General features: G+C 48.2%; 167 protein-coding genes, 1 tRNA gene and 3 pseudogenes (1 of these 171 running past the window's edge). 113 read left to right on the top strand and 58 right to left on the bottom strand.

Features of this window, described 5'->3' with window-relative positions; all coding sequences use genetic code 11:
• Nucleotides 1–65: the 3' portion of a DUF1499 domain-containing protein gene (locus K331_RS0123525; protein ID WP_025681441.1), read on the top strand. Its footprint begins 328 nt before the window's first position; the window shows 65 of its 393 coding nt (coding positions 329–393); its start codon lies beyond the left edge, outside the window; it ends in the stop codon at nt 63–65.
• A gap of 199 nt (nt 66–264) precedes the next feature.
• Here the strand turns inward: K331_RS0123525 and tpx are convergent, their stop codons facing one another.
• Nucleotides 265–783, bottom strand: a complete 519-nt coding sequence (gene tpx / locus K331_RS0123530; RefSeq protein ID WP_028592162.1) for a thiol peroxidase — start codon at nt 781–783, stop codon at nt 265–267.
• A 376-nt stretch (nt 784–1,159) separates the two neighbouring features.
• Between tpx and K331_RS0123535 the strand changes: the two genes are divergently transcribed.
• Nucleotides 1,160–1,789 (top strand): rhomboid family intramembrane serine protease, encoded by a 630-nt coding sequence (locus K331_RS0123535; RefSeq protein WP_028592163.1) that lies wholly within the window; start codon nt 1,160–1,162, stop codon nt 1,787–1,789.
• A gap of 60 nt (nt 1,790–1,849) precedes the next feature.
• Nucleotides 1,850–2,770 (top strand): LysR family transcriptional regulator, encoded by a 921-nt coding sequence (locus tag K331_RS30345; RefSeq protein ID WP_018885908.1) that lies wholly within the window; start codon nt 1,850–1,852, stop codon nt 2,768–2,770.
• Between the two features lie 119 nt (nt 2,771–2,889).
• Here the strand turns inward: K331_RS30345 and K331_RS0123545 are convergent, their stop codons facing one another.
• Both K331_RS0123545 and K331_RS0123550 read right to left on the bottom strand, forming a co-directional pair.
• Entirely contained in the window at nt 2,890–3,570 is a 681-nt protein-coding gene (locus tag K331_RS0123545) for a zinc metallopeptidase (RefSeq protein WP_028592164.1), read from the bottom strand.
• A 40-nt stretch (nt 3,571–3,610) separates the two neighbouring features.
• Nucleotides 3,611–4,090: a MerR family transcriptional regulator gene (locus K331_RS0123550; protein WP_033413083.1), complete on the bottom strand. Its 480-nt coding sequence runs from the start codon at nt 4,088–4,090 to the stop codon at nt 3,611–3,613.
• 231 nt (nt 4,091–4,321) lie between these two features.
• Between K331_RS0123550 and K331_RS0123555 the strand changes: the two genes are divergently transcribed.
• Genes K331_RS0123555 through K331_RS0123565 form a run of 3 tightly spaced genes read left to right on the top strand, consistent with a single transcriptional unit; the run spans nt 4,322 to nt 7,553 of the window.
• Nucleotides 4,322–5,716: an ammonium transporter gene (locus K331_RS0123555; RefSeq protein ID WP_028592165.1), complete on the top strand. Its 1,395-nt coding sequence runs from the start codon at nt 4,322–4,324 to the stop codon at nt 5,714–5,716.
• Between the two features lie 29 nt (nt 5,717–5,745).
• On the top strand, nt 5,746–6,819 hold the full coding sequence (locus K331_RS0123560; RefSeq protein WP_036635679.1) for a DUF294 nucleotidyltransferase-like domain-containing protein: 1,074 nt from the start codon (nt 5,746–5,748) through the stop codon (nt 6,817–6,819).
• The gene (locus K331_RS0123565; RefSeq protein WP_018885903.1) at nt 6,816–7,553 is read left to right on the top strand and encodes an exonuclease domain-containing protein; all 738 of its coding nucleotides are present in this window, start codon (nt 6,816–6,818) and stop codon (nt 7,551–7,553) included. The genes K331_RS0123560 and K331_RS0123565 overlap by 4 nt, the downstream gene beginning before the upstream one ends.
• On the opposite strand, the gene K331_RS31160 is transcribed toward K331_RS0123565, so the two are convergent.
• On the bottom strand, nt 7,540–8,001 hold the full coding sequence (locus tag K331_RS31160) for a M67 family metallopeptidase (protein ID WP_051289992.1): 462 nt from the start codon (nt 7,999–8,001) through the stop codon (nt 7,540–7,542). The two genes, K331_RS0123565 and K331_RS31160, sit on opposite strands and share 14 nt — an antisense overlap.
• A 194-nt stretch (nt 8,002–8,195) precedes the next feature.
• Here K331_RS31160 and K331_RS31165 point away from each other — a divergent pair, with 194 nt between their 5' ends.
• The gene (locus tag K331_RS31165) at nt 8,196–9,017 is read left to right on the top strand and encodes a TlpA family protein disulfide reductase (RefSeq protein WP_051289993.1); all 822 of its coding nucleotides are present in this window, start codon (nt 8,196–8,198) and stop codon (nt 9,015–9,017) included.
• A 159-nt stretch (nt 9,018–9,176) separates the two neighbouring features.
• On the opposite strand, the gene cimA is transcribed toward K331_RS31165, so the two are convergent.
• Entirely contained in the window at nt 9,177–10,799 is a 1,623-nt protein-coding gene (cimA, locus tag K331_RS0123580; RefSeq protein ID WP_028592167.1) for a citramalate synthase, read from the bottom strand.
• A gap of 234 nt (nt 10,800–11,033) precedes the next feature.
• Between cimA and K331_RS0123585 the strand changes: the two genes are divergently transcribed.
• From K331_RS0123585 to K331_RS0123595, 3 genes are all read left to right on the top strand, one after another.
• Entirely contained in the window at nt 11,034–12,314 is a 1,281-nt protein-coding gene (locus tag K331_RS0123585) for a DNA polymerase IV (RefSeq protein WP_028592168.1), read from the top strand.
• A gap of 141 nt (nt 12,315–12,455) precedes the next feature.
• Nucleotides 12,456–12,692 carry a ferredoxin gene (locus tag K331_RS0123590; RefSeq protein WP_018885898.1) on the top strand — a complete coding sequence of 79 codons (237 nt, stop codon included), beginning with the start codon at nt 12,456–12,458 and terminating at the stop codon, nt 12,690–12,692.
• A 358-nt stretch (nt 12,693–13,050) separates the two neighbouring features.
• On the top strand, nt 13,051–14,490 hold the full coding sequence (locus K331_RS0123595; RefSeq protein ID WP_028592169.1) for a L,D-transpeptidase: 1,440 nt from the start codon (nt 13,051–13,053) through the stop codon (nt 14,488–14,490).
• Here K331_RS0123595 and K331_RS32335 read toward each other — a convergent pair.
• Nucleotides 14,484–14,630, bottom strand: coding sequence for a hypothetical protein (locus K331_RS32335; protein WP_018885896.1), 147 nt, complete (start codon nt 14,628–14,630; stop codon nt 14,484–14,486). The genes K331_RS0123595 and K331_RS32335 overlap by 7 nt on opposite strands.
• A gap of 190 nt (nt 14,631–14,820) precedes the next feature.
• Here K331_RS32335 and K331_RS0123605 point away from each other — a divergent pair, with 190 nt between their 5' ends.
• From K331_RS0123605 to K331_RS30360, 3 genes are read left to right on the top strand one after another with little or no spacing between them, the layout of a single operon-like run.
• Entirely contained in the window at nt 14,821–15,915 is a 1,095-nt protein-coding gene (locus K331_RS0123605) for a quinone-dependent dihydroorotate dehydrogenase (protein WP_028592170.1), read from the top strand.
• 32 nt (nt 15,916–15,947) lie between these two features.
• Entirely contained in the window at nt 15,948–16,760 is an 813-nt protein-coding gene (locus K331_RS0123610; RefSeq protein ID WP_028592171.1) for a GTP pyrophosphokinase, read from the top strand.
• 2 nt (nt 16,761–16,762) lie between these two features.
• Nucleotides 16,763–17,299: a DUF309 domain-containing protein gene (locus K331_RS30360; protein WP_036635682.1), complete on the top strand. Its 537-nt coding sequence runs from the start codon at nt 16,763–16,765 to the stop codon at nt 17,297–17,299.
• 186 nt (nt 17,300–17,485) lie between these two features.
• Here K331_RS30360 and K331_RS0123620 read toward each other — a convergent pair whose 3' ends face one another.
• Entirely contained in the window at nt 17,486–18,001 is a 516-nt protein-coding gene (locus tag K331_RS0123620) for a thioredoxin family protein (protein WP_018885892.1), read from the bottom strand.
• A gap of 222 nt (nt 18,002–18,223) precedes the next feature.
• Between K331_RS0123620 and K331_RS0123625 the strand changes: the two genes are divergently transcribed.
• Both K331_RS0123625 and K331_RS0123630 read left to right on the top strand, forming a co-directional pair.
• Entirely contained in the window at nt 18,224–19,942 is a 1,719-nt protein-coding gene (locus K331_RS0123625) for an RsmB/NOP family class I SAM-dependent RNA methyltransferase (RefSeq protein ID WP_028592172.1), read from the top strand.
• Nucleotides 19,939–20,757: a pseudouridine synthase gene (locus K331_RS0123630; protein WP_051289994.1), complete on the top strand. Its 819-nt coding sequence runs from the start codon at nt 19,939–19,941 to the stop codon at nt 20,755–20,757. Before K331_RS0123625 ends, K331_RS0123630 begins: the two co-directional genes overlap by 4 nt.
• A gap of 82 nt (nt 20,758–20,839) precedes the next feature.
• Here K331_RS0123630 and K331_RS0123635 read toward each other — a convergent pair whose 3' ends face one another.
• The gene (locus K331_RS0123635; protein ID WP_051289995.1) at nt 20,840–22,234 is read right to left on the bottom strand and encodes an RsmF rRNA methyltransferase first C-terminal domain-containing protein; all 1,395 of its coding nucleotides are present in this window, start codon (nt 22,232–22,234) and stop codon (nt 20,840–20,842) included.
• A 106-nt stretch (nt 22,235–22,340) separates the two neighbouring features.
• The gene (locus K331_RS0123640; RefSeq protein WP_156897704.1) at nt 22,341–23,474 is read right to left on the bottom strand and encodes a GGDEF domain-containing protein; all 1,134 of its coding nucleotides are present in this window, start codon (nt 23,472–23,474) and stop codon (nt 22,341–22,343) included.
• 291 nt (nt 23,475–23,765) lie between these two features.
• Here K331_RS0123640 and K331_RS0123650 point away from each other — a divergent pair, with 291 nt between their 5' ends.
• Nucleotides 23,766–24,890, top strand: coding sequence for a glycosyltransferase family 4 protein (locus K331_RS0123650; RefSeq protein WP_028592177.1), 1,125 nt, complete (start codon nt 23,766–23,768; stop codon nt 24,888–24,890).
• A gap of 29 nt (nt 24,891–24,919) precedes the next feature.
• Here K331_RS0123650 and K331_RS0123655 read toward each other — a convergent pair whose 3' ends face one another.
• Nucleotides 24,920–26,047, bottom strand: coding sequence for a YkvI family membrane protein (locus K331_RS0123655; protein ID WP_028592178.1), 1,128 nt, complete (start codon nt 26,045–26,047; stop codon nt 24,920–24,922).
• Nucleotides 26,048–26,197: 150 nt separating this feature from the next.
• On the opposite strand from K331_RS0123655, the gene K331_RS0123660 reads away from it, so the two are divergent.
• The 5 genes from K331_RS0123660 (at nt 26,198) to K331_RS0123680 (ending at nt 28,882) form a co-directional block, all read left to right on the top strand.
• A complete protein-coding gene (locus tag K331_RS0123660; RefSeq protein ID WP_025680382.1) occupies nt 26,198–26,818 on the top strand; it encodes a DedA family protein in 621 nt (206 codons plus the stop codon).
• 59 nt (nt 26,819–26,877) lie between these two features.
• Nucleotides 26,878–27,450: a xanthine phosphoribosyltransferase gene (locus K331_RS0123665; protein WP_018885883.1), complete on the top strand. Its 573-nt coding sequence runs from the start codon at nt 26,878–26,880 to the stop codon at nt 27,448–27,450.
• 106 nt (nt 27,451–27,556) lie between these two features.
• Nucleotides 27,557–27,898 carry a hypothetical protein gene (locus tag K331_RS0123670; protein ID WP_018885882.1) on the top strand — a complete coding sequence of 114 codons (342 nt, stop codon included), beginning with the start codon at nt 27,557–27,559 and terminating at the stop codon, nt 27,896–27,898.
• 186 nt (nt 27,899–28,084) lie between these two features.
• Nucleotides 28,085–28,318 (top strand): hypothetical protein, encoded by a 234-nt coding sequence (locus K331_RS0123675; RefSeq protein ID WP_028592179.1) that lies wholly within the window; start codon nt 28,085–28,087, stop codon nt 28,316–28,318.
• Between the two features lie 231 nt (nt 28,319–28,549).
• Nucleotides 28,550–28,882: a carboxymuconolactone decarboxylase family protein gene (locus K331_RS0123680; RefSeq protein ID WP_018885880.1), complete on the top strand. Its 333-nt coding sequence runs from the start codon at nt 28,550–28,552 to the stop codon at nt 28,880–28,882.
• A 180-nt stretch (nt 28,883–29,062) separates the two neighbouring features.
• On the opposite strand, the gene K331_RS0123685 is transcribed toward K331_RS0123680, so the two are convergent.
• On the bottom strand, nt 29,063–29,575 hold the full coding sequence (locus K331_RS0123685) for a hypothetical protein (RefSeq protein WP_028592180.1): 513 nt from the start codon (nt 29,573–29,575) through the stop codon (nt 29,063–29,065).
• A 245-nt stretch (nt 29,576–29,820) separates the two neighbouring features.
• Here K331_RS0123685 and K331_RS0123690 point away from each other — a divergent pair.
• Nucleotides 29,821–29,905 (top strand) — tRNA-Leu (locus K331_RS0123690).
• A gap of 99 nt (nt 29,906–30,004) precedes the next feature.
• On the opposite strand, the gene K331_RS0123695 is transcribed toward K331_RS0123690, so the two are convergent.
• From K331_RS0123695 to K331_RS0123705, 3 genes are all read right to left on the bottom strand, one after another.
• Complete coding sequence (locus tag K331_RS0123695) at nt 30,005–30,985, bottom strand: TIGR03943 family putative permease subunit (RefSeq protein ID WP_028592181.1); 981 nt, start codon at nt 30,983–30,985, stop codon at nt 30,005–30,007.
• A 50-nt stretch (nt 30,986–31,035) separates the two neighbouring features.
• On the bottom strand, nt 31,036–32,028 hold the full coding sequence (locus tag K331_RS0123700) for a permease (RefSeq protein ID WP_028592182.1): 993 nt from the start codon (nt 32,026–32,028) through the stop codon (nt 31,036–31,038).
• A 139-nt stretch (nt 32,029–32,167) separates the two neighbouring features.
• Nucleotides 32,168–33,262, bottom strand: coding sequence for a CobW family GTP-binding protein (locus K331_RS0123705; RefSeq protein WP_028592183.1), 1,095 nt, complete (start codon nt 33,260–33,262; stop codon nt 32,168–32,170).
• 560 nt (nt 33,263–33,822) lie between these two features.
• Between K331_RS0123705 and K331_RS0123710 the strand changes: the two genes are divergently transcribed.
• The 7 genes from K331_RS0123710 to K331_RS0123730 all read left to right on the top strand — a co-directional run bounded on the left by K331_RS0123710 (nt 33,823) and on the right by K331_RS0123730 (nt 37,741).
• On the top strand, nt 33,823–34,644 hold the full coding sequence (locus K331_RS0123710; protein WP_028592184.1) for a C40 family peptidase: 822 nt from the start codon (nt 33,823–33,825) through the stop codon (nt 34,642–34,644).
• 61 nt (nt 34,645–34,705) lie between these two features.
• Nucleotides 34,706–34,840, top strand: a complete 135-nt coding sequence (locus tag K331_RS33160; protein WP_133568313.1) for a hypothetical protein — start codon at nt 34,706–34,708, stop codon at nt 34,838–34,840.
• A 17-nt stretch (nt 34,841–34,857) separates the two neighbouring features.
• Complete coding sequence (locus K331_RS33165; protein WP_226383691.1) at nt 34,858–35,001, top strand: pentapeptide repeat-containing protein; 144 nt, start codon at nt 34,858–34,860, stop codon at nt 34,999–35,001.
• A gap of 169 nt (nt 35,002–35,170) precedes the next feature.
• Entirely contained in the window at nt 35,171–35,320 is a 150-nt protein-coding gene (rpmG, locus tag K331_RS0123715; RefSeq protein ID WP_018885873.1) for a 50S ribosomal protein L33, read from the top strand.
• A gap of 151 nt (nt 35,321–35,471) precedes the next feature.
• Complete coding sequence (locus K331_RS0123720; protein ID WP_028592185.1) at nt 35,472–36,314, top strand: AAA family ATPase; 843 nt, start codon at nt 35,472–35,474, stop codon at nt 36,312–36,314.
• A 94-nt stretch (nt 36,315–36,408) separates the two neighbouring features.
• Nucleotides 36,409–36,813 (top strand): methyl-accepting chemotaxis protein, encoded by a 405-nt coding sequence (locus K331_RS0123725; RefSeq protein ID WP_028592186.1) that lies wholly within the window; start codon nt 36,409–36,411, stop codon nt 36,811–36,813.
• 220 nt (nt 36,814–37,033) lie between these two features.
• On the top strand, nt 37,034–37,741 hold the full coding sequence (locus K331_RS0123730) for a GntR family transcriptional regulator (protein WP_028592187.1): 708 nt from the start codon (nt 37,034–37,036) through the stop codon (nt 37,739–37,741).
• Between the two features lie 26 nt (nt 37,742–37,767).
• On the opposite strand, the gene K331_RS0123735 is transcribed toward K331_RS0123730, so the two are convergent.
• Nucleotides 37,768–38,967, bottom strand: a complete 1,200-nt coding sequence (locus K331_RS0123735) for an enolase C-terminal domain-like protein (protein ID WP_028592188.1) — start codon at nt 38,965–38,967, stop codon at nt 37,768–37,770.
• Between the two features lie 258 nt (nt 38,968–39,225).
• Here K331_RS0123735 and K331_RS0123740 point away from each other — a divergent pair, with 258 nt between their 5' ends.
• Nucleotides 39,226–40,611 (top strand): PTS transporter subunit EIIC, encoded by a 1,386-nt coding sequence (locus K331_RS0123740; RefSeq protein WP_028592189.1) that lies wholly within the window; start codon nt 39,226–39,228, stop codon nt 40,609–40,611.
• 107 nt (nt 40,612–40,718) lie between these two features.
• Here the strand turns inward: K331_RS0123740 and K331_RS0123745 are convergent, their stop codons facing one another.
• Complete coding sequence (locus K331_RS0123745; protein WP_028592190.1) at nt 40,719–41,906, bottom strand: ROK family protein; 1,188 nt, start codon at nt 41,904–41,906, stop codon at nt 40,719–40,721.
• A gap of 234 nt (nt 41,907–42,140) precedes the next feature.
• On the opposite strand from K331_RS0123745, the gene K331_RS0123750 reads away from it, so the two are divergent.
• A complete protein-coding gene (locus K331_RS0123750) occupies nt 42,141–43,220 on the top strand; it encodes a divergent polysaccharide deacetylase family protein (protein ID WP_226383679.1) in 1,080 nt (359 codons plus the stop codon).
• Here the strand turns inward: K331_RS0123750 and K331_RS0123755 are convergent.
• Nucleotides 43,195–43,941, bottom strand: a complete 747-nt coding sequence (locus K331_RS0123755; protein ID WP_404821524.1) for an N-acetylmuramoyl-L-alanine amidase family protein — start codon at nt 43,939–43,941, stop codon at nt 43,195–43,197. The genes K331_RS0123750 and K331_RS0123755 overlap by 26 nt on opposite strands.
• 294 nt (nt 43,942–44,235) lie before the next feature.
• Between K331_RS0123755 and K331_RS0123760 the strand changes: the two genes are divergently transcribed.
• Together K331_RS0123760 and K331_RS30365 are read left to right on the top strand one after the other, a co-directional pair.
• Nucleotides 44,236–44,415, top strand: coding sequence for a YqzE family protein (locus K331_RS0123760; RefSeq protein ID WP_018885864.1), 180 nt, complete (start codon nt 44,236–44,238; stop codon nt 44,413–44,415).
• Between the two features lie 363 nt (nt 44,416–44,778).
• A complete protein-coding gene (locus tag K331_RS30365; RefSeq protein WP_318842597.1) occupies nt 44,779–46,440 on the top strand; it encodes a methyl-accepting chemotaxis protein in 1,662 nt (553 codons plus the stop codon).
• A gap of 329 nt (nt 46,441–46,769) precedes the next feature.
• On the opposite strand, the gene K331_RS0123770 is transcribed toward K331_RS30365, so the two are convergent.
• The 3 genes from K331_RS0123770 to K331_RS0123780 all read right to left on the bottom strand — a co-directional run bounded on the left by K331_RS0123770 (nt 46,770) and on the right by K331_RS0123780 (nt 50,834).
• Nucleotides 46,770–47,858, bottom strand: coding sequence for a hypothetical protein (locus K331_RS0123770; protein ID WP_028592193.1), 1,089 nt, complete (start codon nt 47,856–47,858; stop codon nt 46,770–46,772).
• Nucleotides 47,859–48,111: 253 nt separating this feature from the next.
• Entirely contained in the window at nt 48,112–49,095 is a 984-nt protein-coding gene (locus tag K331_RS0123775) for a YqhG family protein (protein WP_028592194.1), read from the bottom strand.
• The gene (locus tag K331_RS0123780) at nt 49,092–50,834 is read right to left on the bottom strand and encodes a DEAD/DEAH box helicase (RefSeq protein ID WP_018885860.1); all 1,743 of its coding nucleotides are present in this window, start codon (nt 50,832–50,834) and stop codon (nt 49,092–49,094) included. Before K331_RS0123780 ends, K331_RS0123775 begins: the two co-directional genes overlap by 4 nt.
• A gap of 787 nt (nt 50,835–51,621) precedes the next feature.
• Between K331_RS0123780 and K331_RS0123795 the strand changes: the two genes are divergently transcribed.
• The 3 genes from K331_RS0123795 (at nt 51,622) to K331_RS0123805 (ending at nt 56,432) form a co-directional block, all read left to right on the top strand.
• Nucleotides 51,622–54,429, top strand: coding sequence for an adenosylcobalamin-dependent ribonucleoside-diphosphate reductase (locus K331_RS0123795; protein ID WP_028592195.1), 2,808 nt, complete (start codon nt 51,622–51,624; stop codon nt 54,427–54,429).
• 447 nt (nt 54,430–54,876) lie between these two features.
• Complete coding sequence (locus K331_RS0123800; RefSeq protein ID WP_028592196.1) at nt 54,877–55,326, top strand: MarR family winged helix-turn-helix transcriptional regulator; 450 nt, start codon at nt 54,877–54,879, stop codon at nt 55,324–55,326.
• A gap of 74 nt (nt 55,327–55,400) precedes the next feature.
• On the top strand, nt 55,401–56,432 hold the full coding sequence (locus tag K331_RS0123805; protein WP_036635806.1) for an LLM class flavin-dependent oxidoreductase: 1,032 nt from the start codon (nt 55,401–55,403) through the stop codon (nt 56,430–56,432).
• A 535-nt stretch (nt 56,433–56,967) separates the two neighbouring features.
• Here K331_RS0123805 and K331_RS31705 read toward each other — a convergent pair.
• Nucleotides 56,968–57,267, bottom strand: a pseudogene (locus tag K331_RS31705) (cupin domain-containing protein); the annotation flags it as partial.
• 705 nt (nt 57,268–57,972) lie between these two features.
• Here K331_RS31705 and K331_RS0123815 point away from each other — a divergent pair.
• Complete coding sequence (locus tag K331_RS0123815; protein ID WP_028592198.1) at nt 57,973–61,785, top strand: RCC1 domain-containing protein; 3,813 nt, start codon at nt 57,973–57,975, stop codon at nt 61,783–61,785.
• Between the two features lie 398 nt (nt 61,786–62,183).
• The gene (locus K331_RS0123820; protein WP_028592199.1) at nt 62,184–64,229 is read left to right on the top strand and encodes a methyl-accepting chemotaxis protein; all 2,046 of its coding nucleotides are present in this window, start codon (nt 62,184–62,186) and stop codon (nt 64,227–64,229) included.
• Nucleotides 64,230–64,374: 145 nt separating this feature from the next.
• Here K331_RS0123820 and K331_RS0123825 read toward each other — a convergent pair whose 3' ends face one another.
• The 6 genes from K331_RS0123825 to zwf form a co-directional block, all read right to left on the bottom strand.
• Nucleotides 64,375–64,950, bottom strand: a complete 576-nt coding sequence (locus K331_RS0123825) for a class I SAM-dependent methyltransferase (protein ID WP_028592200.1) — start codon at nt 64,948–64,950, stop codon at nt 64,375–64,377.
• Nucleotides 64,951–65,110: 160 nt separating this feature from the next.
• Nucleotides 65,111–65,791 (bottom strand): response regulator transcription factor, encoded by a 681-nt coding sequence (locus K331_RS0123835; RefSeq protein WP_018885834.1) that lies wholly within the window; start codon nt 65,789–65,791, stop codon nt 65,111–65,113.
• Between the two features lie 47 nt (nt 65,792–65,838).
• The gene (locus K331_RS0123840; RefSeq protein ID WP_028592201.1) at nt 65,839–66,405 is read right to left on the bottom strand and encodes a class I SAM-dependent methyltransferase; all 567 of its coding nucleotides are present in this window, start codon (nt 66,403–66,405) and stop codon (nt 65,839–65,841) included.
• A 50-nt stretch (nt 66,406–66,455) separates the two neighbouring features.
• Entirely contained in the window at nt 66,456–66,971 is a 516-nt protein-coding gene (locus K331_RS0123845; protein WP_028592202.1) for a DedA family protein, read from the bottom strand.
• A gap of 438 nt (nt 66,972–67,409) precedes the next feature.
• The gene (gene gnd / locus K331_RS0123850; RefSeq protein ID WP_028592203.1) at nt 67,410–68,306 is read right to left on the bottom strand and encodes a phosphogluconate dehydrogenase (NAD(+)-dependent, decarboxylating); all 897 of its coding nucleotides are present in this window, start codon (nt 68,304–68,306) and stop codon (nt 67,410–67,412) included.
• A gap of 34 nt (nt 68,307–68,340) precedes the next feature.
• Nucleotides 68,341–69,792 carry a glucose-6-phosphate dehydrogenase gene (gene zwf, locus K331_RS0123855; protein ID WP_028592204.1) on the bottom strand — a complete coding sequence of 484 codons (1,452 nt, stop codon included), beginning with the start codon at nt 69,790–69,792 and terminating at the stop codon, nt 68,341–68,343.
• 394 nt (nt 69,793–70,186) lie between these two features.
• On the opposite strand from zwf, the gene K331_RS0123860 reads away from it, so the two are divergent.
• The 7 genes from K331_RS0123860 to K331_RS0123890 all read left to right on the top strand — a co-directional run bounded on the left by K331_RS0123860 (nt 70,187) and on the right by K331_RS0123890 (nt 78,503).
• Nucleotides 70,187–71,197: an ROK family protein gene (locus tag K331_RS0123860; RefSeq protein WP_028592205.1), complete on the top strand. Its 1,011-nt coding sequence runs from the start codon at nt 70,187–70,189 to the stop codon at nt 71,195–71,197.
• Between the two features lie 176 nt (nt 71,198–71,373).
• Nucleotides 71,374–72,603, top strand: a complete 1,230-nt coding sequence (locus K331_RS30375) for an MFS transporter (protein WP_036635688.1) — start codon at nt 71,374–71,376, stop codon at nt 72,601–72,603.
• 257 nt (nt 72,604–72,860) lie between these two features.
• On the top strand, nt 72,861–73,046 hold the full coding sequence (locus K331_RS0123870; RefSeq protein ID WP_028592206.1) for a hypothetical protein: 186 nt from the start codon (nt 72,861–72,863) through the stop codon (nt 73,044–73,046).
• 24 nt (nt 73,047–73,070) lie between these two features.
• Entirely contained in the window at nt 73,071–73,877 is an 807-nt protein-coding gene (locus K331_RS0123875) for a Cof-type HAD-IIB family hydrolase (RefSeq protein ID WP_028592207.1), read from the top strand.
• A 94-nt stretch (nt 73,878–73,971) separates the two neighbouring features.
• Nucleotides 73,972–74,574: a DUF1349 domain-containing protein gene (locus tag K331_RS0123880; RefSeq protein ID WP_028592208.1), complete on the top strand. Its 603-nt coding sequence runs from the start codon at nt 73,972–73,974 to the stop codon at nt 74,572–74,574.
• Between the two features lie 393 nt (nt 74,575–74,967).
• On the top strand, nt 74,968–76,383 hold the full coding sequence (locus K331_RS0123885) for a glycoside hydrolase family 43 protein (protein ID WP_051290039.1): 1,416 nt from the start codon (nt 74,968–74,970) through the stop codon (nt 76,381–76,383).
• 707 nt (nt 76,384–77,090) lie between these two features.
• Complete coding sequence (locus tag K331_RS0123890) at nt 77,091–78,503, top strand: glycoside hydrolase family 43 protein (protein ID WP_051290040.1); 1,413 nt, start codon at nt 77,091–77,093, stop codon at nt 78,501–78,503.
• Between the two features lie 447 nt (nt 78,504–78,950).
• Here K331_RS0123890 and K331_RS0123895 read toward each other — a convergent pair whose 3' ends face one another.
• The 6 genes and pseudogenes from K331_RS0123895 to K331_RS0123915 all read right to left on the bottom strand — a co-directional run bounded on the left by K331_RS0123895 (nt 78,951) and on the right by K331_RS0123915 (nt 85,416).
• Complete coding sequence (locus K331_RS0123895; RefSeq protein ID WP_028592211.1) at nt 78,951–79,448, bottom strand: PTS sugar transporter subunit IIA; 498 nt, start codon at nt 79,446–79,448, stop codon at nt 78,951–78,953.
• 121 nt (nt 79,449–79,569) lie between these two features.
• Nucleotides 79,570–80,832 (bottom strand): anaerobic sulfatase maturase, encoded by a 1,263-nt coding sequence (locus K331_RS0123900; protein ID WP_051289997.1) that lies wholly within the window; start codon nt 80,830–80,832, stop codon nt 79,570–79,572.
• Nucleotides 80,833–80,892: 60 nt separating this feature from the next.
• Nucleotides 80,893–82,662: a sulfatase gene (locus K331_RS0123905; RefSeq protein ID WP_028592213.1), complete on the bottom strand. Its 1,770-nt coding sequence runs from the start codon at nt 82,660–82,662 to the stop codon at nt 80,893–80,895.
• A gap of 44 nt (nt 82,663–82,706) precedes the next feature.
• The gene (locus tag K331_RS0123910; protein ID WP_028592214.1) at nt 82,707–84,083 is read right to left on the bottom strand and encodes a PTS transporter subunit EIIC; all 1,377 of its coding nucleotides are present in this window, start codon (nt 84,081–84,083) and stop codon (nt 82,707–82,709) included.
• A gap of 115 nt (nt 84,084–84,198) precedes the next feature.
• Nucleotides 84,199–84,461, bottom strand: a pseudogene (locus K331_RS32845) (integrase core domain-containing protein); the annotation flags it as partial.
• A gap of 199 nt (nt 84,462–84,660) precedes the next feature.
• Nucleotides 84,661–85,416: a MurR/RpiR family transcriptional regulator gene (locus K331_RS0123915; protein WP_028592215.1), complete on the bottom strand. Its 756-nt coding sequence runs from the start codon at nt 85,414–85,416 to the stop codon at nt 84,661–84,663.
• Nucleotides 85,417–86,216: 800 nt separating this feature from the next.
• On the opposite strand from K331_RS0123915, the gene K331_RS0123920 reads away from it, so the two are divergent.
• The gene (locus tag K331_RS0123920; protein WP_028592216.1) at nt 86,217–87,113 is read left to right on the top strand and encodes a glycine betaine ABC transporter substrate-binding protein; all 897 of its coding nucleotides are present in this window, start codon (nt 86,217–86,219) and stop codon (nt 87,111–87,113) included.
• Between the two features lie 165 nt (nt 87,114–87,278).
• On the opposite strand, the gene K331_RS0123925 is transcribed toward K331_RS0123920, so the two are convergent.
• The 3 genes from K331_RS0123925 to K331_RS0123935 all read right to left on the bottom strand — a co-directional run bounded on the left by K331_RS0123925 (nt 87,279) and on the right by K331_RS0123935 (nt 89,564).
• Nucleotides 87,279–88,124, bottom strand: a complete 846-nt coding sequence (locus tag K331_RS0123925; RefSeq protein WP_028592217.1) for an oxidoreductase — start codon at nt 88,122–88,124, stop codon at nt 87,279–87,281.
• Between the two features lie 70 nt (nt 88,125–88,194).
• Complete coding sequence (locus K331_RS0123930; protein ID WP_028592218.1) at nt 88,195–88,575, bottom strand: MerR family transcriptional regulator; 381 nt, start codon at nt 88,573–88,575, stop codon at nt 88,195–88,197.
• 95 nt (nt 88,576–88,670) lie between these two features.
• Nucleotides 88,671–89,564 carry an AraC family transcriptional regulator gene (locus K331_RS0123935; RefSeq protein WP_028592219.1) on the bottom strand — a complete coding sequence of 298 codons (894 nt, stop codon included), beginning with the start codon at nt 89,562–89,564 and terminating at the stop codon, nt 88,671–88,673.
• A 173-nt stretch (nt 89,565–89,737) separates the two neighbouring features.
• Here K331_RS0123935 and K331_RS0123940 point away from each other — a divergent pair, with 173 nt between their 5' ends.
• Both K331_RS0123940 and K331_RS0123945 read left to right on the top strand, forming a co-directional pair.
• Complete coding sequence (locus K331_RS0123940) at nt 89,738–93,127, top strand: DUF5107 domain-containing protein (protein WP_028592220.1); 3,390 nt, start codon at nt 89,738–89,740, stop codon at nt 93,125–93,127.
• Nucleotides 93,128–93,449: 322 nt separating this feature from the next.
• The gene (locus K331_RS0123945; protein ID WP_156897706.1) at nt 93,450–94,010 is read left to right on the top strand and encodes a sugar O-acetyltransferase; all 561 of its coding nucleotides are present in this window, start codon (nt 93,450–93,452) and stop codon (nt 94,008–94,010) included.
• A gap of 7 nt (nt 94,011–94,017) precedes the next feature.
• Here K331_RS0123945 and K331_RS0123950 read toward each other — a convergent pair whose 3' ends face one another.
• Together K331_RS0123950 and K331_RS0123955 are read right to left on the bottom strand one after the other, a co-directional pair.
• A complete protein-coding gene (locus K331_RS0123950; protein ID WP_028592222.1) occupies nt 94,018–94,872 on the bottom strand; it encodes an SDR family oxidoreductase in 855 nt (284 codons plus the stop codon).
• A gap of 504 nt (nt 94,873–95,376) precedes the next feature.
• Nucleotides 95,377–96,138: a glucose 1-dehydrogenase gene (locus K331_RS0123955; protein ID WP_028592223.1), complete on the bottom strand. Its 762-nt coding sequence runs from the start codon at nt 96,136–96,138 to the stop codon at nt 95,377–95,379.
• Nucleotides 96,139–96,331: 193 nt separating this feature from the next.
• Here K331_RS0123955 and K331_RS0123960 point away from each other — a divergent pair, with 193 nt between their 5' ends.
• A complete protein-coding gene (locus K331_RS0123960) occupies nt 96,332–96,904 on the top strand; it encodes a TetR/AcrR family transcriptional regulator (RefSeq protein ID WP_028592224.1) in 573 nt (190 codons plus the stop codon).
• A gap of 13 nt (nt 96,905–96,917) precedes the next feature.
• Here K331_RS0123960 and K331_RS0123965 read toward each other — a convergent pair whose 3' ends face one another.
• A complete protein-coding gene (locus tag K331_RS0123965; protein ID WP_028592225.1) occupies nt 96,918–97,745 on the bottom strand; it encodes a helix-turn-helix domain-containing protein in 828 nt (275 codons plus the stop codon).
• Nucleotides 97,746–98,039: 294 nt separating this feature from the next.
• Between K331_RS0123965 and K331_RS0123970 the strand changes: the two genes are divergently transcribed.
• From K331_RS0123970 to K331_RS0124020, 11 genes are all read left to right on the top strand, one after another.
• Complete coding sequence (locus tag K331_RS0123970; RefSeq protein ID WP_226383681.1) at nt 98,040–98,597, top strand: VOC family protein; 558 nt, start codon at nt 98,040–98,042, stop codon at nt 98,595–98,597.
• A gap of 206 nt (nt 98,598–98,803) precedes the next feature.
• Nucleotides 98,804–99,856: a DUF4303 domain-containing protein gene (locus K331_RS0123975; RefSeq protein ID WP_028592227.1), complete on the top strand. Its 1,053-nt coding sequence runs from the start codon at nt 98,804–98,806 to the stop codon at nt 99,854–99,856.
• Nucleotides 99,857–99,953: 97 nt separating this feature from the next.
• Entirely contained in the window at nt 99,954–100,844 is an 891-nt protein-coding gene (locus K331_RS0123980) for a protein phosphatase 2C domain-containing protein (RefSeq protein ID WP_028592228.1), read from the top strand.
• A 376-nt stretch (nt 100,845–101,220) separates the two neighbouring features.
• The gene (locus K331_RS0123985) at nt 101,221–102,222 is read left to right on the top strand and encodes a beta-ketoacyl-ACP synthase III (protein WP_028592229.1); all 1,002 of its coding nucleotides are present in this window, start codon (nt 101,221–101,223) and stop codon (nt 102,220–102,222) included.
• The gene (locus tag K331_RS0123990) at nt 102,212–103,465 is read left to right on the top strand and encodes an ATP-grasp domain-containing protein (RefSeq protein ID WP_028592230.1); all 1,254 of its coding nucleotides are present in this window, start codon (nt 102,212–102,214) and stop codon (nt 103,463–103,465) included. The genes K331_RS0123985 and K331_RS0123990 overlap by 11 nt, the downstream gene beginning before the upstream one ends.
• Nucleotides 103,465–104,457, top strand: coding sequence for an NAD-dependent epimerase/dehydratase family protein (locus K331_RS0123995; RefSeq protein ID WP_036635691.1), 993 nt, complete (start codon nt 103,465–103,467; stop codon nt 104,455–104,457). The genes K331_RS0123990 and K331_RS0123995 overlap by 1 nt, the downstream gene beginning before the upstream one ends.
• Nucleotides 104,454–105,320: an MBL fold metallo-hydrolase gene (locus K331_RS0124000; protein ID WP_036635692.1), complete on the top strand. Its 867-nt coding sequence runs from the start codon at nt 104,454–104,456 to the stop codon at nt 105,318–105,320. Before K331_RS0123995 ends, K331_RS0124000 begins: the two co-directional genes overlap by 4 nt.
• On the top strand, nt 105,317–106,951 hold the full coding sequence (locus K331_RS0124005) for a F390 synthetase-related protein (RefSeq protein WP_028592233.1): 1,635 nt from the start codon (nt 105,317–105,319) through the stop codon (nt 106,949–106,951). The genes K331_RS0124000 and K331_RS0124005 overlap by 4 nt, the downstream gene beginning before the upstream one ends.
• The gene (locus K331_RS0124010) at nt 106,948–108,120 is read left to right on the top strand and encodes a hypothetical protein (protein WP_028592234.1); all 1,173 of its coding nucleotides are present in this window, start codon (nt 106,948–106,950) and stop codon (nt 108,118–108,120) included. Before K331_RS0124005 ends, K331_RS0124010 begins: the two co-directional genes overlap by 4 nt.
• Before the next feature lie 86 nt (nt 108,121–108,206).
• Nucleotides 108,207–108,560, top strand: coding sequence for a hypothetical protein (locus tag K331_RS0124015; protein WP_028592235.1), 354 nt, complete (start codon nt 108,207–108,209; stop codon nt 108,558–108,560).
• Nucleotides 108,561–108,592: 32 nt separating this feature from the next.
• On the top strand, nt 108,593–109,459 hold the full coding sequence (locus tag K331_RS0124020; protein WP_028592236.1) for an SDR family oxidoreductase: 867 nt from the start codon (nt 108,593–108,595) through the stop codon (nt 109,457–109,459).
• A gap of 122 nt (nt 109,460–109,581) precedes the next feature.
• On the opposite strand, the gene K331_RS0124025 is transcribed toward K331_RS0124020, so the two are convergent.
• Nucleotides 109,582–109,962 (bottom strand): hypothetical protein, encoded by a 381-nt coding sequence (locus K331_RS0124025; protein ID WP_028592237.1) that lies wholly within the window; start codon nt 109,960–109,962, stop codon nt 109,582–109,584.
• Between the two features lie 242 nt (nt 109,963–110,204).
• On the opposite strand from K331_RS0124025, the gene K331_RS0124030 reads away from it, so the two are divergent.
• From K331_RS0124030 to K331_RS0124055, 6 genes are all read left to right on the top strand, one after another.
• Nucleotides 110,205–111,197 carry an iron-hydroxamate ABC transporter substrate-binding protein gene (locus K331_RS0124030; protein ID WP_084165555.1) on the top strand — a complete coding sequence of 331 codons (993 nt, stop codon included), beginning with the start codon at nt 110,205–110,207 and terminating at the stop codon, nt 111,195–111,197.
• Nucleotides 111,198–111,445: 248 nt separating this feature from the next.
• The gene (map, locus tag K331_RS0124035; protein WP_028592239.1) at nt 111,446–112,192 is read left to right on the top strand and encodes a type I methionyl aminopeptidase; all 747 of its coding nucleotides are present in this window, start codon (nt 111,446–111,448) and stop codon (nt 112,190–112,192) included.
• 184 nt (nt 112,193–112,376) lie between these two features.
• On the top strand, nt 112,377–113,063 hold the full coding sequence (locus K331_RS31170) for a hypothetical protein (RefSeq protein ID WP_051290000.1): 687 nt from the start codon (nt 112,377–112,379) through the stop codon (nt 113,061–113,063).
• A gap of 48 nt (nt 113,064–113,111) precedes the next feature.
• Nucleotides 113,112–113,996 carry a TIGR01777 family oxidoreductase gene (locus tag K331_RS0124045; protein WP_028592240.1) on the top strand — a complete coding sequence of 295 codons (885 nt, stop codon included), beginning with the start codon at nt 113,112–113,114 and terminating at the stop codon, nt 113,994–113,996.
• A gap of 260 nt (nt 113,997–114,256) precedes the next feature.
• A complete protein-coding gene (locus K331_RS0124050; RefSeq protein ID WP_028592241.1) occupies nt 114,257–114,718 on the top strand; it encodes a DUF523 domain-containing protein in 462 nt (153 codons plus the stop codon).
• Complete coding sequence (locus K331_RS0124055; protein ID WP_018885780.1) at nt 114,715–115,152, top strand: NUDIX hydrolase; 438 nt, start codon at nt 114,715–114,717, stop codon at nt 115,150–115,152. Before K331_RS0124050 ends, K331_RS0124055 begins: the two co-directional genes overlap by 4 nt.
• Before the next feature lie 386 nt (nt 115,153–115,538).
• On the opposite strand, the gene K331_RS0124060 is transcribed toward K331_RS0124055, so the two are convergent.
• Nucleotides 115,539–116,870, bottom strand: coding sequence for a phosphodiester glycosidase family protein (locus tag K331_RS0124060; protein WP_226383682.1), 1,332 nt, complete (start codon nt 116,868–116,870; stop codon nt 115,539–115,541).
• Nucleotides 116,871–116,961: 91 nt separating this feature from the next.
• Here K331_RS0124060 and K331_RS0124065 point away from each other — a divergent pair, with 91 nt between their 5' ends.
• From K331_RS0124065 to K331_RS0124105, 9 genes and pseudogenes are all read left to right on the top strand, one after another.
• The gene (locus K331_RS0124065) at nt 116,962–117,240 is read left to right on the top strand and encodes an SMI1/KNR4 family protein (RefSeq protein ID WP_028592243.1); all 279 of its coding nucleotides are present in this window, start codon (nt 116,962–116,964) and stop codon (nt 117,238–117,240) included.
• A gap of 161 nt (nt 117,241–117,401) precedes the next feature.
• Nucleotides 117,402–117,710, top strand: a complete 309-nt coding sequence (locus K331_RS0124070) for a hypothetical protein (RefSeq protein ID WP_018885777.1) — start codon at nt 117,402–117,404, stop codon at nt 117,708–117,710.
• A 331-nt stretch (nt 117,711–118,041) separates the two neighbouring features.
• The gene (locus K331_RS0124075; protein WP_028592244.1) at nt 118,042–119,208 is read left to right on the top strand and encodes a Gfo/Idh/MocA family protein; all 1,167 of its coding nucleotides are present in this window, start codon (nt 118,042–118,044) and stop codon (nt 119,206–119,208) included.
• 199 nt (nt 119,209–119,407) lie between these two features.
• On the top strand, nt 119,408–120,142 hold the full coding sequence (locus K331_RS0124080) for a ThuA domain-containing protein (protein WP_028592245.1): 735 nt from the start codon (nt 119,408–119,410) through the stop codon (nt 120,140–120,142).
• Between the two features lie 22 nt (nt 120,143–120,164).
• Entirely contained in the window at nt 120,165–121,307 is a 1,143-nt protein-coding gene (locus K331_RS0124085; protein ID WP_051290001.1) for a Gfo/Idh/MocA family protein, read from the top strand.
• Between the two features lie 185 nt (nt 121,308–121,492).
• Nucleotides 121,493–123,091, top strand: a complete 1,599-nt coding sequence (gene dcuS / locus K331_RS0124090) for a DcuS/MalK family sensor histidine kinase (protein WP_028592247.1) — start codon at nt 121,493–121,495, stop codon at nt 123,089–123,091.
• Complete coding sequence (locus K331_RS0124095) at nt 123,088–123,795, top strand: response regulator (protein WP_028592248.1); 708 nt, start codon at nt 123,088–123,090, stop codon at nt 123,793–123,795. Before dcuS ends, K331_RS0124095 begins: the two co-directional genes overlap by 4 nt.
• 304 nt (nt 123,796–124,099) lie before the next feature.
• Nucleotides 124,100–125,380 (top strand): annotated as a pseudogene (locus K331_RS0124100) (2-hydroxycarboxylate transporter family protein); the annotation flags it as partial.
• A 251-nt stretch (nt 125,381–125,631) separates the two neighbouring features.
• Complete coding sequence (locus tag K331_RS0124105; protein ID WP_028592250.1) at nt 125,632–127,059, top strand: NAD(P)-dependent malic enzyme; 1,428 nt, start codon at nt 125,632–125,634, stop codon at nt 127,057–127,059.
• A gap of 445 nt (nt 127,060–127,504) precedes the next feature.
• Here the strand turns inward: K331_RS0124105 and K331_RS0124110 are convergent, their stop codons facing one another.
• Both K331_RS0124110 and uxuA read right to left on the bottom strand, forming a co-directional pair.
• Complete coding sequence (locus K331_RS0124110; RefSeq protein WP_028592251.1) at nt 127,505–129,121, bottom strand: mannitol dehydrogenase family protein; 1,617 nt, start codon at nt 129,119–129,121, stop codon at nt 127,505–127,507.
• The gene (gene uxuA / locus K331_RS0124115) at nt 129,122–130,198 is read right to left on the bottom strand and encodes a mannonate dehydratase (protein ID WP_028592252.1); all 1,077 of its coding nucleotides are present in this window, start codon (nt 130,196–130,198) and stop codon (nt 129,122–129,124) included.
• A 170-nt stretch (nt 130,199–130,368) separates the two neighbouring features.
• Between uxuA and K331_RS0124120 the strand changes: the two genes are divergently transcribed.
• From K331_RS0124120 to K331_RS32850, 5 genes are all read left to right on the top strand, one after another.
• Complete coding sequence (locus K331_RS0124120; RefSeq protein ID WP_028592253.1) at nt 130,369–131,022, top strand: GntR family transcriptional regulator; 654 nt, start codon at nt 130,369–130,371, stop codon at nt 131,020–131,022.
• Nucleotides 131,023–131,439: 417 nt separating this feature from the next.
• The gene (locus tag K331_RS0124125; RefSeq protein WP_028592254.1) at nt 131,440–131,793 is read left to right on the top strand and encodes a hypothetical protein; all 354 of its coding nucleotides are present in this window, start codon (nt 131,440–131,442) and stop codon (nt 131,791–131,793) included.
• 49 nt (nt 131,794–131,842) lie between these two features.
• A complete protein-coding gene (locus K331_RS33170) occupies nt 131,843–132,043 on the top strand; it encodes a restriction endonuclease (RefSeq protein ID WP_028592255.1) in 201 nt (66 codons plus the stop codon).
• Nucleotides 132,044–132,048: 5 nt separating this feature from the next.
• Complete coding sequence (locus K331_RS33175; RefSeq protein ID WP_028592256.1) at nt 132,049–132,321, top strand: restriction endonuclease; 273 nt, start codon at nt 132,049–132,051, stop codon at nt 132,319–132,321.
• Nucleotides 132,315–132,398, top strand: a complete 84-nt coding sequence (locus tag K331_RS32850) for a topoisomerase DNA-binding C4 zinc finger domain-containing protein (RefSeq protein ID WP_169718396.1) — start codon at nt 132,315–132,317, stop codon at nt 132,396–132,398. The genes K331_RS33175 and K331_RS32850 overlap by 7 nt, the downstream gene beginning before the upstream one ends.
• Before the next feature lie 76 nt (nt 132,399–132,474).
• Here the strand turns inward: K331_RS32850 and K331_RS0124140 are convergent, their stop codons facing one another.
• A complete protein-coding gene (locus K331_RS0124140) occupies nt 132,475–132,822 on the bottom strand; it encodes a helix-turn-helix domain-containing protein (protein WP_028592257.1) in 348 nt (115 codons plus the stop codon).
• A gap of 883 nt (nt 132,823–133,705) precedes the next feature.
• Between K331_RS0124140 and K331_RS0124155 the strand changes: the two genes are divergently transcribed.
• From K331_RS0124155 to K331_RS0124175, 5 genes are all read left to right on the top strand, one after another.
• The gene (locus tag K331_RS0124155; protein ID WP_084165556.1) at nt 133,706–134,833 is read left to right on the top strand and encodes a WXG100 family type VII secretion target; all 1,128 of its coding nucleotides are present in this window, start codon (nt 133,706–133,708) and stop codon (nt 134,831–134,833) included.
• A gap of 8 nt (nt 134,834–134,841) precedes the next feature.
• On the top strand, nt 134,842–135,240 hold the full coding sequence (locus K331_RS0124160) for an Imm7 family immunity protein (RefSeq protein ID WP_028592260.1): 399 nt from the start codon (nt 134,842–134,844) through the stop codon (nt 135,238–135,240).
• Between the two features lie 570 nt (nt 135,241–135,810).
• A complete protein-coding gene (locus K331_RS0124165) occupies nt 135,811–136,242 on the top strand; it encodes a hypothetical protein (protein ID WP_028592261.1) in 432 nt (143 codons plus the stop codon).
• Between the two features lie 61 nt (nt 136,243–136,303).
• Nucleotides 136,304–136,663, top strand: a complete 360-nt coding sequence (locus tag K331_RS0124170) for a hypothetical protein (RefSeq protein ID WP_028592262.1) — start codon at nt 136,304–136,306, stop codon at nt 136,661–136,663.
• 43 nt (nt 136,664–136,706) lie between these two features.
• Nucleotides 136,707–137,120: a hypothetical protein gene (locus K331_RS0124175; RefSeq protein ID WP_028592263.1), complete on the top strand. Its 414-nt coding sequence runs from the start codon at nt 136,707–136,709 to the stop codon at nt 137,118–137,120.
• A gap of 236 nt (nt 137,121–137,356) precedes the next feature.
• Here the strand turns inward: K331_RS0124175 and K331_RS0124180 are convergent, their stop codons facing one another.
• Nucleotides 137,357–138,136 carry an ABC transporter ATP-binding protein gene (locus tag K331_RS0124180; RefSeq protein ID WP_036635699.1) on the bottom strand — a complete coding sequence of 260 codons (780 nt, stop codon included), beginning with the start codon at nt 138,134–138,136 and terminating at the stop codon, nt 137,357–137,359.
• A 618-nt stretch (nt 138,137–138,754) separates the two neighbouring features.
• A complete protein-coding gene (locus K331_RS0124185) occupies nt 138,755–141,208 on the bottom strand; it encodes a GH36-type glycosyl hydrolase domain-containing protein (protein ID WP_028592265.1) in 2,454 nt (817 codons plus the stop codon).
• Nucleotides 141,209–141,890: 682 nt separating this feature from the next.
• On the opposite strand from K331_RS0124185, the gene K331_RS30390 reads away from it, so the two are divergent.
• From K331_RS30390 to K331_RS0124220, 7 genes are all read left to right on the top strand, one after another.
• On the top strand, nt 141,891–143,588 hold the full coding sequence (locus tag K331_RS30390) for a sensor histidine kinase (RefSeq protein ID WP_051290002.1): 1,698 nt from the start codon (nt 141,891–141,893) through the stop codon (nt 143,586–143,588).
• A complete protein-coding gene (locus tag K331_RS32375) occupies nt 143,554–144,951 on the top strand; it encodes a response regulator (RefSeq protein WP_028592266.1) in 1,398 nt (465 codons plus the stop codon). Before K331_RS30390 ends, K331_RS32375 begins: the two co-directional genes overlap by 35 nt.
• 194 nt (nt 144,952–145,145) lie before the next feature.
• A complete protein-coding gene (locus K331_RS0124200) occupies nt 145,146–146,453 on the top strand; it encodes an ABC transporter substrate-binding protein (RefSeq protein WP_028592267.1) in 1,308 nt (435 codons plus the stop codon).
• Between the two features lie 36 nt (nt 146,454–146,489).
• Nucleotides 146,490–147,374, top strand: a complete 885-nt coding sequence (locus tag K331_RS0124205) for a carbohydrate ABC transporter permease (RefSeq protein ID WP_028592268.1) — start codon at nt 146,490–146,492, stop codon at nt 147,372–147,374.
• A gap of 21 nt (nt 147,375–147,395) precedes the next feature.
• Nucleotides 147,396–148,271 carry a carbohydrate ABC transporter permease gene (locus tag K331_RS0124210; protein ID WP_028592269.1) on the top strand — a complete coding sequence of 292 codons (876 nt, stop codon included), beginning with the start codon at nt 147,396–147,398 and terminating at the stop codon, nt 148,269–148,271.
• Between the two features lie 520 nt (nt 148,272–148,791).
• Entirely contained in the window at nt 148,792–151,290 is a 2,499-nt protein-coding gene (locus tag K331_RS30405; RefSeq protein WP_084165557.1) for a beta strand repeat-containing protein, read from the top strand.
• A gap of 115 nt (nt 151,291–151,405) precedes the next feature.
• A complete protein-coding gene (locus tag K331_RS0124220) occupies nt 151,406–151,690 on the top strand; it encodes a DUF4183 domain-containing protein (protein WP_028592270.1) in 285 nt (94 codons plus the stop codon).
• A gap of 304 nt (nt 151,691–151,994) precedes the next feature.
• Here K331_RS0124220 and K331_RS0124225 read toward each other — a convergent pair whose 3' ends face one another.
• Nucleotides 151,995–153,062, bottom strand: coding sequence for a glycosyltransferase (locus K331_RS0124225; protein ID WP_404821526.1), 1,068 nt, complete (start codon nt 153,060–153,062; stop codon nt 151,995–151,997).
• Nucleotides 153,063–153,452: 390 nt separating this feature from the next.
• On the opposite strand from K331_RS0124225, the gene K331_RS0124235 reads away from it, so the two are divergent.
• The 4 genes from K331_RS0124235 (at nt 153,453) to K331_RS0124250 (ending at nt 158,126) form a co-directional block, all read left to right on the top strand.
• On the top strand, nt 153,453–154,286 hold the full coding sequence (locus K331_RS0124235; protein WP_028592272.1) for a GNAT family N-acetyltransferase: 834 nt from the start codon (nt 153,453–153,455) through the stop codon (nt 154,284–154,286).
• 85 nt (nt 154,287–154,371) lie between these two features.
• Nucleotides 154,372–154,857, top strand: coding sequence for an NUDIX hydrolase (locus tag K331_RS0124240; RefSeq protein WP_028592273.1), 486 nt, complete (start codon nt 154,372–154,374; stop codon nt 154,855–154,857).
• An 18-nt stretch (nt 154,858–154,875) separates the two neighbouring features.
• A complete protein-coding gene (locus K331_RS0124245) occupies nt 154,876–157,182 on the top strand; it encodes a class I SAM-dependent methyltransferase (RefSeq protein WP_028592274.1) in 2,307 nt (768 codons plus the stop codon).
• A gap of 317 nt (nt 157,183–157,499) precedes the next feature.
• Nucleotides 157,500–158,126: a hypothetical protein gene (locus K331_RS0124250; RefSeq protein WP_028592275.1), complete on the top strand. Its 627-nt coding sequence runs from the start codon at nt 157,500–157,502 to the stop codon at nt 158,124–158,126.
• A gap of 726 nt (nt 158,127–158,852) precedes the next feature.
• On the opposite strand, the gene K331_RS0124260 is transcribed toward K331_RS0124250, so the two are convergent.
• Nucleotides 158,853–160,544, bottom strand: a complete 1,692-nt coding sequence (locus K331_RS0124260; protein ID WP_028592277.1) for an ABC transporter substrate-binding protein — start codon at nt 160,542–160,544, stop codon at nt 158,853–158,855.
• A gap of 189 nt (nt 160,545–160,733) precedes the next feature.
• On the opposite strand from K331_RS0124260, the gene K331_RS30410 reads away from it, so the two are divergent.
• Together K331_RS30410 and K331_RS30415 are read left to right on the top strand one after the other, a co-directional pair.
• Nucleotides 160,734–161,813 carry a LacI family DNA-binding transcriptional regulator gene (locus K331_RS30410; RefSeq protein ID WP_036635706.1) on the top strand — a complete coding sequence of 360 codons (1,080 nt, stop codon included), beginning with the start codon at nt 160,734–160,736 and terminating at the stop codon, nt 161,811–161,813.
• Between the two features lie 264 nt (nt 161,814–162,077).
• The gene (locus tag K331_RS30415) at nt 162,078–164,783 is read left to right on the top strand and encodes a beta-mannosidase (RefSeq protein ID WP_036635708.1); all 2,706 of its coding nucleotides are present in this window, start codon (nt 162,078–162,080) and stop codon (nt 164,781–164,783) included.
• A gap of 177 nt (nt 164,784–164,960) precedes the next feature.
• On the opposite strand, the gene K331_RS0124275 is transcribed toward K331_RS30415, so the two are convergent.
• On the bottom strand, nt 164,961–166,367 hold the full coding sequence (locus K331_RS0124275; protein WP_028592278.1) for an MFS transporter: 1,407 nt from the start codon (nt 166,365–166,367) through the stop codon (nt 164,961–164,963).
• 136 nt (nt 166,368–166,503) lie between these two features.
• Here K331_RS0124275 and K331_RS0124280 point away from each other — a divergent pair, with 136 nt between their 5' ends.
• Complete coding sequence (locus K331_RS0124280) at nt 166,504–166,827, top strand: ArsR/SmtB family transcription factor (RefSeq protein WP_028592279.1); 324 nt, start codon at nt 166,504–166,506, stop codon at nt 166,825–166,827.
• Between the two features lie 183 nt (nt 166,828–167,010).
• On the opposite strand, the gene K331_RS0124285 is transcribed toward K331_RS0124280, so the two are convergent.
• Nucleotides 167,011–167,856: an SDR family oxidoreductase gene (locus K331_RS0124285; RefSeq protein ID WP_028592280.1), complete on the bottom strand. Its 846-nt coding sequence runs from the start codon at nt 167,854–167,856 to the stop codon at nt 167,011–167,013.
• A gap of 183 nt (nt 167,857–168,039) precedes the next feature.
• Between K331_RS0124285 and K331_RS0124290 the strand changes: the two genes are divergently transcribed.
• The 4 genes from K331_RS0124290 (at nt 168,040) to K331_RS0124305 (ending at nt 170,995) form a co-directional block, all read left to right on the top strand.
• A complete protein-coding gene (locus K331_RS0124290; protein WP_028592281.1) occupies nt 168,040–168,417 on the top strand; it encodes a MerR family transcriptional regulator in 378 nt (125 codons plus the stop codon).
• Between the two features lie 147 nt (nt 168,418–168,564).
• A complete protein-coding gene (locus K331_RS0124295; RefSeq protein WP_028592282.1) occupies nt 168,565–169,758 on the top strand; it encodes an MFS transporter in 1,194 nt (397 codons plus the stop codon).
• A 218-nt stretch (nt 169,759–169,976) separates the two neighbouring features.
• Entirely contained in the window at nt 169,977–170,714 is a 738-nt protein-coding gene (locus K331_RS0124300; RefSeq protein ID WP_028592283.1) for a DUF1361 domain-containing protein, read from the top strand.
• 77 nt (nt 170,715–170,791) lie between these two features.
• Nucleotides 170,792–170,995 carry a YwbE family protein gene (locus K331_RS0124305; RefSeq protein WP_018883625.1) on the top strand — a complete coding sequence of 68 codons (204 nt, stop codon included), beginning with the start codon at nt 170,792–170,794 and terminating at the stop codon, nt 170,993–170,995.
• Here the strand turns inward: K331_RS0124305 and K331_RS0124310 are convergent.
• Nucleotides 170,943–172,286, bottom strand: a complete 1,344-nt coding sequence (locus K331_RS0124310; protein WP_028592284.1) for an MFS transporter — start codon at nt 172,284–172,286, stop codon at nt 170,943–170,945. The genes K331_RS0124305 and K331_RS0124310 overlap by 53 nt on opposite strands.
• A gap of 427 nt (nt 172,287–172,713) precedes the next feature.
• Here K331_RS0124310 and K331_RS0124315 point away from each other — a divergent pair, with 427 nt between their 5' ends.
• The 3 genes from K331_RS0124315 to helD all read left to right on the top strand — a co-directional run bounded on the left by K331_RS0124315 (nt 172,714) and on the right by helD (nt 177,412).
• Nucleotides 172,714–173,772 (top strand): FUSC family protein, encoded by a 1,059-nt coding sequence (locus tag K331_RS0124315; RefSeq protein ID WP_028592285.1) that lies wholly within the window; start codon nt 172,714–172,716, stop codon nt 173,770–173,772.
• 75 nt (nt 173,773–173,847) lie between these two features.
• On the top strand, nt 173,848–174,612 hold the full coding sequence (locus K331_RS0124320; protein WP_028592286.1) for an exodeoxyribonuclease III: 765 nt from the start codon (nt 173,848–173,850) through the stop codon (nt 174,610–174,612).
• Between the two features lie 421 nt (nt 174,613–175,033).
• Entirely contained in the window at nt 175,034–177,412 is a 2,379-nt protein-coding gene (helD, locus tag K331_RS0124325) for an RNA polymerase recycling motor HelD (RefSeq protein ID WP_028592287.1), read from the top strand.
• Between the two features lie 139 nt (nt 177,413–177,551).
• Here the strand turns inward: helD and K331_RS0124330 are convergent, their stop codons facing one another.
• Nucleotides 177,552–177,992 carry an Imm63 family immunity protein gene (locus K331_RS0124330; RefSeq protein WP_028592288.1) on the bottom strand — a complete coding sequence of 147 codons (441 nt, stop codon included), beginning with the start codon at nt 177,990–177,992 and terminating at the stop codon, nt 177,552–177,554.
• Between the two features lie 402 nt (nt 177,993–178,394).
• Here K331_RS0124330 and ade point away from each other — a divergent pair, with 402 nt between their 5' ends.
• The 5 genes from ade (at nt 178,395) to K331_RS31195 (ending at nt 183,074) form a co-directional block, all read left to right on the top strand.
• The gene (gene ade / locus K331_RS0124335; protein ID WP_028592289.1) at nt 178,395–180,224 is read left to right on the top strand and encodes an adenine deaminase; all 1,830 of its coding nucleotides are present in this window, start codon (nt 178,395–178,397) and stop codon (nt 180,222–180,224) included.
• 516 nt (nt 180,225–180,740) lie between these two features.
• On the top strand, nt 180,741–181,343 hold the full coding sequence (locus K331_RS0124340) for a hypothetical protein (RefSeq protein WP_036635711.1): 603 nt from the start codon (nt 180,741–180,743) through the stop codon (nt 181,341–181,343).
• A 68-nt stretch (nt 181,344–181,411) separates the two neighbouring features.
• On the top strand, nt 181,412–181,969 hold the full coding sequence (locus tag K331_RS0124345; protein WP_028592291.1) for a hypothetical protein: 558 nt from the start codon (nt 181,412–181,414) through the stop codon (nt 181,967–181,969).
• A gap of 66 nt (nt 181,970–182,035) precedes the next feature.
• Nucleotides 182,036–182,575 (top strand): hypothetical protein, encoded by a 540-nt coding sequence (locus tag K331_RS31190; RefSeq protein ID WP_028592292.1) that lies wholly within the window; start codon nt 182,036–182,038, stop codon nt 182,573–182,575.
• A gap of 28 nt (nt 182,576–182,603) precedes the next feature.
• The gene (locus K331_RS31195) at nt 182,604–183,074 is read left to right on the top strand and encodes a HEAT repeat domain-containing protein (RefSeq protein WP_051290004.1); all 471 of its coding nucleotides are present in this window, start codon (nt 182,604–182,606) and stop codon (nt 183,072–183,074) included.
• Nucleotides 183,075–183,171: 97 nt separating this feature from the next.
• Here K331_RS31195 and K331_RS0124360 read toward each other — a convergent pair whose 3' ends face one another.
• Together K331_RS0124360 and K331_RS0124365 are read right to left on the bottom strand one after the other, a co-directional pair.
• A complete protein-coding gene (locus K331_RS0124360) occupies nt 183,172–184,155 on the bottom strand; it encodes a DMT family transporter (RefSeq protein WP_028592293.1) in 984 nt (327 codons plus the stop codon).
• A gap of 7 nt (nt 184,156–184,162) precedes the next feature.
• A complete protein-coding gene (locus K331_RS0124365; protein ID WP_028592294.1) occupies nt 184,163–184,828 on the bottom strand; it encodes a GntR family transcriptional regulator in 666 nt (221 codons plus the stop codon).
• 324 nt (nt 184,829–185,152) lie between these two features.
• Between K331_RS0124365 and K331_RS0124370 the strand changes: the two genes are divergently transcribed.
• The gene (locus K331_RS0124370) at nt 185,153–188,272 is read left to right on the top strand and encodes a hypothetical protein (protein WP_028592295.1); all 3,120 of its coding nucleotides are present in this window, start codon (nt 185,153–185,155) and stop codon (nt 188,270–188,272) included.
• 160 nt (nt 188,273–188,432) lie between these two features.
• Here the strand turns inward: K331_RS0124370 and K331_RS0124375 are convergent, their stop codons facing one another.
• The 4 genes from K331_RS0124375 to K331_RS30430 form a co-directional block, all read right to left on the bottom strand.
• On the bottom strand, nt 188,433–188,972 hold the full coding sequence (locus K331_RS0124375) for a phage tail protein (protein ID WP_028592296.1): 540 nt from the start codon (nt 188,970–188,972) through the stop codon (nt 188,433–188,435).
• A 23-nt stretch (nt 188,973–188,995) separates the two neighbouring features.
• Entirely contained in the window at nt 188,996–189,514 is a 519-nt protein-coding gene (locus K331_RS0124380) for a phage tail protein (protein ID WP_028592297.1), read from the bottom strand.
• Between the two features lie 101 nt (nt 189,515–189,615).
• On the bottom strand, nt 189,616–190,125 hold the full coding sequence (locus K331_RS0124385) for a phage tail protein (protein ID WP_028592298.1): 510 nt from the start codon (nt 190,123–190,125) through the stop codon (nt 189,616–189,618).
• A 20-nt stretch (nt 190,126–190,145) separates the two neighbouring features.
• Complete coding sequence (locus K331_RS30430) at nt 190,146–190,637, bottom strand: GNAT family N-acetyltransferase (RefSeq protein ID WP_051290005.1); 492 nt, start codon at nt 190,635–190,637, stop codon at nt 190,146–190,148.
• A 320-nt stretch (nt 190,638–190,957) separates the two neighbouring features.
• Here K331_RS30430 and K331_RS30435 point away from each other — a divergent pair.
• On the top strand, nt 190,958–192,093 hold a 1,136-nt coding region (locus K331_RS30435; RefSeq protein WP_036635714.1), incomplete at its 3' end, for an Ig-like domain-containing protein.

Genomic DNA, 192,093 nt, shown 5'->3' on the forward strand with positions numbered 1-192,093 from the left:
GAATTATTCTGCATCTGTTCGGCGTTCTTGAGAAGAAGCTCGCTGCATACCGGATCGATCAGTAGTATTCGTCCGGATGTCGTGCTTGGATCAGGTTCAATAACAAGGACCTCAATGGCCCGCCACTGGTGGGTGATTGAGGTCCTTTTCCTAATTTTGAGGCAGCTTAATGTTAAGATAATCTACGAACAGTAGCCTAATAATTGGGTAGACCTATTAGATGGAGGCTGTGCCTGAATGTCAGCAAGCTGCTACAGCATTCAACTACAGCAAGGCTTTGACGGCTCCAATAGCCTTCTCATAATCAGGATGATCTGTCATTTCTGTCAGATATTCTACGTAAGCGATCTTGTCATCTGCGTCGATAACAAAGATAGAACGCATATCCAGATGGAATTCCTTAATCAAGACACCATACGCCTTACCGAAGGAATGCTCCTTGTAGTCAGACAACGTCACTACACGGTCAACTCCCGCAGAACCGCACCAGCGAGCTTGGGCAAAAGGAAGATCGACGCTGACTGTCAGCACGATAACCTCATCACCAAGGCCTCCAGCTTCTACGTTGAATCTGCGGGTCTGTGCATCACACACACCAGTATCGAGTGAAGGGACTACACTGATCAGCTTGATTTTGCCCTTGTAATCGGCGAGAGACACCTCTTCACCAAGGCTCTTATGTATCTTGAAATCAGGAGCAGCGTCCCCAACCTTTAACTCGGGTCCGATCAGAGTAATTGGATTGCCTTTAAAATGAGCTGCACCGCTACGTTCTTGTGTCATGTGTAACTCCTCCTTATTAATATTGGTTTGATTAAATTGTGTACAACCTATTATATCGAATTACAGTAAGGATGTCTAATCACGGGTAGGGATTGCATTGACCTAACACCATGGAATGATTGGTGATTCCTGCCCAAATCTATTATAATCCTATTATAAGGGCGTATTATGCTTCTATACGATTTTAAGCTGACGTACTTGCTTTTTGCCCACAATATATGGAAATATAGAAATGGAATGAATGTATGAATATGTAATATGTAATATGTATCTTTAATTGATTGAAATCGGGCACGTGGGAATGGAATTGAATCGGAATTGTAAAATGTTGCGTATACATGAATGTAGATTTTAATCTATGGAAAGAAGTGGTCACTTGATATTTCTACGCAATGAAAATTGGAGAAGTTATCTTCGCTACTATCCAGTCACCTGTCTGATCTTGCTGGCCAATGTGGTCATGCATCTGATTGTATTTTGGAACGGTGGCTCCCAGGACAATAGAGTCCTGCTGAGGTTCGGTGCGTTACTTAATATGCCACCCTACAGTGAGGAGCTGTGGCGTAACGTTACCTCGATGTTTCTGCATTCGGGGTTCGATCACTTGTTCTTCAACTGCTTTGCTATCCTGATCTTTGCACCGCCGCTTGAGCGCTGGCTGGGTCCTTCTCGATATCTCTTGCTATATTTACTGAGTGGGATTGTGGGCAATGTGTTATCCACGGCTTACTATAATTCCATCTCACAGCCTACCCTTTCGGTGGGGGCATCAGGGGCGATTTATGGTATTTACGGGGCCTTCTTGTATATTTCCTTACTGCAGCGGCAGATTATTGACGAGGCCTCTCGTAAGACGCTGTATGTACTGCTAGTAATGGGGGTTATCTTATCCTTCACCCGCACGGAAGTGAGCTGGATGGGGCATCTGGGTGGCTTGCTGGGCGGATTCTTTATCTATGGACTTATCATTCGGCTATTGAAGCTGCCGCGGCGAAATAAGTCATGACAGGCTATCATAGTATGATTCGTAGGAATTGCGCAATTACAGATTGGAGCGAATAATCCGGTGGAATTAAGACAACTTCAATACTTTGTCAAGGTAGCACAAAAAGAGCACGTCACCCAGGCTGCGGAGGAGCTTCATGTCGCCCAGTCAGCGGTCAGCCGTCAGATTCATCAGCTGGAGCAGGAGCTCGGCGTGAATTTGTTCATGCAAAAAGGGCGTAATCTCCAGCTTACCCCTGTAGGACAGCTATTCTGCAAACGTGTAGAGACAATCCTGAAGGATTTGGAGAGAGCGGTACTGGAGGCACATGAATTTTTGGACCCGGAGCAGGGGGAGATTCGAATCGGCTTTCCGCATAGCTTGGGAATTCACCTGATTCCTTCGGTCGTGGCTTCCTTTCGCAATCGTTATCCGAATGTGAAATTCAGATTCAAGCAAGGGATGTATCCTTCACTTATTCGTGACGTATTGTCAGGGGAAGTGGACCTGGCCTTCGTCTCGCCTTTCCCGGGTAGTCATGACCAACTGGCTGGTGATATATTGCTGACAGAGGAGCTGCACGCAATTCTGCCTCCGAATCATCCTCTGGCAAGCAAAGAAAGCATACAGCTGAGTGAGTTGAAGCATGAGAAATTCATCCTGTTCGGAAACGGTTACTCACTAAGGCCCATTGTCTGGGAGGCATGCCTGGAGGCAGGCTTTACTCCGGAGATTGCTTTTGAAGGGGAGGAGACGGATACCATCCGTGGTCTGGTAGCGGCAGGAATGGGCGTGAGCCTGCTGCCAGAGATGGCATTGTTCCAGACGAATCCGTTGCAGCCTGCCAAGGTGCGGATTACGGAACCCAAGGTAACTCGCAGCATAGGGCTTATTTATCGAACGACTGATAAGCTCCCGCTTGTGGCCCAATCCTTCAGAACTTTCTTGCTTAGCTATTTCGGAATCCTACATTGTGACAAAACGAAAACCCCGACCGATTAACCGGTCGGGGCTTTTTGTCATGATGTGTCACTAAGAATCATTGAATATCTAGTAATACTGAATGCCTTGGATGTTCTACATGTTCTAGACACTCAGAATACTCAATTGTGCACTTGTTACTATTCCCGATTGTTCAAGAAAATCATGACGTATCGGATCAGCTCCAGCAGGGAGATCAGTGCAGCGGCAACATACGTAAGAGCGGCTGCGTTCAGGACTTTGGCAACGCCACGTTCTTCATCGTTACGGATATATCCTTCGGATACCATAATCTCACGCGCACGATTGGATGCATTGAACTCGACAGGCAACGTGATCAGTTGAAACGCTACTGTAACACTAAAGAATAGGATTCCAAGACCGATGAGATTGAAGGCCTGGAAGATAAATCCACCCATTAGCAAGAATGGTGCAAGGCCGGATGCAAAGTTCACGATCGGGAAAATGCGGTGACGGAGCACCAGCATCGGATAGTGTACTTTATGCTGGATAGCGTGACCTACCTCGTGGCAGGCGACGGAAATGGCCGAGATGGAACGTTCGTAATATACCGGCTCGGATAGGCGAACCACTCGATTAATAGGATCGTAGTGATCCGTCAGCTTGCCGCGTACGGGCTCGATCGGAACATCATGAAGGCCGTTGCTGTCCAGCATATTACGTGCGACCTCGTAGCCGGTCAAGCCTGCCTGATTAGCGGTTGTAGCCCATTTGTTAAAGGTGCCTTTAACCCGAAACTGGGCCCATAAAGAGAATAGAAAAGCAATAATAATCAGGATAAACATCCCATCAAAATACATCTATACAGTCCTCCTTGATAAATGATGAGTGTAAATGCGCTCACATCATGGTACTTCGCTCCAGCAGATATTTCAGGGCCTCAATACAGGCTGCGCTCTGAGGCAGGAGTCCTGTAAGCACCTTGCGGGCCTGAACAGGCTTTAGCTCCTTCAACAAAGGCTGTAGCTCGTGTACCTCGCGTTCCAGCCGCTGCATGTGCATTTGCAGGCTCGTCAGCTTATCAGTGACCTCTTCTTCTCCACAGGCTTCGTTCCATTTATGGAGCGTCTGCTTAATCTCTTCAAGACTATATTTGTCTTGCTTCATCTGATTAATACGTTCCAGTCTGACGAGGGTTTCATCATTGTACAGTCTGTAATTCTTCAATGAACGCTCTTCGGGAGTAATTAGACCGAGCTTAGTATAGTAGTCAATGGTCCGTTCACTTACAGAGGCAATTTTGGCTAGTTCGCCAATTCGGTATAGCTTCTTATCCCCATGTGTCTCACCTCGCGGTTCTGATGAATCTAAAGGCCGAATAGCAGGCCTTCTGCTGCTATTAATGATACATGATCCACAACCATACAGTCAAACGTCATGGTATTTGCTCATGTCAGATATAGATGATTCCAAGTGCTTGGGACCAAGGTCCTGAAGTTATTTTTAAAACTTTTGAAAAATTCTCTTGTCAACTTTCTTATCTTCTGCTTATAATGACAATAAGAGTTTCATGAGATGTAAAGAAAGATAACATTTAGGGGAGTGTTTTGGATGAAGAAAAATTGGTTCATCACTTTACTCGCAGCACTGATGGTTATGGCATTTCCTGTCGCTGCATTCGCAGCTGAAGAGGGTCCTTCAACTGCTGAACTGCAAGCTGGCTTGAACTCTACTTTCGTATTCATAGCCTTCATGCTTGTATTCTTCATGCAAGCGGGCTTTGCACTATTGGAAGCTGGTTCGACTCGAATGAAGAATGCAGGACATGTCGCTGGTCGTACGGTATTGACACTGGGAGTATCGGCTATCTCATTCTGGGCACTGGGCTTCGGGCTTGGCTTCGGAAATGACAACGGCAATGGGTTCATGGGACTGACGGGCTTCTTCCTGAGCGGTACGGATGCAGCGCCATCCTTCGATTCCCTATCTGGACTTGATATTCCGATTACAATTATGTTCTTGTTCCACTTTGCCTTTGCAGCAATCTCACTGGCGATCGCATGTGGTGGTATGGCTGAAAGAGCCAAACTCAGCGTATACATTATCTTCGGGGTACTGTTCTCCATCATTATTTATCCAATCGTAGCGCACTGGGTATGGGGCGGCGGCTGGCTGACACAAATGGAAATGCAGGACTATGCTGGCTCCACGGTAGTTCACTTGACAGGTGCTACAGCAGCGCTGGTAGCTACCATTATGCTGAAGCCTCGCTTGGGCAAGTACAATAAAGATGGTAAACCTAACATTATCCCTGGTCACAATCAGGTCTACTCTATTCTTGGTGTAATTATTCTCTGGTTCGGCTGGTATGGCTTCAACCCAGGATCTGCAGTATCCGCTATGGGTGATGGATTCTTCGGTTATGTGGCATTGACGACGACCCTGGCGGCGGCGTCTGGTGCGATTGCGGCACTACTGACCTCCTGGGCAGTATTTGGCAAGGCTGATATTCCTAGCATGCTGAATGGTGTGCTGGCTGCTCTCGTAGCCATTACTGGCTCCTGTGCTTTCGTAGCTCCATGGGCGGCGGTTGTAATTGGTGCCGTGGCAGGTATTATTACGTTCTTCACAGCACAATGGGTTGAGAAAAAGCGTATTGATGATCCGATCTATGCATTCTCTGTGCACGGTGTTGCGGGGATGTGGGGAGCAGTGTCCACTGGATTGTTCGCAACTCCGACTCTGGTTGAGATTACAGGTGTAGGTAGACCTGGTCTGTTCTATGGCGGTGGCTTCACTCAGCTCGGCGTACAAGTGCTTGGTGTCGTTGGAACCTTCATCTTCGTAGTGGTTGTCACTGCAATTATCCTGGGTGCCATCAAGGCAGCTGTAGGAATCCGCGTAACTGAAGAAGAAGAAACGATGGGTCTGGATCTGAGTGAGCATGGGACTTATGGATATCCTGAGCACATGAAAATGATTAACGATTCGGAAAAACGCATGTAATCTGTAGTTAGTGGGAAGGAGGCGGACAGATGAATTCACAGGTACCTTACGACATCACTTTTCAAGCTGTGCTTGAGGCGAGTTCTGCTGCAGAACTTAGGCAGGTCCGAATTACGGAGCAGAACCGACTGAATGACATCCGTCCGTCGTTCTCCATGAAAGATTGGATGCATATCGTGAACACCTTGCATGACAAGATAGCCATAAGAGCTGTAGAACTATGTGAACAAGGGATGGTAGAGGAAGGTCTAGGCCTTCCTCCCGTCCCTTATGCCTTTATAGCCTTTGGAAGTGCTGGTCGGTGTGAATCCACTTTATGGAGCGATCAGGATAACGGGATGATTATTAGTGATGAGCCTAATCCCAATAAAGAAGAATATTTCGCGCTCTTTGGTAGCAAGATCTCCAATCTGCTGGAGGGACTGGGGTATGCCAAATGTGAGGGAAAGGTCATGTGCTCTGAGCCTCTGTGGCGCAGGACGATAACGGAGTGGAAAGGGCAGTTGTCTGAGTGGGCTGGTGATTTCAGCTGGGAACCGATCCGTTATCTCATTATTGCCTCGGATATGAGGCACATAACTGGCGATGGAAGTCTGTCTCAGGCGTGGAAGCAGCAGTTCAGCGAACTGTTCAAGCAGCAACCGCGACTGCCAGAGGCTATTCTACGCAACACTGTCAAGCATAAGGCTACACTTAACGTCCTTGGCCAGATCGTGACGGAGCGATTCGGGGAGCATGCAGGAGACTTCGATATTAAATATGGTTGTTACATTCCGCTGGTTAATGCAGTCAGGTACATGGCCTTGCAGGATGGTGTGGAGGAGACATCCACATTGGGACGATTGCAGAAGCTTCGACTGCTGGACCCGGCCAATCCGCTACTGGATTCCTGTGAACGCGCCTTTGTCATAGCTCTTCAGCTCAGGGCAAGCACACCTTACGAGAATAGAGAGGGGCTATTGTTCAGCAGTGGATATATTCCAGTCAAACAGCTAAAGCAGCGCACGCTGTGGTATGAACTTCGAGAGAGTCTGGGCATCGTCAAACGTCTGCACAGAGTGCTGCAACGCCAGCTTCGATTTATGGAAAGGAGAGCCACATGAAAGAGCAGGTAAGGGGCAACGGAGGTTTTTGGAGTGCTTTTAGACGCGGTGGGATGCCCTCTGCAATTGCTTCGGTTCTTGGAGCCCCTACTGCTCAGCAAATGGCGTTCATTCGTCAACTGACGAGAGAGCAGCGCCGTTCAGAATCGCTCAGGGTTCCTCTGAAGGAATTGGAGACGGTAGTATTTGATCTGGAGACAACAGGGTTCTCCGCACAGCATGGGGATGAGATTCTATCCTTTGGTGCAGTGCGAGTCGTTGGAGATACCATTGTTGAGAAAGAGCAATTCTATAGTCTTGTTAATCCGAATACGGACATTCCTCCCCATATCTCAGAGCTTACAGGCATAACCCAGGAAATGACGACAGATGCTCCAGCATTGATTGATGCCTTACATGATTTTATGTCCTTTGTAGGAGGCAGTGTACTGGTTGCGCATGCCAGCTCACATGATAAGGCTTTTCTAAATGCAGCGCTATGGAAGACCTCCAAGGTACAGCTGACACATAGAGTGATTGATACGATGATGCTGGCGCGTTGGCTGGAGCCACAGCCTGGCAATTATAATTTGGACGACCTGCTGTTATCGAATGGCATTCCAATTCAAGGAAGACATCACGCACTAGAGGATGCACTTATGACGGCACAGCTATGGGTGCTCTACATGCAGGAGCTCATGGAGCGTGATGTTATGAATTTGGCAGATCTATATAATCAACTTAGTCATGCTTAAGCTGGATTGGTTCGAGGCCAAGCTGCAGGTCGGACTTGGGGATGACACTGTAGCAATTGATATGTAAGTTGGGTTCAGCTTCATCAGAGAGGCCAATAATGAGATAGGCGTATATCAACTGACCGAAGAGCTGCAGATCCCTCAGATCACGAGGAGATGGTGTAGGTGCGGATGAAGGGTGAGAATGGAATATACCCAGCATTCGGTTCTGATGCTGCATCGCAAGTCTAACCCAGGTGTGTGGCTCTAGCTCAAAATGGTGCAGCGGGTCAGGCGCTACGTTGCGAACGGGGAGGACCTCCTCGATTTGCATGCCGCCCGCTGCATATTTTCCAAGCAACACACCGCAAATTTCTGTCGGTTGGTGCTGCTGTGCCAGGTGCTTCAGCTGTGTGAGCATAGCATGATTCATCTGCACATGCGCTAGGCGCCGTAAGTGATTTGCCATGTTGTACCCCTCTCTTTTTTTTCTTGAAGGCTCCATACTTCATTTAGTATGGAGTCATTTTTTTATTAAAGGAATGGGCAGGATGATGTCAACATTCTTTTTATAATAGCATGTCACGAATATTCTTGTATGCTCATAGAAACGGGAGAGGCTGGGCATACTAGCTGGCGATCAAAAGTATGAGGAGAATTGCCATGCTAACCAAGCGTCTGTCGATACACAATAAGGCTCCAGTTACTAAATGGTCCGTCTGTGTGCTACTCATTGGTATAAGTACTCTGGTATTCAGTAGACCTGTAGATGCTTATATAGCCCCGATAGTCTCAATAGCTGGGCAGTCATTCGGTGAAGTAATTAGTGATGATCATTCGCTTGGTCGAAGTGATTCAGAGGATGCCATCCCAGCTATTGAGCTCGGTAAGAGACGACATGCTAGTGCAAAAGAAGAGGGACACTCAGGGTCAAAGGATGAATTGCATCAAGCTCTGGGGAGTGCTGAACCAACTGCAGCTTTTGTGTGGGCAGGCCAACATGTTCCTGCTTTTGCGGCTCAAGGGAAGGAAGGCTTTATGCTGCAGCCCGGACAACAGGCTCCGTCCTTTCAGCTAGAAGGAATTAATGGGGACAGCTATTCTCTCTCAAATAAACCTGTTAAGCCTGTGCTGATTAATTTCTGGGCCTCCTGGTGTGATCCTTGTCGACTTGAGGCTCCGATTCTGAATCGCCTGTACGATCAATATCATTCCAGGCTGGAGATCTTTGGGGTGAATGCCACAAAGTATGACCGCCAAAAGGATGCAAAGCAATTTGTCGCGTCTCTGGGCCTAAAATATCCGATATTAATGGATCAAAAGGGTGAGGTTTTCAGCACGTACAAGGGGATGGCCTTCCCGATGAGTATTCTTGTCGGTACGGATGGCCGGGTTAAAGAGGTCATGCTGGGTATGTTCCATGAGGAGGAGCTGGAGGCTAGAATTCTAAAGGTGCTAGATGCTGAGAAACAGCTAGTACCTTGACCATGATCAAATGGGATGGAGAAAAAACAAGCCGAGAAAGCAAGGTACGTTCCTTGCCTCTCGGCTTGTTGCTTGTATGTCACACAACTGCTACGGTCACAATTACTCGGATAGTCCATAATTACAACGCTGACATTGACTTAATGTAGAGATGGGCTACTAGTGATTGACTATACCGCGCTTGTGGACGGACAGGTTCCCATCTTCGACTTCAGTAAGCTCTTCAGCCAGCAACGCATGACGGAAGCTGTCCACCAGCGCCTCCCAGCTCGCTTCGATGACGTTCCCTGATACACCGACTGTACTCCAAGCGTGCTCATAATTTTTGGATTCAATTAATACGCGTACCTTGGCTGCTGTGGCATCATTCTCATCCAGAACACGCACCTTATAGTCAGACAGGTGCATCTCGCGAAGAGAAGGGAAGTATTGAACCAATGCTTTACGCAGTGCGTTATCGAGTGCATTTACGGGTCCGTTACCTTCTGCGGCAGTGTAAACGCTGGTTCCTCCAACATTCAGCTTAACGAACGCTTCAGAGACTGTTGGCCGGCCAGCAGACTTTTCCACTAGCATCTTGAAGGATTCGAAGGCGAACAGCTCCTTGACCTCTCCACTAGCTTCACGAATTAGCAGCTCCAATGATGCATCTGCCCCTTCGAACTGGTAACCCTGATGCTCCAGATCCTTGATCCGGTCAATGACGCCCCGAGTATCCGGACTGGTCGGGTCCAGTTCAATGCCCATGTCCTTCGCTTTGGACAGAATATTGCTCTGACCAGCCAGCTCGGATACGAGGATTCGCTGCTTATTCCCGACTAATTCAGGTGCAATGTGCTCATAGGTACGGGAGTCGCGCATAATGGCGGATACATGAATACCTCCCTTGTGAGCAAACGAAGCATTACCAACGTAAGGCTGGTTCACAGGCATGTTCACATTTGCGACTTCGCTGATGTAACGAGCCGTGTTGGTGAGCTGCTTCAAACGCTCCTCCGGGATACAGTCATAGCCAAGCTTGAGTTGCAGATTCGGAATGACAGAGCACAGATTCGCATTTCCACAACGTTCACCCAGACCATTGATGGTCCCCTGTACCTGTCTGGCCCCTGCTTGCACGGCACTTAGCGTGTTGGCTACAGCAAGCTCACAGTCATTGTGGGTATGCACGCCGAGATGAGCAGTCGTGAGCTGTCCAGTCAGCTTGGTTACGATGTCATGCACCTCATGAGGCATGGTGCCTCCGTTGGTATCACACATAACGACCCAGTCAGCTCCAGCCTCCTCAGCCTTCTTCATAACTGCTGCCGCATACTCTGGATTGTGCTTGAAGCCATCAAAAAAATGCTCAGCATCGAAAATGACCTCCATGCCTCCTTGCTTCAGGAAGGCGATCGAATCATGAATCATGGCCAAATTCTCCTCCAGGGTGGTCTGAAGGGCGGTGTGCACGTGGAAATCCCAGGATTTGCCGACCAAGGTGGCGACTTGTGCCCCCGACTCCAGAATCCGTTGAAGATTGGCATCCTGTGCTGCTATGCTGTCCTTGCGACGTGTGCTTCCAAAGGCGACAATTTTGGCATCCAGTCGGAGTTCCTGAACTCGTTTGAAAAATTCAATGTCTTTACTGTTGCTTCCCGGAATTCCGCCCTCAATATAATGAACACCGAGTTCATTGAGCTTCTTGGCAATCTTCAGTTTGTCGTCAGCCGAGAGGCTGATGCCCTCCCCTTGTGTTCCGTCACGTAGGGTGGTGTCAAAAATAGAAATAACCCTTGACATCATGTTCCTCCTTGGAGATTGGCATGCAGCAGATCGCGTGGAAAATTCTGCTGTACAGCGTTTGTGTGTTAAAGAATTTTATAATTTTCGATTATACCAAGTAATTACGGAAAGTGTAACATAAATTCAGTAATTTAGGGGGACAATGCTCAGAAGATTGTGTACAATAGTGCTTATGGGAACAAAGTGCGAACAGATGCAAGTTCAGAAACTGACAATAAAGAAGGGATGCATGTGAGGAACGTCAGCGATTATTATCCCAAGGACGGACGGGTCATCCTGCATGTTGATATGAACGCTTTTTATTGCTCTGTGCACGCCGCAGAGGAGCCTGAGGTCTATAAAGGACGGCCTACGGCGGTTGCTGGCAGCAGCGAGCTGCGCAGGGGGATTATTGTTACCTGCTCATATGAGGCCCGCAAATACGGCGTTACTACAGGCATGGTCGTGCGAGAGGCGCTGCGACTCTGTCCTCAGCTCACGCTGATCAGGCCGAACTTCCAGCTCTACCGTCAGTATTCCAAGGCATTTATGAATATAGCCTACTCCTACACCCCGCTGCTGGAGGCTACGTCTATTGATGAATGCTATTTGGATATCAGCGGCTCAAGCCAGTTCGGCACGCCAGTCGAGATTGCTGAGGCGATGCAGCAGCGAATCCAGGATGAGCTGGGCCTTCCTTGCTCTATAGGCATTGCACCTAACAAGCTGCTGGCCAAGATGGGCTCAGATATGAAGAAGCCTAATGGGATTACCATCCTCAGGCTGCGGGATGTGCCTCGTGTGCTGTGGCCATTACCATGCTCACAGCTGTTCGGGATTGGACGCAAGACGGCTGACAAGCTACTGCGCATGAATATCCGTACGATCGGAGAGCTGGCGGTAGCTGAGGAGAAGCTGCTCATCGAGCAGTTCGGGGTGAATGGATCGTGGATGAAGCTTGCGTCTAATGGAATAAGCCATTCTCCCGTGAACCCGGTCCGCGAGCCGAATAAATCCATTGGACATGCGACGACACTTCCGCTGGATGTCAACAAACCTGAGGATATTCGGCGCATACTGCTGAACATTAGTGATCAGGTAGCTCGCCGCTTGCGAAGACAGGGACTGCTTGCAGGCGGAGTCCAACTCACGATGCGTACACCCGAGATGAAGACCTATACGCGATCGCATACGCTGGAGACGCACACCGAGGATGCGGAGCAGATTTATAAGGAGGCCTGCAGGCTGTACCAGCAGCATTGGAACAGCGACAAGCCCGTGCGTCTTCTCGGAATTACTCTCCAGCAGCTGATTCCCAAGGAGGAGGCAGCCGTACAGCTTGACCTATTTAGCTATGATAAGGCCCCTAAGAAGGAGAGTCTCATCAAGGTGATGGATACATTAAGGGACAAATTCGGAGAGAGCGCCGTGCTTACCGCTGGTATGCTGGGAGATGATCCATCCGTGCTGCTGCGTAATCCAAAGCTGCGAGGAACCTCGCTGCAGAAGGACAATCTGGAGACACCAGGATAAGGTTTGTACAGAAATCAATTGAATTTATAAGTCTATTGTATTAGAATGTTGTAGATAGAGTGTTCAAAAATAGTTAGATTGCCGGACCGGCATCGCACGGAGCAATGTAGATCTGGCTTTATTTATAGGAGGAAGAGAGCTATGGCTAAGTACACTTGGGTAGAGAAGGATACCTGTATTGCTTGCGGCGCTTGTGGCGCTACTGCACCAGACATTTATGACTATGATGATGAAGGTCTGGCAGAGGTAATTTTCAATGGCGATGAGAATAGAGGCGTAATCGCTATTGATGAAGACATGTATGATGATATGCAGGATGCATGTGATGGCTGCCCTACAGATTCCATCAAGATTGCTGACGAGCCTTTCAACAAATAAGAGCTTAACTGTTCATTACGATCAGTGTGTAAGGATAAGACATCTTTTGCCAAGCGGCGAGGGGTGTCTTTTTGCTTATGGAAATTCAGGCGCTTGTGACCGATATACTGATATAGAGGTATTTTTAGATAAAAGAATTTATAATTCTTTAGTGGGCTGAACCATTCGATTATCGCAAGAAAAACATCCATTAAACGCAGTCTGTCTTCTGAGAAAGCACCTCGATAGACGTTTTTCCTATGAACCGGGACTACAATCCATACGTCCTTCAGTAAGGATATACAGGACATGAATACGAATAGGAAAGTTATCAGCATACATAGCATATCTAAGCCTGAAGTGGTCGTGGAGGTCGATTATGAACAATCCGAATGAGTTGAAAGCGTATGTAAAAAAGCATCCTGACAATAAAATGGGATGGTATCTGCTGGGGAAGGAATATGAGCGCAGCGGGCAGGCCGGGAAGGCCAATTATTGCTTCAATCGGTCGGGGGAAGTATTCGAGGCCTTCGAGCGTAAGCAGGTTCCGGCTGACGTCCTGCTGGATTATCAGAACAAGCTGGAAGAGATGGCCAAGGAAAAGGCTCGAAAGCATACCCGTTATCGTAAAATGCTGGTGGCGTGTATCCTGCTGCTCCTCATGCTCGTTCCGTCATCTTATGCGCCTGGTCTTGCTCGATTCCTGAGCGAGACAGCCTTAACGGCGGAGAGCGGATCAACCCGTCCGAATGATACGGAAGTAGCAGTGCCTGCGGGAACAACATCAGGGGGGAAGGGAGGAGCCGGCGCTGGATTGGACATGCCTGCTGAGGCGTTCACAGCTATCAATTCGGCCAAAGGCAAGGATGGAGCTCGCATCATCAGCCTGCTGAAGAGGCAAGGCTCGCTGCCGGAGCAGACCATTGTCCTTGGTATGAGAGAAGACAGTGGCTGGCTCCTCTGGGATCGACAGCTGAAGCCTGCTGTCACATTAACCAAGGCAGGTGAGGGACGGACTGAGGTTCAGTCCTATGACCCGGAGCAATGCAGCTGTGAGCCGCCTTCCCCTTCCATATCTACTGCGAAGGTAGCTGCCTGGTCAGTTGGACAGGAGGAGCTTGCGGTGCTAAGTAGTGCGATGATGGCATACCGAACAAAGCACGGCAAGCTGCCCGAGAGTGCTGGTGAGATGATGGGCGATTTTCCAAATAATCTGTTATACGGAACTACACCTGCAATGGAGACGGCTTTCAAGCCGATCTATCGGCAGTTGGCTGCACGGGAGCAGAGCCCGGGGGTATCAGTCCAGCCTGATGGAGATGCGCTCCAGCATCCCACGCTCGCTGCGACGCTTGACGCACAACCTTTCTTTGATGAACCGCTACGTATCGTCGTGGATAAGTCCAAGCATCGGTTAGCTGTGGTTAGCGGGGACGTGCTGATCAGGAATTACAGGGTTGGTCTGGGAGGAGACAAGACACCAGAGGGAACATTCGTCATCTCCGATAAGGTTGTTAACCCAAACGGAAAATCGAACGGGGAGTTCGGCAGCAGAGGCATGCAGCTCTCGGATACGAATTATGCCATCCATGGTACGAATGAGCCGAATAGCATCGAGAAGGATGAATCACTCGGATGTATCCGCATGACCAAGGCGGATGTAGAGGAGCTATTTGCACTTGTACCAGCCGGTACGTCAGTTGAGATTTTGCAAGGGGCGGGGCTGCCCGATGAGGTGCGTGCCCCCGAAATCCGGTACACCAGCAAACCGATGGGTGACCAGACTAACCCCCGCAAGGTCTATCACTGGCTTCACTGAACCGCGCGATTGGCCAGCAGTATAACGATAACGATTAACAACACGAGCCCGACGAAGCTGGCCGCAGTCCACATGATGGCCTTGCGGTTCACTTCCTCCTTTTTCTTCTGCATGGTAGGTGGCTTGCGTTTCACAGACATCGGATACCCTTCTTTCTTGTGATAGGTCAATATAACATCATTGTAAACGCTTTGCAGACAGGCTTTCAACAACGAACCTGTGAATTACAGTGATTGAAATGACTTTCTTTTTCCATTAGAAAAAGCTAAACTGTTTCTTAGAAGTCTTGTTCCCGTGGGGAGCAAGACGGATTAGAACGGAGTGGATGAGTTGCTGTATCAAAATTTTGCGAAACCCTTCTTTTTTAAAATGGACCCCGAACGGGCCCATCATGTGGTGATGGATGGCATGAGGCAAGCTGCACGGCTGCCTGGCGGAGCATCCCTGCTGCGAGCAATGTACGGTGTCAAGGAAACGGACGATATGGCTCAGGAGCTGTGGGGACTACATTTCCCCAATCCCATTGGTCTTGCGGCAGGCTTGGACAAGAATGCCGAGGCCGTGGAGGGCTTCTCTTCGATTGGCTTCGGATTCATGGAGGTAGGTACAGTAACTCCGCTTGCACAGCCTGGCAATGAGCTACCTCGCCTGTTCCGTCTTCCACCAGATCGCGCGCTGATTAACCGTATGGGCTTCAATAATGAAGGGACCCAGCAGATGGCCAGCAGGCTGTCAGCGTTGTACGAACATAGAATTCCCGTCGCCGTGAATATCGGCAAAAATAAGATTACCCCCAATGATGAGGCATATAAGGATTATGAGAAATGTATTTCCTCATTATACCCGTATGCTGATTTTTTTGTGGTCAATATCAGTTCTCCGAATACACCGGATCTGCGCAAGCTACAGCATGGTGATGATTTGAGCATTTTGCTGCAAGCCGTGAAGAAGCAGATGAATGTAGAAGCTGAGCGCTATGGCAAGGCAAAAGCAGTATTGGTCAAAATTGCGCCGGATGTCACAGACGAAGAGCTTGAATATATGACTGCGGCTATCAAGGATAGTGGTGTAGACGGAATTATCGCTACGAACACGACAATCTCCAGAGATGGACTCACGCATCCCAATGCCAAGGAGACCGGCGGTCTGAGCGGCATTCCAGTGCGCGAGCGCTCAACAGAGGTCATTCGCAAGGTGTACCGCCAGACGGGAGGCAAGCTGCCCATTATTGGCGTCGGCGGTGTATTCGATAGTCAGGATGCATACGATAAAATAAGAGCAGGGGCAAGCCTGGTCGAGATCTACACAGCTCTGATCTATGAAGGTCCGGGAGTGAACCGTGCTATTATCAGTGGGCTGCGTGAGCTGCTGAGACGTGACGGTTATTCTCATATCCGTGAGGCGGTAGGAGCTGATCATAACTAGGCTGGAAGGATAGACAGGAGGCAAGGAGATTTATGGACGGAAGAGATTGGGGAACATTTTTGCTCCCGTACGAGCAGACCGTCGAAGAGCTGAAGGTGAAGTTCAAGACGATGCGTGCGGAATTGAAAAAGCGTGAGGAGTATGCACCGATTGAATTTGTAACTGGTCGTGTGAAGAAAATCTCCAGCATTCTAGACAAGGCTGATCGACTACAGGTGCCACTCGATCAGATCGAGCAGGGCATCGAGGATATAGCCGGTATCCGGATTATGTGTCAATTTGCGGAGGATATCCGCAGGGTGGCTGAATACATCCGACGGCGTAAGGACCTCACTGTCCTCTATGAGAAGGATTACATCACTAATTATAAAGAGAGCGGCTATCGCAGCTTCCATATGATTATTAAGTACCCAGTACAGACTGCGCTAGGACAGAAGATTGTGCTGGCTGAAATCCAAATTCGCACCCTCGCAATGAACTTCTGGGCTACCATCGAGCATTCACTTAGCTACAAATATAGAGAGAGCTTGCCTGAAGAGATGAGAAATCGTCTGAAGAAAGCGGCTGAGGCGGCCTTTATACTCGATAATGAAATGTCAGCCATTCGTCTGGAGATTCTAGATGCGCAGAAGGCGTTCGAGGATGATGCGAATATCGTCTCCAAAGTGCTTGCAGTCATGCACAGGCTGTATTTCCATCACAAGGTGAGTGAAGCGATTGAAGCACAGCAGCGCTTCAATGAGCTATGGGTGCAGCGTGATATGGACGGCATGAAGAAGCTGTTTGACGATATCCGGGAGATGCTGGATCAGGGGAAAAATGAAGAGGAACGGGACGAGGTATAGTTATGCCTGCTAAGTATGATCGACTGTATCTTGCTTATCTGATCTACTTCAATCGAGACCATGATTACTTCGAGTGTCATGAAGTGATGGAGGAGCTGTGGCTGAAGCAAGACCGAGACCCTGTCCTTAAGGGCTTGTTGCAGGTCGCCGTCGGGTTGTTTCATTTCCGGAACGGGAACATCCGCGGCGGGCTCATGATGCTGCAGAGCGCACGTGAGAAGCTCCAGAAGGCGTCACCAGAGATAACAGCCGGGCTGGGCATCGATCTGATCCGGCTCTTGTCTGACGTCCAGAGTTATATAGCACAGTTGGAACGCCTTGGCTCACGACTGGAGGCACAGGCTGTCTATGAGGATATGACGATTCATATTACCGATGAGAACCTGCAGCACAAGCTTGACGCGATGGCTCCCTCTCTTCAAGTCAACATTCCGCAGCAGCGTGTTCCACAACGTGGGCCCAAGCATGAGGAGCGTCTGCAGGTGCTCGCTAGCAGGGAATCCAAGGGAGCTGAGACGAACAGAAAGAGCCAGGCATAGGGCTGGACGCAGGTCAAGCCTAGTCAGGTATTCAGTACAAAAAAAGACCGATTCAAGGCTGGGTAGCCCATTACGGGGCTGTCCTTGTGAGCCTTGTCGGTCTTTTTGAAGTCTATACGAGTCTTGCTTAAGAGGATACCATCTTGGAATTATGCCTCAAAGCTTAACGGATGCTGGATGAATGAATCAGGACCCTGCGGGCTTATGCTTCGCAAAGAATTCCTTGAAGTCCTCCAGCTGGTAGCCGTTATCGCCAGCTGTCTCTTGCAGACCACCTACCATGCGTTCTTTTTCAACGCCATTTTCATAATAGACAAGCGTAGGGGTGTACTCGATCTTGTATTGATTCCAGCCTTCTTCGAATTCACGAAGATTATACTGGGGGAGATCTATGCCAGCATCCTTGGCCAATGGCATGAGCTCAGGAGTGGTCACACGACAATGCGGGCAATCTGAGGCAAAGAAGTACACAAAGAAGCTCTCTTTGTTATCAATCTTGCTCTTCATTGCGGCAGGCAGGATAATATTCTGGTAATTCGGATCGTTCAAAATCTCGCGGGTAGCCGGGTTCATGGAAGATACGGACTTGCCGTATAGTTCATTCTTGGTTCCGGAGTTCAGCCCGATCAGTAAGCCGATCAGTATCGCTAGTACCGCAAAAAAGCTGATAACAGGTACAAGCTTCTTGTTCTTAGATTTCAATACAATCTCTCCTATCTGGCTTGTATATAGTATATGTCAACAATGACGATCTCATTATACAACATTACAGGCTGTAGTGAAACAAGCATCCGAAATCTAGCTGGAACTAGACCAATGAACAGTGCATGATGGAGATTTGATATTCCGAATGCTATATTAGAGCATGTGTAACTTTTGCTAACAAACCAATATTCATATCACCAAGAACAGGATGATTACATTATGGGCGTACAGCTCCCATCAACATTTATAGAGAGAATGCATCAGCTACTGGGCAAGGAATTCGATGACTTTATGTCCACGTATGACCATACCCCTCATGCAGGCCTGCGGGTCAATGAACTTAAAATTTCCTTGGATGAATTCGCGAAGCTGGCTCCGTTCGAGCTTAGACCCATTCCGTGGTGTGAGACGGGGTTCTATGTGCCTTATGGGATCAAGCCGGGGCTACACCCTTATTATCACACCGGACTGTACTACATTCAGGAGCCAAGCGCTATGGCCCCGGTTGAGCTGTTGGCTGTTCAGGAGCATGATCGGGTGCTGGATCTATGTGCTGCTCCTGGAGGTAAATCTACCCAGATTGCAGCGAAGCTTCGAGGGACAGGGGTACTGGTGACGAATGACATTCATGCGGATCGAACCAAGGCGCTTACCAAAAATATTGAGCTATACGGCGTGCGCAATGCAGTTGTTCTGAACGAACAGCCAGAGCGGATCGCTGCGGCATTTCCGGCTTTTTTTGATAAAATCCTGATCGATGCTCCTTGCTCGGGTGAAGGAATGTATCGTAAGGATGAGGATATGGTGAAAAGCACTGTCACAATTGCGGATTGTGTCATCATGCAGCGTGATATTCTCCATTGGGCAGCGAACATGCTGGCGCCTGGGGGAACGATGGTCTATTCGACTTGCACCTTTGCGCCTGAAGAGAACGAAATGATGATTGCGGAGTTTTTAAATACGCATCCAGACTACAGCATCGTTGAGGTACCGGTGCGGCACGGATTTGCTTCAGGCAGACCCGATTGGATACCAGCAAGCGATCAGAGTGCTGGAGATGCATTGGCTGGCACAGTCAGACTATGGCCACATCGGCTGGAGGGTGAAGGGCACTATGCTGCTGTGTTGCGCCGTAATGGCGGAGCAGAAGCTTCACCTGAGACTCATGGGACGATGGAAGCATCCTCGGTGCTCGATTTGCCAGATCATGCTGGATTGGAAGCTGAGTCTGGTATATCCAGTATGCCAGACTCAGCCATAGCCTCAAAATCAAGGTCAACAGGGAATCTGTCTAGTGCTGCACAGTCTGTACGGGGCTCAGAGGATTCTATGCGGGTCCGCAAGGGTAAAGGTGGACCTGCCCGTCATGGTACACAAGCAGAGCTGGAGCGAGGGCAGAGCAGGCATGGCCGAAGCAAAGGTGCGGCAAGCTCCAAGCAGCGTAGTGGCTCAGGAGCGAGCCAACGATCGGGTCGAGAGAAGGAACAGGCATCACTCACTTCCTACGATGAGTTCATACAAGAGCAGCTTCATTTGACCCTTCCAGGCGAGACGATTATGTATGGTGATCGCATCTATCAGTCTCCCTTGTCTTCTACCCGACTGGAGGGCCTTAAGGTAGTCCGACCAGGCTGGTACATGGGTAAGCTGAAGAATGGTCGCTTCGTGCCCTCACAGCCACTTGCAACAGCACTGCGTTCGCAGGAGGCAATTCGGGTTATTACGCTGGATTCCCGTCAGCCTGAGGCTGTACGCTACCTTAAGGGAGAGACACTGGAGATACCAGCTGACCGGATAACCTATCCTCACGGGAATGAGCGAGGCAGCAAGGGCTACACACTGATCTGCATAGATGGCTACGCAGCAGGCTGGGGCAAATGGCAGAACGGCATGTTGAAGAATGAATATCCTTCCGGCTGGAGGTGGACCTCAGTATGAGTGGACAAGACAATAATAAGGCAGATATCCAAGGAAGTACCGCACGTAACCCGAAAGGCAAGCAGACCCAGCGTCTGGATAAAATATTGAGCCATATGGGGATTGGTACTCGCACAGAGATCAAAAGAATGGTTAAGCAGGGTGCCGTGACTGTGAATGGGGCGGTGGTCAAGGATAGTGGGATGCAGGTGCATCCTGTGGACGATCAGATCGAGGCTGCCGGGCAGATCGTCCGATTCAAAGAATTCATCTATCTGATGCTTCACAAGCCGCCAGGCGTAGTCTCGGCTACAGAGGACTTGCGGGAGCGGACAGTAGTGGATCTGCTGGCGGAGGAGGACCGACAGTTCTCTCCTTTTCCTGTAGGGAGACTCGACAAGGATACAGAGGGTCTGCTTCTGCTCACTAATGATGGCAAGCTTGCTCATGAGCTGCTATCACCCAAGCGTCATGTCCCGAAGAGGTATGAAGCCACTGTACGAGGGGATGTAAATGCAGAGGACATTACTCGATTCAGCGAAGGGGTAACTCTAGATGACGGCTACGTAACGATGCCTGCCGAGTTGACTATTCTGAGGCAAGAGCAGGATGAGGATTCTGACTCCGTCATATCATATATAGGGCTCATCATTCATGAAGGGAAGTTCCATCAGGTGAAGCGAATGTTCGAGGCTGTAGGCAAGAAGGTAATCTATCTGAAAAGAACAGATATGGGCTCGCTCCATCTTGACCCAACATTGCCCATCGGCACTTATCGGGAGCTGACGGATGCTGAATTAAGTCTGCTGCAGCGAGAAGAAGCTACGGCAGAATAGGTGGATGGGCCAAAGGAAGCTTACAGGGTGGATGAACTGTAAATGCAAACGAAAAAACACATCGAAAAAACACATAACAGGGTTATAGCCCTGTCATGTGTCGTAGTCCTTTCGGCAGACGGTTCTTGAGCTGTCCTCCGCTTGCTTTGGCCCAGCCCAAAGGGATACCGTCAGCGCTGACGAGTACCCAGCCTTGAAGTGGCAGGTCTGTATTCAGCGTCTCGCCCTTCAGATAGGCTTGGACCTGCTCAGATGAAGCAGATAGCAAGCAATGCTGAGCAGCCTGCTCTGGAAGAAGTGCCAGAGCCAAAGCGTGTGCAGGCTCGAAGCGCCCTTTCTTAGCCTCACCCAGATGTAAGCCAGGTCGTGGAAGCTTGAGCCCCTTCATCTCCGCGTCGTGCAATCGGATTCTAGCTCCGTCGGGAAGGTAGTAGAGCGATTCACCGAACAGTAGCGGACGACCAGGACCCAAGGTGAAATCCTTCAATGCTTCAGCTGCCCAGTCCTGGTAAGCCCGCCATGCATGCTCAAGCTCCCGGCTCCCCATGCGGCTGTCATGCTTTTTCGCCTTTGTCGGACGGATATGCCGCTCACGATCCTCTCCTGACTGGGAGGGCTCGTCAGACCGTTTGTGGAGTACAGCAACGAAGTGACCCTCCCCGCGTTCCAGATGCGGCCAGACTCTTTCTGTATGGAGCAGCTCCATATCTGGATATTCCGATACGAGCCAATCCATCATTCCCTCATTTTCAGTCTGGTTAAAGGTACAGGTAGAATAGGCAAGCGTGCCCCCGGGCTTAAGCAGTCGGTGTACCTCGTGTAAAATATCCTGCTGGCGAGATGCGCACATCTCTACTAGCCCCGGATTCCAATCTCTAACGGCATCAGGGTCCTTACGGAACATCCCTTCACCAGAGCAGGGGGCGTCTAGCATAATCCGATCAAAGCTGCCGGCAAAGCGAGCTGACAAGCCTTCAGGCGTGCTGCTGGTGACGATGACATTCGCCAGTCCCATTCGCTCTACGTTCTCTGCCAATACCTTGGCTCGCGCCGGGTGGATCTCGTTGGAGACGAGCAGACCATGACCACCAAGCTTGGCAGCAATATGTGTCGTCTTTCCTCCAGGAGCAGCAGCCATATCGAGCACAGTCTCGCCGGGCTGAGGGTCAAGCAGCTCTACGGCAGACATGGCGGACGGCTCCTGAATATAGTAAAGTCCTCCTGTATGATACGGATGCTTGCCTGGACGAACAGGCTCCTGATAGTAATAGCCTTCAGAGCACCAAGACACCGGAGCTAACTGCCATTCCTGAATGAGCTGTTCACGCAGTTCGGGCGTTATTTTTGCAGGATTCAGGCGTATTCCCTGTACCCTTGGCTGATGGTAGCTATCGAGAAAAGCAGGAGCCTCGCTACCTAGTAGCTCTGTGATTTGCTGTATATAAGCGCCAGGAAGCGGCGGCTTGTCTATATTCATTTCCATTTACTCCTTTGCGATCTACATTTAATCCCATACAATTTCATGCAATTTCATACAACCCGTACAAATCTATACGAATTCATACAATCCGTAGTTCGATCAGCTATCGAATCGTCTTATAGTCTGTTACTTTATTTTTGCCTGTCGTCTTGGAGTGATACATGGCCGTATCGGCCTGATGCACCAGTTCATCGGGCGTCACCCCACTCTTGATAACACTATAGCCAACACTAATCGTGACGATGCTCTCTGCTTCTACCCGGGCACGAATACGCTCAGCGACAGCCCCCGGCTTCGCCTTCTTATCAACAATCATGGCAAGAAGCTCTTCTCCGCCGTAGCGGCCAGGAATACCGATATTCTCGGTCTCCTCAGTAATAATCTCAGCGACTTGTTTCAGCACCTCGTCAGCACGGGCATGGCCTTGCGTATCATTGAGCTTCTTGAAATTATCAATATCGCAGAAGATAACCGCTAGTCGCACGCCTTCCTCAGCATAACGCTTCAAGCGCATACCAAAGTATTTTCGGTTGAACAGACCTGTTAAGCCGTCCGTAATCGAAGTGCGATAGATGTGCTGGAGCAGCTCTACGATTCGTTGGAACAAAATGAGGAATAGAACAAGATAATAGAGCACCCGCAGGTGCTGCATATGTACAATGATGGCAGGAGGAACGGTAAGCTGTGCCCAGGTATCGGCGATGACCCACAGTGCATAGATCAGCAGACTAATCAGGTATTTTCCTTGTTGTCCGATTCGTGGCATAATCCATAATAGACCCCATACGATAACCAGCAGACGGTGGGTTTGACTAAAGATCAGCAGCCCAGGGTCCTTCCAGCTGGCAGGTACTGATGGAAGGAGGACACAAAGAACAGGTGGTACTAGTAGCAGCACAATAAAGGTGCTAAAGGTCCAAAAGAATTTTGCGTTCGACTTCCGATACAACTGATAAACGGCCCCGTTAATCAACAGGAAGGCGAGCGACTCCAGCACAGCGATCCACGAGGAATCATAGCGTGGGGATAGGCTTGTTGCCGAGTAGAGATGGTAGCTCTCATAAGCAATCACAAACAGCCCAGCTGCAATAAAGTACAAATAGGCTTTTTTTCGCTGCTTGCCGTACATCATTATACACATACACAACATGATGAATAGAATACATAGACCGGCAACAGCCGCAATGACGGGTGGAAGCCACACGGACATGGCCCACGGAGTAGATAACAGCTTCACGAATTCACGGCTCCCACGTGCGTTACACGCAATAAAAGTACAGCATATTCCATAAAACCTGCTGAGGATCGACGCCGGGTGTTGACCAACGCAATTCCTCAGGTTCTATTGCTTGGCTCGTTCCAATCCGATACAATTAATTGTATTTATGCCGATCCGGAGAACTGCTGTCTGGATTTCCAATATATCATGTTTTCAGAAGCTATGAAAAGTCAATATAGACGGCTACAGCTGGATATTTTGGAGCATAACGCTCCGGGTTCCAGCATTGCTTGAAAGGGGAAGCACGTCATGAAATTGCTACAGGCACTCTTTTTCCCTCCCGAGCAGCCGGGGGGCGTATCATCCATGATTCCTTATTTGCAGGAACGATTCACGGCTCCGCGCTGGGAGATGGAGCTCTTCTCATTACCCAAAAGAATCCGCAACAAGGGTCAGGAAGAGGTACAATTCGATACGTTCGATTGGACGGAATTCACTGACAGTGCGATTGTCCAGAAGTACATCCAGACCTACCGTGATTATTTGTGGTGGACGAAATTGCGCATTCATACTCCATATGATCTGGTTCATGCCCATCATCCCATTGCGGGCCTGGCCATGAAAGCAGTGTTCCCTCATACCCCTCTAATTCAGACGATACACTCCTCCTATGAGCGGGAGCTGATTTTGAACGGAAAGATTGTGGAAGGGGGGCCTGAGCATCAATTCCTGATCTCGATCTATCGTGAACTGGAGCGCAAGACGGATCGAATGCTGACCGTGTCCGGCTCCTTTCGTAATTATATGAGTCCTTATGTAGATCATCATGAGCGAATTCAGATTATACCGAACGGCTATGATGAACGGCGTTTCAAACCGATTCCTCACGAAAATGATGTGGCCCAACTAATTACAGTATGCCGGCTTGTCCCCGCAAAGGGCATTGATACGCTGCTTAAGGCCTGTGCGGAGCTGAAAAAGCGGGGAGTCGACTATGTATTGCACATTATCGGGGATGGTCCTATTCGCCCGGAGCTTGAGCAAATGGCGCAGGAGCTTGGTATATATAATGAGACAATCTTCTACGGCTACACCCTGCACCCGGAGGAATTCATGCCCTTCTTCGATATCTTCGTGCTCCCGTCACGTGCAGAGGCATTTGGATCTGTATTTGCCGAGGCTGCACTAAGCTGTCTTGCACTTGTTGGAACCAATGTGGGCGGCATTCCAGAGCAGATTGAGGATGGGATCAATGGCCTCCTTGTACCCCCGGAGGATGAGGTAGCACTGGCAGAGGCGATGGAGAAGGTCATCGTTGATCCGTCCTATCGTTATGAACTGGCCCGTTCAGCCTGTGAGAAGGCCAAGAGCAACTATTCGCTCAGTCGGGCCGTCCATGAATTGAAGAAGCTGTATCTAGAGTTCAATGAATAGCTGATGGAGCGAAAAAATAAAAATCCAACTTAGGTTCCCGTAGGCTTGATTGGTGGCTTGGTATCTGGCTCGTGGGTACGGATGACGGACGGCTGGATATTCGGTGTAACTGTCTGTAGCGGAGGTCTTTTGTAGCCATTCTTGATCAACGTCAGTGCCCACACAAGGCTAAGGGATCCGAAAATAGGATACAGTACGGATAGTAATGAGCTGAAGCCGAATTGGCTGATCAAATAGCAAGTACACATAATACTTAGAGTGATCAGACGTGGGTGCATTGACAGATGATGCTGAAGCTGAAGGGTAAGACCATATATATCTGCAACGAAAGTACTGAAAATTTCCATGAATATCATGGTGATATATAGCAGCTGAATAGCAGTCCCTAATTGAACAGCTACATTCCCCATGGGAATTTCGAATTGCTGAATACCCGGCATTTGGGCTGACATCGCGAAGTGAGCGGACATCAGCATCAAACCTACGCCAAGCCCACCGAGTAGCCCGCCCTTAATGATGGTGGAACGCGAGGCTGTCTGCGCGCCCAGAGGCACCAGCACGGCTTGCGCCATCGCGAGGTTGAACGAGGTGTAGAGTAGCGGCGACAGCAGACCTTTTAATAAGGGCTCATCCGAGATCAAGGTAATGAAACGATCAGCACCAGGTGCCTTGATTGTACTGAAGATCAATAGAAGTGATAGAATCATCATAATGGGGACGACAATGGAATTGATCTGTAATATGGAACGCATCCCTTTTCCCAGCAGCAGATAGGTGCCCAGAAGTGTGATCAGCAGTCCAATCTGGTAATGCATATTCAAGTGCTCTACGAATACAGAGCCAGAGCCGGCCAGCATGACACTGTTCACACCCAGAATAATAATTAGCGTAAATAGGCTGATCCATTTCCCGGCCTTTGGTCCGAATAGGTGCTTGTTCAAATCTTCGTAGGAATGTGCCGATATATCATGTGCAATGAGCATCATCCGGGTACCAAGCCAAATAAAGGCCATCGTGGCGATCAGGATGGTGAAGGTAGCAACGCGGCCGTACTGTGTAAAGAACTGGAGGATTTCCTGTCCGGTGGCAAACCCCGCACCGACAATAGTGCCTATATACGTGAATGCAATTTGAAGAACATGGATATCCCGTCTCATTCCTTTCCTCCCTTTCCTCCCTGCATAGGCTGTGGATGAGCCTACGCTTCTTTATAGGGTATGTCCAGGGAGAATGGGACATGACTCGAAGTTATGGAATGGCCACACGCAGCAAGTGTACAGATCAAGTAGTGACAGGAGTTATGTACAATGGGTTCGATCGTTTCCTTTATTTTAACTTATGGATATGCTGCGATGTTTGGGCTGCTTGCCTTGGGAGTCGCTGGCGTACCTGTTCCGGATGAGGTCATCATGATTGCCTTCGGAGGACTGGTGTCACAAGGGTATTATAATTTTTCGGCAGCACTTATCGTTACTTTTTGCGGCAGTATGACCGGAATGCTGTTCAGTTATGCCTTGGGAAGGTTCCTAGGAAAGCCGCTACTTCACAAGTATGGCAAATGGGTTCGTCTGACACCCAAGAAGATTGCGGTGTCCGAGAACTGGTTCGGACGCTATGGTACATGGGGAATTTTGTTTGGTTATTTTGTACCCGGCCTTCGACACCTATCCTCTTATCTGGCGGGAACGACCCGTCTTAAATTCTCATCGTATCTGCTGTATGCTACCCTAGGCGCACTGATCTGGTGCACCACATTTCTATGGGTGGGACATGCTGTCGGCCTGCATTGGGAACAGGTGGCATTGGTCATGGAGAAGGTCACCCGTAAGATGGGAGTAGCCGTTATTCTACTCATGATGATTGGTGCATTCATTCCTTGGGCATGGAAAAAATATAAATTAAAAAGCCAAGGCGATTCCCAAGCTTGATGCGGGAAGCGAACTATGGTACTTTTACGGCATAGGATAGGGCTTGGGAGGTCATTGACATGGAAGTATTGAAGAAGCGTATATTGGAAGAAGGGGTTGTGGCATCAGAGCAGGTGCTGAAGCTGGATGGCCTGCTGAATCATCAGGTGGACCCTGAGCTGACCATGGAGATGGGCCGGGAATTTGCTAGACGCTTCCGTGAGGAGGGAATTACACGTGTGGTCACTGTCGAATCCTCGGGTATTGCTGTGGCCTTCGCGACTGCGCTAGAGCTGGGAGTTCCGCTGGTATTTGCCCGCCGTAAGAAGACGTTGCTGGCTGATCCGGATGCATTATGCGAGCGGGTGCCTTCCTTCACGAAGGGAATTGTAACGGATATTATGCTGTCTAGACAGTACATTCATGAAGATGATCGAATACTGTTCATTGATGACATTATCGCCAATGGAGATGCAGCACGAGGCATGGTAAAGATCATCGAGCGCTCAGGTGCTAGTCTAATTGGATTTGGTGTTGTCGTAGAGAAATGCTTCCAATCCGGTGCGCAGTCTATTCGGGAGCAAGGCATTCGTGTGGAGCCGCTTGTTCAGATATCCTCCTTGGCAGACGGTAAGGTTACGTTCATAGAATAGACGAAATAGATGGTATCCAGCAGGCCTAATTTTTGACAATGGCTTTGCATGTGCATGGATTTCGCTTATAATAGACGTAAGGTTTTGGGAGAGAGGAGGCAGCAACATGGGGAAAGAGCAAATGACAGAACAATATTTCCTGGATAAATTGGCAGCGGCTAAAGTTCACTTTGAACGTGCTCTGGATTGCAAGCACACGGAGTTTGATGACCTTTATCCCTATATGATCGAACACCCTCAATTTTTCTGGTATAAGCGTTATGTAGCATGGTCTGAGCTGTTGACACTCGTTAGCTTGTGTGAGGATTTGGAATTTGAGTGGAAGGAACACTTTACACCTCATCAGGTTGATTATGTAGAGCAACGTGTGTTGTCTGCAAAGGTACTTGACTTCTGGTACGAGAAGAACGATAGCAAAGAACACGCTAACGCTGATCATTCGGGATGAATTTGTTGCTCAGTCGGCATTCCATATAGCATGCATCGTTTCTATGAGCGATGTACATGAACCACCGAGACCTAAATGATCCCATTTAGGTCTCTTTCAGGTCTATGCAGGTTATACGTAACAGAGAGAACACCGTTAGGCTGATGCTGGTGCTGCCTCTGTTACGCAATAAAGGGAGGGAAGCATGTGATTAGTGAAGAGGAACTGGATGCACTGCGGGTCGCAGGCAGTAAGGTGCGAGTCATCCGTGATGGGGTCAAAGCCAACGATGTAGTTGGTACCGTACTGGCATGGGACGATCAGGATATCCTGATTCGGAGGCCGAATCGGAATGTGGCACGTGTACCGAGAACATATACTGTGCAGTTGTTCAGTGAGCCTCGCCCCGAGATGATCGAGCTAAATCAAGGGGAGTCATAGGGATAGAATGAGTGGAATGATGGCCTAAATAGAAAAAGCCATTTAACATAAGCATCTTAATAAGCCACGGCTATGTTAGGTCCTACGCAGTTAGTCAGATCTCACGAACCGGCATCTTACCAATGGAGTACAGGAAAGTCCCATATGCGCTGTATATAGGCTCGGCATAATTGTGACTGTATGGGGATAACCTAAGACTGCCACAAGAATAACGAGAGGATGTGCAGCACGGTGAAGGTGATGGAGGAGAAGGTCCACGCATATAAAGATCAGATCAGTGAGCTGGCACACAGTCTGCCAGAGGTCGTCAATGCTTACCACCAATTCACTGGTGAGTGCTTCGCTAGTGGAGCATTGGATGCAAAGACCAAGCAACTGATCGCGTTAGGCATCGGTATGTTTGCTAATAATGAGGTATGTACCTTCTATCATGTGAATGAGGCACGCTCCAAGGGAGCTAGCGAACAAGAGATTATGGAAACGATTGCTGTCGCAGGTGCAGTTGGTGGCGGACATGCCATGAGTCAAGGGGCGCTTAGGGTGCAGCAAGCGATTAAGCAGTAATGTGAATCGTAGTCCATATACAGAATAAGAGCTGGTCAATACCAGCTCTTATTGTCGTTGTCGTTTGTATATGCCTGATGAGCATTCCCAACATGGACCTAACTGCTTGTGACAAATACATATAGCTGCAGTGCTCTTCTTTGTGTAGTAAGAGCACTGCAGTACTTGAGGACAGCCTTGTCATGCCTGGACAGCAGCAAGGCGCTTCCAGGAGCTGGTGGAATAAGAAGGCTGCTTGAGGAGACGCTTACGGCGTCCCGTAAGGGGGACGGATTGGGCAGCAGGTGTAGGGCTTAAAGGACTCGTTCCCGTGAAGGATGAGGTGAAGGGAAGCGATGTGCTCAGCCCTAGATATGCACGCATCCGCTCATACATTTCCATACGGAATTCCGACATGGGAATGCTAAGCTCGTGCTGCTCTCCATGTGCTTCATAGACCGCCCGAACCAATCGCTCATCCTGGTGAAGCTCTAGCACAGCAATGGAGCGTTTCCTGAATTCATGCTTCACTTCGGACATTAAAATGCCAGTCCGGTCAGCTCCAGCGTGCACCAATTCTACATAAAGGTCGGGTGTCTTGAGCAGACCACTTTCTTCCAATATATGACTGTCTCGTTCAAATACCTTTTGGATAAAGAGAAGAAACAGATAGCTTCGAACTAACGGTAATTCTTCCTGTGTAACGACTGTCATAGCAAGTCACCACCTTGGGAATAATTGTGTTTAATCTCCTATTGTAAGAACCTTTGTTCTTAGAACTTATGTTCTTATTTTACTCCGTTCGTATGCATAAAATCAAGCCTCAATGCATAAAAAGCATGAAAATTTCTGGGTTATGTGTTAGGGATTCGCAGGAAATTCGTTATTTCAAAAAAGTATTGACTCAATTTGTACTACATGTTATGATCTATCTTGTCGCTGCAATAGCAGTCTGATACGCGGTCGTGGCGGAATTGGCAGACGCGCACGGTTCAGGTCCGTGTGGGCTAACCCCCCGTGGAGGTTCGAGTCCTCTCGACCGCATCAATCAAGAAGCTCTTGAATTCATCCTTAGGGATCATTCAAGAGCTTCTTTGTACTTTATGCTGTCTCAGCAATGTTAACAGGAATTGTAGTGGTAATTCATTTCAACTGAGTATAGAGACTATCAAATTCTGCTACTGAATCTGGGCTTGTGAAAATGTAAGGCGATGAAGGTTCCTCAATCATGCGGATCTGTGATGCTTGAATGTGAAGGGTGTCCTTGTCGTTCATGGAGGTGATCTGAATGGACCCTTTGATCTCTACCCATGTATCCTCGGGGAAGACGGCTGCATTGTCCCCTTCGACCAGCACGCCGAACGGCATAGCATCAGCTGGGCAGCACATCATGAGAAAGCGGCTGATAGCAAATGTATTTGCATTCATGCCCTCTTCCCGAAAGACGAAGCCCTTCAGCGTGATGGGTCTATTATGGAATACTTGCTTATACATATCTAGGGCGCCGATCGTCTCCGAGAAAATGGAAGCTTGAACATCGATCACGGGTAAGGTGTAGAGCCGCTTGGCTAATTCGGCGAATTCTACTGAATATTTATCCTTTGCTACGAACAATTCGTCCAGATTCTGTTGTTCAATAGATGCAGTATTCATGCTCTGTTGCTGCCGAGGAGTGTCTGGAGAAGCTGGGCCAGCCTGATCAGCTTGATTAAATGTGCGGTTCTCTCGTTGCAGTGTATCCAGAAGCTCTGGTGCCGGGAGGGAGTAGAGCAATCCTTTTTTCACAACCATGGTGCTCCCCAGTGCTTGATCAGGCAACAGCAATCCGAATAATAGTGGCACTACAAATAGACCATAGACGTTCACATTCCTGAATAATCCTGTCGGCAGCGGATGGTCGCAGTCACAAATCTTCTCCGTACTTCCTGTGAGAGTATGCCACAGCATGCCGATAGCTATGAACCATAGCGGTACAGGACAGAGAAGTAACAGCTTTTGCATATGTGGAGCCAGATAATAATGCAAGGCCTGGGTCTCATTCAAGTGCATAATGTAGCAGGCTAGAGCAATCAGTAGAAGTGCACGGCTGAAATAGTGGATGCGGACTTTGGCGTGAAGAGCCATTCGAGCCTCTCCTTTCCTAAAGTGTCCGTATTGTTCTTATACGGGCAGTGCTAGATGAGAATATCGATAGCCATCGATCCAAGAAGTATCAGGACCAGGAGCAGGAGACTAAGGACAGCCACAAAGCGGAGCTTGAACGTGGCCAGTAGCATCAGCAAGCTTTTGAAATCCAGCATAGGTCCAAGTACGAGAAAAGAAACAAGCGGTCCAATAGTAAAAGAGTGCGTAAAAGCGGATGCCACAAATGCATCAGAGGTAGAGCAAAGTGACAATATGAAGGCGAATCCCATCATGAACAAATAGGAGGAGAGCGAGCCACTCCCCAACTCTAATAGCTCGTCATGTGAAATGAAAGCTTGAATACAAGCAGTCACGAAGGCGCCCAGCACCAAATATTTACCCATCTCTATCAATTCATTGCCTGCGTGCACGAAGAAGCTGTCCCATGTTCTGGAGTGCTCATGAGAGGTCGCTGATCCAGTCTGTGCATGAAATCGTTGTAAGGATTGCTTTAGAGGGTTGCCAGAATACAATGAGTAGATGATAAGGCCTATAGAGACCGAGACTGCCAGTGCCAGTCCCATTCGCCCCCATACCACTTCGGGATGTGAGCGAAATGCCATGAGAGTTGCCATAAATACGACCGGATTCAGAATCGGACCGCTCAGTATGAAGGTCACCGCCATGTAGGCAGGCATCCCTTTCAGCATCAATCTGCGTACGACAGGAATCATTCCACACTCGCAAATAGGGAGAATGACTCCAAGCAAAGATGCGAGCAGCACGCCAATCACTGGGTTTTTGGGTTGCAGGCGACGAATCCACTGCTCTTTCACAAAGATCTGAAGCAGTGACGATAGAAGTACTCCTAGTAATATGAAGGGTAGCGCCTCCAGAAAAATCCCGATAAAAATAGTCTTGATATGCTGTAGCTGCGGATGTACAAGAAGATCACTGCCGTGAGACCAGACAGTCAGAGCAGGAATCAGAAATATCATGACGAAGAATAAGGGGAGCGTCTTATACAGCGTTGAAGCTTTCATCAGAGCCTCCTGTAATAGAGTAGAGTATGAGAGTATTCTACAACCATCTTTATTCAGGGATTATGAAATACATGAGCGGTTCTATACAAGTTACCCCAAATAGTGAACAGCGCTAATTGGAGCGTGTACGCTATGGCTATCAACCGAGAACGCTCGTCTTCCACTCTGCCAATAAGGAGCTCTCATCCAGTTCGAAGCCGATGATGACCAGATAACAGTCACCTTGATCGGAGCCATGCTCCAGCCGGAGATGTCTCCCCGTAAATTGAACGAGTGATGGTATAGAGGAATGCTCCAAAGGAACGTAGCCTTTGGCCCGTAGTACCTGATGTTCTTTGGACTTTAGCCATTTGGAAAGCTTTTGCAAGGATATAGGGGTCTGTTTGCTGATCGGAACCATGATGGTCTGGATGCGGGAAAAGGAAGTCTGGACCTGCCTCCTAGAACGCGTAGAATCTCTACTATCGTGACTGTGCGTAGATACAACCTCGAATGCAGAAGATGTACTGATTGACTTAGATCTACTAGATGACGTAGATGTACTGGATGTAGCAGAAGTGTTAGATAAACTAGATTGCTTAGATGCACTAGATGCACCGGCTTGGAGTTGTTTGCTTACGAGTCCTTCGGTGATAACATCCTGCTTGAATTGCCCATGTAGGGTATGGAAGACTATGGCTTGCTTGTTGTGCTTGCGTATCAAGTGTTCAACCTTGGAGAGCTGTGCCACGGAGATGAGGTCCTGCTTATTCACCAACACGATGTCTGCAATCTCCAACTGGCGACGAAGAGTGTGCACGAGTTCTCGATCCGAGGAGAAGATGCTACTGTATTCAAGCACATGCTCTGAATCTAGGACCGTGATAATCTTATGCAGAGCGATCTTGTGAATCAGCTCGGGCTCTGACATGGTATTGATGACCTCTTCAGGATTGGCTACGCCAGTGAGCTCGACCAGGATGACATCAGGTGTTAGGGCAAGTAAATTTTGGAGAGAGCCAGCGATTTCGCTCTTCTTACTACAGCAAATGCAGCCGTCAAACAGCTTTTCCAGCGGAAGGTCCTGTACTGCTTCGGTGATAATTCTTCCATCTACATCGGTCTTGCCCAATTCGTTCATCAGTATAGCGGGCTTGATCCTGCTTGCTTGCAGCGTACGGAGGAGCTTCAGGAGCAGGGTGGTTTTTCCGCTACCCAAAAATCCACTGATGATGATTACTGGTGTTTTATACATTCGCGTGTCTCCTAACAATATAGATTCTCGTACGAGGGCCTGTTAGCTGTATCTTGAAGCTACATTAATAGATAGGATGCCCTTGCTAGACGTGGTATGCATACTTGTATATACGCATAACTGATTGTAATAATTACTATTTTATGGGGTGGAGAGTGGTAAGTAAGGAAGAATTGATGACTTATTTGACCTGAAGATAACTTGAATAAGTAATTTGAAGCGCAAAGTGGATATGTAAATTCTACCAACAGGATGTATTTTTTGGTACATAAATAGGTCTAAATACCTATATATTATAAAGGGATAAGGGTCCTTTACTATGCATTACAAAACGTAGTGTTATCAAATGGTTACAACATTTTAACCTTTGAAAAAGCAGGAATATCTATGCTTTTCCAAGTCAATGGAGGATCTTTTCCTGATACCTAGTGCTCAAATGCGCCTGAATCAATACAGGACTTTGGCCTGATGATCGCTCCGGACCACCCGTTTACAATGGGACAAGCCCGGTTCACGGCGACCAGGTTAAAATTCTGTTACATCAGGAGGAACACAACATCATGAACTGGAAGAGCAAGATCATTACAGCAAGTGCAACAGCAGCGATGCTATTCGGAAGTCTTACGGCAGGTACATTCACGGAATCGGTATCGGCTGCCGCAGTAAATAGCTCCAAAGCGAAGGTCATCTGGGGCGTTAATTTACGCACCTCGCCGTCCACGTCAGCGAAAATTGTTCGTCAGCTGCCAAAAGGTGAGACGATCACGATTATCAGCCAATCCGGATCAGACTGGTACAAGGTGCAGGATTCAGCCAACCGGACTGGATATATATCCTCGTCATCCAAATATACGCAAGCGATCAGCGGTAATACCAGCTCTAACGGCTCAAGCAACAGCAGCACTTCGTCAGGCTCTACTAATACTTCTACAACTAAAGGCAGTGCAGCTGTCGAAAAGGTGATTGCTGCTGGCATGAAATACTGGGGCACACCGTATGAGTTTGGCGCAAGCCGGAGCAGTACAGCTACGTTCGATTGCTCAAGCTTTGTGCGTCAGGCGTTCCTGGATGCTCTGAGCGTTAAGCTCCCTTCCGATTCGCGTCAGCAAGGGGATTATGTAAAAGCCAAAGGTAAAGTGCAGACGGACTGGAAGAAGCTGAAGCGCGGTGATCTGATGTATTTTATGTCGTATAAAGGAACCAAGTCTTCAAGCTACAGTGGCGTGAACAAATCGACAGCGCGGATTACACATACAGGCATCTATCTCGGGGACGGCAAAATTCTGCATACGTATTCGAATGCAGGTGGTGGCGTAACCATCAGCGATATTGCCGGCAAGCATTGGGAGTATCGTTTCCTGTTCGGAGGTAGTGCACTGTAGCGATCTGAAAGGAGCTATATATGCCCACATCCAAAAGTGAAGCGTTACGCAGGATGTAAACCTGTCCTATGCTCAGCTGGATCGTGCAATGCTGTCTCATTGCGAGCTTAGACATTGCAATTTTGACCATTCCAAGCTAATTGTGAATATGGATCGACGGTCTTTGAGCATTGTTCCTTCCGGGAAGCTCGCATAGGAGCAGGGAGACTGGGGCTGGAATACGGAGGACGACGGACTCAGTTCCATCATTGTGATTTCTCGGGCGCGGTGCTTCGTGGTGTTGAGCTTCGTGTATGTAGCTTCGTAAATTGTGTGTTTGATCAGGTAGACGTACCCACCTGGGCGTATAGCGATTAGAATAGCTTAACTAGAAGACTCTAGTGCCATCGTAAGGATGGTGCTGGGGTCTTCTTTCATTTGCTTATTGTGAATGTGTGAAGCGGGAGTTTGACAGGAGTTTGACATTGAAGAAAGTAATGAGTACAATAGTTAAATCGTAATAATTACTAATAAAGGAGAGGTAAAGATGAGAGTCGTTGTTACATTGGCATGTACCGAGACAGGAGACCGCAACTATACCACCACAAAGAACAAGAGGACACATCCTGAACGGATAGAGCTACGCAAGTACTCTCCACGTCTGCGTCGCTATACGATTCACCGCGAGACACGCTAGTTATTGGTCTCCCTTAGGAACTACAGCTCGATTGATCACGAATTATCCTTGCAGGAGAGCCGAAGCCTCTTGGCTTTGGTCTTTCCTTAGGATTGAATCAACTTAAGCATCAGCCAAGACTGATGAAGTCTATAGAAGGAGTTCGACCTGAATGAGTAAACAGCGTACCGACTCACGTCTGCCTCGATCTAAGGGCACGGATGTAGCTACCGTATACACCCCGAAGGAGTGCGAGCGCAAGGTGAAGCGTATCGTGCTTCCCGCAGAAAATCGGCAGATAGTTGAAGAATTTATCACCATTCTGGGTATGAAGGAGAGGTTCGATCATTATGATGTGCCGATTCCTAATAAAATCGTAATGTTCGGGCCACCGGGAACGGGGAAGACACTTACGGCTTTTTATATCGCGGCACGTCTTCACATCCCTTTAATGCTGGTACGGCTGGATGCGATTATTCATAGCCATTTGGGGGAGACGGCAAGTAATGTTCGCAAGATTTTTGACTATGCCAGTACAACGCCATGCGTCTTGTTCCTGGATGAATTCGATGCGATCGCACGAACACGTGATAATAACGACGAGGTCAAGGAGATGTCCAGAGTGGTCAATACACTCCTGCAATGTCTGGATGAATTTGAGAGCAACAGTGTATTCATGGCCGCCACCAATCTGGAGGAACAACTGGATCACGCGATCTGGCGCCGCTTCGATACAAAGATGAATTACAACATGCCGGATGACAGGAGTCGAAATGAGTTCGTTCGTCTACATCTGGATCAATTTGCTCAAGAAGAGCATGTTCAGGAGGAAGCATCTCAAGTGCTGCAGGGCTGCAGCTTCGCCGATATGGAGCAGATCATCCTCAAGGCTAAGCGGAAAGCGATCATCGAAGATACCCCGCTAAGCATTCTGCACATCGAGCATTCTTTCGCTGAATACAAGCCTAGGATTATATCTGGATCTGCAGAGGACAGTGCTGTACGCAAGGAATAGTCAGGACATTTCATTTACTGTAACAAGGTACATATGTGCATGTGATGTATTTAATATTTAGTGCCAGAGAATCGGAAATTGTGAAAACAATCCGATGGCTCATAGCATCAGCGAGTTGATTAAGGCCATTCAGCAGGGGAATGCGGACGCCTCGCAAGCGATGACCGTGACCAGCAGCAAGGTAGGAGAGGGAGCGCATCTTGCCACAGAGGCCGAGCGCATCTTCGAAGAGATCGTGCGTGGTCTGGCAGACATCCATGATCAAAGCAATGAAATCTCCTCCTCCTCCCAGCAGCTCATGGCCGGTTCTCAGCAGATCCATGCGACCGTAGATCAATTGGCGCTGATCGCGAAAGACACCTCGGGTCATGCCCAGACGGTGGCGACGGCCTCTGAGGAGCAGCTGGCATCCATGCAGCAGGTAGCCTCTTCTTCGGCAGACTTGTCCCATCTGGCACAAGAGCTACAACAGTTGACAGCACGCTTCAAGGTGGATTAATCAGTCATACAATCCATACTTCGTTGACTTGCTTATAGCGTGTGCTATAATGTAACTCGTCCATGTAGATACAGGTTCTTTCAGTGGCACTCCTGTGCCGCTGGGGAACCTTTTTTTAGATTATAGATGACCGGATTCATAGAAGAGGTTCGATTAAAAGTCAGCAGATGTATTTAGGAGCGATAAGCTTGTCGGCATTATGGACTCAGGGGGATATAGCATGAAGAAGAAGGAATTTATCATTCATGATTTGCTTAGCAAAATTTACCAAAATCAATTTCCTGGCTTGAAGCTGCCCACCGAAAGAGAGCTAGCCAGGCAGTATGAGGTATCCCGCTATACCATTCATGAGGCGATTCAGAAGCTGCGCTATATGGGGATGGTTAAGGTCGTCCAAGGCTCGGGAATTTTCATTGAGAAAAATATACAGTCCAGCCCGCTTATCTATAACTCTCTGACGGAGAATCCCTACTCCAGTATCACCTCCAAGGTCATTGAGCTTCTCCGAGAACCAGCGACGTCCAATGACCAGCAGATCTTCGGGATCACCAGCGAAGAGGAGGTCTGGACCTATCAGCGTGTACGAATCGTGAATTATCAGACGGTACAGATTGAGCAATCCCGGCTGCCAGTGAGGCTATTTCCTGTGCTTACGATTCAGGATGCTGAGCATTCCATTCAGTCCTTTGTCAAAAAGCATAAATACACCATCTCCCATTATCTCAACACCTATGAGGCTATTGCACTGAATAAAGAGCAGGCCACATTGCTGCAGCAAAAAAGAAAAAGCCCGGCTATGAAGATATCAAGCCGGGGCATTCTGAATAATGGCATCATATTCGAGACGAGCGAGATTGTGGCGATTGATTATAAATGCACTTACTTGACCGCATTCAACAATGCGCATCACAAGCGAAGAAATCAATAAGTACGCATATCTGAGAGGGACTAGCCCTAAGGTGTCATCAGCGTGCCGTCCGGTAGACGGGCCTGTGTCCATTCGTGCATGCGATATTCTACCGGAAAGTTAAGCGCTGCGCCCTCATTGAATTCGACCCCGATTCCCGGATGCTCCAGCGGGTAGATATATCCGTTCCGGGCATCCAGCACTGGAGAGAATACACTGCGAGTATTCTCCTTGATCGGAATATTCTCCTGAATGGCTGCACTGTGTAGATGAATGTTCAGGTGTGTGTTCACGGCAATCCCGATCGGCGTAATGTCAGACGGTGTATGCCAGGCAATACGAACCCCGAAGGCCTCACAGAGGGCTCCCAGCTTGAGCGCTGGGGTAATGCCACCGATCTGGGAGACGTGACAGCGGATGTAATCAATCTGTCGATTCGCAATCAGGCTTCTCCACTCTAGCGGGTTATTGAACAGTTCGCCTGTGGCCATTGGAGTAGAGGTCTGTGAGCGAAGCTGCTGCAGCCATTCGTTCTGGTCCGGCGGTAGAATATCCTCGATAAAATAAGGCTTGTACGGCTCCAGATCCTTGGCAAATTGGACGGCCTGGTTCGGGAACAGCCGCTCATGCACATCATGCAGAATGTGGAAGCGATGCTGATACTTCTCTCTCAACTGCGCGAACATGCGGACGGTTGTCTGCATATATTCGTCCTGATCAAAATAAGAGCCAGGTGTAGACTGCTCTGGTGTATGCAGCTGCGAAGGGTTCCCTCCATAGAAGCCGAGCTGACAGCGAATGTGCTTGTACCCCTGCGCGAGAAGAGTGTCCACCTCATGGTACAGCTCCTCAATGTTATCAGCTACCGCATGCGTATAGACAGGGACGGCGTCCCGCGATTTTCCTCCAAAAAGCTGGTACAACGGCATGCCGGCCAGTTTGCCCTTAATATCCCACAAAGCCATGTCCACGCCAGCTATCGCATTATTCGTGATGGGCCCATTCCGCCAATAGGAATTTACCATCATCATATGCCATAGATCCTCGATGTTGTTGGCATCTTTTCCAATGAGTATGGGTCTAAGGTACTCCTCTACCAAGAGCTGAACAGCCTTCGGACGCTGTTGAAACGTAGCGCAGCCGAGCCCGACCATATTATTATCTGTTGTCACCTTGACGACCACCAGGTTATGGCGATCCGGCTTTAGCACAAAACATTCCACATTTGTAATCAGGGAAGGGTTCATAATTCTCCTCTTTTCTCAGAAATCTAACTTTATTGAAACACGTCTGAAATGCAGAATCAATTTGGTCGGGTAAAAGTGGCGGATTGCAAAATAAACCAGACCAATTTTATATTTAATTCAATAAAAACCTTGTTATATCAACGTTTTATTGGTAAGTGGTGTGAATTTTGGACTGCTTTTTATCGTGTGATCTTTGTGATACCATTCAGTGTGTAAACGGAACCAAAACTCAATTTTCAACAGACAGGAGAATTTTCGATGAGTACATTGAAGACGGTACAGGAGATCATTTCTGGCGTCGGTGGGGAGCAGAATATTGACAACGCTTGGCATTGCATGACCAGACTCCGATTTGATCTAAAGGATAAAAGCAAGGTGGATGTCGAGAAGATCAAGGGTCTCGAAGCGGTGCTTGGTGCACAATTCAACCAAGATCAATTTCAGGTCATCCTTGGTCCCAAAGTCACAGAATATTACAATGCACTCGCTAAGGAGCTGAAGATCGGGGACGCAGATCAGGGGGAGCCTAAAGAGTCACAGCCAGAGAAGAAGACAGGCCTGGTCACATTATTCATGAACATTGTATCGGGTGTATTTGGACCGATCGTTCCTGCCATTGCTGGCGCGGGGATGATCAAGGGATTGCTGTCCGGGTTACTTGCACTTGGTTATATTTCGGATCAGAGTCCGACGGTGCAGATTATTAATATGATAGCGAGCGGTGTGTTCACCTTCCTGCCATTCTTTCTGGCGGTATCGGCAGCCAAAATCTTCAAGACTAATGAGTATTTGGCGGTTGCCATTGCAGCCACCATTATGTTCCCAACCATGGTTGATGCAGCTAAGGCTGGGGAGATTTCATCCTTTGCCTTCCTAGGCTTTATACCGATTCCTGTATTTAATTACACGGGAACCGTTATTCCGATAATTTTTGCTGTATGGGCGATGAGCCATATCCAGAAGTACGTGAGCAAGGTTGTTCCAGAAGTGCTGAGAACTGTAGTTGCGCCTACACTTACGCTGTTCATTTCTGGTCTGCTGGCCCTTGCCGTGATCGGTCCGATCGGGATTTATTTGGGCTATGGCCTAGCTTGGATGATCCAGGGATTGTTTGATATTTCGTCTGTATTTGCAGGTGTCGTAGTAGGGGCGATTCGTCCGCTCGCTGTATTTACGGGAATGCACCATGCTATGACACCGATCGCACTTCATAACTTCGCCACCCAAGGGTGGGATATGCTGATGCCAATGATGTGTATGGCGAACTTCTCGATTGTAGGGGCTACCTTCGCAGTCTATTTCAAGAGCACCACTGCCAAGGAGAAATCAATTATCGTGTCTGCGTCGATCTCCGGTCTGCTGGGTATTACCGAGCCAGCGCTGTTCGGTGTCCTGGCCCGCTTCAAGAAAGCCTTCCTCGCCGCGATTATTGCGAGCTCGGTGGCATCGGCCTTTATCAGCTTCTTCGGCGTAAGGCTGTATGGCTACGTATTATCGAGTATTTTCAGTATTCCTGCCTATATCGGACCTTACTTCGTGTATGCGATCTCAGGCATGATTATTGCCATCGTATTGTCCTTCACGATCAGCTATCTGCTGCTCAGCAAAGCTGAAGTGGCCAAGCAATCGAATCCGGTAATTTAATACTCTAAAAGTTAAGAGAGCAGTGCTTCTCCTGTAAGTGGAGAAGCACTGCTCTATTTTTCTTGAAGATAATAGAATTGCTAAGTTCTCAGCGAAAGGCGATCGCCTTAGCCTTCCCATTCATGTAATAGCATAGCAGCGGCACCCATAGCTACAGCCTCGTCCAACAGCTGGCCTTGGGAGAAATGCGGACTATATTCAGGGTAGTGGTACAGGTTGCTTTTGGCTACCTCGATAGCCGTCTCATAGACCAAAGAATGAGCATTTATGAGTGCTCCGCCCAGAATCACATACTCCGGGTGCAAGGCGTTGATGAGATTGGCAAGGCCAATTCCCAGATAGGCAGCCGTTTCGGCGAATTGGGATTTGACAAGAGCATCCTCCTGCTCCAGGGCTTCGATCAAGGAGGAGAAATGAATCTCCCCCAAGGGTAGACCGCTCAAGAGGCTGGGACGACCAAGCTTGAGCTGGGAGCGAACACGATGCTCCAATGCAGGAACAGATACATAGGCTTCGAGCGCTCCGTAATTTCCGCCTTCCCGCAGTCTTGGACCATCCGCCTGAATCACCATTTGACCGATTGCACTTTCCGTATCGACGGCTCCTCGGACAATAGAGCCTCCTGACATCATCGCTGAACGGATGCTTGCCCCGGCGTGAACATAGAGCATATGCTTCAGCTCCTCATTATGCAGAGCCCAATGCTCGCCTATCAATGCAGTATTCGAGCCATTGTCCAGAATGGCTGGTATATTCAGCCGTTCTTGAAGCATGTCGCAGATGGGGACCTGTACCCAGGCTGCGGATGGGAATAATTCAGGCTTCAATATGATTCCTTTGCGTGCATCAAGTGGTCCAACGGCTCCAATGCCGATGCCTAGCATATCCTGTGGCTGAATATGATACTCGGACATGAAGCGCTTAGCCTCCTCGGCCACCAGATCAACCAGGCGCTCGGGTGTCATCTCGGCATCCATGATCCAGCGCACGGAAGCGAGTCGGTTCAGATGCATATCATACAGGCCAAGGGAGGACTTAATTCGCGAGATTTCCAGGCCGAACAGGTAACGGTATGTAGGGTTGGTCTGGAACAGAATAGGTTTGCGTCCGCCAGTCGAGTTGCCAAGCCCGGAGATGATAATTTTTCCTGACGTGGTCATGTCGTCGAGTGTACGGGTCATGCTGCTGCTGGTCAGCGGAAAATATTGCATCAGGTCGGCCTTGGAGGCCGTTCCCATGTAGGAGATACGATTATAGATTTCTTTCTGGATGGAAAGTTTGGAGCGAGTAAGCATATATAAAGCCTCCATTTCCAAGCTATTAGGTCGGGATATACTTCAGTATAGCGAGAAAGTTGGTTTTTTTCCAGTAAAGTCAATGGGAATGAGTGAGCAATTCGTACATATTTCCTGCCCGTTCCTCACACAATGAAGGCACATGTCTAAGAAGGTGTTTGCAGTATTAGAATATATGGCTGAAAAGTACGGTAGATGGATTACTTGGGATTGAGTAACGAGGAGGAAAATGCGATGAAAAAAGATCAGAGGCAGTCAAGACATACTAGCAATTTTCTGAGTAGCAAGCTCCTGAGTGGTAAGTTTCTGAGTAGCGAGCTCCATGATGGTAAATCCCTGAGTTATAAGGATCTGAAGAGCAAGAGCCTATTCAGAAAAACCTTAGAAAGCAAGGCCCGATGGGGGCTCTTGTTCATCTCCATGTTGCTTGTATGTACGTTAATGCCGCACATAGCCAGTACTTATGCAAGTGGGGGACAGGTAGAGGGTGGAATTGCCGACATTCATGCTGCTGAGAAGCTGAAGGCTTCGAGACAGTGGTCTTATGTAGCCAATGTCACAGAAGATACAACATCGCCTTCTCCTCCAGCCTCTAAGCGCAAGAAATGGGCTATCATTATTGATGATTTCGGCAACGACATGAAAGGGACGAAGGAGATGCTTGATTTACCTGTTCCCATCACGGTTGCGGTCATGCCCTTTCTTCCTACGACCAAGCGTGATGCTACCGATGCCCATCGTAGAGGTCATGAGGTCATTGTACATCTTCCGATGGAGCCCAACAAAGGAAGGCCCGAGTGGTTGGGACCAGGGGTCATTACCTCAGGACTGACTGATGCAGAGGTACGTGAGCGTGTGGAGAAGGCGATCGCGGACGTCCCCTTCGCTGTAGGGATGAATAACCATATGGGCTCCAAAATCACATCGGACAAGCGTATCATGTCCATCGTGCTGGATGTATGCAAGGAGCGCGGAATGTTTTTTGTGGATAGCCGTACTAACTACAGATCCGTTGTTCCCGAGCTTGCTGCTACGAAGAGCCTGCCGCCTGTTCGTAACGATATTTTCCTCGATCACAAGTATGATCGTAACCATATCTTCTCGCAGATGAACGTTGTATCAGACTGGTTCCGGGAGCATGACACCTGTGTCACGATTGGACATGTTGGGATATCGGGTCTGCATACGTCAGCGGCTATCCGTTCTTCGCTCCCCAAGCTTCAGCAGCAAGCCGACATTGTGAGACTGAGCTCCTTGATCAGCGATGTATGGCATTGGAGACCCGATCCTACCATGCCGACAAATAATGAGTAATGCCATCCGCGATGGAATCGGCAATAGCCTTCTGACCTGCCGTCGATTGAAGTAGGCGTCGATCCTGTTCGTTGCTTATGAATCCCGTCTCTACGATCACGGCAGGCTGTTTGATGTGATTGAGTAAATAGAAGGCTTTGCCGCTCACAGTAAGTCGTGAGGTTCCATACAGCTGATTCAAGGCCTGCTGGATACAATCAGCTAATAGGTAGCTATGTCCTTCATGCTGATACAGAACGATAGGGCCCTGACGATCCGAACGCTTGCTCCAGTTGGCATGTAGACTGACGACCAGGACGGTGGGCAGCTCCTCCGTCAAGCTCTTGCGCTGAGCGAGGTCCTTGCGGTGTCTGGAGGATTTCAACCAGTGATTGTGCTCACTGAGGGCATAGTCCCCGTCCCGGTTCAATACGGCTGCATATCCGCTACTGCGTAATAAAAGATACAGCTTACGTGCAATGTTCAGATTAATCTCCTTCTCCAGCACACCATGATGGCTGGTTCCCCCGTCAATTCCTCCATGACCTGCATCAATGATAATGACAGGACTTGTGAAGATCGGGTGGTGTGGCACGTCCTCTTGTGTTATTTCTTGCGGGAGCGGGGTGGAAGAAGCATCAACGTGTGAAGCTGTCGATCCTGTGAAGCTGCTGCCTGTGAGTGAAGGGAGCAGTGTGAACATCAGTACAGCGATAACTGATTTCATCAGAAATGTGGACATCATGGTGGGGAGCCTCCTGAAAGATGGACGTATTTGCCATTAGGATGCGTAGCGCAGAGGATAATATACCTGAGAGGTGCTGTGGCAACCCATCATGCCAACTATCATGCAGTTAAAACACAATTTTCATTTCCACACAGGTGATAGGAATGACCCCATTATTATAGACTGAAGTCTGGAAGGAGTCTGTATTACGTTTACATGTGTGCCTTCCTGTGCATGCTATAGGTATGGTCCTTTTACACAGGACAGAGCTTCTTACTGAGCATCTAGGCACATGAAGGAGGAATAATCATGGCTTCCAGTAGCGATCTGGTCAAATACATTACGGAGCAGGTTGTGCAATACATGAGCACCCCGCGTTCAGAGCGGCGCGAGCGCAGACATGGCAGGGAGCAGTGGCGGACCCGCTGGTTCGGCATGCTGCCCTTCTCCATACACATGTGGCTACGATCGGCACGCAGAAGGGAATGACAGGTCCCTTTGATAACAGACAAAAGGTTCATGAAGTCAGATTCATGAAGCCTCTTCTTTTCACGTCTGGTAATTCGTGGAAGGGGGAGGTTTTTTGTGCTGACGATTACTTGGTGGTCTAGCCTTCGAGCATAGTTTGTATCCCTTTACATGTGATTTAAGGATTGCTCTTTAAAATAAATGACATTTAGTCGATATATGCTTATAAAGGAAAGGGGGTAGGTCTATAAGACTATTCATTTGTCTATAAATTCAATCATTTTAAGAAAAAAGACCTGATTTATAGACTGAAGAGAGATGTACATACATTTTTTTAGGGGGTTATGACACGTGAAGGGCCTATCTATTAGTCGTAAATAATTATTGGGTTTTCTGAGTGTGCTCGTACTGTTGGCTGCTGTTGTAGCGATTTCTTATACTCAATTTCTTTCTCTGAAGCAGACTTTTACTGAGGTTGTAGAGAATCGTACAACCAAGCTGCTGCAGATCAAGGACATGATGATTAATTCCAAGACTCAGCAGGTTACGATTCGAACCTATGTGATCGGAGCGAACGAGGAAGGAGAACAGCAGTTCAATACGCTCTATCAAGAGTATCAGACAATTAGTGCAGAACTTCGGAAAACAATCAAAGAACAAGATATGATTGACCTTCTTAACCATGCTGATCAGGTAGGTGCGGATTACTACAGCTTCGGTCAGGAGATCATTGCACTCAGCAAGCAAGACAACACTGATGAAATTAGGGCTCAGTTGCAGACTAGGGGTCCCGAACTGATCACTGACTTTCTGAATACGATCACAGCTATGGAGGACTTCCAGCAGACGGCGCTGGACAGGGCCATCGTAGACTCGAATAATACAATCATTGCTGTTCTTCGGAACATTCTCATCATCGGTGTCGTAGCTGTTCTTGTCGGCACAGGTATTGCATTGCTGATCGGCAGACTCATTTCCAGACCGATTATCGCGGTATCCAAGGCAGCTACCCGCATTGCCGAGGGGGATTTGACAGGTGAGGCTGTTGTCGTTCGCAATCAGGATGAAACAGGTGAGCTGGCCAAGGCCTTCAATGCTATGACAGATAACCTGCGCAGTCTGGTTCATCAGGTAGCTAGCAACGCTTCAATGGTGGCGGCCTCCTCTGAGGAGCTGACAGCGAGCACGCAGCAGACGTCAGCAGCTACAGAACAGGTTGCAACAACCATGGATAGTATCGCCTCTGGTATGGATACGCAGGTACATATGGTTAATGAGAGCTTCCAGTCTGTGAATCAATTATCGGTAGGCTTCCAGCACATTAAAGACAATACCCAAAGTATGACGGAGCAGGCAGCAGGCGCTTCGACGATGACTGTGTCAGGTGCAGCGTCCGTACAATCGGCTGTGGAGCAGATGCAATCCATCCATCAGACAGTCAATGGTCTAGCTTCGGTCATTGATGAGCTTAGTACTCACTCCCAGGCGATTGGTCAAATGGTTACGAGCATTTCTGAAATTTCAGCACAGACGAATCTCTTGTCCCTCAATGCTGCGATCGAAGCAGCAAGAGCAGGCGAGCATGGAAGGGGATTTCAGGTTGTTGCATCAGAGGTTCGCAAGCTCTCCGATCAATCCGCCCGTTCGGCCGATGAGATTGTGAAGCTTGTGGCGGCCATTGATAAAGGTATGGAGCATGCCTCGAAATCCATGAGTGAGGTAACCGCAGAGGTGCAGGAAGGTATTCTTCTTGTGAATAAATCCGGCGAAGCCTTTGAAGAAATCCGTGACGCTGTCAGCAGCTCTGCATTGAAGACGCAGGAGGTCTACAGCGCTGTCGATACCATGTCTTCTGGACTGGAACAAATTAATACGAATATGAGGACGATTACTGAGGTTACTGAAAGTGCAGCGGCTGGCACCGAAGAGGTGAGTGCTACGGCGGAAGAGCAGTTGTCGGCGATGGAGCAGATCTCCGCAGCATCCACAGATCTGGCGAGCATGGCAGAGGAGCTGCAGCAGGCCATCAATCGTTTCAAGGTGTAAACATAACAGGCTTATTTAACGACGCATATAAGCATCCTGAGTCATACAAATGATAACGTGCTGATATTATAAGTTATTCCATAGGTGCATAACTTTTTTCTAGCCAAACTTGCTCAAAGTTATATACGATGTCTCCATCCTTAATTTGTCGCCGGTAAGTCCAAATAGTGTAGAATAAGAATTCTAAATAACGACCTAAAGGCTGCTAGATGATCGGTAACGATCCGCTAGCAGCCTTTTTCTGTTACAGTCCTTAAGCTTGAAGGAATTATTGCAGTATCCGGACGGACGTGATGAGTTGAGCTGGATAGGGACAGGTGCTCGCGGTTCTATTGTCCTGCAGATAGCACTGTAGCTTGTCCTGTAAGCTGTCCTGTAAACGTATAAAAGCTGCCTGTCTCCAGCAGTCGCGCAGCGGGTACATAGCGTATAGCCTCACTGCTACCGGTCACCCGAACATATGTAGCTGTGTGTGCGTCTGGCGCGTGTACAGTCTTCCAGCGCTGCAAGCCGCTCAAGGTAAGTGGTCCGCCATAAGCGTAGTTTGCCCCTGTATCACTATAGACCAGTGGAGAAGATGCTAATGCTTGCTCCAGCTGCTGATGGTTACGGATTGGCAGAGGCTTGGAGGTCAGCCAGCCCAGATGCTCATAAGGGGATAAATCTGCTGTAGCGGTAGAGAGCGCTGCATCGGCAGCATCGGTCAGAGGACTAGCCAATTCCATTGAAGCAGCCCTGCTCTCAGGCCCTACCTTTGAAGCTGGAGAAAGTTCATTGGCCTTCAAGGGCAGCTCCTCCCCAGTGAAGGCATCTATATAGAGAAGCTCGTCATGGCTACCGGAGCGGACTGCCCAATAGGCTGTCATGGGAGCCGCATAGTAGGCTTGAATGGCGGATTGCTCTCTGGGAGCAATGCCGCGCTCAGGCTCAGCAAGTGCGATCCGCTCCAGAGCATGCTCCAGCGTATTCATACTGTAGGGAATCTGGTCCCCTGCGCCATATTCGTTCAGTAGGTATGTGCCATCCTGCTGCTGGGTGAAAATCATGTAACCAATCACTCTATTCTTCTGATTCACGTGTACGAGCCAGCTATGTGTACCAGGCCCCAGTGGGTAGAATTGAAGCTGCCCCGCAGCCCAATCCTCGAAGGCAGCCTGCTTCCCAAGCGTACGCACTGCGGCTTCAGCAGCGCGCATGACGATGCTTGGTGCAGCTTGATATACCCCTGTGTCTGGAGCTTTTACAGGAGGTGGAGCCGAGATAACAGGCTGTATATCTTGAATAGCAGAGCCTTGAAGCTCTGCTGCGGAATCAGCTGCAGCCTTATTAATCATTGAAGACATCGGATGGAGCAAGGACAGACCGATCAATGCGGCTGTCAGAATGCCCACGCTTTTACGAAATGCTGAATGGTTCATACGTTCCCTCACCTTTTCTGCAGGACAGGTATCGAACAAGAGTGCTTGTCCCTACACGTCTAGCATAATATGATCCTGCCAAAAAGACTGCCGCAACCTGTCGGTGTCTCTCTAGCAGGATATGCCGCAGTCCGCTGTCGATATTCCTCTTTTTGGAAGATGATAGTCCCCAGCTTATAGCATATATAGGCGAATCGTGAGTAGCCTTGACCAGATTTTGTGCAGCTTTTGTGCAGCGGGGAGGTAATCGTCGTTATCTTAGATGAAAGAGACCGCAATTCATGACAGATACCACGACCTTAGGCTCGTACTGCCATTGCATCTCCTCTCTGCGAGCCTGAAACTGTTCACGGATGGCGATCTGACGCTCTTCATCCTGTCCTTTCAGCAGATCCTCGTAATATAGATCCACGACGCTCAGCTCCTCGGCAAGCCGTTCTCTGGCCTGATCTGCCCAGGAATAGTCACGATGCTGAATCTGGCGCAGCACATGCTGCTCCAGGGCACGAGTCGCTTCCTGTATACTCAGCTTGGCTGTCTGCACATGCATGTTGCCGGCCATCTGTGGACTTAACTGCTTGCGGTTCAGCAATTTACCGAAATCCTGCTGGATCTGTCCGCTACGCAGGGAGATGCCGAGAAAATGCAGCTCCTCCCGCTTGAGATCGCAGGTGAATTCGACCTTGAAGCATGCACCAAGCCAGCTCTCATACATAACGGGAGTACGCGCATTGAGTTGTCGCTGGAGCGGAAGCTCGAAGAGATTCACATATCGCCCCCCGTCCTTGGCAGCTGCGAAGATCTGCTGCAGTCTGCGGCTGCCATAGATGACATCCTCACGCAGGATTCGATTAGGACCCAACTGTGGCATAGGGGGAAGCGCCCCCATATACCTGGATAGGAGTGAGTTGTCCTCGCCAGAATTACCGTTCATTTGGGTTGGGTTGCTGGAGCCGCCCGGGATGCCGAGCTTGCCCGAATGTTTAAATGCTTCTTTAGCCGCCAGATCCTCATCGTAGGTAGCTTTGTCAAATACGAAGGTGAATGACATCGTCTCAGCCGGAACCCCCGTCCGTTCAACATAGCCCCAATAGTAAGGGCGGTTCGTTAGGGCTTTGTCCGCTTCTGGTGACAGTTTGACCGTCACATGGCAGGGTGATTTCTCAATGATGGTGCTTCCAGTCGCCTCCAGATAGGTCATAACGAATTGCTGTACTTGCTCGGTACTCATACTCATGAATGGGCTCCTCCCTGAGTCCTTTCCTGTGTGCCCAACTCCTGACGGATGGATTCCAAGGAATGACCAAGTGTATGCACCTTACTACGAATCTCCTCATCCGATTTCGATTCCAGCATAATTTTGAATAGACTTTTCTCTATGTTCTCCTGCTGCTCATAACGCTCCAGAATAACGTCCAGGCCGCCGATGACCATCTCGAACATGTTGATCTTCTCGTGCAGCAGGTTCAAGATATGCTCCTCAATGGTGCCTTGCGTAGACAGGTTATAGATTTGGACGTCATTCTGCTGACCCAGCCGGTGCACTCTCCCGATCCGCTGCTCTACACGCATGGGATTCCATGGAAGATCGAAGTTAATCATATGATGACAAAATTGCAGATTGATGCCCTCGCCGCCGGCTTCTGTTGCAATCATCACCTGCACCTTGCCCCGGAACAGATCCATCATCCAGTCCTTACGTCCCCGGTTCATCCCGCCACGATAAGGGACAGCTGTCAGGCCACGTTCACGGAAGTAATTCAGAAGGTATTCCTGTGTGGCCCTGTACTCCGTAAAGACAATGACCTTCTCGTTCATGTTCCGTACAAGCTCCATCGTCTTCTCTGCTTTGGTATTGGCTTTAATCGCTTTGATGGCGGCGACGAGCTCCCAAATCCGATCGCGAACCGGCGAATCTGGTGCCAGCTTCTTCGCCAGATTCACCAGTGTTACGAACACGGCGTCCCGGCTACTGCATACCTCGCGCTGCAGGGTCACCATGGATAGCATGCTGCTGAGACTGCCGCCAGATGCCTCGTATTGATCCTTCACAAAGGAGGTCACACCTTCATAGAGCGCACGTTCATCCGCTGAGAGCTGAAGATTGATATTGGATACATTACGCTTGGTGAATTGGACGGGCCCCTCACCACGTCTGTTGCGGATCATGACCTTGGACAGCTCCTCCTTGAGCTGGTCCTCATTCTTCGGTACACGCTTGTCGACGACAAAGTTGGCTGCAAAATCCCCCTGACGCCCCAACTGTCCTGGCTTCAGTAGGGTGATCAGGTTAAACAGCTCTGACAGATCGTTTTGGACAGGTGTCGCCGTCAATAGCAGGCAGTACTTTTTGCGTAGCTTGGTGATGAACTGGTAATTGGTGGTCTTCTTGTTCTTCAGCTTATGGGCTTCATCAATAATGACCAGATCATAATCGGTATCGAGCAGTATATCGCGATGGGGCTCGCGCTTGGCTGTGTCGATGGAAGCCACAACCACATCGGAATACCAGGTATGGGCTTTCTTCTGGGCGACTGCAGTAATACCGAACTTACTGTTCAGCTCCCGTACCCACTGCAGGACAAGCGAGGCGGGAACGAGAATCAATATTTTGGAAGCCAGGCCGCGAAGCATATATTCCTTTAGAATCATGCCAGCTTCTATCGTTTTGCCGAGTCCTACCTCATCAGCCAGAATCGCGCGCCCGGACATATTGAACAGAACTTTGCGGGCTGTATCCAACTGATGGGGGAGCGGGGTCAGGTCCTGAAGGTGCTTCAAGCATTGCAGCTCATCGAAGCTCGGAATCAGATTTGCTTGCTCGGCCTGCATGGTAAGCCTGAACAAATCCCAGTCTCCCCAAGGTCCTCCTTTGCGAACACGCTGATCCAGCTCTTCTGCCCAGTCACGGTCGAATTGTACCGGTACCGGCAGCTGGGGGACATCCTGTGTTGTCGACGAATGATGCGGATTCACGAACCATCCCTCCCTCTGCTGTCACTTTTTCGAACTAGGCGGGCAGCTCGGGCTCTGGTCGTCGATCCCGATGGCATAGCCGCTAGTCGGTATATGAGTATATTTGTAGTATGGGCGTTAGGCAGGAGATTCATAACCTAAAGTATGTCATTCCATCAGAATGAAGCGATGAAAGAAGGGTGTACATAGTTGAATGGTGAGGATGTATACAGAGGAAAGAAAGGCATGTACACAGATGAAAGAAAAGTATGGAGTCAAATGCAAGGAAGCGATGTGCTCCAAGGAAGATGGATCGGGAGCCAGACGAAACGAATGTAACGCCAAAAGAAAAGCATTGGTTATTCGTAGCAGAGAAGTAGTGGTTGAGTGATGGATGAGCAGAAGGGAATTAGAAGGTGAGTAGGAAATAAGGAAGAGCGTGAAGAGGAATGAGCATGAATATGCAGGCGGGAGAAAAAAAGAGAATGAGTCTGAATAAGATGGGTAGCAGTCATAAGATAGAGGAAGAAGACGAAAATTCACAAAATCGAAATGATTTAATCCATATATAGTATAGTATAATATGATTCGCACACAATATATTGTGATATTACATAAGGAAACGTCTAACGATACACTTTCACAGAAGACAGGCTACGTTTAGCTGATGCTTTCTTGCGATAATCGAATGGTCAGCTCCGCTGAAAATTTATAACTTCTATTATCCTGGAAGAAGCACGCTTTAGCTGTCATATTGTCAGTTCTTATTTTAGAGATCATCTGAAATTTATACAGGAGGTTGTTATCATTGACTACCACTCACCATTCCCAGCGCCTGACCGGACTTAGCGAGAAGATCTTCCTTGATCGTTATGCATGGAAGGATGCCGATACCAATCACGCTAAGGTCGGAGATGTCGTGCTGGTCTTGACGAAGGATGATCCTAAGTTCCCGACCAAGGAGGTCGGTGAGATTGTCAGCCGCGAAGGCCGCAAGGTTATTGTGAAGACACGCACGGGACAACTGGTCGAATCCGATGTGGAGAAGCTGACCTTGAACATCGAGAAGACGCCAGAGGAAATGTGGGATCGTCTCGCTGGAGCCATGGCTTCTGTAGAGAGTACGCCAGAGCTACAGCAGGAATGGAAGACCAAGTTCCGCACCATCCTGGATGACTGGAAGCTAGTACCTGGAGGTCGAATTGCCGCAGGCGCCGGGGCCAGCGATGAGCTGACGCTGTTCAACTGTTATGTTATCCCTTCACCTAAGGATAGCCGTGGCGGTATTATGCAGACCTTGTCCGAGATGACTGAGATCATGGCCCGTGGGGGTGGTGTAGGGATTAACCTGTCTTCTCTGCGACCTCGCCGAGCAGTAGTTAAAGGTGTGAACGGCTCGTCTAGTGGAGCTGTGTCCTGGGGTGGTCTGTTCAGCTACACGACTGGATTGATTGAGCAAGGTGGAAGTCGCCGTGGTGCCCTGATGCTGATGATCAATGACTGGCATCCGGATGTGCTGGATTTCATTACCGTGAAGCAGACTATGGGACAAGTTACTAATGCCAATCTCTCAGTCTGTGTCAGCAATGGCTTCATGAAGGCCGTGAAGGAGGATCTGGACTGGGAGCTGGTGTTCCCCGATACGAACGAACCCGATTATAACGAAGTATGGGACGGCGATCTGGAGCAGTGGAAGGCCAGTGGGCGCAAGGTCATTCCATATCGCACCGTCAAGGCGCGTGAAATCTGGCATACCATCATCGAATCCGCTTGGAAGTCCGCCGAGCCAGGAGTCGTATTCATGGAATACTACAATCAGATGTCCAACAGCTGGTATTTCAATCCGATTATCTGTACTAATCCATGCGCCGAACAGGGGCTTCCAGCTTGGGGAGTTTGCAACCTCTCAGCCATCAATCTGTCCAAGTTCTATGACGAGGAGCAGCAGGATGTGGCATGGGAGGATCTGGCTACCACGACTCGCTACTCGGTACGCTTTTTGGATAACGTTATTGATAAGACACCCTATCATTTTCCGGAAAATGAACAGAACCAGAAGCTTGAGCGCCGTGTAGGACTTGGCACGATGGGATTGGCTGAGCTGATGATCAAGCTGAAGATTCGCTATGGTAGCCCGGAATCATTGGAGTTCCTGGACAAGCTGTATGGCTTCATTGCGCGTGAGGCGTATCTGGCCTCTGCTGATATTGCTGAAGAGAAGGGTTCTTTCCAGGCCTTTGATGCAGAGAAATATCTGCAAAGCGGCTTCATGAAGAATATGACGGAGATCTATCCAGAGATCCGTACTGCTGTGACGGAAAAGGGCATACGGAATGTAACGGTCATTACGCAAGCACCGACGGGCAGCACGGGCACTATGGTAGGTACGTCCACCGGAATTGAGCCTTATTTTGCATTCAAGTACTTCCGTCAGAGCCGTCTAGGCTTCGATGAGCAATTCGTCCCGATTGCACAGGAATGGCTGGATGCGCATCCGGGTGAGTCATTACCAGACTACTTCATCACCGCGATGGATCTGTCTGCGGAGGATCATATCCGCGCTCAGGCAGCCATCCAGCGCTGGGTAGATAGCTCGATCTCCAAGACAGCCAATTGCCCGGCTGACTTCACCGTAGAAGAGACCAAGAGATTGTATGAGCTGGCGTTCGATCTGGGCTGCAAAGGGGTAACCATCTACCGGGATGGAAGCCGGGATGTGCAGGTGCTGTCGACTGGCAAGAAGGACGAAGACACCAAGGATGCCCCTGCGAAGGAGACAACGGGAGCTGAGGCAGCACAGGAAGTACAGCAATTACAGCAATTACAGCAATTACAGTCTAATACTGGTGGCGGTGCAGACGCTAATGTGCTCTCTGAAGCAGCGGAAGCGAGTGAACAGAATAAAGGTATCGCTTCAACTGCGTCAACGGGCTCGGCTACCTCAGCCAACATTGGTGCGCAAGGCAAGGTCGTGGACAAGCAGTACAAGAGTCGTCCACAGGTGCTACGCGGAGCGACCTACAAGATCAATACTCCGTTCGGGATGGCATACATTACGATTAATGATCTGAACGGCATTCCTGCCGAAATCTTCCTGAATGTCGGTAAGGCGGGCTCAGACGTATTCGCCATGGCCGAGGCGCTAGGCCGAGTATGCTCCTTGTTCTTGCGTTATGGAGATCATGGACAGAAGGTAGAGCTGCTAGTGAAGCATTTGAAGGGAATTGGCGGTTCCGGCGCCATTGGCTTCGGTGTGAACCGCGTAGAGTCTATTGCCGATGCGGTAGCCAAGGCACTGGAGACGCATGTGCAAGCTAACGCTATAGATGCAACCGGACTGGAAGTGGCTCCGATTGCTGCTACGCTCGACGTAGAGACTCCGAATGGGGAGCATGCACAGTTGAAGGTGAATTCCGCGGGACAGCACGTCCATTCTGCGGATAGTCATGCCACTGATGCTGCTGGCAAACATGGTACAACGGAAAAAGGTGCCTATCCAGCAAGCCTCGCAGCGACGGCCTCCAGAGATCTATGTCCATCCTGCGGATCGGCTTCGCTTATGAATGTAGAGGGCTGCAAAACGTGTAGTAATTGCGGGTATAGCCGCTGTTCTTGAGGTGGTTTTTCAGAATAGATAATATGTTAGTTGTGATTTATCATTTTAAATGATAAATGTTTCATTTAAAATGATAATCAGCAATTGTATGTACTCTTGTTTACAATTATCAATGTATTTAATTTCTAACGCGGTAGCATCTTTTAAATATGCTACCGCGTTTCTTTATGTAATAAAGAGATACTCTAGGGAAAATTAAATTGTAAAACAATATTTTTGAATGGTTCTATTGCACATCTGATTGACCGCATTCAAACCTAGAAAAATGATATTGACAGGTATTATCCTAAGATTATGATATATTTATTATAAAATTAGGATAAAGGGGATTTTAAAATGAATATTTTTTGTATTCCTCATTCATTTTGAATCATTAGTTTAAGTATGCATTTCGTTTGTGATTCTGAATGAATCGTATTTCATACCCTGTTTTTCGGAAGGAGTCAGTTGATGGACGACCAAAGTAATCTTGATTTGCGATTATTCCGAGTGTGGATGAAGTCGACCAGAGCAGCATCCAAAAACATTGAGAAAGATATTCAAAGTAACAACATTAGCATTGAGAACTTCATTACGCTCGAATTGCTATACAGCAAGGGTCCACAGACAGTACAACAAATTAGCGAGCGGCTATCCATCCCGAGTGGAAGCATAACCTATGTGATTAATAAGTTGGAAAAGAAGGGACTTGTGGAGAGGAAACAACACCCTGAGGACAAAAGGGTATTTCATGTCATCCTCACAGAACAAGGAAAAGAGTTGTTTGACGAGATTTTTCCCAAACACGTTGCAATGATATCCCGAAGCTTTTCTTTTATTTCCGATGAGGAAAAAAAACAACTCATTGATCTGCTTAAAAGAATCGGATTCGGGATTCAGAATATGCAAGAAGAATAAATTTCAGCAAACAATACAGTACGTGGTTAATTGAATGGAAAGAAGGGGAACTTGTGAGCGAACAATTTGATGTTATGGAGTTTGGACTGAGCACGTTCCTTGAAGCTAAGCCAAGACAGGGCGGCGTAACGCATGCGGAAAGACTCCGGCAAGCCGTGGATGAAGCGGTATTAGCAGAACAAGTCGGATTAGACGTTTATGCTATTGGCGAGCATCACCGTGTTGAATATGCAAGTTCGGCACCTACAACGATTTTAGCTGCCATTGCTGCCAAAACGAATCGAATTCGTCTTTCAAGTGCAGTATCGGTCTTATCTTCCGACGATCCGGTTAGAGTATACCAAAATTTCGCAACATTGGACGGGCTCTCTAACGGACGAGCAGAGATTATGGCTGGCAGGGGATCATTTATTGAGTCCTTTCCTTTGTTTGGGTATACACTGGATGATTATAACGAGTTATTTGAGGAGAAGCTGGACTTGCTGCTCAACATTGTTTCTTCGGAAAAAGTAACCTGGAGCGGGAATCATCGTACAGCTATTCATGATTTAGGAGTCTATCCCCGTGCCGTTCAGGATCCGTTGCCAGTGTGGATTGGTACTGGAGGAAACGCGAATTCGGCCATTCGAGCAGGTCTTTTGGGATTGCCGGTGTGTTTTGCCATCATTGGGGGATCTCCAGCACGATTCGCTTCATTGGTAAATTTATATAAAGAAGCCGCCAAACAAGCAGGACATGACCTTCGTAAATTGAAGATCGCTGTACATTCGCACGGTTTCATTAAAGAGGATGCGGAAGAAGCCGCTAATTTGTATTTCCCAGCCGTCGTGGATCTTATAAATGTGATTGGACGTGAACGAGGTTTTGCGGAATACACACGCCAATCTTTTGAAGCAGCAAGAAGTTTGGAAGGCGCGTTGTATTTGGGAGATCCAGAGCACGTTGCCGAAAAAATCGTATTACTGAAGAAAAACTTAGGATTAACGCGTTTCCTGCTTCATATCGATATTAGCACCTTGCCTCATCGCGACCTGATGCAAACGATTGAATTATTCGGAACTAAAGTAGTGCCTATGGTAAAGAAAGAACTTGCGCGCATTTCGTAATACTTGACATGTATGACTTTATAGCACGAATTCAAGCCTGTCGGGACAAGAACATGATCCCATTAGAGTCGCTAATTTAGCGGCTCTTTTATTATGGCTTCAGTCAGTTGAGCGCGTGAAATGCGAGAAACAAAAAACCACCCGCTATGCGGGTGGAGGGATTGAGGGTTTGACCACCATGACCATTCCAGGTGTTACTCTTGTTACACCCACTGGCTTTGAAATGGTGACGGATGTCTTCCCAGATGATACAACTAAACTGTGTGAAAGCGTGCAAAATGGAGTTCGGCGCCACTTATATGATAAACCACAAATATTTAACCCAAATGAAATACAGGAGACAAACTTCGCATCTGGAAGACATACCTCATCACCTATAGGCAACATTGTAGTACCACCTCTAATGGAGGTTATCTTACTTCACTATAAGTATCTAGGATTTGACTATGTGGACTCTCGCTTCTCAACTCTTCAACAAATTGACATTCATTCTGGATACGGTACCCAATATTTATGGAATGAACAGGGGCGATTACATTTGAACAAGTCCCTGGCCTTCTTCAATGCGTATGAATTGATCGGTTGTCGGATGGACTTCCAATCCAATGCTATCACCAACATTAATACTCATCAGAGTTACTTGAAGATGTTTACCTGTCCATAATGCAGTACGGTAGTTATTGTTCTGTTTGGCTGCTTGATCAATATTGATTACAAGTGGTTGTTGTCCGTAATCTCTAATTTTATTTTGCTCATAGGGATTATTACCGTAATTGAACCAATTGTAATCTTGGGGATAAGATCCATGACCGGTATCATTGTAGCGGTTGGGCATTAGATTTTGCCAGTGATGTGACTGGTAATATTTGTAATTAACACTCGTACTCCTCTGCTGTTTTAAGATACCTTCATCATATGCAAGTGCCTAAATAAGGGGAGCTAAAAAGTTCAAGAATGGGCAAGAGCCTGCTGTTCAATCGTATTGATGAAACCAAATGAAAAATGTCGAGCATGAGAGAAAGCAAAAAGCATTCCTGGCATCTTGCAAAAGTGGCTAGGAATGCTTTTTTGTGAAGCTTTGATTTTAAATGCTAAAGGTGCAGTAATATTTAGAGGTGAGATGTAGTTTGATCATATGTAAACAAAATATCACAAATCCATTTAAGGATTGTGTCTAATAGAAAATAAAGGGGAAGAAGTTCCATTTCCAACATCCCTTAACCTAATATTTCATTTCTATATTCGTCGAAATACATAGTGATATAAAGATGATGCACAAGTAAAGCTACAGAATGGGAGCTTGCTTAGGGTTACGATGCTCTAGCAAAGTCAGTGTCTTCTCGATAACCTTGGAAGATCGCTTCAATGCTCAACTGGGTAGAAGAGAAAGCTATTTTGTAGCTTACAATAAGTAACTGCTTTGTTCGAGAATAATTATTAAAATTAAATAGAACTCTTGATGCATTTCTTGTATCATTATGAGGTTGTAACTGACGAACGATCAGTTAGAAAGCAAGCTCGTTGGGGAGGATGCTGAACGGTGAAAAGAATATGGTTAGTATTTGTAACACTGGTGCTCGTTATTGAATCATTAGTTACAATCCCTAGGGCAAGCGCTGCGGCACTTTCATTTACCTCAGTGTCTAGTCAGTCGGCTACCACCTTGGCATTGGATAACGAGGGATTCATCTGGGCTTGGGGGAAGAACTTGCACGGCCAGTTTGGAAATGGTATCACAACTGATTCTGAAGTTCCACTGCGAATGGAGGTGGTTGACAGTAATACGTTGGTTAGGTTTCGTGAAGTCAAGACAGGATTGAATCATAGTATGGCATTGGATACGAATGGACAGATCTGGACAACTGGCAATAACTCTGATGGCCAGCTCGGACACGGAGATTTCAACCCCTCCCTTAGTTGGGGGAAATTAGATGTGAAAGACGGAGGAGCGCAGGTCACTTTCTCCTCGATCGCTACTGGCCGTGGTGCCTCATATGCCATTGATGACGAGGGCGAGCTTTGGGGGTGGGGATTTAGAATTAGCGAAAAAATACAAGGTGCAACCTCAAGACCGGTGAAGCTAGACCTTACGGATGGTGGAAGCGCAGTTAAATTTAAATCGATCGCTGCCAATGAAGAACAGGCGGTAGGAATTGATTCTAACAATCACTTATGGCAAGTTATTCTTTCTGGAGGTCAGACGAGTAAGTTTAATTTGATCGACGGCGGGGCAATCCCCCAATTTCGAGAAGTTGCCGTTGGTGCAGGCTATGGAACAGGTGACTTCCTTGCTCTGGCGCTTGAAACTGATGGAAATATATGGATCTGGGGCAGCAACAATAACGGCCAGCAAGGAGATGGTGGAGTTGATCCTCAAACGCGTTGGTCCCCTGAAAAGTTGAATGTTTTGGACGGTGGAACTCCTGTTGTATTCTCGAAAATTTCTGGAGGAAACCACTATGCTTTGGCGCTCGATACGAATGGGAATTTGTGGGCATGGGGAAAAAACGACTTCGGACAACTAGGTAACGGAACAACCATAAATTCTGCCCCGGTCAAGGTGAAGGCAATCGAGAACGGAAGCCCTATCATATTTACCACAATTACAGCAGGCTATGAACAATCCTATGCTCTTGATACGGAAGGGCGCATTTGGGCTTGGGGGTATTCACAAGGATTGGTGCCAAACCGAATGCATCTTAACAATATTCCGACTGTAACGGTTGGTGTATCCAAGCCATCATCGAAGTACCTTGAGGGGATTACTCTAACCGCTAACGTCTCGGGCAGCCTGGGGGACCCGACAGGGATAGTTGAATTCAGAGATGATGGGAATTTGCTAGGTAGCCGAACGCTGAACGGGGGTTCGGCGACATTCGACACAAATAGTTTGTCTCCAGGTCAGCATAGTCTGTCAGTTCACTATGACGGAGATGATACCTACCTAGCGGGGGTGTCTGAAACATTAGTATACACGGTCCATGTAAGGGAGGCACCGATTCTTAAACTTATACCGTCGACGACGTCAGATACATATAGTCCGGTTACAGTAGAAGTGTATGTACAGTTAGACGGAAATGACAACGGACTTAACCGTCTAAAATGGCTTTATGGTGATCGAAAGATAACCGACTTTGCCGGAGTGGGTACTGACATTTTGGATACACAAAGGTTTGAAGCTGCGATCAGCGGTATGTATACGGTATATGCACGTGACGAAGCAGGCGGGGAAGCTATAAAAACAATTGAGCTTAACAATATCCGGAATGCTGGCGATCCCTCCGGTCTACTGGGAACTATTAATATTGCCAGACAGGCGCTCACCGATCATCCCGAAGGGACTGGGCTCAGTGAGGCATCCACTGCTACGAGAGGGCAACTTCTGATTGCTCTTGATATCGCGCAGACTATAGCGGATGATGCGGCCAATCGAACACAAGAGGAACTTGAAAGTGCCCGGTCCGATCTTGATCAGGCAATAGCAACCTTTCGTTCCAAAGTAATTGGTTTGGTACTGACAGCTCCAGGTAAGGGAGTGTATGGAACGAACAGCACGCTCAGGTTCATTTTGACCTATCGTGATTCAGTAGATGTCACTGGTATGCCGCGACTTGGTATTAAACTGGGTGGGGAGACTGTGTACGCCGTCTATACTGGTAGAATAGGCGGATCGCAAACAGCATTGCAATTTGACTACGTGGTGCCAACGGGCTTGAGCGTTCCTGAAGGTATCCAACTGCAAGAAGAGCTGTTGCTTCCCAACGGCGCTGCAATTGTTTATACCGACACTGGAGAGTCAGCACTGACGAAATTTGTCGTTCCAGATATGAGCCAGATCCGCATCATATCAATAGAGCCGTCACTCGAACTAGGTACTAGCGGGGGGAATGGCACAGCCATTCAGATTGCAGTAACCGCCATTACCGAACAAAGTGAAATGGGCAATGTGCTTACCCACCTGCGATGGCTGAAGGGTAGACGTACATCAGCAGATTTTTTGGGTGGCACAAGCGGCGCAGACCTATTAGCGATGCGTACCTTTACAGTTAAAGAGAATGGTGAATATACGATTTATGCAAAGGACACCGCTGGTAACGAAGCCGTCCATGCGATTACAATCAGCACTATTGTCAAACCGATCAACCCTTCACCCGTTAAATCAAGGGACGAACGGAAGGAAGTTGTAAAAATTCAGAACCAGTCAGCTCTGTACGAACTAAAACTCACCTCTGGTGTAGATACATTAAAGTTTAAGTGGACAGAGCAAGACTTAAATGCTTCGATCTACGAAATAGATGGCCACTCGCTTAATTCCGATACTGATGCGGCTTGGACTCTCACTCTGCCAAAGGAGACCATTTCTAAAATGAATCCGGAAAATATGCTGCACGTGAGGACTAGACTGAGTGATATTCTTATTCCCGTAGTATTACTGCGAGAGCTTGATGATCAGCCCTACAGCGAAGTCCGTGTTGTACTCAGCGGGGCTTCTTTAGCAGATCGTAACTCCCTTCAGGAGGCGGCAGCAAAACTCGGTGCTGATGTGCATGGCTGGCCTCTTCAGTTGAAAATTAGCGCCGTCATTGATGGAAATGAACGCTCCTTGCAGAATTTTGGATATCCCGTGAGTCTAATGATACCAAGATCAGCGTTAATGGAACTGGGACAGCAGTTCGTTGCAAGATATGATCAAGTTCAGAAGAGTTTATCCTTTGTTCCCTCTGCACTTAATGAGCACAATCGGAGGTGGCAAATTAAATCCGGTGGCGTCTATGCACTTCTGACGAATGACAAGAGGTTTGACGATATGCAGGGGTCTTGGGCGGAAGATGCTGTGCATCGGCTTGCTTCGCTCCTCATCGTAAACGGTGTAGATGGAAAGAACTTCGGACCTAAGACGTCTGTTACCCGTGCTGAGTTAACAGCGATGGTTGTACGTTCGCTCGGTCTGCCAAGTATAGCTACGGATCAAGCCTCCTTTGATGACGTTAATATGGACAGATGGTATGCAGGAAGCTTGACTGTGGCTCTACGTGAAGAGCTTGTGCAGGGTAATGATGACGGGAGGTTTTACCCAGATAAGCCAATTAGCCGCCAAGAAGCCGCTGTTGTCATGCTGCGTGCACTGAAATGGGCCGGTTATGCAGTCGATGAAGGTAAAGAAGATACTATCAGTAGTTTCACTGATGCGCATAATATTGCTCCGTGGGCAAGGAGCGCCCTCGCTGATGCCGTAAGTGAGGGTTTTCTACAGGGTTATCCAGAAGGCAATCTGCAGCCGGAAAGCAATATTTCCCGTGCGGAGGCCGCCGTAATGCTTGTCCAGCTTTTGGAGCATACAAAGGTATTCTAGTCTTAAGATGAATAGCTGCCAAACAAGACGTTTAAAGCGCTCTTGTTTGGTTTTTTTGTATTCCCCTTAAAAGAAGAGAAAAATGAAGATTATAATTTGATTTTGAAGAAGTCCGCCGAAGTTGCACAAGAATGGTTAAAGAAAGACATAGAAAACATTCTGATTTAATGTATAGATGAAAAATGCGCCAGCGCACAGAATCCACAGAGCTTGCATTGTTGAAGTCCACGGCAACCAAGCTACCTCCAAAATATTCTTTGTGCTATAATGGAATAAATTGAGGCTTGTTACTGATTATTCAGGCAAAACCTATATATTTGTATGCCCTGTGTTTCTATTAGGCATATACATATGTAGGTTTTTTTGCGTTCTCAGACGAGTTGGAGGGGGAGTTTCTATTGAAAAAGAAAGAACAAGGCATGCGACTATTCACCAAGGCAGTTACGTTTTCCCGTTTGATAAGTACAAGGCTCATTGTTGCATTTCTTGCGGTGCTTATTATCCCGGCCACGGTGATCGGGTATTTCTCTTACCAAAGTGCCAAGGATGAAGTCCAGCAACGAATGACAGAACCTATGAATACGATTCTGACTATGGCCGGACAACACATTGATCACATCGTAGGCGCCAAAGTGGATTTGTTGGAACTCATCAACCAAGCGTTTGACTCCACATCGGTCACTGATGACGCAGATGCGGTGCGTGAAGAGTTGGATCGCATAACGGTACAGTACCCGAGTATTTTAAACATTAGCATTGCCAATGAGGATGGACAATACATAACATCCCTTGATCCCGGGGAGACAACGCATGATCCGCGGCAGATGGACTGGTACAAACGTGGGATTGGCCTGAATGGAACAGTCTATATCTCAGGTGTCATGAAAGATGCGAATTCTGGAGCTTTATACGTGGAGATAGCAAAAGAACTGTCTGACGGCCGAGGTGTTGCCAGCATTCAACTGAATCTGGATTCACTGGTCCAAGAGATCGCGTTACTGGACGTTGGCGGCAACGGAAGCTTGATTATCGTGGATGCCAACCGAACCATTGCTGCTTGGGCGGGAGCCATCGCACAAGGCGGGGGAGGAGAGCTTGGAGGAGCGCTGATTGAGGGAATCCCCGTAGAGCGGAATATCGCTTCCAGCAAGGATGCTCCGATGGCATTTTCGCATTTCGTGAGAACTGATCTGGCATATGACTTGGAGGTCTATAATGGAGTCAACGCTCTGACAGGCTGGAATGTCATTTCACTGATGGGTCATGAAGACTTCATAGCCGCAGCGAGACCAATTATGCTTACCAGTCTAACCGTAATTTCTATTTCGGTATTCTTGGGCTTGGTGGTTATTTTATTGATTTTGAGGTCCTTTATGATCTCGATGAACAAGCTGCGAATCGCAACACGTCGTGTGCGTGAAGGAAATCTGTCCGAGCGGGTTGCGCTTAACAGTAAAGACGAATTTGGCCTGTTAGCAGAGGATTTTGACCAAATGACTATTTCATTGCAAGCTGTAGTTACAGAGCTTGATCAGACGTCAACAAGACTAGGGGATGCATCCCAACAAATTCAGGAGAGTACGGAACAGACGACATTGTCTGTCCAACATGTGGCTGAAACGATTGCGCAGGCAGCAGAGAAGGCGGCTGTCGGTGCTGAAAATTCTACTCAGACCGCGCGAGCGGTCGAGGAGATGCTCCAAGGCATTGATACGATTACAGCATCGGCCGATTCTATCGTATACGCCGCCAAAGAGACGGAGAGTGCGGTGGCTGATGGAAGTCAGACCATCACCCAAGTGCATGATCAAATGAGAGAAATACTGGACGCAGTTGAAGAAACATCCAATCTGATGAATCAATTGTCTGCTCTTTCCGCGGAAGCCCAACATATGAACGATAGTATTTCAAACATAGCGCGACAAACTAACTTATTGTCTTTGAATGCATCCATTGAAGCAGCCAGGGCAGGGGAGCATGGAAAAGGGTTCGCAGTTGTTGCAAGTGAAGTAAATGAATTATCGCTGCAGTCCAGACAAAGTGCTGAAGCGATTGGTGATACCATTGGCAAAATGCTTGGCCTGATCTCGGAATCTACCTTGCTGATGAATCACAAAGTTCGTGCCCAAGTGGGGGAAGGGATGCGCATTAGCAAAGAAGCATCGGAGTCGATTTCCAATATAGAGCAGTTCTCCAGCCGCATCGTCGGCCAAATCCAAGACATTTCGGCGATCTCAGAGCAGCTGTCCGCAAGCACCGAGCAAGTGACTACGACCGTAGCAGAAATGATGAATATCTCCAAGGTTTCGGCCGATAGTGCCTATACAACTTCGGCAGCTGCACAGGAACAGATGGCGGCGATGGAAGAGATAGCATCATCTACGATGCAACTAGCCAAAATGGCTGAAAATATGCAGAAACAAGTTAGCCGATTTACATTATAGTTCGGAGTAGGCATTACTCTATAGGATTGAACACAAGAAGGACGTGGGTAAAGAACTCACGTCTTTCTTCTATTGATTGTACGTAGATCAATTATGTACGTAATTCGATATGTACGTAATCCCAAGGATGACCAAAAGCATTTTTCTAGTTAGAACCCTTGTCCAGCGATTTGCGACATACATACACAAAAGCTGGAGGGAGATTGCATGGCACGAACTCAATCTTCTCGATCTCCAGGTGCTTTACCCACCGTTTTTTCATGTAGGGGGTGTAATGATAGGAGACGATCATACCTCCTGGCTTAAGTGCTGCAATCATTTGCTGAAGTAATTTGCCCCGCATGTCATTCGATAAATTAAATAAGGGCAATCCGCATATGATGCAGTCTAGTTGACCGATTTGTTCTTCATTCATTTTTTTGATCAAATAGCTAGCATTGGAGTGGAAGCTAAAGCCAGGAAACTGGGATTTCAGATGGTCCCGCATGTTTCTGTCACGCTCGAATAACAATACTTTTGTGGAAGGTGATACTTGTTCCCTGATGAAGCGCGTGATAGCACCTGTACCTGCGCCAAGTTCTGCCACAGTCCTGACCTCATTCCACGGAACAGACTGAACGACCCTCATTGCCAGATATCGAGAACTTGGGAGAACGCCTCCTACGCGTGTTGGATTGCTAAGGAAGCCTTTCAGGAACAGCAGGTATTCGTAAATATTCAATTAATAATCCCCCGTTGTATATGACTCCATTTTAAATGAATCGCTTTATTGTCAGCGGAGTACGTAAAATCATGCGAAATTCCCGTAATCATTAGACTGAGTACCATACGAATTAATATGTTGACCTGAATTTTCTTTTTCGGAGATTTTGGGTTGCGGTTCATTCCATTTTATACCCGACCCCCCACACTGTTTTAATATATTGCGGATGTCTCGGGGATTCCTCCAATTTTTCGCGCAGATTACGAATATGGACCATTACCGTATTGTTGGAGAACCCATAGGATTCTTTCCATATAGTTTCGTAGATGTGTTCGGAGCTGAATACCTGTCCAGGATGACTGGCAAGCAAAAGCAGGATAGCAAACTCCATCGGCGTAATTGCAAGTTCATTTCCTTTTATCTTTACGGAATGTTTGCTCTTATCAATGACCAGATCTCTGATGAGGATAAGGTCTTTGGACTCCTCTTGTCCGATCAAGGTTTGCCGTCGTAATTGTGCTTTTACGCGAGCGAGCAATTCAAGGGGATTGAACGGCTTGACCATGTAATCGTCTGCTCCTGTTGTTAGCCCTGTAATCTTATCAATATCCTCTTCCTTGGCTGACAGCATGATAATCGGCATATTGGATATTTCCCGTATTTTAAGGCAGGCTGTGATTCCATCCATCTCAGGCATCATAACATCAAGGATAACCAGCTGGATGGGCCTTGCTTTAATTACATTCAGGGCTTCATCGCCATCAGCAGCCTCGATTACACCATAACCTTCGTTGCGTAGATAAATATGGATAACGTCTCGAATGTCTGGATCATCGTCTACGACCAGGATTGTATTCATATGCTTTGAACTTCCTTTCTGAATGCTTCGAGAATCAAAGGGTTATTCTAATTGTCTTCTTTCTTACGACATACATACACGAAGGCAGGAGGAATATTGAGAGGTACCCATTCCATTTTCTCAATGACAAACTTCTCGGCGAGCTGCTTCTTCATTTGTAGTGAATATTGAAAAGCGACGAATATACCTCCTGGCTTAAGAGCCTGGTAAATTTGTTCAACCAGAGTTTCTCTTAAATCACTGTCAAAGTTGAAGAACGGAAGACAGCTAAAAATACAATCCAACTGATCAATATTCTGCTGTTTTATTGTTTCTACCAAGGCCGCTGCGTTAGGATGGATACTCAGGTCTGGATAATTCTTATGCAGATTATTTCTCATGGTTGTATTCATTTCAAACAGGAAAACTTTAGTGTCATCATTTGTACAGTCAATAATATATTGGGTGATTGCACCGGTTCCGGAACCAAGCTCTGCGACTGCCTTGACTTCCTGCCAAGCTGCTTGTCTAACCATGGCTTTAGCCAGAAAGCGAGAGCTTGGAATAATGCTTCCTACATGCTTGGGACTATGAACAAAGCTTCGCAAAAATAAAAGATACTCATTGGATTTCATCGGTTATTCCTCCATTATAGTCAGGTATGTTAGGATCAACACGCTTTTGTCTATGAACTGAAGTGTTCAAAAATTGAAGCAAACATATCCAAGATGGTGGTACCAAAAAAAGTCCCTAACATGAAATAAGTAGTAGTCCAGAAAATAGCACTCGAATACGAAAGAAAAATGAACTTTTTATAATGTGTGCCACCCAGTCCAACCAATAGCGGCATGAAATAACGTACAATAGGAATAAACATGCTGATACACATGGCCCAATCGCCTTTTTTTTGAAGAAGTAACTCAGCTTTTTGATAGTGATTATTGTCATGTAGCCTTCTTTTTAGCCTCTGTCCGAACAATTTTCCAGCACAATATGAGATCGTAATCGCTGTTAGCAATCCTGCCAGAATGCAGAAGTATGTTAACCAATGATTAATAGCGCCTGTATGGCTGAGGATCGCGCCACTAAGAATGGTCACTTCATTAGGAATGGGAACGCCAAACGGGCCTAAGGAGAAGGCGAGAAAAAAGAAAAGATAGCTGTATTGATGGATTAGCTCTATCAGCGTGTTACTGATCATTATTTCAGCTCCTCGTGTTGATAAAGCTATAATAATGATAAAAACTAAGGAAATAAGAAGGGTAATTCTAAAGAAAATATAAAGAAATTCTAAAGAAAATCTAAAGAGGCCAGCATAGAATGGTAAAAAATTAAAGAAAGCACCTCCTATTGTTGAACGTTATCGAACAATGGAGGTGCTTCACATAGAATGAGCTTCTTGCTGTTTTGGCACGTGAGAGTTCCAAACCCTAACTTGATAGGATTATTCTACAATCTCTTGTTTTTTCTGTCCAACTTCGAGAAGTGGAGAGTAAGGGGGGATTAAATGTACGAGACGGTATGACAGATTATTAGCCAAGTGCGACAGTTCCTCTGGAAAGGATACGTGAGCGGTTCTCCTAGCGGCCCAACATGCATTTCATTTCCAGTGGGTGTCGCACTTATTCATCCATGAAGTTCAGTTCTTTTTTTCCACCGCATGGCCGCCAAACTCATTCCGAAGTGCAGCGACTACTTTTCCAGTAAAGGTGTCTTCATCTAATGAACGGTAACGCATCAATAATGACATTGCAATAACAGGGGTGGCCGTTTGCAGATCTAGTGCAGTCTCCACTGTCCACTTTCCTTCCCCGGAAGAATGCATGATACCTTTGATTTCATCTAGCTTTGCATCTTTAGAAAATGCTTGCTCCGTTAACTCCATGAGCCATGAACGAATAACCGAGCCATTATTCCACACTCTGGCCACTTTTTCGAAATCAAAATCGAACTCGCTCTTCTTCAACAATTCGAATCCTTCTCCGATCGCTGCCATCATTGCGTACTCAATACCGTTATGAACCATTTTCAAAAAATGACCGCTACCTGCTTGTCCAGCATATAAAAAGCCATTCTCAACAGCGGTATCTCTAAAAATAGGTTCAACAATATTCCAAGCCTCATGATCTCCACCAATCATATAACAAGCACCGTTTCGCGCGCCTGCCATTCCTCCAGAAGTACCAGCATCCATAAAGTGGACCCCTGCTTTTTTTAACTCATGATATCGACGAATGGATTCTCTGTAATGTGAATTTCCTGCTTCAATCATAATGTCACCATTACTTAAATAAGGCTTGAGTTCATGAATTACCGAATCCACTACGTTGTGAGGAACCATGATCCAAATTACACGTGGTTGTTCCAAAGACTGAACGAGATGCTGCAAATCGGTGGCCCCTTGGATTCCATGTTTATTTACTTCTTCAACGGCTGTAGTATTTACATCAAATGCTACTACATGATGTTGGTTGTCAATTAAGTTTTGTGCCAGGTTAAATCCCATTTTTCCCAATCCAATAAGTCCTACTTTCAAAATGATTCCTCCTCTTATAGTACATAAATTTTGTTTACCACCATTTAAATCCATCTGATTCTAACAACTGATGGGCAGCTTTAGGCCCCATTGTACCTGCTGAATATTCGTGAAGGGGAAGGTCATTTTGATCAAATGTCTCTAATATGGGCTGAATCCATCTCCAAGATAATTCAACCTCATCCCAATGAGCGAAGAAGGTGGAGTCTCCACGAAGAGCATCTAGTAGAAGAAGCTCATATGATTCAGGAATATTATTATTGGTGTCGGTAAAGTTAACTTTAATGGGTTCTAATTCCCCAGTTATAGAGTTTTTGCTATTTATTTGCATCGACACTCCTTCGGTGGGGCTTACGCTAATCATAAATAGATTGGGGGTTACGTACTGCTTTTCATTAGACAAGCTATTTACTGTATTTTTGAATTCAATGACAATTTTTGTTGACTTTTCTGACATTCTTTTGCCTGTCCGAATATAGAAGGGAACTCCATCCCAAATGGAATCATCGATCCACAGACGAGCAGCCACGAAAGTGTCATTTTTAGATGATATATCAATGTTAGGTTCTTCTAAGTATCCAGGAACAGGTGTACCGTTTATCTCTCCCGGACCGTATTGACCACGAACAACGTGAATTCCTACGGAGTCTTTATGCAAAGGCCGTAACGATTGCATCACTTTTTTTTTGACTGGCCTGATTTCGTTAGTCCTGATTTGCTTTGGGAGATGCATTGCTGTCATTACTACTAACTGCAGTAAGTGATTTTGAACCATATCACGAATGGCGCCCACTTTATCGTAATAAGCAGCTCTCTGTTCTACTCCAACGGTTTCGCTCGCTGTAATTTGAACGTTAGCAACAAAGTGATTGTTCCAAAGTGACTGCAACATGGGGTTAGCAAATCCCAGTGATTCAAGGTTTTGAACCATAGGTTTTCCCAAATAATGATCAATAATAAAGATCTCTTCTTCATTAAAAGCCTTATTAAGCTCGGAATTTAATTCTTTAGCAGATTCTAAATCATGTCCGAAGGGCTTCTCGATAATCAATCGTTTCCATCCCGTTGTTTCTCCTAAGCCACTTTCCATAATGTTATAGGCAATGACATTAAAGAATTTAGGGGCAACCGACAAATAGAACATTCGATTTTCTTTAATACCCAGTTCCTGTTCCTTTTTCTGTAAAATTTGAAGTAATTTTTTGTATCCTTCTGATTCATTGACATAAAGTTGAACGTATTGAAACTGATTACTGAATCTTTTTTTCAGAGATAAATCTTTTTCAGAGTGCCTGGAAAAAGTGAGCAAAGCTTCTTCTATACGTGCTTGAAATTCAACCTGAGATAATGATTCTAAACCAACCCCAATCAGTGACATCGTATCAGGTAATTTCTGATCCAAATATAAATTAAATAGTGCAGGGTAGATTTTTCTACTTGCTAAATCACCTGTAGCACCAAACAGGACAAAGGTCATAGAGTCCATGTATCATCCCTCCTATTTTGCACGATCAATGTTGATGTTCTCTGACCGCTCATTCCTGCGATGAAAAATATTTCCGCCTTGGCTCATAGTCAAGAGCAGCCTCAACCCGAGACTTATGAGAGCCAAATTAGTATATTATTTATATTTCATGTTGGTAAGTACGCACTTTAATCACACATAGTGAGAAAAAGTATACTATTGCTAATGTCAAGGAAATAACACTGGTGGTTATGAACAACCTAGAAAGAGCTGAGGCTTGCAGCTAGAAGAGATTGCATGTGAAAGAAACAATAGCCAGAGTTTGAATACCTGTGTTACTATGGTTTACTTCTGTTACGATCTGGCTTATGATCCATACCAGACATCCTTACATCGGTAACCATCAGGGGGGCTTATGAGAAAAGCGAACACCAGGCTAGTGAAAGAGATTAACTTGAACCATGTGCGTGAAGTGATGCAACGGGTCGAGACGGCGACCAAGCCTCAGCTGGCTTCCATGACCAAGCTGAGTGTGGTTACGATTAACTCGTTGATCAGGGAACTACACGAACGTGGAGAAGTATTTGAAGATATGGTGGTTCCATCCAATGGTGGCCGACCGGCACAGACCTACCGCTACAACTATGAGCACAGCCTTGCGCTTGTCTTGTATTTGAAGGAAACGCAGGGGCAGGAGCTGGTCTCGGCAATGGTAATTAATCTGGAGAATACCCTTCTATCCAAGCAGGATTATGTAATGCCGAGTTTTGATAAGCAGCAGCTATACGGGATTATTACTCATTTCATCTCTACATACCCAGCGATCAAGATCATGGGCATCGGTATTCCCGGACAGGTAGTTAACGGTGAAATTACAGTCAGTAGCCATCAAGAGCTAATGGGCTCCCACCTGATTAAAGAGATAGAACTCGAATATGGATTACGAGTTATGGTTGAAAATGATGTCAATGCTGCCGTTAGCGGGTATTGCCTGAAGCAAGAACAAAAAGAGGGACAGGAGCAATGCGTAGTAGGTATCTATTTTCCCAACAGATATCCGCCAGGGATGGGTATTCTATGGAATGGGCAAGTCATGAGAGGCAAACAAGGCATGTCGGGTGAAATCAAGTTTCTTCCTAACAGTCCTGACTGGATGAACAAGATGGCCAGTCATACTTTTGTCGAGGCTGTCTGTACGATTCTTCATACGGTCAATGCGGTGCTTGCTCCAGATCAGATCATTATTTATCAAGATCGAGTGGAGGAGCAGCATTTGAATGAGGCCTGGAATACTTATCGGGATACACACCCCATGGCGTCCTGTTCCGAGATCATATTACAGGAGACTTTTCAACAGGATTACGAGGCAGGTCTGCGCAAAATGACCCTGAAGGAATTACAATTGAACGGGATGCTCATCCCATAATCGAAGCAACGACCTGGAGTTTCTTCCAGACTACTTTTTTACTATGCATGGGGTAGAGATGATGCCTTGACAAAGATAACATCCTACCCCATATTATTATGTGTATTTTATAAATATGGTTTATTAAGCGGATAAGCAACATCATCATCATTTCACAATAAGGAGAGAATATTTCTATGGCAACCTGGTTTTTGATAGTGATCTATCTTGCTTTTATTAGCCTCGGACTTCCAGATTCACTGCTGGGTTCGGCTTGGCCCGTCATGTGGCCTGAGATTGGTTCAACGCTGGGATCTGCAGGTCTCATATCCATGATTATTGCGGTAGGCACGATCATTTCAAGTCTGGCCAGTGGCAGAATGATTCAGTTGCTGGGTACAGGCAAGATTACCATGGCTAGTTGCTTACTTACCGCCGTGTCTCTGTTAGGCTTTTCTATGGCTCCGTCCATGCTCTGGTTAATCGTGCTGGCTGTACCACTCGGTCTGGGGGCCGGTGCAGTTGATGCAGCATTGAACCACTACGTAGCTGATAATTACAAGGCTCACCACATGAACTGGCTGCACTGCTTCTGGGGCGTAGGTGCAACTATGGGGCCAATCATCATGGCCACTTACCTTGCCGGGGAGCATTCCTGGAGAGGAGGGTATGCTGCAGTAGCCATTATTCAATTTATCCTTGTGGTTGTACTTCTGTTGACGTTACCTCTCTGGAAGCGTGTAGCGGCCGCCCGAGAACAGGAGCAACCAGCACGCAGTGAACAAGACACTAGCCTGCAAGCAGATGCAGAGGTCATTCTTCCAGTAAAGGTACTTCGATTGAGGGGGGTCAAGCCTTCGTTATTCGCATTTCTTCTGTATTGCGGAGTAGAGACGACAGTAGGGCTGTGGGGAGCCAGCTACTTGGTTCAGTCAAGACAGGTGACAGCAGAAATGGCTGCGGGATGGATCTCATTGTATTATGGCGGCATCACCTTTGGCAGATTGATTACGGGCTTTATTACATTAAAAGTGCAAAATCGTCATCTGATTCGTTACGGCCAGCTGATCACGGTCATAGGCGGGCTTGTACTCTTGCTGCCGCTACCAGCATCACTATCAATCGTGGGATTTATCCTGATCGGGCTAGGCCTCGCTCCTATCTATCCTGGATTATTGCATGAGACACCTGCCCGGTTCGGAAGAGAGCATTCAGCCAAATTAATGGGATACCAGATGGCCGTTGCCTATAGTGGGACTACGCTTGTACCGCCATTGTTCGGGCTTCTTGCTGCGCAAGTCAGCACAGACTTGTTCCCGGTTGTTGTACTTATTCTATTGGTATTAATGCTGTTCAGTGTCGAGAAGGTCAATCAAATATTAAAGAGATCTAATACACTCCACAATAAAAAGCACATGCCGTATTGAATTGTAATGGTGGAAATAGTAACTAAAAAAATAACATTTGACATGAAACTAGTTACATGAAATAAGCTTGATGTGTAGCCGGCAACGCTTGATATACATGCAAGGTGACGCTCGACATCCACTTTATAAATGATCATTATAAAGATTGATTAGTAAGCGGGCTGATGTCTGTCCGAATACGATTTCGTGCTCGAATGGTCTGCAGCGACTTTATACATTTTAGGTACTAGGCTTCGTGTAAGGAGGTATTGAGAGCCATGTTACAGTGGATTCTGGCGGCATGTTCTCTGATAGGCGTGTATGTAATAGCTAGATGGGTGGTCAACTGGCGTCGGACTGATGTCATAGCTCGGCAGAGGTATGAGTCCTTCCAAAGGGATTGGGAAGGTATTGAAGAGGATGTTCATGCTGACAATGAAGTAAGTGCCAAGAAATCATCTTAATTACTTTTCATGGAGGTTCATAATATGATTAAACTCGTAGTAACTGATTTGGATGGGACATTTCTGAATAACAAGAGTACATTTGATGTGGAGCTATTTAATGAGGTTCACGCGGAGATGCAAGAGCAGGGGATCACATTCGTTGCATGCACTGGCAAACAATGCGAGCGGGTTGAAAAGCTGTTCGGGGAACACGGTAAAGGGATATGGATTCTGGGGGATAGTGCAGCGAGAATAAAAAGAGACGGGGAAGTCGTCAAGGAATTCACGATTGCTCGGGAGCTGGCCCTTCAGGCCATTGAGGAGATTCAAGCCTTTGATCCGGAGATGACGCTCATTGTGTGCGGTAGTGATGCTGCTTATGTCTTGTCATCTATTCCGGAGGATATGTACAGGGTCGTGAAGGGCTCTTATGAGCAAGTGATCAAGTTGGATTCTTTCCAGCAGATTACTAATGACTTTATTAAGATCACCGTATTCGATGTTAAGGAGCGGTGTGGAGCACTGAGAAAGCATGTTGAGAAGAAGCTGGATGGGCAAATATACATTGTGGATTCAGAGCCCAGATGGCTGGATATTACGGCGCTGCATACGCACAAAGGTGAGACGGTCAAGAAGCTGCAAGAGATGCTGGGTGTTACTTTTGAAGAGACGATGTCATTTGGTGATGGAGAGAATGATGTGGAGCTTATGGCGATTGCAAAATACAGCTTTGCAGTAAGTAATGCTTGTGATAATACGAAAAGGGCTGCAAGCTTCATTACAAAATCTAACGAAGAGAATGCAGTACTGCTTACGATACAAAAGATTATAGAGCTACAAAAGAAGTAAGCTTGACGAGATTCCCCTCACGAATTAGCACCGTCGGAGGGGATTTTTGTATGATAGAGGAGAAAAGGATATCAAGCCTAAAGGAGAGAAGTAGATGAGCCAGAGAATCGAGTGGGAATCAGGTCGATGGTTGAATCCTCCCCTGTCTGCGATACGTGAAGGAGAAGTCTTTAAGGTGGCCCCTGAACAAGGGAAGGATTTCTGGAAGAAAACCTTATATGGGTTTGAGCATGAAGATGGAGCTGCCTTGTTGACGGAATGGGATAACACATCAGCCGTGGAGGTCTCCTTTCTGCTGTCCTCCTTCACCGAGCTATATGACCAGGCAGGCGTGCTGCTGTATCATGGTCCTGCGCAATGGATCAAGACTGGAATTGAGATTAACGATGGTATTCCTCAGCTATCAGCAGTCGTCACCGATGGTTACTCGGATTGGTCGCTTGCTGCTGTGCCCGAATGGATCGGGGAAGAGGTTACCATACGCTGCTCGATCATTAAAGATGCTGTGGTCATTCGTGCACGGACGAAGCATCATCCATGGCGTACCATTCGTGTGGCGCGTTTTCCTTATCTCACTGGAAATGAAGCCGGCCCTTTTGCTTGCTCTCCAACCCGGGATGGGTTCGAGGTTACATTCACTCGCTGGTGCTTTGCGGAGCCAGATCAAGATCTTCATATGGAGCCTTCATTAGAGTAGTCGTATCGCATAGCGCATAGCATGAGACCCATTAGAACACCTTCAGGAATATGCCTTCATGTCTTTAGATGTGAGGGATAGTTGAAGGTGTTTTTGCGATACGTTTGCAACAAAGGCCAATGGATCAAAGCCGGTGGTGGAATAATGTAAGAAAATGTGGAAAAAAGGAAGAAGAATGCAGATGCCCAATTGAAACAAAAGGGATATTATGGTATTTTATATTGTAAGCGATTACAAAAATGCTAAATATTGATAATACGCTTCATTTTGAAATTTGGAGGTGAGGGACAGAAGGAAGCGAAGTAAGGGTAACAATACACATGAGCTTAAGGAGGATTAGATATAATGAAACCAAGGTCCAAGAAGCTGCTCCCACTGCTTATCGCTTTAGTCATGAGTACCTCTTCCTCAGCGACGGTATCACTGGCTAGTGATATGACTCCTAGCGCTGCTCCTACATTCAGCAATGTATCCGTTCATGATCCGTCTGTGATCAGAGCGAACGGAACCTACTACGTGTTTGGTTCACACCTCGCCTCGGCCAAGACTAACGATCTGATGCGCTGGACACAAATCTCATCATCCGTACACAATGGGAATCCTTTAATCCCTAATGTACTTACAGAGCTTGCTGCTGCGTTCCAATGGGCGGAGACGGATACATTATGGGCAGCAGATGTGGTTCAATTAAATGATGGGAAGTACTACATGTACTACAATGCTTGCAAGGGAGATTCTCCTCGGTCAGCGATGGGCGTAGCCGTGGCTGATAACATCGAGGGACCCTACAAGGATAAAGGGATTTTTCTGAAGTCAGGAATGTGGGGAGAACCGAGTGAGGACGGAACCGTCTATGATGCTACCAAGCACCCTAATGTGGTCGATCCGCATACCTTCTTTGATAAAAATAACAATCTGTGGATGGTCTATGGATCTTACTCTGGTGGAATCTATATTTTGAAAATGAACCCTCAAACAGGGTTTCCTTATCCCAATCAAGGGTACGGCAAGAAATTGTTAGGGGCCAATCATAGTCGAATTGAAGCACCATATATGCTATACAGTCCCGAGACGGACTACTACTATCTCTTTCTTTCATACGGAGGACTGTCAGCAGATGGAGGATATAACATACGTGTAGCTCGCTCCAAGTCTCCTGATGGACCATTTGTGGATGCGAAAGGAAATGATATGACTCGAGTTGGAGGGAAAGCAGGTACATTTTTTGATGACAATGCGATTGCGCCTTACGGTGTGAAGCTGATGGGGAACTACCAATTCGAACCTGTTCAAGGTGAACCATCCCATACTGGCTCTGGTTACGTATCTCCGGGTCACAATTCGGCATATTATGATGAGCAGACCAAGCAATACTACCTGATCTTCCATTCTCGGTTCCCTTCTCGGGGCGAGGAGCATGAAGTGCGGGTACATCAGATGTTTATGAACAAGAACGGTTGGCCTGTGGTAGCACCTCATCGCTATACACAAGAAACAGCTGGGAATTATAAAAAAGCTGATGTAACGGGCCAATATAAATACTTGAATCATGGCAAGGATATTTCCGCAACGATCAAAAAATCCAGTCTAATTAACTTTAATGATAATGGTACGATCTCTGGCAGCGTATCGGGCACTTGGCGATTGAAGGAGAAGCATAGAATCGAACTGGTCATTAACGGTGTGGACTATCATGGTGTATTTGTTCGCCAATGGGATGAGGGAACGAAGACAAACGTTATGACCTTCACTGCGCTATCCAATGAAGGTGAAGCCGTGTGGGGAAGCCACACGGCGACAGGCAATTAATACATGGGGGCGCACTTCGAAATTAGTACCTGTAAGTCAACATCTATGAAAAAGTGAGAAGGAGCTATGAAGCTCAAGATCCGAACTACTAAGACTAGAACTTCTAAGATCAGAAATACTAAGATCAGAAATACTAAGATCAGAAATACTAAGATCAGCACTTTGAAGTTCAGACTTTAGCTGCTCTCAAACGCCCCAGCCTCTGCTGGAATCATGGAGTGGCAGATAATGGGAACAATAGATTAGCGGCTTCTCATGTAACCCCCTGGCATGCCAGGGGGTTACTTATCGTCCATGCAAGAGCTTTGACGAACAGGCGAATGCATGTATAAAGCTGTGGGATTGAGCGCAAGATCCTTATGTTATATACGATGATCTATGATTCCGGGGGATGCATCCGTAGGAGCACCTTCAAGGGTATCTTCATGTCATAAGATGTGAAGGACACTTGTTACTACCTCTTGTAGTAGATCACAGAGATTGCGGATTTTATTGGAAGTAAGGATCTATCCGTTGCAAATATAAGGGTTTTACAGTATATAATTGTAATCGCTTACAGTTATATGATTTACTTAAAATTAAACTGGATCCAGGAGGTGAATAATTGAATTCGGTAAATATAGTAATTAAATGAATTTTATATGAATAGGGAGGATTCTGATTTTATGAAACTGAGGTCTAACAAGCTAGTGCCACTAGTTATTTCTATGTTATTGATTACTTCTTCGTCTGGAACGGTATCGATGGCTAGTGATACTCCTGCTCCTACATTTTCTAATGTATCTGTTCATGATCCGTCAGTTATTAAAGCTAACGGAACTTACTATGTATTTGGTTCACATCTCGCGGCGGCCAAGAGCAACGATCTAATGCGTTGGACTCAAATCTCATCATCAGTACGTAATGGCAATCCTCTAATTCCTAATGTGTTCACAGAGCTTAAGGATGTTTTTGCTTGGGCTGAGACGGATACATTGTGGGCAGCAGACGTAATACAGTTAGAGGATGGTAAATTTTATATGTACTACAATGCCTGTAAGGAAGACTCTCCTCGTTCCGCCATGGGGGTAGCAGTAGCTGATAACATAGAGGGACCTTACACGGATAAAGGGATTTTTCTGAAGTCTGGCATGTGGGGAGAGCGGAGTGAGGACGGCACCATCTATGATGCTACCAAGCATCCTAATGTAGTCGATCCGCATACCTTCTTTGATAAAAATGGGGAACTTTGGATGGTATATGGCTCTTATTCAGGTGGGATCTATATTATGAAAATGAATCCTCAGACAGGCCTTCCTTATCCCAATCAAGGATATGGTAAAAAACTGTTAGGAGGCAACCACAGTCGCATAGAAGCACCTTACATGTTATACAGTCCGGATACTGACTATTATTATCTCTTCGTTACATATGGAGGATTGACAGCAGATGGGGGATACAATATTCGTGTTGCTCGTTCCAAATCCCCTGACGGTCCGTTTGTTGATGCAAAAGGCAATAATATGACCCGTGTAGGAGGCAAAAAGGGTTCATTTTTTGATGATGATGCTATTGCACCTTATGGGGTGAAATTATTAGGCAACTATCAGTTTGAACAGGTTCAAGGGGAACCGCGACATTCAGGAACGGGTTATGTCTCTCCTGGTCACAACTCAGCATACTATGATCCACAAACTCAAGAGTATTTTCTCATTTTTCACTCTCGGTTCCCATCCCGGGGTGAACAACATGAAGTACGGGTACATCAAATGTTCCTAAATAAGGACGGCTGGCCAGTAGTCGCCCCTCATCGATATGCACAAGAAACAGCGGGGAACTACAAAAAAGATGATGTAACGGGCCAATATAAATATTTGAATCATGGCAAGGATATTTCCGCAACGATCAAAAAATCCAGTCTAATTAACTTTAATGATAATGGTACGATCTCTGGCAGCGTATCAGGTACTTGGCGACTGAAGGAGAAGCATAGAATCGAACTGGTCATTAACGGTGTGGACTACCATGGTGTATTTGTTCGCCAATGGGATGAGGGAACGAAGACAAACGTTATGACCTTCACTGCGCTATCTAATGAAGGTGAAGCCGTATGGGGAAGTCACACGGCGACAGGCAATTAATACATGGGGTCGTATTTCGAAAATAGTGCATGTAAGCCATTATCTTATGAAAAGTGTGGGAGAGCTATTAAGCTCAAACGCCAAAGATCAGACATCAGTTCCTGTCACACTCCAGCATCTACTGGAATCCTGGAGTGGAAGGTAATAGGAACGGTATATTAAGCGGTATTCTTAAGTAACCCCCTGGCATGCCAGGGGGTTACTTATCATCTATGCAAGAGCTTTGATCCGCAAGCCAATGCAGTTATAAAACTGTGGGATTGAGCGCAAGATCTTCCTGTCAGCCTTCTCGGCATAAATTCTTGGACTCTATCGATATCACATCACACCCAGAAGCAACTGCATGCAGCTCAAATGGCGGGAATCGAGCACGTCGTATCCAATCCACAATAGCTAATACGAAAAGACCATCGCTCTAGGGCGATGGTCTGTCATCAAACAGAATAATCAAGCCAATTTTATGGTAATAACAGAATTTTGTCCAGCAGAAACTTCTCCTTCATGCGTCTTTACCTCAAGCACGGCATCCAAGCCATTAGGAACTATCACAGGTGTAATAATTGGATAACCCGCCGCTTTGATATGTTCCATATCAAATTCCAAGAGAATTTGGCCCGCGCTAACACGATCTCCTGTTTCGACCATGGGAGTAAATCCTTCCCCTTTTAATGAAACAGTGTCCATGCCAACATGGATCAGTACTTGCGCACCCGAATCATGTTCAAGAACAATGGCATGCTTAGTTTTGATAAAATGCGCGACCAGACCATTAAAAGGCGAAAAGACCTTACCTTCGGTTGGCTCTATTGCTATGCCTTTTCCCATCATCCCTTCTGCAAAAGCTGCGTCAGGGACCTTTTCAAGCGGTACCGCCCGACCGTTCAAAGGTGCCATTACGATTAAATCTTCGTTCTGTTTTTTTTTCTTTTTCATCCAAGATAACATGAATGTATTCCTCCATTCTCAGTAAACACTTAACATGACCCGAAACATTATAGTGAATATTTCCTTTAACACAATTTTACTTGTAAATTGCTAAGAAGGATCATTACAGGAAAAGCCTAGGCTAGAGCGATATTTCTTCTGGGTATTTAAGTAATGGTTCGCAGCAATTTTTGTATTTTTTGCTGCTTCCACATATACAGCGTTCATTTCTCTTAGGAAATTTGAAACCCTTTTTCTCTAGCTCTAGCAATCTATCCCGCTTGATATTTCCGGCCAGCTTGAGCATTTTGTTCTGGCTGTACTTGAAAATTTGCTTATAGCCCTCACAGAAATATTCCACGCCCATTTCATTGTTTTGCTGCATACGATTACGCGGGCATCCACCATGACACATCTTAAGAAATTCACAGGATTGGCAAGGTTCTGGCAAAGATTGTTTTAGTGATAAGAAGTCATTCCATTTTTCACTGTTTATGATCGACTCCAAGGAATGTTCCCGGACATTGCCTAGCTTGTAATCGTCCTGTATAAAGAAATCACAAGGATATGCATCTCCATTTTGTTCAAGGACAAGCACTTTAGGACAGGATTCGCTTTGTTGGCACATCTCCGGCTGCTGATTTAGATAAACACCCAGCACATTATCAAAGAATCTCACCGATCGTTTAGGATTGCCATCATTGTACCAAATATCAAATACTTCGCACAAAAAGTCGCCATATTGCTTCGGAGTAATGGTATATTGCCCTTGCTCACCAACATTTTGCGCCTTAAATTTCATACAAGGAATAAATTGTACATGCGTATATTCCTCACGCTCATAAAATTGCATCAATTCCCTGCCTTTAGACACGTTGGCTTCATGAACTACTGTTAAGATATTAAAATCCACATTGGCTTCTTTTAAATGCTCAATCCCTCTCATAACCAGTTCAAAACTGCCCTTGCCTGATCCGGTAATTCGCCGGACATCATTGATCTCCTTGGGCCCGTCCAAACTGATCCCTACCAAAAATCTGTATTCTTTAAAAAACTCGGCCCATTCCCTGTTAATCAACGTCCCGTTGGTTTGAATAGCGTTGTAGATAACAGTGTGGGGAGCGGCATACTTTGTTTGCAGCTGCACCACTCTTTTAAAGAAATCCAAACCTGCCAACAGAGGCTCTCCCCCCTGCCAGGTAAAGGGAACATATCCTTTTTTGAGCTTCATATACTCTTGTATAAACTTCTCCAGCGTTTCATCTTCAATTCGATCTATTCTTCCTGGAATGCCGTTACAACTGCTATAGTAACAATAATCACAGGCAAGATTACATGCTTCTGACACTGTTTTCCACATGACTCCTGCAATTTGTCTATTTAACATGGAATGATCTTCAACCATATTTATCCCCTCAAGAGATATAAAGTTTGTGTTTCCTTTTCAAGTTGTTCAGAATTCTATTTATTCGATTCTCATAGCTAGGTTTAATTGATAATATATAAATGCTTGTTCATCTGCTGCGATATTTTGACTGACCCATTTTTGTAACGCTTCAGAGGAGATTGGCTGCTTTTGGGCGGCAAAATATGTTTGCAAAGCCTCTTGCTTTAACGGTTCTTTTAGTAATTTTTCCAGTACCAGAAATCCTTCTTTCGAACTTCTGTTCATAAAAGAAAGCCCATCTAATAACAATTGATCTTGCACCTCTTGTATCTTGTGCTCATTGATTACATCTTCCACAGAATGAATATTGTCCAGACCATAGTAGGTATAGAGCTCTGGTGGAGCCTCATTTTCCTTCATCAGCTGTTTCATTTTTGTGATTAGCTCAAACTCCTTTGCACAATCATCAAGAGGTTGGAGTTGTTTAGGATCATTCTTGTAATTATAGAGTTTATTTCCGAATCTTTGGTAGTTCTCAGCCATGATATCATTTGACTTGATCTTCAATACAGAAATCCCTTTGGTGAATGAAAAAGAATCGTCTAATGAAAGATTGGATAACTCCTTATTGTTAAAGCGTCTGTTAATCCGCATCGGCGATAGTGTATATTCATGTAAAAGTTCCTCACGATTTGGTAATGGGGCCCGCATATACACATACTCGCCATCGGTAATATTAATGTTACTTCCGAAATAGCCGAACAATACCGCATCGTGGTTGGATTTTTTATTCTTCGTAATATTACCTACAGGTTTTCCTTTCATATCCGCAGGCAGATCTATATTAAAAAAATCAAGAATAGTCGATGGGATATCGATCGTTTGACTTAAACACTCAGTGCCGATCCCTCTATCTTTCTGACGAGGGTCCCAGATAAAGAACGGAATGTTGGCAATCTCATTATAAACCGGCATGATGTTTTTTCCCCACCATTCATGCTCGCCAAGCATAAAACCATGGTCGGTGTTCACAATGAGCATCGTATCATCCCATAAATTCGATTCATCCATAAAGTCCAGTACTTTTCCTAGATAGTCATCACACATGGTAATCAATGCTTTATAGTAACCTAAAATTATGTCTCTTTTTTCAGGTGTAAAATTATCATAGGTGTACGTTAGCCAACCATTAAATTCTTCCGGAACATTATACATGTCCAGATATTTCTTAGGCACGAAAAAAGGCTCATGCGGATCAAAGCACTCAATTTGCAAAAACCATTGATCCGCATCCTTATTCGCTTTTAGAAAATCCAATCCGGCTTCCACAGTACGGTGTAAAGGATGGTCTTCGATTCGCGGCATGTAAGCTCTGTTTACGAAATCTTGCGAAATGCTGCCGACTTTCCGCTTTTTTTGTTCGGCATTAAGGTTTTCCAAACCAGATAAATCTGCATTTTTATCCACCTGTGCCTTCCAGTTGTCCCCTTCCTGTCCTCTTATGAATTCATAGGAGGAATAGCGAGGATGATATGTTGATCCACCATCACGCCAATAATGTTTATGGTCGGTTACCAAATGTGTATAGATCCCGTTCGTCCTCAAAATTTCCGGCATGGAATCATCAAATGGTTCAACTGGTCCCCAGCCCCTGTGCAAAAAGTTATATCGGCCCGTATGAAGCTCACGGCGTGCAGGCATGCAAGGTAAGCTTCCGGCAAAAAAGTTATCAAAACGTACGGTCTCTTGGGCTACCCTGTCAAAGTTCGGTGTAATCATATTTGTTGCTCCGTACGGAGTAAGGTAATCCTTTCTAAGCGTATCAAACATAACTTGAATGACCTTCATTCCTGCTCCACTCCTTTTTATATCTAAACCAAAGAAAGTAACACTTAGCTATATCGCTTTATTTTTCCCACCACAAAGGTAAGTATAAAAGCAGCACTGCATCCGCATGCATAACTTATCAGGTACTGTAAATAATCACCATTAGCGATTAGTGGGATCGCAGACATACCAGCAGCGCCAAATGCGGTAGACTGTACATCGAAAAGTCTAATCATGATTCCACCGACTCCAGCCCCAAGTGAAGCCGTAATAAAACCAAATCCTGATGGAATCACTACACCATACATTGTCGGTTCCCCTACCGCTAAGAAGGAGGTTGGAATAGCTCCCTTGGCAATTTCTTTCATCTTCTGGCTTTTTGTTAAAAGTAGAATGGCAAGACCCGCACCAACCAAACCTGAATTACTCATGATTTGTACCGGAAATACCGGGTCTACCCCCAAAGTATTAATCAATTCTCCATGGATAGGCGTTAGACTATGATGAAGCCCAGTTGCAATCAATGAAGGGAATAATGCGGCTAGCACAAAACCGCCCAAAACTCCGCTATACTCGAGCAAAGCAAGAATTCCAGTGATAATCCAATGCGAAAGGATGCCTGCAAGCGGCATAAGGGCAAACAAGAATATGGACGCTGTAACTAGTAAGGTTAACGTTGGAGTAACGATTACATCCAAAATATTTGGAACCACTTTTCTTACAAACTTATGGATTTTGGACATCAAATAAACACCAAAGATAACCCCGAAAAGACCACCTTGCCCATTGGTTAATCCCAATATGCCCAGAACCGATCCGGAAATTGAAACCGCACCCAATACTCCGCCAAGAATCATATCCGTTTTAAATTCCCGTGCAGCTGTTATACCTGCATAAATGGCAAGAAAAGAAAAAGTCGCAGCTCCAAGGATCGATAATACCGTACTAATTTGTAGCATATGCCAATTATCCAGCATAACTTGAGTTGCAGTTAACGTATCTGTTCCTTGAACCCCTAATTCTGTTGCTTTCTGTGCAGCATAATTGGTTAATAAGTTATTGATCCCTTGGATAATCCCGGAAGCAATGATAGCCGGAAGAAGGGGAATAAAGATGCTAGAAATGATCTTTAGAAAGCCTCTTTTCTTATCTTGAGTTTCTTCCGAATTTGATAATTGATTCGCACTCGATGAAGAAGAACTTATGATCTCCTCCATAGCTTCTCTTACTTTGTTACTATGACCAGGTCCTACAACAATTTGGGTGCTGTCTTCAGAGATAATCCCCAGTACCCCATTAAGTTCCTTAATTTTATCCAATTCGACTTTTGAATCATCTTTGTACTTTATACGGACCCTCGTCATACAGTTTGTTAAGCTATTAAAGTTTTCAGCGCCGCCCGAAAGATCGACTATTTGTCTGGCTAATTTCTTGTCGTCCATTAATTTGACTCCCCTTCAAGTATATATATTTAGATCAGGCTGTAAGCGCCTTCGGTGTTATTATATCTAAATAAATTTGCGGGAGTAGTGTTTCGGACTATTCTGGGAAACGGTTTCAACAAGTGGGAAAATTGATTCGTTTGCACTGGTTGTTTAGTTTCGTGTGAATACGGATTGATTTTATAGTAGTAAGTGTAGTCTCGAACGGTTTACTCTACGAGGGCTGTCGTTGTACAGGCTAACCTTTCGAGAACGTCTCAGACTTTATTGTGGAATGAAACGATTCGATGGGGGCATTATCAGAGGGTGTATCCTTACGAACATGCTCATGGTGATGCCTGTTCCTTTTGATGCTTCTCGATATGCCTGGTCGGTCCATGACTTCTTTCACTGGTTTTCACTTCTACTGGGTAGCTAACTCGTGTTGCTAATGCAAAACACCTCCAAATTGTCCTCCACATCTTACGACATGGATCTTTCACTTGAAGGTGTTTTAATCTCTCTCACGTTACGGGGGCAGTTTCGCATCCCACAATATTGACAGAAATGAGCTTATCTACGGTTGTTATTACAGAGTTCATTTTGAATTTTTGTACTCAATATAGCTGTATGCAAGTAATTCAATAATGGCATGGTAAGGACTGAACAAGCTAATAATCATATTGGATTGCTCCACATGGACTGGAATATGGAATGTCGAGTGGTTAAATAACCAGTTATTATGATGGGAAGTGATGGAGAATATTTTAACATTTTTAAGAAGTGGTGTTGTAAGTGCCTCCTTAAGTGTCGGGTTATTGCCAGAATGAGAGAAGATAACGAGTAAGTCCTTTTCGCACATTCTTTCAATTAATATTTGATAAAGATTGTTCTGCATTCCGATAAAAATAACTTGCATTTCCTTCCCAATGCCTAAAAATATTCTCTGCATTTCTGCAGCCAGATTTTGTTGTGCCAGCCCTGTTCCGATCAAGTAAATATGTTGGCTTTCATCAATGGCTTTGTGAATATCGTTTAGATTCGTACTCTTTATATGATCTAGCGTGCTTTTGATACTCTCGTAGATATAGTTTCCAAGATCACTATGTGTAAATGGGTTCTCTGAAAAAAAATTCCCCCATTTCATGAAATTTTTCATTTCTGTAAATCCAGAAAACCCCAATTTTTGAGCAAATCTAAGTACCGATGATTTTGAAGTCAGGCTATTATTCGCTAGTTCGGTAATGCTTAAATTTTGAATAGTTTCCTTGTTATTCAAGATGTATTTTGCAAGATACACCTCTCCTTCACTAAACGTACTATATTTTTCACTTATAAGACTTTCAATTTTCAATTTGCAGCACTCCTATACAATAAATTGTTTTCAAGAATAACACATAATTCAAGGCGCTGTTCTAAATCTCTTGCAGGAATCGAGTTTATATTTCCCAAATTTCGTACTACATATTACAACTCTTCGATGGAAAGTGATAATCAGTAGATTTTGTTCCATATTTATTTGGAAATTTGCGTACTTCTTTCGTGAAATGAGCTTAAAGAGCGTAACATATACTATATAAAAAGATGAATAGCAAAAAGGAAGACCTTTCTTGTAAAATTAAGATTCTACAAACAACTCACAAGCTCTAGTCACGAAACATGACGTGAGCGGAATTTTTCACAACCCTTTGGAAATGGTTATGAATCGCTTATTAGAAACTGGGCTAACCGCATTTTCTAGATTGAGCATTTTGCACAATTCAATTTTCGACTCGAAGTGGAATATTATGATCTTCCTTTATTATCATATATAACAAAATTGTTAAATATTAATGATAATCCTACTGTTATTATTTGTATATACTGTTCATTTCAAAAAAAAGTTTATGAAAATTTAAGTTTATGTTTTCCGTAATGAATCATTAGGAAAATAGAGCATACAAGCGAATTTAGTAACATAATTAAGTTCGATATATACAGTTTTTTCTGTATGTACAAAACAAACGCTTTTTTCATTTGAGCTCATTTTTATTTTTTGTTATCATAACGATGTTGTATTGACAAAGCGACTGTCGTATTTCGTCAAATGTTATCTACACTTCTGCAGAGTGCAACGCCGGCATCCGAACAACTGTAAAAAGGGGAAAGCATATGATGAAGATGACAAAAAAGTGGATGGTGCTTACAAGTTTGATTACAGTGCTCATATTAGGAGCATGTTCTTCTAATGCTGCCACAGGCGAGGGGAATTCGTCCGTCGGCAAACAGGTTAATTATAGAATCACAGGCACGGACCCAGGTTCTGGCCTAATGAGACTGACGGCTAAGGCCATGGAAGATTATAATTTGTCCAATTGGACCTTGATGGAAAGCTCAGCAGCGGGCATGACAGCACAGCTTGACAAAGCTTATAAGAATCAAGAGCCAATCGTCATCGTTGCCTGGTCCCCACACTGGATGTTTAACACCTATGATCTGAAATACCTGGATGATCCCAAGCTGACTTATGGAGAGCCTGAGGAGATTCATACCATTGCACGTCTTGGACTGAAGAAGGATCATCCAGTCGCCTATGAATTTCTGTACCGATTCAACTGGACGTCCGATGATATGGGTGAAGTAATGATAGATATCCAGAATGGGATGAGCCCGGAAGCGGCAGCAGCAAAATGGGTGGATGGACATGAAGCTCAAGTCCAAGAATGGATTGAAGGTCTGGAGCCTGTGAGTGGAGATCCTTTTACCCTCAGTTATGTAGCATGGGATTCTGAGCTTGCGAGTACAAACGTAGTTCGCTACGTGCTCGATGAGAAGCTGGGATACAAGGCAGAAGCTTTGCAGGTGGAGATCGGACCGATGTGGCTTGGGGTTGCCAATGGGGACGTGGATGCTATTGTAGCGGCCTGGCTGCCTGTGACCCATATGGATTATTGGGATAAATATGGTGACCAGCTTGATGATCTTGGAGCCAATATGGTTGATGTAAAATCCGGTCTGGCTGTACCTGCGTATATGGAAGATGTGAATTCCATCGAAGATTTGCAGTCATAAGATACTGTAGCTATATCTAATATTCAGAACACCTTCAAGGGTATCTTCATGTCATAAGATATGAAGAACCCTTGAAGGTGTTTTTGTGTTGGGAACGGTATCCCGGGATGCGAAAAGGACGTCCACCGTAGCTTTTCTAACGATATTTTGAACGCAATCTATCCATTATTTCTTGAAATCAGCGTTAATTGTCGTCTCTTTCCATTCCTCGATGCTGGCAAGCAGATTCGTAAACTTATGTGTAGCCGCCTGATAAGCCATTTGTCCGAGTAGCAGACGAAGCGGGGGAGTAGGTGTTTCTACGACTTGGATCACGGCTTCTGCGGCCTTGGCAGGGTCACCAGCTTCCTGGCCCGCCATTTGATCCAGGCCCTGTAGCATCTGTCCAACCATGGAATCTTTCAATTCCGGGATAGCTGTATCCGTCTTGACGGAGGAACGACCACCCCAATCGGTACGGAAGCCGCTCGGCTCAATTAGTGTGACATGGATATTGAAAGGGGCGAGCTCTTGTGAGAGGGATTCAGAGATGCCTTCAACAGCATATTTGGTAGCGTGATAATAACCGAGCGTCGGGAATGAGATCAGGCCGCCAATGGAGGAAAAGTTGATGATGTGCCCGCTTTTTTGTGCTCGCATATAAGGCAGCACAGCATTCGTCACATGCATGAGCCCCCAGAAGTTAATTTCGAACATTTTGCGAGTCTCTTCTTCTACGCTTTCCTCTACAGAGCTGAAGTATCCAATCCCTGCATTGTTAACAAGGACATCAATGCGACCGAATTTCTCCATCGTTGCAGCTACTGCACTTTCGATCTGATCCTGCAGCGTGACATCCAAAGGCAGAGCGAGTGTGCTGTCTTCATTCCCCGCTGTAATATCCTTAATCTGCTCGACATTCCGAGCGGTTACCACTACTTTATATCCAGAAGCAATGGCTTGCTTCGCGATGTAACGGCCGAATCCTGTTGAGCATCCTGTAATGAACCAGACCTTAGATTGTTGAGACATCAGTTATCACTCCTTCAAGTTGATAACTACACTCTAAATCTTAAAGTGAGCTTGATGTCAACAGTAGCTTTCATACATTGCGGGAGTGTGCTTTCTTATGCGTGAGAACCTCGTAAATGGCAATCTTGCGAATGATCTTTTCCAGGTGAAATTGTGTCTGAGCTACGGATTTCTCTACTTTAACCTTGTGATTCAACAGGAAAGCTTTTCGTTCGTCTAGCGACTCATCTCCTTGGCGGATCAGCTCTGTATAAGCTTTAATGTCTTCAATGGACATTCCAGTGTCCTTTAGAGCAATGACCAGTTCAAGCCATTCCAACACCTCATCGGTATATTCTCTTCTTCCCATTGCATTGCGTGGGATATCAGGCAAGATTCCCTCTTGTTCGTAATAACGAAGAGTGGAAGCACGGATGCCAGTGATTTTTTCGATCTCGCCGATACTATACATGGTAAATGCCCCTTTCTTTCTTAAAGTGTACTTTAAGTGATTGTATAATAACCTAGCCTATATCGTACTAGCAAATGTTACGAAGCGTACAGCGATTAACCTTTAGGTATGCTCCGATATTCTGTCGGAGAGCATCCCATTATTTTTTTGAACAGCCTGGAGAAGTAGTAAGGGTCCTTGATTCCTACGGAGCTTGCTACTTCTTTTACATTCCAATCGCTCAAAGCCAGCAGTTGACTAGCCCGTTGCATCTTGAGTCGCAAGTAGAACTCAATGGGCGGGACGCCGGTCTCTTTGTTGAATAGATAAATGAGGTGCTGCTTCGATAACCCCATATGCCTGGATAGCTCAGGCAGGGTGAGCGCGGCATGGACTCGATCTGTCATATAGCGGATGGCCTGGTCCAGATAACGCTCGCTCTTGCGATCCTGAAGCGAGTTCATGATGCTTAGGCCGACATGGCTAATCAGATGGCGAATGCATTGGGATACATGGATCTGATTGGTCATGGCATAGGGTCTGTCATTTAAGAGTGCATAGCATTGCTCACAATCATTGATCCATTGGGTGTGCAGATTCATGGAGAAGCTGAGCGGCTCCGAGTCCAAATTATAGATGTGGAGAAGCTCTGCTACATTTGATCCCTTCAGGTGCATCCAGTAGATCGTCCAGGGCTCTTCATGGGAGGCTCCATAGCGATGTGGAGTTCCGGCAGGAATAACGACTAGCTGTCTTGGCTTAATGTTCACCACCTTGCCTTGATGACTCTCTACCCAGCCCTTGCCCTCTACACAATACATGAGAATATGGGCGTCACAGCCTGATGGACGTTCACGGTAATGGAACTGCGCCTGCGGAAAATATCCAATGTCACTGACGTAGAAGGCATTCGTTAATGGATTCCCATGTAGCTCGCTTATGATGAACTCTGGCTGTACGAACAGCTTTTGCGCATTGAACCCATCTGGCTTTAATGTCTGCTCTGACATGATGGTCTCCTTTTTGAGAATATAATTTATTTATAGCATATAACGATCCACTTCATGCGAATATTTCATAATCAATCTAAGAATATAATCCATGAACAGCCGAGTTTCGTCAATTGTATTACAGCGCTTACAGAGATATCGTAGAGATAAGATCAGGAAGGGGAGAGGTTAGCATGAGTATGAGAGAATCTTCGGAGAATGGGTCTAGCACTGTGCGCGTATGGGCAGAGCAGGTCGAGATTCCGACGTATGGAGTTGGCATACCAGACAAGAATCCTATGTTTTTGGAAAAGCGAGTGTATCAGGGGAGCTCAGGCCGCGTCTACCCTCTCCCTGTCATAGACAAAATTATGGATGAGAAGGAACTCAAGTCCTATCATATGATCATGCTTGAGAATGAGTATGTTCGAATCGAGATCATGCCTGAAATCGGTGGACGGGTCTACCGTGCATTGGATAAGACGAATAACTATGATTTTGTCTATTATAATCGTGTCATCAAGCCAGCACTGGTAGGTCTTGCAGGACCCTGGATATCCGGAGGCATTGAATTCAATTGGCCTCAGCATCATCGTCCGAACACCTTCGGACCCGTGGAGCACACTATCACTCAGAATGAAGACGGCAGTGCTACGGTGTGGGTCAGCGAAATAGACCGGATGTATGGAACCAAGGTCACCACAGGCTTCACATTGTACCCGGGGAAGGCTTATCTCGAAATCAAGGCACAGCTGTACAACCGAACTGAAGAGCCGCAGACCTTCCTCTGGTGGGCCAACCCGGCGGTTGCCGTCAATGACCATACCCAGTCTGTGTTTCCACCTGATGTCACTGCGGTGTTCGATCATGGCAAGCGAGATGTATCCCGCTTCCCCATCGCTACAGGAACTTATTACAAAATGGATTATTCCGAGGGTGTGGATATTTCCCGTTATAAAAATATACCTGTGCCAACGTCCTATATGGCGTACAAATCGGATTATAATTTCGTAGGCGGCTATGATCACGGCGTTCAGGCAGGTCTGCTGCATGTAGCCAATCATCATATAGCTCCAGGAAAGAAGCAGTGGACGTGGGGGCACGGCGAATTTGGCCAAGCGTGGGATCGCAATCTGACGGATGAGGATGGACCTTATATTGAGCTCATGACAGGCGTGTTTACGGACAACCAGCCGGATTTCACTTGGCTACAGCCTTATGAGGAGAAGACGTTCACACAATACTTCATGCCTTACAAGAATATCGGGGTCGTGAAAAATGCATCCATTGATGCCGCCGTGAATCTGGAGGTTGACGAGACAGTTCGCACAGCGACCGTCATGGCTTATGCCACTTCAGTATTCGAGGATGCTGTCGTTGTACTCAAAGGTCAGCAAAGAACGTATGTCCAAGATACCGCAACGATATCTCCTGAATTAACCTATAAGGTCACAGCTAACTTGGAGCCAGAGGACCAAGCTCATCACTTGCTCATCACGGTGTATGATGCACAAGGGAACGTACTCATCTCTTATCGTTCAGCGCAGCCCGACATTGAACAGGTTCCAGATGCGGCCCAGCCGCTTCCTTTACCAGAGGAATTAACAAGTACGGAGCAGCTATATCTGGCAGGATTGCATCTGGAGCAGTATCGACATGCCACATTCGAGCCTGAGCAATATTATGAAGAGGGCTTACGAAGAGATGCCTCAGACATCCGTCTCAATGTAGCTTACGGGACCTTATTGCTCCGTCGTGGCTTGTTCAAGCTGGCGGAGAAGCATTTCCGCACAGCAATCAGCTCCCTGACGTGGAGGAATCCGAATTCATATGATAGCGAAGCCTACTACCAGCTTGGGGTGGCGCTACGTATGCAGGATCGGGATGAGGAAGCCTATGCTGCGTTGTACAAGGCGGTCTGGTCTGCCGCATGTCAGGACAGTGGCTATTATGCGTTAAGTCAGATAGCGTGCAAGCGGGGAGCCTATTCAGAAGCGTTAGAGCTTGTGGAACGGGCACTGGTACGCAACACGAGGAACTATAAGTCACGACTGGTGAAGACGGCATTGCTGCGCAAGCTTGGACGCTACGCGGAAGCTATTGCGTGGGCGGAAGAGACGCTGCAGTTGGATGTTGCGGATTTCGGAGCAGCCCATGAGCAAGCTATGGCTCTAGCAGCACTGGGAAGACAGGAGGAGGCAGACGAGGCTCGTGCGCGACTTGGGCAATTCATGCGTAATGATGTACACAACTATCTCAATCTGGCCTCAGACTATATGGACAGCGGTATGCTTGGCGAAGCTATAGAGCTGTTGGAGCAGATTCGGGCAACACACGAGGGGCAAGTATATCCTATCGTGCATTATGCATTGGCTTATGCCTATGAGAAGCTGGGACGGAGGGAGGAAGCAGCAGCGCAGCTTCAGCTGGGACAGCAGGCACCTGCTGATTATTGCTTCCCAAACAGCCTGTTTGAGATGCGGTTACTGGAGTACATCATTACAGTAAATCCAGCGGACAGCAAAGCGCATTATTATCTCGGTAACCTCTATTATGACAAAAAAAGAGCGGAGAATGCGATCCATCACTGGGAGCAATCGGTTGCGCTGGATGATCGCTTCCCGACAGCCCACCGTAATCTCGCCTTGGCGTATTATAACAAAAAGCACGATGCAGCCGCAGCGCAGCGTTCACTCGAACAGGCCTTTGAATGCAATAAGAAGGATGCCCGTGTCCTGTATGAGCTGGATCAGCTGCATAAGAAGTTGGGCATGCCCGCTCAGGAGCGCATTACGAATCTAGCTCAGTATATGCCCCTCGTCGAGCAGCGGGATGATCTCTATCTGGAATATGTGACCTTGCTGAATACTCTGGACCAGCATGAGGAGGCATTGTCTGCCCTGCTGAAGCGGCAGTTCCATCCATGGGAAGGCGGAGAGGGTAAAGCTACGGGGCAGTATGTACTGGCACTGGTGGAGCTAGGCAAGCAAGCCAACCAGCAGGGCGCGCATCAGGAAGCCATTTCGCTCTTGCAGCGTGCCCTCCATTATCCTGAGAATCTGGGCGAGGGCAAGCTGGATGGTGCTCAGGAGAATAACGTGTATTACGAGCTGGGTATGGCATGGAAGGGCTTAGGCCGAGCCGAAGAGGCGGCCTCCCACTGGACGATTGCCTCCCAAGGACTGGAGGAGCCAGCTAGTGCTATGTTCTATAATGATCAGCCGCCAGAGATGATCTTCTACCAGGGCCTGGCCTGGCTGCAATTGGACAATGTGAAGGAAGCCAAGCGCCGCTTTAACAAGCTGATCGACTTTGCCGAAAGACATCTGTTTGACGATGTGAAGCTCGATTACTTCGCCGTGTCGCTTCCTGATTTCCTTGTATTCGAGGATGATCTGAACCTGCGTAATCGGATTCACTGCCTGTTCATGCTCGGCTTGGGATTATTGGGGCTGGGTAGAACGAGTGAGGCGAAGGAGCGATTTGCAGAAGCCTTGCAGCTGAACCCTAATCACCAGGGCGCCCGAATTCATCAGGCCTTCTGTACAGAACGACCGATTATATCAGCGAATTCGAATGATTGACTAGAAACACATCATAGAACAACGGAATAGAACAGTAGAGAAATATAAGGCAGGGACTCCAATTCTATTATTAGGAGTCTCTGCCTTATATGGTGTCGGGCTTTAGCTGAATTTTATGAAGAAAAATCATTGATAAGTCGAGCAAGCTCGGAGTCCAATAACTAGCTAAACAGCATTAAAGAAGTAGACAAACATCAATAAATATAGTACTTATTAAAAGAGTCGTAATTAAAAGTAGATATGAATTGGTGAGTTGTAGTTGTAAAACTGTAATCAAATTAGCTGTCGTGAGTTCATTTGCAGGAAAGGAGCAAGGATCAAGATGAAGACAGAGAAACAAAAAATGCTAGCAGGCGAGCTGTATGAGGCATGGGATACTGAGCTGACAAAGGATCGGGCCCATGTCAGGAAGCTGACGCGTATGTATAACCAGACCACCGAGGAAGACGAGGAGCTGCGCGTGGAGATGCTGAAGCAAATACTGGGCTCAACAGGGGAACACCTGTCCATGGAGCCCAATATTCGCTTTGACTATGGTTACAATATTCATGTTGGTGACCATTTCTATGCCAATTTTGATTGCACCATCCTGGATGTGTGCGAGGTACGCATCGGCAATCACTGTCTATTTGGCCCTGGTGTTCATGTGTACACAGCGACTCACCCAGTGGACCCTTATGAACGAATCAAGGGGCCAGAGTACGGCAAACCCGTCACGATTGGTAATCATGTATGGGTAGGCGGACGTGCTGTTATCAATCCTGGTGTGACTATTGGAAATAACGTCGTAATCGCATCAGGAGCTGTAGTCACCAAGGATGTGCCGGATAACGTCATTGTCGGCGGCAATCCGGCGAAGGTGATTAAGGAGATTGAAGTGTAGTCTGCAATTATACGCCGGAATAGGCCATGAAGCCACCATCTACCGGAATAACGGTGCCAGTCACGAAGCCGGACGCTGTCTCATCCACCAGCCAGAGCAGGGTGCCCAGCAGATCCTCAGGCACGCCGAAGCGACGCATCGGGGTATGGGCAATAATTTTGGCTGAGCGCTCGGTAAGCGAGCCATCCTCGTTGGTCAGCAGCCTGCGATTCTGCTCGGTCAGGAAGAAGCCAGGTGCAATGGCATTGACACGTATGCCAGATTCGGCCAGATGGACAGCGAGCCATTGGGTAAAATTATTGATGGCTGCCTTGGCAGCACTGTAGGCGGGCACCTTGGTCATAGGGCTCGGTGCACTCATAGACGAAATGTTGAGGACTACGGCGCCAGGGCGGCCGATCATGCTTTTGGCAAAGATCTGGGTCGGAATCAAGGTTCCGATGAAATTCAAATCAAATACCTGGCGGAAGCCTGGTACACTGAGATCGAAGAAGGTCGTCAGATCTGTCTGGTCGAGATCTTCGAGCTGAAAGGTCTCCTTGCTCGTATTGGCGCTTGGATGATTGCCTCCAGCTCCGTTGATCAGAATATCACAGGGACCGAGCAAGCGACGAACAGTCTCTTCTGCTTGCTTCATACTCTCGGGATCCGTCACATCGCAGGCTACTGCGATGGCCTCACCACCGCGCTCACGGATTTCCCTAGCGGTGATCTCTCCTTTATCGGCGGTGCGATTGAGGATGGCTATCTTGACACCTTGCCTTGCAAGCTCGCTGGCCATGGCACTGCATAGCACACCAGAGCCACCTGTGACGACAGCTACCTTGCCGGCTAGAGCTGAATGTATTGGGAGATTAGTCATGGTATATCCCTCCTGGGTTGAGTGGAAGCTAGATTCGAATCGTTGGACGGAATGATAGCGCATTCAATGTTCACGTTACCATACTACCACATAAGTGTGATGAAGGTCATATATTTTGCTGCTGTGGCTGGACAATTTTACGTGGAAAGAAATGTATCCAGCAATGGTGTATGGAACTGTGATGACAGATCGGCAGTCATAGGAGAATTAACAGAAACATAGGACGGACAGGAAGGATAGGACAACGTGAAGAATAACAAGGCGAGGAGAACACAAGTCAGGAAAGATACGGCAGTTACGTGAGAGACAGGATGGGGTGATAACGGGACTTGTACAAAAAGGAAGAAAGCAACGGAGCTTAAGCCCGCTGCTTCCTTTTACTGCGATTATGCCTATAGACCGAAATATTTCCGTGGACTGAATTAATTTACATGTATTGAGATTATATTTCCTGCTGCTCAGGCTGTTACGATCGCGCAGATCCAGACAGCTAGCCCAAGCTCATTAACGCGCAGTCCATCCGCCATCCGCTACAATGACTTGACCATTAATGAAGCTCGAATCGTCAGAAGCGAGGAAGAGAGCGACACGAGCGATTTCCATGGGATCTGCCGTTCTTGCACGTCCTGTGTCTCCAATGGCAGCAGCCCCCAACGGGTGCGGAGCGGTAATCGTGGATTGAATGTTCGTCTGAACGCCGCCTGGGGCAATGGCATTGGCGCGAATGTTGCCGCCTTCACGACCATAGGTAGTCGCTATATTTTTGGTAAGACCAACAAGCCCATGCTTGGAAGCCACATAAGCAGCCCCTCCCCGTGCACCGAATAGGCCTCCTACTGAAGCATTGTTGATAATGACCCCGCCATGTTCCTGATCCTTCATAATATTGATAGCTGCACGACACGCCTGGAATGGACCCGTGAGGTTGATCTGAAGAAGGCGATCCCACAGCTCGTCCGACATGTCGCCAACAGGAGTGAAATTATCCAGGACACCTGCATTATTCACAAGGATATCTACAGAGCCGTAAGTCGATACGGCGGTCTGTACCATGTGTTCCACATCCTCCTTCTGAGCGACATTGACCACGATGCCAGTAGCTTCACCGCCCTGTGCCTTGATCTCGTCTACAACGGCATCTACATGAGGCTGATTGATGTCGGCCAGGATGACTTTAGCTCCCTCTTGCGCATACAGCGTTGCAATGGCTTTGCCCATACCAGAGCCTGCACCTGTGACAATGGCAACTTTACCTTGAAGTTTCATATGAGAGACGCTCCTTTTTGTGAGGTGTGTGGTGTCGTACTGTGCATTGATTTAATTTTTAGACACTTTTATCGTATAGGAAAGGTGGCATCGTCTTCAATTTACAAAAGATGTGCATTTGTTCAAAGTCGGACATTTGTTTATAATCTGTTCAGATTCGTCAGAAGATTATACATATGGAGAGGATTTGTCTATGAAGGAGAACAACGGGGTCATCCGCACGAAAAGAGCACTCAAGCATGCATTGGTGTCTTTACTGAGCGAGAAGGAGTTAAGAGAGATCACCATCAAGGAGATTGTAACGCGGGCTAGTTACGCGCGAGGTACCTTTTATGCCCACTATCAGTATAAGGAGGAGCTGCTGGACGAGCTGATTCAGGAGACGATTGACGGGTTCACCCAAGCCTTTGTAGAGCCATATGAGAGCAGCAGGGAGGCGTTTGATGTCAAGCAATTGACACACTCGACGGTCATTATTTTTGAATACATACAGGAAAATAAAGCGGTCTTCAGCGTATTGTTCAAAGGAAGGAACACGGGTTTTCAGGAGAGGCTGGGAGAGGCGATTCGTGAGATTTTCGACCGAGAACTTCATTTTCTATTTCCGTATATCCCTTCACATATTAATCGGGACCTCTTTATCAATAACAATGTATTTTCCGTGCTGGGCCTGATCTCGTACTGGGTGCGCTCTAATTTCATGTATTCGGCACAGTATATGACAGAGCAGATGCTTGAGATGGCCAAGGTGATACGTCCGCGTTAATCCCTCCAGAATTTCATGAATCACCAATTGAGGCTTGCCTCCGGTAGGAGCCTGGGGACTGGCCGAGGACGGACTGGAAGTCCTTAATCAGATGAGCCTGATCAAAATAACCAAGCTGTGCTGCGATGTCGGCCCACGCGATCTGCTCGTCACGCTCCAGACGCTCTGCTGCCTCCTGCAGCCTGAAACGCTTGATGACCCACTTGGGTGAGACACCGACATATTTGCGAAAAAGACGCTGGAGCTGGCGCAGGGAAAGCTGAAACTGTATGCTAAGCTGCTCTACCTTCATCAAGCTTCTGTTATCCATGATCTCTTGCACGATGCGAGCGGCTAGCTGTGCCTGAGGGTCTTGCTTGGGCAAAAGCTCCAGCAGATAGGCTTCAGCCATTTCGGCCATCTTCACCTCGACGTCAGCATCCAGCACAGGATCAGTCCATGCAGCTGCTCCTTGACCAAATATATCTGTAACGGGCACGGTCGTTCCTGTCAGCAGAGAGATATCGCGTTGCCAGAAGGGATGGAATCCTCCCGCACGAAATTTGACACCAAGCACAAGACCCAACCCATATAGCTTACGGATAAATGGACGGCTGGGAACACCATATAGTAGCCCGCGGCGACCTTCGTCATCCTGCTCGAAGGCCAGATTGACATTCGGATAGGACAGGACTGTCTGCGTGTGAATGATCCCGGCGGGCAGATTGTAACGAATAATCCAGTAATGCTCTACAAATGGCTGGAGCGCAAGATTGGGCTCAAATCGGGATAAACTGAACTTGTCCCGTCCGGCCTCGGCATGCACGATGCCGCGTGTTGATGTGCTGTCTTTTTCCTTCAAGGTGATGTCACCTCCCGATGATGTGATAGGCTCGTCGCTTTTTTACAATACGTGAAGGTCTCGGTCTATCTATAATGGAGCCTAGCAGATGGCTGAAGGCTGCGCAATATGGATGTGTCAGGGAAAGATCAAGAAGTACCTAAATACAAGTAGGGAACACTTGCGAAGCATTTATGAGACACGCACGAAATGAGCTCACGAAGCACATAAGCAGCACATAAGTCATATTCGCGAAGTGAAACTTCCCACAACGTATTTATGAGCCCGAATGTCGAGTATGAGGAGGATACGTATATGTCGAAACAGAACCAACCAGAACCAGAGCAGCATTTGGACCAACAGCATCAAGGAGGGCAAGCTGGGGTGAAGGGGCAGTATACCACCAACGGTAAGACTAACAGCTATACAACTCTTACACCTTTTATTGTAGTAGACAGACCCGCTGAGGCGATTGCCTTCTATGAAGCCGTCTTTGAAGCTACAGCCAAGAGCGTAACGGAATTTGGTGAGGAAGGGAATAAAATAATTGTGCATGCAGAGCTGGATTTCGGCAATGGCTTCCTGCAGCTTGGGGCAGCTTCACCTGCCTATGGATTAGTGGAGGCACCAGGGGGTGGACAAGCTTGCTATTCAATGGGAATCTACGTCCCCGACGTTGATCATACATCTGAGTTGGCAGTAGCCCATGGGGCAACCGTACGAGAGCCCGTGGCTAGCTTTGTGTCAGGGGATCGCTTTTGCAGCATTTTGGACCCGTATGGTGTCCGGTGGTCGATCATGACTCGTGTCGAGGATCTGTCAGAGGAAGAAAGCTATCGCCGGGTAGCCGAGTGGAGTGAGCAGCAGCTATAACGTATAAAAAAGGTAGAGGGCAAGCGCCTCCTGCCTTTTTGCATTTGGATGAGAGGTCACTTGATGAGAGATTACTTCATGAGAGGTTACTTTGTTCGTTATTGGAGATACACCTCATATAAAATCCCAAGACTTGTCAGTCTCGTTTCTTCTGCTATATGCTACAAGGGAAATGAATACATCTTATGGCGGGAGACTGACTAATTATGAGTAGCATTAGCTTCGATACATTCAAGCCAATATTATTAGATTATTGTCGCGTCAATCTGGAGCAATTCGCTGCAACAGCGGATAACAAGGAAGTATATGCGGTTGCATTGGATGTAAGTGCAGCCTACGGCTGGGTGAATCTGATGTGGAACACGTTGGATTCCTTAGACCAGACAGTACAGAAACACTACAGCTCCTATTCACTAGATCGAATTCATGGCTTCAAGGGTGTGAAGTATAGTGTAGGTGATTTCAGCTACGATGCTTCCAATGCACCTGAGGAAATTGACGATTTTGTTGTCTGGTATGCCGATAAGTTGTCAAATCTGTATGATGATGAGGATGAAACGGATGATGCTGCGTTTGCTGCGTGTGAAGAAATGACAGGTACCTTCATTAATATGCTTGTGGAGGTCATTCAGGAGCTGCGACCGACGTTCGAATTACTGAACAAGACAGATAACTTTATCGCCTATATAGTGGAGCATGACGAGCATCACATGGCCTATATGCGCCGAACTGTGTCAGAGGAAGATTACTATAAGGCATTTCCGGAAATCCGGGAATTTGAATTGTATAAGGTGAACATCAGTGAATGGCCTGAAGCAAAACAAGTGGAGCATTGGTGCAGTCTGTTGAAGGATATCCTGCTGAAGCAATCAAGCGAGGAAGCGACGATATTTCAAGCCATGTACCGGGATGAGTTCGATGTTGAGCGCGAACTGATTCAGCTTGGCGCTCCAGCAGCTGGTGAGATCGTCCATCTCTACCAGAAACTTTGCGGGTACACGCCGACAGAAGACGGCTCGATCTTGCAGGGGGATAGCTGGACATGTCTTAGTATCCTCATTGATATTGGCGAAGCGGATGAGATGGTCATAACTCAATTGTACAGGGTCCTGAGCCATAAATATGAAGTGGACAAGGCATACCAGGAATGCATTAATATCGCCAGAACGCTTCATGCGCTGGATGCCACTCGTTTTCCTGAGGAGGAGCATGATGAGAACAGGACGAGATTAACCAATTTCGATAGCTATAAGCTCTAATGGAATTTGTTATTACATGGTCGAGTGTCAATCTAGTTATGATGCTATGAATAGTGAATTAGGTGGAGAGCCACAGCCAAGAAAGGACTGGGATGGTATGTTAGTGCAAAGTGTATCCGTACAGGGAAGCAGCACATGGAATGAGGATGCCCTCATTCAGAATGAAGCACTTCATATCTATGGTGTAGCAGACGGAGCAACGTCTTTGGTTCCTTATCACGGGCCGCAGGGTGAGACTGGAGGGCGAATGGCTTCACAGCTGCTGAAGCGGTATTTTGGTCAACTGACTGCTGGGGATGAACGCAATCTGCTTCAAATGACCTGTGAAGCGAATCGGCTGCTCGGAGCGGAGATGCAGGCTGCTGATGTCCCACTGGAGACCAAGGAGCAGCTATGGACCACTGGTGTAGCGGCTGTAAGGGTCACTGAGCATACGGTGGAGTACGTCCAGTCTGGTGATTGCATGATCCTCGCACTCTATGAGGATGATCTTGTACGAGTCTTGACCCGAGATCATGTGGTCCATATGGATGAAGGAGCTAAGCAGCTCTGGAGGGAGGCTATACGTGAAGGAGTTCGCACACGGGAGGAGCTGTGGGAGCGCGTCAGACATCGCATGACAGGTAACAGAGCGAGCATGAATACCCGTGATGGATATGCGGTACTTAATGGGCGGCCTGAGGCTGAGCACTTCATGGAATATGGCATCATCAACCGTATCCGCCTCAAGGGTCTGCTGCTGCACACCGATGGGCTGTATGTGCCATCCAGCTTCAATTCAGGAGATGATTCACAGACCACTGCCGAGGCTGGAGCTGAGAAGCCGGATGTAGGAGAAGAGACCTTACTGAAGCAGATGATCGAGAAGGGGTTGGAGGCGTATACGCACTGGCTGGTGGCAGAGGAGCAGCGTGATCCGGAATGTGTACGCTATCCGCGGTTCAAGATGAGTGATGACAAGACTGCGATGTGGCTTGATTTTACCTAGACTGGAACGACAGGACAAAAGAACGACAGGAATAACTGGAATCACAAGAATCACAAGACTCACAAGAATCACAAGAATCACAAGAATCACAGAAGGATAACATTATAGAAATATGACGATATAGAATAGAATGAAATAGCATAATATTAAAATGCATAAAATGATAGATTAAGCACCTCAGCTATAACACTGTAGCCAGAGTGTCGTAATACAAGATAACGTTAGCATGAGCGCATGATCGAACGCCGCCTTTCTCCTCTTGGGGAGGAGCGGTGTTTTTTTGCCTTGATTCAAGGCGGTGTACAGTGCTGTTATAATAGAAAGAGTATCAAGTACAGACGCGGTAAGTCAGCTAGATAACCGGGAGAGGATAGAGATGCAATTACGTAGAGTGAAAATATGGGGTACAGGGAAGTACCTCCCTAGTCGTAAGGTAACCGATGAAGAGCTTGATGAGCGTCTTGGTGTGCCTGCTGGCTGGGTGCATAAAATAACAGGCGTCGGTGTTCGGCATTATGTGGGCGAAGGAGAGACCGCTTCTTATATGGGAGCCAGAGCGGCGGAGGCTGCCCTTGTGAATGCAGGGCTCCAGTTCTCAGATATCGACTGTCTGGTGTGTACGAGTGGTACGAAGGAGCAGCCGTTGCCCTCCACTGCGGTATGGATTCAGAAAGCGATGGGGCAGGAGATGTCAGGGGTTCCTGCTTTTGATATAGATGCCACCTGTCTGAGCTTCCTGACGGGATTGGATGTGCTGTCCTACATGGTTGATGCGGGGCGTTATCGGCATGTATTGCTCGTAGCGACAGAGGTTGCCTCGGTAGGATTGAACTGGAAAGACAAGGAGAGCGCTGCTTTGTTTGGCGATGGAGCTGCAGCCGTTGTGATCGGACCGTCCCATACGAATGATGCGTCGCAGATTATCTACACTTCTATGCGCACCTATAGTCAAGGGGCTCATTATTCGGAAATACCAGGTGGAGGAACGAAGTATCATCCTGATCTGCCGCATATACCTGTCGAAGAGCCGTTCAGATTCCATATGGACGGGCAAGGAATATTCCGTATGGCTTCCAGACTGCTGCCTGAATTCATGGAAGAGCTGTTCACCCGTTCAGGAACGAAGATGAAGGACTTCAAGGTGGTCATTCCCCATCAGGGTAGTGCGATGGCGATGCGTTTGCTGTGCAGGAAGCTGGGGATCACGCAGGAGCAACTGATGAACATTACGCCGAACCACGGGAATACGATAGCTTCCTCCATTCCCATGGGACTGCATGAAGCTATTCAACAAGGACGTATTCAGCGCGGGGAGCGCATGCTGCTTATCGGTACGGCAGCAGGGCTGTCGCTGGGAGGCATGGTCCTTGATTATTAAGGAGGCTGCTGGTCTACCACCGCTTGCGGGACGGCTGAACATACTCATCACTGGTGGCAGAGCACCTGTCGCGCTGGAGCTTGTTAGACAGCTTCATTGTGCAGGTCATCAGGTGTATGCGGCGGACAGCATATCACGTTATTTGTGCCGGGCCTCCAGTGCAGTGAAGGAAGCTGCAGTCCTGCCGCCACCACGACAGCAGCCACAGGCTTTTGTGGAAGCGCTGGAAAGCCTGCTTGTAAGGCGGCAGATTGATCTGCTGATTCCGACCTGTGAGGAGATATTCCATATTGCTCGCGAACGGGAGCGACTGCAGCGTCATTGCCGAGTGCTGGCACCAGAGTTGGACCTACTGCACCAGCTACATCATAAGGGAGAATTCATCCGCTTAGCAGAGCAGCTCGGGCTTCAGGTGCCAGATACGGAGATTATTGCGAGCGTGGAAGCGTGGCGAAGTGCAGAAGCACTCGGCATAGGATCAGGACTTGTGTTCAAGCCGGCTTATTCCAGGTTCGCGTCACGGGTTATTTTGCCGTCTTCTGCTGGAGCGCCGCGGAAGAGACAATCTGCCGATCGAGTGCTGCGCGAGGCCGCCTGGGCGCAGATAAGTCCATCCAATCCATGGATTGCTCAGAAGTACATACAGGGAACAGCCTGGTGTACATACAGTGTAGCTTATGAGGGGAGCATCGTGGCCCACGCCAATTATGAATGCCGCTATCGCACAGGCGATGCAGGTGCCAGCGTGCATTTCCAGCAGGCAGAGCAGCCAGAGGCGTATGCATGGGTACAGCAGTTCGTCGCGGCTGTTGGTTATTCGGGTCAGATCAGCTTTGATTTCATACAAGCAGAGGATGGGACACTATACCCGCTGGAGTGCAATCCACGTGCCACAAGCGGCACTCATCTGTTCACAGCGAAGGACGGATTAGCTGTTGCATTGACAGACCCGGATTGGCTGCTGGAGGCCAAGCGCACCGTGACACCAACTCCGGGGGCTGCAGCGATGATCAGTCTGGCCATGCTGGGGTGTGGGCTCAAGGAGAATCGGAGCAGACAGGATTGGCGTACATGGATAACAGCGCTGCGCGGAGCACGCGACGTCATCTGGCACCGAGTAGACAGGGGGCCTGCTGTCGAGCAGCTGTACATGGTATATCAAGCTTGGCGCCTGAGCAGACGGCTGGGCATCACGGTGACCGAGGCGTTGACTCAGGATATCGAATGGAACGGAGAGACATGATGACAAGAGCATTAGTAACAGGAGCCACCGGATTTCTCGGTCGCCATGCCGCCCGGCGCCTGGTTCAGCTAGGCTGGGAGGTCAGTGGCATGGGGCGGTCGAGCACTGCTGGCAAGCTACTGGAGCAGGAAGGCGTCCGCTTCGTACAGACAGATCTGCGTGATGCTGTTGGCGTTGCAGAGGCGTGTGCAGGTCAGGATTATGTATTTCATTGCGGTGCATTATCAGCTCCATGGGGGGCTTACGATGAGTTCTATGGCAGCAATGTAGAAGGTACTCGTCATATCATTGCTGGTTGTCAGAGACACGGCACTAAGCGTCTCATACATATTTCAACCCCAAGCATTTATTTCGATTATAAGCCACGGCGTATGATTCGGGAATCCGAGCCCCTTCCCCTGCGTCCTGCCAATACCTACGCAGCTACGAAGCTGCTGGCAGAGCAAGAGGTGCTCCGGGCCTGCCAGGAGGACTTACCTGCGTTGATTCTGCGTCCACGTGCCATCTTCGGACCAGAGGATCAGACTTTGTTCCCGAGATTACTGGAAGCGAATCGGAAGAGCGGCGTACCGATGCTGAATGGTGGACAAGCCATGATTGATCTTACTTATGTGGACAATGTAGTGGATGCCATGCTGCTTGGATGCAGCGCTACACCGGAAGCTATGGGCCAGGCCTATAACATCTCGAATGGAGAGCCGTTCGGCTTCCGTGAGCTGCTGCACAAGCTGTTCACTATGCTGGAGATTCCGTTGCGGACCCGCTCGATTCCCTATCCGGTAGCACACGGACTGGCAGGAGCATTGGAGCTGGCCTATCGAGTGCTGCCACTACAGGGGGAGCCTCCGCTAACCCGGTATACGGTCGGCTCGGTAGGGATGACGCAGACGCTGGATATATCACTCGCTCGGGAGCGGCTAGGCTACGTGCCTAGCGTGGGGATCGAAGAAGGGCTGAGACGATTTGCTGATTGGTGGGTGAACCAATCATGATGACATCAAAACCGATCAAGCTTATGATCCGGGCGGCAGGCTACTGTACACATCCTGAGTGGCTGACGCTGCGCGGCGGGTCGCTTCGTTCGGTGGCTTTTCCCGCTGGATTTGCTTGCATCCTTCATCCTGAGCACGGCCCTGTGCTATTCGATACGGGCTATAGTCAGCGCTTTTTCGAGGAGACGGCCCACCTGCCCAATGCGCTGTATCGGTACATTACGCCAGTAATCTATCAGGATAAGGATAGTGCCGCCAGTCAGCTAAGGGCAGCGGGCATTGCGCCAGATGATGTGAGATATATTGTTCTGTCTCATTTTCACGGCGATCATATCGGGGGACTTCGGGATTTTCCCAATGCACGCTACATTTATCTGGATAAAGCCTATCGTGCCGTCAAGGATCTGGGGTCCCTAGCCAGTGTACGGGCAGGCTTTCTGCCGGGGCTGTTGCCTGATGATTTCGTGGAGCGCTCACTGCCGATCAGGGAGAAGGACATCGTACAGCCGTTCAATGCAGGGAAGGATTCTGTCTTTCCTTGTACGGAAGGCTATGATCTATTCGGCGACGGTAGTCTGCTGGCCATTGAGCTGTCTGGTCATGCTGCTGGGATGATCGGCCTATTCGTATCAACAGCAACAGACGATTACCTGCTGTGTGCAGATGCTGTCTGGTCGAGCCGGGCTTATCTTGAGGATCGCCTCCCACATCCGGCTGCTGGCCTCATCATGTCTGATCGGCAACAATATAAGCAGAGCTATGACCTGCTGCGGCAGCTGCATAGAGCGTTCCCAACACTATGTATTGTTCCAAGTCACTGTCGTGAAGCACTTGCAGCATGGGGAAAAGGAGTGCTGGAATGAAGCTACATCTGGTCTTGTATTATTATATTCGTACTTTGTATTATCAATGGCGCTTCCGGCAGTCTCCGTCCCAGCAACGCCATGCTGCATCACAATCAGTGGATATACGTAGACAAAGTGCTCGTCGTAGGCTTGAAGCGTGGCAGGAGAGACAGATTATCCGTCATGTGCATCGTGTGCGGCAGGCCTCGTCCTTTTATTGCAAGCTTTGGGAAGGGAATGCTTCTGAAGATTGGCGCAGCTTCCCCATAATCGACAAGCAGAGCATGATGGAGCACTTTGACGAGCTGAACACCGTTGGTCTCAGCCGTGATCAAGCCTTCAAGATGGCCTCACAGGCGGAGCAGACACGTGATTTCAAGCCGCTGCTGAATGGCATAACGGTCGGTCTGTCGTCTGGTACCTCAGGCAATCGTGGTCTATTCATCGTGAGTGATCGCGAGCAGGCAGCCTGGAGTGGAACGGTGCTGGCCAAGCTACTTCCGGGAAGTCTGCTGCAGGAAGAGAAGATTGCTTTCTTCCTCCGGGCCAACAGCAACCTATATGAGTCGGTGAAGCGGGGGCGGCTGCAGTTCGAATATTTCGATCTGCTGGAGCCACTGGAGAGGCTGGTGCAGCGGATGGAGGACTATCGACCAGGGATCTGGATTGCTCCTGCATCCATGCTACGCCTTCTGGCTGAGGCCCATGTGGCAGGCAGTCTCACAGCCCGTCCTCGCAAGCTGATCTCTGTAGCAGAAGTACTCGACCCACTGGATCGCCACTACATCGAGGAAGCCTTCAGACAGACGGTGCACCAGGCATACCAATGTACGGAAGGGTTCCTTGGGACAACCTGTGAGCAGGGCACGATTCATTTGAATGAAGATCTTGTTCATATCGAAAAAGAATATCTGGACCCGGATACGCGCCGCTTTGTGCCGATTATTACGGATTTTACGCGTACATCACAGCCTATTGTTCGCTATCGTCTGAATGACATTCTGACAGAGGCGGCAGCTCCCTGTTCTTGCGGCTCGGTATTCACCGCCATTGAGCGGATTGAAGGCCGCTGTGATGATATTATCTATCTGCCGCATGTGGAGCGCCGTGAGCCAGTTGCCGTGTTCCCTGATTTTGTAAGTCGGGCCATGATCACGGCATCCCCGAGCATTGAGCACTACCGGGTTGTGCAGACGGGACCGCTTCAGCTGGAGATTTCCTTTTTATACGCAGATTCCTCTGCCACTAAGGGGCAAGGGCTTCAAGAAAATGAGGAACTACAAAATAATGAGGAGCTACAAAATGTGGATCATCAGAAGGATGTGACGCCACAGAATAGTATGGAGCTTCAGAATGATATGGACCCTCAGAATGATGGGCAGGTACAAAAAGGTAGGCAGTCACAGGACGCTGTGGAACTACAGAGTGGTGTTCAGTTACAGCATGATGTAGAGCTAAAGAGCGATGTGGAACTACAGAGCAGTGTTCTTTCACAAGAGCGAGCTCTTGTGCAGAATCAGATTACTGAACAAATTACAGCCTTGTGTGGGAAAATCGGTTGTGTGGTGCCTGAGCTTCGTTTCGTAACCTATGAGCACAATTCTGGAGCGCTGAAGCTAAGACGGGTAGAGAGGAGATGGAGGCCATGAGCAACAGCGCATCAATCGTCTTCTACGATGAATCGAATATTCAGGACCTGAGCTGGCCAGAGACAGCGTACGGGCACGATGCCAAAACCTATCTCCTGCCGCTACTGCTCGCCCCGTCAATCCAGCTGTATGTTCACAATGTGCGCACTCGTCTGCTTGTGGCTACGGTAGACGGTATTCCCATCCCGCTGACCATCAACGAGACGGAGTATGACAATTCCTATGTCTGCTCGCCATACACTCATTTTGTGACCTATGCGCGAGAAGAGCTTGCTTTGCTCCATAATCGGCCTGCTGAGGCTATATTGGGCTGCTTGCTAAGTGGTATCGGCTTGCTGCTGCGGAAGGCTCACTTCAATCAGGTGGTACAGGTGAATAACTGGCTGCTATCTACGAACGTGCTTCCCGCCATCAGCCCCGCAGGACTGGAAGCGCTCATGACTGAACTGCAGAAACGTTATCCAGAACATGCTATCGTGTGCCGATCGTTGAATGACGTTACTAGTGGCACTTATTTGGAGACGGTACGCAAGTATGGGTGCAAGCTGATCCCCAGCCGTCAGATTTATCTGCTGCAAGCAGCCTCGAAGTCAGCAGGCCTATCCATAAATGCGAAGGCCAGATGGCTTGTGAAGCGGGATCGTGGACTTATCGACAAGTATGGCTACACTGTCGCAGGGCCGCAGGACATGCGCCTTGCGGATGCGCCCCGTATTAAGGAATTATATGACATGCTGTATATTCATAAATATTCGCCATGTAACCCGCAGTTCACGGAGCTGTTCATCCAGACGGCTATCCAATCAGGGACACTGGAGCTGCATGGGCTGCGTAAGGATGGCCGTCTGGACGCCATACTTGGCTTTTTTGTCAGAGATGGGATCATGACTGCGCCGCTCTTTGGCTATGATACGAAGCTATCGCAGCAGACGGGACTGTATCGGATGCTGTCTGCGGTGCTGATCGGGATTGCGGATGAGAGGGGATTGCTGCTACATGAGAGCTCGGGTGTCGGACAGTTCAAGCGTAATCGCGGAGCTGTAGCTGAGCTGGAGGTCATGGCCGTCTATGACAAGCATCTGTCTCTTGGTACTCGGATGTGCTGGTCCATGCTGGAGAAGCTGCTTTATCGGATTGGAGTGCCGATCATTCAGCGCCTGAAGCTATGATCTTGAACGAGTGTATGCCGAGTGCCTGCACATCATCTAAACCATAATGCGATTGAATACTAAGACTATTGGAGGGTGGAGAGGAAGTGGCGAGAACAAGGTATATCATAGACAAGCAGCAGCAGGCAATCTATGATGGCGACGCCATTATCTCACGAACCGGAAGGCCGCTTGCGAGCATGGAAGAGCTTGAGCGCATGTTGCAACAGGAAGAGGCGCAGGACATATTCATCTGCAGTTATCAGACGAATGATGTCGTACAGCTGGAGCATACGTCTTTTCAAGAGGTTACTTCAAAGTGGGATACAGCCTATAAGCACCATATCTGCTTGTCCGATGAGGCTGATCTGACGGAGTTCCCGAACGGCTACTGTTACTTTGTCGAGCTGTGGGAGCGTGACGCTGGAGGCATCATCGTGGTGCTGTATTACTGCCACTAGAGTGGCAGCGTTCATCAAGGAGGATGAGGTAATTGGATTCACAAATGAGCTCGGGTGCACCTAAGCATAGGTCAGTCGCTTTGATTACAGGTACGTCCAGTGGCTTTGGGCTGCTGACTGCCGTCAGGTTGGCCAGTATTGGCTATCAGGTAGCTGCGACGATGCGAAATACGGCTAGAGCGGGGGAACTGATGACTCTGGCACGGGAAAAAGGAGTTGCCGATCGAATACATCTTCTTCCATTGGATGTGACCGATAGCGAGACCATTCAGCAGGCAGTAGCCGAGGTGCTTGGGCGCTTTGGACAGATTGATGTGCTAATAAATAATGCAGGCTTCGCCTTGGGCGGCTATGTGGAGGAATTGACGCTCACCGATTGGCGGGAGCAGATGGAGACGAATTTCTTCGGCCTTGTAGCGATGACAAGAGAGGTACTGCCGCATATGAGACGGCGTGGCAGCGGCTCCATCATCAACGTCAGCAGTGTGAGCGGACTGATGGGATTCCCAGGTTACGGGCCCTATGCAGCCTCCAAGTTCGCCGTCGAGGGTTATAGTGAGAGTCTCCGTCATGAGATGGCACCTTATGGGGTAAAGGTCGTCCTCGTGCAGCCTGGAGCATTCCGTACGGCGATCTGGAACAAGGGGCTGGGACGAATCCGCATGGCCCAAGACTCACCTTACCGGGACAGGTTAAATGCCGTGCTGAGCTACTCTAGGCAAGCTGCGAAGACAGCGCCTGATCCACAGCAGGTTGCGGACCTGATTGCACGGATTGTCTCCAAACGATCCCCTCGTCTTCGTTATGCGGTGGGCCAAGGGGCCGGATTGATGCGCTGGGCAAAAGCTATTTTACCCTGGAAGTGGCTGGAGCTGATCATTGCCAGAGCTTTACGTTAAGGTATCCTCGTACTATGTCGTATGATCTTGGCGACACGGAGGGATTCGCTTACGAGGATATGCACCACATCTATGCCACTCCATAGCCCTAGTTGCAGAACAAGAGGTAGCAATTCAGTGCATTACAGCTCCCACCAGATGGCTGCTGGGGCGTAGCGGGCCACAATATGCTCCAGCTGTAGCTTGAGCTCGCGTGCTTGCTTGCCTCCAGTATGGAAGAGCAACAGAATGTATGCTTCTCCGGCAGCGACGATGTCCAGCGGTGTGCTAGGGTGATCAATCTGTATATTCAAGACATGAGGCCACTCAGGATAGTCATCATTCCATAAGATAATCTCCCCATGCTCGTAGGTTATTCGGTAGGCAGCATGAAATTCTGCTCTTAGCTCTTCATAGATCCGTTCAATTAGCTGCTCATGTTGATTGTTGTCTACAAGTTGATTGCTGTCTATAATTGTGTCGGCATCGACTTGTGGAAGCTTGATTCCATATTCCCAGCCCATAGGTTTTCCTCCTTACAAAATGAGCTTGTCTAAAGTCGTATGTTCACGCTCAGCTGTTCAGGCTCAGCATCCGTAACTGTATCCGCATCAGTAACTTTGGGACACAACGGCTCATTGGCTTATTTTTATATTGTAGTAGAGTGGTTGATGATTGGAAAGGCTTGTGGACAGACGGTGACATCCTTGCTATAATCCTGTTGATAATGATACTCATTACCAATCTAACAAGGCAGGAGATGACTGTGCACGTGCATTCAATTCGAAAATGGGCCATGCTCATGTTAACATTTATGCTCGTTGGTGTGTTGGCCGCATGCAGCAATGCAGCTACATCTTCATCAACAGGCTCAAGCGATACAAGCGGAACAGCAAGCGGCAGCGAGAGTGGCCGATCCGAGACGATTACTTATCAGGCCTCGAATGGAGAGGTTCAGCTTCCCCGCAATCCCCAGCGAGTGGTAGAGGTGGCGGATAGCTATGTTGGACATCTACTGGTGCTGGGCATCAAGCCCATCGGCGTGAAGCAGCAGGCACTGGAGAATCCATATTTTGAAGGAAAGCTGGACGGCGTTGCTGACCTGGGGGACGGACAGTCCTTCGAGAAGATTCTGGAGCTGCAGCCGGATCTGATCATCGCGCCGGGCTGGCTTGACGCAGCAGTGATTGAGAACTATTCGAAGATTGCCCCAACTGTGGCGATCAAGTATGGCGAGCTGCCATTGCGTGAGCAACTGCGTGAATTTGGTAAAATCACGGGCAAGGAAGCCGAGGCTGAAGCTTGGATCACTTCCTGGGACAAGAAGATCGCTGAGGTGAAGCCAGAGGTGGAGGCTGCTGTCGGTGGTAAGACGGTATCAATTCTCCAGCCTTATGCCAAGGGAATCTATGCCTTCGGCCATAACTTTGCCCGTGGCGGAGATATATTGTATGGTGAATTTCACCTGAAGGCACCCCCGCTGATTCAGAAGGAAGCCATTGATAGTGGTCAGGGCTGGGCGGATTTATCGATGGAGAAGCTGCCGGATTATGCAGGTGATTATATTTTCACCAACGCTTGGAGTGGTGATGATGCAGATCCATCAGCAGTGTATGAGAGCAGTGTGTGGAAGAGTCTCCCTGCCGTGCAGAATGGTATGGTGTTCACAACGAACCGCAAGGGAGATCTGTTCAACGATCCAGTGTCGCTAGAAGCCCAGCTTGAATTCATACTGGATTGCCTGCTGGAGCGCAAATAGATAGGCGAGTTAAGTAATTCTGCTTTTGCGGGAAGCATAACCATATGACCATTCTTTAGTTGATACAGACTGTTCAAAGACAAGACCGTTCTTACGTAGAGCGGTCTTTTTTTGCGCATTCTATGTGGAAGTTCTACGGGCCTAGCTGCTTGGATAAGGAGGTAGTGAGCGGTTCTTTTCGTAGACCCAGTAATGGACCGTTCTGTGATATGTTATAATAAATCCATCTGAAAAGCGGAGGAGCTATTATGACAATAGGATCACAAAAAGATATTGATGGTCTGAAGGAAATAGGCAGAATCGTTGCATTGACGATTAATGAAATGAAAAGTCACACACGTCCCGGAATTACTACAAAGGAATTAGATGATATTGGGGGGCAGTTCTTGGAGAAGCATGGGGCTGTGCCAGCACCCAAGTCAACCTACAATTTCCCAGGCAACACTTGTATTAGTGTTAACCGTGAGGTTGCCCACGGAATACCGGGAAATCGAATCATTCAACCGGGGGACTTGGTCAATATTGATGTCTCTGCGGAACTGGGAGGCTATTATGCGGATGCGGGCCATTCTTTTCCGATCGCTCCATACAACCCGACATTAATGCGTTTGTGTCAATACACACACGATACGATGATGAAGGTCATCTCATCGCTCAAGCATGGAGTCAAGTTGAATGAGATCGGCAGAATTATTGAAAGTGAAGCTAAAAAAGGCGGCTATAATGTCATTAAGAATCTATGTAGCCACGGTGTAGGAAAATCCCTGCATGAAGCCCCGACAGAGATTTTGCCGGTATATAACAAGCATGATAAAAGGACTTTGAAAGAGGGGATGGTCATTACCATTGAGCCCTTCTTATCCACTGGTGCAGGGTATGTGGATGAGCAACCGGACGGATGGACATTATGTGTACCCGACAGTAGCTTTGTGGCACAGCATGAGCACACGATTATCATTACAAAGAATCAGCCAATGATTGTGACCGCAGTATAGGGCATCCGAATGAGTCCATGCTGTCGAGGCACGTAAATTCAATAATACAGCGGCAGTCCAGAACTTCGTTTTCCGTTCTTGATCGTCGCTGTTTTGATTTTCCGGGCGCATTCCCATTTTTTATCGTCTACAGGCAATCAGCAGATGTTACACTTGGAGCATGACAGGAAAAGGAGTGAAGCTGATGAAGCATCGATTCACAAGCTTTCCGCGGTTCATGTACATCATGCGGTCCATACTGCCCATGAGGATCATCAAGTCCATAAAACAGTCCATGAAGCCTACGAAGCCCAGTATGACCATGATGACCAAACCTACAAGGCCCATGAAACCTATAAAGTCGTTCAAATATACAGTGTGCATCTTATGGGGCTTGCTGGTCTTGGGCTTGCTGGCAGGCTGCACTGCTGATGAGCCGCAAGCTGAGCGACATCGTGGGAACGCCACGATGACCAAGGCCGAGCTGCAGGAGGCAGAGCATTATGTGCAGCAGCAAGGATATACAGTTGTTGATTATGAAGACATGGGTTATGAGTATACGCTGGAACGCCCTATGCTTACCGAGCTTCCCTACGTGCAGTATTGGAGCATACTGAAGGTGGAGCCCCTAGATTATATCGGTCAAAAGATTCGCACAGTCGTCTTCACGGTAACCAATCATCCACTGGATGAGATGAAGGGTAATAGCAGACATCAGACATTCGTCTCTATTATGCTGTCGGAGGCTAAGGTAATCGGCGGGTACAGCTGGCCAGATTATGATGAACCACATGTCGGCTCTGTATATAGTCTTCAGGGCGAGACGTTGGAAGAGATGACGGATATGACATTTGCTGAATGGACGAAGGACTGGAACCTGAAGTATAAGTAGGCTTGATATAGTAGGCTTGATATTTTTTCGGAAAAGGGGCTGCTACTCATGAATGGAAAGGTTGTCTTGGCCGGGGGTACAGGCTTCATTGGACAGTATTTTGCACAGCGATGGCAAGAGCAGGGATATACCGTGCAGATCATCTCCCGACAGGAAGGACATATCTCCTGGGATGACACAAATGGAATAGTCGCTGCGCTAGAGGGAGCAGAGCTACTGGTGAATCTGGCGGGCAGATCGGTGAACTGCCGCTATAATGAGCGTAACAAGGCAGAAATCCTCAATTCTCGGACAACGACGACAGAGAAGCTTGGCGCTGCGATAGCAGGCTGCGAGAATCCACCGCCTGTATGGATCAATTCGAGCACAGCAACAATCTATCGACATGCAGAGGATCGGCCTATGACGGAGGAGCATGGGGAGTTGGGGAGCGGCTTCTCTGTAGAGGTAGCCAAGGCATGGGAGCATGCCTTCTTCTCATGCCACTGTCCTGGTACACGGCAGATTGCGCTACGAATCTCGATTGTGCTGGGCCCAGACGGTGGTGTGATGGGACCTTACCGGAATTTGGTGAAATGGGGTCTGGGAGGTCCGCAAGGCTCGGGTAAGCAGATGTTCAGCTGGATTCATGTGGAGGATCTGTATCGGATTGTTCGGTTCCTGCAAGATCATGAGCAATTGAATGGAGTATTCAATTGTGCTTCTCCGCAGCCTGTCTCCAACACACAATTGATGAGAGAATTACGCTCTGCACTGGGGACACCCATCGGATTGCCGGCTCCTGCCTGGCTTCTGGAAATGGGGGCTGGTCTGATTGGAACCGAGACGGAGCTAATCCTCAAGAGCCGTTGGGTTATTCCTGAGCGATTGGAGCGAGCAGGGTTTGCATTCACCTATCCCACGCTGAAGCAGACCTTGGAGGACATTCTGTAAGAGCAGCCTAACTATACTGGGAATGAAGTATAACGATATCCGCCTGATACGTATTGGCATGACAATACAGCAAGAGTATAGTAAAGGATAGAGCTAGAATGGAAACAGGAATTGGATACAGGTACAGATAGAGATAGAGATACAGGTACAAGTACAAGTATAAGGAGTAGGTATAGGTATAGGTATAGGTATAGGTATAGGTTAGGGTTAGGTGCAGTGTGTGTACTTGGACCCGTCCTGCCTAGTTGGGAGATGAGGAAGTGATATTGGTAAGTGCTTGTCTGGCGGGGCACAAGGTACGGTATAACGGTTCAGATTGTCTGGAGGATCAGCTGAATCGCTTGGTGCAGGCAGGGCAAGCCGTTGCGGTCTGTCCAGAGCTGCTGGGCGGCTTTACGACACCGAGGCCTCCGGCCGAGATTGTTGGGGGCAGCGGTCTGGATGTGCTGAACGGCACAGCGAAGGTAATGGACAAGACTGGAGCGGATGTAAGCGAGCTGTACATTCAAGGGGCGATGAGGACGCTGGAGATAGCCAAGGAGCTTGAAGCTAAGCTGGTGGTGCTTAAGGAGTATAGTCCCTCTTGTGGAACGAAGCAGATCTATAATGGACTGTTCAGTAGCGAGCGGATTGCAGGCAGTGGCGTAACAACAGCCTTGCTTATTAAGGAAGGAATAGAGGTCATGTCAGAGACGGCGTGGCTGGAATTGGAGGAAGTATGAGAGAACCTGTATTTTACGGCGCAGTTCATATCTTGTTCTACCGTGCGCCTGATGAAGTCTTGTTATTGTTAAGACAAAATACTGGCTTCGCAGATGGAAGCTGGAGTGTGGTAGCAGGCCGGATTGACGGTGGTGAAGAGGTCAAGACTGCTGCCATTCGGGAGGCGAGAGAAGAAGCAGGCGTACATATAGAACCAGAGGAGCTAGAGCTTGTTGGCGTTTACCATCGTAAGAACACACGCAGTGAGTGGATCGACTTTTACCTGATTGCCCACAGCTGGAGTGGAGAGATTGTGAACTGCGAGCCGCATAAGTGCGGGGAGCTGCGCTGGTTCCGACTGAGCGAGCTGCCGGAGAACACGGTTCCGTACATTCGTAATGCTCTGCTCAAGAATCATGAGCAATTGTGGTTCGAGAGTGTAGGCTGGAGCTAGACGGCTCGAATTTGAAAAGGCAGGAAATGAAGAAGGTAGACTGGAACTAGGATGAAAGTCAGCATAGTAGACGTAGACAAGCTATAGCCTTGGGTAAAATCTGAACATAAGTAACAGAGCCGCTCGTGGTCAACATGAGCGGCTCTGTTACGATCTACACTATATTAGTCGCGTATACTGTCCTGGTGCTGTAATGACCACGCCCACGACGTCCTACTGCCGCGTCAGCCCGCCCCTCAGACTTTCCTGTTACTGTCCATGCTGCTACTTTATTTCGGACTACCCTTATTAATGTAGGAGCTTATGCTGTGTCTTGTGATGTGGCTCTTTCACGATTAAATTGATGATTAGAATTAGTTAATAGCCACATTAGTTTATAGTCACAACTAGTTGGTAGTCACAATGATCGCGTTGCTAATCTGACGACCTGGTGTCGTGAGGTACTTACCGTTGTAATACAGGCCGCTGGATGCTCCGCCATCCAGGTTCATGGCTTGGTAAGCACCCGCTTGCTTCATAATCTCTGCGAGCTGCGGAATAGTGGCTCCCCCGGTTGTCAACAGAATAAGCTTGTGATCCTTGGTAATACCCAGCGCGCTTCTGGCTCCACCGCCTGTCAGTATTTTCGGGTCCTTGAAGCCCTCTCTCGTGACGTCGATGGATACTTTACCATTGGTTACAAGACGGGGGCCCGCCTGCAGGGCGCCTTCCATGGTTCCTTGCTTGAAGCGCTCGTTGAATTCCAGACCAGGAATCAGCTCAGCCAAGTGATTCTTATCGTACATGAAGATCGTTCTTCGGTCTCCGGAGCTTGCCTTCAGCACCTCGCCACCGCTAACAATATAGCCGTACGGGGTCTTGAAGGAGCTAGTGGTGTAGGCATCGAAAAAGGTACCGTTAATTGCTACCACAGCTTGATTAGCTTTGGCAATCTGCTTGAGGTCCTGTACCTTGCCGACCGTATTCCCTGCCAGAGCTACATCGAGCTGAACCTTCGGATGGAGCAGTGATACCGTGACGATCTGAGTCGAGAAGCTGCGTGAGCCAACCTTGAAGGTTCGTGCGGAGCTCTCGACAGGCTTGGAGGAAGACAGCGCACTCGTACCTTTGATGAACGGCAGCGTAGTCTTGTGCTCACCGGATTGAATACGGACAGAGGAAGTATCCTGATTCCACGTAATAGCAAGTCCTAGCTGCTCCTTCATGAGCTGTATAGGTACGTATGTATTCCCTTGCTCGGTGTATGGGGCACTTGGCAGCGCAACACGCTCCTGATTTACTAGGGCTGTCTTACTTCCTATCGTAAGGATTATTTCTTTGTCTCCCTTGGTGATATGGATCTGCTTACTGGAAGCATCATAGCTCATACTCATTCCATCGAACCCGTTCAGGAGCCGAATCGGAAGGTAGGAGCGGTTCATATCATCCATAATGACGACCATTTTGGGTGGGGCGGCTGCGTAAAGTGGAGTGGCTGCCAAGCTTAGTACAAGTACGGTAGCGGTCAGTATGCGTAAGGGTCGTGAGAGGGCTAGGCGGCTTGTTTTGCGTATTGGCCCATTCTGTGTTGTTGCGGCATTTCGCTGTAGCCATGATCCTTCCACTTGGGCAGGCTCCGCTGATTTGTTCAGGTGTAGGGAAGGCTTCGAGTGCTGGAATATTCTCAGTTGTTTTAGTCGTTCTAGTCGCTTGCGTTGCTTCAAAAAGTGCTGCATCATTCCAAAAGTCCCCTTTTATATAGTAAAGATCTCTATTTAATATCGGGTAAGAGTGACCAGAATTGAATGTTAGCGAAAGGGAGAGATTCATATGTACATCGCATCAGACATCACACAAGCCGTGTCACAAGAGTGGCTGCAAGCATGGGAAGCGGAGCAGGGACTGAGACTGCCTGACTCGTATAGCCAATTTATACAGACCTTCGGTCCAGGCACCTATCGCGGGCTGCTTCAGGTGGAGCTACCGGATGAGGACAGACTACGAGAATTCGCGGATTATGAGCTGTGGGAGCATCCCGAGGAGGGGCCGATCACTCGTGTATGGTGGTGGAGCACGGGGGAGAGCGTACCTCGGAGTAGCTGTGAATAGAAGTAAATGATACAGCAGTAGCTTGTTTACACAAGCCAATCTGGGGCGAGCTATGACAAAAAAGGAAGGTTCTAGACTATACCAAATCATGCTACGATGGGAAAGATTGCTGGACCTGACACTGGAATGAGGCCAAGAGATTGCAGAGAGGAGGCTGCCGAATGCCAGCAGGGGTGCTGAATACCAGAATATTTCACCTGTCGGTGTGGATCGCGCTGCTGACTGTATTTGTGTTCCCAGGTAAAATTCCTAGAGAGGGGGCCGCTCGTGCGGAATTCGGATTTCCCTTCACCTTTTTGACGGAATATCGGCTGCGCCCCAGTGATAGCGAATGGTTTATTCATAATTTGAGTATTAATTTGCTCAGTTATTTCCTGAATGTCATGATTATCTATGCCATCCTTCATGGCCTATGGTTACTGAAGCGTAAATGGACGGAAGGAACGAGGGGCACGGATCATGAGTGCTAGGCCTTTCTTTTTTTGAAGGCGCTCTCGTTAGTCAGATCATTCATCTGTGGCATACAGCGTTGGTGATAACTGAAGCATTCGGGAGACATTCCCCGTATGAGGAGTAGGCTAGGAGGCCCGCTCCGTTTTTTCGTACTATAGAACGTTTGTATATCAGGAGATTTTTGAATATACTTACATTGTTTGTATTAGGTCTTATTTTCCATAATAATGCTTCCTGCGTAATAAGGTTCTCGAAGACCGAGTGCATCGAGGGGAGCAGCGCCAGCATCAAGTTCGAACTAACATCTCAGGCTATGCAGATCATACACAGATGACAAGGAGGTTGCTTATGCAACAACTAAGAATCGGCATGATCGGGTACAAATTCATGGGAAAGGCGCACAGCAACGCTTATCGCAGTCTGCCAATGTTTTTCCCGGAGGCCGTGCATCCACGGATGTCCGTCATTTGCGGACGGGATGCAATGGCTGTGCAGCAGGCAGCAGGTCAGTTAGGCTGGGACGAGAGTGTGACCGATTGGAGAGAGCTAGTTGCTCGGGATGACATTGATGTCATTGACATCAACGCGCCCAGTGACGCGCACAAGGAGATTGCACTGGCTGCGGCGAAGGCTGGCAAGCATATCTTCTGTGAGAAGCCACTTGCGCTGAATCTGGCGGATTCGCGGGAAATGCTGGAGGCAGCCGAGCAAGCAGGCATCAAGCACATGGTGGGGTTCAACTATCGGTTCTCACCTGCCGTCAAGCTGGCCGAGAAGCTGATACAGAGTGGAAGGCTCGGCAAGCTGTATCATTTTCGGGCCTGGTTCCTGCAGGACTGGATCCTGGACCCGGAGTTCCCGCTGGTGTGGCGGTTACAGAAGGATGTAGCTGGCTCAGGCTCGCTCGGTGACCTCGGAGCACACCTGATTGATCTGGCCCATGATCTTGTCGGGGATATTGAGGAGGTCGTAGGCATGAGTGAGACCTTCGTGAAGGAAAGACCGCTTGCTAGCGAGATGACAGGCTTGAGTGCCAAGGCTGGACAGAGCAAGGATGCACCTCGGGGGCCCGTTACAGTCGATGATGCGACATTGTTCATGGCTCGATTTGAAAACGGTGTCATCGGTAGCTTCGAGGCGACTCGCTTTGCCGCAGGACACCGATCAACGAATGCGTTCGAGATTAATGGGAGCCTCGGCAGTGTGCGATTTGACTTTGAACGGATGAATGAGCTGGAGGTATACTTTACCTCGGATGACGAGGATGTACAAGGCTTCCGGCGGGTACTGGCGACGGACCCTGCGCATGAATATGCCAGTAGCTGGTGGCCTCCAGGCCATACGATCGGGTTCGAGCATACCTTCATTCATGAAATGCTGGAGCTGACCTCAGCGATTCGCGAAGGGCGCCAGCCTGAGCCGAACTTCCGGGACGGTGTGAAGTGTCAGGCTGTGCTGGAGGCGGTCGAGAAGTCGGCTGCGGAGAAGCGCTGGGTACGCATTGCTGATATGTAATCGAAGCTTGATCATTCACACTTACTCATCATTCCATATCATCACACGTATTAGATAATGAAGCAGCCCCGATGCTGAAGGCATGGTGGGATGCGCAAGGAGTCTACTGTCGTTGTAATCTTGGATGCCTGTGGCGAGCAGCAGAAGCTGCTACTACCCATGAGGCGAGGAAATGAATTGATCAAGGGAGGCGGTCTTCATGAAGAAAGCGCTCATTGTATGGGGAGGCTGGGACGGTCACGAACCGGAGAAGGTGGCCAATATATTTGCCCGCATGCTGCGTAAGGAGCAATTCGAGGTTGAGGTGTCTGATACGCTTGAGGCTTTTGCAGATGCAGAGAAGCTGCTGGGATTGGATCTAATCGTACCGGTCTGGACGATGGGGGAGATTGAGCAGGAGCTGGTGAACAACGTGTCTGTAGCCGTACAGCACGGTACGGGACTTGCAGGCTGTCATGGTGGGATGTGTGATGCATTTCGCAAAAATGTAGATTGGCAGTTCATGACAGGTGGGCAATGGGTTGCTCATCCGGGGAATGACGGCGTGCTCTACACGGTGGAGATCAAGCAGAGCTCAAGTCCTCTGGTGACGGGATTACAGGATTTCACTGTACAGTCAGAGCACTATTACCTGCATGTGGACCCTGCGGTCGAGGTGCTGGCTACGACACGATTCCCCGTGGTGGACGGACCACACCGGCTGAATAAGGCTGTTGATATGCCTGTCGCCTGGACGAAGCGCTGGGGCGTCGGGCGTGTCTATTACAACTCCCTGGGGCATCATGCCGATATCGTGGAGATTGCACAGGTCAAGGAACTGATGCGGCGCGGCTTCCTTTGGGCAGCCGAGGGCAAGGAGCTGACTCAACAAGCAGGCAAGTCGTCCGGAGCCTCTGCTTCAGGCGCATATACAGGCATGGGAGATAGCCAATAACGAGGCGGAGGAGTGCTGGGCTATGGGAAGCGAAGCAAGTAGCAGAAGTAATGATAGCAACGGAAGCAAGCTGAGAGCTGGCATTATCGGCTGTGGCAAGATCAGTGGCATATACATGGAAAATGGCAATAAATTCAGCTCTATGGAGCTGACTGCTTGTGCAGACCTTGATCTGCAGCGAGCCAAGGAGCAGGCGGAGCGTTACGGCATTGCTAAGGTCTACTCCCCAGACGAGTTACTGGCCGACCCCGAGATCGACCTGATCATTAATCTGACAATTCCTGCCGTGCATGCCGAGATTAATCTCAAGGCATTGGAGGCCGGGAAGCATGTCTATGTGGAGAAGCCGCTAGCCGTGTCGTTGGAGGAAGGACGTCAAGTACTGGACCTGGCCCGTTCGCGTGGTCTTCTCGTCGGCTGTGCTCCAGAGACGTTCATGGGAGCAGGCATTCAGACGGCGCTGCGTCTGATTGAGAGCGGTGCAATCGGGCGTCCTGTGGGTGCCACGGCCTTCATGATGTCAGGTGGCCACGAGGGCTGGCATCCAGACCCGGAATTCTATTATGCGGCAGGCGGCGGGCCGATGTTCGACATGGGTCCGTATTACCTGACAGCACTGGTACAGCTGCTAGGCCCGATTCGGAGTATTGCCGGGATGACTGGCGCAGCCTTGGAAGAACGTACCATTACTAGCGAGAAGAAGCGTGGGCAGAAGATTCCGGTGGAGATCCCGACACATGTAACGGGGCTGCTGCAATTCGAGTCCGGCGCCATCGGCACCATGATTACGAGCTTCGACATCTTCGGGGGCAGCTCGCTGCCGCGTCTTGAGATCTACGGTACAGAAGGATCACTGGAGGTGCCGGACCCGAATACATTCGGCGGGCCTGTCCGTTATCGCAGACGGGGTGAACGAGAATGGAGCGAGGTACCGCTAGTAGAGGGGTACACAGAGAATACGCGTGGTATCGGTCCGGCTGATCTGGCTGCTGCCTGGCTGAATAAACGTCCGCATCGGGCCAGCGGCGAGCTGGCATACCATGTGCTGGAGGCGATGTGGGCATTCCACTACTCCTCGGATCGCCAGTCCTTTTACCAGATGGAGAGCAGCTGTACACGACCAGCACCGCTGCCTCTGGAGCAAGAGCTGTATACGTTGGATTAGACAGAACATAGGGAATGTTCTAACCTTGCAGGGAGCTCCTGCAGGGTTTTTTTTCTGTATGAATGCTAAAGAACAGGGTGTCCTGATCATGTGAGCAATATGATAAATATTGCACAGTCAATGCTTACATTATAAGCTAAGGATGGAAGATGCAAGATATTGTAATGGCCAAAGGATGAATGCTGGTGAGAAATGGTAGGCAACGATTGCGTCTGCAGACAACGATCACGCTGATGGTCTGTTCTGTATTGGCACTGGTGCTGCTGACAGTCTATGTGATGTTCAACATGAAGATTACCGAGCTAACCCGGGAGGATCTGGAGGAGAAGGCCATTTCGATCGCCCGTACGGTATCGAGGACCCCTACAGTCCAGCAAGTACTGTCGGGACAAGGGGATGCTGACGCGATACAGCCCTTCGCCGAGGAGATTCGTGTACTGAACGGCGTGCAATTTGTTGTGGTCATGAATAGGGAAGGAATCAGACTGTCTCACCCAGAGCCTGAGCGAATCGGCAAGCACTTTATGGGTGGGGACGAGGTTGAAGCGTTGAAGGGTAGGGAGCATATATCTATCGCAAAAGGAAGTATGGGGCCTTCGGTTAGGGCCTTTGCCCCCGTCATTGTAGATGGAGAGCTGCTTGGAGCTGTGGCTGTAGGGCTGTCGATGGATGCTGTCAATTCAGCGGTTGCACATAATCGCTGGATTATGTATCTGGGACTTCTGATTGCTGCTGTTCTTGGGATCTCAGGTGCTGTACTGCTGGCTCGTAGACTCAAGCGACTGATGCTCGGAATGGAGCCTGATGAGATTGCGAAGCTGCTGGAGGAGCGAAGCGCAATGCTGCAGTCCGCCAAGGAAGGGATCATTGCTGTTGATTCTGCAGGGACCGTTACGCTGATTAATGCGGAGGCCAAGCGGCTGGTAGGTGATGCCAGAGTAGAAGAAGGACAGAATTCTCGTGAGCTCAGCCCACTCTTACGAATGGATCAGGTACTGGATAGCGGGCAGGCTTTGAATGATATGGAGATCGAGCAGGAAGGCCTGACCTTGCTGGTCAATGTCGTTCCTGTCACCGTGCATGGCCGGATTGAGGGCGCTCTTGCAACCTTCCGGGACAAGACCGAGATCGATATACTCATGGAACGACTGTCGGGTGTATCCTTATATGCGGAGGCCTTGCGTGCACAGACGCATGAATTCATGAACAAGCTTCATGTCATGGTCGGGCTCACACATATGCGCCGTTATGATCGTCTGGAGGAGTACCTTAACGGTACCGTCAAGCATTTTCAGTCTGAGGCTGGAATGCTGGTCAGACAGGTCAAGGACCCAGTTATGGCAGGGTTCCTGCTAGGGAAGCTTAGCCGAGCACGTGAGACGGGAGCTCAGATGATCATTATGGACGATGGAATACTGCCGGAATGTGCTGATGAAGAGACCTCACGTGAACTGGTGACTATTGTAGGTAATCTATTGGAAAATGCGCTTGAGGCTGAAGGTGGCCCAGAAGACAAGGAGATTGCTGTCGGCTTCGTGCATCGGGATCAGGAACTCGTCGTTACCGTCCGTGATAACGGGGCAGGCATTCCGGAGGATATCATCAAGCGGATGTATGAGCAGGGCTTCTCAACGAAGGGACAGGACAGAGGTATTGGCTTGTATCTGGTGATGCGAAGCGTCAAGAAGCTCGGCGGTCGATTGAGCTGTCAGAGCTCAAGATTAACAGGAACGGAATTTCACGTAAGGATTCCATACAAAGCGAGGGTACAGGGGGAACCATGATCAAAGTGCTAATTGTAGAGGACGACCCGATGGTCGCAGAGATGAATAAATTCTATGTGGAGCAGGTTGAGGGCTTCCAGGCCGAGGATTGGGCGGAATCCGCCGAGCGTGCACTTGAGCTACTGGAATCAAGGTCTTATGATCTTATCCTACTCGATATTTACATGAAAGGAAGCAGTGGGCTTGAGCTATTGTCGGATATTCGTGGTCAGGCACTGGCAGCCGACGTGATCGTCATCTCGGCAGCCAGTGACAAGGAGAGTATTCGCCAGGCGCTACGTGGCGGTGCCGTCGATTATCTGATCAAGCCGTTCCAGTTCAACCGCCTGCGTTCGGCTTTGGAGCAGTATCGCGAGCGTTCGATGCTGTTCACCGGTTCAGATACGCTCGCCCAAGCTGAACTGGATTCTCTAACGAAGGTCGCCAAGGACACGACCCGAAGTGCCCCGTTATCCAAGGGCTTCACGCGGCAGACGCTGCAAGCGGTATGGAGAGCAATCGAGGCGACGACTTCCGAATGGTTCACTAGCGAGGAGATCGCCAGCAGCGCTGGAATCTCGCGTGTATCGTCCGGCAAGTATCTTGCGGAGCTGCAGGATAGGGGGGTGTTGGAGATGGATTTCAGCTACGGAACCGTAGGAAGGCCCGTACAGAAATACCGAGTGACCGCAGAGGGTCCTACGAGGATCAGCAAATTTTTGTAAAAGCCCTTGTACATCTCGCAGTTGCTCGGAACACTAAAGGTACAGCAGCTATACAAAGAAGTTATTCAATGATCCCATAGTCACACAATAGAGGGAATAGTCATTTTGATAACGTTTACTTTAATAACTTTAATAATTCATTGATTATTTACATAACAACAAAAGCGCTTACAAAACCGCTATGATGGGGCTGTAGAACATTAAAGGAGGTTCACCCGTCATGCAAAAAGCAATGGAGACTTCGGTAGGCTCCACGGAAGTACCGAAGCAGGCAAGCGTATCGTCGGAGTCTTATGTCCGTCCGTTATCCAAAGTGCTTGGCTTCAAGATTGGCGTCATTCCACTACCTATTTACATTCTGCTCGGTATTATTATTTTCGCGGCCGCAGCTCTCGGTCAGCTTCCCAATGATATGATCGGTGGTCTGGCAGTTATTATGATTATGGGCGTACTGCTGAGCTATCTGGGCTTCAACCTGCCTCTGCTGAAAAATATCGGTGGTCCAGCGATACTGTCCCTCATGGTGCCGTCCTTCCTGGTCTTCTGGAACGTCTTGAATCCGCCCATCGTGGATTCGGTGCATACCCTGATGAAGACGTCGAACTTTCTGTACCTCTACATCGCCTGCCTGGTGGCGGGCAGCATTACAGGGATGAATCGTCAGACGCTGATTAGCGGGTTCATCCGTATTTTCATCCCCATGATGGCAGGTACGGCCGCAGCGGTCCTTGTGGGTCTGGGTGTGGGCATGATGTTCGGCTATACGGCGCACCGTACGCTCTTCTATATCATCGTACCGATCATCGGTGGCGGTGTAGGGGAAGGTATCCTGCCGTTATCCATCGCATTCTCACAGATCCTTGGCGGGGAGTCCGGCAGCTACGTGGCCCAGATGATTCCGGCGGCTGTCATCGGCAATGTCTTTGCTATTATCGGTGCAGGTCTGCTTAAGAAAATGGCGGACAAAAATCCTGCCATTACCGGCAACGGTGTTCTGGTGAAGGAGAAGAACGGTCAGAAGCTCGGCGGTAGCAGCTACGATTCGGAAAAAATTGATTTCCCGCTCATGGGAGCAGGTCTGCTGTTCGCTTGCAGCTTGTTCATTACGGGCAGTCTGTTGTCCCCGTTCGTCGGTATTCCAGGTCCGATCCTGATGATCTTCGGTGCGGCTCTGCTCAAAATCTGCAAGCTGCTGCCTTACAAAATCGAGCAAGGTGCTTATCAGCTGTATAAATTCGTATCCGGCACGCTGACCTGGCCGCTCATGGTCGGTCTGGGCATCCTGTACATTCCCCTGGAGGATGTAGCAGCGCTCCTCTCCGTACCTTACGTCATTACTTGTGCTTCCATTATTGCGGCCATGATTATCACAGGCTATTTTGTCGGCAAATGGGTTCGTATGTACCCGGTAGAAGCAGCGATCGTCACAGGCTGTCGTGGCGGATTAGGCGGCACGGGCGACGTTGCCATTCTCTCGGCCTCGGGTCGGATGGAGCTGATGCCGTTCGCACAGATCTCCACACGGATTGGTGGAGCGCTCACGATTGTGGCAGCTACCCTGCTGATTTCGGTCTGGGGAGGCTAAGGCTTGCGCGACAGAGTAAGTATCGGTCACAGGTATAGGGAACATAAGAGAGAAAAGGTTGTAAATAGATTTTGGATAATTCATATAACAACGTATTGCTTACAATAAATGAATGCTTGTACGTAATGATTGTTTGTATTGTATTAGATGATTGTTGAGATTGAATGATTAGGTTATTAAACGACCAAGGTACCAACTGTGCAAGTGTCATTCCGTTTATTTAGGTAGTTATTATTTTGGAGGCGATTAAGATGAGTCAGGTATTGGATAATACCCATCAATTCTCATTGCGAGTACAGTACGAAAGCGGAAGCAACTATATGGCGGACTTGGTTCATATCGTAGAGAGTTATCATGGAACCGTAGTCGTCGCACACATGGAGGACCCGAAGGAAGAAGATCTCGCGCAAGCGGAGGTCCGAATCGAAGTAGAGCATATCGAGGATCGTGTGCTGATCGAGAAAGCCGTCTCCCAGCTGCGTGGGGGGGATGTAGTTGAGCAATTACTGGAGATTATGCAGCTGCATGATGGTGGGAAGCTGGAGACCACACTGAAGCATCCAATTCGCAACAAAGAGGACCTGTCCAAGGTATACACGCCTGGTGTGGCGAAGGTATGTCAGGCGATTGCGAAGGACCAGGGCAAGGCATATCAATTAACGACGAAGCGAAATACGGTAGCTGTCGTCACAGACGGTACAGCCGTGCTGGGCCTCGGTGATATTGGGCCTCGCGCAGCCATGCCTGTCATGGAAGGGAAAGCGGCCCTGTTCAAGCAGTTCGCTGGTGTGGACGCTGTGCCGATCTGTCTCGACACGAAGAATACAGAGGAGATTATTGCCATTGTAAAGGCAATCGCCCCTACGTTCGGTGGCATCAACCTGGAGGATATCTCCTCGCCCCGTTGCTTCGAGATTGAAGCTCGTCTAAGAGCAGAGCTGGACATTCCTGTCTTCCATGATGACCAGCATGGTACGGCAATCGTCGTGCTCGCAGGTCTGCTGAACGCACTCAAGGTGTGCAACAAGCCAATTGGTGAAGCGAAGATCGTCGTGAACGGTATCGGTGCAGCAGGAATCTCCGTCTCCAAAATGCTCCTGCGAGCAGGGGCGGTGAATCTGATTGGCGTGGATCGGGAAGGCGCGATTAACCGTGCGACGAATTACGATAAGCCACATTGGAGTGAATTCGCTAAGCTGACCAATCCGAACAATGAGCAGGGTGCGCTGTCCGAGGTCATCAAGGGAGCCGATGTATTCGTGGGCGTATCCGCACCGAATGTACTTACCGTCGAGGATCTCAAGAACATGGCTGCTGATCCGATTGTATTTGCAATGGCGAATCCGATGCCCGAGATTGATCCAGCGTTGGCAGCTCCCTATGTGAAAGTCATGGCGACTGGCCGTTCGGATTACCCGAACCAGATTAATAACGTGCTGTGCTTCCCTGGCATTTTCCGTGGGGCGCTCGATTGTGAGGCTAGTGATATTAACGACGAGATGAAGTTGGCTGTAGCCGAGGCGATCTCTTCGGTCATCGAGCCTTCTGAGCTGCGGGAGGACTACATTATCCCGGATGCCTTCGATCTAAGGGTGGTAGAGCGAATCCGGCTTGCTGTAGCCAAGGCGGCTATAGATAGCGGCGTCGCGCGCAGGAATGTGCTGGAGCAGGTGAACTAAGAGAGTACCGGGCATGGAGCATGGAAGCATTAGAAAAGAAGGCCAACAGAAGCAAGCGATGAGTATAGGCAATAGATACCATAGATATATAGAAATATGGAGATATAGAGAGATAGAATGGGCGCAATAGGCGTAATAATTGCAATACACGCAGCATACGTAATGGACGCAATAAGTGTAATAAGTTCAAGTAGAATGCCATAGACAGTAGATGTAATAGAAGCATAGAAGCATAGAAGCATAGAAGCATAGAAGCATAGAAGCATAGAAGCATAGAAGCATAGAAGCTGTGGAGAATAGCGGATGAGTAAAAGAACCTTCGAACCACTTTGTAGTGGGATGAAGGTTCTTTTGGCATGAAGGGGCTAATTACAAGGTGAATAATTAAAATTTGTGATTTATTTCACTTGAATTACCATAATAAACAAATACCACAATAAAACAGCTACACATTGCCGCACACATACTTCTCGATCGTACTGCGCACCGCACCGGGGCCAGCGAGCATCTCGTAGAACATCGTCTCAATTTTGTCACCCAGCCCAATCTCATATAGTGGGACGCCGAATAGCCTTTCATCCGCAAGCAGGCGGCGAACCTCGGAGGTCTGATCACCCAGCTTCGTATGCTGCATATATCCCTGTAGCGTATCTATTAGTGGGTCGGGACTGAGCGTGAAGGGGACTCCTTGATCATCTACTCCAAGCAAATAGCGGCACCAGAGCGCAATGGTCAAAGGGATTGCAGTCAGATCTGCGGGATCGAGTTCTGCTGTACCCACATAGGATTGTAATGTTTTGCCGAAGCGAATGCTCATCTTCTGTGAGGTATCGGTAGCAATCCGCTGCGGTGTATCCGGGATATAAGGATTAGCGAAGCGTTCCTGCAGCACCTCGTCAATGAATGTCGTAGGATGAATAATGCCAGGGTCAACGACAACAGGCAGCCCTTCCTTGTAGCCAATGGTCTCGACCAGACGACACAAGATGGGGTCCTTCATAGTATCGGCAATAAGCTGATATCCGAGCAGACACCCGGAGAGAGCGAGAGCGGTATGCAGCGGATTGAGACAGGTTGTGACCTTCATCGTCTCTACCTGATCCACCGTATTCCGATCCGTGAAGATGATGCCCGCCTTCTCCAGAGCGGGTCGTCCGTTCGTGAACTTGTCTTCAATGACCAGATACTCACTAACCTCCGCATTAACGAAGGGGGCAGTATACGTATGCTTGGAGGTGACGATCAGCTCCATGTCGGCTATGCCCACCTTCTGCAGAGCAGTCTGCACCTCCAAGGAGGGCCTTGGAGTAATTTTATCAATCATGGTGAGGGGGAACGTGATGTTCCCCTCATCCTCCAGATAGTCCATGAAGCCTTCCTCCACCAGACCTCGGGCAGCCCACTCTTTGGCAATGGTGGTCATACTGGCCTTTAACAAATCACCGTTATGCGAGCAATTATCCATGCTGACGAAGGTCATAGGGAACTGCCCCTTCAGGTAGCGCCGATATGCCAGGGAGGTGGCAATGCTCATCACATGCAGCGGCTGCTGAGGTCCTTTCGCCACATCCTGTTCCACGACAGGCAGATACTGGCCGCCAGGTCCAGTCAGGGCGTAGCCCTTCTCTGTAATGGTGAAGCTGGCCATCTGCAGACTCGGCTTCTCGAATACTTCGATCAGGCGATGATAGTCGTCAGGGCGACTCTCTTCTGTTACGAGCCCCTCGACGATGCTTGCCACCACACGCTTCTGAAATCTTCCATCCGCCCGCATCAGCACCAGCAACGTAAGATTGTCATACGGCTTATAGCCCTTATCAATGACTTCAAAGTCAAAGGTCTCTACGGCAATAATTCCTGTATCCGCTTGCATGTTGTTCATCAGCTGTTGCTGTGCATTTGCGACCAGTCCCCGAAAAATATTACCTGCACCGAAATGCACCCATTGCGGCTGGACCCTCGTATTGTGGGCAACAAGCTCCAGATCGAAGGTCGGCAGCTCAATGTCTGCTGCTTGCCAGCCTACTGGGTCTAATAAGCCTTTCCGGCTTAGCTGAAGCATTCAGCTCACTCCTTTGCCTTGCGAGAGACTATCCCAGACCCCTAGCAGGTACATGATGCCAAGTGCACGGTCGTACAAGCCGTAGCCTGGTCGGCAGTCCTGCTCTTCTCCCCATAGATGTCTGCCGTGATCCGGGCGCACATATCCCTGATATCCGCTCTCATGATAGGCTCTGACCACTTCCGGCACATCGACGCTGCCATCCTGTCCGCGATGAGAGACTTCGATGAAATCGCCATTTTCGAATACTTTTACATTACGGATATGTGCAAAATGAATACGCTCGTGGAATTCCCGAATCATCGCGGGCAGATCATTCTCAGGATTGGTCCCGAGCGAGCCTGTGCAGAAGGTCAGGCCGTTATACGGACTGTCTACCGCATCCAGAATCCGCTGTATGGTCTCCCGACTACGGACGATTCGCGGCAAGCCGAAGATAGGCCATGCCGGGTCGTCAGGATGAATGGCCATCTTAATGTCCACTTCCTCGCATACCGGGATGATTCGCTCCAGAAAATACTTCAGATTCTCAAACAGCTTGTCTTCATCGACATCTGCATAAGCTGCAAACAGCTCATCGAGCTTGGCAAGCCGCTCTGGCTCCCAGCCTGGCATGGTGAACTTCCCGGCTCCCTTAAGGATGCGATCGACCATTTGGCGAGGATTATCCGTAATGGCAGCCTTTTCATAAAAGAGGGCGTTCGAACCGTCAGGAAGCTCCTTATACAGCTCTGTTCTAGTCCAGTCGAAGACAGGCATGAAGTTATAGCAGATGACTTTGACGCCGACTGTGGCAAGCTTGCGGATGGTATCTATATAAATATCAATGTACTGGTCGCGGGAGGGTAGGCCGATCTTGATATCATCATGGACGTTCACACTCTCAACGACCGCCGTGCTGAAGCCCTTGCTCGTGATCTGATCCGCTACCTCCTGGATGCGCTCCATTTCCCATACTTCACCGGCTACCTTATCATGCAAAGACCAGACAATGCCCATCACGCCCGGAATCTGCCGGACATGATCCAGTGTAATGTTGTCATTGCCTTCCCCGTACCATCTCCAGGTCATATTCATAACGATACCCTCCCTGATTGTAGTGGATTACATATGCAGCATTCATCTTGTATACAAGATCGAGTCGATCATATATGATAGGAATTGTTCTTGTCAATGATATTTCGAGAGAGCCATCTCTGCAAAATACTCTATAATAAAAGAATTCATACAGTGAAGGCAGGAATGATATGTTCACGAAGGAAGAAATCAAGCAGATGCTCAAGAATGATATCCTAGCTCTGGCCCTGAAGCCGGGGACGCTGATCAGCGAGACGACCTTGTCTGAGCGCTTCCAGCTGTCGAGAACACCACTGCGCGACGTGCTAAAGCAGCTTGCGCTCGAGTCCTATATTGACATTTATCCCAAGAAGGGGAATATCGTCTCCTTTATAGATCTTGAGTCCGTAGAGCACATGATCTACTTGAGAAGCGCATTGGAAAAAGAAATCATGAAGGAGCTGTCCACACAGCTCTCATTAAGCGATACTCAGAGGCTGAGTCGCATTCTGGATCAACAGCGTGCTGTGATTGAGGAAGCAGATGCAACGGATGCATTTCTGCAGCTGGATGATGAGTTCCATCAGACCATGTTCCAGATCGCGGGCCGGGAATATCTGTGGCAGCTGATTCAGCAGGCGAACGTTCACTATATCCGATATCGCAAGCTGCATATGCTGGAGTCGGGCAAGCTGATGGACATCTGGCATGAGCACCAGACTATGCTGGAGTGCATGGTGAATAAGGATACCTCCCGCATAGATGATCTCGTTCACCATCATCTTCGCGAGGATATCCGTTCGTTAGATTTTCTGCGCCAGTTCGCGGATTATATTAAGAAATAGAATTTGGGTGTGCAGCGTATGTGTATGTGAACATGTATGAAATGAGGCTGAGAGACTACCATGCGTAGGCAAGATTCGAGAGGGAGAGTTGGGTAGGGGAGAACAGTTCTAACCTAACACAAGTGGAGTGGGAGTAGCCTTGTGATTGATATTAGCGGGTGTTCAAATAATAGTCTGAGTTTCCAATCTTGTATACAAGTTGATTGAGGGCTATTGTCACGACAGCCGATAGGATTGAGGTACATCCAAGGAATAATTTTCGCATATGGCCAGCTTTCTATTAGAATCCAACTCTGTCTGTAGTCACATGTGAAATGCGGGGGTTAACATCTTGGTATTGCCATGTGCCGCATGTGTTGAAACACAGATTGCATATTTAACAGCGAAGTGGTGTGTGCTGGAGTAAGGGGAGGAATAATGCTTGAGTACCCTGCTGACTGGACTGCTGGTGAAGAGGCGGACAACGGAGATGGTAAATTGCTGTATGTAGGTAATCCAGACATAGATATCCGGGTGTATGCAAATCACTATTTGGAAGAGATTGATAGTTCTGCAAGCTCTCAATCTATAAAATATCAGAGATTAAAATTGGATAGTGGTGTAATAGCAGACTTGCTGGTTGGTTATGAGCAAGAGATGGTAAGAATGGAGATGTTCTGGGTCTCAGAGGAGGATATTGAATATCATTTTGCTGTTACAGTTGATAGGGATTTTTTTGATGAGAATGAAAAGACGTTGCTTCGCGTTGCTAAAAGTATGAAGAAGAATTAAAGTCTCAAGGAGAATAGGATGCAAGATACCTACATGTAGGCCTAACGAAGTGATTCTGACATTACCTCTAGACAAAATAACAGGTGCTGAATTCGAACGGCTTCTGGCGCTATATTTCAGAGATCAGGGGTACACGGTCAAAGAAGTTGGGGTTGGAGGCAGGGATGGCGGGGTTGATCTAGTCATTACAGATAAGCGTGGGGAAAAACAGCCGTACAGGCAAAATGCTATGCTGACCATAATAAGGTAAATGTGATGACGGTGCGTGAGCTTGTCGGTGCCAAACGGAATCATGATTGCATCCTATCCCTTCTTATAACAACGTCCGATTTTACGACCGACGCCAGAAAAGAAGCAGAGCAATTCAAGGTTGATTGCTGGCATGGTGGGGTAGTAGATAGCAAGCTGCGCAGCTGGGGAAAATGGAAACCTTCCAATAAGAAGATTAAAACGATTCCTGTAGCAAAAGAGCAGGCTACTTCAAAGCGCAGAATGGCATCAAATGTAGCTGTGGCGCTTAAATGGTGAAGAGGAAGAATAAAGCAGGAGTAGCCTTCTGGGGCTGCAGTAATTTTCCGAATTGTCGGAAAACAAAGGCGATGTGACTAAAATAAATAGAGGAGCAGGCAACAACGCTATATAGTTGCTTCGCTTCTCTATTTATTATGAGAATTCCCTACTTTACTTTCGATCATAGGTTCTAAATATCTCCGTAATAACACTAAGCGCCATCGCAATCTCCTCAGGCTCACGTGTCCTTAATAGTGTGACCATACGCTTCATATTCTCGTCCTCATTAGATAACTCTGCATTTTCTTGTACATATGTAAAAAGCTCATTTACGCCGACATCTAAGGCGTGTGCGATTTTTTCCAAATTTTTCAGTGAAATATTACGTTCGGCTCGTTCAATGAATCCAATATAACTCGGATTAAATCCAGCCTTCTCAGCCAAAGATTCTTGTGAGAGATCTTTGGTTTTTCGTAAATCTCTGATTCGAGCACCAACTAACTCTAAAAGCTCAGACATTATGTACACCCCTCTTATTTAGAAGTGTAGTGAATCGAGGCAAAGTCTTTAACTAATAGATAGTAAGTTTATTTGAAATAAAACTACTATATAGTTATATTTATGGTATAGTTTTCTCTATACGCTAGAAAAATATACATGTGAGAGCTGGAGGAGTAACAATGAATGAACAAGCCGTTATATTTGAAGATCATTGTTTTTACGATCCTAGTCAGACACAATATCTGTTCCTGGTAAAAGAAGAAAGCGATAATAGTTATAGTGCTTCTATTCAGAACACTAATCTGTTTTAGGAGCACATTTTAGACTATCTGAAGCTCGCGGACTATCACGTAAGACTTGCTGTAATCATGAACAATCATAATCAACCTGATATGAGTCTTATTCTTTGTCACAGAGCGCTCCATTCGGTTCTTGGTGCTATATATATTCAGGAGAATCGAAGTCTTGATGTTCCTTATCTTTTCACTATGGAAGAGATCTTTCGTCTTGTTCATGTATGCTCCGATTCAAGTAGGGAATTAGATATAACAATTTTTATAGGAACAATTCAGTACCTGTCTGAGGTAGGGGATCGTTTTGAGGGGGATTTAAATGGGGAGCAAAGAGAACCTGTGCAGAGGTTAATTCAAAGGACAAAAGAAACTATGAATGAGTTGTCAGGTCATCTCCTTGATTAAATAACCATTGAATGGTACAAAAGGTGCATAAGAACAAATTGAGGCGCCCCGGGTCCAATAGTCCTTGAGTCCGGAGTTAATATCCAGAATAGGTATATTGTTCATATTTAATGCTGTGGTAAAAATAGGAATATAGGTGCGTGCCTGAATATCGAGCCTTCTGCTAACCTATTATTATCATATAATAAGTGAGCAGAAAGCCTATGACGATGATTAAAATTAATCCAGAGCACCTCTATCAAATAGCTCAACAAGTAGATCAGGGTAGGCTGCAATTGGAGCAAATGAACCGCCAGCTGTATGGGCATCTGGTGTCCATGCAGTCACTGTGGATGGGGATGACGCAGGAGAGATTCTTCCAGGATTATGAGCTTTCTCGTCCCGTGCTGGAGCGGGCATTAGAACATATGGTAAGGATGACCATGGAACTACAGTCAATTGCTACACGCTTCTCAGAAGCGGATGCCGAGCAGGGAAGGTATCAGGCGGCAATTGGAGGAGCTGTAGGATTGGATGTGGATGGAGCAGCGTCTACAGATGCCGGGCCAGGCTACCGTATGGCATATAACTCGTTTCTTGGGAAAAGGCTTCCGGTGAATGAACAGGGGGTAACCGATCAGGCAGCGCTGCAGGCCTATGAGCGGGATAAAGGCCATCTAGACGTGAATGCGATGCAAGCAGATGTACAACCGGAACCCCTCGGTGAAGATATCATGACCTTGCAGATCAAAGCATTTCAGGAAGGGATTCATCCCTTCACAGGGGAGCGCGTGTCCGATAACTATGCGGCGATGATGGTCACGACTCTCAAGCTGAGCCAAGTCTTAATGGGGATTCAGGCTATTCGCGGTAGTATGCCAGGTCGCAAAGGGCCGTACCGTCTACGCTCCAATCATCCTGTGGTACAGAAGATTCAGAAGAACATAGAAGCTGTCAGGGCAGAGAAGAATATGCAGTCGGGGGTGGCGATGGGTAATGTAGAGCGCTACTCAGGTGATCTGGTCAAAGTAAACAAACCCGACGCGGCAGCTGATGCATTAGCTGTAAGAATTAGTGGTCAATCTCGTGTGAAGTACTCCAATGATCCCGATCATCGTGAGTTTGATGCAGTTAGTGACCAATACGTTGCTCAATCTAAACCAGCATTGCAAACAGTCAACAAAAGTGTTCGTAACCAAATGAAAGCTACTTTTGAAGCTGCACAGGAAAGCGGAAAAACAGTGTATTATCATTTTGAAGGACAACCTGCACAATCTGTAATTGATAAGTTGAAGGAGTACAGCAGTAGATATGGAATTGAAGTTGTAATTGATACTAAACCATTAAAGTAGGTGAGAAAATGTTTGAGTTTCATGGTTGGATAACTATTCATGAGAATATCTCAGAAGTGGATGCTGGAAACCTAGATAGTATTATTAAAAACATTGAGAAGTTTATCTCGGATTTAGATTGGAATAGTGGAATTCTGAAAGTGTACCCTGCAAATGGAGAATATCATCTTTCTGCAGGTGGGTTTATGAATCGTAAAGCGGCTGAGGCAGAAGAAATAATTAAACTATATCAATTCATTGCAGAACAGGCACCTGGTTCATATGGATTGCTATATACTAGAGATGATGAGGATATTGAAGGGTATGATAATGAGTTTAAAGTACTCGTTTTAGCTAGAGGAAGTATACAACATAAAAAAGATGTCTTGTTATCCCCATTTGTTCCCGTGGTGCAGGATGACGAGTGACTGGTTACATGGTAATAATAAGAGCGTATTAAAGCCGATAAACCAAAATGGCTAATATTTAAGGAGCTCATTCCAACTTGAATATAAATAGGAATGAGCTCTTTTGTTCGAGCCCCCAATCAAGTAACTAAGTACAACGGATACTCCAACAGGATGTCACAGAGTGTTTGAAGATATATATGACCCTAGGAGAAGTTCAAACTTCCATTATGTCCAATGAAAAAAGAGAACTGTTAGCAGACCATATGACCCGGATTGGTGTTATAAGAATCCCGGGAACTAATCTGTGCTGGTTTACAGCTTCAGCAACAAGAGTGTGCAATACATTCAACATTGATGCCACAATGCGGGCAAGCCACCCGTGTTGTGGTCTTTTTCATTTCTCTGATATAGATGGTGAAGGCTTACGAACTAGACCCCACTTAGACATTACAGCATTGCCGTACTAGGTATCATGGTTGGATAACTCTTCACGAGAGTGTCTCAGAAAAGGATGCTTAGGTAGCTGATTAAAAATGGGGCAGTTGCTAATGAGATATATGTACCATTTACTGAAATGAGGTGAAGAGATTGGAGATAGATGAATTGCGGGGAATACTAACTGGTACAGATACTGATGAAAAGATAGAGATTCTTAGCCATCTTTGTGATGTCTTTCAGTCGTATAATAATTCAATCGGTCATTTTATAGAATTGATTGCATTATTACTCGATTTAGGACTTAAAGAGCAAAATGTAGTAATAAAAGAAGAAATATTTAATTCAATTCTTATCGCAGCAACTTATAAAAGTATTGATGATATGGACTTTGATATTTTAGCAGCCCATGTTGAAAGTCTCCCTGAGGAATGTCTTCACCCTGCATTGACGATGTTAGGCTTCACTCATAACAAGAAATACTTATCTTGCCTTACTAAATATTTAGATCATGAGAACAAGAATATTAGAGCAGACGCCATAACCGCATTCAATGAAATTCAAGGATACTGGGTCAAACAATAAAATGGTGTCCATCCCAAAACTCGAAATTATTTAGAAGAGAAAGGAGTTATGGAAAACACACATGGGGAAGTACATATCAATAAGAGGTTGGTTTGAATTTGAGGAACACAATGTTGGTAAAATTAAAGAAATATGTATGGAATTTACTGAGAATTATAGTGACACTGAGTTAAATTATAGCACACGTAAATTGTATCAATCAGCGTGGGTTTTCCCTGAAACTCAAGTGAATTGGACTACCTATATATTTTATGGAGCAGATCTAAGAGAGTATCATTTAGGTTTTATGAAGGAACAAATTTCTGAAATAGCAGTAATTCCAGAAATAACAGGGTATTTTTTGATTGATGACCATGAAGGTGAACTAAAATTATGTTGGCAAGTATTTGGGGGACATTTAGTAGAAACTGAGCAGAGATGAGTAAGGACATTATGCCACTACACGTGAGTAGGAGGACTTGAAAATGTATGAAGAATTAGATGAGTATTTATCAGGGGAGTTTACAACGGATTATTGGTACGATGAAGGATTCTCCATTGCTAGAGAGATGCTAGAAGAGTTCAATAATAACGATTGGGAAGAATTATTGAGTCAGATTCTTTCAAAATCTATTGATTGGCAAGTCAGATATGCCTACTGTGTTGATAGTGATGTTAATGATGATGCAGTAGTTAAAAGTTTACTTTTACTCACTAGTGTAGATGATGAGGAATTATTTACAACGTGTGTTGATTCATTAAGAGTGATTCTGAATTCAACTAATATTGGATTAGTGTCAACTGAGGAAATCATGCAAAGAATCAATGAGATTCTTCCAAAGTGCGGCGTTGCTACACAAAAAATGTTTGAGGATTTTATCAAGAAGTTTTCAAATTGATATTTGTCAAATTGCGTCGGGTTATAACTTCGACAACAAGAAGATACATTACAACCGATGAACCAAACACTAAACTAATCAAGCACTTGTTAAATTGCAAAAGCTCATTCCAACTTGAATATAAGTAGGAATGAGCTCTTTTATGCTGGCCAGCACTATTACAAGGCTCTGACAAATAGAACGGATACATGTCAAAGGGTTCTTTCAAATAAACTGGAGCCCTACCATATACATCCTCAACCCAAAGCTGCCCGGACATAGACCCGCTCTCCATGCCTTTCAACATCCACCGGAGCCTCGAAGAAGCTGCTCAGCACCTCCGTCGTCATCAGGTCCGAGGTCAGGCCGCTATTCACAACCTCTCCGCGTCGTAGCAACAGCGTATGACTGAAGACAGACAGAATTTCCTCCGTATGATGGGTGACATAGATCAGGGTGGGCGTATCCTCGCGCTCGGACAAATCCCGAATACTGTCCAGCAGCCGCTCACGGGAGAACAGATCAAGGCCATTGCATGGCTCGTCCAGAATCAGGACACGAGGGTTCGCCATGAGGGCGCGGGCGATTAGCAGCTTCTGCTTCTCTCCTTGGGAACAAGTCTGATACTCCCGGTCCCACAAATGTGCGCAGCCGAGCGTCTCCATCAGCTCCTTGGCCCGCTCTAGATCCTGATCGTCCAGCTCATCATATAACCCAATGGTGGCATGCTTGCCGCTAATGATGACATATTGCGTCCGATCTGTGCGATGCAGCTTCTCTTGCAGGGAGGAGCTTACCCAGCCAATGGATTTGCGCAGCTCCCGCAGATCTACATTGCCGTATTGCTCGCCTAATACGGAGATGGAGCCCTTCGTGGGCCATTGATACCCAGTAATCATATTTAGTAGAGTCGTCTTGCCCGAGCCATTCAGACCAAGCAACGCCCAGTGCTCTCCTTCGTTCACGCGCCAGCTAACATTGTTCAGTAATGTGAGCACACCTCTTGTCCAGCTTACGTTCTGTACATCTATGATCATATCTACTAGGCCTTCTTTCTGATGAATCTGCATGTGTTGGGATTCTGCGTGTGTTGGAATATGGTCGGAATTGCCGTCGAATGTCCGCCATGCATCTTTATTATCTATCCATGATAAAGGATTCAGCCTGAAAAAAGAACATGCAGAAGTAGAAAAAAGATAATGAAGAGAAAGATATAGTGACAAAGAGAAGAAAAGAAGACAAGAGGGCAGAAGAAAGAAGAGCAAATACCAGAAGGTGCAATCAACAATAACTCCTAAGAAACTCACAAAGAGACAAGGGAATATGAAAAACAAAGCAGCACTAAAAAACGAGCAATGCTAATAATCAACGCCAAAACCAAGTAACGCTAATAAATTAAATAACACAAAGAAGCTACAGCATCCCAACGAATGAGTGCTGCAGCTTCTTCTATGAATGGCCGTCGTCCATACTAACGGCTACAGTAATTTATTTGCACATTAACAACTTTAAAGCTCTATACTTGTGCAATCATTACATACCAATCTTTACGCACCCAACAGTTATAGCTTTTCTAGTTCACGCTTTAATCCTGTGCAGCCTCTACATCTCTTAATCCCTTAATCCCTACATTTTTTAATCCCTACATCTAACCTCTACACCTGTGCAACCTTCACGCCAAGTACAACCTCCACCTGATGCGTTCCGCCGTCTCCGATCACAGGCAACACATTACCGTCAATGGCTGTGCCATCAAGCTGAATGGACGCGATGCCTTTGCTGATCTGCTGTGGATTGGACACGCGAATGACGTAGGTATCGCCACGGAAGACGCGGGTAACGGTGAATTCGGTCCAGTCGGCTGGAATACATGGATCGACCTTGAGTCCGTCGTAGTCCGGCTGAATTCCCAGGATGGACTGCGTAATCGCTACGAAGTTCCAGGCAGCGGTCCCGGTCAGCCAGCTATTCTTGGCTTCGCCCTGACGCACAGCATCCTTGCCGGCAATCATCTGGGCGTAGACGTACGGTTCCGTCCGGTGTACGTCGCTAATATCCTCCAGATAGGCTGGCGCTATTTTACTATATAGCTCGAAGGCCCGATCTCCGCGTCCAAGCACGGTCTCAGCCATCATAATCCATGGATTGTTGTGGCAGAAGATACCCGCATTCTCCTTATAGCCTGGGGGATAGGAGGAGATCTCGCCGAGGTTCAGATAGTATTTGGAATACGGCGGATTCTGCAGGACAATCCCGTATGGTGTCTCCAGCCGATCCTGCACCGCATTCAGTGCTTTCTCCGCTAGCCCTTCCTCCACGCCGATGCCAGCCATGACGCAGAAGCCCTGCGGCTCGATGAAGATCTGGCCCTCCTCATTCTCCTGACTGCCGATCTTCTGCCCGTAATGATCATATGCCCGCAGGAACCATTCCCCGTCGAAGCCATGCTCTAGCGTAACAGCCCGCATCGTGTCGACATGGGCCTGTGCCTCAGCTGCTTCCTCGTTCAAGCCTTTGCGGCTGCACAGCTCAATGAAGTCTGGTCCGGTGTACACGAACAGTCCTGCGATGAAGACGGATTCGGCCGTCCGGCCCTCAATATTCTGCGTCGTCTGGTACGGCTCATCCGGAATATTGGAGAAGCAGTTCAGATTAAGGCAGTCATTCCAATCGGCGCGGCCGATCAGCGGCAGTCCATGTGGCCCCAGATTCTCGATGACATGGTAGAAGGAGCGCTTCAGATGCTCGAACAGGGTAGCTGTGTTGTCTGGGTTGCAGTCGAACGGCACCTGCTCATCCAGAATGGCGAAGTCACCCGTCTCCTTGATGTAGGCTGCCGTGCCTACGATCAGCCAGAGCGGATCATCATTGAATCCGCCGCCGACCTCATGATTGCCTTTTTTGGTCAGGGGCTGATACTGGTGATAAGCACCGCCGCTCTCGAACTGTGTGGAGGCAATATCGAGAATGCGTTCTCTGGCCCGCTCAGGTACTTGATGCACGAACCCAAGCAAATCCTGATTGGAATCACGGAAGCCCATCCCGCGCCCGATGCCCGACTCGAAATAGGAGGCGGAGCGCGACATGTTAAACGTAACCATGCATTGATATGGATTCCAGATGTTCACCATCCGGTTCAGCTTCTCATCATGGCTGGCTACGGCATAGGTCGATAGCAAGCGCTCCCAATACGCCTTAAGCTCCGCGAGTGAGCGCTCGACGTCCTCTTCGGTAGCGAACTGCTCGATCATGGCCAGCGCAGGTGTCTTATTAATAATGCCTGGAGCCTCCCATTTGTCAGCCTCTTCGTTCTCTACATATCCCAGCACAAAGTTCAGGCTGGTCTGCTCGCCTGGCTGCAGCGTCAGTTCTAGACAGTGGGAGGCAATGGGGGACCATCCACTGGCCACGGAATTGGATGGTTCACCGGAGGTAACGACCTGCGGCGTATCCAATCCATTATACAGGCCGAGGAAGGATTCGCGGTCGGTATCGAAGCCATCAATTGGACGGTTCACGGAGAAGAAGGCATAATGGTTGCGACGCTCCCGGTACTCCGTCTTGTGATAGATGACTGAATCCTGAATCTCAACCTCGCCCGTGTTCAGATTGCGCTGGAAGTTGGTCATATCGTCATAGGCATTCCACAGGCAAAATTCCACGAAGGAGAAGAGCTTGATACGTTTCACCTGATCAGATGTATTGGTCACAGTTACCTGATGCACCTCGCCATTATAGCCGAGTGGCACAAAGGCCAGCTGATTCACCTTCACCCCATGACGCTCACCCGTAATGGAGGTATACCCGAGCCCATGCCGGCACTCGTAGTTATCGAGCTCCTTCTTGACAGGCATCCAGCCTGGCGTCCAGTAATCTCCTTCGTCGTAGACGTAGAAATAACGTCCGCCGTTATCGACAGGAATATTGTTGTACCGATAGCGGGTCAGTCTGCGCAGCCGCGCGTCCCGGTAGAAGGCGTAGCCGCCGCCTGTATTCGAGATCAAGCCGAAGAACTTCTCGTTGCCCAGGTAGTTAATCCATGGATAGGGGGTCTGTGGAGTGTGAATAACATATTCCTTGTGCGCATCATCAAAATGACCGTACTTCATTTGATCGTAACTCCTCTCCTGATTCGCGAAATGGATGGACAGGCCTTATTTCGGAAAACGTTTTCGGATATTTGTGAGGCTCTTTGTAAATTTGTAATTCGTAGTTGTAATTCATAATTCGTGATTCGTAATACGTAATTCATAGATCGTATCCTCCATAGCAGAACAGATCCAAAAGCGGATTTCCGATCCCATGTCATGTGTATGCAAGGGCATTCCACGCTATGACGGCCTGTTATCGGATATCATTCTAGCTACCGAGTACGAATTCCTGCCCGTTCAGGCAGGTCATAAAAAACTTTAACTGCTTTCCTTAAAATCTCACACCTGTGCGTGCAAAAAAGGCTGTTGGAAGAGCTCCTAATCCTCCTTTAAGTGCAGTTACAACAAACGATACCAGGCACCCCTTACTTACAGGCACTCCTTACTAAACAGGCATTTCTAACCATACAGCCACTACTTACTATAATAGAAAATCTGTCCACGGGAAGAGGAACAAACAAATATGCACATGCTCCCAAACAAAAGAACCCATCCGTTGAAAGGACTTTCGATATAATGGGGGGAGTATGGGGTTAACGCATCAGAGATTGCTTCCAGCATGAACGATGCACAGATGCAGTAGCTCATGCACATTAACTATTCATATCAACTATCCACATAGAAAGTGGTGAAGCGTGTCTTGTTCTTCGCACATCATATCCAGCGCAAGATGACCTTGTTTATTTTTGGATGCGCATTCATTCCTCTATTGGCCCTGAGCCTGCTGTCGTACCATAAGTCCACGTTGACCGTCAGGGAACAGCTTCAGGACTATAACCGTTATGCCATGCACCAGCTTGAGACCATTACCAACATGCATTTGAAGGAGATGGATGCGATCTCCCGTGATATTCAGAGCTATCTACTGGCTCCGGGCCGAAAAATCACCAGCGAGCCTGCGACCTATGCAGAGTATCAGGAAATGAATCATTTCCTGGACTTCCTCTCCTTTCACGTCTCACAAATCGTTGAAGGGCTATATGTGTATACACCGGATGGCCAGATGCTGACCAGTCGAAATATGAATACCCGTGAGCTCATCGAGATGCCCTGGTGGAAGGAATATTCAAGCGACGGCGGCTGGCAATGGACCGGATTTCATGACGGCTCTTACTATAGCTCCCCAAGGCCCGGCAATCCGCTCATTAGTTTGATCGTACCGATCCAGCTTAAGGCGGGCGTGCCGATCGGCAGCAGAATTGTCGTCGATGTGAATGCACGCGAGATGCTAGCCCTGTTCCGATCCTATGAAATGGATACCAACTCGTACCTGGAAATACGAGATTCAGAAGGATCACTCATTTACCGGACAGAGGGAGAGCACCCCGAATCGGAGCGGGATATCGAGTTCCGGCGAACACTGGAGTTGAATGGCTGGCAGATCACTGCGCGTGTTCCGTATGAGGAATTCAATAGATCGACGCTTGTCATTCGCAATGATGCAATCCTGATCAGCATTCTGTCGTTAATCGCGGCTTTCTTGCTGGCAAGATGGCTGTCGGCGAATCTGACGAGACGCATCGTTACCTTGAATCAGTCCATGCTGGAGTTCAGCCATGGCAAGCTGGATACGCAAGTAGAGGTGCGCGGTGATGATGAGCTGTCACGGCTGGGACACCGCTTCAACTCCATGACTCGTGAGATTCGGGAGCTGGTGGCCAATATTACGAGGACAGAGCAGCTGAAGAAGGAAGCAGAGCTGAGAGCGCTCCATTATCAGATTAACCCTCATCTAATTCTGAATACGTTCAATGCGATCCAGTGGCGGGCTCGTATTGCTGGGCGCACGGACATTGATCGGATGATCTACCACCTGGGTGCGCTGCTGTCCGAGAATCTGGATATAAGGCAGGAGCTGGTTCCGCTAGAAGAGGAGCTTGCCACGATCGGACATTATCTCAAGATTCAATACTACCGTTATGGCGAAGCCTTCACATACATTGAGGATGTGGAGCCGGGGCTGGAGCAGGCCCTCATTCCACGAATGACCCTGCAGCCGTTGTTCGAGAATATTTTCTATCATGCCTTCGATGACGGAGTGGGAATCATTACGCTGGAGATCTTCCGCGGACGCGATCATATTGTGCTGCTGCTGTCGGATAACGGGAAGGGTGTCGCGCCAGACGCCGAGACGATTCGCGCCGCACCTCCGCTCAAGGGCAGAGGTGGTCTGGGCTTGTACAACGTGGATCACAAGATCAAATTACATTTTGGGGAGGACTACGGCATCCGGATTATGCCTGATGTAACAGACGGGGCTATGATCGAGATTCGCCTACCTTTCCTGGAAAAGGAGACAACCGATGACGAAAATGAGAACGGTCCTGATCGCGGATGATGAACGTCTGGTACGAATCGGGCTAATGCATATGGTGGACTGGGAGCGCTGGAGCATGAAGGTGGTGGCTAACGCGCCCAATGGGCAGGCTGCATGGGACATGTATCAGGAGCATCGACCGGATCTCGTCTTCACGGATATTGTCATGCCAGGGCTGGACGGACTTGAGCTGGCACAGCGCATTAAGGAGGATAATCCTGCGGTCAAAATTTTGTTCCTGAGCTGCCATTCCGATTTCGCCTATGCTCAGCAGGGTATGGCTCTTGGTGCATCCGGCTATCTATTGAAGACAGCGATGGATGTGCAGGAGGTTGATCGCTATTTGGACAAGATCACCAAGGAGTGGGAGCGTAGCGAAGCGGAAGGAGAGGTCAAGGTTCCTCTGAGTGGGGAGAGTTCAGAAACTGCATCCATCTATACGGAGCTGGAGCAGCTGTACCAGAAATGGCTTCAGGAGAGAGGAGATGCTGACAGGCTGAATCAGCTAATTCGGACATATCTGGACCGTGACGGATATCTATGCAATGACCGGCAGCTATGCAATGAAGGGGATTTCCAAAGTGAGGAGCACCGGCACGTTGACAGGCTATTGAATAGTAGCGAGCAACAAAATGCTGAACTATCATCGGGCGAAGCACAGCGGGATATATATGCACAGTCTGACAAGACCCAATCCATAGCAAGGCCGTCTGAGGAACCAACGGGCGAGATCGTCATGATTGTCGCATTTGGACTGGAGGAGGAGGCACAGCGCTCGTGGATACAGGAGCTGAAAGCCTTGCAGTTAGCGGGAATGGGCCGACGTGGGCCAATCCTTACGCTGGGATCGACACAGGGAATGGGACCATTGCTGTTGATGCTGCCAGAGGTACATGCGGATGAGATCATGCTGAGACTGGTGGAGCTGCATCATAGCCAGCCTCGACTTACCTGGAAGCGAAGTCAGCTGCCAGCCGATACCTACGATTATATGGAAGAGGTTGCGCGAATGCTGCGAAATGCAGAGCTGGAGCAGCAGTACGAGATGCATAGCCCATCCATCTCTGAGCCGATCATGCATGCTGTTCGGTATATCGATCACCATGTGCAGGAGCCGATTGTATCCTCGCAGCTGGCAGGCCATGTCGGGCTAAGCCGAAGTCATTTCAGTACCCTGTTTAAAAAGGAGATGGGTATTAGCTTTCTGGATTTTCTCCACCGCCGGAGAATGAACAAGGCCAAGGAATTGCTGACTTCGACGGATTGGAAGATCCACGTCATTTGCGAGAAGGTAGGGATTGAGGATAACCGCCATTTTAGCAAATGGTTCAAGCGCTATACGGGCATGACGCCATCCGAATATAGGGAGAAGCCAGAGAAGTGAGGCACTCAAAAACAAAATGACAACAAGCTCAGGAAGCGAGCGAGCTCTGGCCAGCGGTCGAACAAATGAACAATAAATTACAGATGAATATCCATTTCAAGGCAGACGACTGTTCGGTACGATAAAGCGGAAGCGTGCACTACGAAGCATGGTAGGGCACACTGCATATCACACATCACAAGGGGGATGCAGGCATGGTAAAGAAATTGAAGCAATCTGCGCTGCTCGTCGTATCCTTAATCATTCTGCTTACAGGCTGCTCCAGTAGTAGCTCGAGTGAGAATGGTTCGGGCGAGCAGGTCAAGCTTGTCGTATGGATATGGGACTCAGCCCAGATTGGTCTGGACACGAATATGGAAGCGTTTAAGCAGGCCCACCCGAATATCGAGATTGAGTATCAGCTCATGGGTCAGACGGACCTCTATCAGAAATTCCTGATTGCGGCGAATACAGGCGATAAGATGCCGGATATCGTGGCGGTGGAATCCAGCAATCTGGCGCAGATGGTCAGCATTGACGCGCTGTATGATCTGACCGAGAAGACAGCCCCGTATCGCGATAAAATGGTGCCTTTCAAATGGGAGGATGCCATGAAGGACGACAAGGTCTACGCCATGCCATGGGATAGCGGTCCTGTCGTGATGTTCTATCGGAAGGATATCTTCGAGGCTGCTGGGCTGCCGACTGAGCCGGACCAGGTAGCGGAGCAGATCAAGACCTTTGAGGATTATAAGGAAGCAGGCAACTTAATTAAGGAAAAGACAGGCAAGGCCATGTTCGCGGATTCCCGCACACGCTCCAACAACCGTTTCTTCGAGACGATGATGTGGCAGCGGGGGCAATGGTATTTTGATAAGGATGGCAATGTGTCGCTGGATGCTCCGGAAGTCATTGAGACCGGGGAATTCTACGCCAGCATGGTGAAGGATGGATTGATCGTGGATGCAGAAGCCTTCTCCGAGAATTGGCTGAATGCCTTTGCCGATGGGAACATTGCGACGATTGTAGGTGCAGCCTGGTACGATAACCTGCTCTCCAATCTGATTGATCCGGACAGCTCAGGTAAATGGGGCGTCGTGCCGATGCCGAAATGGTCTGAATCGGACCCTTATGCCAGCGCCAACGACGGCGGCTCCAATCTGGCGATTAATGCGAATTCCGAGCACCCGGAGGAGGCGTGGACCTTCATCGAATTCATGCTGGGACGCGAGGATTCGCAGCTGAAAATGATGGAGGAGGGCGGATTCCTGCCATCGCTGCAGACGACCTTTGAGGATGAAGCCTACGCAGAGCCTGTCGAGTACTTTGGTAATCAGCCTGTACGGGAAGTATTCACCGAGGCACTGGGACAGATCTATCCGCAGGCGTATACCGTGGATTTCCCGGTAGCCAATCAGTTGATGAGGGATGCGTTCGCTGAGGTCTTCCTGAACAACGCCTCAGTCGCCGATACGTTCAAGAAGACTGCTGACGAGCTGCGAAGTCGTACAAGCCGTAAATAATCTACCGATACTTTAATCTTATGGAGGGATGAGTCGATGGCTTCCAAGTGGTGGAGATGGCAGCAGAGGTCCGCTCCATATGTGTTTATTTCTCCGTTCTTCATCCTGTTCATGGTGTTTCTGCTGTATCCGTTTCTGTATTCATTCTATCTGAGCCTGGTGGAATGGAATGGAGGCAAGACCAAGACCTTCGTCGGTCTGGACAATTATGTCCGTCTGTTCCAAGACAATGTATTCTGGCTCTCGATTGTTAATGGTGGAATTATCATGCTGCTCTATGTGCCGCTGATGCTGCTGATTGCAACATTGGTCGCAGTCTTGCTGAATCAGGCGTGGGTGAATGGGAAGGGCTTTTTTCGAATGGCCTTCTTCACCCCGAATATTATGGCAGTTGTCGCGGTCTCGTTTGTTTTTACCATTTTGCTCAACAGTGAAAATGGTCTGGTGAATGTCATCCTGACCAAGCTTGGTATTATTGCGCAGCCGATTCAATGGCTGGATTCCGCTTGGTGGGCCCGCGTCTCAGTTGCTGCCATGGTCATGTACCGCTGGATGGGCTATAACATGATTCTGATCCTCGCCGGGCTTCAGAATATTCCCAAGGAGGTCTATGAATCGGCCTATATGGACGGGGCATCGCCCTTCCAGTCCTTTACACGGATTACGTTGCCCTTGCTTAAGAAAATTCTGGTCTTCTGTCTCGTGCTCTCGACCTTGGGTTCATACGGCCTGTTCGTGGAGCCGTTCATTCTGACGAAGGGTGGTCCGGTCAATTCGACCATGACACCTGTGCTGCTGGTGTATCAGGAGAGCTTCCGCAATCTGAATTTTGGATATGCCTCGGCAATAGCTGTCATGTTCTTTTTCCTGATGATGACCTTGACCTTCATTCAACTGCGTGTATCCCGAGACAAAGACTAAGTGAGCGGAGGTGAGAACACCATGCCAGCAGCAACGGCGAATATGCACAATAAGGAATCACGAATTCCATTTCGAGTCAGAAATACGCTAAAAAAAGCAAGCGCCTATACCATTCTCGTGCTGATCACGATCGCCTCGTTGTTCCCGCTATTCTGGATGGTCAGCTCCTCACTGAAGGAGCGAAGGGATATCTTTCTGAATCCGCCGATGTGGATCCCTGTCAACCCGCAATGGAACAACTATGTAATCCTGTTCAAGGAGCGCATGTTCGGCACGGTCATCTACAATAGTCTATTTATTACTGTAATTCATACGGCACTAGCGCTGTTCTTCTGTACGCTTGCAGGGTATGCTTTTGCGAAATACCAGTTCCGCTTCAAAAGCCTGCTCTTCGCCATTGTACTGGCCTCCATGATGGTCCCGTCCGAGACGACGATTATTCCAATGTTCGAGATCTACCGTTCGCTGGGACTGATCGATAATCCGTGGGGTGTCATTATTACGAATGTGGCTAATGCGTTCGGTATCTTTTTCATGCGCCAATACTGTGACAGCATTCATACGGAGCTACTGGAGGCGTCACGAATTGACGGCTGCTCGGAGTTCAAAATTTTTACACATGTCGTATTACCGAATCTACGGCCTGCGCTTGCGAGCCTCGGTATTATTACCTTCGTCAATCAGTGGAATAATTTCCTGTGGCCGCTGATTGTCCTGCGTTCACCAGGCGAGCAGACGGTATCGCTCGCTGTTCGGGCTCTGGAATCGGGTGCGCGGACGCCCTATGAGCTGATCATGTCCGGCTCGGTCATCAGTGTACTACCACTGCTGCTCATCATCCTGCTGTTCCAGAAGCAACTGATTCATGGGCTGATGGATGGAGCTGTGAAGGGATGAGGCAGAGTTAGTCAGAGGAATAGTTAAATGGGGATCGTGCATGTTCTGCAGACCATGTGCACAGTACATATGACAATGAAAAGGGCTGCATCCCAGCGTGATATGCTCTCCTTACGGTAGACAGGTGAAATAATAATCCTGTTTTCGTGAGGGGGGCATTTTTAATGTCCAGCGTGCACAACTAAGTACGTATCTTCTGACTGGCGAAAGTCTCGTCGTGGGAAAGGCTAAGTCATTGCGTAGCTTGAATACCTGCGGGTATAGAAATTCTGTGAGTGAAAGTGAATTAATTAAAGCACTTATCAGAGACTGGGAGCAGCATGACAGGTCGTAACATCAGTGAATCTGATGCGTTGTCAAAAAGACAATGCAAGAGGAAAAAAGGAAGCCGAAATTAACTTTAGGCGGATGTATGTAAGAAAATACAATTTTTCTGTCCAGTTATATAGGCGCCGGACGTGGTCGAATGACATAGTATACAATATTTAATTCCACAGATGGAGGGGGGAAAGCTGACCATATGCGAAAGAAAAATAATATTACGAAGAGTCCGAGACTCAAAAAGAAGTGCAGCCTCAGAAAAAGAAACAGAACATCGCGTGTATGCTGCCGCAGGCGCAGGAAAGAGCTCAAGCACGGGATTCGCAAATTTACTCTTCGAAAATTGCGCAAGCCCATTCGCCGGAAAAATCTCATTACAGTCCCTATAAAGGTAGAAACCACAATAGAAGAGTTTGACGGAAATGCTGTTGCTTGTCCCCCGGGGCCACATCGACAAAAGGGTCTGCAAGGGCCGCAAGGTCATCGCGGACGACACGGATGTCATGGTAGAAGAGGGCCAACGGGAGCAACTGGAGCTACCGGCCCGACAGGCGAGCCAGGAAATACGGGAGCAACCGGCCCGACGGGTGCCACAGGCAATACGGGATTCACGGGAGCAATCGGCCCGACGGGCGTCCCAGGCAACACGGGGCCCACAGGAGCAACCGGAGCTACAGGTCCAACGGGCGTCCCAGGCAACACGGGAGCAACTGGAGCAACGGGCGATCCAGGTAGTACGGGAGCAACTGGAGCTACCGGGCCGACAGGCGAGCCAGGCAATACGGGAGCAACCGGACCGACGGGTGCCACAGGCAATACGGGATCCACTGGAGCTACAGGTCCAACGGGCGATGCAGGTAGTACGGGAGCAACCGGAGCTACAGGTTCAACGGGCGTCACAGGCATCACGGGATCCACCGGAGCAACTGGAGCAACGGGCGATCCAGGTAGTACGGGACCTACTGGAGCTACAGGCGCGACGGGCGCCCCCGGCAATACGGGGCCAACTGGAGCTACCGGAGCAACGGGTGATGCGGGCAGCACGGGCCCAACTGGAGCTACAGGACCGACGGGTGTAACAGGTAGCACTGGAACTACAGGAGACACCGGAGCCACGGGAGTCACAGGCATCACGGGACCCAGCGGAGCTACAGGACCGACGGGCGAAGCAGGCAACACGGGACCCACAGGAGCGACCGGAGCAACGGGCGATCCAGGTAGTACGGGATCCACAGGAGCAACTGGAGCAACGGGCGATCCAGGTAGTACGGGACCTACTGGAGCTACAGGCGCGACGGGCGCCCCCGGCAATACGGGGCCAACTGGAGCTACCGGAGCAACGGGTGATCCAGGTAACACGGGACCCGCGGGAGCAATCGGAATAACGGGACCCGCGGGAGCAATCGGAATAACGGGACCCGCGGGAGCAACCGGAATAACGGGACCCGCGGGAGCAACCGGAATAACGGGCGCCACAGGCAGTGCGGGACTCACGGGAGCAACCGGACTGACGGGTGCCACAGGCAACACGGGAGCAACCGGACCGACGGGTGCCACAGGCACAACAGGACCTACTGGAGCAACCGGCCGGACAGGCGAGCCAGGCATAACGGGATCCACCGGAGCTACCGGTCCAACAGGCGATCCAGGTAGTACGGGAGCAACTGGAGCTACCGGTCCAACGGGCGATCCAGGTAGTACGGGACCCACAGGAGCAACCGGACTGACGGGTGCCACAGGCAACACGGGATCCACCGGAGCTACCGGTCCAACGGGCGATCCAGGTAGTACGGGAGCAACTGGAGCTACCGGTCCAACGGGCGATCCAGGTAGTACGGGACCCACAGGAGCAACCGGACTGACGGGTGCCACAGGCAACACGGGATCCACCGGAGCTACCGGTCCAACGGGCGATCCAGGTAGTACGGGAGCAACAGGAGCAACCGGACCGACGGGTGCCACAGGCAACACGGGACCTACTGGAGCAACCGGAGCGACAGGCGAACTAGGCAACACGGGACCCACAGGAGCAACCGGACCGACAGGCGTCACAGGTAGTACGGGAGCAACTGGAGCAACCGGAGCAACGGGTGCCACAGGCAACACGGGACCCACGGGAGCAACCGGACCGACGGGTGCCACGGGCAACACGGGACCTACTGGAGCAACCGGGGCAACGGGCGATCCAGGAATCACGGGATCCACCGGAGCTACAGGTCCAACAGGCGATACAGGAATCACGGGATCCACCGGAGCTACAGGTCCAACGGGCGATACAGGCATCACGGGAGCAACCGGAGCTACAGGTCCAACGGGCGATACAGGCATTACTGGAGCAACCGGAGTAACGGGTGCCACAGGCATTACGGGACCTACAGGCCCCTCTGTAACTAGCATTAGCATTATTCCGACAGCATTCAGATACTTCCTTATTCTCACGAGTGACGTTGATTTATCGACTATCGTAGATTTTCCAGCAACAGACTTTACGGATGATTCAGGGACCCCTGCAGCAGCATTCAGTGGACTTGGAGCAAACAGCTTCAACAATCTATATATCAATGGCATTGTACAGGAGGGAAGCTTCTATAATGTTATTTCCTCCACATTATCTTTAAATAATGGTGGTGGGGTTCTTTTTGCAGGCACCCCGATTATTCTGGAGATCGTTAGCTTCACAGCCATTATTGTTCCATAAAGAAAGAAGTCAATTATCTATCAATCTATAAAAATAGTCTTTTAATCTCATCCTTCCGCCGTCCCTTTCTCATTTACCAAGCATAATTTGGTAGAGAGAAAGGAGGTGAGCCACAATGCCAATCACTCCTCCCTTCCAGGCGTCCAGAAAGTTCGCAGCAACGTTCGGTGATGGAACTGGAACAGGTGCAACGTTCGCTATTGCTGCTACTAGCTTCACAAATGATGCCGGGACAGCAGCAACGGCTTTCCCAGCCACCTTTTCTTACTACGTTCTCTTTATCAATGGTGTCCCTCAATTAGCTGATACTTCCACCATCACTACGACAACGATCACTATACCTGGTGGTGATGCACTTGATCCAGCCACACCGCTGCTGGTAGAAATTGTCGTTAACTGATATGGTTTAAGTACAAAGCAGGTTGTGCTCAGTATCCAACCTGCAAGCTATGCTCGGATTAAAGCGAAGAAGCTTCTAAGCCAATTGATGCGCTTAGAAGCTTCTTCTTTTGTCCTCAAGAAATCGTTAAATCATGTTTTACTTGTGTCTAGCCCTATCTCATTTGAAGTAAGATCATCTAAAATATACCTGCTTTTACAATCTACAAACGGGTATCATTCGGCGGATGCCGGGATAATTCTCTTGTGTATCCGTATCTGTTGGTTTATCACTATCTGTGTCTGTCTGCCTTCACTCGCTGCGATTAGGTAGCGGACCCCTCGAACAGCTTCTGATTAGAGACAATGCTAGGATGCTCGGGATGATAGCTGGCAGCCTTCTCATTGCAGCTTCGGGAGGCTTCCTTGTCTCCCAATTGCCAGTGACAGACACAGAGCTGAAGATAGGGATACCAGGTCGTGAGTGATTTGTGGTGAAAGCCGGGTAATTCCCGGTGTTCAAAGTATAAGGCCTGCTCATACCAGTAGATGGCGGCTGCATATTTCTGCTTGCGCATAAAATGATCTCCCAGCGTGCAGCTCGCATCTGGCCGTGGACGATCATAGAGAAGTGCACGCATGCTCGTCAGGACGGCCTCTTCCTGGTTCCCGAGTGCAGCCTTGCAATCCGCCATATGCTGACAGGTTCGAATCTCATCCTCAATCCAGCCCTGCTTGGTGGCAAGGAATTTCTCATAGATCTCCAACGCCTTCTCGTGCTGACCATGCTCTCGCAGCTCATTGCCGTAATAGAACAAGTCCCGCGGAGTGAATTCTCTACCCTCAGTAGCCATCCGCTGATAGATGCGCAGATTACGCCCAACCGAACCTGAAGGCTCCGTAGCGGTCTTCTTGAATTTGCGATGCGATATAGCAATGTCGGTGGTGAAGATGTTACCGCCCACCTGCAAATACTCATGAACGGCCCCGAACCATCTGAAGTTGCAGGCACGCTTGACCAGTCGGTGACGTCGGAACTGGAAGCTGACCTCCCCTTGGGAATTGAAGCCAGTGTTATAGAACATTGACACAGCATCGACAGAAGGAGGAAGGCTCTCCTTCAATGCCCGCAGCTTGAGCCGATCGGGCTCCAGCAGCTCATCGTCTGCATCGAGCCAGAGAATGTACTCCTGGGTGGCATGGTCGAAGGCAAAATTCCGGGCATCCGCAAAATGATCTCTCCAGACAAAATCCACAATTTTGGCGCCAAATTGTGCAGCAATTTCCTTGGTCCGGTCATCAGACCCTGTATCCACAATGACAATCTCGTCCACGAGGTCCGCGACAGAGCTGAGACAGCCGTCGAGCACCTCTTCCTCATTTTTGACGATCATACATAGGCTAATGGTTGGCAATCGTATTCTCCCCCTGAGCACCGAGTGTTGGTCAAGCGCTATAAGCCTGACAATGGAATCATGCATAGCCTCCGCTACAGCATGTATATTCATGGGGCAGCTCATCCTATTCCCTTTGCTGTGCGAAAGCTGGAGTTTGCCGACGCATTCAGAGGACCTGTATAATATGGGAAAGAATACTCTTTTCCATTTTGAATTATTATTCATATTAATGTATATTAATTCTTTATATAGGCTACTTGCACTTCCGATTATGACTTCTGCATAGCAGCATAGAAGCGATGATGCTTCTCTTGCCGATGTGTTGCGTGGTTCAGGGTCTATTCACGGATGATGCATAGTGCTGCAGAAATGGATGGGGGATTTCAGGTGTATAAATTCTTAGAAGAACAGTCTTTGCAGAGTTGGCCTGCGCTGAAGCAGCTGGAGCTAGACGGATGGCTGCTCAGATTCGCTGGAGGCTACACGAAGCGCTCTAATTCCATAAGCCCGTTGTATGCCGGGTCAAAGACAGACGCACAGAGTATAAATGACACACAGCATATAAATGACATACAGCATTTAGATGACAAAATAAACCGATGTGAGCAGTACTATCAGCAGGCTGGCTTGCCAACCATATTCAAAATAACACCGTATACAGAGCCATCCAATCTAGATGCTGTACTTGAGGCCCGTGGCTATGTTCAGACGGATCTGTCTCGTGTGCAAAGCATGGATCTGGCTGGGCCTGTGCCACTCACGTTGCTAAATATAGGGCACTCACATGCCCAGTGTCTTGATGCTGCGGGATACAAGGTTACGATATTCGAGGAATTGAATCCGTTGTGGCTAGAGACGGTTGTACGTCTCAGTGGGCTAAGTGACAAGTATCTGGAGGTAAAACAGAGACTGCTGCGTCATTCGGGTCTCAATGCAGGTTATGTGTTGCTGTATGTGGAGGGAATCCCTGTAGCCTGTGGACTTGGAGTAGTTGCTGGCGGAGGTCTGGGAATCTACGAGATCGGGACTGATTCTGTGTTCCGCAGACGCGGCCATGCGCGTCAATTGCTGCTTCATCTATTGTGCTGGGGAGCTTCTCAAGGTGCACAATATGCTTATTTGCAGGTGCTGGCTGATAACAGGCCTGCTCTGCAATTGTATGAAAGTATGGGCTTCCGGGATCTATATTCGTATTGGTATAGAGTACAGCCCGAGCTGTAAAATCAGGATGTAATCGGAGCCTATTCAATCTGAAAATTAGTAATATTCAAAATGGATTGGGAAACCACATGAATGAAGGTGTTGTATGCTGGCACGACTGATTCGACGCATTCCAAGAGACTGGCTGGTCTATATGTATCGTCACATGCCACTGAAGGGCTTGAAGAATACCATTGTATACCGGACACAGCATAAATTCCTCGTTGCTGTCCTTGGGGTGATCACGAATGATGCAGGAGAGGTCCTGCTGTTGAAGCACACGTATCGTGACAAGGAGCCTTGGGGAATCCCGGGGGGCTGGATGGAGATGGAGAAGCCGGAGCAGGCGCTGGAGCGAGAAATATGGGAGGAGACGCAATTCAAGGTGACGATTACCCGACTGGAGCGGGCGATCTACAGCACGAAGCCAGGACGGGTTGAACTGGTGTATAGAGGCATCGTGACCGGTGGGACATTCCAGGCCAATAGCGAAATATCTGAGGCTATGTTCTGCGACAGGATGCATCTGCCTGAAGATCTACCTAGCCACCAGAAGCGCTTGATTGCCGCTATATTAGACGGAGAGAAATGAAGGGGAGGGGATGAGTAGATGTTACGGTCACTGAAGGCAATTGCTGCCTACCGTTCGGGAGATCCCGCATCGTTGGGGCAACATAGCTGGCTACAGCTACTGGCATCGGCTGAGGAGCGAGTCGTGAACTATGAGCGTATCGAATCCTTGGAGGAACTGCAAGGGCAAGTCAATCCGGTGCTGGATTATGTGGAGCGTTCACTACGTCTTCTTGAGGGGATGCAGCTGTCCTTTTGGGTCAAGGAATTGGTAGAGCAGGTGCTGATCTGGGCAGAGACAGCGAAAGGCGGCACACTGCGCCAACGCTTGGCCTGGCAAGCTCATGGCATCAATTTGTTCGTGCATAATGAGGGTTCAGCCCAGTTATATGCACGGTATGGTCGAGGCGAGGGTGCTGCTACGCAGCGACTGCGGGAGGGGATCCCTGATCTGATCGAAGCAGACCAGACTAAGGATATAGTGGTAGAGCGCCTGATCGCTACTCATGGCCTGATTGGTCAATACATCCGGGGAGAGGTTCCCTTCTCGGCCCATGAGCCTTTGATAGAACTTGTAGAGAAAGGGTATCTCTCAGCGGATGAGCTGGATTCGGTATTGCTTCCGCTAAACGCTTGTATCATTGGAGCAGTGGATCTGGCTTTGTGGGAGCGGGTACAGCCCGAAGTGAAGCAGCTCATCTGTAGTATTGCAGCAGGTGAGCGTGAGGTGGCTTGGACGATTCGAGAGCGCCTCATGCGTTTGCGGAGTGCATCTATTGAAGGGGGCGAAGCGTTTAGTCAAGCATTTGCCCAACTGGAACAGATAGAAGGTGTTATTCCTGCTCTCGCGGATATGCAAGACAAGACACTATGGTACGTGGAATCCGCGTTGCAGGATTTCTCTCTTGAGGAGGTCGTGAAGATCTTCCTGCTGGCGCTGCGCCATTCAGCAGGATTCGGCACAGCTGTAAGTGACTCAGCAGTATCGGGCTCAACGGGATTAGCATTGACAGAACTGGAAACGAAGCCGCAGTCGCAGGAGCATACGGTGTCCCTTAATGATAGGCATGGAGCTGAGGCTGCATTATTGGACAACAGCGCTTATGGGGCAGATGAATTTATAGGCAGATGGAGTCGACAGCTTCGGCATATCAGCTTCGAGCTGTTCATGAACATGATCTACTACGATTACAAAGGGCAGAAGCACATTAATGTGTATAAGAAGCGCATGATCGAGAAATTTTTGCGTGAACTGAGCTGGGAGGAGATCCTGAACGGGCAGCAGCCGGACAATCCTCACCTGCATTATCAGCTAAAGCAGCCTCCGTCGCTCTCAGACACCGTATTTGTTAACTTTGAATTCTCGCCCGCAGCCAACAAGCTGATCGAATTTTGTATTGAGGCAGAGAAGACTCCGCTCTATGAGCAGGCTGTATTGCTGCTCTTTGATTTGTTTGATCTGCGTCGAGATGCGTATGACCGTTTCCACAACGAGGAGCGCTATCTCGCGGACATGAACCAGACGGTAGACTACAAGCGGGTCATGCTGGACTACATTTCTGGGACTCGCGTACTCGATATCGGACCAGGCGGTGGAGTGCTGCTGGACTTGATCGAGCAGGAGTTGCCTGATGTGCAGGCTGTAGGGATTGATATTTCAACGAATGTCATTGAGGCACTGGAGCGCAAGAAGCAGCTGGAGGGGCATAAGTGGCAGGTCATGAAGGGAGATGCGCTTCAACTGGAGAGCAGTATTGAGCCTGGAAGCGTGGATACGATCATTTTCTCATCCATACTGCATGAGCTATATTCCTATATTGAGCGGGACGGCCACAAATTCAACCTGCTTACTGTAGCCGATGCATTGCGTAGTGCGTACCGGGTCCTTGCCCCAGGTGGGAGGATCATCATTCGAGATGGCATCATGACAGAGCCGCTGGAGCAGGGAAGACGTATTCGTTTTCTGGAAGCTGATGGTGTACGCTGGCTTGAGCGGTATGCGAAGGATTTTGCAGGCAGGAAGATTGAATATACGGTGCTAGGTGATGATGAGGTGGAGCTGCTTGTGAATGATGCGATGGAGTTCCTCTATACATATACCTGGGGTGCCGAGGCTTATGTTCACGAGGTGCAGGAGCAATTCGGCTATCTGACACCGTCCGCTTATCGTAAGTTCATTCATGAGACCCTCGGGGAAGAGGCAGGTATTTTGGTAGCAGAGCATTATTTGCAGGCAGGCTATACGGAGGCGCTTCAGGAGCGAATCATCCTAACGGACGAGAAGGGGAACCCTGTACCGTTGCCAGACAGTACCTGTCTGTGGGTTATCGAAAAACCAGCGAAATGAGAGGCGACCGTAAAGAACATGAAGCCTAACAGCGGTCGACAGGTCATGATAGGTCTCAATAGGTGTCCATAGGTTTCGAAAGAGCCTCCTACTTGGTGCGGCTCTATACTTACATTTGATAGGGCCCGAGGTACTAGAATAAGAGACAGTATCTATAAGAGTATTAGGTGTCTAAAAGAAAAAGAAGAGTCTAATAGAGAGTAGAAGGGCATCTAAAGAAAGTTTAATCACTTTTAAATCAAAATCTAAGAAGATTATGAGATAATTCTAAGAAACAAGAATGTGAGTAAATATGCGAGATGAGCGGAGGACAGCACATGACAGCACTACCTGATGCAGCTATAAATCTCAAAGAATTGCAGGCTAACCTGAGGGTACTAGCTCTGCTGGATATTATTCTGTGCGATGAGGAGTGGCTACGCTACTACACGTATGAGCCCGCATGGGCAGAAGGGGTATCACTGGCTAACGTGGATGACGGGTCTGGCAATCATATGTATGTTATTTTTGCACCTGAGGGCGCGATTATCAAAGGCTTTGACCATGAATCCGAGCTCAGTCCGCATGCGCAGGAAGAGTACGGCGTGTGGCCCGGGATGTATGACGGGATGCCGGCTGAATTAATGCAGCATCTGCAGGATGATGCATTGGAGCCAGAAGAGGTCACCTTTTGTTACTGGCGGCTGATGGGTGCTAATAACTGGTCTGAAGGGTCAGTGATTGTGCCGGAAGGCATAGACTCAGGAGCGTCTTGGCTGCTGTCCACGATGTACGACACACCAGAGGCCTACGTGGACTGGGCCAACGACTACTATGAGCTGGAGCTGGAAGCCGAGGATGTCCGTGACGTTTTTGAAGGGCAAGTGATTACGGCAGAGCTCATCACGAGGTTGAATCCCGAGCGGAACCAGGAGGAGGCTTTAGCCGAGCTTGCGGTGTTATAACTGTGATTGAACCCCATTCGGCTAGTTGTTGTTTGCCAAGTTATTGTCAATTTCCCCCCCTCTTATTTATGTTGTGATACTATTGTGAATAAATTGTATAAATATAACATCAGAATTGGAGGAGGTTCATGAATAAAATATTAGTGCTTATATGGATTATAGGTTTTTATTTTTTCATGAAATGTCTTAATTATCTTGATAATTATTTCGAGCTTCAAAGATCCATCACCTTTAAATTCCAACCCTATATAACATATCAGGCCATTTTATATTTTGTACTAGGGGCATATTTTTCATTGATATTCATGAAGAACCTGAAATTCACGTTCAAAAAAGATATATTTCTTTTTGCTTTTATACCTTCTCTACTGGTTATGGTTTATTCATTCATAGAAAATCCAGCTTCAAATATTAAGATATTTTTGATGCTTTCTGGCTCATTGTTATCGTATAGCTTGTTAGGTGAAAAATGTAAAAAAGAGTCACAGCAAGCTTAGAGCCTAATAGAAATAGGTCTATAATCATAGGTTGATGGCTGCTCCAGCTCAGGATATGACTAGTCGGCAAAAAAACAGATGACTCCTGATGAATTCAGAAGCCATCTGTTGGTTACTAAAGCTTTGCTATAAGAGTGTCCACAGCTGGGGTTACGACTCGGCCTTCTGCAACCGTGCGGCTCTTCGTTGATGGCATAAGGTAATTTACTTGAAACACATACAGCTCTAGCTACTCCTCACCATTCCATAGCTTGAGACGATTCTTGATCAGCTCGGTGTAGGTAGCCTCAGCCTTCGGCACACCCGCATTATCGAACTCCTTCAGCATGGTGTCGTATACCTCGTCAAATTTGTCCCGTGGTGCAAGGATCGCTTCGGGAATACGTTTCTTCATAATATCCTGCGCTTTCTGATAAATGACATTGTAGTCAGTATCGGTAGGAACAGGCATGTTGTAGGCAGCTCCCCATTCCTTGACAGGGAAATCCTTTTCGGTCTTGAACAGGTCTTTCCAGGTAGTAGCGTTGTAGGCCTTGAGTGACTTTTTCTCGGCTTCACTATAATTAGCTGTGATCAGCTCAGGATAATTCGTCGTGTAGTAGTTGCCAGTAGGGTCCTTAATCCCGTCGCCATACTGTGCACCCCAGCTCCAGTACAGTCCGATGCCGGTCTCCTTCTGGAAGTTCAGATTGTCATTGTTCTTCCGTTCCTGTACGTCTGGTGGAATGACACGCTTGCCGTCTACGACATTATAATGCTGCCCCTCTATACCCCATTGCCGCAGTATTTGGCCTTCGTCAGAGGACAGGAAATCGAGAAATTTAATAGTACGGACTGGGTTCTTGTTGCTGGTCGTAATGCCGATGCCATAAGCTGTATCGAAGCCAATGGATTGGAAGGAAGGGTCATCATATTCCTCTGTGAGTGTCACAGGAAAGTGAGCATACGTATGCTCCTCAAGGCCTGCAGCCTTCAAAGAATTCTCAGCATCCTGATAGTTCCATTCCCAATCAATTAGGCCGATGACGCGGCCACTGGCAATCTTGGATTTATATTGATCGCTCTTCTGTACGAAGGTCTCTTTGTCGAGCAAGCCTTCGTTGTACATATGATTCAGCCAGCGGAAGTATTCACGCTCTTCTGCGCGACGGTAGTGCAGTTTAGCTTCGTAGGTCTCGGGGTCAATGTAATATTCACCGTCGTTAGGGGCACCTGTAGTCTGGACCGCAGGGTTGGTGACGGTAATCATGATCTTCCAATCATCAGCATCCAGCGTCAGGGGGATCGTAGGCTGTCCGTTGGTGGTGGGATATTTTTCGACATAGGCTCGCAGTGCATTCTCGAAATCCTTGACGGTTCTAATCTTGGGATATCCGAGCTTCTCCAAGGCCTGATGCTGAATCTCGAAACCTCCAGTAGCGTCAAAGGCTACCGTATCCACACCCATATTTGTGGGGATGGTGTAGATGGCAGGATCGTCCAGACTATATTTGATCCGGTTAAAATAATCTCCATATACCCTCTTGATATTCGGAGCATGCTCCTCAATCAGATCGGTCAGGTCAATAAGGGCTCCTGCATCGACCAGCTTGCCTACATTGTCTTTAGGGTATACGATATCTGGATAATCTCCACTGGCGGCCATCAGGGCGAATTTGTCCTGACCGCTACCATTCACAGCAAACTCTGCTTGCACGGTGACGCCAGTCTTGCGAGTAAACTCCTGACCAATAGCATCCTTCATATTGTTCCAGTTCGGATTAGCTTCGCCACTGAAGTAAGTAAGTGTCAACGGACTTGTATCATTTGGATCGTCCTCTACAGCAGAAGAGTTGCTGCCGTTACTGCAAGCGGTGCCTACCAGCAAGCTTGCTGACACCAGCATGACGGCTAGATAACGCCAGGTTGTCGATTTGCCCATGCTTGTTCCCCCTCATATGATATTGTTAATAAATACAATGTAAGTGCTTTCAACAAGGGTATTGTAAATAAAAATAACCTAACAGTCAAGGGATTGTTTGCAAACTTGTTTGGTACTTGTAAGAAAAATATGCTACCATGAAGCAAGTTATGAGTACATATGCAATCGTGAATCAGGACAGGTGATATAATGCGCAAAAAAGTGACACTACAGGAAATAGCCGACACTGCAGGAGTGTCGAAATTCGCTGTATCAAGAGCTCTCGCAGGCAAGTCAGGAGTCAGTGAGGAGACGAGGGCTACAATCGTGAATCTGGCCGGGCAAATGGGCTATTTTCGGAGCGAGGGCAGAACAGGGCGTATCGAATTGAAGGATGAGCTGACCGGAGGTTGGCAGGGAACAGTAATGATTTTATTTCCGAATATTCGACATCAGAACAGGGAGTCCCGATACTGGGGCCCGATCTTTGAGGGGATCTCGCAGCGGCTGAACCAAAAGGGGCTAGACGTTCTGACGCTGACGGAGCCGACCTCGGAGGATATGTTCACGCTACTGAATCCGGAGGCAATCCGCGGCATTATTACGGTCGGTACCGTATCCACGAGCATTCTGCTGAGCATTAGCCGCATGGACATTCCGTTAGTACTGGTGGACCATCTGGACCCGACCGTGCGGGCGGATACGATATTCACTGACAATACAAGCGGAATGGGAGAGCTGGTACGTGCCATACTTTCTCGGGGTTATCGCAGCTTACAGTTCGTGGGTCGCATTCAGGAGGCTCCGAGCTTCTACGAGCGCTGGTTGGCTTACCGTATGGTGCTGGAGCAGCAGGGGATCGTGGGTGTGCATGGCATGTTCGGTGCACATGGTGCGATTGATACATCGGGTACCCCACTTATTCAAAAAGAGAGCCTGCTGGGGTTAGGTGATACCAGTCTGGAGGAGGGTCTGCGAACGTTGCCGCTTGATCAATTACCTGAGCTCTTCGTCTGTGTTAACGATGTGACAGCCCAGCTTGTCCTGGGCATTCTAGAGGAGCGCGGTGTAGATGCCCCTGCCATGTGCGGCGTGACGGGCTTCGACCATACTCATATGGAGCTTCCGCTAGCGGCTACCGTCAAGGTGGATCAGGAGCTGCTAGGCAAGCGGGCGGTAGATCAGTTATTGTGGCGTATTCTGAATTCGGCTTCAGCGCCTGAACGTAAGTCAATCTACGCAGAGCTGGTGCTGAGGGATACATATATGCCGTCAGTGCGTTCCACATAGCGATATATGGATGCCTACAGAGGTGTCGTAGGAAATGGCTGGATCTGTTCGATGTGATTAGCTTGGGTAGGCATGGTTGTGCATGTCGTATCCGGGCTTTTTTCTTTATCTGGTATTGATCTTTGGATAACGTCAGTTATAATTTGTTATGTAATTATCCTAAAAGTTATTTTTGAATACGCTTGCTTGAGTATGGTTGTTATCCTTTTGTTATCCAATTGGACTTAGTTCTCCAACGTCATTTTCAGATTCGGGAGGTTACTTATGAATAAAATAATCCATAATCTTACGGCATGGAGCTTCAAGAGCGCTGATGAGGAGCATTGGCTTCCAGCCCGGGTTCCCGGGTGTGTGCATACGGACTTGCTCCTGAGTGGACGAATCGATGATCCATTCTATGGGACCAATGAGCACAGACTGCAGTGGGTGGATAAGCAGGATTGGGAATATGCAGCAACTCTTCATGTAGATTCGGATTGGTTGCAGCTGGATGTGCTTGAGCTTGTATTTGAAGGACTGGATACCTATGCGAATGTCTACGTGAATGGCCAGCAGGTGCTGACGGCCGATAACATGTTCAGAATCTGGAGGGTAGATATTCGTTCATATCTGACACCTGGTGAAAATGCGCTGCTTGTGCGATTTCGCTCTCCAATCCAAGAGGATCTGCCCAAGCTGGAGAAGCTGGGATACGAGCTGCCTGCGCCGAATGATCAATCTGAGCTAGGGGAGCTTGGTAGCAGGAAGGTTAGCGTCTTTGCCCGCAAGGCTCCGTACCATTATGGCTGGGATTGGGGGCCACGCTTCGTCACCAGCGGTATTTGGCGTGAGGTGCGACTGGAGGGCTGGTCTATTGCTTCCTTGACGGATTTCTGTATTCGTCAGGATGAGGTCACGGCAGCAGAGGCGAAGCTGACGGCACTGATGGAGGTAGCCTGTACGGAAGCTGTTGCGGGACAGCTGTTGGTAAGTGGTGCAGGCGGGGAATGGTCTATGGAGGTGAATCTGACTCCGGGCCAGCACGTACTGGAGCTGCCGATGGATATTCAGGAGCCCGAGCTATGGTGGAGCAGAGGTCTGGGCGAGGCGAAGCTACATACTTTCAGGGCAACACTGAAGCAAGGTACCGAGCTGCTGTGCGATCATGAGGTGCGCACGGGACTCAGATCCGTTCGTCTGGTTCGCGAGCGGGATGAGGCAGGAGCGAGCTTTTATCTGGAGCTGAACGGAATCCCGGTCTTCTGCAAAGGCGCTAACCACATTCCTAACGACAGCTTCGTAACGGAGGTCACTTCGGATCGTTATTTGCATGAGATTCGTTCCGCTGTGGAGTCCAATATGAACATGCTGCGCGTCTGGGGTGGGGGCATATATGAAGCAGAGGTATTCTATGACCTGTGTGATGAGCATGGCATTTTGGTCTGGCAGGATTTCATGTTCGCCTGCTCCATGTATCCGGGAGATGAGCGTTTTCTCCATAGTGTGAAGCAAGAGGCAGCCGATCAGCTCCGGCGTCTACGTCATCATCCATCCATCGCTCTATGGTGTGGCAATAATGAAATTGATTCGGCCTGGTCACATTATGTGGAGGAACGCGGCTGGGGCTGGAAGCAGTCGTTCACTCACGAGCAGCGGGAGCAGCTCTGGGCAGATTATGAGGCTGTGTTCCATCAAATACTACCAGATCGGGTGCAGGAGCTCATGCCGGAGATCCCGTACTGGCCATCCTCACCCCTGGTTGACCTGACTGGTGATGACAGACAACATACGAGAAATGATTCCACCGAAGGCGACATTCATTATTGGGGAGTGTGGCACAATTCAGAGCCTTTTGAGAACTACAGTAAATATGTAGGCAGATTTATGAGTGAGTATGGATTTCAGTCTTTTCCTGACTATCGAACGGTTCGTACCTATGCGGAGGAGCACGAGCTTGCGCTGGAATCCGAGGTGATGCTTGCCCATCAGAAGAACGGCAGAGGTAATCAGCTCATCAAGACCTACATGGATCGTTATATGCAGGAGCCGCGCGACTTCGTGTCCTTCATGCATATGAGTCAGATTCTGCAGGCTGATGCCATGGGAATGGCCATTGAAGCGCATCGACGCCGCAAGCCCTATTGTATGGGGACGCTGTATTGGCAGATGAACGATTGCTGGCCGGTCGCTTCCTGGGCAAGCATAGATTACTACGGTCGCTGGAAGGCAGCTCAATATACAATCAAGCGTTCCTTCAAGGACATCATGCTATCTATCGAGCTACTAACAGAGGAGTCAGAGCAGGCTGAAGATCAGCACCCTAACACCATTTCCATCCATCTGATTAATGATACGCTTGAGTCTCTGGAAGGGACACTACGTGTAGCTCTCTACCACATTTGCGACGGCTTGGTCGAGGAATGGACACAATCTGTAGAGATTCCGAAGCTGGGAGCGACTGTGGCTAGCACTCTGTCCATTCCTGAACTGCTGCAGGGCCGAAGTGCGGTCGAATATGTGCTCGTTGCGGCATTGGAGCAGGACGGCACCGTATTGGATCGCCGCGAGCAGCTGCTTGCCGCATTACAGTCTACTCTGTTACCTGCTCCAGAGATTACGGTTCGTGAGGTGGTTGTACCATCGGATCAGCCTGATAATCCACGCCTTTCGACCGATGTAACGCTCACTTCGGCACAGTGGGGGGAAGTCGATGTTCACTGGTTCAGCGTGCAGACAGATGTCTTGGCTAAATATGTCTGGCTGTCTGCCGAGGTGGATGGCGTCTTCACAGATAATAACTTCGATCTGCTCCCAGGAGAGACCAAGCTCGTTGGCTTCAGACCACGAGCGGTTCCTCAGGGTTACTCTGTGGACAGGGGACAGGGGCAGAAGCAGGAGCAGAAGCAAGCTACAGTGCAAGAAGGGCAGATGCCGCAGCTCACGGTGTATTCGCTGAATGACCTTATTCAGCCCGTTCACTCTATAAAGTAACACTCCAAAGACCCGAATATAGTACAAGCGGCCATCCTGCGCTGTCTTCAGATATCTTCTGAAGGAGCGTCTGGATGGCCGCTTGTGCAATTTTACGCGCGAGGCCTATATTTGATTCATTTGCTCCCCGCTTGAAGTGGCTCTATACTCACATTTGATCTGGTCAAGGTACGCATTCTATGCTTCAAGCGAGCTGCGGGAGCAACGGAGTGAAGCAGTTACATTTTGCATATATCGGTAGGAAGCAACCACAGACAGGATCGCCATCAGCAGTAGACCCCAGAAGATGTTGGAGAACGCTGTGGACAAGCTCAGATGATGCTGCCATTCCAGGGCACTGGAGGCCAATGCTACGCTGAATGCACCTGAGAAAAATTGCAGTAACTGAAACAGTCCCATACCAGAACCAATCTGCGATCCCGGCAGAATCCGTGAAATCTCATTGGATACACTGCTTGAGAGCATGGTGAAGCCCAAGCTCATTACCATATACACGAACAGGATCGACAGCCAGGAATGTCCTGCAAAGAGTGCGAACAGCAGCACCGCGGTCAATATGACAAATGGTGCATATCTTAGAATGGCTGCATTTCCGTATTGGTCAATGATTGAGCCGACCTTGCGCGATACGATAACTGCCAGCAATGATCCCGGGAAAATGATGAATCCGGCGTGACTCGCGGTCATCTCATAATGATGCACCAGAATCTGCGGTATCAGGAACAGGGTCGCGAAGCTGCACAGATAGGAGGTAATCCCGATGACGATCAGCAGCATATAGTTATTCTGGGCGAACAAGGCTGGCTGAACGAACGGCTCTGGTGTCCGGCGAATGCGGAATATGAACAGTACAAGACCGAGTGCACCCACAAGCAGCATAAGCCAGGATTTATTGGTCAGGAACAGCAACAGGGCTGTCGTACTAACACTGACGAGCAATGCGCCAATGACGTCGAATTTGCCGCGTGCCGGCTTTTCCTTGGGAAGCAGAGGGTACAGGAAGACGAGCACGATCAGAATTAAGGCGGTAACACCGAATAGATATCGCCAGCCCATAAATTCCACAATGGCACCGCCTGCGACCGGGCCAAGACCCAGACCAAGGGATACCGACGACATGATGGCTGCCATCATTTTGCCTCGACGTGAGAGCGGAATGTAGCGTGTGAACAGTACCATGGATAAGGAGATGATGGCTCCAGCTCCCATAGCCTGAATAATTCGCACTGCGAGCACAAGCCAGAAGCTCGTGGCAAATAATCCCGCAATCGAAGCAACCCCGATAGTCAGCAGTCCAATCGTCATCAGCCAACGCAATGGTAGAAAGTCGGACAGGCGACTGAATGTAATAGAGGAGATTGCAAAGGTAATCGAATAGCCAGTCACGATTAGCGAGGTAATCGTGGACGTGAGGCTGAAGGCCTTCGTCAGATCAGGTAGGGCCAGGTTGAACATGGCTGTGTTCATAATGACAAGTATGACAGCGAACCCGAGCAATAGAGTCAGCAATCCTTCACGTGGAAGGCCGCTTTCCGATGCTGCTTGTTGTTCTGTAATTGTGTTGTCTGTTGGAACCGAGTTCACAGTCTCACCACTCTTTTTCTTTATTTTATTGTTCTATAGTTATCGAACATTTGAAATATATCATGGAATCCGCTAAAATTCAATGTGGAAGTGAAGTAAGCGTTTCTCTTAATCACAAATAAGGAGAAGTATGATTATGAAGCAGCTCCATCATCCGTCGCGGGAGGACCTAGTGTTGTCCACCGTACTATATGCCTTGAGCGATCCAATCCGTCTGAGTGTCGTCCGTGATATCCGGCAGAATGGTGAGCAGGCCTGCAACAGCTTCACTGTACCTATTGCCAAGTCGACGCTCTCCCACCACCTGCGTACATTGCGTGAAGCGGGGATTGTCCGCACACGTATTCAGGGCACCCAGCGCTTCATTTCCTTGCGTGCGGAAGATCTGGAAGTCCGATTTCCAGGTGTGCTGAGCACCATACTGGATTCCTATGAGGCTACGCTGAGTAGCGCAGAATAGATACTTATTACTTGGGAAGCTGACTACTAGTAACCTATTATTGGTCGTGCTTTGATGTTATGAAAACTAAGAATTGTACTCCTCTTTGATCGGTTCATTTCTAGTAGGAAATATCTATATTAACCATTCTCAGCGAAAAAACGACGGAAGGGCCCAATCTGGGCTCTTCCGTCGTTTATTTTTCTACTTCTCGAGCGATTCCCGCCAAGTCATGTGCCCCATTAGACCCCGCATGGCGCTTAAATACGTTTCCTCCGTCTCGGTCCATCTCAGTCGGGCCATCTCTTCTGCATCTGGACCTGCGACAAAGCGCAGACGATCCGATTGGTCACAGGTGGCGACATACACCTGCTCGGCGACCCCATTCTCATTTGCAAAATCAAATGGATAGTTAATCATATTCTGCATTAATTGGTCAAAGTAGAATTGGTAAGAAGGCGGAATAGGAATGTTCAGGGTGGCGGTGGAGCTTGCCGAGAAGTTCGTAGTCCGCATATATCCCGGTTCGACCAACTTGATAGCGATATTCTGCGATTCAAGCTCGTAGGACAGGGATTCTGACAGTCCTTCAACCGCATGCTTGGTTGCGGAATAGACTGCAAGCAACGGAGCTGGCGCATAACCGATGCTGGAACTGATGTTCACAATAGTTCCGCCCCCTTGCTCGTGAAAATGTGGGATAATAGCCTTAATGACATTCATAACGCCAAATACATTGGTTTCGAAAATCTGACGGGCAACCTCCATGGGGGTGGCTTCAAAAATAGCTGCGACGCTGATTCCAGCATTGTTCACTACAGCGTCAAGTCGGCCAAACCGCTCTATCCCTGCCACCATCGCAGCCTCAATGCTTGCGTGGTCTGTAACATCGAGCACAGCTTCGATTAACCGCTCGGGATACTCTGCAGTTAGATGCCCATCAGGCCTGCGCATTGTCGCTACAACATTCCATCCCTCATTAGCAAATTTTTTGGCTGTGGTATTTCCCAAGCCTGTCGAGCATCCAGTAATCAACACAGTTTTAGTCATAGAAATCTCTCCTTCGTCATCAGCATGTATGGATTCTGGTTATAGCATAGAAGATTAGAGAAACTCTAAGTCAAGCCCCTCAAATAAAACAATGATAATCGAAGATTTATTTGACAAGATAACGTGTAAATCACTAATCTGAGTTAGAGTAACTCTAATATAGGTAGGCGGTGGAGAACACTTATGGCTTATACTGTTAAGGAAGTTTCGGAGAAAACGGGTATTTCCGCATATACCCTGCGATTTTACGAAAAAGAAGGTGTACTCCCCCCAATTGAGCGAGACATGAACGGAATGCGCATATTTGACGATTCCATCATTGACTGGATCGAGTCGGTACTGGCACTGCGTTCAACGGGCTTATCTTTGAGCGAGATCAGAAAATACTTGGAGCTTTATCAAGACAAGAACACTACATTGGAGGAAAGAAAGGAGATTCTATCACTTCAGAAGAGCAAGGTAGAGGAGCAAATATCGCTCTTAATGAAGGCGTTGGAGAGACTTAACTACAAGCTGGCTTTAATCGACATTCAGCAAAATAGATTTGACAAACTGCCTTAGGTCAGACTGTGAGTCTGGTCCTTTTCAATATGTATAAAATGAGTATAATGGAAGCTTGGAGCTTGATTCGTCATAGCTTGTTCGGTAAAAGATGTCTCGGAGCAAACAAGAAACAACGGTGGGTTGCAGAGAGGAAGCTTACAGCTTATGCAGAGCGGTCAATTATACAAATTACGAAGCTTTTACCTATTCATTGGACTGGCTAGCGGATCATTCAGCCCCTATCTGACGCTGCTGCTAGTGAATAATGGTCTGACAAGCAGTGATGTGGGCGTCATTATGGCGGTTGGCACGCTGGTATCCATCTTTGCACAGCCTGTGTGGGGAGTGATCGCGGACCGTTATCAGCAGATGAGGCTTGTCCTTATTCTTAGCGTAGCGGTGCCAGGCATCATGGTGCTGTTTTATCAATCCCAATCATTTCTGATTATTATGCTTGTATATAGTATTATTACGGTCTTTGCGGCTACGCAGGCTCCGATTGCAGACTCTTATGCCATAGTAACCGCCCAGCGGGTGGGAGTTACGTATGGCAGCATTCGGCTGCTGGCAAGTCTCGGCTTTGCGATCGGGAGCTATGCTGGCGGCTGGCTCGTGTCTTTATCAGATGTATCGAATATCTGGATTCCCTATCTGGTGCTAAATGGGCTGGCGGCTGCAGTTGCTCTCCTGCTGCCACGCAAAGCGGAGGAGGATCATTCGCTGCGCAAATCTTTCACAGAGGGGATTAAGGAGCTGCTTGGGAACCGTATATTCCTGTTCTTCCTTGCTGGCTCGCTCTTGCTGAACCAGACGCTGACGGCTTTTAATACGTATTTTGTGCTGGCGTTCCGTATCGCTGGGGGCTCGGATAATCTGGCTGGTCTCGCTATGATGCTCGCGGCCATTACGAATGTGCCGTCCATGTTGATTGCTTCGAAGGTGATTAAGCGAATGGGACTGGAGCGTACGATGCTGCTGGCTGCTATCGCATATATGCTGCGTTGGGCCATTCAGATCGTATTCCCGCATCCTTATGTCATGATCGGGGTACAAACGCTGCATGGACTGTCCTTTGGCTTCTTCTATATTGCGGCAGTAGAATATGTAGCACGAGTATCGGGCAAGAGTATGCAGGCGACTGGACAAAGTATTTTCAGCATGGTCTTCGTGGGCGTTGCTGGAATTATGGGGAATGCGCTGAACGGCTTCCTGCTGGATATTGGTGGGCCTGATTTAATGAATCTGGCATGCGTCATTAGTGCTGCATTGGGTGTTGTTATGCTGCTGGTCGTGGTGTTTGGAACGAAGAACAAGGAGCTTCACCGTTCACGGGAGATCGTATCCGCGCTCCGCAAATAATTATTCTACACACAATAACAACCGTATTCTCCGTCACTCGGAGCCTACGGTTTTTTGTTGCTGCATGACAGGGGTAAGATAAGAGGAGTGGTCTGGAAGCGTTGTCGAACAGGATCAATTGTTGTACACTGTCCGAAGCATCGCGTTCTATTGAAAGGCTGGGAGTGAGACAATCGAGTTATTGTTATCATTCTGCGGCAAAGGTTAGAGGAGGAGCTATGTACGCAAAATTGAGAGCAATGAATTACCCCCGAAAGCTGAGCGCCCTACTGGTCATCATCTTAGTAGCAGTGGTGAGCACGGTGTGGGCGATTCGGGTGCAGCTTCCCTCCGGGGCACCTGCATATCGATTCGTGTCGTGGAATATGCTGCTGGCATTGATTCCGGTCATCTTCGCTGTATTGCTGGATGTAGGCTATGCCTCTCGTAAAGGGCTGCTGCGTACGGTGTATCTGTCGCTTGCCGGAGCCATCTGGCTGTTTTTTTACCCTAATACCCCTTATCTAATTACGGATATGCTGCATGTAGTGAGGCAGCCTTGGGTAGCGGAAGGGCGCTTCTGGATGCAGATTACATTCTGGAGCCATCTGCTGCCCATGTTGTTAGTGGGCTTCTGTGGAATCATGCTCGGCTACTTCTCGCTGGAATCGGTACGACAGCTTGTCCGTCATAGCTATGGAGTGCTGATCAGTTGGACGTTCACCTTCATTGTGCTGGGTCTGACGTCTATTGGGATTTATTTAGGAAGATTTCTGCGGGCGAACACGTGGGATATGGTCATGGATCCTCTGCTTCTCTACCAACAGATCAGCAGTCTCTGGGCAGATGCAGAGGCAGCCAGTCATTTTATGAGTGGTGCAGGGATGTTTTTCCTGTTCCTGGTGACATGCTATATGTTCATTTGGGCGGTATCCCATAGTGGCCGGGCCACGGAGCATCGTTCATTGGATTTGTGACCGCGTAGCAAGCTTGTGAAGAAGTGTTTGGTTTAATTTATATTAAAATAAGAAGAATAATTGCAGGAGGACAAATCATGAATGGACAGAACAGAGCAAGCATCAGACCGGGTCTAGAGGTGGCCATTGTCTTGAAGCAGGATCAGGCCACCGGCAAGCTGACACGGGGGATCGTCAAGGACATCCTGACCAACTCGGCGCAGCATCCTCATGGAATCAAGGTACGGCTTACGAGTGGCCAGGTCGGACGGGTGAAGCAGATCGGGACTCCCGGAACATAAAGTAATACAGAAGTGAGGATACGCTATACAGAACTCCGGTGATGCTAAAGGTGATAGCATAGCCCCAGTAGGTGCCGTACGTCGTAATCAAATAGGATTGAACAGGGCCCATGGTGGCCCATCCGATCATAAATGCTGTCTGCATCATGGAATTGGCGATTCCACGTCTGCGATCAGATACCCGGTCGATCAGGACCGAGGAGTGAATGGGATTAGCTGCATTCATCAGTGCTTGTCTGAACAGGAAGCTGATCGAAGCTACCCACAGCAGGTTCGTAAAGCCTGTAATGAGCAGGAAGGGCAACGATAATACCTGAAAACAAACGACGGCCTTCACTGAGCCTAGCCTTGCCGCCAGATATGGACCGATTAGCATGGAGACGATGGTCATGACTTGTCCCAGAGCGATCAGCAGGCTCATGCCGCTGAGTGAGGCATTGAAGCGGTTCGTAAAATACAAGTTCAAATACGGAATGACGAGACCAGACCCGAATCCGATCAGGAGCTGAGTCAGCACGAACTGGCTGATAATCCTCCTATCGTTCGAGCCGCCTGCATTCTGATCTCTGCGCTGTAGCTGTACTGTCTGGGTCGTGGGAGTTGAAGAGGTTTTTCCCTGCTCCTGCGGCGCACGGACAGTATTCACGGCTTGCTCTGTCGCTGCAGCTGCCTGGACGATCTTGCCCCTGCTAGGGGCCTCGGACATATACAGCAGAGGAATGAAAGACAGCAGAGTTGCAATCCCACCTACACATAGCACCAGTTGAAGGCTAGTAATGTGATTCAGTCCAGCCCATTGCAGTCCGTCTGCAAATACCCCACCACCCAGACTCCCGATAATCTGTGATGCGAGCACAATCGAAGAGTATAGGCTGAAGACGCGCAGTCGTTCGGCTTTGCTTACACTTTCCGCCAAAAAGGGGATGGCCAGCACCTGCACGAAGGCAGCGAATAATCCTGACACGCCAGCCAGCAGCAGCATGCCTGAGCCCTCTGCCCAGAAGGAGCGCCCGACGAATAAAAGTCCGCTACAGCACGCGCCTAGGATCAGCAGTGTTTTGCGGCTTAGCCGGTCGCCCAGAAGGCCGACGGGAATGAACATGATTGCGGTCACCAGTGACTGTACACTGATGATTCGTCCATTCATCGTCTCCGAATAGCCTAGTCCTTGAATATAGAGATTATATAGAACAGAGAACATTCCTCCACCAATCTGGTAAAGCATGTTCGCTATAAAGAACAATCGCACATTACGTGGCCAATGCTGCAGCCGTTGTATGAAGCCTTCCACGAGCGGTAATCCCCCGATCCTTATGTAACCTGACTCTATACCGGTCAGGAACTCAATGTATCCATGCCAATCTTGTTATTCTAACAGGTTCTTGCTGCGTGCAACAGATCCACTGCCTATATTCCTTTGTGAATTCGTGGTTCTTGGTGTATGTGAACAGATCGTAATCAAGCGTATTGGCAGAGTATCGTCATGTTGAGGTATAATGCTGTAGCAGGTCATGTAAGCTTGGTTTTATACCTCATTTCATACCTCATCGTATGGGGTATAATACTTCTAGACAATAGTCGCTGAATTCTATATAGTAGATCGGCATGACTACATTCATATTTTCCATTGAAATCATAAGGTATTGGGCAAATATAAGGCATATTCGCGGATGAGCGAATTGTGCCAGCATTGTATTTGCGTCACAGGAGGGATTAGCTTGGCATTTGGAGCAAGGGTGTTAAAGACTGGTATAGCAGTCACATTGGCTCTGTATTTGAGCATGCTGATTGATGCCCAATCGCCCGTAGGTGCTGCCATTGCTGCTATTTTTGCCATGCAGCCTTCGATCTACAGGTCATGGCGGTATTTTCTCGATCAGGTACAGACGACGACGCTCGGGGCAGGGATGGCACTTCTCGGTGGAATGTTCATCTCGAACCAGCCCATCGCAGTCGGATTAGTATGCAGTCTGGTTATTATGATCTGTCTGAAGCTGAAGATGGGAGAGACAATCGGTCTGACGCTGGTTACGGTGGTATCTGTCATGGAGGCGAGTGACGATTGGCAGTTCGCTATTACGCGTTTCGTGTTGACCTTGATCGGTATTGTGTCGGCATTCATTATTAATATTACGGTCTTTCCTCCCAAGCCAAGGAAGCAATTTCTGAGTCAGATACATAGTGTGTTCTCGCAGATGTCACTCTTGCTGCGTACGGCGATATCGGATGAGATGAAGGAGACGGTATTCAGAGACGAGAAGAGCAGTCTGGGGGCAGCGATTAAGTCTCTATCCGATAAGTATAATCTGTTCGAGGAAGAGCAGAAGAAGCTAAAGCGTGCGCGCTACAGCAAGAGCCGTCAGCTGGTCGTGTATAAGCAAATGCTATTGGGGCTGGAAAAAGGCTATGAGGTGCTGAATGCGATTGAGCGCCATTATTTTCAGGCGGAGCGTCCCGAAGGAGCGGATCGCTTCTTCGATGAGCATCTGGAGCGGCAGATCAAGTTCCATGAGCATGGGCTGCTCAAATTCGAGGACAAGCTGAAGCCTAATGAAGAGGAATCTCGCAACTTTGAGAGAATGAATGAAGACTTCATGAACAAGGCGATCGAGGGCTTCGAGCAGAAGGACGATAACGGCATGCTGAGGCTAGCAGTAGTTGCAGCAAGCATGTACGATTATGGACATCAGCTGGAACGGATGAACCGACTGGCTGACCGGATTCATCGCCGGGATCTGAAGCAGGGGCGCAATACCATGACATGGCTGCGGAGATAGAGAGTGCTCCGCTTGCCTGTTATCGGTGATGAAGCCTATGCTTTATGGGTGATGTGAGTGAGAGGGGAAGAGAGCATGAAGCTGATATCATGGAATGTCAATGGCTTGCGAGCCTGTGTGAATAAAGGATTCCTGGATTATTATCAAGAAATGAAAGCAGATATATTCTGCGTGCAGGAGACGAAGCTGCAGGAAGGCCAGATTGAACTGGACCTCGGAGAGGATGTCTATCAATATTGGAACTATGCGTTTAAGAAGGGCTATTCCGGTACGGCCATATTCACTCGGATGAAACCACTGAGTGTTCGTTATGGCATGGAGGAAGACAGCGAGCCGGAGGGACGAATGATTACACTGGAATTCGGGGCATTTTACCTAATAAACGTCTATACGCCCAATGCCAAACGTGATCTTACACGTCTGCCTTACCGACTGGAGTGGGAGGATCGCTTTCTAGCCTATGTGTTAGGGTTGGAGCAGCTGAAGCCGGTTATTATTTGCGGGGACCTTAATGTGGCTCACCAGGAGATGGATTTGAAGAATCCCAAGCCCAACATGGGTAACTCGGGGTTCACACTGGAGGAACGGGGCAAGATGACAGAGCTGCTTGCCGCCGGATATCTGGACAGCTACCGTCATCTGTATCCAGATCGCACAGACGTCTACAGCTGGTGGTCCTACATGCCGAAGGTTCGTGAACGCAATGTTGGCTGGCGTATCGACTATTTCCTCGTATCGAACAAGCTGGAGCAGGCTATACAGGAGGCGCAGATTGACTGTCATGTCATGGGCAGTGATCACTGTCCTGTCAGCTTGCAGCTACAGTTGCCGACACCTTGAGCAAGAGCTACCCACCAAGTGTCCCCGATCCAGTGTCTTCAAGTGCTTCTGATTAGCTGAATGACACTGCTCATGGCTGAGTTTTGGTCAATCTGTGAAAATTAAAAAAGCCGCCTGTTCAATTTGAACATGGTGGCTTAAAATGTTACAATGATGAATGCTCTGTTCGTTCGGAAAAGATCAGTATTTTTGATCCAATCTGGTTAATAAACAGTGTAACTTTTAGTTTAAGTATGTAAGTGTATCTACACTTTACTATTATACTACAATTTCAATATTAGTACAATCCCTGATTTTCATAACTATGAAAGCTTGGTTAAGAACGCCTTCCATTCGCATTTGCACCAGGTTGCTGACCTTTGCCAATAACCCTGGTCATAGCAGCAGTGCGCTGAACACAAACTAAGGGGGAGATTCATAGATGAGTACCGAACAAGAGTGGAAAACAGAACAGGAACGAGTCGATTCCGTCACTTCACTCATTCACAAGCAGATCCGCAAGCTGGAGGCCGAAACTGGGGACGTACGCGGAGATGTCATTACGATGCGGAAGGAATTCTGGGATGAAGTAACGATCAACCTGTCCGAGTCTGACGATGTAGGGGAGACCTCCACCAGTATGCGTCAGCAATCACAGGTACTGGCTGAGCGTGAGCATCGGCATAAGCTGTCCTTCGAGACGCTGGCCAGGCTTCGCAAGCTAGAGCAGAGCCCGTACTTCGGACGTATTGATTTTGCGGAGGAAGGTCAAGGGACGGATAAAATATATCTGGGCATCGCTTCCTTGCTCGATGAGGATGAGCTGAGCTTCCTGATTTACGACTGGCGTGCGCCCATCTCAAATCTTTATTATGACAGTATGCCAGGCCCTGCGGAGTACAAGACACCTTCCGGCAACATTTCCGGGGAAATAACACTCAAGCGGCAGTTCGTCATTCGAGATGGTGACATCAAGTTCATGTTCGACACCGGGGTTACGATTGGAGATGAGCTGCTGCAGGCGGTGCTGAGTCGGAGCTCGGATGCCCAGATGAAGAGCATTGTCGCCACGATTCAAAAGGAGCAGAACCGTATTATTCGTGATGATCGCACACGGCTGCTGATCGTACAGGGTGCTGCTGGCAGTGGGAAAACGTCTGCGGCACTCCAGCGGGTGGCATACCTCTTGTACAAATACAGGGAGCGGTTAAGCGCAGATCAGGTCGTGCTGTTCTCCCCGAATCCGATGTTCAACAGCTACGTCTCCACAGTTCTGCCCGAGCTCGGCGAAGAGAATATGCAGCAGGCCACCTTCCAGGAATATCTGGAACGGCGACTAGGCAGGGAGTTCCAACTAGAAGACCCGTTTGAGCAGCTCGAATATGTGCTCTCTGCTACAGAGACACCCGATTATAGGGTCCGAATTGCTGGCATGCAGTATAAATCCTCCGAGGCCTTCCTCCAGGTCATTCGTGCCTATCGAAGCCGACTGGAGAAGCAGGGAATGATCTTCAAGCCTGTTCGCTTCCAGGGACGGGATATCATCTCAGCGGATATGATTCATCACCAATTCTATAGCTTCGATCCATCGGTCCGCCTGGCCAATCGGCTGGAGCAGCTGCGTGAGTGGATGTTGAAGGAGTTGTCGCGTTTTGGCAAGGAGGAGACAGCGGCTTCGTGGGTCGATGATCAGATCGAGTTGCTGGATAAGGACGAATATCAGCGTGCGTATAATCGCCTCCTTCGCAAGAAGAAAGGAAATCTGGCAGGAAGCTTTGACGACTTCGACATGGAGCGTGACATTCTGGCCAAAATGGTGGTCAGCAATCGCTTGAAGCCACTCCGCAAGTGGATCAAAATGCTGCGGTTCGTGGACATCAAGAAGTTGTACAGCGAGCTGTTCTTGAACGAGGAGCTCTATCGTGAGCTGGCAGAGGACAGCGAATTGCCTCCATATTGGCAGGACATCTGCCGAATTACGCTTGACCGCATCCGCAAGGGAGAGCTGGCCTATGAGGATGCCACACCTTATCTCTATCTGCACGAAATTATGCTGGGCTTCCGCTCCAATAGCCATATTCATCATGTCTTCATAGATGAGGCGCAGGATTATTCCGCGTTCCAGCTGGCCTTCATCAAGCAGCTATTTCCACGGGCCAAAATGACGGCGCTCGGTGATTTTAATCAAGCGATCTATGCTCATTCCTCGGTGCTTCAGGATGCTGGCCCTCTCCGCACCCTGTACGGACCGGAGCAGACAGAGCTGATCTCGCTAACCCGCAGCTACCGCTCGACGCAGGAGATTATTGAATTCACCAGGGGGATGGTGCCGGGCGGCGAGCAGATCGTACCGTTCAACCGAAGTGGAGAGAAGCCGAGGGTGTACATGACTGGCAATCAGACGGAGCATGATGCAGCGATTGTCTCGGATATTCAGCAGCTGCTGGAGGACGGCTATGAGTCCATTGCTGTGATCTGCAAGACAGCAGAGGAGAGCCTGTCTGCATACCAGAGACTGGAGCAGGAGCTGGCAGCAAGACATCTGGATGCCAAGCCGAAGTTGATCAAGAAGACTACACCAGCCTTCGAGAAGGGCATTCATGTCATACCTGCCTATCTCGCCAAGGGCGTGGAGTTCGACGGTGTGCTCATCTATAATGCTTCTCAGGCGCAGTATACACACGAGCATGAACGCAAGCTTTTTTACACCGCCTGTACCCGAGCAATGCATTCACTCCACTTGTATTCGCTCGGTGATCCGAGCCGATTCATCACCGAGCAGGCTGCAAGTACCTATGAGCAAGCGAATGTGAATGTGTAACTGACACCTAAGGCGTGGCTGATGGCTATACAGCAGATCTAAGGTAACAGGTAGCCAAGGACATGAGTGCCTTGCAGCGTGTGGTGGGTAGGATCGGTGAGATCAATGTCATGTGGGAGGGGCGGATATTCCGCTCCTCTTATTCATTTAGAAGCCCTCTGTATCTGCCAGAACGATGCCATTCGTTGAAAATACCTCCTATTCGCTCAAAGGCCTGATGAATAATGCTCATCAGTTCATTAATGATGTCTGGAGTATGCTTCAGGTGTGTCGTAATATTGTCCTTGCTGTATTTCTTAAGAAGCATCACATATGCCGAATCGTGAATGACCTGCTCCAGCACTAGATAGATGGCATCCTCCGCCTGAATGGTGCGTCGTTCCTGAATGAGGACCCCACGCTCATGTAATTGCAGTCGGTAGCAAGTGGGCTCAACGATAATGTGTGGTACGAGATCAGGATAATGCTTCTCGTCGAATAATGCCTCTACCATCTTGTAGAGGTTGTCTTGAGGCAGGTCGGTGCACTGGAGATGGGTCATAATCTGATCAATCAATTGTTGTGTGTTATAGAAGGACATGAGATAGTCTCCTTTCCGTTGTAGGGCAGTCATTGCACGGACATTGCACAGACATTGTATGGACACTGTACGGACACTGCATAGATATCGCACGGACATCGCACGGACATTGTATGGACATCATCCTGATATAATCTTATCATTCTTTACTCGATAACTCAGCGGATACATGAGCTAATACAATTCATACAGATAAAGTGTAAGCTAATATATCGTACAGATGACAGCGTATTCGATGAATGCACAGTTTTGTACGCCTTTTTTGGTGGATCGAACAGTCGAGATAAAGATGATTTACATATCTATGCCACAGGATTATAATACGAAACATATATTTTTTGCAGGTTGATTCTACGGGTCGAATGGAATAGCTTGTATTATTGCTTATGGAGGTCATGTGTAATGAATCAATTTCAACGTCCGCCACTTGCGGATTGTGTACCGGAGCTGGTGGCTACAGCCAGGGGGGATAAGCCTGCATCTCTGGTCATTCGGGATGGAACGCTCGTAAATGTGACCTCTGGCGAGATCATTCCAAATATGTCGGTTGCTATTCAGGGCAGTCGAATTGCCTATGTAGGTGCCAATGTAGAGCATACGATCGGTGCGGAGACCGTAATTATTGAAGCGAATGGTCGTTATATTGCCCCAGGACTGCTGGATGGGCACTGTCATATTGAGAGCACTCAGCTCACCGTTACCGAGTTCGCCAAAGCGGTGCTGCCGCTGGGAGTTACAGGCGGCTTCTTCGATGCACACGAGATTTCCAATGTATTGGGACTGCCAGGACTTCGGCTCATGCTGGAGGATGCACGGACTACGCCTATGGCAGCCTACATGCAGGTAGCCTCATGTGTCCCTTCGACGAGTGCGGAGCTTGAGACCTCAGGAGCTGCTTTTGGTCCTGCAGAAGTAGCAGAAGCACTGACCTGGGGACCGGATATGATCGGTCTTGGTGAGGTGATGAATTTCCCGGGTGTCGTGTATGGGGATGAGACGATGATCGGCGAAATTCAGGCGACATTGCGTGCAGGCAAGGTTGCAGATGGACATTTCACATGGGCCTCGGATGATTGGCGGCTTCCGGTATATGCTGCAAGTGGTGTCTCGGGGGATCACGAATGCGTCACGCCCGAGGATGTAGCCAAGCGCATTCGACTTGGTATGTACGCTAAGATGAGACAGGGGTCGGCCTGGCATGATGTTGCCGAGACGATCCGTGCCTGTACGGAGATGGGGCTGGATACACGGCGCATGATGCTGGTAACGGATGATCGCAGCGCGGAATCGCTCTTGCATGAAGGGCAGATGGATTATGTCGTGCGTCATGCCATTGCGCAAGGAGTGAAGCCCATTACAGCATTCCAAATGGCTACGCTTAATACGGCTGAGCGCTTCGGGGTGGCTCGGGATATCGGCTCGGTGACACCGGGTTCGATTGCAGATATTATTTTGCTGGACGGTCGATTGGCTGATGTACAAGTGAGCGCTACGATTGCTGCTGGTCAGCTGGTAGCCGAGCATGGTCATATGATCGCGGACTGGGGCAGCTTCCGCTATCCTGATGAGGTGAAGAACACCGTGCGGCTGAAGGCGGAGTTCACCCCGGATCGCCTCACCATTCAGGCCCCGTGCCCGGACGGAGCAGCGGAGGTACGTGTCATCCAGGTGACGGAGAATCACGTAGAGACGAAGGAAGTGCAACGCAAGGTCGCTGTAAGTAATGGTGTGGTCACCGCTGATCTGACCAGTGATCTGTGCAAGATTGCAGTATTCGAACGACATAAGGGGACGGGCGCAGGCTCGGTAGCGTTGGTGACGGGTGTTGGCTTCACGATTCCAGCCGCGATTGCCATGACCGTAGCGCATGATAGCCATAACCTGCTCGTAATCGGAAATGATGATGAACTGATGGCCAAGGCCGCAAATCAAGTCATTGAGCTGCAAGGTGGAGCAGTAGTGTGTACGAATGAAGATGCTACAATATTCCCGTTGCCAATCGCAGGTCTGATGTCCGATGCCCCATTTGCCGAGGTGGCCCATCAGTCGGAGAGCATCAGTCTCGCGCTCCAGCAAGCAGGCTGTAAGCTTAATAATGCATTTATGACCCTGTCGTTGCTCGCTTTGGTAGTGATTCCCGAGATCCGCCTGTCCGATCAAGGGCTCGTTGTCATCGGTGTCGACGGTATCCGCAAGGTGTCCATGTTCATTGGACATGAGCTGGATAGTTAATTCATTTACAAGCGAGTGTTAGTATATGGACGGCATGTGTATGGGGAGTCATACGGTTGACTATGTAGTCTAGGCTGAAGTACGTAATATAAGTTAGAGTATGTAGTGTAGTTGCTGAGAAGGACACCCGGATCTTCAAAGAGAAGGGTGCCTTCTTTTTTTGTGGGCATTGGAATAAAAGAACTACAAGCACTTCGCAAATTCCACATTTTAGGTTATCATGAACAAGGATTAGCTAGTGATATGAGGTTGAATGCTACATTCGGATGGTACAGGGCCCAATAGCTCTTGAATGATACATGGTATGTCCATAAAGTAGAGTAATAATTACATAGGTTAGCTAGTATCTTGAACGAATATGATTTCAGCTTGCTGTTCAACAGCTATTCAGCATAGATCGAAGAATAACAAGCTTAACAGCGGTCAACAGGCTCCCCGCTTGCAGCGGCTCTACATTATAGTTGATCTGGTCAAGCAACTAATTCATTACATTAAATATTATTGGGGGGCATAAGCATGAATAGCTTGAAAGAAACGAATAGCCTAGAAGATACGATATATCAAATGATTCAAAAGCAAGTAGATACCTGGGAGCAGCAGCTCTTGGACGATATTTATGTGTTGTCGTTCTACATTGAATGTGAGGATGATGATCCTAGACAGCCGCGGCTGGTGTTCGGCTATAACACAGAATCTCAGGTACAGAATAGCCTGTCCGATGCATCGGACCCTGCTGAAGCCAGATGGAATTATGCATTTTGGCTGCAAAATGAGGAGATTGTCATTGGCGATAGCTACGACGATGAGGCGTCCGAGACGCTACCGTTGAGAGATCAATGGGTCAAGTCTCTGCCATCATATTATACGGATGAATTGGAAGCAGCAGATTTTAACCAGGCTATGGAGCTGGGTAACCAGATTGTAGCGAATTTCTATGAGCTGGTGAAGGGTGTCATTCAAAGACTGCACGATCAGGGAGACGTACAACGTGTGTTCGGTCGTATCGTCCCATTGCTCATTCATGAGCTGGAATATAATGACGAGATCGCTGAGATGAATACGGCCATTAACCCTGTGGGTAGTGTGAGGGAATTCGTAGCATGGATTGATTCGATGTAAGGTGAGCGTGTTAAATAGTCATTTAGCCATAAAGGCAAAACGTATTACAGAAAAGAAGGGAGCAAGCGATGAAGCAGAAGCTTATTTTGTTTTTTGCTACAGGGGTCCCCTATGGACTGTGTATGGGATTGTTCATGAGAGTATACAGCGACTCATGGCTTGTATCCTCACTGATCTTTGGCGTGGTCTTCGGGCTGTTCATGACAGGGATTGCCTCACTAATCCAGTGGATTAACCTGAAGCGGTTGGGCTATGAGAAGGGGAAGATCCAAGTCCGAAATACCATCGAGCTCGAAGTTGAGGGAACGAAGCAGGAGATCTTCGAGACCTGTATATCTTCATTACGTATGCTCACCCGTACCAAGCTCAAGGAGCATAACCTGGTAAGGGGTACGATTGTCGCAACAACTGGCGTAAATTGGCTCACCTGGGGCGAGGTTGTATCCTTTCAAATGGAGTCGGTGGATGAGCAACGGTGGAGAATTGAAATTGATAGCAGACCCGCACTTCGAACTACAGTGATTGATTACGGAAAGAGTAGAGAGAATGTGTCCCAAATACTAGGGTATTTTAGAGTCTCCAAGCTTTCATTCCAGGTAGTTCGAGATGAGAATGCCATATCTTAGAATTGACCCAGCCACTTAGCCACACAATCTAATAAGCTCAATTTGTAGAAAAGGAAATCGGCGCAGATGAACACTTGTCCAACATGTGATACTACAGAGCTGAAGCAAGCCCATTCTTTCCTAAGCAGACTTATTCTCTCCAGTTACGTTATTTTAGTGGGGTGGGCCTTTAGCGGGGATGTAGGTATTGGCGTAATCATGGCTATCCTTCCAATCATTATTCCCTATCCGTATATCTGTCAACAATGTAATCGGATAGAGTTAGGCCTTGCACCGCAGTGCAGTGTTACTGGGGTGATCGGTGTGAACGACCCATTAAGCAAGATGCTAATTGCATGGGGACCATCCATGCTGGTCATCGCTCTACTGATTAATAGGTTCCCTTATACTGGCCTTGGTAGAATTGTATATCTGCCCACGATTTTATTCACGAATACGGCTCTGATCGGGGCTACTCTGTACATGACTCGCAAGCGGAACCTGTTAATCAAGCTTGTATTGTGGATCGCTTGTACTCTGTTGACTGTATGGCTATCCATTGCATGGTATCCACAGGAATATCTTCCACCAGTCATTGAGCAGTTACGAGGGACTGAGATGAAATGAAGAAGCCTGCAAGGAGGAGAACAGCAGCATGGACAGCCAGCCCGGCAGTAGTGTGACATATACCGAGCAGCATATGGAGCTGGTTCGGCAGGGGCTACGGGCTATACGTGAGTATTGGCAGGGTGCCAATACTGTGGAGAAGCGAAGCCTGCTCTTTTGCCTGGACCGATATCTTGATCCATACTTTGGCTATGAGCTGTCCTTCAAGGAGGAGTTAATACAGCTACTGGAGCGGGAGCTATTCGGCTGCAACGTGCAGATTGTGAAGGAGGATATTCTTCAGCTGCTGAGCGAATACGCGTCTGACAGACTCGATTATCTGGCGGAGCATTTGATGGATATGGATCCTGAGCTACTTCCAGATGCGATTTATGCGCTAGGGCTTACCTTTAATGCGGCTTACCTTCCGATCGTGACCAGGTTTGAGCAGCATGAACAGCCTGTAGTTCGAGCAGCAGCGACACAGGCACTGATTGAATTGGGTAGGAAGCAGGAGTAAAGCGATATATGGCTGTACAACAAAGACGCGCAGTGAGCCCTGACTACAGGACATCGCTGCGCGTTCATTCGTTTGGGTCTATCGGACAATTCTAACCTTATCGCTCGATGGGCCTCGTGTTCTGGATACGTGCATGGGGTGACGTCGTTCGATGTGATGCATAGCTATGTAAAATCATACCGATGACCACCAGCATCATGCCGAACCAGGCTACTGGAGACGGAAGAGGAAGCGACAGGAACAACAGTTCACCAGCCAAGGCAAACAGCACCTCCATAGATTGGGTAGCTTCGACGGAGGCTAGTTTGCGAAGATCTCCGCGCACCAGATCTGTTGCTTTGAAGAACAGAACCGTAGCAATCACCCCGGAAAATAGAGCAACCAGCAGCGCCTGAAGGCTCTGCTCCCTACTGGGCAATCCTGCGGTGGCAAGACCATACAAGGATAGTAGCAGCCAGAAGGGCAGACTGGCGATGGTCATGCCTAGTACCCGCTGGGTGGTATCCAGTCGCCCCCCGCAGAGCTCCATCATTTTACGATTGCCTAGTGGATAGGCGACCGAGGCGAGCAGCACAGGAATGACACCTAGCAGCAGACTTTTCGGTGATATTCCTTGCGCGTGCTCAACCTGCATCAGAACAATGCCCAGAAGAATTACGAGAGACAAGGCAAGGCCTTTAACGGGAATTTTCCCGCGGTGTTGAACAGGGCCGTTACTGGTTAGGATGGTCTCGACAAATAACGGTGCGAGCAAAGTACCAGATATAATCGTCATCTGCCATGTACCCGCAATCAGCCATCCCGGCGAATAGGCCGAAGCAAGGCACAAGGGGGCGTAGAAGAAGCCGAAGCCGACCGTGCTCCATAGTATCCAGCTACCGGGGTTTTTCTTCATTTCTGCTAAAAGAGGACGAAGTCTGTGTCTGAACAGCACCAGGCACAGGAGAAGTGGAAGCATAAACAGATATCTCAACGAAGCGCTCCACACCCAGCTTCCACCTGACTGCTGCATGGATGAATTGAGTACAAAAGTGAAGGCGAAAAAGAAAGACGCAGCTATACCAATAACAATCGGCTTCACATCCATGTCACCTCAGCTCGGATGGCTCAGTCAGGAGCTTTCCGAGACTCAGCCAATTGTCTTCAACGAGACGAGCAACGCGGTCGTATTCCTTAAGCCTGCATGCATCCATGATTTGAAGATGCTGCTCTACCGATTGCAAGCCATTCAAGGTATTAAATTGTGATATTTCCAACCGCTGAATCTTGGGTATGCTACGTTCCAGTGCCAATATAATCTCAGGATTTGCTGCGACATCCAGAAAGACCTTATGAAAGCTCGTATCTGCCTCTACAGCTTGAATTGCATTACCTCGTTCAATGGCATGCTGTAATGAGGCATTGCACTCCTCCAAAGCCTGAATATCTGCGGGCTCTAGTAGAGGAGCTGCAAGTCTGGCCGCCAAAGCGTGTAAGACAGCGACAACGGTAAAAGCGTGCTCAGCCTCCTTCACATGTAATGGAGCAACAAAAGTAGATGACCCCGGAAGCGATCCCACCAGACCTTCATCCTCCAGCTTCTTGAGCGCTTCTCGGACAGGGGTGCGGCTAATTCCGAATTTCTCAGCTAAGTCCTTGTCACTGAGCCGCTCTTCAGGCTGTAGTTCCAGTGTAATGATGGACCTTCTTAACGTGTGATAGACTTCATCACGCAACGACATACGTTGAATGGGCTTAATGATATGTTTATCCATAAAACCAATATATCAGATATCGGTTTTACCAGCAATGAAATCTAAGCAACTCATTCACCAATTTCTTCGTCTACATATAACATCACAGAACTAGGTCATTTTGTTCAGAATGAATGGTATTCATTTGATATAAAAGTAAAAATTTATACAAAATATATAGTTCTAATTTCCTATCAATATGATAAAGGGCCTGAATTTAATGTAATTCACTCTCCATTTTTCGATTATGATGAAAGTAATTTCCATAACATCAATCGACATACTTCTATGGGAATTGACAAGCATTACTTACATCAAATTATCAAATTACGGGAGGCTTTTGCCATGACTACATTAGACAACGGGTTCCTGACACCGGAGGAAGTAGCACAATCATTATTATTTTCAGAGGTTCAGCGAGGTCTCATCGGGGATACGATCCATCTGGTTGCGGCAAATCTGGAGCTCACCAAGGAATACTTCAAGGATATGAATGTTCACTACATCATTCATGCGGACACAATCCATTTGCGCGAGAATTTAGTAGTTCCAGGTAGAAATATCACTATGAATGCTCGCATTATCTGGTCAGATTGCCCAATAACCATTGATACTTCTTATACAAGCAGACCTGTAGAGGACTACGAAAACAATCCGGCAAGATCGGGCACAGCAAAGGAAGAGAAAGGCATGAATGGGGAGCACGGGGCCAACGGTAAAGACGGAGGTCATGGGAGCACAGGTGGACATATTGTATTGGTAGCCGAGCGCTATGAGCTGGGAGGAGAACTCAAGCTGATTGCCAGTGGCGGTCCAGGTGGGCGTGGACAAGATGGCGGCCAGGGGGCAGTAGGAACAGAAGGAGTGGAAGGAAGGGATATCGAGTTCAATCCCAAGCGGCGTTATCTTTTTGGTGCTGCTCCCGGAAAAAATGGTGGGAATGGCGGCAACGGTGGAAATGCGGGGAGATCCGGTAACGGAGGTAATGGTGGCGATATATTTGTGGGCTATGTGAAATCAGCCTCGGAGCACCTGATTATACTGGACAGTGCAGCGGGGCAGCCTGGAGCGGAAGCAGAGCCAGGTAAGGGCAATTCAGGGGGAAAGGGAGGAATAGGTGCTCATGAATTAGAGTTTGTTGTTTTCCCACCAACTTTTGTGCAGAGTGATAAACGTGGCGACAACGGGGCGGATGGCACAGATGGCCAAGATGGGGCGCGAGCTGTTCCCGCTGTACCAGGCAAGGCAGGCCAACTGGCAAAGATATTGATCAAGCATGCTCAATTCCATGGCTCGCCCATCGAGCATGTCTCTATACAGGAAGAATTTATTACATTCTATCAGAACGGGATGCTGTGTGCCTCATTAGAGCAACAAATGCTGACACTTCACAAGGCTAGCGTAGCTTATATGGCCGGCAGTAAAGATACTTTGAATGAAGCTGCTGTCCTGCTGGAATGGCTGATCAACACCTTGCCGGATGAGGAATGGTTCGACAAGATGCGAGCAAGCCAGGTGCAGACCACAGCATTCATGAAGCTATTTCTCACTAGTTCGGTTCAGTGGCTGGCATTGCGCAGTAAAGCGATTATTCTCCTCGCACAATTAGGTGATGGACTGGATTACTTCGGAAACCCATGGAACTGGACGCCCTTAATGCCTTTGAAAGAATATCAGCAGCGCGGAAGCGATCTGATTACAGCGGCGAAGCAGGCTGAGGATCTCTATATCGAGTATATGCAGGCACAAAATAGTCAACACAACCGAGAGGGTGCGCTGACGAAGGCACTGACAATTTCAGCCGACAAGGTTGTTTCAATGGACAAGGAGCGGGCTAAGTCTATAGCGGATCGATCAGAGCTCAAAAACGACATTGACAGCATGCTGGGAAATTTGTTTGAGAAGGAAAAGACATTAGAGACAACCGCAGGTGAGTTCGTGGAGGCATTAAGAAATCAACTGGCGCTTGATTCACTGAAGGCTACCTTCAATCTGGTCGTCAATGGAGTGGCTCTTGTCACTAGCGTAACGCCTGTTATGACCGCAGTGCGCACGGGGGGAGCCATATATTCAGCTGTAAGTAGCTGCTTCGAGTCCAAGGCAAGCGTAGCGATTCGCAATCATAGCAAAGATCCGGAGCAGGTTGAGAAGGAGAAGAAGAAACAAGAAGAGGCCTTAAACAAATCCATCAATATTGTGAAAAAAGGATTTTCCTCTATATATGGTCTATATCAGAGCGGTAGGGAGCTGCGCGATATCGGCGAGCAGATGGGACAAGCCCAAGATAAATTCGGTTATCGTGCCTCCATGTTCAAGATGACTCGAAAGGAATTCGAAAGCATGCTGGAGCCTGTATACAAAAAGGTTCCCGCGGAGAAAGTGGAGAGTTATCGCAATGCCTTCTATGATTATTTGAAAGTGGTGGAGGGCTATCAAGAAAAGGTGCAGAGCTACGGTGCCAAGTTCCTTGAGGAAGAAAAGCTGCTGGCAGATGCCACACGCCTGCGTGCTGAGGATGAGCGTCTTCGTCAGGCTCTGGGTGATCAAGTGGACCCATCGCTACCTTTGTTCCATACGTACATCTTCAGCATGTACAATGATGCCAAGCAGAGCCTGATTGACTTCTTATATCAGGAATATCAGGCGTTCCGTTACATGGTGCTGGGTCATGATCTATTCCCACAGATTCGTGGCAGCCACGTAGCCGAATTAAGCCAGATTCATGCGACGATTACGAATAAAATCATAGATGCAGTGAATCACTCAGAGACGCCAATCCAGACGTATCGCAATATTACCGTGATCTTCAATGAAGCTACTTATCCGGAGCAGTTCCGAGCGCTGCGTGAGCATAGACAGGCGTTCTTCGCCCTGTCCCTGGACAATAAGATTGTGAGGGAGAAAATTGCGGGGAAAGCACATATGACGGCTAGTCAATGCCAGGTTCAGCTGCCGGGTGCGAGGCTTGAATCTGGCAATGTTCATGTGAGATTCACTCACATGGGTTCTTCTACCTTCCTGGACCCGCAGGGAGAGCGATTTGATTTTGTGCATAAGAAAAGCCAGGGTTTTTATGAATATCAGGTCTCAATTACTCCAGCAGTTCCACAAGGTGTGACGGAAAAAATCGAGAGCTATTCGGGAGGCAGTGCAGGAGATGGCCTCGGCCGAATCATGCCGGGATTGTTAGCTTTGTGGTCCATAGAAATACCACTGGAGGACTTGAACAATGATCCGTTGAATAGAGGGGTAGACCTCAAGGATGTGAATAAGATCGTAATGACGTTTGACGGCACCGCTGTAGCTTATACAGGCCGCAAGTCAGTCAAGAGCAATAGTAAGCTTGAAGAATTATCGCTGAAAGGCAAGGCGATACCGGTAGTCGAGGATCATGAAATGTACGTGGCGGGTGCTGCAGCATCTCCTGAATATAAGGTGTCGGAAGCTATCATTATTGAATTGTAGATCTCATAATTGCGATTGCAAGACCTATGATTGTGATTGCAAGATCTATGATTGCGATATTAGCATTGATGACAAGAAGAAAAGCTCAGCGGTTGCGCTGAGCTTCTTCATGTCCAATCGTAAAGACTGGGCAGGGGGTAATACATAGACACCTTGTCGTTTATGGACGTACAGGGTAATAATCTCCATTCAGGCAGATGATGAAATTCTGCGCAATGAAGGGCTGCATGTTGTTATGGGGCTGCGACCCACCGACTGCCCCTAAGGTCATGGGAGACATCTGGGCAGCAGGAGTAGAGTTATACAAAAGCGGCTGCGGCAAAGTAGGAGCAGGCTTGGGAGCTTGCGCCCAGTAGCTGTCTGTTGGGCTGTTCTGATTACCATTCACAGCTACTGCTTGAGCAGTATGGGTATGATTAGGTGTCTGAGATAAGACCAGCGTAACCTGTGCTGACCCTGTCTTGGCCCCTATGATATGATGCGTAAGACCAACGCCTTGACCCTGGTGCAGGACTGCGGAGCCCATGAGATTAGGAAGCGCAAATGTAGTTTTTCCGTCTCCTCCATATTGGAAGCCAATGATGGAATAGAGAGCGGTATAATCGGTAATCTTGAGCAATTGACCATTGCACAGAGCCCAGTCGCGGGGTGCATAATTGCCAGAGAAAATTCGAATCTCGCCAGTAAATGCGTCAGCCATGTACGTACCTCCTTATAATTACTTCAACCTCTTGAGGGGTAGATCCCTGTAGTAGCAATAGCGTAGACCAGTACGAGATAAGGCTGCATATTATCGTGGGCGGATGAGCTCCCCGATTCTTTGATGCTTCCAACGGCCATTTGTGTAGCATTTCCCCCGGTTGTGCCTGCAGTTGTCTCATTCTGACTGAAGGAATCTGCTACAGCGGACCAGGTATTTCCATTGGGAGAAGCCACTTTTGGAGCTTCAGGGCTTGAGAATACCTGATGTGTATGCTGTGGAATCTCATTAACGGTCAGTGTGTGCGAAGCCTCTCCCTGAGAAGTACCGAGAGGAATGCTGGTGGATACATGAATAGGCGTGCGTCCACGATAATCAGGGAGCGCAAAAGTTGTTCGGCCGTCACCTCCATACACATTGGAGAGAATGGAGTATAGTGCTTGGTTCATATTAATTTGAAGAATTTGACCTTCACAAGCGGCCCATCCCTTGGGGATGGCATTGTAGGGAAACAGTCTAATTTCGCCTAGGAACGGCTCCATAGTATGACCTCCTAATAAAAGTGGTTAAGTCTGTTGGAACTCATTTTTCCACTGATGAACTATTGTAAAATCGTTGTTAAAGGAATTTAAAAAAGAACTGTCTAGAATTGAGATGGATATATACCCTCTAAGCAGATGATGAACGAGATAGCAGTAGATGGCATCATGTTATCATGGGGCTGGTTGCCACCGACGCTACTAACGGTACTAGCATTCATATTGACCGTAGCCGTCGGGGTCCCTGAAAAATAAATTTTACGAGGGGAATCTCCCCATAATGCATTCTCTGGACTGTCCAACTTGTCTGTCGCACCTGTCCAAGCGTTAGCGATATGAGTATGTGCTGGAAGGTTAGATGCATTCAAAGTAGCAGTCTCACTGCCTGCTTTTTGTCCTATTATATAGGTCTGACTACGGTGCACGGCTACTCTGCCCTGCAGATCAGGAAGCGCAAAATTGGTCTGCCCATCTCCACCATAAGTGGTACCAATCAGACTAAATAATGCTTCATTCGCACTAATCAGAAGCAACTGACCGTTGCATAATGCCCATCCCTCTGGAGCAAAGTCGCCCGCAAACAGGCGGATTTCACCCAAGTATCCTTCACCCATCTAACACACACCCTTCTTCATCAATGTTTGGATTGGTCGTTGTTGTTGTGTAGGTGGCTCCACTCCAAGATGTGGTGCAACCCGGAGCTGCTCACATGCCGAAAGCCTAATCTATGATACAGCCGCGCTGCGCTGCTCATAGGAAGCACACTCAGTTGAATAGCTGCTTCTGCTCTGCGGGCGTGCTCTTGCAGCTTCTGAATCAAGCTAGAGCCAATTCCTTGATTACGATACTCCGGAAGCAGCGAGATATCGATAAGTAACCACCGATTACCGTGACAGCTGGTATACAGCTGACCGACAGGAACTTGCTGCTGCTGTACAATCTCCCGAAGTGCACTCGGGTAAGCCGCCGTATAGGACATGGTCTGTGCCCTCCATTGCATGCTAAGGAATGCTTGCTTCTCCTGCTCTCCCCATCCCCAGCTCAACAATTCATCTTGACGCGTTGAGGAGTAGAGTTGAAACAGAAAGAGTTCATCGTCGGGCTTGGCAGTAACAGTAGTGATCATATAGAGTCCTCCTATCAGGCTGACTGTCAACGGAAAGGTTACTATATGATGTTTATATCAGAATATGTTGGTAATTGTCATTAAGAATTTGGAAATTTACCTCGAATTACGAAGAGTTGAAGTTATTTTCATCTATTAATGTAAAATAATATACAACATACATAGGTCTTTAGTCCCTTATCGAAGGAAAAATGAACCAAATTTCGTGTTACGCATGACTGATTTTCCTTTATACTGAGAGTGATTTCCATATCCAGCATTTGGTCTACTTCTCAGGGAAATTACATAGTTGTATGAAGCAGATTCAATGAAAGAGGAGGGTGAAAGCGATTGTTTGTAAAAGAAAGAAAGGTGTAAGAAGTGTCATCCGGGCTACGCTAGCCATTGTCCTGCTAATTCACTCCTTGGGCCTGTTCGCATGGGCGCCAAAGGCGAGTGCTTCAACATGGGTTAACGCGAAACAGGTCCCGAACAGCTTTCAAACGCTGACGGAATATGGTGGAGGCACGTGGATGTCCTTGGGGTATTTCCTGGATTATCATCTCTCCACAGATACGACAACGTGGACTGAATATAATCTGGGTATAGCGCTTGAACCGAAGAATCTCAAGTACTTGAATTCGACCTGGTATCTTACGGGCTCGAAAGGCGTACTCAGAACGACGACTCCTCAAAATTCCTCATCATGGGCACCTGTTCATGCCTCATTGAATAATACGCTGATTCAGGACATGGTCTATAATCCTGCTGAGGACCGTTACGTTATGGTAGGAGGAGACAGAGTATACTCTTACATCGGCAATGCAGCGCCTGCGGTGGTATTTACAGGGAGTAACGGCTTGGATTTTTACAGGCTAGCGTATGGTGATGGTGTGTATGTAGCCACGACCTATACGGAGTATCAGCCAAGCCGAATCTATCGGTCTGTTGATGCAGTGAATTGGAACCTGGTCTATACTGCACCATCAGATCAGGTGATTACGGACATAGTCTACGGCAACAACAGGTTCGTAGCTGTAGGAGACAAAGGGAAATCCTATGTCTCCAGTGACGGTGTGGTATGGACTCAGAATAATGCTGTGAGTAACACACTAGCGTTGAATTCAGTCATTTTTGTCGCAGGACAGTTCTACACGGCAGGTCAGCTTGAAAAAGTGGCAGTATCCACGGATGGGCTAACTTGGCAGGAAAATCCAGGCAACAGTGGAATCATGGCTGATTATGCAGACATTGCTGTGGTAGGCGGAAAAGCGGTAGCCGTGGGTTACACACAGGATTTCACGACAGGTATTATCAATACGACGACCTTGGCAGCCGTACCTATTGTGAACAGCGTGAGTGTTACTCCAGGCACAGCAAGTGTGGTGCAAGGATCGAGCGAGCAGCTGACCGCGACGGTTGACGTAAGCGGTGGAGCAGCCGACACCGTGACGTGGAGCAGCAGTGACCTGACGGG

Source organism: Paenibacillus massiliensis subsp. panacisoli DSM 21345, assembly GCF_000426545.1.
Taxonomy (GTDB): Bacteria; Bacillota; Bacilli; order Paenibacillales; family Paenibacillaceae; genus Paenibacillus; species Paenibacillus panacisoli.

Coding starts and splice junctions, on each gene's coding strand:
- tpx (WP_028592162.1), bottom strand. CDS start 783: ATGACACAAGAACGTAGCGGTGCAGCTCATTTTAAAGGCAATCCAATT.
- K331_RS0123545 (WP_028592164.1), bottom strand. CDS start 3,570: ATGTATTTTGATGGGATGTTTATCCTGATTATTATTGCTTTTCTATTC.
- K331_RS0123555 (WP_028592165.1), top strand. CDS start 4,322: ATGAAGAAAAATTGGTTCATCACTTTACTCGCAGCACTGATGGTTATG.
- K331_RS0123560 (WP_036635679.1), top strand. CDS start 5,746: ATGAATTCACAGGTACCTTACGACATCACTTTTCAAGCTGTGCTTGAG.
- K331_RS0123565 (WP_018885903.1), top strand. CDS start 6,816: ATGAAAGAGCAGGTAAGGGGCAACGGAGGTTTTTGGAGTGCTTTTAGA.
- K331_RS31160 (WP_051289992.1), bottom strand. CDS start 8,001: ATGGCAAATCACTTACGGCGCCTAGCGCATGTGCAGATGAATCATGCT.
- K331_RS31165 (WP_051289993.1), top strand. CDS start 8,196: ATGCTAACCAAGCGTCTGTCGATACACAATAAGGCTCCAGTTACTAAA.
- cimA (WP_028592167.1), bottom strand. CDS start 10,799: ATGTCAAGGGTTATTTCTATTTTTGACACCACCCTACGTGACGGAACA.
- K331_RS0123590 (WP_018885898.1), top strand. CDS start 12,456: ATGGCTAAGTACACTTGGGTAGAGAAGGATACCTGTATTGCTTGCGGC.
- K331_RS0123595 (WP_028592169.1), top strand. CDS start 13,051: ATGAACAATCCGAATGAGTTGAAAGCGTATGTAAAAAAGCATCCTGAC.
- K331_RS32335 (WP_018885896.1), bottom strand. CDS start 14,630: ATGTCTGTGAAACGCAAGCCACCTACCATGCAGAAGAAAAAGGAGGAA.
- K331_RS0123610 (WP_028592171.1), top strand. CDS start 15,948: ATGGACGGAAGAGATTGGGGAACATTTTTGCTCCCGTACGAGCAGACC.
- K331_RS30360 (WP_036635682.1), top strand. CDS start 16,763: ATGCCTGCTAAGTATGATCGACTGTATCTTGCTTATCTGATCTACTTC.
- K331_RS0123625 (WP_028592172.1), top strand. CDS start 18,224: ATGGGCGTACAGCTCCCATCAACATTTATAGAGAGAATGCATCAGCTA.
- K331_RS0123630 (WP_051289994.1), top strand. CDS start 19,939: ATGAGTGGACAAGACAATAATAAGGCAGATATCCAAGGAAGTACCGCA.
- K331_RS0123635 (WP_051289995.1), bottom strand. CDS start 22,234: ATGAATATAGACAAGCCGCCGCTTCCTGGCGCTTATATACAGCAAATC.
- K331_RS0123650 (WP_028592177.1), top strand. CDS start 23,766: ATGAAATTGCTACAGGCACTCTTTTTCCCTCCCGAGCAGCCGGGGGGC.
- K331_RS0123655 (WP_028592178.1), bottom strand. CDS start 26,047: ATGAGACGGGATATCCATGTTCTTCAAATTGCATTCACGTATATAGGC.
- K331_RS0123660 (WP_025680382.1), top strand. CDS start 26,198: ATGGGTTCGATCGTTTCCTTTATTTTAACTTATGGATATGCTGCGATG.
- K331_RS0123665 (WP_018885883.1), top strand. CDS start 26,878: ATGGAAGTATTGAAGAAGCGTATATTGGAAGAAGGGGTTGTGGCATCA.
- K331_RS0123670 (WP_018885882.1), top strand. CDS start 27,557: ATGGGGAAAGAGCAAATGACAGAACAATATTTCCTGGATAAATTGGCA.
- K331_RS0123685 (WP_028592180.1), bottom strand. CDS start 29,575: ATGACAGTCGTTACACAGGAAGAATTACCGTTAGTTCGAAGCTATCTG.
- K331_RS0123695 (WP_028592181.1), bottom strand. CDS start 30,985: ATGGCTCTTCACGCCAAAGTCCGCATCCACTATTTCAGCCGTGCACTT.
- K331_RS0123700 (WP_028592182.1), bottom strand. CDS start 32,028: ATGAAAGCTTCAACGCTGTATAAGACGCTCCCCTTATTCTTCGTCATG.
- K331_RS0123705 (WP_028592183.1), bottom strand. CDS start 33,262: ATGTATAAAACACCAGTAATCATCATCAGTGGATTTTTGGGTAGCGGA.
- K331_RS0123710 (WP_028592184.1), top strand. CDS start 33,823: ATGAACTGGAAGAGCAAGATCATTACAGCAAGTGCAACAGCAGCGATG.
- rpmG (WP_018885873.1), top strand. CDS start 35,171: ATGAGAGTCGTTGTTACATTGGCATGTACCGAGACAGGAGACCGCAAC.
- K331_RS0123720 (WP_028592185.1), top strand. CDS start 35,472: ATGAGTAAACAGCGTACCGACTCACGTCTGCCTCGATCTAAGGGCACG.
- K331_RS0123725 (WP_028592186.1), top strand. CDS start 36,409: ATGGCTCATAGCATCAGCGAGTTGATTAAGGCCATTCAGCAGGGGAAT.
- K331_RS0123730 (WP_028592187.1), top strand. CDS start 37,034: ATGAAGAAGAAGGAATTTATCATTCATGATTTGCTTAGCAAAATTTAC.
- K331_RS0123735 (WP_028592188.1), bottom strand. CDS start 38,967: ATGAACCCTTCCCTGATTACAAATGTGGAATGTTTTGTGCTAAAGCCG.
- K331_RS0123740 (WP_028592189.1), top strand. CDS start 39,226: ATGAGTACATTGAAGACGGTACAGGAGATCATTTCTGGCGTCGGTGGG.
- K331_RS0123745 (WP_028592190.1), bottom strand. CDS start 41,906: ATGCTTACTCGCTCCAAACTTTCCATCCAGAAAGAAATCTATAATCGT.
- K331_RS0123750 (WP_226383679.1), top strand. CDS start 42,141: ATGAAAAAAGATCAGAGGCAGTCAAGACATACTAGCAATTTTCTGAGT.
- K331_RS0123755 (WP_404821524.1), bottom strand. CDS start 43,941: ATGTCCACATTTCTGATGAAATCAGTTATCGCTGTACTGATGTTCACA.
- K331_RS0123760 (WP_018885864.1), top strand. CDS start 44,236: ATGGCTTCCAGTAGCGATCTGGTCAAATACATTACGGAGCAGGTTGTG.
- K331_RS0123770 (WP_028592193.1), bottom strand. CDS start 47,858: ATGAACCATTCAGCATTTCGTAAAAGCGTGGGCATTCTGACAGCCGCA.
- K331_RS0123775 (WP_028592194.1), bottom strand. CDS start 49,095: ATGAGTATGAGTACCGAGCAAGTACAGCAATTCGTTATGACCTATCTG.
- K331_RS0123805 (WP_036635806.1), top strand. CDS start 55,401: ATGGAGTTTGGACTGAGCACGTTCCTTGAAGCTAAGCCAAGACAGGGC.
- K331_RS0123835 (WP_018885834.1), bottom strand. CDS start 65,791: ATGAATACAATCCTGGTCGTAGACGATGATCCAGACATTCGAGACGTT.
- K331_RS0123840 (WP_028592201.1), bottom strand. CDS start 66,405: ATGAAATCCAATGAGTATCTTTTATTTTTGCGAAGCTTTGTTCATAGT.
- K331_RS0123845 (WP_028592202.1), bottom strand. CDS start 66,971: ATGATCAGTAACACGCTGATAGAGCTAATCCATCAATACAGCTATCTT.
- zwf (WP_028592204.1), bottom strand. CDS start 69,792: ATGGACTCTATGACCTTTGTCCTGTTTGGTGCTACAGGTGATTTAGCA.
- K331_RS0123860 (WP_028592205.1), top strand. CDS start 70,187: ATGAGAAAAGCGAACACCAGGCTAGTGAAAGAGATTAACTTGAACCAT.
- K331_RS30375 (WP_036635688.1), top strand. CDS start 71,374: ATGGCAACCTGGTTTTTGATAGTGATCTATCTTGCTTTTATTAGCCTC.
- K331_RS0123870 (WP_028592206.1), top strand. CDS start 72,861: ATGTTACAGTGGATTCTGGCGGCATGTTCTCTGATAGGCGTGTATGTA.
- K331_RS0123875 (WP_028592207.1), top strand. CDS start 73,071: ATGATTAAACTCGTAGTAACTGATTTGGATGGGACATTTCTGAATAAC.
- K331_RS0123880 (WP_028592208.1), top strand. CDS start 73,972: ATGAGCCAGAGAATCGAGTGGGAATCAGGTCGATGGTTGAATCCTCCC.
- K331_RS0123885 (WP_051290039.1), top strand. CDS start 74,968: ATGAGTACCTCTTCCTCAGCGACGGTATCACTGGCTAGTGATATGACT.
- K331_RS0123890 (WP_051290040.1), top strand. CDS start 77,091: ATGTTATTGATTACTTCTTCGTCTGGAACGGTATCGATGGCTAGTGAT.
- K331_RS0123895 (WP_028592211.1), bottom strand. CDS start 79,448: ATGTTATCTTGGATGAAAAAGAAAAAAAAACAGAACGAAGATTTAATC.
- K331_RS0123900 (WP_051289997.1), bottom strand. CDS start 80,832: ATGGTTGAAGATCATTCCATGTTAAATAGACAAATTGCAGGAGTCATG.
- K331_RS0123905 (WP_028592213.1), bottom strand. CDS start 82,662: ATGAAGGTCATTCAAGTTATGTTTGATACGCTTAGAAAGGATTACCTT.
- K331_RS0123910 (WP_028592214.1), bottom strand. CDS start 84,083: ATGGACGACAAGAAATTAGCCAGACAAATAGTCGATCTTTCGGGCGGC.
- K331_RS0123920 (WP_028592216.1), top strand. CDS start 86,217: ATGAAGATGACAAAAAAGTGGATGGTGCTTACAAGTTTGATTACAGTG.
- K331_RS0123925 (WP_028592217.1), bottom strand. CDS start 88,124: ATGTCTCAACAATCTAAGGTCTGGTTCATTACAGGATGCTCAACAGGA.
- K331_RS0123930 (WP_028592218.1), bottom strand. CDS start 88,575: ATGTATAGTATCGGCGAGATCGAAAAAATCACTGGCATCCGTGCTTCC.
- K331_RS0123935 (WP_028592219.1), bottom strand. CDS start 89,564: ATGTCAGAGCAGACATTAAAGCCAGATGGGTTCAATGCGCAAAAGCTG.
- K331_RS0123940 (WP_028592220.1), top strand. CDS start 89,738: ATGAGTATGAGAGAATCTTCGGAGAATGGGTCTAGCACTGTGCGCGTA.
- K331_RS0123945 (WP_156897706.1), top strand. CDS start 93,450: ATGAAGACAGAGAAACAAAAAATGCTAGCAGGCGAGCTGTATGAGGCA.
- K331_RS0123950 (WP_028592222.1), bottom strand. CDS start 94,872: ATGACTAATCTCCCAATACATTCAGCTCTAGCCGGCAAGGTAGCTGTC.
- K331_RS0123955 (WP_028592223.1), bottom strand. CDS start 96,138: ATGAAACTTCAAGGTAAAGTTGCCATTGTCACAGGTGCAGGCTCTGGT.
- K331_RS0123960 (WP_028592224.1), top strand. CDS start 96,332: ATGAAGGAGAACAACGGGGTCATCCGCACGAAAAGAGCACTCAAGCAT.
- K331_RS0123970 (WP_226383681.1), top strand. CDS start 98,040: ATGTCGAAACAGAACCAACCAGAACCAGAGCAGCATTTGGACCAACAG.
- K331_RS0123975 (WP_028592227.1), top strand. CDS start 98,804: ATGAGTAGCATTAGCTTCGATACATTCAAGCCAATATTATTAGATTAT.
- K331_RS0123980 (WP_028592228.1), top strand. CDS start 99,954: ATGTTAGTGCAAAGTGTATCCGTACAGGGAAGCAGCACATGGAATGAG.
- K331_RS0123985 (WP_028592229.1), top strand. CDS start 101,221: ATGCAATTACGTAGAGTGAAAATATGGGGTACAGGGAAGTACCTCCCT.
- K331_RS0123995 (WP_036635691.1), top strand. CDS start 103,465: ATGACAAGAGCATTAGTAACAGGAGCCACCGGATTTCTCGGTCGCCAT.
- K331_RS0124000 (WP_036635692.1), top strand. CDS start 104,454: ATGATGACATCAAAACCGATCAAGCTTATGATCCGGGCGGCAGGCTAC.
- K331_RS0124005 (WP_028592233.1), top strand. CDS start 105,317: ATGAAGCTACATCTGGTCTTGTATTATTATATTCGTACTTTGTATTAT.
- K331_RS0124010 (WP_028592234.1), top strand. CDS start 106,948: ATGAGCAACAGCGCATCAATCGTCTTCTACGATGAATCGAATATTCAG.
- K331_RS0124025 (WP_028592237.1), bottom strand. CDS start 109,962: ATGGGCTGGGAATATGGAATCAAGCTTCCACAAGTCGATGCCGACACA.
- map (WP_028592239.1), top strand. CDS start 111,446: ATGACAATAGGATCACAAAAAGATATTGATGGTCTGAAGGAAATAGGC.
- K331_RS31170 (WP_051290000.1), top strand. CDS start 112,377: ATGAAGCATCGATTCACAAGCTTTCCGCGGTTCATGTACATCATGCGG.
- K331_RS0124045 (WP_028592240.1), top strand. CDS start 113,112: ATGAATGGAAAGGTTGTCTTGGCCGGGGGTACAGGCTTCATTGGACAG.
- K331_RS0124055 (WP_018885780.1), top strand. CDS start 114,715: ATGAGAGAACCTGTATTTTACGGCGCAGTTCATATCTTGTTCTACCGT.
- K331_RS0124060 (WP_226383682.1), bottom strand. CDS start 116,870: ATGATGCAGCACTTTTTGAAGCAACGCAAGCGACTAGAACGACTAAAA.
- K331_RS0124065 (WP_028592243.1), top strand. CDS start 116,962: ATGTACATCGCATCAGACATCACACAAGCCGTGTCACAAGAGTGGCTG.
- K331_RS0124070 (WP_018885777.1), top strand. CDS start 117,402: ATGCCAGCAGGGGTGCTGAATACCAGAATATTTCACCTGTCGGTGTGG.
- K331_RS0124075 (WP_028592244.1), top strand. CDS start 118,042: ATGCAACAACTAAGAATCGGCATGATCGGGTACAAATTCATGGGAAAG.
- K331_RS0124080 (WP_028592245.1), top strand. CDS start 119,408: ATGAAGAAAGCGCTCATTGTATGGGGAGGCTGGGACGGTCACGAACCG.
- K331_RS0124085 (WP_051290001.1), top strand. CDS start 120,165: ATGGGAAGCGAAGCAAGTAGCAGAAGTAATGATAGCAACGGAAGCAAG.
- K331_RS0124095 (WP_028592248.1), top strand. CDS start 123,088: ATGATCAAAGTGCTAATTGTAGAGGACGACCCGATGGTCGCAGAGATG.
- K331_RS0124105 (WP_028592250.1), top strand. CDS start 125,632: ATGAGTCAGGTATTGGATAATACCCATCAATTCTCATTGCGAGTACAG.
- K331_RS0124110 (WP_028592251.1), bottom strand. CDS start 129,121: ATGCTTCAGCTAAGCCGGAAAGGCTTATTAGACCCAGTAGGCTGGCAA.
- uxuA (WP_028592252.1), bottom strand. CDS start 130,198: ATGAATATGACCTGGAGATGGTACGGGGAAGGCAATGACAACATTACA.
- K331_RS0124120 (WP_028592253.1), top strand. CDS start 130,369: ATGTTCACGAAGGAAGAAATCAAGCAGATGCTCAAGAATGATATCCTA.
- K331_RS0124125 (WP_028592254.1), top strand. CDS start 131,440: ATGCTTGAGTACCCTGCTGACTGGACTGCTGGTGAAGAGGCGGACAAC.
- K331_RS33175 (WP_028592256.1), top strand. CDS start 132,049: ATGACGGTGCGTGAGCTTGTCGGTGCCAAACGGAATCATGATTGCATC.
- K331_RS32850 (WP_169718396.1), top strand. CDS start 132,315: ATGGTGAAGAGGAAGAATAAAGCAGGAGTAGCCTTCTGGGGCTGCAGT.
- K331_RS0124140 (WP_028592257.1), bottom strand. CDS start 132,822: ATGTCTGAGCTTTTAGAGTTAGTTGGTGCTCGAATCAGAGATTTACGA.
- K331_RS0124155 (WP_084165556.1), top strand. CDS start 133,706: ATGACGATGATTAAAATTAATCCAGAGCACCTCTATCAAATAGCTCAA.
- K331_RS0124160 (WP_028592260.1), top strand. CDS start 134,842: ATGTTTGAGTTTCATGGTTGGATAACTATTCATGAGAATATCTCAGAA.
- K331_RS0124170 (WP_028592262.1), top strand. CDS start 136,304: ATGGGGAAGTACATATCAATAAGAGGTTGGTTTGAATTTGAGGAACAC.
- K331_RS0124175 (WP_028592263.1), top strand. CDS start 136,707: ATGTATGAAGAATTAGATGAGTATTTATCAGGGGAGTTTACAACGGAT.
- K331_RS0124180 (WP_036635699.1), bottom strand. CDS start 138,136: ATGATCATAGATGTACAGAACGTAAGCTGGACAAGAGGTGTGCTCACA.
- K331_RS0124185 (WP_028592265.1), bottom strand. CDS start 141,208: ATGAAGTACGGTCATTTTGATGATGCGCACAAGGAATATGTTATTCAC.
- K331_RS32375 (WP_028592266.1), top strand. CDS start 143,554: ATGACGAAAATGAGAACGGTCCTGATCGCGGATGATGAACGTCTGGTA.
- K331_RS0124200 (WP_028592267.1), top strand. CDS start 145,146: ATGGTAAAGAAATTGAAGCAATCTGCGCTGCTCGTCGTATCCTTAATC.
- K331_RS0124205 (WP_028592268.1), top strand. CDS start 146,490: ATGGCTTCCAAGTGGTGGAGATGGCAGCAGAGGTCCGCTCCATATGTG.
- K331_RS0124210 (WP_028592269.1), top strand. CDS start 147,396: ATGCCAGCAGCAACGGCGAATATGCACAATAAGGAATCACGAATTCCA.
- K331_RS30405 (WP_084165557.1), top strand. CDS start 148,792: ATGCGAAAGAAAAATAATATTACGAAGAGTCCGAGACTCAAAAAGAAG.
- K331_RS0124220 (WP_028592270.1), top strand. CDS start 151,406: ATGCCAATCACTCCTCCCTTCCAGGCGTCCAGAAAGTTCGCAGCAACG.
- K331_RS0124225 (WP_404821526.1), bottom strand. CDS start 153,062: ATGATCGTCAAAAATGAGGAAGAGGTGCTCGACGGCTGTCTCAGCTCT.
- K331_RS0124240 (WP_028592273.1), top strand. CDS start 154,372: ATGCTGGCACGACTGATTCGACGCATTCCAAGAGACTGGCTGGTCTAT.
- K331_RS0124245 (WP_028592274.1), top strand. CDS start 154,876: ATGTTACGGTCACTGAAGGCAATTGCTGCCTACCGTTCGGGAGATCCC.
- K331_RS0124250 (WP_028592275.1), top strand. CDS start 157,500: ATGACAGCACTACCTGATGCAGCTATAAATCTCAAAGAATTGCAGGCT.
- K331_RS0124260 (WP_028592277.1), bottom strand. CDS start 160,544: ATGGGCAAATCGACAACCTGGCGTTATCTAGCCGTCATGCTGGTGTCA.
- K331_RS30410 (WP_036635706.1), top strand. CDS start 160,734: ATGCGCAAAAAAGTGACACTACAGGAAATAGCCGACACTGCAGGAGTG.
- K331_RS30415 (WP_036635708.1), top strand. CDS start 162,078: ATGAATAAAATAATCCATAATCTTACGGCATGGAGCTTCAAGAGCGCT.
- K331_RS0124280 (WP_028592279.1), top strand. CDS start 166,504: ATGAAGCAGCTCCATCATCCGTCGCGGGAGGACCTAGTGTTGTCCACC.
- K331_RS0124285 (WP_028592280.1), bottom strand. CDS start 167,856: ATGACTAAAACTGTGTTGATTACTGGATGCTCGACAGGCTTGGGAAAT.
- K331_RS0124290 (WP_028592281.1), top strand. CDS start 168,040: ATGGCTTATACTGTTAAGGAAGTTTCGGAGAAAACGGGTATTTCCGCA.
- K331_RS0124295 (WP_028592282.1), top strand. CDS start 168,565: ATGCAGAGCGGTCAATTATACAAATTACGAAGCTTTTACCTATTCATT.
- K331_RS0124300 (WP_028592283.1), top strand. CDS start 169,977: ATGTACGCAAAATTGAGAGCAATGAATTACCCCCGAAAGCTGAGCGCC.
- K331_RS0124305 (WP_018883625.1), top strand. CDS start 170,792: ATGAATGGACAGAACAGAGCAAGCATCAGACCGGGTCTAGAGGTGGCC.
- K331_RS0124320 (WP_028592286.1), top strand. CDS start 173,848: ATGAAGCTGATATCATGGAATGTCAATGGCTTGCGAGCCTGTGTGAAT.
- helD (WP_028592287.1), top strand. CDS start 175,034: ATGAGTACCGAACAAGAGTGGAAAACAGAACAGGAACGAGTCGATTCC.
- K331_RS0124330 (WP_028592288.1), bottom strand. CDS start 177,992: ATGTCCTTCTATAACACACAACAATTGATTGATCAGATTATGACCCAT.
- ade (WP_028592289.1), top strand. CDS start 178,395: ATGAATCAATTTCAACGTCCGCCACTTGCGGATTGTGTACCGGAGCTG.
- K331_RS0124340 (WP_036635711.1), top strand. CDS start 180,741: ATGAATAGCTTGAAAGAAACGAATAGCCTAGAAGATACGATATATCAA.
- K331_RS0124345 (WP_028592291.1), top strand. CDS start 181,412: ATGAAGCAGAAGCTTATTTTGTTTTTTGCTACAGGGGTCCCCTATGGA.
- K331_RS31190 (WP_028592292.1), top strand. CDS start 182,036: ATGAACACTTGTCCAACATGTGATACTACAGAGCTGAAGCAAGCCCAT.
- K331_RS31195 (WP_051290004.1), top strand. CDS start 182,604: ATGGACAGCCAGCCCGGCAGTAGTGTGACATATACCGAGCAGCATATG.
- K331_RS0124365 (WP_028592294.1), bottom strand. CDS start 184,828: ATGGATAAACATATCATTAAGCCCATTCAACGTATGTCGTTGCGTGAT.
- K331_RS0124370 (WP_028592295.1), top strand. CDS start 185,153: ATGACTACATTAGACAACGGGTTCCTGACACCGGAGGAAGTAGCACAA.
- K331_RS0124375 (WP_028592296.1), bottom strand. CDS start 188,972: ATGGCTGACGCATTTACTGGCGAGATTCGAATTTTCTCTGGCAATTAT.
- K331_RS0124380 (WP_028592297.1), bottom strand. CDS start 189,514: ATGGAGCCGTTCCTAGGCGAAATTAGACTGTTTCCCTACAATGCCATC.
- K331_RS0124385 (WP_028592298.1), bottom strand. CDS start 190,125: ATGGGTGAAGGATACTTGGGTGAAATCCGCCTGTTTGCGGGCGACTTT.
- K331_RS30430 (WP_051290005.1), bottom strand. CDS start 190,637: ATGATCACTACTGTTACTGCCAAGCCCGACGATGAACTCTTTCTGTTT.